Annotated in this window: 183 protein-coding genes, 3 tRNA genes, 2 pseudogenes and 1 riboswitch (2 of these 189 only partly in view); of the genes and pseudogenes, 117 read left to right on the forward strand and 71 right to left on the reverse strand. The window is 41.3% G+C overall.

Going from position 1 to position 230686, the window contains the following annotated elements:
- From fucP to B4A24_RS19790, 8 genes are all read left to right on the forward strand, one after another.
- On the forward strand, nt 1-667 hold the 3' portion of the coding sequence (gene fucP, locus B4A24_RS19755) for an L-fucose:H+ symporter permease (RefSeq protein WP_293946695.1). The gene continues 599 nt to the left of window position 1, outside the view; only the last 667 of its 1266 coding nucleotides appear in the window; its start codon lies beyond the left edge, outside the window; the stop codon is at nt 665-667.
- A gap of 9 nt (nt 668-676) precedes the next feature.
- A complete protein-coding gene (locus B4A24_RS19760) occupies nt 677-1009 on the forward strand; it encodes an L-rhamnose mutarotase (protein ID WP_172392673.1) in 333 nt (110 codons plus the stop codon).
- Nucleotides 1010-1012: 3 nt separating this feature from the next.
- A complete protein-coding gene (locus B4A24_RS19765; protein WP_293946696.1) occupies nt 1013-2671 on the forward strand; it encodes a UxaA family hydrolase in 1659 nt (552 codons plus the stop codon).
- A 141-nt stretch (nt 2672-2812) separates the two neighbouring features.
- Nucleotides 2813-4126: an alpha-L-fucosidase gene (locus B4A24_RS19770; protein WP_293946697.1), complete on the forward strand. Its 1314-nt coding sequence runs from the start codon at nt 2813-2815 to the stop codon at nt 4124-4126.
- A 2-nt stretch (nt 4127-4128) separates the two neighbouring features.
- Nucleotides 4129-4893, forward strand: coding sequence for an SDR family NAD(P)-dependent oxidoreductase (locus tag B4A24_RS19775; protein WP_172392676.1), 765 nt, complete (start codon nt 4129-4131; stop codon nt 4891-4893).
- Nucleotides 4894-4939: 46 nt separating this feature from the next.
- On the forward strand, nt 4940-5797 hold the full coding sequence (locus B4A24_RS19780; protein ID WP_288810796.1) for a fumarylacetoacetate hydrolase family protein: 858 nt from the start codon (nt 4940-4942) through the stop codon (nt 5795-5797).
- A 26-nt stretch (nt 5798-5823) separates the two neighbouring features.
- Nucleotides 5824-6651, forward strand: a complete 828-nt coding sequence (locus B4A24_RS19785) for an amidohydrolase family protein (RefSeq protein ID WP_293946698.1) — start codon at nt 5824-5826, stop codon at nt 6649-6651.
- Nucleotides 6652-6832: 181 nt separating this feature from the next.
- Nucleotides 6833-7621 (forward strand): SDR family oxidoreductase, encoded by a 789-nt coding sequence (locus B4A24_RS19790; protein ID WP_293946699.1) that lies wholly within the window; start codon nt 6833-6835, stop codon nt 7619-7621.
- A 39-nt stretch (nt 7622-7660) separates the two neighbouring features.
- On the opposite strand, the gene B4A24_RS19795 is transcribed toward B4A24_RS19790, so the two are convergent.
- Nucleotides 7661-7733: transfer RNA gene (locus tag B4A24_RS19795), tRNA-Phe, on the reverse strand.
- A gap of 42 nt (nt 7734-7775) precedes the next feature.
- Nucleotides 7776-7848, reverse strand: a tRNA-Phe gene (locus B4A24_RS19800).
- Nucleotides 7849-8036: 188 nt separating this feature from the next.
- On the opposite strand from B4A24_RS19800, the gene mnmA reads away from it, so the two are divergent.
- On the forward strand, nt 8037-9128 hold the full coding sequence (gene mnmA, locus B4A24_RS19805) for a tRNA 2-thiouridine(34) synthase MnmA (RefSeq protein ID WP_046672147.1): 1092 nt from the start codon (nt 8037-8039) through the stop codon (nt 9126-9128).
- Nucleotides 9129-9202: 74 nt separating this feature from the next.
- Here the strand turns inward: mnmA and B4A24_RS19810 are convergent, their stop codons facing one another.
- The gene (locus B4A24_RS19810; protein WP_293946700.1) at nt 9203-9946 is read right to left on the reverse strand and encodes a hypothetical protein; all 744 of its coding nucleotides are present in this window, start codon (nt 9944-9946) and stop codon (nt 9203-9205) included.
- A 491-nt stretch (nt 9947-10437) separates the two neighbouring features.
- On the opposite strand from B4A24_RS19810, the gene B4A24_RS19815 reads away from it, so the two are divergent.
- From B4A24_RS19815 to B4A24_RS19845, 7 genes are all read left to right on the forward strand, one after another.
- The gene (locus B4A24_RS19815) at nt 10438-11586 is read left to right on the forward strand and encodes a hypothetical protein (protein WP_293946701.1); all 1149 of its coding nucleotides are present in this window, start codon (nt 10438-10440) and stop codon (nt 11584-11586) included.
- 15 nt (nt 11587-11601) lie between these two features.
- The gene (locus B4A24_RS19820) at nt 11602-12873 is read left to right on the forward strand and encodes a hypothetical protein (protein WP_293946702.1); all 1272 of its coding nucleotides are present in this window, start codon (nt 11602-11604) and stop codon (nt 12871-12873) included.
- 2 nt (nt 12874-12875) lie between these two features.
- Nucleotides 12876-13541: a hypothetical protein gene (locus tag B4A24_RS19825; RefSeq protein WP_293946703.1), complete on the forward strand. Its 666-nt coding sequence runs from the start codon at nt 12876-12878 to the stop codon at nt 13539-13541.
- Nucleotides 13542-13719: 178 nt separating this feature from the next.
- Nucleotides 13720-13935, forward strand: a complete 216-nt coding sequence (locus B4A24_RS19830) for a hypothetical protein (protein ID WP_293946704.1) — start codon at nt 13720-13722, stop codon at nt 13933-13935.
- A gap of 105 nt (nt 13936-14040) precedes the next feature.
- Complete coding sequence (locus tag B4A24_RS19835) at nt 14041-14682, forward strand: hypothetical protein (RefSeq protein ID WP_293946705.1); 642 nt, start codon at nt 14041-14043, stop codon at nt 14680-14682.
- Between the two features lie 133 nt (nt 14683-14815).
- Nucleotides 14816-15883: a PA0069 family radical SAM protein gene (locus B4A24_RS19840; protein ID WP_293946706.1), complete on the forward strand. Its 1068-nt coding sequence runs from the start codon at nt 14816-14818 to the stop codon at nt 15881-15883.
- A gap of 52 nt (nt 15884-15935) precedes the next feature.
- Entirely contained in the window at nt 15936-16478 is a 543-nt protein-coding gene (locus B4A24_RS19845) for a GNAT family N-acetyltransferase (RefSeq protein ID WP_293946707.1), read from the forward strand.
- Between the two features lie 73 nt (nt 16479-16551).
- On the opposite strand, the gene B4A24_RS19850 is transcribed toward B4A24_RS19845, so the two are convergent.
- The 4 genes from B4A24_RS19850 to B4A24_RS19865 all read right to left on the reverse strand — a co-directional run bounded on the left by B4A24_RS19850 (nt 16552) and on the right by B4A24_RS19865 (nt 20898).
- A complete protein-coding gene (locus B4A24_RS19850; protein WP_293946708.1) occupies nt 16552-17973 on the reverse strand; it encodes an amino acid permease in 1422 nt (473 codons plus the stop codon).
- A gap of 358 nt (nt 17974-18331) precedes the next feature.
- The gene (locus B4A24_RS19855) at nt 18332-18496 is read right to left on the reverse strand and encodes a FeoB-associated Cys-rich membrane protein (protein WP_293946709.1); all 165 of its coding nucleotides are present in this window, start codon (nt 18494-18496) and stop codon (nt 18332-18334) included.
- Nucleotides 18497-18556: 60 nt separating this feature from the next.
- Nucleotides 18557-20659, reverse strand: a complete 2103-nt coding sequence (gene feoB / locus B4A24_RS19860) for a ferrous iron transport protein B (RefSeq protein WP_293946710.1) — start codon at nt 20657-20659, stop codon at nt 18557-18559.
- Nucleotides 20659-20898 (reverse strand): FeoA family protein, encoded by a 240-nt coding sequence (locus tag B4A24_RS19865; protein ID WP_165305813.1) that lies wholly within the window; start codon nt 20896-20898, stop codon nt 20659-20661. The genes feoB and B4A24_RS19865 overlap by 1 nt, the downstream gene beginning before the upstream one ends.
- 131 nt (nt 20899-21029) lie before the next feature.
- On the opposite strand from B4A24_RS19865, the gene B4A24_RS19870 reads away from it, so the two are divergent.
- Complete coding sequence (locus tag B4A24_RS19870; RefSeq protein ID WP_293946711.1) at nt 21030-21479, forward strand: MarR family winged helix-turn-helix transcriptional regulator; 450 nt, start codon at nt 21030-21032, stop codon at nt 21477-21479.
- Here the strand turns inward: B4A24_RS19870 and B4A24_RS19875 are convergent, their stop codons facing one another.
- Together B4A24_RS19875 and B4A24_RS19880 are read right to left on the reverse strand one after the other, a co-directional pair.
- Nucleotides 21480-22295, reverse strand: coding sequence for a ZIP family metal transporter (locus B4A24_RS19875; protein WP_293946712.1), 816 nt, complete (start codon nt 22293-22295; stop codon nt 21480-21482).
- Nucleotides 22295-22876, reverse strand: coding sequence for a phosphatase PAP2 family protein (locus tag B4A24_RS19880; RefSeq protein WP_172392688.1), 582 nt, complete (start codon nt 22874-22876; stop codon nt 22295-22297). Before B4A24_RS19880 ends, B4A24_RS19875 begins: the two co-directional genes overlap by 1 nt.
- Before the next feature lie 201 nt (nt 22877-23077).
- Here B4A24_RS19880 and glmM point away from each other — a divergent pair, with 201 nt between their 5' ends.
- Complete coding sequence (gene glmM, locus B4A24_RS19885) at nt 23078-24460, forward strand: phosphoglucosamine mutase (protein WP_293946713.1); 1383 nt, start codon at nt 23078-23080, stop codon at nt 24458-24460.
- An 84-nt stretch (nt 24461-24544) separates the two neighbouring features.
- A complete protein-coding gene (locus B4A24_RS19890; protein WP_293946714.1) occupies nt 24545-26620 on the forward strand; it encodes a Na+/H+ antiporter in 2076 nt (691 codons plus the stop codon).
- An 81-nt stretch (nt 26621-26701) separates the two neighbouring features.
- On the opposite strand, the gene B4A24_RS19895 is transcribed toward B4A24_RS19890, so the two are convergent.
- The 4 genes from B4A24_RS19895 to B4A24_RS19910 form a co-directional block, all read right to left on the reverse strand.
- On the reverse strand, nt 26702-27724 hold the full coding sequence (locus B4A24_RS19895; protein ID WP_293946715.1) for a WD40/YVTN/BNR-like repeat-containing protein: 1023 nt from the start codon (nt 27722-27724) through the stop codon (nt 26702-26704).
- 163 nt (nt 27725-27887) lie between these two features.
- Nucleotides 27888-28361: a hypothetical protein gene (locus B4A24_RS19900; RefSeq protein WP_293946716.1), complete on the reverse strand. Its 474-nt coding sequence runs from the start codon at nt 28359-28361 to the stop codon at nt 27888-27890.
- Nucleotide 28362: 1 nt separating this feature from the next.
- A complete protein-coding gene (locus B4A24_RS19905; RefSeq protein ID WP_293946717.1) occupies nt 28363-28782 on the reverse strand; it encodes a hypothetical protein in 420 nt (139 codons plus the stop codon).
- A 166-nt stretch (nt 28783-28948) separates the two neighbouring features.
- Nucleotides 28949-29971, reverse strand: a complete 1023-nt coding sequence (locus tag B4A24_RS19910; protein WP_293946718.1) for a LacI family DNA-binding transcriptional regulator — start codon at nt 29969-29971, stop codon at nt 28949-28951.
- Between the two features lie 122 nt (nt 29972-30093).
- On the opposite strand from B4A24_RS19910, the gene B4A24_RS19915 reads away from it, so the two are divergent.
- The 9 genes from B4A24_RS19915 (at nt 30094) to dctA (ending at nt 44056) form a co-directional block, all read left to right on the forward strand.
- Nucleotides 30094-31578, forward strand: coding sequence for a xylulokinase (locus B4A24_RS19915; RefSeq protein ID WP_293946719.1), 1485 nt, complete (start codon nt 30094-30096; stop codon nt 31576-31578).
- Between the two features lie 2 nt (nt 31579-31580).
- On the forward strand, nt 31581-32909 hold the full coding sequence (gene xylA / locus B4A24_RS19920; RefSeq protein WP_293946720.1) for a xylose isomerase: 1329 nt from the start codon (nt 31581-31583) through the stop codon (nt 32907-32909).
- A 52-nt stretch (nt 32910-32961) separates the two neighbouring features.
- A complete protein-coding gene (locus B4A24_RS19925; protein WP_293946721.1) occupies nt 32962-34638 on the forward strand; it encodes a sodium/sugar symporter in 1677 nt (558 codons plus the stop codon).
- Nucleotides 34639-34870: 232 nt separating this feature from the next.
- A complete protein-coding gene (locus B4A24_RS19930; protein WP_293946722.1) occupies nt 34871-36829 on the forward strand; it encodes a gamma-glutamyltransferase family protein in 1959 nt (652 codons plus the stop codon).
- Between the two features lie 124 nt (nt 36830-36953).
- A complete protein-coding gene (locus B4A24_RS19935; RefSeq protein ID WP_293946723.1) occupies nt 36954-37556 on the forward strand; it encodes a 2'-5' RNA ligase family protein in 603 nt (200 codons plus the stop codon).
- An 84-nt stretch (nt 37557-37640) separates the two neighbouring features.
- Nucleotides 37641-39518, forward strand: coding sequence for an Nramp family divalent metal transporter (locus B4A24_RS19940; protein ID WP_293946724.1), 1878 nt, complete (start codon nt 37641-37643; stop codon nt 39516-39518).
- Between the two features lie 120 nt (nt 39519-39638).
- On the forward strand, nt 39639-41549 hold the full coding sequence (locus B4A24_RS19945) for an amidophosphoribosyltransferase (RefSeq protein ID WP_293946725.1): 1911 nt from the start codon (nt 39639-39641) through the stop codon (nt 41547-41549).
- 193 nt (nt 41550-41742) lie between these two features.
- Nucleotides 41743-42798, forward strand: coding sequence for an alpha/beta hydrolase (locus tag B4A24_RS19950; RefSeq protein WP_293946726.1), 1056 nt, complete (start codon nt 41743-41745; stop codon nt 42796-42798).
- Nucleotides 42799-42802: 4 nt separating this feature from the next.
- The gene (gene dctA, locus B4A24_RS19955; protein ID WP_293946727.1) at nt 42803-44056 is read left to right on the forward strand and encodes a C4-dicarboxylate transporter DctA; all 1254 of its coding nucleotides are present in this window, start codon (nt 42803-42805) and stop codon (nt 44054-44056) included.
- 267 nt (nt 44057-44323) lie between these two features.
- Here the strand turns inward: dctA and lon are convergent, their stop codons facing one another.
- Nucleotides 44324-46801, reverse strand: coding sequence for an endopeptidase La (lon, locus tag B4A24_RS19960; protein ID WP_293946728.1), 2478 nt, complete (start codon nt 46799-46801; stop codon nt 44324-44326).
- A gap of 345 nt (nt 46802-47146) precedes the next feature.
- On the opposite strand from lon, the gene B4A24_RS19965 reads away from it, so the two are divergent.
- On the forward strand, nt 47147-47800 hold the full coding sequence (locus B4A24_RS19965; RefSeq protein ID WP_293946729.1) for a tetratricopeptide repeat protein: 654 nt from the start codon (nt 47147-47149) through the stop codon (nt 47798-47800).
- Nucleotides 47801-48006: 206 nt separating this feature from the next.
- The gene (locus B4A24_RS19970) at nt 48007-48561 is read left to right on the forward strand and encodes a ferritin (protein WP_293946730.1); all 555 of its coding nucleotides are present in this window, start codon (nt 48007-48009) and stop codon (nt 48559-48561) included.
- Between the two features lie 109 nt (nt 48562-48670).
- Here the strand turns inward: B4A24_RS19970 and B4A24_RS19975 are convergent, their stop codons facing one another.
- The 4 genes from B4A24_RS19975 to gpmI form a co-directional block, all read right to left on the reverse strand.
- Entirely contained in the window at nt 48671-50968 is a 2298-nt protein-coding gene (locus B4A24_RS19975; RefSeq protein WP_293946731.1) for a TonB-dependent receptor, read from the reverse strand.
- Between the two features lie 259 nt (nt 50969-51227).
- Nucleotides 51228-51527: a hypothetical protein gene (locus B4A24_RS19980; protein ID WP_293946732.1), complete on the reverse strand. Its 300-nt coding sequence runs from the start codon at nt 51525-51527 to the stop codon at nt 51228-51230.
- Between the two features lie 175 nt (nt 51528-51702).
- A complete protein-coding gene (locus B4A24_RS19985) occupies nt 51703-52293 on the reverse strand; it encodes a hypothetical protein (protein ID WP_293946733.1) in 591 nt (196 codons plus the stop codon).
- Nucleotides 52274-53806 carry a 2,3-bisphosphoglycerate-independent phosphoglycerate mutase gene (gene gpmI, locus B4A24_RS19990; protein WP_293946734.1) on the reverse strand — a complete coding sequence of 511 codons (1533 nt, stop codon included), beginning with the start codon at nt 53804-53806 and terminating at the stop codon, nt 52274-52276. The genes B4A24_RS19985 and gpmI overlap by 20 nt, the downstream gene beginning before the upstream one ends.
- A 174-nt stretch (nt 53807-53980) precedes the next feature.
- Between gpmI and B4A24_RS19995 the strand changes: the two genes are divergently transcribed.
- The 4 genes from B4A24_RS19995 (at nt 53981) to B4A24_RS20010 (ending at nt 56897) form a co-directional block, all read left to right on the forward strand.
- Nucleotides 53981-54439, forward strand: a complete 459-nt coding sequence (locus B4A24_RS19995; RefSeq protein WP_293946735.1) for a DUF4783 domain-containing protein — start codon at nt 53981-53983, stop codon at nt 54437-54439.
- Between the two features lie 76 nt (nt 54440-54515).
- Nucleotides 54516-55373, forward strand: a complete 858-nt coding sequence (gene nadC, locus B4A24_RS20000; RefSeq protein WP_293946736.1) for a carboxylating nicotinate-nucleotide diphosphorylase — start codon at nt 54516-54518, stop codon at nt 55371-55373.
- A 16-nt stretch (nt 55374-55389) separates the two neighbouring features.
- Entirely contained in the window at nt 55390-56040 is a 651-nt protein-coding gene (plsY, locus tag B4A24_RS20005; RefSeq protein ID WP_172392711.1) for a glycerol-3-phosphate 1-O-acyltransferase PlsY, read from the forward strand.
- Nucleotides 56041-56084: 44 nt separating this feature from the next.
- A complete protein-coding gene (locus tag B4A24_RS20010; protein ID WP_293946737.1) occupies nt 56085-56897 on the forward strand; it encodes a M48 family metallopeptidase in 813 nt (270 codons plus the stop codon).
- 74 nt (nt 56898-56971) lie between these two features.
- On the opposite strand, the gene B4A24_RS20015 is transcribed toward B4A24_RS20010, so the two are convergent.
- Nucleotides 56972-57448 (reverse strand): hypothetical protein, encoded by a 477-nt coding sequence (locus B4A24_RS20015; RefSeq protein WP_172392713.1) that lies wholly within the window; start codon nt 57446-57448, stop codon nt 56972-56974.
- A gap of 374 nt (nt 57449-57822) precedes the next feature.
- Here B4A24_RS20015 and B4A24_RS20020 point away from each other — a divergent pair, with 374 nt between their 5' ends.
- From B4A24_RS20020 to B4A24_RS20080, 13 genes are all read left to right on the forward strand, one after another.
- Entirely contained in the window at nt 57823-59409 is a 1587-nt protein-coding gene (locus B4A24_RS20020; protein ID WP_293946738.1) for a hypothetical protein, read from the forward strand.
- Between the two features lie 485 nt (nt 59410-59894).
- Complete coding sequence (locus B4A24_RS20025) at nt 59895-63146, forward strand: TonB-dependent receptor (RefSeq protein ID WP_293946739.1); 3252 nt, start codon at nt 59895-59897, stop codon at nt 63144-63146.
- 496 nt (nt 63147-63642) lie between these two features.
- Nucleotides 63643-63933, forward strand: coding sequence for a hypothetical protein (locus B4A24_RS20030; protein WP_293946740.1), 291 nt, complete (start codon nt 63643-63645; stop codon nt 63931-63933).
- Between the two features lie 91 nt (nt 63934-64024).
- A complete protein-coding gene (pxpB, locus tag B4A24_RS20035) occupies nt 64025-64750 on the forward strand; it encodes a 5-oxoprolinase subunit PxpB (protein WP_293946741.1) in 726 nt (241 codons plus the stop codon).
- Nucleotides 64740-65696, forward strand: a complete 957-nt coding sequence (locus tag B4A24_RS20040; protein ID WP_293946742.1) for a biotin-dependent carboxyltransferase family protein — start codon at nt 64740-64742, stop codon at nt 65694-65696. The genes pxpB and B4A24_RS20040 overlap by 11 nt, the downstream gene beginning before the upstream one ends.
- On the forward strand, nt 65689-66447 hold the full coding sequence (locus B4A24_RS20045; protein WP_293946743.1) for a 5-oxoprolinase subunit PxpA: 759 nt from the start codon (nt 65689-65691) through the stop codon (nt 66445-66447). The genes B4A24_RS20040 and B4A24_RS20045 overlap by 8 nt, the downstream gene beginning before the upstream one ends.
- Nucleotides 66444-67613, forward strand: coding sequence for an NRAMP family divalent metal transporter (locus B4A24_RS20050; protein ID WP_293946744.1), 1170 nt, complete (start codon nt 66444-66446; stop codon nt 67611-67613). Before B4A24_RS20045 ends, B4A24_RS20050 begins: the two co-directional genes overlap by 4 nt.
- A 115-nt stretch (nt 67614-67728) precedes the next feature.
- The gene (locus tag B4A24_RS20055; RefSeq protein ID WP_293946745.1) at nt 67729-68865 is read left to right on the forward strand and encodes a glycoside hydrolase family 88/105 protein; all 1137 of its coding nucleotides are present in this window, start codon (nt 67729-67731) and stop codon (nt 68863-68865) included.
- Nucleotides 68866-68871: 6 nt separating this feature from the next.
- Nucleotides 68872-71007 carry a TIM-barrel domain-containing protein gene (locus B4A24_RS20060; protein ID WP_293946746.1) on the forward strand — a complete coding sequence of 712 codons (2136 nt, stop codon included), beginning with the start codon at nt 68872-68874 and terminating at the stop codon, nt 71005-71007.
- Between the two features lie 265 nt (nt 71008-71272).
- Nucleotides 71273-74371, forward strand: a complete 3099-nt coding sequence (locus B4A24_RS20065; protein WP_293946747.1) for a SusC/RagA family TonB-linked outer membrane protein — start codon at nt 71273-71275, stop codon at nt 74369-74371.
- A 12-nt stretch (nt 74372-74383) separates the two neighbouring features.
- Entirely contained in the window at nt 74384-75928 is a 1545-nt protein-coding gene (locus B4A24_RS20070) for a RagB/SusD family nutrient uptake outer membrane protein (RefSeq protein ID WP_293946748.1), read from the forward strand.
- 24 nt (nt 75929-75952) lie between these two features.
- Nucleotides 75953-76720, forward strand: a complete 768-nt coding sequence (locus B4A24_RS20075; protein ID WP_293946749.1) for a hypothetical protein — start codon at nt 75953-75955, stop codon at nt 76718-76720.
- A 13-nt stretch (nt 76721-76733) separates the two neighbouring features.
- Entirely contained in the window at nt 76734-78194 is a 1461-nt protein-coding gene (locus B4A24_RS20080) for a polysaccharide lyase 6 family protein (protein WP_293946750.1), read from the forward strand.
- Nucleotides 78195-78239: 45 nt separating this feature from the next.
- Here B4A24_RS20080 and B4A24_RS20085 read toward each other — a convergent pair whose 3' ends face one another.
- The gene (locus B4A24_RS20085) at nt 78240-80969 is read right to left on the reverse strand and encodes a DUF5695 domain-containing protein (protein WP_293946751.1); all 2730 of its coding nucleotides are present in this window, start codon (nt 80967-80969) and stop codon (nt 78240-78242) included.
- 575 nt (nt 80970-81544) lie between these two features.
- On the opposite strand from B4A24_RS20085, the gene B4A24_RS20090 reads away from it, so the two are divergent.
- The 18 genes from B4A24_RS20090 to B4A24_RS20175 all read left to right on the forward strand — a co-directional run bounded on the left by B4A24_RS20090 (nt 81545) and on the right by B4A24_RS20175 (nt 116964).
- Complete coding sequence (locus B4A24_RS20090) at nt 81545-83314, forward strand: DUF885 family protein (protein WP_293946752.1); 1770 nt, start codon at nt 81545-81547, stop codon at nt 83312-83314.
- Nucleotides 83315-83329: 15 nt separating this feature from the next.
- The gene (locus tag B4A24_RS20095; protein WP_293946753.1) at nt 83330-84766 is read left to right on the forward strand and encodes an APC family permease; all 1437 of its coding nucleotides are present in this window, start codon (nt 83330-83332) and stop codon (nt 84764-84766) included.
- Nucleotides 84767-84849: 83 nt separating this feature from the next.
- Nucleotides 84850-87093, forward strand: coding sequence for a S9 family peptidase (locus B4A24_RS20100; protein ID WP_293946754.1), 2244 nt, complete (start codon nt 84850-84852; stop codon nt 87091-87093).
- A gap of 139 nt (nt 87094-87232) precedes the next feature.
- On the forward strand, nt 87233-90298 hold the full coding sequence (locus tag B4A24_RS20105; RefSeq protein ID WP_293946755.1) for a beta-L-arabinofuranosidase domain-containing protein: 3066 nt from the start codon (nt 87233-87235) through the stop codon (nt 90296-90298).
- A 112-nt stretch (nt 90299-90410) separates the two neighbouring features.
- Nucleotides 90411-90716, forward strand: a complete 306-nt coding sequence (locus B4A24_RS20110; protein ID WP_172392731.1) for a hypothetical protein — start codon at nt 90411-90413, stop codon at nt 90714-90716.
- Between the two features lie 340 nt (nt 90717-91056).
- Entirely contained in the window at nt 91057-94185 is a 3129-nt protein-coding gene (locus B4A24_RS20115; RefSeq protein WP_293946756.1) for a SusC/RagA family TonB-linked outer membrane protein, read from the forward strand.
- 13 nt (nt 94186-94198) lie between these two features.
- Entirely contained in the window at nt 94199-96124 is a 1926-nt protein-coding gene (locus B4A24_RS20120) for a RagB/SusD family nutrient uptake outer membrane protein (RefSeq protein ID WP_293946757.1), read from the forward strand.
- 25 nt (nt 96125-96149) lie between these two features.
- The gene (locus tag B4A24_RS20125) at nt 96150-97337 is read left to right on the forward strand and encodes a DUF5000 domain-containing lipoprotein (RefSeq protein WP_293946758.1); all 1188 of its coding nucleotides are present in this window, start codon (nt 96150-96152) and stop codon (nt 97335-97337) included.
- Nucleotides 97338-97357: 20 nt separating this feature from the next.
- On the forward strand, nt 97358-98536 hold the full coding sequence (locus B4A24_RS20130; protein WP_293946759.1) for a DUF4998 domain-containing protein: 1179 nt from the start codon (nt 97358-97360) through the stop codon (nt 98534-98536).
- Between the two features lie 11 nt (nt 98537-98547).
- Nucleotides 98548-100572: an alpha-galactosidase gene (locus tag B4A24_RS20135; RefSeq protein WP_293946760.1), complete on the forward strand. Its 2025-nt coding sequence runs from the start codon at nt 98548-98550 to the stop codon at nt 100570-100572.
- A gap of 9 nt (nt 100573-100581) precedes the next feature.
- Complete coding sequence (locus B4A24_RS20140; protein ID WP_293946761.1) at nt 100582-101622, forward strand: GntR family transcriptional regulator; 1041 nt, start codon at nt 100582-100584, stop codon at nt 101620-101622.
- 17 nt (nt 101623-101639) lie between these two features.
- Nucleotides 101640-103235, forward strand: coding sequence for a solute:sodium symporter family transporter (locus tag B4A24_RS20145; protein WP_293946762.1), 1596 nt, complete (start codon nt 101640-101642; stop codon nt 103233-103235).
- A gap of 22 nt (nt 103236-103257) precedes the next feature.
- Nucleotides 103258-105498 (forward strand): glycoside hydrolase family 95 protein, encoded by a 2241-nt coding sequence (locus tag B4A24_RS20150; protein ID WP_293946763.1) that lies wholly within the window; start codon nt 103258-103260, stop codon nt 105496-105498.
- A gap of 12 nt (nt 105499-105510) precedes the next feature.
- The gene (locus B4A24_RS20155) at nt 105511-107709 is read left to right on the forward strand and encodes an alpha-galactosidase (protein ID WP_293946764.1); all 2199 of its coding nucleotides are present in this window, start codon (nt 105511-105513) and stop codon (nt 107707-107709) included.
- Between the two features lie 97 nt (nt 107710-107806).
- Complete coding sequence (locus B4A24_RS20160) at nt 107807-109792, forward strand: sialate O-acetylesterase (protein ID WP_293946765.1); 1986 nt, start codon at nt 107807-107809, stop codon at nt 109790-109792.
- Between the two features lie 6 nt (nt 109793-109798).
- Entirely contained in the window at nt 109799-112150 is a 2352-nt protein-coding gene (locus B4A24_RS20165; RefSeq protein ID WP_293946766.1) for a glycoside hydrolase family 95 protein, read from the forward strand.
- A gap of 111 nt (nt 112151-112261) precedes the next feature.
- Nucleotides 112262-115441 (forward strand): SusC/RagA family TonB-linked outer membrane protein, encoded by a 3180-nt coding sequence (locus B4A24_RS20170; protein ID WP_293946767.1) that lies wholly within the window; start codon nt 112262-112264, stop codon nt 115439-115441.
- A 5-nt stretch (nt 115442-115446) separates the two neighbouring features.
- Complete coding sequence (locus tag B4A24_RS20175; RefSeq protein ID WP_293946768.1) at nt 115447-116964, forward strand: RagB/SusD family nutrient uptake outer membrane protein; 1518 nt, start codon at nt 115447-115449, stop codon at nt 116962-116964.
- A 99-nt stretch (nt 116965-117063) separates the two neighbouring features.
- Here B4A24_RS20175 and B4A24_RS20180 read toward each other — a convergent pair whose 3' ends face one another.
- On the reverse strand, nt 117064-117327 hold the full coding sequence (locus B4A24_RS20180; RefSeq protein ID WP_108632856.1) for a 5-oxoprolinase: 264 nt from the start codon (nt 117325-117327) through the stop codon (nt 117064-117066).
- A gap of 66 nt (nt 117328-117393) precedes the next feature.
- Nucleotides 117394-117487: riboswitch (SAM-I-IV-variant riboswitch) on the reverse strand.
- A 233-nt stretch (nt 117488-117720) separates the two neighbouring features.
- On the opposite strand from B4A24_RS20180, the gene B4A24_RS20185 reads away from it, so the two are divergent.
- The 4 genes from B4A24_RS20185 to B4A24_RS20200 all read left to right on the forward strand — a co-directional run bounded on the left by B4A24_RS20185 (nt 117721) and on the right by B4A24_RS20200 (nt 122834).
- Nucleotides 117721-118485 (forward strand): DUF3050 domain-containing protein, encoded by a 765-nt coding sequence (locus B4A24_RS20185; protein ID WP_293946769.1) that lies wholly within the window; start codon nt 117721-117723, stop codon nt 118483-118485.
- Nucleotides 118486-118876: 391 nt separating this feature from the next.
- On the forward strand, nt 118877-120196 hold the full coding sequence (locus B4A24_RS20190; RefSeq protein ID WP_293946770.1) for a TolC family protein: 1320 nt from the start codon (nt 118877-118879) through the stop codon (nt 120194-120196).
- Nucleotides 120196-121254 carry an HlyD family secretion protein gene (locus B4A24_RS20195; RefSeq protein WP_293946771.1) on the forward strand — a complete coding sequence of 353 codons (1059 nt, stop codon included), beginning with the start codon at nt 120196-120198 and terminating at the stop codon, nt 121252-121254. The genes B4A24_RS20190 and B4A24_RS20195 overlap by 1 nt, the downstream gene beginning before the upstream one ends.
- A gap of 2 nt (nt 121255-121256) precedes the next feature.
- Complete coding sequence (locus B4A24_RS20200; RefSeq protein WP_293946772.1) at nt 121257-122834, forward strand: hypothetical protein; 1578 nt, start codon at nt 121257-121259, stop codon at nt 122832-122834.
- An 11-nt stretch (nt 122835-122845) separates the two neighbouring features.
- Here the strand turns inward: B4A24_RS20200 and B4A24_RS20205 are convergent, their stop codons facing one another.
- The 5 genes from B4A24_RS20205 to B4A24_RS20225 form a co-directional block, all read right to left on the reverse strand.
- The gene (locus B4A24_RS20205; protein ID WP_293946773.1) at nt 122846-124129 is read right to left on the reverse strand and encodes a TolC family protein; all 1284 of its coding nucleotides are present in this window, start codon (nt 124127-124129) and stop codon (nt 122846-122848) included.
- A 69-nt stretch (nt 124130-124198) separates the two neighbouring features.
- Nucleotides 124199-127324, reverse strand: coding sequence for an efflux RND transporter permease subunit (locus B4A24_RS20210; protein WP_293946774.1), 3126 nt, complete (start codon nt 127322-127324; stop codon nt 124199-124201).
- 25 nt (nt 127325-127349) lie between these two features.
- Entirely contained in the window at nt 127350-128516 is a 1167-nt protein-coding gene (locus B4A24_RS20215; protein ID WP_293946775.1) for an efflux RND transporter periplasmic adaptor subunit, read from the reverse strand.
- A gap of 139 nt (nt 128517-128655) precedes the next feature.
- Entirely contained in the window at nt 128656-130032 is a 1377-nt protein-coding gene (locus tag B4A24_RS20220) for a HAMP domain-containing sensor histidine kinase (protein ID WP_293946776.1), read from the reverse strand.
- Nucleotides 130032-130712, reverse strand: coding sequence for a response regulator transcription factor (locus tag B4A24_RS20225; protein ID WP_293946777.1), 681 nt, complete (start codon nt 130710-130712; stop codon nt 130032-130034). The genes B4A24_RS20220 and B4A24_RS20225 overlap by 1 nt, the downstream gene beginning before the upstream one ends.
- A 224-nt stretch (nt 130713-130936) precedes the next feature.
- Here B4A24_RS20225 and B4A24_RS20230 point away from each other — a divergent pair, with 224 nt between their 5' ends.
- Nucleotides 130937-131461 carry a DinB family protein gene (locus B4A24_RS20230; protein WP_293946778.1) on the forward strand — a complete coding sequence of 175 codons (525 nt, stop codon included), beginning with the start codon at nt 130937-130939 and terminating at the stop codon, nt 131459-131461.
- A gap of 66 nt (nt 131462-131527) precedes the next feature.
- Here the strand turns inward: B4A24_RS20230 and B4A24_RS20235 are convergent, their stop codons facing one another.
- Nucleotides 131528-132277, reverse strand: a complete 750-nt coding sequence (locus B4A24_RS20235) for a hypothetical protein (protein ID WP_293946779.1) — start codon at nt 132275-132277, stop codon at nt 131528-131530.
- 233 nt (nt 132278-132510) lie between these two features.
- Nucleotides 132511-133002, reverse strand: a complete 492-nt coding sequence (locus tag B4A24_RS20240) for a GNAT family N-acetyltransferase (protein WP_293946780.1) — start codon at nt 133000-133002, stop codon at nt 132511-132513.
- A 213-nt stretch (nt 133003-133215) separates the two neighbouring features.
- On the opposite strand from B4A24_RS20240, the gene B4A24_RS20245 reads away from it, so the two are divergent.
- Nucleotides 133216-133665: a VOC family protein gene (locus B4A24_RS20245; RefSeq protein WP_293946781.1), complete on the forward strand. Its 450-nt coding sequence runs from the start codon at nt 133216-133218 to the stop codon at nt 133663-133665.
- 78 nt (nt 133666-133743) lie between these two features.
- On the opposite strand, the gene B4A24_RS20250 is transcribed toward B4A24_RS20245, so the two are convergent.
- Entirely contained in the window at nt 133744-134106 is a 363-nt protein-coding gene (locus B4A24_RS20250) for a DUF4180 domain-containing protein (protein ID WP_293946782.1), read from the reverse strand.
- 38 nt (nt 134107-134144) lie between these two features.
- Entirely contained in the window at nt 134145-134930 is a 786-nt protein-coding gene (locus B4A24_RS20255; RefSeq protein WP_293946783.1) for a class I SAM-dependent methyltransferase, read from the reverse strand.
- 154 nt (nt 134931-135084) lie between these two features.
- Here B4A24_RS20255 and B4A24_RS20260 point away from each other — a divergent pair, with 154 nt between their 5' ends.
- A complete protein-coding gene (locus B4A24_RS20260) occupies nt 135085-135918 on the forward strand; it encodes a hypothetical protein (protein WP_293946784.1) in 834 nt (277 codons plus the stop codon).
- 57 nt (nt 135919-135975) lie between these two features.
- Here B4A24_RS20260 and B4A24_RS20265 read toward each other — a convergent pair whose 3' ends face one another.
- The 3 genes from B4A24_RS20265 to B4A24_RS20275 are packed head-to-tail and all read right to left on the reverse strand — an operon-like array spanning nt 135976 to nt 141756.
- Nucleotides 135976-137070 (reverse strand): efflux RND transporter periplasmic adaptor subunit, encoded by a 1095-nt coding sequence (locus tag B4A24_RS20265; protein WP_293946785.1) that lies wholly within the window; start codon nt 137068-137070, stop codon nt 135976-135978.
- Nucleotides 137067-140357, reverse strand: coding sequence for an efflux RND transporter permease subunit (locus tag B4A24_RS20270; RefSeq protein ID WP_293946786.1), 3291 nt, complete (start codon nt 140355-140357; stop codon nt 137067-137069). The genes B4A24_RS20265 and B4A24_RS20270 overlap by 4 nt, the downstream gene beginning before the upstream one ends.
- A gap of 10 nt (nt 140358-140367) precedes the next feature.
- A complete protein-coding gene (locus tag B4A24_RS20275) occupies nt 140368-141756 on the reverse strand; it encodes a TolC family protein (protein WP_293946787.1) in 1389 nt (462 codons plus the stop codon).
- 171 nt (nt 141757-141927) lie between these two features.
- Here B4A24_RS20275 and B4A24_RS20280 point away from each other — a divergent pair, with 171 nt between their 5' ends.
- The gene (locus tag B4A24_RS20280) at nt 141928-142938 is read left to right on the forward strand and encodes a sensor histidine kinase (RefSeq protein WP_293946788.1); all 1011 of its coding nucleotides are present in this window, start codon (nt 141928-141930) and stop codon (nt 142936-142938) included.
- Between the two features lie 2 nt (nt 142939-142940).
- Nucleotides 142941-143636 carry a LytR/AlgR family response regulator transcription factor gene (locus B4A24_RS20285; protein WP_293946789.1) on the forward strand — a complete coding sequence of 232 codons (696 nt, stop codon included), beginning with the start codon at nt 142941-142943 and terminating at the stop codon, nt 143634-143636.
- 2 nt (nt 143637-143638) lie between these two features.
- On the opposite strand, the gene B4A24_RS20290 is transcribed toward B4A24_RS20285, so the two are convergent.
- Nucleotides 143639-144109, reverse strand: a complete 471-nt coding sequence (locus B4A24_RS20290) for an OsmC family protein (RefSeq protein WP_312399252.1) — start codon at nt 144107-144109, stop codon at nt 143639-143641.
- Nucleotides 144110-144311: 202 nt separating this feature from the next.
- On the opposite strand from B4A24_RS20290, the gene B4A24_RS20295 reads away from it, so the two are divergent.
- Nucleotides 144312-144923, forward strand: coding sequence for a Crp/Fnr family transcriptional regulator (locus B4A24_RS20295; RefSeq protein WP_293946791.1), 612 nt, complete (start codon nt 144312-144314; stop codon nt 144921-144923).
- A 5-nt stretch (nt 144924-144928) separates the two neighbouring features.
- Here B4A24_RS20295 and B4A24_RS20300 read toward each other — a convergent pair whose 3' ends face one another.
- The gene (locus B4A24_RS20300; protein WP_293946792.1) at nt 144929-145825 is read right to left on the reverse strand and encodes a LysR family transcriptional regulator; all 897 of its coding nucleotides are present in this window, start codon (nt 145823-145825) and stop codon (nt 144929-144931) included.
- 97 nt (nt 145826-145922) lie between these two features.
- On the opposite strand from B4A24_RS20300, the gene B4A24_RS20305 reads away from it, so the two are divergent.
- Both B4A24_RS20305 and B4A24_RS20310 read left to right on the forward strand, forming a co-directional pair.
- On the forward strand, nt 145923-146534 hold the full coding sequence (locus tag B4A24_RS20305; RefSeq protein ID WP_108632828.1) for an NAD(P)H-dependent oxidoreductase: 612 nt from the start codon (nt 145923-145925) through the stop codon (nt 146532-146534).
- Entirely contained in the window at nt 146531-146821 is a 291-nt protein-coding gene (locus B4A24_RS20310) for a putative quinol monooxygenase (RefSeq protein WP_172392768.1), read from the forward strand. Before B4A24_RS20305 ends, B4A24_RS20310 begins: the two co-directional genes overlap by 4 nt.
- A 119-nt stretch (nt 146822-146940) precedes the next feature.
- On the opposite strand, the gene B4A24_RS20315 is transcribed toward B4A24_RS20310, so the two are convergent.
- From B4A24_RS20315 to B4A24_RS20340, 6 genes are all read right to left on the reverse strand, one after another.
- Nucleotides 146941-147258: a hypothetical protein gene (locus tag B4A24_RS20315; protein WP_293946793.1), complete on the reverse strand. Its 318-nt coding sequence runs from the start codon at nt 147256-147258 to the stop codon at nt 146941-146943.
- Between the two features lie 170 nt (nt 147259-147428).
- On the reverse strand, nt 147429-148160 hold the full coding sequence (locus tag B4A24_RS20320) for a glutamine amidotransferase-related protein (RefSeq protein WP_293946794.1): 732 nt from the start codon (nt 148158-148160) through the stop codon (nt 147429-147431).
- A 10-nt stretch (nt 148161-148170) separates the two neighbouring features.
- A complete protein-coding gene (locus B4A24_RS20325; RefSeq protein WP_293946795.1) occupies nt 148171-148911 on the reverse strand; it encodes a YggS family pyridoxal phosphate-dependent enzyme in 741 nt (246 codons plus the stop codon).
- A 9-nt stretch (nt 148912-148920) separates the two neighbouring features.
- Entirely contained in the window at nt 148921-149460 is a 540-nt protein-coding gene (locus B4A24_RS20330; protein WP_293946796.1) for a GNAT family N-acetyltransferase, read from the reverse strand.
- Between the two features lie 23 nt (nt 149461-149483).
- Nucleotides 149484-150089, reverse strand: a complete 606-nt coding sequence (locus B4A24_RS20335; protein WP_293946797.1) for an FMN-binding negative transcriptional regulator — start codon at nt 150087-150089, stop codon at nt 149484-149486.
- A 160-nt stretch (nt 150090-150249) separates the two neighbouring features.
- Nucleotides 150250-151128, reverse strand: coding sequence for a DMT family transporter (locus tag B4A24_RS20340; protein WP_293946798.1), 879 nt, complete (start codon nt 151126-151128; stop codon nt 150250-150252).
- A 99-nt stretch (nt 151129-151227) separates the two neighbouring features.
- Here B4A24_RS20340 and B4A24_RS20345 point away from each other — a divergent pair, with 99 nt between their 5' ends.
- Nucleotides 151228-152685, forward strand: a complete 1458-nt coding sequence (locus tag B4A24_RS20345; RefSeq protein WP_293946799.1) for a PLP-dependent aminotransferase family protein — start codon at nt 151228-151230, stop codon at nt 152683-152685.
- Here the strand turns inward: B4A24_RS20345 and B4A24_RS20350 are convergent.
- The gene (locus tag B4A24_RS20350; protein WP_293946800.1) at nt 152682-154490 is read right to left on the reverse strand and encodes a mechanosensitive ion channel family protein; all 1809 of its coding nucleotides are present in this window, start codon (nt 154488-154490) and stop codon (nt 152682-152684) included. The genes B4A24_RS20345 and B4A24_RS20350 overlap by 4 nt on opposite strands.
- 339 nt (nt 154491-154829) lie before the next feature.
- On the opposite strand from B4A24_RS20350, the gene B4A24_RS20355 reads away from it, so the two are divergent.
- A complete protein-coding gene (locus tag B4A24_RS20355; RefSeq protein ID WP_293946801.1) occupies nt 154830-157295 on the forward strand; it encodes a glutaminase family protein in 2466 nt (821 codons plus the stop codon).
- A gap of 158 nt (nt 157296-157453) precedes the next feature.
- Here the strand turns inward: B4A24_RS20355 and B4A24_RS23935 are convergent, their stop codons facing one another.
- The 4 genes from B4A24_RS23935 to B4A24_RS20370 all read right to left on the reverse strand — a co-directional run bounded on the left by B4A24_RS23935 (nt 157454) and on the right by B4A24_RS20370 (nt 163451).
- A complete protein-coding gene (locus B4A24_RS23935; RefSeq protein WP_414713258.1) occupies nt 157454-157771 on the reverse strand; it encodes a DUF1062 domain-containing protein in 318 nt (105 codons plus the stop codon).
- Nucleotides 157772-157832: 61 nt separating this feature from the next.
- On the reverse strand, nt 157833-160280 hold the full coding sequence (locus B4A24_RS20360; protein ID WP_293946802.1) for an ABC transporter permease: 2448 nt from the start codon (nt 160278-160280) through the stop codon (nt 157833-157835).
- A 511-nt stretch (nt 160281-160791) separates the two neighbouring features.
- Entirely contained in the window at nt 160792-162711 is a 1920-nt protein-coding gene (locus B4A24_RS20365) for a sensor histidine kinase (RefSeq protein WP_293946803.1), read from the reverse strand.
- Nucleotides 162708-163451 carry a LytR/AlgR family response regulator transcription factor gene (locus B4A24_RS20370; protein ID WP_293946804.1) on the reverse strand — a complete coding sequence of 248 codons (744 nt, stop codon included), beginning with the start codon at nt 163449-163451 and terminating at the stop codon, nt 162708-162710. The genes B4A24_RS20365 and B4A24_RS20370 overlap by 4 nt, the downstream gene beginning before the upstream one ends.
- A gap of 225 nt (nt 163452-163676) precedes the next feature.
- Between B4A24_RS20370 and B4A24_RS20375 the strand changes: the two genes are divergently transcribed.
- From B4A24_RS20375 to B4A24_RS20390, 4 genes are all read left to right on the forward strand, one after another.
- Entirely contained in the window at nt 163677-164384 is a 708-nt protein-coding gene (locus B4A24_RS20375; protein WP_293946805.1) for a hypothetical protein, read from the forward strand.
- Nucleotides 164385-164394: 10 nt separating this feature from the next.
- Nucleotides 164395-164529 carry a hypothetical protein gene (locus B4A24_RS20380; RefSeq protein ID WP_293946806.1) on the forward strand — a complete coding sequence of 45 codons (135 nt, stop codon included), beginning with the start codon at nt 164395-164397 and terminating at the stop codon, nt 164527-164529.
- Between the two features lie 12 nt (nt 164530-164541).
- The gene (locus B4A24_RS20385; protein ID WP_293946807.1) at nt 164542-165318 is read left to right on the forward strand and encodes a hypothetical protein; all 777 of its coding nucleotides are present in this window, start codon (nt 164542-164544) and stop codon (nt 165316-165318) included.
- 338 nt (nt 165319-165656) lie between these two features.
- Nucleotides 165657-166100 (forward strand): hypothetical protein, encoded by a 444-nt coding sequence (locus B4A24_RS20390; RefSeq protein ID WP_293946808.1) that lies wholly within the window; start codon nt 165657-165659, stop codon nt 166098-166100.
- 11 nt (nt 166101-166111) lie between these two features.
- Here the strand turns inward: B4A24_RS20390 and B4A24_RS20395 are convergent, their stop codons facing one another.
- Nucleotides 166112-166495 carry a hypothetical protein gene (locus B4A24_RS20395; RefSeq protein WP_293946809.1) on the reverse strand — a complete coding sequence of 128 codons (384 nt, stop codon included), beginning with the start codon at nt 166493-166495 and terminating at the stop codon, nt 166112-166114.
- A gap of 187 nt (nt 166496-166682) precedes the next feature.
- Between B4A24_RS20395 and B4A24_RS20400 the strand changes: the two genes are divergently transcribed.
- From B4A24_RS20400 to B4A24_RS20410, 3 genes are all read left to right on the forward strand, one after another.
- Complete coding sequence (locus B4A24_RS20400) at nt 166683-166943, forward strand: hypothetical protein (protein ID WP_293946810.1); 261 nt, start codon at nt 166683-166685, stop codon at nt 166941-166943.
- Nucleotides 166940-167104, forward strand: a complete 165-nt coding sequence (locus B4A24_RS20405) for a hypothetical protein (protein WP_293946811.1) — start codon at nt 166940-166942, stop codon at nt 167102-167104. The genes B4A24_RS20400 and B4A24_RS20405 overlap by 4 nt, the downstream gene beginning before the upstream one ends.
- Nucleotides 167105-167222: 118 nt before the next feature.
- A complete protein-coding gene (locus B4A24_RS20410) occupies nt 167223-167627 on the forward strand; it encodes a VOC family protein (RefSeq protein WP_293946812.1) in 405 nt (134 codons plus the stop codon).
- Nucleotides 167628-167780: 153 nt separating this feature from the next.
- Here the strand turns inward: B4A24_RS20410 and B4A24_RS20415 are convergent, their stop codons facing one another.
- A complete protein-coding gene (locus tag B4A24_RS20415; protein ID WP_293946813.1) occupies nt 167781-168395 on the reverse strand; it encodes an HPP family protein in 615 nt (204 codons plus the stop codon).
- A gap of 480 nt (nt 168396-168875) precedes the next feature.
- Here B4A24_RS20415 and B4A24_RS20420 point away from each other — a divergent pair, with 480 nt between their 5' ends.
- Both B4A24_RS20420 and B4A24_RS20425 read left to right on the forward strand, forming a co-directional pair.
- A complete protein-coding gene (locus B4A24_RS20420; RefSeq protein ID WP_293946814.1) occupies nt 168876-170405 on the forward strand; it encodes a DUF2931 family protein in 1530 nt (509 codons plus the stop codon).
- Nucleotides 170406-170897: 492 nt separating this feature from the next.
- Complete coding sequence (locus B4A24_RS20425; protein ID WP_293946815.1) at nt 170898-172658, forward strand: tetratricopeptide repeat protein; 1761 nt, start codon at nt 170898-170900, stop codon at nt 172656-172658.
- A gap of 124 nt (nt 172659-172782) precedes the next feature.
- Here the strand turns inward: B4A24_RS20425 and B4A24_RS20430 are convergent, their stop codons facing one another.
- On the reverse strand, nt 172783-173466 hold the full coding sequence (locus B4A24_RS20430) for a YceI family protein (protein WP_293946816.1): 684 nt from the start codon (nt 173464-173466) through the stop codon (nt 172783-172785).
- Between the two features lie 206 nt (nt 173467-173672).
- Between B4A24_RS20430 and B4A24_RS20435 the strand changes: the two genes are divergently transcribed.
- The 3 genes from B4A24_RS20435 (at nt 173673) to B4A24_RS20445 (ending at nt 177504) form a co-directional block, all read left to right on the forward strand.
- Nucleotides 173673-174056 (forward strand): winged helix-turn-helix transcriptional regulator, encoded by a 384-nt coding sequence (locus B4A24_RS20435; protein WP_293946817.1) that lies wholly within the window; start codon nt 173673-173675, stop codon nt 174054-174056.
- A 237-nt stretch (nt 174057-174293) separates the two neighbouring features.
- Nucleotides 174294-175640, forward strand: coding sequence for an acid phosphatase (gene acpA / locus B4A24_RS20440; RefSeq protein ID WP_293946818.1), 1347 nt, complete (start codon nt 174294-174296; stop codon nt 175638-175640).
- 25 nt (nt 175641-175665) lie between these two features.
- Complete coding sequence (locus B4A24_RS20445; RefSeq protein ID WP_293946819.1) at nt 175666-177504, forward strand: cytochrome-c peroxidase; 1839 nt, start codon at nt 175666-175668, stop codon at nt 177502-177504.
- A gap of 105 nt (nt 177505-177609) precedes the next feature.
- Here the strand turns inward: B4A24_RS20445 and B4A24_RS20450 are convergent, their stop codons facing one another.
- From B4A24_RS20450 to B4A24_RS20490, 10 genes and pseudogenes are all read right to left on the reverse strand, one after another.
- On the reverse strand, nt 177610-178122 hold the full coding sequence (locus B4A24_RS20450; RefSeq protein ID WP_293946820.1) for a GNAT family N-acetyltransferase: 513 nt from the start codon (nt 178120-178122) through the stop codon (nt 177610-177612).
- 202 nt (nt 178123-178324) lie between these two features.
- Nucleotides 178325-178693 (reverse strand): response regulator, encoded by a 369-nt coding sequence (locus tag B4A24_RS20455; protein ID WP_293946821.1) that lies wholly within the window; start codon nt 178691-178693, stop codon nt 178325-178327.
- A 305-nt stretch (nt 178694-178998) separates the two neighbouring features.
- Nucleotides 178999-179556 carry a hypothetical protein gene (locus B4A24_RS20460; RefSeq protein WP_293946822.1) on the reverse strand — a complete coding sequence of 186 codons (558 nt, stop codon included), beginning with the start codon at nt 179554-179556 and terminating at the stop codon, nt 178999-179001.
- 254 nt (nt 179557-179810) lie between these two features.
- Entirely contained in the window at nt 179811-182099 is a 2289-nt protein-coding gene (locus B4A24_RS20465; RefSeq protein WP_293946823.1) for a family 20 glycosylhydrolase, read from the reverse strand.
- 237 nt (nt 182100-182336) lie between these two features.
- Entirely contained in the window at nt 182337-182888 is a 552-nt protein-coding gene (locus tag B4A24_RS20470; protein WP_293946824.1) for a putative glycolipid-binding domain-containing protein, read from the reverse strand.
- Between the two features lie 21 nt (nt 182889-182909).
- Nucleotides 182910-184445, reverse strand: coding sequence for a glycosyltransferase family 39 protein (locus B4A24_RS20475; protein ID WP_293946825.1), 1536 nt, complete (start codon nt 184443-184445; stop codon nt 182910-182912).
- Nucleotides 184446-184476: 31 nt separating this feature from the next.
- Complete coding sequence (locus tag B4A24_RS20480; RefSeq protein WP_349681741.1) at nt 184477-184905, reverse strand: hypothetical protein; 429 nt, start codon at nt 184903-184905, stop codon at nt 184477-184479.
- 6 nt (nt 184906-184911) lie between these two features.
- Nucleotides 184912-185094, reverse strand: a pseudogene (locus tag B4A24_RS23940) (hypothetical protein); the annotation flags it as partial.
- 352 nt (nt 185095-185446) lie between these two features.
- Nucleotides 185447-185602, reverse strand: coding sequence for a hypothetical protein (locus tag B4A24_RS20485; RefSeq protein WP_293946827.1), 156 nt, complete (start codon nt 185600-185602; stop codon nt 185447-185449).
- A 29-nt stretch (nt 185603-185631) separates the two neighbouring features.
- Nucleotides 185632-186129 carry a DinB family protein gene (locus B4A24_RS20490; protein WP_293946828.1) on the reverse strand — a complete coding sequence of 166 codons (498 nt, stop codon included), beginning with the start codon at nt 186127-186129 and terminating at the stop codon, nt 185632-185634.
- Between the two features lie 660 nt (nt 186130-186789).
- Here B4A24_RS20490 and B4A24_RS20495 point away from each other — a divergent pair.
- Complete coding sequence (locus tag B4A24_RS20495) at nt 186790-187239, forward strand: protein-disulfide reductase DsbD N-terminal domain-containing protein (protein ID WP_293946829.1); 450 nt, start codon at nt 186790-186792, stop codon at nt 187237-187239.
- A gap of 451 nt (nt 187240-187690) precedes the next feature.
- Entirely contained in the window at nt 187691-189055 is a 1365-nt protein-coding gene (locus tag B4A24_RS20500; protein ID WP_293946830.1) for a Gfo/Idh/MocA family protein, read from the forward strand.
- Nucleotides 189056-189611: 556 nt separating this feature from the next.
- Here B4A24_RS20500 and B4A24_RS20505 read toward each other — a convergent pair.
- Entirely contained in the window at nt 189612-189845 is a 234-nt protein-coding gene (locus B4A24_RS20505) for a hypothetical protein (protein ID WP_293946831.1), read from the reverse strand.
- A gap of 369 nt (nt 189846-190214) precedes the next feature.
- Between B4A24_RS20505 and B4A24_RS20510 the strand changes: the two genes are divergently transcribed.
- Nucleotides 190215-190955, forward strand: a complete 741-nt coding sequence (locus B4A24_RS20510) for an SDR family oxidoreductase (protein WP_293946832.1) — start codon at nt 190215-190217, stop codon at nt 190953-190955.
- 273 nt (nt 190956-191228) lie between these two features.
- On the opposite strand, the pseudogene B4A24_RS20515 reads toward B4A24_RS20510, so the two are convergent.
- Nucleotides 191229-191624: pseudogene (locus B4A24_RS20515) on the reverse strand (ferritin-like domain-containing protein); the annotation flags it as partial.
- Nucleotides 191625-191935: 311 nt separating this feature from the next.
- Here B4A24_RS20515 and B4A24_RS20520 point away from each other — a divergent pair.
- On the forward strand, nt 191936-192904 hold the full coding sequence (locus B4A24_RS20520) for an ROK family protein (protein ID WP_293946833.1): 969 nt from the start codon (nt 191936-191938) through the stop codon (nt 192902-192904).
- 252 nt (nt 192905-193156) lie between these two features.
- Here B4A24_RS20520 and B4A24_RS20525 read toward each other — a convergent pair whose 3' ends face one another.
- Together B4A24_RS20525 and B4A24_RS20530 are read right to left on the reverse strand one after the other, a co-directional pair.
- Complete coding sequence (locus B4A24_RS20525) at nt 193157-193438, reverse strand: hypothetical protein (RefSeq protein ID WP_293946834.1); 282 nt, start codon at nt 193436-193438, stop codon at nt 193157-193159.
- Complete coding sequence (locus B4A24_RS20530) at nt 193432-194241, reverse strand: hypothetical protein (RefSeq protein WP_293946835.1); 810 nt, start codon at nt 194239-194241, stop codon at nt 193432-193434. The genes B4A24_RS20525 and B4A24_RS20530 overlap by 7 nt, the downstream gene beginning before the upstream one ends.
- A gap of 361 nt (nt 194242-194602) precedes the next feature.
- Here B4A24_RS20530 and B4A24_RS20535 point away from each other — a divergent pair, with 361 nt between their 5' ends.
- A complete protein-coding gene (locus B4A24_RS20535) occupies nt 194603-194986 on the forward strand; it encodes a hypothetical protein (protein ID WP_172392804.1) in 384 nt (127 codons plus the stop codon).
- 250 nt (nt 194987-195236) lie between these two features.
- Here B4A24_RS20535 and B4A24_RS20540 read toward each other — a convergent pair.
- Nucleotides 195237-195318 (reverse strand) — tRNA-Leu (locus B4A24_RS20540).
- A gap of 331 nt (nt 195319-195649) precedes the next feature.
- Between B4A24_RS20540 and B4A24_RS20545 the strand changes: the two genes are divergently transcribed.
- Nucleotides 195650-196450 (forward strand): 3-keto-disaccharide hydrolase, encoded by an 801-nt coding sequence (locus B4A24_RS20545; RefSeq protein WP_293946836.1) that lies wholly within the window; start codon nt 195650-195652, stop codon nt 196448-196450.
- Nucleotides 196451-196573: 123 nt separating this feature from the next.
- On the opposite strand, the gene B4A24_RS20550 is transcribed toward B4A24_RS20545, so the two are convergent.
- Entirely contained in the window at nt 196574-197791 is a 1218-nt protein-coding gene (locus tag B4A24_RS20550; RefSeq protein WP_293946837.1) for an enolase C-terminal domain-like protein, read from the reverse strand.
- Between the two features lie 350 nt (nt 197792-198141).
- On the opposite strand from B4A24_RS20550, the gene B4A24_RS20555 reads away from it, so the two are divergent.
- Both B4A24_RS20555 and B4A24_RS20560 read left to right on the forward strand, forming a co-directional pair.
- Complete coding sequence (locus B4A24_RS20555; protein ID WP_293946838.1) at nt 198142-198423, forward strand: hypothetical protein; 282 nt, start codon at nt 198142-198144, stop codon at nt 198421-198423.
- A 219-nt stretch (nt 198424-198642) separates the two neighbouring features.
- Nucleotides 198643-201087 carry a TonB-dependent receptor gene (locus tag B4A24_RS20560; RefSeq protein ID WP_293946839.1) on the forward strand — a complete coding sequence of 815 codons (2445 nt, stop codon included), beginning with the start codon at nt 198643-198645 and terminating at the stop codon, nt 201085-201087.
- Here the strand turns inward: B4A24_RS20560 and B4A24_RS20565 are convergent.
- The gene (locus B4A24_RS20565) at nt 201084-201893 is read right to left on the reverse strand and encodes an AraC family transcriptional regulator (RefSeq protein WP_293946840.1); all 810 of its coding nucleotides are present in this window, start codon (nt 201891-201893) and stop codon (nt 201084-201086) included. The genes B4A24_RS20560 and B4A24_RS20565 overlap by 4 nt on opposite strands.
- 446 nt (nt 201894-202339) lie before the next feature.
- Nucleotides 202340-202510, reverse strand: a complete 171-nt coding sequence (locus B4A24_RS20570; RefSeq protein ID WP_293946841.1) for a hypothetical protein — start codon at nt 202508-202510, stop codon at nt 202340-202342.
- A 636-nt stretch (nt 202511-203146) separates the two neighbouring features.
- Here B4A24_RS20570 and B4A24_RS20575 point away from each other — a divergent pair.
- From B4A24_RS20575 to B4A24_RS20605, 7 genes are all read left to right on the forward strand, one after another.
- Nucleotides 203147-204598, forward strand: a complete 1452-nt coding sequence (locus B4A24_RS20575) for a TolC family protein (protein WP_293946842.1) — start codon at nt 203147-203149, stop codon at nt 204596-204598.
- Nucleotides 204599-204609: 11 nt separating this feature from the next.
- A complete protein-coding gene (locus B4A24_RS20580; RefSeq protein WP_293946843.1) occupies nt 204610-205605 on the forward strand; it encodes an HlyD family secretion protein in 996 nt (331 codons plus the stop codon).
- An 11-nt stretch (nt 205606-205616) separates the two neighbouring features.
- The gene (locus B4A24_RS20585) at nt 205617-206783 is read left to right on the forward strand and encodes an ABC transporter permease (protein WP_293946844.1); all 1167 of its coding nucleotides are present in this window, start codon (nt 205617-205619) and stop codon (nt 206781-206783) included.
- Nucleotides 206780-207952, forward strand: a complete 1173-nt coding sequence (locus B4A24_RS20590; protein ID WP_293946845.1) for an ABC transporter permease — start codon at nt 206780-206782, stop codon at nt 207950-207952. The genes B4A24_RS20585 and B4A24_RS20590 overlap by 4 nt, the downstream gene beginning before the upstream one ends.
- Nucleotides 207953-208259: 307 nt before the next feature.
- A complete protein-coding gene (locus tag B4A24_RS20595; protein WP_293946846.1) occupies nt 208260-209111 on the forward strand; it encodes a universal stress protein in 852 nt (283 codons plus the stop codon).
- Between the two features lie 220 nt (nt 209112-209331).
- A complete protein-coding gene (locus tag B4A24_RS20600; protein WP_293946847.1) occupies nt 209332-210609 on the forward strand; it encodes a hemolysin family protein in 1278 nt (425 codons plus the stop codon).
- 435 nt (nt 210610-211044) lie between these two features.
- A complete protein-coding gene (locus B4A24_RS20605) occupies nt 211045-211413 on the forward strand; it encodes a response regulator (protein WP_293946848.1) in 369 nt (122 codons plus the stop codon).
- 208 nt (nt 211414-211621) lie between these two features.
- Here B4A24_RS20605 and B4A24_RS20610 read toward each other — a convergent pair whose 3' ends face one another.
- Together B4A24_RS20610 and B4A24_RS20615 are read right to left on the reverse strand one after the other, a co-directional pair.
- Complete coding sequence (locus tag B4A24_RS20610; RefSeq protein WP_293946849.1) at nt 211622-212191, reverse strand: DUF4382 domain-containing protein; 570 nt, start codon at nt 212189-212191, stop codon at nt 211622-211624.
- A gap of 143 nt (nt 212192-212334) precedes the next feature.
- Nucleotides 212335-212664: a hypothetical protein gene (locus B4A24_RS20615; protein ID WP_293946850.1), complete on the reverse strand. Its 330-nt coding sequence runs from the start codon at nt 212662-212664 to the stop codon at nt 212335-212337.
- A gap of 356 nt (nt 212665-213020) precedes the next feature.
- On the opposite strand from B4A24_RS20615, the gene B4A24_RS20620 reads away from it, so the two are divergent.
- From B4A24_RS20620 to B4A24_RS20650, 7 genes are all read left to right on the forward strand, one after another.
- Entirely contained in the window at nt 213021-213614 is a 594-nt protein-coding gene (locus tag B4A24_RS20620) for an RNA polymerase sigma factor (protein WP_293946851.1), read from the forward strand.
- Between the two features lie 89 nt (nt 213615-213703).
- On the forward strand, nt 213704-214786 hold the full coding sequence (locus B4A24_RS20625; protein ID WP_293946852.1) for a FecR family protein: 1083 nt from the start codon (nt 213704-213706) through the stop codon (nt 214784-214786).
- Between the two features lie 63 nt (nt 214787-214849).
- Complete coding sequence (locus tag B4A24_RS20630; protein WP_293946853.1) at nt 214850-217891, forward strand: SusC/RagA family TonB-linked outer membrane protein; 3042 nt, start codon at nt 214850-214852, stop codon at nt 217889-217891.
- 10 nt (nt 217892-217901) lie between these two features.
- Complete coding sequence (locus tag B4A24_RS20635) at nt 217902-219593, forward strand: RagB/SusD family nutrient uptake outer membrane protein (RefSeq protein ID WP_293946854.1); 1692 nt, start codon at nt 217902-217904, stop codon at nt 219591-219593.
- A gap of 35 nt (nt 219594-219628) precedes the next feature.
- Nucleotides 219629-221614, forward strand: coding sequence for an FAD-dependent oxidoreductase (locus B4A24_RS20640; RefSeq protein WP_422663681.1), 1986 nt, complete (start codon nt 219629-219631; stop codon nt 221612-221614).
- Between the two features lie 4 nt (nt 221615-221618).
- The gene (locus B4A24_RS20645; RefSeq protein ID WP_293946856.1) at nt 221619-223268 is read left to right on the forward strand and encodes an FAD-dependent oxidoreductase; all 1650 of its coding nucleotides are present in this window, start codon (nt 221619-221621) and stop codon (nt 223266-223268) included.
- A gap of 32 nt (nt 223269-223300) precedes the next feature.
- Complete coding sequence (locus tag B4A24_RS20650) at nt 223301-225139, forward strand: carbon starvation CstA family protein (protein ID WP_293946857.1); 1839 nt, start codon at nt 223301-223303, stop codon at nt 225137-225139.
- A gap of 218 nt (nt 225140-225357) precedes the next feature.
- Here B4A24_RS20650 and B4A24_RS20655 read toward each other — a convergent pair whose 3' ends face one another.
- Nucleotides 225358-226761: a hypothetical protein gene (locus tag B4A24_RS20655; protein WP_293946858.1), complete on the reverse strand. Its 1404-nt coding sequence runs from the start codon at nt 226759-226761 to the stop codon at nt 225358-225360.
- A 126-nt stretch (nt 226762-226887) separates the two neighbouring features.
- Here B4A24_RS20655 and B4A24_RS20660 point away from each other — a divergent pair, with 126 nt between their 5' ends.
- From B4A24_RS20660 to B4A24_RS20675, 4 genes are all read left to right on the forward strand, one after another.
- Nucleotides 226888-228186: a hypothetical protein gene (locus B4A24_RS20660; protein ID WP_293946859.1), complete on the forward strand. Its 1299-nt coding sequence runs from the start codon at nt 226888-226890 to the stop codon at nt 228184-228186.
- 38 nt (nt 228187-228224) lie between these two features.
- Nucleotides 228225-228656 (forward strand): hypothetical protein, encoded by a 432-nt coding sequence (locus B4A24_RS20665; RefSeq protein WP_293946860.1) that lies wholly within the window; start codon nt 228225-228227, stop codon nt 228654-228656.
- A gap of 144 nt (nt 228657-228800) precedes the next feature.
- Nucleotides 228801-229160: a GDP-mannose 4,6-dehydratase gene (locus B4A24_RS20670; RefSeq protein ID WP_293946861.1), complete on the forward strand. Its 360-nt coding sequence runs from the start codon at nt 228801-228803 to the stop codon at nt 229158-229160.
- A 6-nt stretch (nt 229161-229166) separates the two neighbouring features.
- On the forward strand, nt 229167-229829 hold the full coding sequence (locus B4A24_RS20675) for a hypothetical protein (RefSeq protein ID WP_293946862.1): 663 nt from the start codon (nt 229167-229169) through the stop codon (nt 229827-229829).
- Nucleotides 229830-230026: 197 nt separating this feature from the next.
- On the opposite strand, the gene B4A24_RS20680 is transcribed toward B4A24_RS20675, so the two are convergent.
- Nucleotides 230027-230686: the 3' portion of a diacylglycerol/lipid kinase family protein gene (locus B4A24_RS20680; protein ID WP_293946863.1), read on the reverse strand. It continues 255 nt past the right edge of the window; only the last 660 of its 915 coding nucleotides appear in the window; the start codon falls outside the window, past its right edge; the stop codon is at nt 230027-230029.

Raw genomic sequence — 230686 nt, forward strand, 5'->3', positions numbered from 1 at the left:
GATTTTATTGATTGCGGCTTTGTTTTTCTTTACCAAATTACCTGATATCAAAGATGATGAAGAAGAAGGAAAGGCGGGCTTTTTTCATGCTTTGAGACATAAAAATGTAAGATGGGCGGTAGTTGCACAGTTCTTTTATGTGGGCGCGCAAGTCTGTATTTTAAGCTTTTTGGTACTATATGCAACTGAAGTAGCTGGGATATCAGGCAAAGATGGAGCAGACTATGCTGGTTTTGCGGGACTAGCATTTATGTTGGGCCGATTTATCGGGACTTTCTTCATGCGTTTTGTGTCTGCCTCCAAGCTGTTGATCATCTACTCCTTTGTCACGATCGCATTGTCACTGTTCGTTATTTTTGGGACGGGCGTACAAACACTATATGCCTTGATTGGAATCGCATTTTTTATGTCTATTATGTTTCCGACCATATTTGCTTTTGGTGTACAAGGTATAGGAGCGGATACCAAATCTGCTTCCAGTCTGATTGTGATGTCTATTGTAGGCGGGGCATTATTACCCCCACTTTTGGGCTTAATATCTGATAAAACAGGCCATTTTCAGTACGGCTATTTTGTCCCTTTAGTCTGTTTTATTGTGGTATTGGTTTTTGCCTATCAAAATAGAAACGTAAATATCGACGAAACTGAAAATCTTAAATCACATTAATAGTTAGCAATGAAAAAGTATGTCATGGCCTTGGATCTTGTCAACGATCCACAATTGATCAAAGAATATGAAGATTACCACCGTGCGGTGTGGCCAGAAATCAAACGTTCGATCCTGGATGCTGGGGTAACGCAAATGGAGATCTATCGTTTTGAGAATAGACTGTTTATGAATATGGAAGTGAGTGAGGATTTTTCATTTGAAAAGAAAGCCGCAATGGATGCAGCCAATGAAAAGGTGCAGGAATGGGAGCAACTGATGTGGAAATATCAGGCTGCGATCCCGGGAGCCAAACCGGGAGAGAAATGGGTAATGATGAATAAAATATTTGAATTAGTTTAAATTATGGCCATACAACGCTATTTACAGATCCATCCGATGGATAATGTCCTGGTTGCCTTACAGGATCTGGCCGAAGGGACAACAATTGCTTTTGAAGGTAGAGCGTTTACCTTAAAGCAAGCCGTTGCGGCGAAACATAAGTTTACAATTCAGCCGATGAAGCAAGATGCCGAAATATTGATGTATGGTGTCTTGGTGGGTAAGCTGAATGGGGATTTAAGTGAAGGTGAATTGATTACAACGGAAAATCTACGCCATGCATCCGAAGACTTTAGAATGGGGGATCGCAAGACCGTATGGACCAAACCGGATGTAACAGCATTTAAAAATAAAACATTCAACGGATTTCATCGCTCAAATGGTACAGTGGGGACTGCAAATTATTGGTTGGTCATTCCTTTGGTATTTTGCGAAAATCGAAATGTATTGACGTTGAAAGCCGCTTTCGAAGAAAAGCTAGGTTATAAGGTGAAAGCCAACGATTATATCGCTGAAGTGGAAGATTTGATTGGGTTATATAAATCTGGGGCCGATGTAAATCAAATTCTTGGTCAGGATTTATTGGGCAATGCGACTTCCAGTGAGCAGGAGCGTTTGTTCAAAAACGTCGATGGGATCAAGTTTTTAAATCATGAAATGGGATGTGGTGGTACTCGTATGGATTCCGATGCCTTATGTGGCCTATTGGCTGGGTATATAACTCATCCAAACGTAGCGGGAGCCACTGTATTGAGCTTGGGCTGTCAACACGCGCAGGCATCGATTCTAAGAGCTGAGATAGCAAAAAGAAATCCTGACTTTGACCGTCCCTTGTACATTTTTGAACAACAAAAGGAAGGGACCGAAAAAGAATTGATGCAAAAGGCGATAAAAGCGACTTTTGCTGGTATGATGCAAGCTGATAAAAATGAACGCAAACCAGCCACTTTGGATAAACTATGTATTGGTCTGGAATGTGGCGGTTCAGATGGCTTCTCAGGTATCTCGGCCAATCCGGCATTAGGTTTTGTTTCGGATATCCTGGTCAGTTTGGGTGGTTCGGTTATTTTAGCTGAATTTCCGGAATTATGTGGGGTAGAGCAAGAGCTTAGTGACCGTTGTGTGGACGAGTCTACTGCAGAGAAATTTATGAGCCTAATGCGAACTTACAATGCGAAAGCAGAAGCGGACGGTTCGGGCTTTTACATGAATCCATCACCGGGCAATATCCGTGACGGTCTGATAACAGATGCGATAAAATCTGCAGGAGCTGCCAAAAAAGGTGGTACCTCGCCTGTGACGGCCGTAGTTGACTATCCTGACTTAGCTAATGAGCCAGGGTTAAACTTGTTGTGTACACCCGGTAACGACGTGGAAAGCACCACTGCAGAGGTCGCAGCTGGCGCTAATATCGTTCTCTTTACAACAGGGCTAGGCACGCCGACAGGAAATCCGATTACACCCGTGGTAAAATTATCGACCAATACCAAAACTTTTGAAAAAATGCCTGATATCATAGATCTCAATTGTGGGACTATCATTGAAGGAACGGAGACTATAGAGCAAGCAGCGCATCGTATCCTTGATTATGTGATTCAAGTTGCGTCGGGTGAGGTCAGACCTAAAGCGGTATTGTTGGGGCAGGATGATTTTATTCCTTGGCGGAGAGGTGTTTCGTTGTAAATAAGCAAAGCTAACGAACATCGTCAAATAGCAGGACTAAAAATAGCACAAATAGCGATGGATATCCGTATCGTCCTAGGAAAGACAAACATGCTTGCGCGTTCATGAATGGCACTGGAAACGAATAAATAATAGTCACATATGAAACTAAAACATGTCATCTGCAGTCTGGTCTTGTTCATAGGTTTAGTCACCTATGGTTATGGCCAACAACATTACCAACCAAGCCCTGAAAATTTAAAAAATAGGGAGTGGTTTGAGCAATCTCGATTCGGGGTCTTTATCCATTGGGGAGTATATAGTGTGTTAGGGGATGGTGAATGGGTCATGAACAACCAGAATATCAGTTTGGAGGAATATGCATTGTTGCCTAAATTTTTTAATCCCATCGCTTTTAATGCAAACGAATGGGCAAAGCTATTTAAACAGGCTGGAGCAAAATACATCACCTTCACAACTAGGCATCACGATGGTTTCGCCATGTGGGATAGCCAAACTTCGGAATACAATATTGTAAAGAAATCGCCATTCAAACGTGATATTGTAAAAGAGTTGGTGGCAGCCTGTCGTGCAGAAGGAATAAAAGTCATGTTTTATTATTCGCTATTGGATTGGAATCGGAACGACTACCTACCTGCAGGGAAAACAGGCCGCGGTATTGCTGGACGTGATTCTACAAAAGGTGATTGGAATCATTATGTGCAATTTATGAAAAATCAGTTGACCGAGTTACTTACGAGTTATGGCCAAATTGATGGAATTTGGTTTGATGGTCATTGGGACAAACCCAAAGAAGACTGGCATTTTAAAGAGATCTACGAATTGATCCATGAGTTACAACCGCAATGTTTAGTTGGTAACAATCACCATCTAGCACCCTTCGAAGGGGAGGATTTTCAAATGTTTGAACGTGATCTACCTGGGGAGAACACTACAGGTTTCGGAACAAGCGCAGATGATGTTGGCAAACTGCCTAAGGAGGTTTGCGGTACCATCGCTGGATCTTGGGGGTTTGAACTGAAAGATCGGACACGCAAATCGTTCAAAGAAGTATTGGCGTATTTAGTTAAGGCCGCAGGGCATGGTTCAAACCTTTTACTGAATGTAGGGCCGATGCCGAATGGCGAGATTCAGGACTATCAACAGGACAGGCTCAAGGATCTCGGTAAATGGTTGGCTATTTATGGCGAGACAATTTATGGCACGCAAGCAGGAGGGATACCGCCTACGGACGACTATGCGTTGACACGAAAAGGTAATCAGGTATATTTACATATTCTTAAAAGCGAGAAAAAGGAATTGTATATCGAAAAACTCCCTTATCGAGTTAAGAAAGTGAAAACATTTATCGGAAATAAGGAGGTTAAATTTAGTAATAAAGATCATAGTTTACGATTGGATTTGCCCGCATCTATGGACGAGGCTGATCTAGTTTTAACACTAACAATAGAATAACAATGGGAAAATTAGAACAAAAAGTTGCTGTTATTACAGGCGGAGGTAGTGGAATTGGCCGTGCTATCAGTGTGCAATTTGCTCAAGAAGGAGCGAAAGTCCATATATTGGATTTAAATGAGGAAGGTGGAAATGCTGTAGTAGAAGAAATTTTGGCGCTGGGCGGGCAGGCTGTATTTAATCGTTGTAATGTAACCGATCAACAAGAGATTAGTGAAATAGCTCAAAATATCGGGAAAATTGATATTTTAGTGAATAATGCTGGCATTGCCCACGTTGGTAATTTAGAAAATTGTAAATCCGAAGACTTTGAACGTGTTTTTAATGTGAATGTAAAGGGTGCCTATAATGCGTTATATGCAATTGTGCCAATCATGAAAGCACAAGGCTCAGGTGCTATCCTGAATCTCGCTTCGATTGCTGCCTGGGTGGGGATTACGGATCGTTTTGCCTATTCGATGAGTAAAGGTGCGATCTATGCGATGTCTATGTCGGTAGCACGTGATTACATGGCTTTTGGTATCCGTTGCAACAGTATTTCGCCAGCACGTGTACATACACCTTTTGTGGATGGCTTTATTGCGAAGAACTACCCTGGACAGGAGCAGGAAATGTTTGAAAAGCTTTCTGCAAGCCAACCGATAGGTCGTATGGCACAACCGGAAGAAATTGCTAAATTGGCGCTTTTCCTCTGTAGTGACGATGCTGGTTTTATTACTGGTAACGATTATCCTATTGATGGTGGTTTTATTAAATTGAATAATTAAATGTTAGATACGAGACCTCTATCTCATATCTCAAATCTATAACAATATGAAATTAATACGTTTTGGAGCCTTCGGCAAAGAGAAAATCGGTGTTCAAATTGACGGTGTAAATTACGATGTAAGTGCATTTGGCGGTGATTACAATGAGCAATTTTTCGCGGAAGATGGTTTAGCACGGTTGGATGAATTTGTGAAGGCCAATAGCGGTAAGCTGGTTGAAGTCCCACAGGGCGAGCGTATCGGTGCACCTTTTGCGCGCCCATCTAAAATTGTCTGCATCGGATTGAATTATATGGACCATGCTAAGGAAACAAATGCACCGATTCCTGCTGAACCGATCATTTTTATGAAATCCACGACTTCTTTAGTAGGGCCATACGATAATGTGATGATTCCTAAGGACTCCGTAAAAACGGATTGGGAAGTTGAGTTCTGTATTGTCATTGGTAAAAAGGCTTCATATGTAGAAGAGCATGAAGCCTTGGATTATGTTGCTGGTTATGTACTTCACAATGATGTGTCCGAGCGCGAGTATCAATTGGAACGCGGTGGCACCTGGGATAAAGGGAAAGGCTGTGATACTTTCGCACCGATGGGCCCATTTATGGCGACAAAAGAAGAGATCAAAGATATTAACAATGTACGCATTTGGCTGAAAGTGAACGGAAAAACCTATCAAGATGGAAATACCAAAGATCTAATTTTTTCGATCGCACATGTGGTTTCGTACGTTTCAAGATTTATGACCTTATTGCCAGGTGACGTAATTTCGACGGGAACTCCTGCGGGTGTAGGACTTGGATTCAATCCTCCTATTTACTTAAAAGCAGGTGATGTGATCGAATTGGGGGCAGAGGGGCTTGGCGAATCGCGGCAGACTGTGGTTGCTTATTCAAGAAGTTAATTTTATCCACTATTTTAGGTTTTATTATGCGCATAGATACCCACCAGCATTTTTGGCAATTTGATCCGGTTAGAGACAGTTGGATTACCGACGAGATGGATGTCATTAAGCGAGATTTTACCCCGCTGGATATTCAGTTTGTCCTAGAACGGAATGGAATTGCAGGTACTGTCGCTGTTCAGGCCGATCAATCTGACGCGGAAACAAATTATTTGGTGCAACTGTCCAAAAGCTACTCTTTTATCAAAGGTGTTGTTGGCTGGATTGACTTGCAGGCCGAAGATATCGAACAACAGTTGACTCACTATAAAGAATCGCCGGTAATCAAAGGGTTCCGTCATGTGGTTGAAGCAGAACTGGATCCAGACTTTTTGATTCGACCGGCTGTATTGAATGGCTTGAAAGCATTGGCAGCCTTTGGTTATACCTACGATTTACTGATCCGTCCAAGGCACTATGAGGCCACATTGGAATGTGTAAGGCAAAATCCAAACCTTCAGTTTGTGTTGGACCATATTGCCAAACCTCCCATTAAATCAAAGGAATTTGATGAGTGGGCAGTATTTATTGACAAACTTGCTAGCTTTTCAAATGTCGTATGTAAGGTATCGGGATTGGCCACAGAAGCGGATTGGTCTGGCTGGAAATTGGACGATTTCAAACAGTATGTCGACCATATTTTTCTGCGTTTTGGAAAAGAAAGGATTATGTTTGGATCGGATTGGCCAGTATGTCTTTTGGCAGCTTCTTATGAGGAAAGTATCGCCATTGTAGCGGATAAATTGGGCGACTTTACCGAAAAGGAAAAAAAAGCTTTTTGGGCGGAGAATGCGATTCGTGTATATAACCTATAATTGAAAGCTTCAATATGCATGAAAGGGAAAGTGTGCATATTGAAGCTATCAATAGCAGTTAAAAATTGAGCCTAACCAGCTATATGCTGTCCAAATAGGCTTTAAATAATAACCAGTGAAACGAGTTTATTGATGCGGACAAATTACGCATCAATGAAACACACAATTCAATAAAAGTAATATGGATCTTCATTTAAAAGATAAAGTTGTTATTGTTACAGGCGGCGCCAAAGGAATAGGGCGTGCTGTCGTGCATGCTTTGGTCAAAGAACAGGCTATTCCTGTTATTGTTGGACGTAAACAGGCCGATAATGAAAAAGTCAGGGAAGAGGTAAAACAGTTTGGGATTGATGCCTTGTGTATTGAGGCTGAATTGTCTAAACCTGAAGATTGTAAAAAAGCAGTGCTTAAAACGCTGGAGGTATATGGTCGTATAGATGGTTTGGTGAACAATGCTGGACAGAATGATGGGGTGGGCCTAGCTTCGGGTGATTACGAAAAATTTGTAGCCTCATTACATAAAAACCTCATCCATTATTACCTGATGGCGCATCATGCGTTGGACGCTCTAAAAGCATCCAAAGGCAGTATTGTCAATATCTCTTCCAAAACGGGCGAAACAGGACAGGGGAATACATCTGCTTATGCTGCTTCAAATGGTGGACGTAATGCATTAACACGTGAATGGGCTGTAGAACTATTGCCATATTCCATCCGTGTAAATGCGATTATTGTTGCTGAATGCGCAACGCCACAATACGATACCTGGATACAAACTTTGTCAAATCCAGCGGAAACTTTGAAAAAGATCACAGATCGTATTCCTTTAGAACACCGTATGACAACAGCAGAAGAAATTGCAAATACCACCGTATTTTTGCTGTCAGACAAATCAAGCCATACAACAGGACAATTGATCCACGTTGATGGCGGTTATGTTCATTTAGATCGTTCGATTATCGCGGAGTAGCAACAAAAAAAGCTTGTTCATTTGAACAAGCTTTTTTTGTGGTGCCACCTGGGTTCGAACCAGGGACACAAGGATTTTCAGTCCTTTGCTCTACCAGCTGAGCTATGGCACCAGTTGACCTTTTATTTAAATCTGTGATCATCAGATTGAAGCGTGGTGCCACCTGGGTTCGAACCAGGGACACAAGGATTTTCAGTCCTTTGCTCTACCAGCTGAGCTATGGCACCGCTTTTTTGCTATGGGTTTGTTCCCCTATTGCGATGCAAATATAGTGTGATAATTTGAATTCTAAAATTTTTATATGGATTATTTTCGTTCTTTTTTCGAAAGTGTTGATTTTGATCGAGATAAAATTACAAGAAACTAACATAGAGAAAAAGGAATAAGCTGTATCTTTGCATTTCAATAAATAGCGATGAGTAAAAGAGGAAGAGTTTTAGTTGCAATGAGTGGAGGGGTCGATAGCTCCGTTGCTTCTGTCATGCTCCACGAACAAGGATATGAGGTCATAGGTATCACGATGAAGACTTGGGATTACGCGTCCGCGGGTGGTTCATCTAAGGAGACGGGATGTTGTAGCCTCGACAGTATCAACGACGCTCGTACATTAGCCGTAAACTATGGTTTCCCTCATTATATATTAGATATACGCGATGAGTTTGGAGACTTTGTAATTGATAATTTTGTAGAGGAATATATTGCTGGGCGTACACCCAATCCTTGTGTTCTTTGTAATACCCACATTAAATGGGAAGCTTTGATGAAGCGTGCCGATAAACTGGATTGTGAATTTATCGCTACGGGTCACTATGCCAATATCCGTATGCATGATAATGGCCGTTATGTGATATCAAAGGGTAAGGATGAAAATAAGGATCAATCCTACGTCCTATGGGGAGTATCGCAGGAAAACCTAGCGCGTACACAGTTTCCATTAGGATCCTTTACGAAAAAGGAAATCCGTCAGATGGCCTTGGATATGGGACAGAAAGAGCTCGCCAATAAATCGGAAAGCTACGAAATCTGCTTTGTACCGGATAACGACTACCGTGCGTTCCTAAGACATAAGGTACCAACATTGGATCAACAGATCGGTCCGGGCAATTTTATCCTTTCAGACGGAACAGTTGTCGGTAAACATATTGGTTATCCCTATTTCACCATCGGTCAACGTAAAGGTTTAGGCATAGCCTTGGGTAAGCCGATGTTTGTGATCGAAATTCTTCCTGAAAGTAACACGGTCGTATTGGGTGAGGAGCATGAACTTGAAAAGTCACACGCGTACGTTCGTAATGTAAACTTTGTCAAATATGCAGGACTCGATCAACCGATGGAAGCTATTTCAAAGGTACGTTATAAAGACTCAGGCGCCTTATCGACTATCTCGCAAGAGGGCGATAAAGTGCGTATAGATTTTGTGCATAATGTAAAAGGTATCGCGCCCGGACAGTCGGCTGTATTCTACGAAGGAAATGATCTCTTAGGCGGTGGTTTCTTGATGAAATAATAAAGCTGATCTGAAATTCAGCATAAGAATTCTAATCCCTATACTGTAGCTACAGTATAGGGATTTTTTTGTCATTAAGAATTTCTGAGATTGTGAGCGGCTATGATGCCTGCTGGATTTAGGTCGATCGAATTAAGAAGAACGGCATAACGGCCTCGTTTTTCAAGATAAAGGGTCGAAAGTGAAACTAAAATCGTATCGTAATCTTTATCAGGTGAATCAAAAGTAAGTGTCCTTGCTTTATGTTGTTGATTATCGTATCGTGTTAATTCGGTCTCATGGGAGCCTATTGTTTGAGTACATCTTTTAGCAAAAGACAGGCCTATAATTTCAAATTTTAGGATGATATGGCTGCATGCTTTAGGCCAATAGAAATTTTGCTCGGGTTTTAATTCGGGTATAAGTATTGATATAGCCCCTGTAGCTGCGAAAGTCACATTGGTATCGAAATAGAGGTAATCATATAGATGACAATTCTTATTGAATTGAAAGCCGACCAATCGCTGTATATTTCCTTGACTGACTCTTTGATAGCCGGCGTTGTGTTTGCCATAGCCAAGCAGTACGCGTTGCATACGTCTAACCAGTCGGTTGTGCATGCCGCCATCATGTATTTTTTGATGTACAGTATTGAAGGCTCGCCGGATTATTGCACCTGCAGCGCTCGCTGTCCCAAAATCTGAAGCGGCGGCTTCAGTCCATCTTGTTTGGCGCATTTTGTCAGATGATTTGGCCTGAACGACATTTTTATCTCCAACTTTACGATTGACCAAATTCCCAATTTGACCTTTCAAATATCCATTTTCAATTATTGCCATAGCTAAAGTTAGTGTTTTAAATCGCTGAAAAACAATTTTTTACAACTTTTAAAAGATTTGAAATGATGATGTACTGGGCTTTAAAAATTTTGAAATTTATGGTACTTCACGATTATTAAATTGGCAAGGGCTACCATTATGGTTCGCTATAGTTCTCGTTGAGATACAGTATAGATTCGATTAAGAAAGGAAGTGTGAGCGTGGTGTTTCGGGGATCATACCAGTTTGTGAGCGTGGTATAGTCACTGTCAACGTGGAGTGAACACGGACTCAAGACGGATTGAAGGTGCTTAGCATGTGAATATGGCGTGCTTTCTCTTTGGATGATCATAGGGTAAATCTAGGCTTGTATAAAGATACAGTGAATTTTTTGAATACAGTGTTTTTAAAGTTTTTTATTCTATTTGTATAGAAAATATTTACAATTTATTTTTTGTTTGTTTATTTAGTTTTTACATTTGTATAGATTAAATATATAAATAAACTGAATTATGATAGAAAAGCAATCAATAAAAAGGCGGTCCGTCTGGATATGGGACGAAGACTATCCTTATTCATTAAATGCTAATGAACTTCAAGACCCAACTATTGCCCTTAAAGATGTGTTTTCAAATTATTCTTTGATTGACTGTCAATATATACTGTGGGAATGGAAGCATTGTCACTACCGACCCTATCTCTTTTCTTTTGGTAACGGGATACATACACTTTATCACTTCATGGGTAAAATGCAAAAGCTTCTTAATGTAGCTTGGTTAGTTGACAAGGAGTTTAGTTGTGCACAACTTTTAGTTGTCTGCAATGCTCTGACATTTCATGAATTCAAGGAGGATAACTATTGCTCTTTTTTTACTGAGTTGGACCATAGTTTGAAGTCAGTGATTACAAAAATTTTTAATCAAGAAGATGGGCTCCAGGGATTCATGAATGTGTTGCGACATTGGTGGGATATGGGAGTGGACTGGCGGCATTTGGATGTCGGCGACCGATGTGGTGTGGGAAGTGAAATTCCAGAGTTTAGGCGACTGATGGTGATGGTTGAAATAATGAATTTTATTTATAAATGTAATGGAATGAAAGAGTCACAAAATGTGTATGCCAGCAGTAGCTATCTTTCTTTGGAAGAGGGAAAGCAACCTGTAAAGACAATAATGAGAATATTTTGTAAATGGGAATATGAAGATTTAAAGGAATTTCTTCGAAAACTATTTTATACAATGAATTCCCATGGAGGCCTTGAAGAGGGAATCATGGGGGATAGGGGCGGTATATTCCATACCTACCACAAGTTAATTGATCTTGCTCGGCAACTTTCATTGAAAGACGAAAGCTATTTTGAAGATGATAAACATTTTATGATCGGAGATTTTTCGGAATTAGGGGATTTTTGGTCGGATTGTGATAAACCTCCTTTTCATCATTTATCGAAAGTGACTTTCACTGATCTGATCGATAAGATAAAAGGTTTTGAATATGGCTTGCTCCATAGAAATCTTCATGAATTTATGCTGTATTTAGTTAGTTCAGAAAACATCTTTGCAAATAATTATAATGGCATAATTTCATTGTTTCAGAGCTTAGAGGAACTGCTGGAAGTGCTCTATCTCATTATGTTGAACCGGGTACAGACAGAATGCTAATTAACTTTTGAAATTATGAACACATTAGAACAGATTGGAATAATTGATTTGGATACGAGCAAACATGATATAACTTATCAAAGCCTGCTCGCACTTTATTGGAGTTTTTTTGATGCGACTGATTACGAAAGTCACTTGCTCGCAAATGATAAGCTTTTAAGAACCGTGATGTCTAACGAAATCTATCCTGATTTATATCTTTCGAATGCGACATATCAATTAGAGTTAAATCGAAGGTTGATCGATTTGGCATGGCTATATATAATTTATAAAGAAAATGCCGGTAAGGGGTGTGACGTAAGTGTGTTAAATCATCAAGAAAGATATCGGCCAAAGTTTTGTTACAGCTATAAGAGCACATATTACTTTGATGAATATTCTTGTTTGCACATGGAATTTGATAAAAAATATAAGCCATTTAGACGCGAAGATGATTATATGGAAGTGGTTTACCGGTTTAAGGGGAAGGTTCGTTGGTTGTCCTTGGATGAAATTGAAAATCCTTATGCATTTTACAGGTCTATTTTTGAAAATAGAACTCATCTCGACTGGATTCAACTTCTTTCAAAATGGGGGGAATATACTTTTTTGCCAAAAAGTATTTGCCTAGAGATGGATGGTGGAGAAGTTTACGATACCTATGTTCTTTTTCAGAAATTAACAGAAATGGCTTACTTGGTAAACCGCTATGAAGATTATATCCCGGATTCAAGGAAATTTTTATATGCAAACTTCGGCGAATATCCGTCGCATTTAACAATCGACGAAATTATAAGTCCACAGATAGTAGTGTTTGATATATTTAGAAAATCTACTATTGAAGCAGTTCTTAACGAAATGTTTTGGTGGTTGGATTCTGTCTTACATAGGCAAGAGATTACTGATTTTAAGCGTGTTTATAATATTTATATATCTGTTTTAAGAATCGCGGAATTTTGTTGGGTATTTAAACCGTATAAGCGGCGGGGCATTGGGTTGAAAGATGATGATAATATTGATGAAAATACATTTTACTCTTCTTTTTTTGAATCATTAAATTATCAAACGAATTATGTGGGGGTAAAGGAAAGGTCACAGCCTTTATCTGCTCTTAATTGGATTTTTTCTCGATACAAAAGAGAATTAGGGTATTTGAGATCTCTGTTATCAGATTGTTTTGAAGCATCTTTTGGAAAACGAAGTCCATCTCCCGACGATGCAATAATAGAAAGCTTAAAAACGAATTGTGCCCAGCTTATTGAATTAGCTTATTTATTTCATATTGTTCTACAAGAAGAAAAAGAATAACGATGCCATTTGCAAACCCTACACCTTATGACTATTTTCCGCGGAGATTACATCCGCAGGAGATAGGAAATCCTTTTAATGTAATTAATCTTTTCTTTGGCTGGGAGAATTTCCCAGCTTGGAGAGAACATCTCGATGAATGGAAAGAGGCTGCAATCAGACCATCTTATAACATGAATAACGAACAGACTTTACAAACTTTTATTCGTTACGAATTTATAGAGATTTTGATCGAAGGTATCTTTATGATTTGCCGTCTGGATAAGAGCTATTGGATGCCAGATTCTGAACTTCGACATCATTATAAGATGCATGGAAAAACCTTTATGCCTGATCAGGATGAAATGAACAATGCTATAGGATATTTTAATAATTCTCATAACCCAAAACAGTTTCAGTGGGAAGCATACAATTTAACTTACCTTAATAAAGAAGAACGCAATACACCGCGAAAGGTATTTTATGAATTATGGGAAACATATAATTTGCCCAATGTACGCGATGCACTTTATTGGTGGTTGCTAGTGAGTATGGACTATACCTGTGCAGGTGATACTAGGGGCGATAATTATCTGAACAAGTTTCATACACATCTTCAACGGGTAATTGAAGCAGCTCATCTAATCTATATCTGGAATATGGAGAAGTGGCCTAGATTGTATCCATGATCGTTTTTTAGTATTGTGATTTTTGTTGTATACTGATAGTAAATAAATTGATTGGTGTTTTTGCTCAAATAAAAAGCAATAATTGCTTGAAATTGCTTTTTATTTGAGTAATTATGGAAGAGCTGTTGTTGGAGTTTCGAGCTAAGATGTGCGGGAAACGTTTTTCTTAAATCAGTTTATGGGATTACATGAGATAAATATTTCGCCTGTAGCTGATTTTTTAATTGATAAACGTTTTACTTTCGAAGTCGGTGGGAAAAGCAAAATGAAAAAGCAGATCATAGGTATTCCTGATGCCTATCTTGCAAAGGATGGAATAGAAATTGGTTTTAGTAATGTGATATCTGTCTGGATTTTTGGCTTTTTTATACTAAATTTTCCGTGCATTTGCTAGGACAAGTAATTTATAGAAAAAATGTGGTCTTCTTTTTTTATTTGTAACAAATAGAATAAACCAAATGCGCTTCCAATCGTCTATCTAAGTAAAGCCTCTGTTTATATGAAAAAGATTCTAGTTGCGCTAACTTTAATATTATTATCAACTTATTTATTCGCACAGCGCGGAGATATAAATACCGATATTTTTGGCAATCTCCAATTTAAATCTACTGATGGACAGTATACAGCTAGCTTAGAGCAGAGTATCTTTGATGAACTTATTTTTTCGGACAGCCATAAGAATAACGTGGAATTTGAGAAGAAATATCTTGATAAGATAGCGCCTGGTTTGCAGGGGAATAAGGAGTCTCAAATCAGGATGATGAAAAGGTTAATACGCGAAAACCGGCGCCGTTCAAATTATAAGGCCACTTTCAAGATCGACATTTTTGATAAGATAATTGTTGAGGACAACAAAGGCTATAAATTAGAAGAAGGGAAGGATATATTCGGCAATATGGATGTAAAAGAGGAGTTTGACGGTAGCAGAACGCAGCTTAAACGAAATATGCGCGGCGGACTGGAATACACGCGTGATAATAACAGTGCTTCTCTTGAAAAAGATATATTTGACAAGTGGATTTACAAGGATAGTTTCGGTAACGAGATTCAATTTAATAAGGTGGTCTGGAATCGTGTCGTGAAGCAATACGGAAGTGAAGAAAACTTTTTTTGGAGACTTCTGGATCAATATTTTTATTAAAACCTGTTATCAGTTTGTGTGTTAATTTTTGAATTTGTTTGTTGCTTAATCTCTTTTGTGTACTTAATTCAAATGAGAAGATAGAATGAAATATTATTATCAAAATTACTAATTATTTTAGTAATTTTGATTTATGGATCCATCAGAATCATACTTTAAAGGTAGAGGGGCACAGATCAATCCCAACAACAAATTTTTTTCCAATCAATACGTACAAGAACATATTGAGGGGCTGGATGAGGAATTTCTTGGTGTCGAAAAAACACAATTTATTCCGACGCATCCGAAGTCCATTATCTCCAAATCCAATAGCCCGGACCTGCGCTTTGAAAGGTCTATTAATCCTTATCAGGGCTGCGAGCACGGTTGTATTTACTGCTATGCCCGCAATTCGCATGAATACTGGGGCTTTAGTGCAGGACTGGATTTTGAACGCAAAATCCTGGTCAAGCATAATGCGGCGCAGCTCTTGGAGCATGAGTTTCGGAAGTCGAGCTATCAACCTGATTTGATTATGTTATCCGGCAATACGGATTGCTACCAACCTATCGAGAGAAAACTTGGCATCACACGTTCGCTTTTAGAATTGATGCTTAAATACAGGAATCCCGTTTCCATTATCAGCAAGAATGTATTGATGCGGCGGGATTTTGATCTCTTGCGCGAACTTGCTGCATTAAACCTGGTATCCGTTGCCGTGACCATTAATTCGCTACGTGAAGAGGTACGGCAGAAGATGGAGCCCAGGACCGCTACTGCGTCAGCGCGGTTAAAACTGATCGAGGGATTGACGGGGATAGGTGTACCGGTAATGCTAATGATGGCACCCATCGTTCCGGGAATCAATAGCGATGAGATTTCAGATTTGATTCGTTCGGGAGCAGACGCTGGAGCAATTACGGCCTCTTATACGATTGTGCGGCTCAATGGACAGATCGGTGGTATCTTTAAAGATTGGCTGTATCAGAATTATCCGGATCGTGCTGAAAAGGTATTGCATTGGATCGAGGCTTGTCATGGAGGAAAGATTAATGACACTGATTTCGGAAGACGGATAAAAGGGGATGGCAATATGGCTGAGAGCCTGCAGCATCTGTTTAAATTGTCAGTAAAAAAATATATGGGAAATGGCGCCTTGCCTTCCTTGCGGAAAGACTTATTTCGCCTACCAGATGCAGGTACGCAACTGGGCTTATTTTAATTATTATCGCCAAATGACCACCGAAATTTAGGCTATTTGTGTAATTTTAAAAATGGAAATTAGAACGGCGCGGCTCAAACTCAGAGCCGTAAAGAAAATAGATTTGGAAAAGATTCATTCCCTATTAATGTGTCCTGAAACAGCATTATTTAATCCGAGTGGATTGCCAGATGGCATAGCACATACGGAGCAAATGGTAGCTGCCTGGTCAGCACAAATTAATGAATCTGATGCTAGAAAGGATTATACCTTTTATATAGAAACTATTGAAGGAAAGGAACTTGTTGGTCTAATAAATATCAGTGTTGTTAAACCGCAGTACCGGAATGCTGAAGTATGGTTTAAGCTTCTTCCGGCAATGTGGAATAAAGGTTATGCAACAGAAGCATTAAAACGAATCCTGACTTTTGGTTTCAAGGAACTTAATTTTCATAGAATTGAAGGCGGTTGTGCTGTTGGAAATATCGCTTCCGCTAAAGTAATGGAGAAAGTCGGTATGATCAAGGAAGCCCACAGACGGGAAATTTTACCGTTAAAAGATGGTTGGAGCGACAATTATGAATTTGCTATTCTCGAGAAGGAATACTCGAATTAAATTTTAGTAAAGAAGCCTTATTCATGCAATGAATAAGGCTTCTTTTATTGCTAGATCAAGGTTCAGTAAACTACTATTTCTTTCTTTTGATTATAACGTAACTCACATATAATAATAGGAGCCAAACAGGGATCAGTTCAACCGGCAATTTCATGCCTGTTACCCACATAATGCCCAGTACAGCGATCAGAAAGATCAGACAGATATAATTGCTCAATGGATATAGAAACGAGGGGAATTTCGTTTTTACAAGTACATTGAGTTTGTTTTTTCTGAAATATAAGTGTGTGATTGAAATCATCACCCAGTTGATGATCAGCGAAGATACGACCAGCGACATCAGGATCTCCAAAGCATTCTTTGGAGCGACATAATTGATGAAAACACAGATTGCAGCAAACACTGCCGAAACCAAAATAGCATTTATAGGTGCGTGGTTTTTGTTGAGTTTGGATAAAAACTTTGGTGCGTTACCCTGCTCAGCGAGTCCAAAGAGCATCCTGCTATTGCTATATACACTACTGTTATAGACAGATAACGCCGCAGTAAGAACAATCAGGTTGAGTGCGTTGGCTATAATTTTTGTGAACTGGAATGTTTTTCCGAATAGGGTAAACTCAAAACCATTGAGTTTGTCAAATACCAGAACGAAGGGGCTGGTATCGGCTGTGATATTTGTCCACGGTGTGAGCGAAAATAGGATAATTAGCGCACCGACGTAAAAGATTAGGATCCGATAGATCACCTGATTGGTGGCTTTTGGGATATTTTTTTCAGGGTGTTCAGCTTCTGCTGCGGTAATACCGACCAATTCCAGTCCACCAAAGGAAAACATGATCAGTGCCATGGCCGATAGCAGTCCTTCATAGCTTCCATCACTCGTCTGGTTAAACCAGCCTTTGGGAAAGAAGCCGCCATGAGATGTCAGGTTGCTAAGGCTTGCCTGCTCCCCACCTGTGCCACTGACCAAGAGGTAGACACCAAATACAATCATGGCGATAATGGCAACAACCTTAATGATCGAAAACCAAAATTCGGTCTCACCATAAATTTTTACAGAAGCAAGGTTCAACGCATTAATGGCAAAGAAGAAAAATAAACTCGATCCCCATAATGGGATTTCCGGCCACCAGAATTGGACATATACACCGATAGCGGTTAACTCAGCCATGCTCACTAATATGTAAAGCACCCAGTAGTTCCAGCCGGAAGCATAACCGGCAAAAGCCCCCCAATATTTATTGGCGAAGTAACTGAAGCTTCCCGAAACTGGTTCTTCAACGACCATTTCTCCCAATTGCCGCATAATGAAAAAAGCTATTATTCCTGCAAAGGCATAACCAAGTATTACTGCTGGCCCCGCGAGAGTCGCTGCTTTTCCGATTCCTAGGAATAGTCCAGTCCCTATGGCGCCGCCCAGAGCGATCAACTGAATATGTCTATTTTGAAGTCCCCTTTTTAATTGTTTCGAATCCTTGTTATTCTGTTTCTCCATTTGTATGGTTAATACGGTTACTTATTTATGTTGGTACTAGCTTTTTAGTTCTCTCCTGTTTACCGCGGATAGACAAAGCAGTTTAGCTGCAAAGTACCACAAATTATTGCTTTTGTTATCATGGTATTTTGACCTAAGCGCATAAAGTTAACAAAACACTTAGGTATTTTATGCACCTTCGGCTTTGCTTTTTGCTGAAATCGGGAGGTGAAGTTTATTTATTCTGTTGAAAGATGCTTTTTAATGGAAAACGCTACCATGAGAATGATAGCGTTTCTTTTGTTCGTAGCTAGTGTGATTTTTGGCCACTCTACCTGAGAACGAAATTTTGTTTGTAAATGATACAGTAAAAGATAAATTAATTTGCTTTTTGTGGTTTTTCCACTGTTCCACAGCTGCATCCACAACCCTTGGAGCAACTTGATTTACCTTTCAGCGATTTGCGGACATTTCTAAAGACATACCATACAGCCGCTAACACCAAAATTCCAACGATGAGATATTGTACTGTTAAATTATCCATGATTTTTAATTTTTAAAGGTTGTGAAAGTCCAGACGATAGCACTTGCACAACGTGTCAATTTATTTTAATAGTTGATACGCAATCAAGGCACTGAAATAAGCCAGGCCTGTCATAAAACCAACTTGAATTAAGGTCCATTTCCACGAACCTGTTTCTCTTTTTACGGCTGCTATTGTACTCATACATTGCATGGCAAAAGCATAGAATAAAAGCAGCGATATGCCTGAAGCAAAATTATAGGCCGGTAAGCCCGTGTTACGGTTAATTTCGCTCCGCATTTTGCTTAATACGGTTGTCTTCGTAGCTTCATCTTCAATATCCACTTCATCGCCAAGACTATATACGGTTGCCATTGTTCCCACAAAAACTTCCCTTGCTGCAAATGAAGAGATCAAACCGATTCCCATTTTCCAGTCGTATCCCAGGGGTTCTACGACAGGTTCAATTGCCATGCCAAGATAGCCTAGGAAGGAATGCTCCAGGCGGTAAGAAGATATCTCATGGTCAAGATCTTCGGCCGAAAGGTTAGGATTGTTTTGGGTCACATATGCTTCTGCATTGCTGAATTTGTCATTTGGACCAAAGCTGCCCAGTGCCCAAAGGATAACCGAGATCGCTAAGATGATTTTACCTGCGCCGAACACAAAACTTGCCGTTTTCTCCCATACATTCAATGCGACATTTTTCCAGTCCGGAGACTTATATGTTGGAAGCTCAAATATGAGGAAGGACTTGTGTTTGGATTTAATAATTTTAGTCAACAGGATGGCTGAAAACAATGCGGCAAATATCCCCAGGAGATACATGACAAATAAAACCATACCCTGCAATTGAAATCCGGCATATTTGGTGTCAGGGATAACCAATCCGATCAATACGATGTAAATGGGGAGTCGGGCGGAACAAGTCATGAATGGCGTAACCAGTATCGTGACCAGTCGTTCCTTGGCATTTTCAATATTACGTGCGGACATGACCGCCGGTACTGCACAGGCGACACCAGAGATCAGCGGAATGACCGATTTTCCATTTAATCCAAAAGGTCTGAGCCAACGATCCATTAGGAAAACCACACGGCTCATATAGCCAGTTTCTTCCATAATGGAAATAAAAATATACAGAATAACAATCTGGGGAATAAAGATAACGATACCACCGATACCCTTGATAATACCATTGCTCAACAGATCTGTCAGGGGACCTGCGGGCAAAATCGTTTGGGTATACACCGCAAGATCACCAAAAAGACCATCAATAAAGTCCATGGCTGGCCCTGACCAGGTATAAATTGCCTGGAAAATCAAGAAGAGGATGCCAAAGAAGATCAGGTAACCGAAGATTGGGTGCAATAATATCCTGTCAATTGCGTTGGTTTTATTTTTGTTGAATGCATCGTCCTTGGTATAAATTTCGGATAAGCTATGATCTAAGGATTTGCTCCGAAGGATGGCCTCTTCTTTTTGTAGTTTCTCCGCTTTTAGCTGGTACTTGTCACGAATTTGCTGAATTGCAAGGTTTTTTTCTTTGGATAAAAATGAAACCTCCCCTTTAGCCAGATACTGCCAAGTATGGTATTCTGTATCTAAAGGAAACAGCCTTTTGGTTTCATCCAAGGCCTCATTGGCTATTGTTGGCAACTGAAACTTACTGATATACATCGGCGGTGCTGCTTCAAAATTTTTGATCAGCAGGTCTATTCCCTGTCCTGTACGCGCATTTGTTTCGTATACTTTTGTATTGAGTAGCTGCTCGAGCTTTGCGATATCTATGCTTATTCCTTTTTCTTTGGCCTCATCGATCATATTAATGACAAAGATGGCCGGAAGTCCAAGCTCGCGTGCCTGCTGATATAAGATGATCGACCTTTTTAGGTTGGTCGGTTCGGCGACGACGACAACGAGATTCGGCCTAAAGCTATTTTCTTTGTTGACCAGGGTGTTGAAGACGACTTCTTCATCCATTGAGCTAGGAAACAAGGTGTAAGTCCCCGGGAGGTCAATAATGCGATAGGTTCTGTTGTTAGCTTTAACTTGGCCTTCACGTTTTTCTACGGTGATGCCAGGATAGTTTCCTACTTTCTGATTTAATTTTGTAATCCGGTTAAAAAGAGAGGTTTTACCCACATTTGGATTACCCAAAAGTGCAATAATCGGGTTATTCATTATTTCTGATCGATAAGGATGACTTTAGCTTCTGATTTGCGAATGGCAATCAAGGCGTTATTAGCAATAATATTTAAACATATAGGACCATCTAAAGGTGCGATATGTTTCACTTCTACTTCTGTACCAGGCACAAAGCCGAGTTCGAAAAATTTGGCTGGAATATCGTGCGAATCAAAATCAATAATCACCGCTTTTTCCCCTTTTTTGAGCTTATCTAAGCTACTTTTATTACGCATCTACCTATTTTTTAATATCCTTCAAATATACAGATTTTCTGTCATTTAGAATGATTCTAATGTCATAGTTATGTATTTAGCACAAAAATCAGCTATCTTTACGATTAAAAAGGGATTAATTATCAACCAAAATGAAAATCGAGGACGAAATCAAAGCAAGTAAATTCAGTAATGAATGGCATCGTTGTACAGTGAACATCCTATACACGTACAATTGGTTAAATAATGAACTTGAACAAAGGGCAGCCGCAGAGGGGATCACTTTAAAACAATTTAATGTATTGCGTATCCTACGGGGCCAATACCCAAAACCGGCAACCAACAACCTGATTAAATCCAGAATGTTGAGCACAACGCCCGATATCTCCCGGATGATGGATCGAATGGTTACCAAAGGACTTGTGTCCCGCTGTCAATCTGATGGTGATAAACGTGCTGTTGATCTGGTTATCACAGATAAAGGCTTGAAGATACTTGAAAATCTAGAGGAACCGATGTTGATGACGGATATCTTATCCGATAGAATCACAGCAGATGAAGCCATACAGCTCAGTGCGTTATTGGACAAACTCAGAGGCTAACTAGTGTGCATGGTCATGATGTTCATGATCATGCGCATGGTCTCCTTCGCCATGACCATGCGCATGATCGTGTTCACCAGCGAATGCAAAACTTGCCAAGGCAATGGCCACTCCGGTAATCACTGCAATCATTTTCTTTTTGTTGAATTTATGATGATCGATAGATCCGGACTCAAACAATATGGTGGTGGATATATGTAGAAATATACCGATAACCACAGCCATAATCTTATCAAAATACTGCTGTATATTACCCACCTCACCAGCGCTAATGGCTTTACTCAATAGAAATCCAAATGGCGTCATCGCTGCAAATAAGGCAAGTGTGATGATAATCGTATTTTTTTTCAGGTGTGTGCTAATCAGGATACTGCCTAAAGCAAATGCTGCCGGGATATGATGGATTGAAATACCCAATGCGAGTTCGGTTTGATGTGTTGCTGCTAGCGGCATTCCCTCCAAAAAGGCATGGAGGCATAGGCTAAACATAATACCGATTGGAAAACTATGACTGTGATGGCCATGCTCGTTTTCGGTATGGATATGTCCATGTTCAATGCCCTGAGAAAATTGTTCCAGGAATAACTGGAACAAAAAGCCAGCGAGTACATAGATGCCCAATATCTCGGGTGAAGTATTCGTCGACTGATAAACATGTGGAATTAAATGCAATACCGTAATGGAGAATAAATAAGCTCCACTAAAAGAAAGGATCAATTTTAAAAAATTTGTTCCTTTTTTCTGTACGAAAAAAACAGCGATTCCACTTGCAAATGCAGGTATGAATAAAATTAAAATCAATAAAATTGAATTCATTATACTTGTTCAGTTTTAAAAAAGCTTGGTACGAACCGCTTAAACAAATAGCCTGTAGCCAGTCCGACCAGGATGCCCAGCGCTGAGCCACAGAGTATGTCAAAAGGGTAGTGAACACCAACATAGATTTGCGAGACCGAAATTAGGAATGCCCAGGCAATACAGAGCCAAAGGACGTATTTCCATCTTCTGCGGAAAAGTACGATCCAGAAGAAAGCCAAGGAGAAATGATTGGCAGCGTGTGAGGAGGTAAAGCTAAACCCCGAGCCGCAACGTACCCGGATATTGACATTCTCCTTAAACTCCACATCATTGCAGGGCCTGATTCTCTTAACTGTCTTTTTGATCAAATGAGATGAAATACCGTCGGATATACCAAAAGTAATCAAGGTCATTGCTACAATCAGTATACCCGTTTTTCCATACGTTTTGATGAAAAAAATGATCAGGAAAAGATATAAGGGAGCCCAGGTGTATGGATTACGCAATATAGGCAACAGCCAATCGAATACGGGGTTACTTAAGCCCTGGTTGATGGCAAGAAAAATCTCTTGATCGATGTGTACTAATTGTTGAATCATAAATGTTGTTGATTACAATGAAATTCCCAAACTTTTAAAAACTCGCTTTTCAAAAGTAAAAATAATTTCATTGCAAACGATTGTTTCTTTTAAAAACAACTTTGTTGCAACAAAGATACATTAAATATTCAATAATTATAATTTTAATTCGATATTTTATTGCCATAATGCTAAATTTACACGTTAATCAATTCAAAGGAAATGACTTTAATTAAATCAATCTCAGGAATACGTGGTACGATAGGCGGTCGTGCAGGAGAAGGGCTTACGCCAATCGATATTGTTAAATTTACAGCTGCGTATGGAACAATCATTGTCAAGCAAAGTGGAATCAAGAAAATTGTGGTCGGAAGAGATGCCCGTATTTCTGGCGAAATGGTCAGCAATCTGGTTATCGGAACACTACAAAGTATCGGTGTCGATGTGATTGATTTGGGATTGTCGACAACACCTACTGTCGAGATTGCTGTTCCCTTGGAACAAGCCGCTGGCGGTATTATTCTGACAGCTTCGCATAATCCAGGGCAATGGAATGCACTTAAACTGTTAAATGCCAAGGGTGAATTTATATCGGATGCGGAAGGTCAGGAAGTATTGGCCCTCGGAGAATCCCTGGATTTTGATTTTTCAGCAGTAGAAGAACTTGGTTCAGTACACAAAGACTATTCCTACTTACAAAAACATATAGATGCTGTATTAGCCTTGGAATACGTCGATAAAGAGGCAATCAAAGCAGCCAACTTCAAAGTAGCTTTGGATGCGGTAAATAGTACTGGTGGAACATTTATCCCCGCATTGTTAGATGCGCTTGGTGTACAGACAATCTATAAAATTCATTGCGAGCCCAATGGTAATTTTCCACATAACCCGGAGCCGTTAAAAGAACATTTGACCGATTTATCTGCTGCTGTAATCGAAAATAAAGCTGATTTAGGCATTGCTGTCGATCCAGATGTGGATCGTTTGGTATTTATGATGGAAGACGGTGAGCTATTTGGTGAGGAATATACACTGGTGGCGGTTGCGGATTATCTCTTACAGCATAAAAAAGGTAATACTGTTTCAAATTTATCTTCTACACGTGCCTTGCGTGATGTGACCAAAGCGCATGGCGGCGAATATTATGCTGCAGCCGTTGGTGAAGTCAATGTGGTTACTAAAATGAAGGAAGTGGATGCGGTAATTGGTGGTGAAGGCAATGGTGGTGTCATTTATCCCGCATCGCATTATGGCCGCGACGCTTTGGTAGGTGTGGCTATTTTCTTGACGCACTTGGCTAAATTGGGCAAGAAAGCTTCGGAGTACCGCGCTTCACTACCACAATATTTCATGTCCAAAAATAAGATCACGTTGACACCAGAGTTGGATATTGATCATCTATTAGCTAAAATGGAAGAGAAATATCAAAACGAAGAGCACAGTATAATTGATGGCCTGAAAATAGACTTTGAAAATGAATGGGTGCATTTACGTAAATCCAATACCGAGCCAATCATTCGGATCTACTCCGAAGGGCCAACACCTGAAGCAGCTGAACAGATTGCACAAAAGATTATTCGCGAGATCGAAGAAATAATTAAATAAAACAAAAAGCTGCATTTGCAGCTTTTTGTTTTATGATCTACATGGAGCAATATCTCCACAAATTAAAAATATGTATCATAATTTATGATTAAAAAGACGTTTATTACAGTTTGTTGTTTTTTTTGTCTGGTGTTATTTACGGTTCCTTTAAAGGCGCAGGGGCCGGTAGATACGATCAATGCGACTTTGGATGCCTGGCATAAATCTTCTGGTGAAGTTAAGTTTGGTCCTTTTGTCAACTCGCTGGCAGCGGATGCAGTGATATTGGGCACAGACCGGCAAGAACGTTGGGATAAAAACCATAGCGACGCTTTCTCAGAACGGTATTTTAATCCTAAATACGGATGGAACTATACTTATCAGCATAGGGATATCCGTTTTAACGCCGATAGTACGATTGCCTGGTTTGATGAAACCTTTAACATCAATACCAAATTCTTTCGCGGCACTGGTGTCATGAGCAAGATTGCTGATGATTGGAAGATCAGGCAGTATAGCCTATCGCTGCTTGCACCTTATCAGGATGTTAAATCTGCCGTAGATGGAAAGCTGGGACAAAAGATACATAATAACCTACTGCTGGTCATGGTGCTGTTTTTCTTTATGGCGATGTTATTTGTACTCAGCCAACGGTTAAAGATATCTTATCCCATCTTATTGGTTATTGGTGGGTTGGGTATTTCCCTCATTCCTGGAGCACCGGTAATCAGTATAGATCCTGATATTGTTTTTTTGGTATTTTTACCGCCATTACTCTTTGAAGCAGCCTGGTATACCAATTGGGGGAATTTTTTGAAATGGCGCCGGTCTATTTTTATTATGGGATTCGGCCTCGTCTTTTTCACTTCCTTGGCGATTGCCTATTTTTCCGTAAGTATTATTCCGGGGTTTACCTTAGCGCTGGGCTTTTTGCTGGGCGGTATAATTTCTCCACCAGATGCTGTCGCTGCAAGTTCGGTGTTAAAGGGAGTGAGTATACCTAAACGCGGCATTACGATCCTGGAAGGAGAGAGCCTGGTTAATGATGCGGCCTCTTTGACGGTCTTTCGGTTTGCGTCTATCGCTATTCTAACGGGCCAATTTGCAATGGGAACAGCAACAACGCAATTTCTTGTCCTGTCCGTCATGGGTGTTGTTGTTGGACTTGTCATTGGCCATATCTTATACTTCTTTTTGCGTTACGTAGCCAAGTCCTCCAGCATATCAACGCCCATCACCTTGATTGCCCCATACTTGATGTATATCGTCGCCGAGCATTTTGAGTGGTCAGGAGTTCTGGCAGTTGTCAGTGGCGGCTTATTCCTTTCCTTCCGGGCAGGTGACTACTTAAATTATCATACTCGTATTCAAACCAAGGAGGTATGGGCAACCGTGGGCTTTCTGTTAAATGGCTTTGTTTTTATCCTAATCGGGCTCGAACTTCCCGTCATCATTAATGGCCTGGGTGAATATTCCATGGAAGAAGCCATCGATTATTCCCTAGCGATCTGCGTTATTGTCATTGTACTACGTTTGGTAGCGGTCTATCTTTCTGCCTTTGTGCCACGCTTATTGTTCAAACGTGTCCGGACCAAAGAAAAAGGTCCTGGATGGAAGCTGCCTTTGGTCGTAGGTTGGGCCGGTATGCGGGGCGTTGTTTCGCTTGCCTCAGCCCTGGCCATTCCCCTGACCTTATATGACGGTACAGCTTTTCCTCATCGTAACCTTATTTTGTTTATCACTTTTGTGGTGATCTTGGTCACCTTGGTCTTTCAAGGGCTTACATTGCCCCTGTTGATTAAATTAATAAAAATTGATGAAGTTGATGAGCAGGTGTCAGTCGAAGAACAGATTGATGAGATCCGTGTCAGGCTCGGCAAGGATTGTATTGCTTATCTCGACAAGCATTATGCCAAGGAAATGATGGAGTCTGAAACGATAGCACGGGTGAAAGAGCAGCTTATCCGTAGTGTGAATGCTTCCGAACGTGCTAAGGAAGAGGATACCCGGGCGCAACTCTCAGCTGTACGGGGATTATATAACAAAATTATGCTGGAAATTCTTGCTTTGCGTCGCGATGGATTAGCGAAGATGAAAGAGAGCAAAGAATATGATAGCGATGTAATCAAAGAACTGGAATATTCTTTAGATCTGGAAGAGTCGCGGCTGTCACGCAGATAAGCTGATTAACCGGAAAAAAGACTTCAGGTCCCTCACATCCGGTACCAAAAGCCAGGAAGCTCAAAAAATAGCAAGGTTGACCTATTGGACCAACCTTGCTATTTTTCCTTTATCCCCGGCCAGAAAAACAGCTTTCCCTTTTTTTGCTTTTTGTACCGCATTGTAGCTTTCTGGGGAAATGTTATGCCATGTTTTTCCCTGATCATCTGACAGGTCAGTTCCAGAGGTTCCGGTGCAGATCAGCTGTTTGCTTGAAAGATAAATCACTGCTGACTTAAAGCCCGATATGGGCTGACTTGATGCCTGCCAGGTTTTGCCACCATCATGGGTCAGAAAACAGGCTTTTTCGCTGTTTCTGTCATTCCGGTAATCTCCACCGACGACGATGCCGTTTTTTGGCGAACGAAATGCAATGGAAAAAGGCCCGGTAGTATTTTGTCCCTGAACGATTGGGCAGCTGTAACGCTGCCAGGTCTCGCCTTGATCGCTGCTGCTGTAAATATTTGACACCGTTCCGCCTGTTGCGATCCAGAAATCCCCCGTCGGCAGACTAAAGATAGAGGTACCGCTGGCTGCAAAACCAGCCTCGCCATCCGCAATGGTATATGTTAGGTTGACGGATATATCCTTCCAGGTCTGTCCAAAATCTATCGTCTTCAATAGAGGCATCTTTCTATTGATAGCATCACCAAATGCGATTCCAATACCTTTGGGAGTGAAGGTGAATCCATCGTAGAATATTTCGGGACGAGTATCTTTCAGAACCTCTTTCCAGCTTCTGCCCGCGTCAGTCGTGCGAAGTATTAAAGCCGGAGAACCAGCAGAGATAATGAGCGCCTCATTTTCATCGAAGGCCTCAACATCCCTAAAGTCGATCTTTTCATAACCAATGGGGTTCACCCATTGCCAGTTTTTTCCGGCATCGGTGCTCAGGCCGACTGTGCCATTGCTTCCACTGACCCAGATTGTTTGATCATCGACGACGCTCAATCCACGATAGCTGCTGTTCCGTTCTTGATTCAACAGCTGAATCGTATTTTTTTGTGCGGATAAAGTTTCGGTCAGAAAGATCTGAATGAGGAAGAAAAAAAAGAATGGTTTCATGTGGTTATACTAGTTATTGCAGTAAATTCAGCCCTATAATTACATTAAATTCTGTTACATAATTGCAATAGGTCTATTTGCGTTAAATTCGATGGTATTATTGCATAATTCCGTTCGCATTGATGCAGTAAATCTACCTATATTATTTTGACAAATCTAAGTCTTATTTCGATAAATCAGTGCCTCTTCTCATTCTCCTGCGCCCTTTTTTTAAGATTGTTTTGCGTAATTGTAGAAAACCGACCGTCATTTTTCTGGGTGATTTAAAATAGGGGATACTCAATACCACGAGCAGCGATATACAGGCCGATGTTCCCAATGCACCGCCATAGCCATTGAAAAACTTGCTAGTATTGAGTAAGATGGTCGTGAAGATCACACCCGCTAAGCCGAGGCCAAAATAAGTAGAGAGCTGTGTTTTGGAAACCATACCGATAAAGGATGCTCCGATAAATACGGCCGGAATATATTGTGTTAGATACCTGGACAATAGCTGTGGAAAGAAGTATAAGAAACCAGATACGATCAACGTCAATAGGGCAGAGGATCGCACAGCCCCCTGTTTGTATCGGGTATTGACATAGTATGTCGCTGTACTTCCAATAATTCCGACAAGGTATAGAATGAATGTTTCCATGTTATTTGAAAAGATAGAGCAATAAATAGGTTAGTGAAACACCTAAAAAAGCCAATGTGCCGAGTTTGCCACCGACCCCATTGAGTAGACTTTTTGAAATGACCAGAAAGACTGCTGTGAACACGCTTGCGGTCAGAATAAAAGAAAAGCCATGTGCAACTTGTGAATTGGACATGCCTACAAAAGCGCCACAATAGATGGCCGCGGGAAGATGAGCGAGATAGCTGGAGCCTTTGTTGATATTCGGGATAAACGATGCTAATGTTCCCGTCAGTGCGGCGCCCAGGACAGGGCCAAGACCAAAAATTTGGTTAAAGTAATATGAGGCGATAGCCCCTATCGGTACCCATACTGCAATTTTGATTGATTCATATTCATGGATGTGATGATGTAGAGGTGACTTAAAGTAGCTGTACAACATGAATAAAGAGAGCAACCCAATGAAAGACAGGATAATATATGAGTTCGTGTTTTCAACGAAAATGGCCACTAAAAAGAGGACTTGGACAACAAATAATAAGCAAATACTTAGAATTCTAAACTTCTGCCGGGCTTGCATTTATTTTAAATTTCGGCAAAGGTATTAATTATTTGTCTATTCCGCCGGTAGATTTTCTTTTTATCAGGATCGGATCAAGCACAACCTGCTGAATATCCGCATAGGGATCCTTTTGTTTGACCATTTTTAGAAAGAGTTTGGCACATTCTTCACCCATTTTATTTGCCTGTTGATCGATACTGGACAAGGTCGGTGTAATAAACGAAGAGAAAGTCTGATTCGCAAAACCAATCACACCCGTTTCGGGGATATCGATGTTGGCGGCTTTAAGTGCTTGAATTATGCCCACAGCAGTAAAGTCGTCTCCACCAATAATGGCATCCGGCTTAATGGAAGATTGCAAGATTTGCTGAGTTCCTTTTACTCCCGCTTCAATAGAAAGCTCACCCCGGACAATGAGCTCATCCAGCTGAGGGAGACGGGCTTCTTTCAAAGCAGCTTCAAAACCACTAAAACGATCCTGAAAAATAGCAATTTCTTTGTTGGTGGTGACAAATCCAATTTTTTTATAACCTTGCTCGATCAGATGCCTGGTTGCGAGATAGCCTGCTTCAAAGTCATTCAGCTTGACGACAGGAGCCGCAATATCCTTATGTGTACGGTCAAAGATAATCAAGCGCTTGCCTTGTTTGATAACTTCTTGAAAATGTTCAATTTGTTGGGTTTCCAGAGAAAGGGAAGCGATGATTCCGTCAACCTGTGCCTCCAATAAGGTCTTTACGCCATTTACTTCATCCATATAGGATTCGTTCGACTGATAGAGCAGCAGGCTATAATTATGTTTCTTTAATTCTTTTTCAATACTGTGAACAGCTTCTGCAAAAAAATGGATTTGCATCGTAGGCACGATAACACCAATGGTATTGGACTTGCCCGAAGAGAGTGAAGAAGCAATTTTATTAACACTGTAATTGAGCTCTTTCGCCTTCGCCAGGACCAGCTGCCGTGTAGCATCACTGATCGTAGGTACATTATTCAAAGCACGGGACACCGTTGAAACCGTGATTCCAAGCGCTCGTGCAATATCATAAATCGTTGTTTTTTTATTCACGCCCCAAAGTAAATAATTTTATTGAATATTTTGGAAAATTCAGAAACATATCCTACTTTTATGCAACCGGTTGCAATGTTGTTTCCGCTTATTGTTTTAAATAACCAGTTTAAAAAAATCAGATGTATTTTTTAGGTATAGATGTTGGTACTTCTTCGGTCAAAGTTTCGATTGTCGAAGCATCCTCACAACGAAAAGTCTGTTCGGCGCAGTATCCTGCTGTTGAAGCTGCGATTAATTCGCCACAACCCAATTGGGCGGAACAGGATCCCCTGGATTGGTGGGCCTATTTCAAGCAGGCATTATCCAAGGCAAATGCCACGGGACTGTACGATCCGAAACAAATTACGGCGATAGGTATAGCCTATCAAATGCATGGACTTGTTGTCGTCGACAAAAATCAGCAGGTATTGCGCAATGCAATTATCTGGTGTGACAGCAGGGCTGTTACCTTGGGTAATAAAGCGTTTGAAGAGATCGGAAAAGAATTCAATCTGAAGCACCATCTCAATTCTCCGGGTAATTTCACCGCTTCCAAGCTGGCTTGGGTTAAGGCGAATGAGCCCGAAATCTATCAGCGAATTGATAAGATCATGCTTCCGGGCGATTTTATTGCCATGAAACTTTCGGGGACGATCAGTACATCCATTTCTGCATTATCGGAAGGTGTGTTTTGGGATTTTCAACAAAATGAGCTGTCAACTACGCTGATGGACTATTACGGTTTTGATCCCAAGCTGATTCCGTCAATATTACCTGTTTTTGCCGAGCATGGTCAAATCAAGAAAGCAGTGGCCGAAGAACTGGGGCTTTCATCCACAGTGACCATCAACTATAAGGCCGGAGATCAACCCAATAATGCGCTTTCATTGAATGTATTACAGCCCGGTGAAGTAGCAGCCACAGCGGGCACTTCCGGTGTCATATACGGTGTGAGCGATCAGCTGATTGCCGATCGGGAATCCCGAGTCAATACATTTGCCCATGTCAACTATCGGAATGATGAGATTCGGACCGGCGTGTTGCTTTGTATCAATGGCACTGGGATTATGAACAGCTGGGGCAGGAAACTTTTGGGAAAAGATTTATCCTATGATCAGATCAATGCCATGGCCGCTACTTCGCCGATTGGAAGTAAAGGCTTGCAGGTTATTCCCTTTGGTAATGGCGCCGAACGCATGTTGAATAACCAACTGGTAGGAGCTTCGATCTCATCCATTGACCTGAATAGACATGAAACATCCGATATCTTACGGGCTATTCAGGAAGGGATTGCCTTTGCCTTTCGCTATGGCTTGGATATTATGCGTGAGAATGGCCTGTATCCACAGATGATCCGTGCCGGCAATGCCAATTTATTTTTAAGTCCGGTATTCCGCGACGCATTCGTAGGAGCGACCAACGTTCCTGTAGAGGTATATGATCATGACGGCAGTGTTGGGGCAGCCATGGGAGCAGGAATCGGTAGTGGCTATTATGCGAATTTCACGGAAGCTTTTAAGTCCCTGAAACCTGTGTATACCGTGGAGCCCCAATATGTGGAACAATACGAAGAAAATTATCAACAATGGAAGGAAATATTAAAAATTAAAATCAATACCAAATAAAAATGAATATTATTAAAGGACAAAAAGAGTTTTTCAAAGGGATCGCACAGATCGAATTTGAAGGAAAAGAAAGTAAAAATCCATTTGCTTTTCGTTATTATAACCCGAAGCAAGTGGTTGCGGGTAAAACCATGGAAGAGTATTTTAAGTTTGCCTGTTCCTATTGGCACTCGTTCAATGGTGATGGTTCGGATCCGTTCGGCGGTCCTACGCACAAATTCCCTTGGGATGAGAGCACAGATGCGATCACACGTGCAAAGGACAAAATGGATGCCGCTTTTGAATTTATCAGCAAAATGAATATTCCATACTACTGTTTTCATGATGTGGACTTGGTAGATTATACCGACAATGTGCTGGAAAATGAAAAAAGATTGGCAACAATCGTGGATTACGCCAAAGAGAAACAGCAAGCGAGTGGTATCAAACTGCTTTGGGGTACAGCCAATCTTTTTAGCCATAAGCGCTACATGAATGGAGCGGCAACCAACCCAGATTTTCAGGTATTGACGCATGGTGCTGCACAGGTAAAAGCTGCATTGGATGCAACAATTGCCCTTGGTGGTGAAAACTATGTGTTCTGGGGTGGAAGAGAAGGTTATATGAGCCTGCTCAATACCAATATGAAACGTGAACAGGAGCATCTTGCCAAGTTTTTACACCTAGCGAAGGATTATGCGCGTAAAAATGGCTTCAAAGGCACATTCTTTATCGAACCAAAGCCATGTGAACCGACCAAACACCAATATGATTACGATGCGGCCACGGTGTTGGGTTTCTTAAGACAATATGATCTTTTGGACGATTTCAAACTCAATCTTGAAGTAAACCATGCTACCTTAGCAGGACATACCTTCCAGCACGAGCTGCAGGTCGCGATTGATGCTGGAAAATTAGGCTCCATTGACGCCAACCGAGGTGATTATCAAAATGGCTGGGATACCGATCAATTTCCGAATGATATCAATGAATTGACTGAATCCTTGCTGATCATTTTAGAAGGTGGCGGCTTCCAGGGTGGAGGTGTTAATTTTGATGCCAAAATACGCCGCAATTCAACTGACCCTGCAGATTTATTCTATGCACATATCGGTGGAATGGATCTTTTCGCAAGGGCTTTGCTTACCGCCGAACGCATCTTGGAAGACTCTGAATACCGCAAAATACGGGCCGATCGTTATGCTTCCTTCGACAGTGGCAATGGGGCTTCTTTTGAGCAAGGAACCTTGACCTTAGAACGCTTAAGGGATTTAGCAGTTGAGTTAGGTGAACCGCAAACGATTAGTGGTAGACAGGAGTATTTAGAAAATTTGATCAATAGATATATATAGTTATTCAAAATATTTCTATATTAGGCGATCAAATTAAACCAATTACCAACACATGAATAATTATTTAAGTACAAAAGATTACATCGTTTTCCTGATATACTTTGTCATTGTTGCAGGCTATGGATTATGGGTGTATTATCGTAAGAAGTCTGAATCTGTAGGCTCGAAGGATTATTTCCTTGCTGAAGGATCCCTGACTTGGTGGGCCATTGGAGCCTCCCTGATTGCATCCAATATTTCTGCGGAGCAATTTATTGGTATGAGTGGCTCGGGCTTCAAGATGGGACTAGCGATTGCGACTTACGAATGGATGGCAGCGATTACCTTGATTGTGGTTGCGGTGTTTTTTATACCGGTCTACCTCAAAAACAAGATCTTTACCATGCCCCAATTCTTGCATAAGCGATATAATGGTACTGTCGCCATGATTATGGCCGTTTTTTGGTTACTGTTATACGTTGTGGTCAACCTGACTTCTATCCTTTATTTGGGAGCCATTGCCGTCAGCAGTATCTCGGGTATTAGTCTGGAAGCATGTATGTATGCTATTGCTATTTTTGCCGTTATCATTACCTTGGGCGGTATGAAGGTGATTGGGTATACGGATATTATTCAAGTATTCTTTTTGGTGTTGGGTGGTTTGGCAACAACCTATTTGGCATTGAATCTGGTATCAGAACATTACGGTGGTTCGGGTATATTACAGGGCTATCACCTGATGACGGAGAAAGCTTCTGACCACTTCCATATGATCCTGGATCGTAAAAACGAGAACTACCTGGATTTACCGGGACTTACGGTTCTGATCGGTGGTATGTGGATTGTAAATCTGAACTATTGGGGCTGTAATCAGTATATCACACAGCGTGCATTAGGCGCTGATCTAAAGACTGCTCGTAACGGAATTTTGTTTGCTGCATTCTTGAAATTGCTGATGCCGATTATTGTGGTATTGCCGGGTATTGCCGCTTATGTGATGTGGAAAGATGGATTATTCCAAAATGAAATGATGCAACATGGCGAGGTAAACCCAGATCATGCTTATCCTGTTTTATTGAATCTATTGCCGTCAGGTCTGAAAGGACTTTCGTTTGCAGCACTGACTGCTGCGGTAGTTGCTTCATTGGCGGGCAAGGCAAATAGCATCGCCACAATCTTTTCGCTGGATATTTATAAGAAAGTATTCAATACAGAGGCTACTGACAAGAAATTGGTCAATATTGGTAAACTAACTGTTGTTGTTGCCATGATTCTGGCCGTGATCATCGCGCCACATTTGGGTATCGACAAGAAGGGTGGATTTCAATATATCCAAGAGTACACGGGATTTGTGTCACCAGGTATCTTTGCCATGTTTATCTTAGGATTCTTCTGGAAAAAGACGACCTCAAATGCAGCCTTATTTGCGACGATCGGCGGATTTATCTTATCCATTATTTTCAAAAAATTACCGGATTGGGCAGATCTTTCTTTCTTGGCTTCGACGGGGTTTTCAATTCCAAATCCGACAACTGGAGTTTACGAAATTCCGTTTTTGGACCGCATGGGCTTTGTCTTTGCCATTTGTATTGTCGGTATGATCATTATCAGTTTGATTGACAACAAGCGTGGTGTAGTGCCTTCCGGTTTGGAAGTGGACACGACAATGTTTAAACCACATAAAGCATTTTTGATCGGAACATTGATTGTTGCCTTATTGGTAACAGCTTTGTATTCAGTTTATTGGTAGGTCCATAGTCAAAAAGGCCGTAAAGAGAGCCCATATCAACTTCGGTTGGTATGGGCTTTTTGTTTTTGGTTTTTAAAAATTTCCTATCTTGTCATTGATAAATCGTGCAAATACTGTATTGCGCTAACCTGATCCGGTAGCCCTATGTTACAATACAAAGGAACCAAACAGTCGGACACTGGGCCAATGCATGTCTTGTGATAGGAAAATCAACAGCTAAATAATGAAACGGATGAAAAGAAGATATACAAATACACTATTGACGGCCTTTGTAGTAGTCCTGGCCAACCTTGCACAGGTTCAGGGACAGACACAACGCACTGAGAAACCCCCATTGCATGGTAAGCATTGGATGGCGATTACCGGAAAGCCGTTGGCGGCCACTGCCGGTGCACGGCTATTCCATCAAGGAGGCAATGCGGTAGATGCTGCCTGTGCGATGCTTGCTGCCACCTGCACCATGTGGGATGTACTCAGCTGGGGTGGTGAGACGCAGGCGTTGATCTATCACCCCAAATTAAAAAAGGTGATTGGCATCAATGCCTTAGGGGTCGCTCCGACTGGAGCTACAGTTGATTTCTTTCGATCAAAAGGTTATGAGTTCCCGCCCGAATACGGTCCCCTTGCCGCCGTTACCCCAGGTACCCCCGGTGGCTTATGTTATATGCTGGCGCAATATGGAACGAAAAGTTTGGCCGAAGTGCTGGCACCAGCACTAGAAATGGCCGCGGGCTACCCCATTGATGCGCAGACAGCCAACAGTATTGAACGTGGTAAAGCGCGCATCAAAGAATGGCCATACAGCAAAAAAGTCTTCCTCGTCCATCAAGGTCAGGAACGGGAAGCGCCCGAAGCAGGGGAGCTCTTTGTGCAACAGGATCTGCTCCGGACACTAACCAAGCTTGTTGAAGCTGAAAAAAAGGCTATTGCGGCAGGCAAGGATCGAAAAGCAGCGATTATGGCCGCCTATGACCGCTTCTATAAAGGCGATATAGCCGATGAATTTGTCCGGGGGAGCAAGGAGCAGGGGGGCTTAATCACCAAAGAAGACCTTGCAAACTGGAAGCCTATTGAAGAAGAGCCTTTAGAGGTCAATTATAAGGGCATTGATGTCTATAAATTACAGGAATGGACCCAGGGGCCGGCTATGTTGCAGAGTTTGCAACTGCTGAAAAATTTTGATCTAAAGGCCATGGGGTATAATTCAGCACCCTATATCCATATGCTTTATCAAGTCATGAATCTGGCCTTTGCTGACCGGGATTTCTATTATGGTGATCCCTATTTCAAACCTAAAGCACCTATTCGCGGCCTGCTAAGCGATTCCTATGCCAAGGCGCGGGCGGCCACTATTGACCCACAGCATAATAATCCACAGGTACTTCCCGGTGATCCATACCCTTATGAAGGTAAGCAGAATCCTTTTACCAGCCTGCTTCAGCAACGGAGCAAACAATTCATGCCGAATACCGAATCAAAGAAGGATTTTGTACCCAAACACGATGTGAGTTTTGCACCATCCCTGCAGTCCATGCGAGATACAGTTCGTTGGGCATCAGCGGCACCAGATAGCGTTTATATGGATCGGCTACTGCGTGGTACGACAAGTGTGGAGGCAGCGGATGCAGAAGGCTGGGTTGTTTCGATTACACCAAGTGGAGGCTGGTTACCGGCCTGTGTAGCAGGAAATACGGGAATAGGCATGAGCCAACGCTTGCAAAGCTTTGTGCTCGACTCCTTGATCAATCCGTTTAATGTAGTCGCTCCAGGTAAAAGGCCACGTGTAACGCTTACTCCATCCTTAGCCCTAAAAGATGGAAAACCGTATCTTTCTTTTGCGGTGCAAGGTGGCGACACACAAGACCAAAACCTCCTTCAGTTCTTTCTAAACACGGTCGAGTTCGGTATGACGCCGCAACAAGCCAGTGAAGCCCCTAATATCAACAGCAATCAGCTGTGGCTTTCTTTGGGTGGCACCAAATTGGATGACCGAAAACCGCGCGCGGGAAGTTTGCTGCTCGATAAACGTACAGCCAAGGAAGTCATCGAAAAGCTTGAGAAGATGGGCTACAGCATACAATTGGGCGAGCGTAACAGTGGTCCGATCAATGCGATCTATTTCGATCAGCAGCATGGCACGCTCTGGGGTGGTAGCAGCAATAATGGGGAAGATTATGGAATTGGGTGGTAGGCTCTTCAACGCGACCGGAACTACTGCAATCGCTGGGCCAAAGGCCAGGCATATGATTGATGCCGTTTTGTTATCTCCATCGTATTTGGTATCTTACCTACTGATCAAAAAGTGATTTTTTGTTATGGAGGGTAGTGTCAGTAAATATTCGTTTGTTTTTCAGCCTGATGAAGCTGGATTAATATTGGTAGATGGTTTTAAGCAACGCTTGCGGGGGGCATTGGCAGAAGAATTTCCCGATAAAGACAAGGGCTGGTACCACAGCTGCAATTCCAAAGCTCATGTGACCATTTGCGCCTTTGCGGGGAATGACGGTACCCTGGCAGAGGCAATTGGTGTGTTGCAACAAGCGCTGTTATATGAGCGCAGCCAGTATGTGTATTTTGATCATTTTTCTTCCTTTGCTGGAGGGGCCTTTTACATTGGTCCTTCATTACATGCCCGCAGTTACCTAAGAGAAAAGGTGCGAAAGATTGTGCAGGTCCTTGGTCGGTTTGATCTGATCGAGATCAGTGACGAGCCACATATCACCATCGCTCGCCGGTTGGAGCCAGAGCGACTCGAATTTGCAAAAAAACTATTGCGCTCGGTAGACTTGAATTTTATGTGCACCGGTGTGCATATCCGCAGGTTTAACCCAGATATCGGGCAGTACGAACCTGTTGACTTTGTCAAATTCGGAAATCAATCAAAAGAAAATTCGGGACAACTTTCATTTAAATTCTAATTATATTACTGTTTAATTGTCTAATACTGTAAAGCTTTTTATCTTTAGCCCTAGCAATAAAAAGATATTGTCCTAATGTAAGCTATGCATCACGACGACTCCCATCATAAATCATTATCCGACATTCACGAAAGTGTGGATGTCAATCAAGGAAAATCCAAATTTAAAAAGGTACTCAGTTTTTTTGGACCAGCCTATTTAATCAGTGTTGGTTATATGGATCCCGGCAATTGGGCGACTGACCTTGCTGGGGGCAGTCAGTTTGGTTACGCTTTGATCTGGGTGTTGTTGATGAGTAATATTATGGCGCTGTTGCTGCAGAACCTCTGTGCACGGTTGGGCATTGTACGGGGAAAAGACTTAGCGCAATGTAATCGGGAGACCTATCCCAAGCGTATGAATTTTGTGCTATATGTCCTTGCTGAGATCGCTATTGCAGCCTGTGATCTGGCCGAGGTACTCGGGATGGCTATTGGTCTCAATCTGCTGTTCGGTATCGACCTGCTCTGGGGAGTACTCATCAGTTTTGCCGATACCTTTCTACTGCTTTACTTGCAGAAATTGGGGATGCGCAAGATGGAACTCTTTATTATCGGTCTGATATCTATGATCGGTATGTGCTTTATGGTTGAGATGTTTTTGGCCAAGCCAGATTTTGCGGAGGTGGCAACAGGTTTTATTCCGAGTATTCCCAATAGTGCCGCACTCTACATCGCAATTGGCATTATCGGTGCCACTGTGATGCCACATAATCTCTACCTGCATTCGGCCCTAGTGCAGACTCGAAAGATCGATCGAAATGAAGTCTCTATACGTAAATCATTAAAGTATAATTTTTGGGATAGTGCTATCGCATTGAATCTCGCATTTTTGGTCAACGCCGCAATTCTGATCCTGGCAGCATCAGTGTTCCATAAGAATGGGATGCACGATGTCGCTGAATTGGAGGATGCCTACCACTTATTGGGTAATTTACTCGGCACAGAATGGGCCTCGAAACTATTTGCTGTAGCATTGATTCTAGCGGGACAGAGTTCAACGGTAACAGGTACTTTAGCGGGACAGATCGTGATGGAGGGCTACTTGCGTCTGCGGATCAGTCCGACACTGCGGCGTATCATTACAAGGTTATTGGCGATTATACCTGCGGTGCTGGTGATTCTGATCTCTGGCGAGGGCCGGGTAGGGCAGTTATTGATCTTTAGTCAAGTGATCCTGAGCATGCAACTGGCCTTTGCGGTGATCCCGCTGATTCACTTTGTCAGTGACAAGGCCAAGATGGGTATCTTTGCAATTAAACCGCTGACCAAAGGTTTCGCCTGGCTAATTGCTGCTGTGATTGCGGTACTTAATTTTAAATTGGTCTATGATGAGGTCACTGGCTGGATTGTGGAGGCAAACAATCTTTTGGTCACTGTGTTACTAATTCTAGGGGCTGTTGGTCTGCTCTTTTTGCTGTTCATGACCGTGTTGATCCCCATTTTGCGTAAATCAAAACCAATCGAATTGGAAATACATCCCCCATTTGAAGCTTTGCACTTTGAGGATAAGGGATCCTTTAAGAAAGTAGTAATTGCGTTGGATTTTTCGAGTTCGGATCAAAAGGTGATCCAATATGCCCTACAGTTGTCACATGCCGATACCAGCTTTGTCGTGGTTCATATTGTCGAAAGTGCCTCTGTTAAATATACCGGTGAGTCCACCGATGATTTTGAGTCCCGGCAGGATTTAGAACGTTTGAAGCTCTACGCGGACTTTTTGTTGTCCAAAGGGCATCAAACGGAATATGAACTGGGTTACAACAATCGGATCAAGAGCATTGCTGAAGTTTGTGAAAAATATCAGGCTGATCTATTGGTCGTAGGTAGCCACGGTCATACCGGTGTCAAGGACTTTGTATTTGGAGAGACTGTAAACAAGCTGCGTCATGCCGTGAGAGTTCCGGTTTTTATTGCGCAATAAGGCTTTGGGACGTACCTCAAAGGGACACTGTTGATTCACTGTAATTTTATTGCGGAAAAAGTGCAGGGAGGGATCGGTAAGTTCTAAATAATTCTTATTTTTGCGTCATCAAATCAAGATATGAGCGACGCTATTAAACACGAGTGCGGAATCGCACTAATTCGCCTGTTAAAACCCTTATCTTATTATCAGGAAAAATATGGTACGCCATTCTATGGCATCAACAAATTGTACCTATTAATGGAAAAACAGCACAACCGTGGACAAGACGGGGCTGGAATTGCAACCATTAAATTTGATGTTAAACCTGGAAATCGTTACATTTCGCGTTACAGAGCTATGGGCTCAACTGCTGTGGCAGATATATTCGAATATGTACAGAAAAAATTTGCTTCTGTTCAGAAGGCATTTCCAGATCAGTCAAAGGATACCCAATGGTTAAAAGATAATGTCAGTTTTACTGGAGAAGTACTTTTAGGACATTTGCGTTATGGAACGCATGGAAAGAACAGTATCGAAAGCTGTCACCCATTTTTAAGACAAAACAACTGGATGTCACGCAATCTTGTTGTTGCGGGTAACTTCAACATGACCAACGTGGACGAACTTTTGCAGCAATTGTATGAGTTGGGACAACATCCAAAAGAAAAAGCGGATACTGTAACGGTTTTAGAAAAAATTGGACATTTCTTAGATGATGAAAATCAGGATCTTTTTGACCAATTTAAAAAAGAAGGTTACTCCAATGTCGAAATCAGTTCATTGATTGCCAAAAATATCGATGTTTCCAAGATCTTAAAACGCTCTGCGAAGACTTGGGACGGCGGTTATACCATTGCTGGTATCTTTGGTCATGGTGATGCTTTCGTCATGCGTGATCCTGCGGGAATCCGTCCGGCATTCTATTACCAGGATGAAGAGATTTTGGTTGTTGCTTCGGAAAGGCCAGTGATCCAGACTGCATTCAATATCCCTATCGGTGCAGTGAAAGAAATCAAGCCTGGACATGCCCTGATCGCTAAAAAAGATGGCACCGTGTCACAAGAGATGTTTAGACAGCCTGTAGAGCAACGCTCTTGCTCTTTTGAACGGATCTATTTCTCTCGCGGATCGGATGCTGATATTTACAAAGAACGTAAAGAATTGGGTAGATTATTGGTACCTCAGGTATTGGAATCTGTCAAAAACAATATTAAAAATACCGTATTCTCATTTATTCCAAATACAGCTGAGGTATCGTACTATGGATTAATGGACGGTATTAATACCTACGTGCGGGATTTTCAAAAAGAAACCTTGTTAAAACGTTCGGATAAAATTTCTGACGAGGAGTTGGATGATATCTTAAGCATCAAACCCCGTTTTGAAAAGCTGAATGTCAAAGATGCGAAATTGCGTACTTTCATTACACAAGATGCCGATCGTACAGATATGGTGCAACATGTGTATGATACCACTTATGGTATCGTAAAAGATCACGAAGATACCATCGTTGCAATTGATGACTCCATTGTTCGCGGTACCACGCTAAAACAAAGCATCCTCACGATCTTAGACCGTTTGAATCCGAAGAAAATTGTAATTGTTTCTTCAGCGCCTCAAATCCGTTATCCGGATTGTTATGGTATTGACATGTCACGTATGGGTGAATTCGTTGCGTTCGAAGCGGCAATCAACCTGTTGAAACAACGTGGTATGGCACATATTATTGATGAAGTGTATCAAAAATGTCTGTTGTCGATGACACAAGATGTCAATGAAATCGAAAACTATGTAAAGGCCATTTATGCGCCATTTACAGATGAGGAGATCTCGGAAGAAATCGGGCGTATTGTCAGACCACATCATTTGAAAGCTGAGCTTGAGGTCGTATATCAGACATTGGATAACCTGCATAAAGCCTGTCCGGCACATACCGGTGACTGGTACTTCTCTGGTGATTACCCTACTCCTGGTGGTAATAAGGTTGTGAACAAAGCCTATATGAACTGGATTGAAGGTAAGAATGTTCGCGCATACTTCAGCAGCTAAATAGAAAAAATCAGAAAAAGGGATGCATTTATGCATCCCTTTTTTTATATATTCGTAAGACGAATTGATTAGTATAATGCCGCATATAGCTTGTATGGTATTCGCTTTATATTGCCAATAGATATACCTTTATGATATGGTCAACCTTTGCCACAATGAAATTATGGTTTTAACAACGTAAAGAAATAACCCCATGAGGAGACAACTTTTCTATCTTTTTCTTTTTCTCTCAATGGTTTCCTGTGGAATAACACATAATGTGCCCAAGAGTCCCTATCCCAATTCATTTGATAAACCGAATATCGTAAACTCATTTGTTGATCAAAACGGGAATTTTTATCCTGACAATTGGCGTAAAACGTATGGTGAACCACCCAAAAGTGGCGATATAAATGCCTATTCGCTAATGAAGATCGCAACTGAAAAGGGAATAGAAAGCCAGCTGAAAAGTTTTGAAAAGACCCGTATGTTAGCTGTTGGCAGCAAAGTAAAGGCAAAAGACCGTGTTTTTATATTTGTGCACGGCTTCAATGCACCGTCGGACGAAGTCAATGAGAGCTATGAATACATGCGCAAATTGTTGAAGCTCAACCCTAACAAAGATGAGGTGATCAAATTTTATTGGGATGGTTTGCATACGACCAATCCCTTTGGAGGTGCTAAAGTATGGTTTTCTGCTACTTCGTTTAGCCAAATGGCCGGTGAATTTGGATTGCGGAATTTGTTGAATAGCATTCATAATAAAAAAATCATTTTAATTTCCCATAGTCGGGGCGCATCAGTCGTGCTGAGTGCTTTAAGTAGTGCGACATTCAGCGAGAGTTTTGCCAAGGGTACGCTGGAGAACCACAACGTAGATGTTGATGCGGCTAAAAAGCTTGCTGAAAACGGCAATGACATTACCTGTATTATGCTTGCACCGGCGATAGGTCTCGACGACTTCAAGATAAGGGATGTAATGAATGGAACAGATTCTTTCTGCCATTTAAGCAACCAAGTTAAGAAGATTCATATCACCATTAACAATACCGACGTTATGTTGAAAAAGTTTGTCGGTTTTCTGTCCAATAAATTGAAAGCTACCGATCTGGGCTACAAAGCCGACGTCTGTAATGAATTGGTCAAGCATTATCCGATTATGAAGTATACAGATTTTACCGGCATGAAGAGCCATGAATTTAATAAATACATAAGGAACCCAAAGTTTAAAACCATGTTGAAGGCGGAGGGAATTGCCGTTAATCGTTAGGACAATGAAGCATATTTTTAAGAGTCTCTATTTTCAGGTGATCGTAGGTATACTGGTCGGTATCTTCTTCGGAGTCTATTTTCCCGATTTTGCGGTTAAGCTCAAACCCTTGGGAGATGCCTTTATCAAACTGATCAAGATGGTTATTGCACCCTTGATCTTTAGTTCAATCGTCATCGGTATCGCGGGCATGCAGGATGTGAAAAAAGTGGGAAAGATTGGGCTGACTTCAATTATTTATTTCGAGGTCATGACGACGATTGCATTGATCATCGGTCTGATCTTTGTCAATGTAATTCAGCCCGGTACAGGCATGAATGCTGATCCAGCTAGCTTGGACATCTCTTCGGTATCTAACTATATTGCCGAGTCCAAGAAACCCCATAGTTTTATGGACTTTATCATCGATATTATTCCTGAAAACGTTATTGCTTCCATCGCGTCAGATAACATGTTGCAGGTATTGGTTTTTGCCGTACTCTTTGGGATAGGGATGACCAAGATTGGTCAAAAGGCTTCAGAACCCGTTATCAATGTCCTGCAATCATTTTTAAAGGTACTTTTTTCCATTATTAAGATGGTGATGTACCTAGCTCCTTTGGGAGCAATGGGAGCGATGGGATTTACCATAGGCAAGTTTGGTATTCAGGCCTTATCCAAATTGGGTATGTTGATGTTAAGCTTCTATCTGACCTGTTTTATTTTTATCATTATCGTTATCGGCGCGGTATTACACTTTTATGTCAAGGTTAATATTTTCAAATTCCTGAAGTACATCAAAGGCGAAATATTGATTGTATTGGGAACCTCTTCTTCGGAATCCGCACTACCGGGTATCATGCAGAAAATGGAAGATGCCGGCTGTGCCAAATCAGTGGTGGGCTTGGTTATTCCGACCGGTTATTCTTTTAATCTGGACGGGACGAGTATCTATCTGACCATGGCGGCAGTATTTATTTCACAGGCACTCAATATGCACCTGACCTTGGAACAGGAAATCACCCTCTTGCTCGTGCTATTGCTCACCTCAAAAGGGGCAGCGGGTGTGACAGGTAGTGGTTTTGTGACGTTGGCAGCCACACTTCCTGTTGTCGGACATGTGCCTGTCGAGTCTGTCGCTTTAATCTTTGGCGTGGACCGCTTTATGAGTGAAGCCCGGGCCATTACCAATCTGATTGGGAATTCGGCAGCGACGCTGGTCATCTCAAAATATGAAGATAGCCTGGATGAGGATTTACTACATGAGAAGCTTGGCTAATAAAGTGGCACGATGTCAGGCTTGCCAAAAGCGCTTGTAAGGATAATTATCATGAGGCTACTGTTAAGTGAAATGTGGGGGGCAAAAACAAAAGGATACACTATTGAATAGCTGACATATGGCAGCAGACGAAATAAAGATGTCAGAAAAGTAAAAGCGAATCCGCCTTAGAACGACTGTAAGTAAATGAAGGTAGGAGCTGTATACAAGAAAAGGGGGATNNATCCCCCTTTTCTTGTATACATTTGTTTAATTCCTGAGTGTCAGTTAAGACTCTTTTTTCGTGTTTTCAATTCCCTGCGATAGATCTAAGGCACCGTCTACTTTCTCTTGTAGGAGTGCGAGTTTGACCACCTGGGTCATTTCGGTCACGTAATGGAACTGCATATCTTTGATGTAGTCTTCCTTGATTTCAAGAATATCTTTTTCGTTGGATTTGCAGAGTATAATATCTTTGATATTTGCACGTTTGGCAGCGAGGATCTTCTCTTTGATACCACCCACAGGGAGCACTTTTCCACGCAGTGTAATTTCACCAGTCATCGCCAATTTCTCTTTTACCTTACGTTGAGTAAATAGTGATGTCAGCGCAGTGAGCATTGTCACCCCAGCTGAGGGGCCATCTTTAGGAATAGCGCCCGCAGGGATGTGTATATGGATATCCCAATGGTCAAATACGCGATAGTCAATCTCAAAATCAGCAGCATGTGCTTTTAAGTAAGCCAGTGCGATAGAAGCAGATTCTTTCATGACATCACCCAGATTACCTGTCAGGCTCAAGCGTCCTTTACCAGGGCTTAATGAGGATTCGATAAATAAGATATCTCCACCTACGGAGGTCCAGGCGAGCCCGGTTACGACTCCAGCGACATTATTGTTCTCGTAAATATCTTTATCAAAGATAGGCGCGCCCAGGATATCCACGACATCTTGATCGTTGATACTTGGGTTATAATCTTTTTCCATGACGATGCGTGTGGCAATACCACGGACGATAGAACCAATTTTCTTTTCCAAGCCACGCACACCAGATTCACGGGTATAGTCTTCGATAATTTTTTCAATGATCTTAGCTTTGAGTGCAACATCCTTAGCAGCCATACCGTGCATTTCACGTTGTTTGGGAAGTAAGTGTTTTTTTGCAATCTCAATTTTCTCTTCAATGGTATAGCCATTTACCTCGATGATTTCCATACGGTCCAATAGGGCTGGCTGAATGGAACTGAGCGAGTTCGCTGTCGCAATGAACATCACCTTGGAAAGATCAAATTCCATTTCCACATAGTGATCATAGAAATGCGTGTTTTGTTCGGGATCCAAGACTTCCAATAAAGCCGAAGAAGGGTCGCCTTTAAAATCTGCGCTCATTTTGTCAATCTCATCCAGGATAAAAACTGGATTGGCAGTGCCCGCTTTTTTCAGCGATTGTATAATACGGCCGGGCATTGCCCCGATGTACGTCTTGCGATGGCCTCTGATTTCGGCTTCGTCACGCACGCCACCTAAAGCCATACGCGTATATTTACGGCCCAATGCTTTGGCGATAGATCTTCCCAAGGATGTTTTACCAACCCCCGGAGGGCCTACCAAACAAAGGATAGGAGCTTTCATATCATTCTTTAATTTCAATACTGCAAGGTATTCGATGATACGTTTTTTTACTTTCTCTAATCCATAGTGATCCTTATCCAAGACTTTTTGCGCTTTATTTAAGTCAAAATTATCTTTCGTCGTTTCATTCCATGGAAGGTCCAGCAGCAATTCGAGGTAGTTCAACTGTACAGAGTAATCCGCAGCAGCTGGATTGATACGCGATAATTTTTCAAGTTCTTTGTTGAAATGTTTTTCAACATCTAGCGCCCATTTTTTTGTTTTACCGCGCTTTTTAAGTTCTTCAAGCTCAAGGTCAGGTGTATTTCCACCAAGCTCTTCTTGGATAGTTTTCAGCTGTTGGTTCAAGAAATAATCCCGTTGTTGCTTATCCAGGTCTACGCGTACCTTGTTCTGAATCTGATGCTTCAGTTCCAACATTTGGATTTCGGTAGTCAACAGTTCCAAAAGAAGTTTCGCGCGGTTTTCAACCTTGGGAATTTGGAGCAACTCTTGTTTTTTGATCATTTCGACATTGATGTTTGACGAAATAAAGTTGATCAGAAAAGAGGGGCTTTCAATATTTTTGATTGCTATACCAGCCTCGCTAGGTAGATTTGGAGAAAGCTGAATAATCTGTAATGCCATTTCTTTTAAGGTCGAAATTGTCGCCTTAAAATGTTTGGTCATTTTAGGTTTTGCTTCGTTGAATTTTTCGACACGAGCCTTGAGATAAGGTTCGGTTTCGACAATCTCCACCAAGTTAAAACGTTGCTTTCCCTGAATGATTACCGTGGTGTTTCCATCAGGCATTTGGAGTACTTTGATGATATGGGCAACGGTACCCACTTTATTTAGTTCTTCAAATCCAGGATCCTCTACTGTCATATCCTTTTGAGAGACCACACCAATTGTTTTACTGCCTTTATAGGCCTCTTTAACCAATTTGATGGATTTATCCCTTCCTACAGTTATCGGAATGACAACACCGGGAAATAACACGGTATTGCGTAAAGGCAAAATAGATAGTGCTTCTGGAATTTCAGCGTTAGCCATGTCGTCTTCATCCTGCTGTGTCAATAAGGGGAAGAACTCTGTATCTTCCGCAACGATCGGAATAGCCTGACTGAAATCAAAAGTTTCGAATTTGCTCATAGTGTTTATTTTGTGTCTTTGGCAGTCGCTGACATGTTGTCGGTAGACCTTCAAATTTTAAGCTTCAAATATTGTTTCCCCTATAGTGCAAGGGAAGTGCCAATTGCTAAAAGGTAGCAAAATTACAAATCTATTTTTTTAGAATAGGAAAAAAAGGCAGGTTAAATAAAATTTATCTGCCAAATGTTGGATAAATAGGCATAATAATTGTAATATTGGAGTGTGAAAGAATAAACGATGGCAGACTCTTACGGAGCTGAAATATTATGGTTATTTTTTCCTAGGGTAATAAACGATCAATAATGATCATAAAGGTATATTGAAAAAAAACGTAACTATTTAGATATGAACATAAAATCACTTAAATTAGGTTTGTTTACAGGAGTTTTTGCTTTGGTTGCACTTGGTGCCAATGCACAACAAAAACAAGCTGAGCATAGCAATGCGAATGTGAGAATGGGGCAAAAAGCTCTTTTGGATGGTGACTTCAAAAATGCAGAGTCATACTTGACAAAAGCTTTACCTGCAGAGAGCAAGGATCCGGATGTCTTGTATATGTTGGGATACTCGCAATTTCAAAATGGTGATTATAAAAAGTCTGCTGAAACATTCGGAAAAGTGGTTGCATTAAACCCTAAAAATGCAAACGCACTATACTTTAAAGCGAAAGCGAACAACACACTTGCTGTTCAAGCTTCAAGCAAAGTTTCTGTAGCTAATAAAGAGCAATTATTGCGTGTAGCAATTGAAGATTATTCAAAAGCGATCGCAATCACGCCTACGGACTCAAAATTCTACCAAAATAGAGCGGTTGCCAATCGCGATTTAGGTATTTTGATCGGTACAGCAGGTACACCGAACTATAACAAAGCAATGGCTACAGATGCTTACAATAATGCGATCAAAGATTATGAAAAAGTATTGAGCTTTGATTCATCTAAAAAAGATATTCAAACAGAGGTCAAAAAAGCTAAAGTATATAGAGACAACTTGAAATAATCTATAATACAGAAAAATAAAAAGGGAAATGCTACTGCATTTCCCTTTTTTTGTGAACTTATCTGCCTTATACGTTTTCCATACTATTTTAATTGATTTGTTGGTTTCCGATTGTTGTATCCAGTTTGCAGCCTTACTGCTTACAAAATTTGCAAACGAAATGCTTGGGATACTGTTATATTATTGAAACAACAAGAATTTAGCATATGGAAACGAATCGATTGTCAGCGGAAATACAGGACATTCTAATCAGTCAAATGACGAAAGAAGCCGAAGCCGCGCAAATTTATCTAGCTTTGGGTATATGGGCCGATGATCAGGGCTATGGCGGAATTGCCAATTTTTTATATCGGCATGCGCAGGAAGAAAGAAATCATATGACAAAAATTATGGGCTACATACTCGAAAGAGGAGGTCGTCCCCGAATTCAAGCGATTGCAGCGCCGCCTGCAGATCCTCAAACGTTGACCGAGTGTTTCCAACGTGTATTTAAACATGAAGTGGACAACACCGAAGCAATTTATCGCATTGTCAATCTGGCTATGGAACAAAAAGATTGGGCAACTTGGAACTTCGCACAATGGTTTGTCAAAGAACAGATCGAAGAAGAGAAACTTGCTCTTGAGTTGATTGACAAATTAAAGATAGCTGGTGGAGACCGGGCTTCGGACGAATCGCTGTTTGCATTGGATTCGTCATTGGAAAGTATGCCTGATGATGTGCCTTTGGCACGGGAGGCAACAGCCGACGATCCTAAATAATGGAATGCCTCAAATCATGTAAAAAAGGCTTTCCGAGCAATTAAAGTGGTCGGAAAGCACATAAAAAAACAGGGATCTCTAGGGATCCCTGTTTTTTTATGTACCTGATTTATTTTTTTATACTGAGTGGAAGGTAGATTCCGAAGGTAATATTCCTTCCCATATTGTAAACACCATAGCTAGGATCCTCCTGCGAAAACCTTCCAGGACGTAATCTGCTCAACGCGTCATAATAGCGTTTGTTGGTTAGGTTAGAGGCCGTTGCATACAGCTTGACTCGTTGTGTCCCGAAATGCAAGGTAGTACCAATTCCAGCGTTGATCAAGGAATACGAATCTGCAGCTGTTTCAAAAGTTTCGTCGATGCGGTTCTGTTTAAAATAATTGTCTAGGCCTACAGATACGTAGAACGCATGGAGGCCATTTATTTTAGGTTCCAGACGTAGTGTGTTATGTAAAACACCGGCGGGAATCAATGCCAAGGGTCTATCAAAAGTCTTGTTTTGTGCGTGTGTATAGGTAAAGGTGTTGTCCAAGTGTACCCAGTTCAACGGATGGAAGTTTAAACTTCCTTCAAAGCCAAAGAGATTGGCATTCACCTGGCCATAGCGATAGACGTCGTAGGTCTGTTCGTTATTATCCTCATCCACGACAGTTTTCGTGTCGCCCTTTTTCGCCGAAGCATAAATAAAATTATGGATATAATTTTCGTAGATTCCGATGCTTCCGGTGACGATACTATGCCCGAATTCAAGGGTGGCATCGGCTTGAAAACTACGCTCTGCTTTCAGGTTCTCATTTCCGATTTCGAACCGGGATGTACCTTCATGTACACCATTGGAGCCAAGTTCTGCCGGATTAGGAGCTCTAAAAGCCGAACCAGCATTTGCTTTGAAGTTGAAATCCTCGCTGAAGCTATGCGTATATCCTAAGGCACCGCTAATGTTGCTGAACTTATTTTTAAAACCTGGAAATTGTTCCTCATCATCGACAAAAAGCTGTTTACCTTTGGTATGAACGAAATCGTAACGTAATCCCATATTAAAGGTGTTCTCGCCCCAGCTTTTCTTGGCATAACCAAATGAACCCAGTTCGATCTGGTCATAAGCAGGGATCAAAAATTCAACGCCTTTATTGATGCTATGTTCCTGACTGGCGCTGATGCCAACAACATGCTGCCAACCGTTTCTTTCCGCCAGGTAGTATTTGGCATCCAATGAATAGGTGTTCAGATCAAAAAATAAGGATGGGGTTGCCGATTCAAGTTCGCGACGTTGATTTTTTTGGTAGCCCAAATCCAGTTTTAAATTTCCCGAACCGATCACAAAATTATTGTTGAGTGCAAGCTTATAATGTCGGATGTCCTGTTTTGGGAAATCCAATGTCCGGCTTTTGGATTCATTATATAAGGGATCCCCAGGTTCGGCATCGTAAAAACCGATGTTATTTTTGAGGTAGGAGAAGTTAAGGTGTGAATAACCCCATTGTTTATTTAAACCCAGCATTCCACTAAAGCTGGTATTGTTAAAGCCACTATTGATGTAATGTCCAGCAGGTGTGTTGAAAGCGTGCGCATTTTGATAAGAACCACGCCCGCGCCATACAAAGCCGTTTTCATTACCCGTGAGCATGAGTGAGTTGTTGGTCAAGCCATTGTTGGTGGAGTAGCTCGAAAGCAATTCCCCTTTTATCTGGCCCGAAGTGGGGACGCTGGGTTCAAGGATATTGATGACACCACCAATGGCATCCGATCCGTACATCAGCGAAGCTGCACCCCGCAATACCTCTACCCGGTCTGGCTGATTTTGGTCTATCTCGATACCATGCTCGTCTCCCCATTGTTGGCCCATTTGCTTCACCCCATCATTGACGGTCACCACACGGTTGTACCCCAAACCACGGATAACAGGCTTAGAAATACCCTGTCCTGTAGTGATCTGACTTAGGCCCGGTACCTGGCGAGCCAGTGCGTCGATCAGGTTTGTGGCCCCCCCTTGTAATTCGTCTTTGGAGATCACCGAGACAGATGTGCTATTGCGGCGGCTCTGCGCGGTAACGAGCGTACCAGTGACTACCACCTCATTTGTTTCGATAATACTTTCGTTCAATGCAAAATCGACAATTACATCCTCTGCTGTCAGATCTATCGTTTTGATCAGCGATTGGTAACCAATAAAACGCACCTCGACAAGATAACGTCCACGCGAAGGAAGTGATTTAAAAGAATAATGCCCCTGTTGATCCGAGGAGGTGTTCGAACGGAGTTGGAGCAGCGATATCGTCGCCCCGGCGATCGGTTGATTAGTTTTTGAATCTGTTACCTGACCTGATATGGTTGCAGCGGTAGCAGAAAATAGAAGGAAATAGCAGACAAGCATTAATATGCCGCCCTTAATGTTGAGTTTCATCTGTAAATATTTTTATTCCAGCAGTAGATAGCGCTTATTCAAATCATCACCTGACGAATTTAGAGGTTGCATGTACATCTGTCTTGTATATGGCCTTTTAAATACACCGGGATTCATCCAATGAATCGCTTGAATGTGAATGCAAGGGAAATCCATTATGTAAATAGTCAGCACTAGCTCGCAAAGGAGTGGTGACTATATTATCATAGTGCACAGCTCATTTTGTTTAAAAAAGTTGGTGCTGTACATTGGATAAAGGTTAACAAGTTGGGGGGCCGCGATTGCCGGATAACAGTGCTCTGACCATCTGATCGCCGGGCACAAAGAAGCCAAATTCTATTTCCCGTTCGGGAAGCGAAAATTCGCTTTGGCTAAAATGAAAGAGTAACTGTGGATGTGAATTTTGATCACAGATGGAGCATTTGGGATGGTCTGCATGGTGTTTTTTAGGACTGCAGTCCACGATACTTAATGCTGCTGGCTTATGGGAATGGGTATAGACAATGAACTGACCAACTAAAAAGGTCATTAAAAGCGTAAACGCTGCTAATTTGTTCAATGAAATACCGCGCACTTTATTTTTCTAAACTGTTGCCTTCGCCGACATATGATGGGTCAAATATAAGGAAAATAATAAATGAAGCAATGATGTTGCATTTATTTATTTTACATGAAGAGCAAGAAATAGAAAAATGTCTTTATATAGATGTATAAAGACATTTTTTCAGCGAGTGTTATTTTTTTTGTTTTACAAATTGCCCAATAATTTCATATTGGTTTGCATCGAGCCCTTGTACATCTTGGAGTTTGACGATACTGTACAATGAATCGCTGTAATAGTCCAGCTTTTCATTGCTATCGTAGAGCGAGTTCGCAATTTTTTTATCGATATGGATATGTTTTACCTTTTCGTTGTTGCGATCAAACTCAATCCTGAGTTTCTGTATCTGCAATTCTTTCTTTTTGGCGGTAAACTCTGTTACACAATCGACAGCTTTGACATCATAGAGGGCAGGATCAAAGTTTTTACTGATATCTGCGGACTGAAAAGCTGATAGCTCATTTTTCCAGTTTGCAATTTTGATTTCACGTTGTTCCTTCTCGCCGTCTTTATTGACCGATTTTAATACCGAGGGGTTGAGCTGTTGCAGGCGTTGTGCCTCAGCATTGAAAAAGGAGTCTACCGAAAAAATATCCGTTGTCTTTTTAGTTCCTTTCTCGCCTGAGGGGGAGCTGCAGCTCCAAAAAAGCAGCGCACTTCCCACCAGTAGTGGAAGTGCGCTGCTTATATTTTTATATAAATTATTATTCTGATACCAATACATTTCCTGTCATTTCAAGAGGGATATCTACGCCCAAGAGTTTGAGGACGGTTGGAGCGATATCACCCAATTTACCATCTGCGATTTTTTTGTAGTGATCATCAATTAAGATGCAGGGAACCAAATTTGTTGTATGTGCTGTATTTGGTGAGCCATCCTCATTGATCATAAATTCCGAATTGCCGTGATCGGCCAAGATGATAAATGAGTAACCATTTTTCAATCCGGTTTCCACCACTTTTTTGGTGCATTGATCTACCGTTTCTACTGCTTTTACAACGGCCTCGAAGACACCAGTATGACCTACCATATCCGGATTAGCAAAATTAAGGCAGATAAAGTCAGGTTGAACAGTTTCCATATCATTGACGATCGCTTCTGTAATTCCGCTGGCAGACATTTCAGGTTGGAGGTCATAAGTAGCCACTTTTGGTGAAGGGACCAAAAGGCGGTTTTCACCTTCAAATTGTTGCTCGCGGCCACCTGAAAAGAAGAATGTCACGTGTGGATATTTCTCTGTTTCGGCAATGCGGGTCTGCGTTTTATGATTGGCTTCCAAAACTTCACCAAGCGTATTTGTCAGGTTATCTTTTTGGAAGACAACGCGTACGTTTTTGAAAGTCTCATCATAGGCCGTCATGGTAACATAGTACAGGTCCAATGGAGCCAGATCATATTCAGGGAAAGCTTTTTGCGTCAGTGCAATGGTAATTTCACGGCCACGGTCTGTTCTGAAATTGTAACAAAAGACTACATCACCTTCCTGAATTGTGGCAACAGCTGTACCATCGGCACCAACCAATGCGATTGGTTTAACGAATTCGTCAGTTACGCCAGCATCGTATGATTTTTGGATGGAGGCAACCAAGTCACTGGATTTTTCACCTTCGGCTTTCACCAATAGGTCGTAAGCTAATTTAACGCGTTCCCATCTGTTGTCACGGTCCATCGCATAATATCTACCGATGGCAGAAGCGAAGGTACCTGAACTTGTTTTGAGGTATTCCTGCAAATCTTTGACATAGCCGATTCCAGCATTGGGATCTGTATCACGACCATCTAAGAAGGCGTGGATAAATACCTGATCACTGGTTAGCCCGGCATGTTTTGCGGCGTCGCAAAGACCTTTCAGATGTTTGGTGTGCGCATGCACGCCACCGTCAGAAAGCAAGCCGATAAAGTGTACTTTTTTATTGTTTTCAAGCGCATATTTAAATGCATCCTGGATAACGGTATCTGTATTGAATACGCCGTCATTTACGGCTTTGTGAATACGTCCTAATTCTTGATAGACAATTCTTCCGGCGCCTAGATTCATGTGGCCAACCTCGGAATTCCCCATCTGTCCTGCAGGAAGGCCAACGGCTTCACCGGAAGCTTCCAGACTTGAATTTGGGTATGTGTCCAATAAATGATCTAAAAATGGAGTATTTGCAGCTTCAACTGCATTTGATTTATCATGTTTTCCGTATCCTAGTCCGTCTAGGATCATGAGTGCAACTTTTTTCTTATTCATCGTATAACAAAGATAACCTTAATTTTAGAATCTATCAATGCATCTTTAAAATCTTCCCTTGTTTATATCTAATAATTTTATAGGTTTGTGGCATAGTTTATGTTTGGAGTAAGCTATGCTACCTAATGATTGATACATCTATTGTGGAAACTGTTCTATCTTATTCTGAGCTATATGAAACTTTTGAGCTATTGCGTATTTATATTTGTCTATAGTCTTTTTATACACATTGACGCCTCAGGGCATATTTCTAAAGATTTTAACGACTTATCGCAGCCTGCTTTACGGGTCGAGGGATTGTCCTTGGGAAGTATTTCCGAAGAACTTAAAACCTATTTAAGGGAGGGGAATGCAAAGAATATAGCTAAATATTTTGGATCCAATCTGACCTTGTCTATTTTGGGTGAAAATGGGGTGTATACCAAATACCAGTCCGAGATTATGTTGGGTACATTTTTTAACCAGCATAAACCCAAGACAGTCAAACTGACTCAGGCCAGCAATGCGAATAATGGTTATCAATACTTTACCTTTTCATTGGCTACCGAACAAGCAAATTACCGCATATTTATTAAGATCGGAGCTGGATCCAATAACCAGTCCATCGAGGAACTTCGGGTAGATAAAAATTAAGCCAGACACTATTTTTTTATCATTCTATTTTTCGATTAAAAAATTATTCCACATCTTAGCCCAATAAATTGTATTTATGGAGAAGGAAATTAAGGACTATTTGGCGCAATTTGTAAAACAATCAGTCGCGGAAGATGTTGGGGATGGCGATCATACCTCGTTATCCACGATTGCAGCAGGAGCGCAGGGCGAAGCGAAACTGATTGTGAAAGACGATGGCGTCTTGGCGGGTGTTGAAGTTGCCCAGGCGATCATCAGCTACATCGATAAGACCTTAACCTGTGAAGTGTTTATTCAAGATGGTAGCCAAGTAAAAGTTGGTGATATAGCCTTTTTTGTCCGCGGGAATATTCGGAGTATTTTGTTGGCAGAGCGTTTGGTGTTGAATGTCATGCAACGTATGAGTGGCATTGCGACGACAACCCGAAAATATGTAGACCTGTTAAAAGGTACAGGAACCCAAGTATTGGATACCCGCAAGACGACACCCTTACTCCGTGTATTGGAAAAAGAAGCTGTCAAAATCGGCGGGGGTACCAATCACCGTTTTGGTTTATTCGACATGATCCTGATCAAGGACAATCATGTGGATTATAGTGGTGGAATTGTACCTGCATTGACACGTGCAAACGACTATCGGAAGAAATTAAATAAACCAATAGAAATAGAAATTGAGGTCCGAAATTTTGCGGAACTTGACGAAGTTCTTAACTTTGGCGAAGTGGACCGAATCATGTTGGATAATTTTTCACCTGCGGATGTGGCCAAAGCTGTTAAAATTATCGATCATAGATTTAAGACAGAAGCCTCTGGGGGAATAACAATTGATACTATTCGGTCATATGCAGAGGCGGGCGTCGACTATATCTCCGTTGGAGCTTTGACGCACAGTGTCAAGAGCTTGGATCTTAGTTTGAAGGCCAAATTAATATAAGAACTGATTTAATTTAATGATATCGATTTATTTAGTAATTGCAGTATTACTAGCTTATTTGTTTGGTTCTATACCTACAGCAGTTTGGTTGGGCCAAGCATTTTATGGCGTAGATGTTCGTGAGTATGGGAGTGGTAATGCTGGAGCGACTAACACCTTTCGCGTATTAGGACCGCGTGCTGGATCCATCGTGATGTTTGTAGATATATTTAAAGGTTGGACAGCGACAAACCTGGCTTATCTGATTGAGCTGGGGCAGAATACCAGTGATGTTCAGTTCGTTAATTTTCAGTTGGCATTTGGCGTGATTGCTGTGATTGGACACTTATTTCCTGTGTTTGCTGGTTTCCGGGGCGGAAAAGGGGTAGCTACATTGTTCGGAATGATCTTGGCGATACATACACCCGCTGCATTACTCTGTGTATCTGTATTTATCGTTATCCTGTTGACCACCCATTATGTATCACTCAGTTCTTTAGCTGCAGGTTTTACATTTCCCTTTAGTTTGGCCTTTATTTTTAAGACCACAATTCCATCTGTCTTACTTTACGGGATTGCTATCTGTACGCTCCTATTAATTACCCATCAAAAAAATATTGAGCGTTTGCTAAAAGGACATGAATCCAAGATTTATCTATTCAAGAAAAAGACCAAGGAAAAAGAATAGGCACAATAATTGCACGTTCTTAAAAACGGATTTAATAGATTATTATGAAAGGAATATATAAGTATTCGGCTATGGTGTTGGCCTGTGCTACACTGGCATCGGGGTTGTCAGGTTGTGCAACTTCAGCTGTTACGGGGAAAAAATATTTGAAATTGGTCAGTGCTGACCAGGTCAATCAGCAGGCTGCATTAGCCTATAAAGATTTCTTGTCAAAAAATAGTGCTAAGGTAGTTACGGGCACCGCTGATGCGGCGATGGTAAAACGCGTGGGCAACCGATTGGCGACAGCCGTCAACCAATATCTGCAGAGCAAGGGTATAGCCAATAAATATAATTTCAACTGGGAATTTAACTTGGTGAAGAGTGATGATGTGAATGCATGGTGTATGCCAGGAGGTAAAGTGGCTGTCTATACAGGGATATTGCCTGTAACGCGTACTGAGGCTGGAATGGCTACCGTAATGGGGCACGAGATTGCGCACGCCATTGAGGAACATTCCGTCGCGCAGGCATCCAACCAGATGGCTTTACAGATGGGAGGGCAGATCCTAGGCTCAGCAGCAGGGATGACGGGTAGCAGTTCCCTTGGTATTTTTAACAATCTATATGGTTTAGGAGGTAGTTTGGCACAGTTAAAATTCTCGCGAAGCGATGAGTCCTCTGCGGATCAAGCGGGTTTGATTATTATGGCATTGGCCGGTTACGATCCCAACGAAGCCATTGGTTTTTGGAAGCGTATGGCATCAGGCAGCCAGAAGGGCCAACCTGAGTTTTTGAGTACTCACCCGAGCGATGCACGACGTATTGCCGATATTGAGAAGCAGATTCCAACTGCGATGCGGTATTACAAAAAATAGAGCGTAATTTAATTATAATAGAAAGGGAGCATATCAGATGCTCCCTTTTTTGTTTCAGTCTTCGCTATTTTAGTTTATATACCAGCAATAGCATCGGATATTCCTAAGACAACACCGAGCATCAGTCCAAGGAGATTAAATCCAATTGTAATGATGACGATGATCCCGATGAATTTATAATGTTTTTTTAAGGCATCGAAACAAAGCTCCAACTGGATACTATCGCGGTTTTCAATGGCTTTTTTTGCCTTTGATCCAAAATTATATAAATAAAAGATCGGGAGACAGGAGAAGGCTAGTAACAGGAGATAAAGCACCCCGAATGTGGAGAGCGTGCCGGCCGTGACAAATTCACCCTGACCAAGGGATAAAGCGCTGGCACCAAAGATTAAGCTAATCATGGTTATGGCCGAGATCCCGATAAAAATAAAACAGACAATGGCTAAAAAATTAGCCCATTTAGCTGCTGAAGCTAAAAAAGAAAGCCCTGCTGGAGACAATTTAATGTCTGCGGGTTCTTGAAAAGAAGAATTTTGAATACCGTCTTCCATGAAAAGAGAATTATAAAGGTGTGCGAATTTCTAAAAAGTTCTCCGTTTTTAAAAACAGATTTTTATAAAAAACCATTTCTAAATAACAATAGTTTACAGTTTTAATATAAATACTAGGTTAAGTAGCGCAATTGCTACAAAGAGCGAGTTGATCGATAATGCTCGGCTGGCAGAAAGTTAGTGATTTTTTTAAACAAAGGCGATATTGGAATGGAAGAATGTTGTTACAAAAAGCAATTTAATAATCAATCTGAGTGTTTTTGGGTTAATGTTTGTTCTTTTAGTGTTAATTTTTTATTAATTTTCTTTAACATGTGTTTTGTGGTTTATAAAATAATATTACATTTGATTATATTAAATTAAATTTAAATTTTATGAAAATTATTCGGATTTTAGCACTTGGGTTAATAGTGCTTACCATGTCTTGCCAAAAAGAACAGTTTGATAGTCTAAACTCTGTTGAAGATTCTATTAAAAAAAAAGCTAATGTTTCGACCTCATTAAATACGTACTCTTTTGATTGGGAAAATGCAACTTATTTACCATCAAAAAACAATACGAATCAACTTCTTTTGCCATGGAAGTCTGGTACAACTTCTATCAACCCAGAATATGCTGATGATTATAAAAAGTACGACGGCTGGGAATTAGCTTATAATACCTTTAACCCAGATGTTTTTCTGAATGATGTTAATTATAACTACTATTTTGCATTGTATAATAAATACAGGGGAGTTTTGAGGTTTTATCACTGGTTGCCTTCTAGTTCGGTTGCTAGCACCTATGTTGAGCATGGATTGAAATTATATGGTAGTTATAATTCAAATATTTTAAATTATAATGCAGTCGAAAGAGTAAGCCCAGTGAATCAAAAGTCATTTTCCATGATTGAAAATCAGAAGCTAACTTATTCTGGCGGAACCTGGTATATTTTTGAATATGAAATGGCCTATGACCCTAATATAAAAAATACTTCGTTTCCATCATTCGGACTCTCTTCTGTACCTTCCTGGGTAAATTTATCACAAATCAATATTAATGGAACAGCTACAGGGAAAATTGAAGGAACAATTGGCAATCCTGGTTCAAGCTTTAATTTAACCGGGCTATTACAAAATGGAACAGCTACTTTGATGGGTAATTGGGCTAATTCACTTTTTTTAAGCATCTTTACTTCTTCAGCCACCGGGCAAGCGGAATTAACGAAAACTTTAACTGATGGTGGAAAAGGTATAGTCAAGGGAATTATTAACGGTTTACTCGGTTTAGGGGGTACGGGAAATACGTTTCAGAAAGTTAAGCTTAATCTCAATACAGATATTAAATTGAACGGAAGTATCACCTCAAGTGGCTCTCTTTTTGATATGAAGTTTGCTATTCCAGGTCAGTCGAATAGCACGAGTATTTTTGGGGTCAATTATCATAAGAATCTTGGGATTTTTAGTTTAGCTAATACTCCTATAATAACCAATGTTGGTGATGCATCTACGATAGTAATAAAGGACGATCAATATAATGAAGATGAATATCATAATATAACTGTTAATTCCCTTACGATAAAACAGTCTTCTGTTAATATTGTATGGAATCCCGATATAATAAATATAACACCGGAAGGAGCTCGTATTGAAAATTTGCAGATGCAAATTGTGAATATATATCCAACTGGACAATATAGTTTTGGAACAACAAACAGTCTAGATAATTTGAAAGCGCCAATTGAGGTTGGTAGAGATTGCTATTTCACCGGTAACCTCTTGATAGAAAAAAATGGTATTCAAGATCTGGCCCTATCAAAACCAAATTCTACAGACCCATTTGTACTTGTAAGAGCAGATAGCGGTTTTACAACCGAAGATGAATTTGGAATTAGATTTATTTTTGACGTTGTACCTAATAACGGAGCTCCGAAAACTAAAATAATTAGGACATTCCAAGCCAAGACGGGTATAGGTTATTAAATTAAGTGAGAGTATATTATATCTTTAATAGTGAGCTATTTAATATAGAGCTGTATAATAGTTGAAAACTGGGATTTGCAAATCAGAAATAGATTTGGGAGACAGCTTTAAAATTATAAAAGATCTGAAAAAGGACAAAATTCATTAAGAACTTGGTTCGTTTCCATTTACTTTTGATACAGCCCTATATCAATTATATTGAGATTTTTAGAAAGAACAAAATAATATCACAGGTAAATTGTTGTTACAAATACGAATGGGGGAATGGCTGTGGAAAACTATTTTTCAACGATACGGTTTTGTTCAAATAAAGGTTTAAAAGGTATTATAACGTTTTTTTAATTAAAAATTGTGTTGGAAGGTAGGTATTTGCTAGTGAATAGCAGGAAGTAGATGTGTTGTAGTATGTTAAGTTTATATTAAGTCCTTTGTTATTTGAAATCTCTTAGTAATTTTGCTTAACATTTTTTAACAAATCACATTATATGAAAAGATCTTTACTCTTTTTCGCTCTTGTAATGGCCAGTTATGGTGCTGTACAAGCTCAGGTCACGACAAGTAGCGTTACAGGTATTGTAAAAGAAGCAAATGGCAGTGTTACTTCGGGAGCAACTATCAAGGCGACACACGTGCCATCGGGAACGGTTTATTCGGGTTCTTCAAACTCAGTAGGTCGTTTTAATTTACCAGCGATGCGTGTTGGTGGCCCTTATAGGATAGAAGTAACCTACGTTGGGCAAAATCCTATTGTTTATAATGATGTTTATATACAATTAGGGCAACCTTATGTATTGAACAGTACTTTTGGAAGTGCCGAAACTGTTTTGGATGAGGTTGCTGTCACTAGGAAGGGAGGATCGAAAAACTTAAAAACTGGGGCTGAAACATCTATCTCCAGAAAGCAGATGGAAAACTTACCAACTGTTTCACGTTCAATAGAAGATTTTACGAGACTAACGCCACAGGCTGATGTTAAAGGAGGTTCTGTTTCTATTGGTGGAATGAATAATAGATTCAACCAATTTACTATTGATGGGGCTGTTACCAACGACGTTTTCGGTCTAAATGCGAATGGATTAAATGGTGGAGGTAGTGGTACGAATCCAATTTCTTTGGATGCTATCGAACAAATGTCTGTACAGGTTGCACCATTTGATGTGCGTACAAGTGGTTTTGCTGGTGGTGGTATTTCAGCTGTTACTAAATCAGGGACAAATGAATTTCAAGGTTCGGTTTATCACTATTTCAGAAATCAAGATTTAACAGGGAAAACGCCGAAGTCGTTAGTTAAAAATGGAGGAGAAAGAACTAAACTAGCAAATTTCTCCGAAAAAACATATGGTGTCCGTTTAGGAGGGCCTATTGTTAAGGATAAATTATTCTTCTTTGTAAATTACGAACATACCAAGAATAACACTCCCGAAAATTATCCCGTAGGATCGTCGAGCTCCAATTTATTAGAAGCTGATGCGAAACGTATTTATGATATTGCATTGAGTAAATATGGTTATGACGCAGGTTCATACACAGACTTAGCGGATGAGAATACATCTAATAAAGTAATGACGCGTTTGGATTGGAATATTAATGAAAAGAATAAACTTTCTTTAAGATACAATTATGTGGACGGTGTTGACATGGGCAATACTCGGACACAGTCTTCTCTGACTTTTGGTAACGGTGCAATTTTAAAAGATTTTAAGTCGAATACGCTTACTTTGGAATTGAGTAGTCGAATTAACAATTCATTAGCGAATAGTTTTATTGCTGGTTATTCAAGAGTAAGAGATTCCAGAAGTTATAAAGGACAGTTATTTCCGAATGTAAGGATAAATACCACAAGGCAAGTTGATGTAAACGGAGCCCCTCAGACTTTAGCAGGTACCTATTATTTAGGCGTTGATCCGTTTAGTAATATTAATCAGTTAGATCAGGATGTTTATACTTTGTCAAATAATCTGACTTGGTATAAAGGACTTCATACATTAACTTTCGGTACGCACAATGAATTTTATAAGATGTATAATGCCTATACACAAAATTCGAATGGTGCATTTATATTTAGTAATTCCAAAGCAGGCGATATTAATCCTGAAACAGGCAATGTTTATACTGCGATCGAAAATTTTGAGAGAGGAATGGCAAGCAGTATGAACTATAGCTATAGTAATACTGAGGATCCTCGTCAGGGTGCCAAATTTAATGCATTACAGCTTGGATTTTATGTTCAAGACGAATACCAAATGCAAGATAATTTGAAGATAACGGCTGGTCTTCGTGTGGATATTCCAATTTATTTGGATAAACCTATGGAAAATACTGACTTTAATAACTCAATTTTAGCAAAGCAGTATAATGTACAGACTAATCGCATGCCTAGTGCTCCTTTGATGTTCTCTCCTCGAATTGGATTCAACTGGGATGTGAATAGAGATCGTTCGACCATTGTACGTGGAGGGATGGGGATATTCACTTCACGAGTTCCATTTGTCTGGGCAGCAGGCGCCTTTACACAAAGTGGTGCATTATTGGGCGGAAATAGCTTAGGTAATGGTACTGACGCTAATGTTCCCTTTATCAGTGATGTTAACAAATTGCCTAAATATGATGGAGCGGTTACGCCGTCCGGAAATATTACTGTACTTGATAAAAATCTGAAGCTGCCGCAAATTGCGCGTTTTTCTGGAGGCGTAGATCAGGTATTACCATATGGAATTAAAGGAACTTTAGAGTTTATCTATTCGAAAAATTTAAGTGCATTCAATTTTAGAGATTTAAATCTCGAAAGACCTATTGGTATGTTAGAAGGAGCAGATAATCGCCTGGTTTACGATGCGAATAATAATAATCGTCGTGTCCTAGATAATTATACGGAAGTTATTTATGTGAACAACGTTAATAAAGGGTACTCTTGGTCAACAACGGCCTCTTTAGCTAAAAGCTTCCTATTTGGTTTAGATGCATCTGTAGCTTATACTTATACCGCTGCTAAAGATCTAATCTCTGGGACATCTTCTCAAAACCAATCGAATTGGTATAGAGTTGCTTCTGTAAATGGTTCAAATAATGTAACCCTTGCACATAATCCATTTAGTACAGGAAGTCGCGTTATCGGATTTTTATCCTTCTCGAAAGAATACTTAAAGCATTTAGGTACATCGGTATCTCTAGTTTATACCGGACAATCTGGAGCGAGATTCTCCTACCTAGCAGGAGGGAATTTAACTGGGTATGCGGCATCTACAAGCAATCAGTTCAATTTGATGTATATCCCAAGAAATGAATCTGAGATTACATTTGTGAAGAATGAAACTCAAACGCCACAACAACAATGGGAAGCTTTTAATAATTTCATTGAGTCAAATGACTATCTGAAATCAAGAAGAGGACAGTATGCGGAAAGAAATGGGGCAAGATCACCGTTCTCCCACAAATTTGACTTAAAGATTGTTCAAGACCTATTTACAAATATTGGAAATACTAAAAATAAACTTCAACTTTCGGTTGATATCATGAATGTTGGTAACTTATTAAATGGTAATTGGGGTAAGCAATATACAGGTGCTGGAAGTTTTTGGGATAATAGCTTTATTCCTATTGCATTCGCTGGTTATGAAGGAACTACTAAAAAACCTACTTATAGGTTAAATGACACAAACAATAATATACCTTACTATGTTCAAGATATCTATTCAAGATGGTCTGCGCAAGTCGGTATCCGTTATATCTTCAATTAAATTAATCTGAAGAACATATCATAAGAAAAACCGTCCTAGATGATAGGGCGGTTTTTTTTATATGTTAAATTTTGTTTTTTTTGGGGGACTATGAAGAAAAGTAAGGTCGCAGCCGAATAAGCGGCGAAGCAGTTCCGAATGAGTTTCGAAGATAGGATCAACAACTATTACAAAATGTCAATCGTACCAACTTCCTATTTTCTTCGCCATTTTTCCTGACTTTATTCGTCCTTTGTTCCTCTTTTGGTTTACAGTTAGCCTATTGTTGACCTATTACAGTAGGCCAATAGTAGGCTAACTGTAGGTGAAACTTAAAACGAAGCCAGGAAATGATAGAAGGAAAGTGTATAGTTGAGTTCTGGAGGTAACTACATCAATGGTTGTATCTTCTTAAACATTTGAGTACCATGGATAAATCGCCTTCTTTTTTTGATAAGCGAATATTTGGCCTATCTTTGAAATAGGAGAGATAGGCAAATTAACGGAGGAAGACCTTATGTCATACGAAGCAAGTTTAAAACATAAAATAGATGCCGAAAGTGTTTTCAAATCTGTATCAGATATCGGAGGCGAGGAAGTTCTCATTGAAGATTATGTTAAAGGTTTTAAAGAAGGTTTCACTATAGGATATAAGGAAAGTTACGAAATAGGCTTTAAATACGGTCTCAAAGAAGGTAAACATGAAAAAGCTATTGAATTTGCACGTACAATGAAACAAGATGGCATTCCAATGGCGCAGATTATGCGTTATACAGATTTATCTGCCGAAGAAATCGAAAAACTTTAATCATATAATCCGCTGCTACATAACAACCCAATTATTTTTTTGATTATCCTTTGGTATTTATAATCTTTGTATAGATTATAACATACAAATTATGGGAAGCCCCCACGAGCGATCTTTCGGTATAACATTGCCCAATTCTATCGGACATTATCCATTAGGTGATCAGGGACTCGTCCTCTCTTTTGCTGATACAATTTCCCTGGATGTCAATGTGCAGATCCGCCAAATTGCAACCTGCCTCGACAGCTGGCTTCAGCCCGGCATAATCGAATATGTTCCAGCATATACAACAATTACAATTTATTATGATCCGCTGCTGACCTCCTATAATGACTTACTATCTGCTTTGCAACCAATTGTGCGCGATATAGCCGAAAATCAAGAATATAAGCGTGTTAAAAAAGAGATCCCCATCTATTACAACGGGGAAGATCTGGCCTATGTAGCACAATATCATGGACTGTCTGAGCAAGAGGTGGTCCGTATACACAGTGAAGGGGAATATCTGGTGTATATGCTTGGTTTCGTTCCCGGATTTCCTTATTTGGGTGGGATGGACAGCCGGATCGCGACACCGCGAAAAGAGGTCCCCCGTCTGAAGATTGAGGCTGGTGCTGTGGGCATAGCCGGACAACAGACTGGTGTGTATCCCATAGCCACCCCCGGGGGCTGGCAGATTATCGGACATACACCGCTGCAGCTGTTTGACATCACGCAGGAGAACCCCTCACTGCTCGAAGCAGGGGATCGCGTAGCTTTTATTCCCATAACTTACGATGAATTTGTACAACTAAAAACTCAAGGCAATGGGCATTAAAGTCGTTAAAGCGGGTATGCTGACTACGGTACAGGACTTGGGACGTTACGGGCTACAACGTTACGGTATGCCCGTCAGTGGTGCAATGGATAGCTATGCGCTGCGTCTTGGTAATCATATCCTTGGTAATCCGGACAATGAAGCAGCAATCGAATGTACGCTCCTCGGCCCGACGATTTATTTCGAACAGGGACAGCTTATCGCTATTACAGGGGCTGATCTATCACCCACGGTCGATGGTGATCCGCTGCCCATGTGGAGACCGTTCTTTATAGGGGCTGGTTCACTGCTCTCTTTCGGACAGCCAAAGTTAGGTTGCCGGGCTTATATTTGTTTTCAGGGTGGGCTTGATATCCCCGAATTAATGGGTAGCAGATCAACATACAGTAAAGGACAAATAGGCGGCTGGCAGGGAAGGTCTCTTCAGGAAGGCGATAAGATCGCTTTTCGTCGCTATTATGTAGGGAAAGAGGAGGCGTTTCATTGGGCTGTGGATCCTAACTTATATCCTGACCTAGCAACGACTGTCATCCGGGTAATGGAAGGACCTCAATTCGCCGGCTTTGAAAGCGAAGCTCAAAAAAGCTTCTTCTCGGATGTATTTACCATGAGCAACAACTCGGACAGGATGGGCTATCGGCTAACATCCAAACCGTTACGGCTAAAGGAACAAAAGGAACTGTTGTCGACGGCGGTGACATTCGGCAGTATACAGGTGCCTCCCGATGGCAACGCAATTATCCTAATGGCTGACCATCCGACCACAGGTGGCTATCCGCTGATTGCGCAGGTAGCGACTATCGACCTGCCGCTCCTAGCTCAAAAACGACCAAATGATTGCATCAGCTTTGAGCGGATCAGCCTGGACGAAGCGCACAACCTATTAAAGAGACAGCATGCTCAATTAAAGAAACTCAAAAGCGCAATTGCATTGAAATATGAATAAACCACTTACTGTAGATTTAAATTGTGACATGGGCGAGAGCTTCGGCGCTTGGAAAATGGGCGATGACGAGGCGATCCTGCCGTATGTTTCGGCTGTAAATATTGCCTGCGGTTTTCATGCCGGAGATCCCGCAACGATGATGAAGACGGTGCGGCTTGCCCTGAAATACAAGGTCAAAATCGGTGCTCATCCGGGCCTTCCGGATCTGGTAGGCTTCGGCAGGCGTGAGATGCAGCTGACAACGCAGGAAGTGTATGAGTTGGTGGTCTATCAGGTCGGTGCGCTTGCTGCTTGCGCCAAAGTGCAGGGTTCAGCGCTACACCATGTCAAACCGCACGGAGCGCTCTACAATATGGCAGCAAAGAAATCTGAACTGGCAGTTGCAATTGCAGCAGCCATTTATGACATAGACCCTGGACTTGTATTATATGGGCTTTCGGGGAGCGAACTGATTAAAGCTGGCAAAACCAAAGGACTGAAGGTTTATAGCGAGGTCTTTGCCGATCGTACTTATCAACAGGATGGTACATTGACCGCCCGTTCGGATAAACATGCGCTGATCCACGATCCCAAGTTGGCCGCAGAGCAGGTGGTTGGTATGATTAAAACTGGAAAAGTTACCTCCCTGCAAGGTACTGCCGTCGATATCCAGGCGGATACCATCTGCCTTCATGGCGATAGCAAGGAGGCCGTTCAATTTGCCATGACAATCAATCAAGTGTTGAAAGATCATCATATTCTTATCCGATGAAACAAAGAAATACCTCAGCACTTATCGGTGCGGCATTATTGATGGCAACATCGGCCATAGGTCCGGGTTTCTTGACCCAAACGACGGTTTTTACTAAATCACTGGGTGCTAGCTTTGGATTCGTTATTCTGGTATCGATACTGATTGATATCGGTGTGCAGTTAAACATCTGGCGCGTGATAGCGGTGTCTGAAATGAGGGCACAGGATATTGCCAATAAATTGTTGCCGGGATTAGGAGGCTTCATTTCCCTGCTTATTATCCTCGGTGGACTGGCATTCAATATCGGTAATATCGCTGGGGCTGGCCTGGGACTGGAGGCGCTCTTCGGGGTCCATGTCATGACCGGTGCTTGCATCTCGGCGTTAATTGCCATTGCTGTATTTATCAACAAGCAGATTGGTAAAGCGATGGACCGTTTTACGCAACTCATGGGGGCAATTATGATATTGGCTTTTATCTACATCACAATGATTTCTTCGCCGCCCCTGGGCGAAGCGGTACTGCGTACGGTTGCTCCAGCAAAGATTGACTTTATCTCCATTATTACACTAGTCGGTGGTACCGTTGGTGGTTACATCACGTTTGCTGGTGGTCATCGCTTGATCGATGCGGGGGTAAAGGGGTTTGATGCTTTACCTACGGTAAATAGAAGTGCAGTCATGGGGATATCGGTTGCCTCGCTGGTCAGGGTCTGCCTGTTTTTGGCCGCGCTGGGTGTGCTGAGCCAGGGTTTACCGATTGACGATGCTAATCCGACAGCCTCGGTCTTCCAGCTTGCCGCAGGCAATTTTGGTTATCGTCTATTTGGCCTGGTGATGTTTGCTGCTTCAATTACGTCCATTATCGGGTCGGCTTACACTTCCGTCTCTTTTATAAAAACATTCAGCACTCGGATCGCTAAAAATGAAAATTGGATTATTATCGGCTTCATATTGATTTCCACCCTAATCTTCGTTTCAGTGGGTAAACCTGTTCAGCTATTGATTATCGCTGGCGCCGTTAATGGTATTATATTGCCTATCTCGCTGACCGTGATGCTTATTGCGGCCTATAAACCGGCGATTGTAGGTGTATATAAACAACCGATTATCCTTACGCTGATTGGCACAACGATCGTGATCTTAATGGCATTTATGAGCCTGCGCGTAATGTTGGATTTATAATTCTTATTCTTTTAAATCACAGGATCAATATTTCCACCTAAATGACCGAAAATTACCCCTTAAAATGTAGTTGAATAGTGATATTTGGTGTAATAACTAAATATAAACCCAGCTAATGATAACGATTGTGAGGTCAATACTCTCGGGTATTGCTGTGTCTTTGGCACTATATGCTACGGCACAAAACGTAGATTTAAAAAACTGGCCTGAAAAGGCCAATCCAATAAGCGTTGGCCGTTTGGTCGCACAGCGTTTTGTCGAAAGTCCACATAATAGCTTTAAACCACCGGCGCCACCCAAATCCATTACTTATCCTGAAGTATGCGCATGGTATGGTGCATTGAAGTTTGCTCAAGTTAGCCAAGATAAGGCGCTTCTCAATAAGCTAACACAACGTTTTATGCCTTTTTTTGATACGGAGAAGCATTTGGTTCCCCGGCCTTGGCATGTGGATTATGCGGTATTCGGAACTGTCCCGCTGGAATTGTATCAGCAGACAAAAAACAAAACTTTTCGCGAAATGGGGATGCGTTTTGCTGATGCTCAATGGAGCATTCCTATTGATTCTCCTCAAACGGTGAAAGATGCTTATCAAAAGTTTCTGGATAAGGGGCTGACCTGGCAGACCCGTTATTGGATAGATGATATGTATATGATTACCATGGTGCAGTCCAAAGCATTTCAGGTGACTGGCGAGCGTAAATACATCGACCGTGCCGCCCATGAAATGCTTGTTTACCTCGATACCATTCAAAAGGAAAACGGCTTATTCTATCACGCCCCGGATGCACCTTTCTTTTGGGGAAGGGGAAATGGCTGGATGGCCGCAGGCATGAGCGAACTGCTGTCGGCCTTACCCAACGATAACCCCAATAAATCCGCAATATTGGGCGCTTACCGAAAAATGATGGCCAGCCTCAAAAGGTATCAACGTGAAGATGGCCTATGGGGGCAGCTGATAGACAAGCCGGAATCTTGGCCGGAAACCTCGGGCTCGGCCATGTTTACTTATGCGCTGATTACCGGAGTGAAAAATGGCTGGCTCGATGCTAAAGAATATACTCCGATAGCACGCAAGGCCTGGATAGCACTGGTCGGATATATCAATAAGGAGGGGGATATCGCCAATGTCTGTGAGGGTACCAACAGAAAAAATGATTATCAGTATTATCTGGATCGAAAACAAAAGACTGGTGATATGCATGGACAGGCGCCAATACTCTGGTGCATATATGCCCTGTTAAAAAAATAAGCTGTTATGGAGAAAATCCTGATTATCCTGATGCTGTTGCTCTGCAGCCTGGCTGAGGCACAGCCCATTCAATGGAAAGAGCAATATCCCGGTGTGTGGAAAGGAACCTTTGGGCAACCTGAGCAATATACCTTATTGGGAGCTGCGGGTAGTAAACCTCGCGCTTCGACTCTCGAACAGCTGCAGTCAACCGACTTTCCACTGCCGAAAATGGACGTGCACGCAGAACTGATCGACGGGAAAACGTATGTGCGGATGCCATTGACAAAAAATGAGCAGATCTACGGTTTGGGACTGAATTTTCAAACGGTTCACCAACGAGGCAAGATACTTAACCTGCATGTGGATCACTATGGCGGCAAGGACAACGGACGCACACACGCGCCGGTCCCTTTTTACGTTTCCTCCAAAGGGTATGGTGTCCTTGTCAATTCGGCGCAGTACCTTACCTATTATGTGGGGACCGGGGTTCGTAAAGAAGCGAAAGAGCCGTCGGAAGCCAAGGATCGTAATACCGATAAAAGCTGGAGCTCACGCCCTTATTCGGATGCGGTGGAAATTTTTATTCCGGCTGCAGGCGTGGAAATTTATGTATTTGCAGGTGTAAATCCTTTGGATGCAGTCAAACGTTACAACTTATTTTGCGGCGGTGGTACCTTGCCTCCACGATGGGGACTGGGCTTTACGCAGCGGGTACAAAAGCTTTATACGGCCGAAGAGGTGCTCAATGAAGCCTCTCAATTTGAAGAGCATGGTTTTCCGCTCGATTTCATCGGTCTTGAACCTGGATGGCAATCCCGCGCCTACCCATGTACATTTGAATGGGACAAAGGACGTTTTCCCGATCCAGCTTCTTTAACTCAAAAATTGGCCGCTAAGGGCGTGCGTTTGAACCTTTGGACAAATCCATATATCTCACCGGAAGCTGGAATCAGCAAGGCGATCGAGCCCTTTACTGGTTCGCATACTGTTTGGAGCGGTACAGTTCCGGATTTGAACCATCCAGAAGCTAAAAAAATCCTTGCCAAACAGTTCACCGATGCGCAGCTTAATATCGGTGTCAGTGGCTATAAAATAGATGAAGTCGATGGCTACGATTATTATCTTTGGCCTGATATGGCTAAGTTTCCATCGGGTATCAGTGGTATCCAAATGCGGCAAACCTATGGTGTACTTGCACAAAAGCTTACCGATAGTTTATATCGAAGCAGGAATACACGAACGTATGGGCTCGTACGTGCGTCGAATGCGGGAGCCAATAATTTACCCTATGTCATCTACAACGATTACTATAGCCATCAAGATTTTATCACAGCACTGGTCAATAGTGGATTCTGTGGTGTGCTATGGACGCCGGAAGTACGGGGATCAAAGACGGGAGAGGAATGGCTGCGTCGTTTTCAATCCGTTGTCTTTTCGCCAATGGCCATGATTAATGCCTGGTCCAGTGGGACAAAACCTTGGTCTTTTCCGGAAGTCGCTGATCAGGTGAAGTACTATGCGCAATTGCGGATGGAACTGATGCCGTATTTATATTCCGAATTTGCCAAGTATCACTTTGAAGGGACGCCGCCTTTCAGGGCGATGGCCCTGGAGGAGGGCTTTCAGGGACAGACAAAGGCGGTGTTGGGCAATCGGGACCTGGAAACAAACCCTTATCTGGAAGCCGTCAATGGGGAGGTCAAAGATCAATATATGTGTGGCGAATATATACTGGTTGCGCCTTTATTTGCTGGAGAATCATCCCGTAAGGTGCTGCTGCCCAAAGGGAATTGGTATGACTTCTACACGGGGAAATATGTCGGAAATGGAGAAGAGGTCCTTGCCAATCCGGGGATAGACCGCATTCCGGTTTATGTCAAAGATGGGGGTATCATACCCATGATGAGCAGTCGCTTACATGCACCGCTAGCAAATGAGAAAGTCGATTTGACGATTCGCCACTATGGGGAGAGGGAGGGAATTTATCAACTATATGACGATGACGGTGTTAGCTTTGACTATGAAAAAGGCGCCTATGCCTGGCGTCGGGTGCTGATCAGAAAAAATGCACAGGGGCGCCTAAGCGGAGAAATAGCAAAACCTCAACAGGGGAAGCCAAATACATTTGGAAAAGTGCGATTTGAATTTATGACAAACTAAGAAGAACATGATTTTATCCGGAACAGCAAAAATGTGCCGATTTTAGGATAACTGACCATTTTTTACGCCTTAAAAGACCAAATTTACCCCCTTTAATACGATAGAGAAATCGATATTTGGGTAATAACGAATTGTGAAAAATAACCAATTAAGGGATTTGGGATGAATCCGTCATGAGCTTTTGATCGGCGTTTTGCCGAGACCAAACGAGCGTGGGAGCTAAATTCCTTTGGATAATAAATAACCAATTAATAAATAACTAATTATGACAAAAAGTATCACGAAAATGGGGTGCTTTGTACTCTGCCTATTTTTAATAACGGGGAGTTTGGGCTTACCGCTCTTTGCCCAGCAAAATATGCGGATCTCGGGCAAAGTGAGCAATAGTAAAGGTGATGCGCTACAGGGGGTGAGCGTACGTATTAAAGGGAAAAGCCAAGGAACAAGTACGGATGCCGCCGGGAAGTATCAGATCGAGGCTGCGCCAGCAGCGATTCTGGTCTTTAGTCAGGTAGGCATGAAGGTGGAAGAAAGAACAGTCGGTAGTCAACGACAGATTGATGTTCAGCTTGGTGAAAATGAGAATGCACTGGATGAGATCGTTGTTACCGGGTATGGTAGCGTAGCTAAAAAGCGGGATCTAACAGGTGCGATATCCTCTGTCAACGCCAAAAAAATTCAGGAAAGACAGCCAGTCAATCTATTTGATGCCTTACAAGGACAAGCCGCCGGTGTACTTATCGTTAACGATGGCGGTGCAGAACCCGGGGCAACGGGATCTATACAAGTCCGTGGTACCTCTACCCTGAATGGTGGAAATGGCCCTTTGTATCTAGTAGATGGTGTTATCAATCCGGATGGTGCAAATATTAATCCGACAGATATTGAAAATATTGAGGTGCTTAAGGATGCTGCATCGGCGTCTATCTACGGATCCCGGGCAGCGAATGGTGTTATCTTGATCACAACCAAGCGTGGTGCAGAAGGTAAACCTCTGATCAATGTCAACTATAACCATCTCTTTGGTCGTTTGGCCCATTATATTCCGGTGAGTAATTCGGCTGAAGTTCGTGAATTTAGGACTATACAGGGGCAAGGTAGCAGTGTTGATTCACTGAATCCTAGTTTTAATGCAGACAACAATCTCCAAAAGCTATTGCTGGGCAACCTCGCACAAAAGAAAGAAATCAAGTTAAGTATTGGTGGTGGACAAAAAAATCTCCGTTACTACAGCAGTTTAAATTATTTGGATGATAAGTCTATTATCTTGAATAGCTATGCAAAACGTTTGCAGTCGCGGATCAATGTGGAATATCAAGCCTCATCAAAACTGAGATACGCGAATAATATCTCCTTTGCCTGGCAAAAAGGCAATTCCATTCCAATTGCCAATACGGTGCGCGTCGTGATGGACAGGCCGGCGTATTCGTTGATCTACTATCCTGACGGATCATTGACAAGTTATATCGGATCTAAACGAAATCCTATTGCGAATGCATTATACGAACAGAACATTAGTGAGACGTATTCCGGTCAGTTCAATAATCAATTGGACTATCAGTTGATGAATGACCTCAAACTGACGACTTTATTTAATGCACGGTTGGATAACTTGCAAAATACAGGTTTTTCACCGCGTTTTATATCGGCTAATAAAGACCAAAATAGTGGATCGAACGAATTTACCAAGACTTTCTCTTGGGAATTCCAGGCATTTGCCAATTACAATAAAACATTTGCAAAGGACCATAATGTATATGCCCTGTTAGGATTTAGCGCTGATCGTAGACGTTTTGATCGTTTCCATTCTGAATATTTGAACAGTGTAAACGAAGAGGTCTTGGTCACATTTCCGGATTATCTGACCTCCTCCAAGACGTATACATCAGCGACAGCAAATGCAACAGCTTCGGTATTTAGTCGAATTGGTTATAACTATAAGAGCCGTTACCTCCTCCAGGCCTCGTACAGAAGAGACGGGTCTTCAAGATTCGGTCCGAGCAACAAATGGGGAAACTTTTTCTCAGGATCTGCTGCTTGGCGTTTTTCGGATGAAAACTTTATGAAATGGACTAAGCCGGCATTACAGGATGCGAAACTGCGCTATAGTTTTGGCCAGCTTGGAAATGATAAGATCGGGGATTACGAATCTTATGCCAAGGTAGCATTTGGTGGTAATTATAATGGTGTGGGAGGAGCGGCAATGACCCCGACTTTAGGTAATTATCTGATTAAATGGGAAATGACGACGCAGAACAATGTGGGGTTGGATCTTACCTTTCTCAATGGAAGATTGGGCTTTACCGCTGATTACTATGTGAAAACCACAACGGATCTGTTATATCCTAGAGAACTACCTAAAGAAACCGGATACACAAAGCTTCAGGTGAATGTGGGATCGATCCGAACCCGGGGAATGGAGTTTGTCGTCACTGCCCGGCCGATCGTCAAGCCTAACTTTACCTGGGAAATCAATGGAAATATCTCCTTTGAACGAGGTAAGGTTGTGAAATTGGCGGACGGTGTTCCTTTCTTTCCGGGGAATAAATGGTATCTCGAAGAGGGGGGACGTATTGGTAATTTTTACGGATGGCGTAATCTCGGTGTATATGCCTGGGATGAGTCCAATGCCTATAACGACAACTGGGATAAATTGACACTTGTGCTTGACGGCCAGGGAAAACCATTGTACCGCGATGGTAAACCTGTATATACTTCAGATGGCCAAAATTATGAAGGTACAGTGCATCACCTTTATGCTCCCGATGGCAAGCTGAAAGGTGGGGATGCCGAATGGCTCAACAGCAAACGCGATAGCTTGATCAATGACGATGACCGTATGATCCTGGGCAATCCTACCCCTGATTTTTACTTTGGTTTTATGCAGACATTTACTTACAACCGATTTTCTTTAAATGTACTGTTCAACGGTGCAATCGGCGGAGAAGTGTACAATGCTTTGTTACAGCGTCAGAACTATCCTTCCAATACAGGCGCGGGATCACCGGATATGGTGTATAATGTATGGCGGAAACCGGGCGATGAGGCCAAGTATCCCTACTATCCTGAGCGAAACAATCGTGGAAACATGAAAACCAACCAAAATAGCCTGTACATCGAAGATGCTTCCTTTATTCGGCTTGCAAGCGCGCGTCTGGCCTATAATTTTAGTCCACGATTGGCCAATAAATTGAAAATGAAAGGCCTTACAACGTATATCTATGGAACAAATTTGTTGACCTGGACAAACTACCGCGGCTATGATCCTGAATTCAGTACCTCAAACCCGCTAACACCGGGTGAGGATGACGGTCGTTATCCTAGAAGAAGAGAATTTGGTTTCGGTGTAAATGTTAATTTTTAGAAGATTTCAATTATGTACAAAATAAAAATTTTAGCAGCATTACTTTTTTTAGGCACTTTGGGCGCTTGCAATAAATTTCTGGATGAAAAGCCTCTTTCAGATGGAACATTGGATCAACATTACAAAAACCTATATGATGTACAGGCGGCAATGGCCGGTATGTATAGTGCTTTTCAGCTTGAAATGGTCGGTAAAGATCAATATAGTGAGAAATATCTTTACTGGGGAGAATATCGGTCAGACAATTTTGATCGCTTTATTAGTTATACCAAGGACTATGTGGATGAAATCGTGTTAAACAGTATCACGCCTTCCAATGATTTTTCAGATTGGAGCGGGCTGTATACAACCATAGGACGGGCAAATAACAATATTAAATATATTCCCCAGGCAGCTCAATTGGATAGTCGGATCACAACGGCCATGCAAAACGATTTTTTGGCACAAAGTTATGCACTTCGCGCGATGTCTTACTTTTATATCGTCCGTGTATGGGGGGACGCACCTATTTGGTTAGAGCCCTATGAAGATGTGGAAAAGCCCGCGGAAAGAGCGCGTGAACCAAAAGATAAAGTCATAAAAGACTTGATTATCCCGGATTTGGAAAAAGCCTATTCCTTGACTACAAAAAACGCCAAAAGCCCCTTATGGACAATCGGCGAAGCTGGAATATGTGCGATCCTGGCTGATGTATACATGTGGCAGGGAGATCATGAAAATGCAATAAAGTGGATAGAAAAATTATTCTTGGCCAAGTCGCCCACCAATGCCGTTTATGCGGGCTTAAATGAAACCAACTTACAGGATGCCGCATCCTGGAAAACGATCTTTACAAATCCGTCAACCAGTAAAGAAACAATCTGGAGTATCCATTGGGATTACCTGAAAAATGGCTGTGCCTGCATGCAGACTTCCTGGACATCAAATAACAAACAGATTGTTGTGGATGAAGGGATCTGGGCAAGCTGGTTCCTACCACAGACGACAGCAAGTCCAAGTCCGGATATTCGGCCAAAACAAACGCTGGATGTCTATTTTGGTATGCCAAGCAATAAACGGGATCGATTTATAAAATGGTATCCAACGGAAGCAAACCCTACCAAGGCGGATCCCTGGCCGGCAACAAATCAATTGCTTCCGGTCTATCTGACGATGTACCGACTGAGTGACATCTATCTGCTGTATGCAGAAGCTTTGAATAGACGTGGCGATCGGGAAAAAGCTATTAAATACGTGAATTTTGTGCGTAAAAGGGCGCAACTGCCGGCGTACGATGTGAACGCTCCTGAGTTAGCAACCCCCCATAAGCTGGAAACTGCTATTTTAAATGAACGGCAGCTGGAGCTTTTTGGAGAAGGAAAGAGATGGTTTGATCTGGTCAGAACAAATCGTGTCAAGGAAGTGATGGATCCTATTCTGAAACGTAGGCAGGAGGATGCCGGAAACCTGGAAATGCCGGGATTCTTGGATCCTCAAAATAGAGCCTACTGGCCATTGAATCGAAATGTTTTGAATTCCAATAGTTTATTGGTTCAAAATCCAGGATATACAGATTAGTAGGAGACCGTAGAAAAAGAAATTATGAAAAGAAATTTTAACATCAAGTGGATACAGGTAGGGGCGATGCTTCTGACCTTATTGACAACAGGCTGTTCTCTCTTCGATATGGAATTGCAGGAAAATTACGATTACGAACATAAAACGCTGGATCCTAATATTGGCATTAGTGCGAAGAAATTTTTAGAAGATCGTTCTTATGGAACGCCCGAGAAGCCAACAGATACGGTCTTCAAGTGGATGCGGATGGGGATGGAATATGCGGGTATTGATCTGAATGAGTTTGAAAAATCCGATCGGACATTTATATTTTTACATAATGATGCAGTCAAAATTTGGGATGCCAAGACAAAAAAGGTGACCGGCGGACTTTTCTTTGATTTTCCTATTGTGACCGGCATGGATGGTGCCGGTACACCGCTGACCAGGCCTGCTACGAAGTGGGAAGATTATAGCAAAGAAGATGTACGGAATTATTTTCTTTACCTCATTTTGGAGGGCAAATATAACTTTGCTGATCTGAGTATCAATAATGTGAAAGCAAAGACGCTGTTGCCAGCCAATACCGTAGCGAGTAAGGGATCTCTATTGGGCTATATGAATGAAGAGAAAGGTTTTGATCAGGAGGGAGCGATGTATTTAAAATTGGTCAATAATAATGACCTGGCGCCGATTCAGATTAATAACAAAACCACTAATAGATCTGGCGGATATGGTGTTACTAATGGCGTGGTCCATGTATACGGTGTAAAGGGAAATACCACCGTTTATCCTTTTATGTCGAAACAATAGGGGGATGCCGGATATGTTGAATATAATCGCTGTAATAACTTCCTTTTCACTGCTAGTGGTGGCTGGAAGCGGTACCCATCAAACAGAAGATGTCGCATTAGGATTGAACAGAGGGGCAAGTGTTCGATGTCATACCATTCAGTCTGCAGCCGATTTACAATCCTTAAGTTTGCAGCCCGGAGATACGATCCTTATGAAGTCCGGGCAATGGACGGACCAGGAGCTTATATTGAGTGGACAGGGGGCAAGCCATCAGCCTATTGTGCTGATGGCTGAGCAACCCGGTGCGGTGACGTTGAAAGGGGCTTCGTCCCTTCGTATTACGGGAACATGGCTTGTGATTGATGGTCTTGTCTTTCAAAGTGGTTATACCGCTGGAAAGAATGTCGTTGATTTTACGGCATCTTCTGCAAATTGCCGATTGACCAATACTGCTATTATGGATTTTAATCCTCCTGCAGCAGCTACTGACTACCGCTGGATTTCCATCAATGGATCCAATCACCGTGTAGATCATTGTTATCTCAAAGGAAAATCTCATCAGGGCCCCACAATGGTGGTTTGGGGAACAAGCAAAGTAATGCGTCACCGAATTGACCATAACTTTTTTGGAGAGCGGGGGGCGTTACCAAATAATGGTAATGAAACGATCCGTCTAGGCACGAGTGACTGGTCAATGACCAATGCCTATACGACGATCGAAGATAATATCTTTCAGCATTGCAATGGTGAAATGGAAATTATCTCAAATAAGATGGGAGCTGACACCATCCGTAATAATTTGTTTTATGAAAGCCAGGGAACTTTGTGCTTGCGGCATGGCAATGGGTCTGCTGTGTATGGGAACTATTTTATCGGTAACGGGATTCATGCTGCTGGAGGAATCCGTGTCATGGGTGAGGATCATATTATTTATAACAATTATTTCCAAAATTTGGCTGGTACAGGCCAAAAAGCAGCATTGGTTTTGATGGATGGCATCCCTAATTCACCATTAAGCGGTTATTATCAGGTCAAACGTGTCAAGGTGGTGGCCAATACAATGATCAACTGTCAGCAGTCATTTGATATTGGTGCTGGAAAGGGGAGCAACCGTAATTTAGCGCCTATTGATGGGCATATTGCAAATAATGTGGTTTCACAGGCTTCACGGTCAACCCTGCTCACCTTTACAGATCAGCCCATTAACTTTGTTTATCAAGAAAATATCGTATTTGATGTGCCGACAAGCCAACAGCTTCCTACCGGTTTCAGCCGTCAGAATCCTCAATATACATTGACGACTGATGGCATTTATGAACCAACCAACAATAGTCCGATGTTAGGCGCTTTTGTTGGTAATTATCCTTTCGCTGCAGCAGCAGATGCCGGAGCTCCGAAACTGGACAACAAACATCGGCAATTATTGAAAGCGCAAGATATTGGTCCAAGATTTATGACGGGACTGGGAAATAGCTTGGTTATCAATCCATAAGAAAAGGTGCCCATTTTATTGGGCACCTTTTGCTTTTCACGTTATTTATTTTGATTTTGTCAGGATGACCATTTTCGTTGATAAAGGAATACGATATCGACCATGGTCATCTTTGTGCATACCTTTTATCTCATAGCCACTTTCGGGATTTATGTTGAGTAAAACTTGTGTAGTATGCTCCTGATTCCCCATGTGAAAATGTAAGACAATGCTTCTATCCTTCAGCTGGTAAGTGAGACGCTCAATTTCCCCGGCATCGGTTGTGAGCCAAAGTTGTTCTTTCGCTAGAAAAATTCGGCCCCGAGAGGCTGTTGTTATAGCAACGTCTACAGCTTTCTTGTTCGCTTTGAGGTTGCCACTGAATGCCAGCCAGCCAAATTCGGGATGTTCGAAAATATAGGTTCCGGAATTGACTGCATAGCCATAGAATCCCGTGCCATAGTCTCCACTGATCCCATCATTTGCTAAAGTGCTTGGATAAGAATGGAATGCTGCTGGACCAAAACCATCTTCCGTAACATTGGCAAGCGCTCCCATCATGCCTGCGTGTCCGATTCGCAGTAGGTAGAAATCTTCTGGATGGCGGCGAAATTCTGTCAGAACGGGGATCGCATTGAGTGCAGAACCGTAATGGTGCAATTGACGCTCAATGCGCGACAATTTTCCGCCGTAAACAAAATCCCAATAGCGACGGGCACTACCGTTGTAACCCCAGTGCGGTACCGTTGGCATATAGGCAAGGATAGCGTTGAGCGTCACCTGCGCTTTTTCATCGAATCCAAAGAAGCGTGACCATAGGTAGACTTCCTCCTGACCGGTAGAGTCCCAAGGCATTTCACTGCCAAATGGATAATTGAGTGTTTTCCAATGTTCGGCTCGTTTACGCATCCCTGCCTCCAGTTGATTCGCTCGCGTTATCATCCCTTCCTTGCGAAGATCTTGTAAGATAATCAGGAATATGCTACCTTCCATCTGGCCAAACTGGGCATAATAGGGCGCTTTCTCTACCATTGCTATTGCCGTATTGAAAGCACGGTCCAGATAGGTATCCCATGTTTCTTCCTGTACAAGATTGTTGTAGTTGCGTGCAAGCCGGTACATTACCCAGTGTGCAGCGGCAACATGTGGATAGTTATAGGACCTTCCAATATCGTCGGCTTCTTTTTTAGGCCAGGCCGACCAAGTCTTCCAATTAATTTTATCGTCGTAGGTGCCTGCAGGTAATGAATCAGGAGCATAATAAAATAAACTTTTTACTACACCGTATTTTTGTGCACCCGAAGCATGCTGGATACGGCCATACATGGTTTCGTTGACAAAATGCTTGAGCTTTTCAATCTCCTGTTGGTCGGGTTGTAGGGCCTGTTTCATGATGGCTGCAAGCCAGCTCGCAGCACCTGCTTCGTCGCTTAATCCCGCATACCAAGCTCGCCGTTCTTGCGTAACTTGTTTTTGCTCTTCATAATCGTAAGAAATGACAGCAGGGGAGCGTCCAAATAGATCCTTGTCATTTTCATACCATTGCTTTGTGGTCAGAAAGTGGCCAAGGTTATTGACGACGTCTTTCTCGGATTTGATGACTTTATAATGTATTGTCTGTTCAATGCCATCCTGATAAGTTACAGTAACGCGTGCACGCCCCCAACGGTTTCCTTGTACCTCGTATTGTTGCCATTGGCCTGCAGTTTGTTTTAGCTTGCTAAGGGTGAGTGCATGCTCAGGGGATACACTAATTTTTTTAATTTCTTTGTTGTGCTTTAGAAAGAGTTTTACCGGATTATCTAATGGTATGACATAGCCTGGAGCGCCAATGGCTACAGGGCGATTGTTTTTAAGCAATTCTGCTTCTATATCCCGGATACTTGGGGCGAGCACAAAGCGAAGTGCAAATACCTTGGAAGCTTTGGGCGCTAATACTGTCGAGGTGGCCTCGTTCCACTGTTCTACGCCCTTCCATTCCGTTTCGGTATGTGCTTTGGTATGGACCATCCATTCATGAAATCCTTCAAAAGTTATGCTTCGGGGGGTAGGATCGCTATTCAAGGGATTATAGGCTTCAAAACCCGCATTCTCATAAGGCAATACCAATAAGCTTGGTCCGCGTCCATGCAGATGGTTTACTTGGACATAACCCGCATCTTTGCCTATGTAAGGGTCAAAAAAGACGTTCTGGGCGTGGGCTTGATCAAGGCTTTTACCATCCATGTTATTATTGAAAGGAAGCGGGATGCCCAGCGATCCTATTTCTATTGTTTGTTCTGTTGGATTACTGACCTCGAAGCTCAAGATCAGGTCACCACCGATATTCTTCCAGCTCCGGATCACTTTGAGAGGGATACCTCCCAATGTCGGGGAGATATTAGCGGCAGCTAAAGCGGTTCCCGATGCATCGAGGGCGATTACCTCTTTGCGATCTTTGGCGGATGAGTAAGTAGACCAAGTTGTTTCACCCTGTTTTCTCAAACTGATATTAATATCTCCAAAATGAAAAAAATTATTACGGTCTCTCTTACGCAGCATTTCCACAGGGGTGTAATCGAAGTTGTCGTCTCCGCCTATTTGTTGTAATGCAGCTAAAGTCTGTGAGGAATTTATCACTTTGATCTTTAACTTTTCGAGTTGAAAGCTTTTATCTCCCTTGTCAATACCCAATGTTGCTGTTTGTGTTTTGACAGCTTGCCATACGGGATGTTCATCCTGCTGGCCAAACACCGTGAGGGCAGCATGTAAATATAATAAGGTAAAAAGAAGGTAGTGATTTTTCTTAAAGTTCATGTTCTGTAAGATTTAACAAGTAACGACTTGCTTTATCAGCATTGTCAATTAAGTACAAATATGTGTTATTGAACCCGTTCTTTATACTTGAAATTTAACCTACGATATTACTTTTTTAGCATATTTCAGCTAAAATTTGGTTTATCATTTACGAAAATATACATTTAATGTATAAATAACATTTATTACACAGAGGTTGTTGGCGATTGGTAATGATATCAAGTCCATTTTTAGAATGCGTACAATAAGCCCTTTGATCACAAAAGACTTATTAAAAATGCTTGGATCTGAAGGCAGAGGTCAATATCCAATAAGTAATGATCAAAAGTCGGTTAGTTAAGTTGTCCATCAGTTGCTTTCTTTGATAAAGAAAAATAAACATAATTCAAGTGAGTAAAAAGACAGCACCTATAAAAAGTTTATGTATTTCATGACTTTAACACAGGCAACTGACCAACTGATTTGATGATAAAAAGTCCGTGGACAATCCTGGACTTATTTTGTTGGAGATATTTGACGAGCTATAAAAATGCAAATACGACAGATTTCAATAACGCTAACAATAAACTTAAACAATGATAAACACTGACCTTAAAGTAAAGCCGTGTGTTGGTCTAGGTATACTCTGTATGGCAGTGCCAATGACATTAAATGCGCAAAAAATGGACTTGTTTCAACACACCACGCCGATTGAACCCTACGTTGTTCAGTATGAACATGATCTGCAGGCAGTAAATTATTTTTATGGGCCCATGCCGAAAGGCTGGGGCTTCCAACAAGCTAGCCCGTCTCCTGAACAAATTAATAGATTAATCACTTTGGATAAGTCTTATCTGACCAAATTAAAAGCTTTTGACTATAATCAGTTGAATACAAATGGACAGGTAGACTATATCCTTTTAAACCGAAAGATCTTACACCATCAACAAGAACTAAGTGACGAGATGAATGCTTATCATCGGCTCAAATCTTATTTGCCATTTGCAGATAGCATCTTTCAATTTGAACAAAAACGCAGAAGGGGCTCTTTTGTAGAAGGTAAAGCGATTGCAACAATGCTTGAACAGGCCAGTGAATCGGTATTGCGAGAGACAAAAGCGCTGGTGCAGAAACCTGCAATAGATGCCAATGATGTAAGCTATTTAGTCGGTATGGTTGAGTCTTTACAGAAGCGTCTGCAAAGTTCATTTGATTTCTATAATGGTTATGATCCCAATTTTACATGGTGGGTGCCCAAATCTTACGAAGGCCTTGATGCAGCGCTGGTTGCTTATAAAGAAGCACTTAAAACTAAAAGCAACTGGAAGGTTTTTGATGACGGAAGCAATATAGGTGGCAGACCGATCGGTAAGGCGGCACTCAATAAAAAGCTAAAAGATGAAATGATTGCCTATGATGCCGACGACTTATTGAAGATTGCCGATAAGGAATGGAAATGGTGCGTTGCTGAGTTATTGAAGGCATCGCAGGAAATGGGATTTGGCGACGATTGGAAAGCCGCTCAGGAAAAGGTCAAAAATACGTATGTAGCTGAGGGCAGACAACCTGATCTTATCAATGCATTGTATGCCAGGGCGCAGGACTTTATAAAAGCGCATAACTTGATCGATATTCCCGAATTGGCGGATGAGACTTGGGGAATGATTATGATGACTCCTGAACGGCAATTGGTCAATCCTTTTTTTACGGGCGGTCGTGAGATCAGTATTTCCTATCCGACAAATACAATGACTTACGAGCAGAAGATGATGAGTATGCGGGGGAATAATCCACATTTCTCTTTGGGAACTGTTCAGCACGAGCTTAATCCAGGTCACCATCTGCAGTATTTTATGAATAAAAGATATAAACCCTACCGTGAACAGAGCTTTAATACACCTTTTTGGACGGAGGGGTGGACTTTGTACTGGGAATTGCTCTTGTATCGGATGGGATTTGCAAAAACACCAGAAGAACGTATTGGTGTCTTGTTTTGGCGAATGCACCGTTGTGCACGTATCACGTTCAGTATCAAATTTCATCTAGGTGAATGGACACCACAGCAATGTATCGATTATCTTGTGGATCAGGTAGGACACGAACCGGCAAATGCGCATGGTGAGGTAAAACGCTCCTTCGAGGGGTCTTACGATCCTTTATATCAGCTTGCTTATATGATAGGGGGCCTACAATTATTGAGTATCAGCGATGAGCTGGTGGGCAAGGGTAAAATGTCTTATAAAGATTTTCATGATCGCGTTATCAAAGAAAATTATATGCCTATGGAAATGCTAAGGGCGATATTGACTGATCAACAGCTTGATGCCAACCACCAGACGAAATGGAAATTTTACAACTTTGACTAAATACCTTCCTAGATTATGGATACAAACACGCGGAATCAAGAATTTAAGAAATCGTTGGGACTATTGGATGCCACGATGTTAGTTGCTGGAAGTATGATCGGATCAGGGATATTTATCGTATCCGCTGATATAGCCCGCCATACTGGAGCTGCGGGTTGGTTAATGGTCGTATGGTTGATCTGTGGGTTTATGACTTTGGCAGCGGCGTTGAGTTATGGTGAATTGAGCGCAATGTTTCCCAAAGCTGGCGGACAGTATGTCTACCTCAAAGAGGCTTATGGCCCCCTGGTGAGTTTTACTTTTGGCTGGACCTTTTTTGCTGTCATCCAGACGGCAACAATTGCAGCTGTGGGGGTGGCGTTTTCAAAATTCACCGCGTATTTATTTCCTGTCCTGGATGAGGATGTGTATCTGCTTGTTTTAGGAAGCTATCATGTCTCCTCCGCCCAGCTGTTGGCGATAGTGGTCATATTACTTCTGACATTTATTAACACCAGAGGTGTACAAAATGGTAAAACATTACAGACAGTACTTACCTTGATTAAAATATTGAGTTTGATTTTGTTGGTGTTATTTGGTTTTGCAGCTTTTGATCTTAATGTGTGGGAGCAAAATTGGTCGGCAGGCGCTCGATGGGATTTGCATCGCTTGAATGCTGATGGCTCAGTAGCAGGTTATTCGTTGTTTGGTACCTTCGCTGCGATGTCCGCCGCGCTGGTAGGTGCCTTATTCAGTAGTGATTCTTGGCATTCCTCATCTGCTGTGGCAGGAGAAATAAAAAATCCTCAACGTAATATTGGACTCAGCTTAGCATTGGGGACAGGAATTGTGACCTTCATCTATATTCTGACCAACTTGATGTATACTGGAATATTGACGGTCGAAGGGATGGCAAGTGCCCCCAAAGATCGTGTAGCGATGGTAGTGGCTCAAGAGATATTCGGACCTTTTGGAATAACCATTTTAGCCATAATGATTATGATAAGTACTTTTGGATGTAACAATGGGCTAATTTTGGCGGGAGCTCGGATTTATTACTCCATGGCTAAAGATGGTTTATTTTTTAAAAAGACAGGCCGTTTAAACAATCGGGCGGTGCCGGCTTATGCACTTTGGCTGCAAGGAATAATTGCAGGAGTGTGGTGTTTAACCGGTAAATATGGAGATTTACTGGATATGATTACCTGTGTCGTCGTTATCTTTTATGTCATGTGTATAGCTGGTATTTTTTTGCTGCGCAAAAAACGTCCCGAACTCCCGAGGCCCTATAAGGCTTTTGGCTATCCCATAATTCCGGCAGTCTATATCTTGATGGGACTTTCCTTTATCGTCTTACTGGTGATCTATAAACCTCAATTTACCTGGCCGGGGATAATTATTACACTTCTGGGAATTCCCCTCTATTATGTTGTCAAAGGTCGTGGGCATACAAAACAGATCACTGAAATTTGACCAATAAAACGTCTGCACACTGAAATAAGATTGACCATATAACAATGCAATTGAGATAAATACGAATGAATAACTATTTACATATGAAACTGAAGTTAATAGCTGCCTTATGGATACTCTGCCAGACTTCTGTGATGGCACAGGGGACATTGGATGATTACAGACGGGCGAAGGAAATAAGAGAGTCTTTTGGTAAAGTCTATCAAGTACCACAACAAATTCTTTGGTCGGAAAAAGGGGAGTGCTTTAGCTACCGTGCCACTGCCAAAGGTGGCAAGCTTGAATTATATATCGTTGATGCGGTAGGTAAGAATAAGCTCGTTACCGACGTCGCAGAGATTGAAAAGCAGCTTAAAGCCGAATTGGGTACTGAAGTTAAATTGGGTACCTATTGGGGTAAAGGCACTACGGTGTTAAATGCACATGAAATCGAATTTGTCGCACAGGAGGTGACTTGGAAATGGAATGCTGCTACACAAAAATTGGTCAATAAAGGAAAGGTTGTGGCTAATGCGCTTGATCATAGCGGTGGTGAATATTGGGGGGCACGCAGAGATGATAGCAAGGGCGAAGCTGTTGACTCTCCTGACAAGAAATATACCGCCTATATTAAAAACAATAATATTTATGTGCGTAAAAATGGAGATGTAAAGACAGAGAAACAGTTGACATTTGACGGTAGTCCTGGCGAGTATTATAGGTCACAGATACAATGGTCAACGGATTCAAAAAAAATAGCTGTGTCAAAAGTGCGAAAAGCAGAAGTAAGAAAACTTACGCTGTTTGAATCCTCTCCGGTTGATCAACTGCAGCCTAAGTTGCAGATAAGGGATTATGTAAAACCTGGGGATGCTTTGCCGCAATATTATCCGGCTATCGTCGAAGTGGAGACGGGTAAGATCTTTAGCGTTGATCCAACTCAGGTGGCCAATCAGTTTTCCCTATCTAACCTTGCTTGGCGGCCGGACAATAGTGGCATTACCTTTGAATATAATCAACGCGGTCACCAACGCTATGATGTCCTTGAGCTAAGTGCCAATAATGGGAAAACCAACGTAATTATCTCCGAAACCAGCCCTACTTTCATCGATTATAGTAGCAAAAAATATAGAAATGATTTGTCGCGTACGCAAGAAATCATCTGGGCTTCGGAACGTGATGGGTGGAACCATCTCTATCTTTTCGACAGCAATACCGGTGCCCTGAAAAACCAGATCACTAAAGGAAATTGGGTCGTGCGAAAAGTGATTTATGTCGACGAAGCAAAAAGAAAAGTGTTTTTTGAGGGGAGTGGGCTAAAGAAAGGTGAGGATCCCTACCTGATTCGTTATTATTCGATCGGACTAGACGGTAAAGGATTGAAGGAATTGACCCCAGAGATGGCACACCATCAAGCAACCTTTAATAGTGATCACAGTCTGTTTATAGATGTGTATTCTTTAGTCAATCAAGCGCCCAAATCAGTTTTGCGCGATGCATCGGATGGTCGGGTCGTCATGGCGTTAGAAAATGCAGATATCACTGAACTAGAGGCTGCAGGTTGGAAGGCTCCCGAGGTTTTTAAAGCACTGGCGAGAGACAATAAAACTGATATCTGGGGTATTATTATACGGCCCAGAAACTTTGATCCCCAGAAAAAATATCCTGTGATCGAATATATTTATGCTGGACCACATAGTTCTTTCGTGCCAAAAAGCTTTTACGCCAACCCTTCGGGGATGTATGAATTGGCAGAATTGGGGTTTGTCGTGGTGCAAATCGATGGCATGGGAACGTCTAATCGATCCAAGGCATTTCATGATGTAGCGTGGAAGAATTTAAAGGATGCCGGTTTCCCTGACCGCATAGCATGGATGAAATCTGCGGCGTCCAAATACCCTTACATGGATATCGAGCGGGTAGGTATTTATGGTACTTCTGCAGGCGGGCAGTCCGCTACTGGAGCTTTGTTATTCCACCCCGAGTTTTATAAAGTCGGCGTTTCATCCTGTGGTTGTCATGATAACAGAATGGATAAGATATGGTGGAATGAGCAATGGATGGGCTGGCCAATAGGACCTGAATATGCGGCTTGTTCAAATACCGAGAATGCTCACCGCTTACAGGGCAAGCTGATGTTGATCGTAGGTGAGCTAGATGACAATGTAGATCCTGCTTCAACTTACCAATTGGTCAATCAATTGATTAAGCAGGGCAAAGATCATGAGTTTATTATGGTGCCGGGAATGGGGCACGCCTCTGGAGGCGATTTTGGAGAGAAGAAGCGAAGGGACTTTTTCGTCAAGCATCTGCTGGGGGTAAATCCGCCGGCATGGAACCTATATTAAAACACCATCGTAGTCATAAAGTGATCCATGAAAGAATCAAAAGCAGGGTAATATCCAATAATTTTAGGCTAAAATATTTCCATATTTGGCAATAGATTCTTTTTATTTTTATAAACACGTACGAATTAGCTATAATAACATGAAGATATACAAAATGCTTATACATATTGTCCTTTCAGTAGGTTGCTTTTTAGGGACAATATCCGCTAGTCGGGCCCAAGGCGGTGATCAGATTTTGGATGGTATCGGCGAGACAGAAATGATTGCACGGTATCTTTTTAAGGACGATTTAAAAGATTGGTCGAGAAATAACCTCCATGCTACCCATGGTGCTCAGCCAAAATTTGTAAGTGATAAGCGATTTGGCAAGGTCTTATCACTTTCGGGAGAAAACAATGATTTTGTCACGATTCCGGGAGCTGCGCTAGCCGATATGGAATCTTTGAGTATTTCCGGATGGATCTTCTTAAGATCGAACAAAGCCAATCAGCGCTTTTTTGATTTCGGCACAAACTCGGAGGCACATTTTACGGTTGCCCCGCTGGGGATTACCGGACAACCCGGGTATCATGCGCTGATTACAGCAGGCGGCGGTACCGAAAAAGCCGCAGTCGCTCCAGCTATTGCATTGAATAAATGGGGATATCTTACCATTGTGGTGGATATGCCTTCAAGAGCGTTGATCACCTATCTGGACGGCAAGCCTGTGGGCAAAAGCAACGATATACCTAAAGAGTTAAGCGATGTTTTTGGAGCATCTTCGGGAGGTAAAAAACAGCTCTATCTCGGTAAGTCGCTTTTGGCTGGCGACCCTAACCTTGATGCTATGATACGCGATTTCCGTATTTATAGGGTTCCGCTCACCGAAAGTCAAGTGTTTGGCATTTTCACAAATGCACAGCAGGGAAATAGAAATAGCGCAGCAGTGAATGTAAAGGATACGGAAGGAGATCTACCCAGTTTTCCATTAACACAGGCGCAGCTTTATAACGCCTATTTGCTGGCGGTTTCTGATGTGTCGGTAGAGACCGAAGTCGGTGAATTGCCCAGGTTGCCAAGCTATGTAAACGGAACCTACAAAGATGGAATACAGGGGCCAAAGGTGCGCGTGCTATGGCCATCGCCGAATGATAACAGTACCGTATTGGAGGCTGGCCGTTACACGGTTATGGGCCAGGTGCCGGGAACAGAGTTACGCGTTAAAGCCATTGTCTCGGTAAAAGGAACAAAAAAATCGGTGGCACCAAGTGCTATGCTTGAACCTTTCAGCCTAAGCCAGGTGAGTTTGGAAACCGACGCTGAAAACGAGAAAACAAAATTTATCGAAAACCGCGACAAGTTTATCCGGACATTGGCTACAACCGACCCTAACTCTTTTTTATATATGTTCCGCAATGCATTTGGAATGCCCCAGCCAGCGGGAGCAGAACCCTTAGGTGTGTGGGACAGTCAGGATACCAAACTTCGGGGGCATGCTACAGGACATTACCTAACAGCTATTGCGCAGGCCTATTCAGGTACGGCATATGATAAAGCACTCCAACAGAATTTTGCCGATAAAATGACTTATATGGTCAACACATTATACGAGCTCGCCCAGTTGTCCGGTAAACCGAAAACACCGGGCACTGCCGCTATTTCAGATCCAAGCAATGTGCCACCGGGTCCCGGCAAACAGGATTTCGACTCGGATCTCAGTGAATCGGGTATTCGTACAGATTATTGGAACTGGGGTAAAGGCTTTATCAGTGCCTACCCACCCGATCAATTTATTATGTTGGAAAAAGGTGCTAAATATGGAGGACAGGTAAACCAGGTATGGGCTCCCTATTATACACTACACAAGATTTTGGCAGGTTTGATTGATATATACGAAGTAAGTGGCAATAAAAAAGCATTGGATGTTGCTGAAGGAATGGCCAATTGGGTGTATGCACGCTTGAGTAAACTGCCGGAGGATACACTGATTAAGATGTGGCATACTTATATTGCCGGTGAATTTGGTGGTATGAACGAAACCATGGCGCATCTATATCGTATTACGAAGCAGGATAAGTATCTGAAGACGGCGCGGATGTTTGATAATATCGAGGTCTTTTTTGGAGATGCCCAACATAGCGATGGACTGGCCAAGAATGTTGACACTTTCCGTGGACTCCACGCAAATCAGCACATACCGCAAATCGTGGGAAGTATCGTGATGTATGATGTGTCCAATATGCCAGAATACTATAAAGTAGCGGACAACTTCTGGTACAAGGCAGTCAATGATTATATGTATAGTATCGGTGGAGTGGCTGGGGCCCGTAACCCTGCCAACGCCGAAGTTTTTACTGCTGAACCTGCGACCCTCTATGAAAACGGATTTGCGGCAGGTGGACAAAATGAGACCTGCGCAACGTATAATCTATTGAAATTGACAAGTAATTTGTTTCTTTTTGATCAGCGCGCAGCGTATATGGACTATTATGAGCGGGGGCTATACAACCATATCCTTGCTTCGGTAGCAGAAAACTCGCCTGCGAATACCTACCATGTCCCGCTAAGGCCCGGCTCGGTGAAGCAGTTCGGAAATCCGGATATGAAAGGTTTTACCTGCTGTAATGGCACGGCAATCGAAAGCAGCACCAAACTTCAAAGCGCAATTTACTTCAAGAGTAAAGATGATAAAGCACTTTATGTCAATCTATTTATTCCGTCAACGTTAAACTGGACATCGCGCAATGTGATCATTGAACAGACGACAAGCTTTCCAAAGGACGACCACAGCAAACTGACGATAAAAGGTAACGGCCAATTTGATATCTATGTACGTGTGCCGGGCTGGGCGACCAAAGGATATCAGGTCTCGATCAATGGCAAAGCTGAGAAAGTAAACGCGCAGCCAGGTTCTTATGTCAAATTGAGCCGCAATTGGAAAGCTGGAGACGAGATCGCACTGCATATGCCATTTCAATTTCGTCTAGATCCAGTGATGGATCAACAAAATATCGCCAGTTTGTTTTATGGGCCTATTCTCTTGGCTGCTCAGGAGCCGGCTGCAAGAAAAGACTGGCGCAAAATCACGCTGGATGCAAAAGATATTGGCAAATCCATTCAAGGAGATCCCAAACGGTTGGAGTTTACAGTGGATGGGGTGAGATTTAAGCCATTTTATGATACATATGGCCGTCATTCTGTCTACTTGGATGTTACTTTAAACTGATTTATCCATATACAGCTCAATGCTAACCCGTAATAGTCATTGCAAAGTCGATTTTGATTGATGAAAGCCATCCGATTTTGCAATACAATATTTTTTTTGTATATTGCTGGTTATGAGTTTTAAAGAAAAATTAGAAAACTGGCGTACGTCAATCAATCGCGCCGGTAGTGGTGAGGAATTGTATATTTTGCTTTTGAACTATAAAAAGTTTATTAACAAAAATTGGATGAACGATTTTGGTGATCCGGGCAACTGGAAATCCGAGCTAAATCAGGTCATCAGCAAAGTAAGAACGAAAGTGGATGTAGCAGACATCCGACATTGTGAGGATCTGTCATCTTATCAAGATGACGCTAGACAAACTGCACATTCGCTCAATCATACCTTAAAATATCATCACTCATTGACAAAAGGGTAGGCTAGGCCTACCCTTTTTTGTGATTAATTTTAGATAAAAAAAATCCTAGGCGGCATGTATCGTTATTTATTACGGTACATGCCGCTAGATTTTTATAACCACCCTACATTTCCTAATTCTCCGCTAATACACGATAGCGCACAAACCATACCCTTATTTTAAAAAATATTTGTGGATGTCGGAAAATGTTTTTACTATTGCATAGTAGTATAGAATAGTATAGATTAAAAACATGCTATGCTACGCAATAATAACCAATCTATAAGAAGACCAATTTATGATCTACCACATGTATTACCGAATCTGTAAATGGCAGCGATGTAGTCTTGTCTTCCTCTTTATGCTAATAGTAAGCTTTGCGCACGCGCAGACCAAGTCGTTTGAATTAAGAGGAGTTGTATTGGATAGCGTCGGACATTTACCCATTTCCAACGTTACAATTGCCTTCATGGGAAAGAGTGCAGTTGTATCAACGGATGCACAGGGACAGTTCCTGATCAAAGATGTGCAACTCAATGATCAGCTTGTCCTCACTTCGGTCGGATTCGACCGAAAAACTGTTCAGGTCACGAGTACCAACCGTATGACCATCTTCCTGTCCTCATCAAGTTCAAATCTGGATGAGGTGACGGTCGTCGCATACGGCACGCAGAAGAAAACGAGTATGGTGGCTTCCATTACCTCGATCAATCCAAAAGAAATTAAGGGACCAACCTCCAATCTGACCTCCATGTTGGCCGGTCGCGTAGCTGGGCTAATTGCTTATCAACGAAGTGGGGAACCGGGTAACGACAATGCCTCCTTTTTTATCCGCGGTGTCGGGACTTTTGGTGCCGGAAAAAAAGACCCCTTGATCCTCATCGATGGGATGGAATCGAATACAACGGCCTTAGCGCGGCTTCAACCGGATGATATCGCTGGTTTTTCGGTGCTGAAAGATGCGGCCGCTTCCGCACTATATGGTGCTAGGGGGGCAAATGGTGTGGTCTTGGTCAATACCAAAAGCGGTATTGTTGGAAAAGCAAAGTTTAACGCTCGTTTTGAAAATTCAATTTCAACCAATACCCGAAACTTCCAATTTGCCGATAATATTACCTATATGAATTTGGCTAATGAAGCTGTTTTGACACGCAACCCGAGGGGAACATTGCCTTACGATCAGAATAAGATCGATCATACGGCTAGGGGTGACGATCCGCTGCTTTATCCCAGTAATAACTGGATCGATCAGTTAATTAAAGATTACACCAACAACCAGCGTTTCAATTTCAACGTAACGGGAGGCGGTAACCTAGCGCAATATTATGTTGCGGGTACTTTTAACAATGATAAGGGAATTTTGAAATCGGAAAGTGGCAATAATTTTGACAATAACATTAACCTCAAAAATTATTCTTTGCGTTCCAATATCACCCTAAATATTACGCCGACAACCATAGGAATTATCCGCACGTCGGCACAGTTTGACGATTATAAGGGACCGATCGGTGGTTATGATGACTGGGGCAATTTGATCAACGGCGGCCAACGGGTATTCAAAGAAGCCATCTGGTCCAATCCAGTAATGTTTCCGGCAGTATATCCCTCTTCTTACGCGCCATTTACAACGCACCCGTTATTCGGCAATAACTTTATACCGACGACAAAGATCTTGTATAATAACCCGTATGCCAAGATGGTCAACGGTTTTCAGGAATATAATAGTTCGACAGTCAATGTGCAATTGGAGCTGAAACAGAACTTTGATTTTATCACAAAAGGTTTATCTGCACGTTTGATGGCTTATACGCAACGGTACTCGTATTTTTCAGTGCGCAGAAGCTTTGAACCTTTCTACTATAATTTGCTGAAAATACCCGGAACAAATAATACGGTATTGAGCTTGCTGAATGAAAACCAGGGGACAGAATACCTGGATTATAGTCAGGGCGATCGGATACAGAATACAACGACTTACGGTGAATTTGCGCTTAATTACAACCGAACCATCGGAAAAGATCATGATATCACGGGTATGCTAATCGGTATCATGCGGAACTATCAGACGGCAAATGGCGGTAATCTGCAGGCTTCATTGCCAGCACGTAACCTCGGTGTGTCTGGACGTGCAACATATGCGTATAAAAATAAATACCTGTTTGAAGCGAATTTTGGTTACAACGGTTCCGAGCGTTTTTCTAAAGACAAGCGATTTGGTTTTTTTCCGTCTTTTGGGCTGGGCTGGAATCTCCAGGAAGAGAAAATGTTTGAGTTTATTACGCCTGTGGTATCTCGTTTAAAACTACGTGCAACCTATGGTTTAGTGGGTAACGATCAGATCGGTAACGACCGCGACCGCTTTTTCTATTTATCGCAGGTCAATCCTAACGATCCTGGGAAAGGTTTTTCTTGGGGGAACCTTTGGGATTACTATAGACCAGGTTATTCCATCTCGCGTTACGCTAATCCCAATATTACCTGGGAGCGCGCCAAAACATTTGATGTAGGTTTTGACCTCAATCTTAAAAATGGACTGGGTGTCGTCTTTGATTACTACAACTCCAAGCGAAGTGATATCTTAATGGTACGCTCAACTATTCCGACGACTGCAGGTTTTCAGGCCGATATTCAATCCAATATGGGTAAGGCAGAAAGTAAGGGCTTCGACCTGGCCTTGGATTACAACAAGTCTTTCGCAAACACCTGGTGGACACAGTTGCGCGGTAATATGACCTATGCGACCAATCGCTTGTTGACCAATGAGGAGCCGAACTATCCGGCAAATTTGTCTTACCTGACGCATCTCGGATATCCGCTTAAACAACAATATGGCTTGATCGCCGAACGACTATTTGTAGATGATATTGAAGCCGATAACTCGCCATTGCAAAATTTTGGTGGTGCATTGAAAACAATGGGCGGTGATATCAAATACCGTGACATTAACGGCGATGGCAAAATAACTGATCTGGATAAAGTGCCCATCGGTTTTCCAACGGATCCTGAAATTATCTACGGTATGGGATTCACCGTTGGTTTCAAAGGATTTGATGTCAGTGCTTTCTTACAGGGCTCTGCACGTTCATCGTTTTTTATTAATCCCGGAAATATCACTCCTTTCGCCATCAATGGTTCCTATCAAAACGGGCTGTTAAAACAGGTGGCCGATAGTCACTGGTCGGAAGATAATCAGGATATCCGTGCATTTTGGCCACGATTGACCGATGGATTCAATAACAACAACAATCAATTCTCGACCTGGTGGATGCGCAATGGTGCATTCCTTCGCCTGAAATCTGTTGAATTGGGCTATACAGTACCAAAGAAGATCCTGGATCGCTGGAAGATGTCCAATATCCGCATTTATACCAATGCCCTGAATCTTGCCGTATGGAGCAAATTTAAAATGTGGGATCCTGAAATGGGTGGTGATGGTTTGGGTTATCCGGTTCAGGCGGTATATAATATCGGAATCAATGTAGGATTATAAAAAACAATGTATCATGAAAAAGTTAACTGTATTTAAATCGATGGTGGTATCAGGTCTATTGTTTTTTCAATCCTGCAACTATTTGGATGTCGTACCCGACAATGCCCCCACAATAGATAATGCCTTTACCATGCGCAGTGAAGCCATTAAATATTTGGCAACCTGCTATTCTTATTTGCCCAATGATGGCGAACCGACTATAAATCCCGCTTTTATGGCAGGAGATGAGTTCTGGCTGGATTACCCAACGCGGAGTATCAACGGGACAAACTGGAACATCGCCCGTGGCAATCAAAGTGTCACCGATCCTTATGTCAATTACTGGGATGGGCATATAATCAATAATGTTCGCGAACGTTCGATGTTCAATGCCATTCGCGACTGTAATATCTTTTTGGAAAATATTCAAAATCCCGAAAAGGTACGTGACATGACGCAAGATGAACGTACCACCTGGGAGGGTGAGGTGCTGTTCTTAAAAGCCTATTATCATTTTATGCTGATGCGCCATTATGGTCCTATTCCGATTATGGATGTCAACGTGCCCGTGACGGCACCTATTGAGGAGACACAGGTAAAGCGTAAACCGATTGACGAGGTGGTTGATTACATCGTGAAGGTGCTGGATGAGGCGGCGGGTAAATTGCCCAATGCCGTGCAGTCGCCAGTAACCGATCTGGGACGTATTACCAAACCGATTGCCTTAGGTATCAAAGCAAAAGTCCTGTTATATGCAGCGAGTCCATTATTCAATGGCAATACGGATTATGCAACCTTTAAAAATGTGGACGGTACGTTATTTTTTAATCAGGGCTTTCAAGCGGAAAAATGGCGTAAAGCAGCGCAGGCTGCAAAAGAAGCGATTGCTGCCTGTGAGGAGCTGGGGATAAATCTGTACGAATTTCCGACACCGGTGCGTCCACTGTCCAATACCACAATGATTCAGATGAGCATCCGGAACGCGGTAACGGAAAAATGGAATCGCGAGATCATCTGGGGAAATCCAACCTCAAGGACCTGGCAGCTGCAGTACTCGTCCATGGCCCACATCGATCCAAATAATGCTGGTAATAATAGTGTGAATGGTGTTTTGGCGCCGACCATCAAGATCGTTGAACAGTTTTATACCAAAAATGGCGTGCCGATGGATGAAGATAAGACCTTGGATTTCAGTAATAAAAACCAATTGCGTTCGGGAACGCATGACGAACGCTTCAACAATATCGAAAATTACCGAACAGCACGTTTGCATTTTGACCGTGAAAATCGTTTCTACGCCAATGTGGGCTTTGACGGTGGGGTTTGGTACATGGAAAATAGCCCAAGTCAGACAGACGAAAATACCTGGACAACACAGCTTCGTTTAGGCTTATTTGGCAGTGGTGTTTCCGTGCCGATTACAACCTATTACCCAAAGAAGCTGGTCAACTGGAAATTTGCCTTTAAGGATGGAAACAGCTCGCATATCGAAGAGTATCCATGGCCTATGCTAAGGCTTGCCGACCTGTATCTGATGTATGCCGAGGCGCTGAACGAGAGTGAAGGACCGACAGCAGATGTATTCCTCTATCTCGATAAAATTCGCAAGCGCGCCGGTTTGGAAGGGGTGAAAGAGTCTTGGGCAAAATATGCTTTCAATAGCGCTAAACCGACGACAAAAGAAGGACTTCGCGCGATTATACAACGTGAACGTAATATTGAGATGAGTTTTGAAGGTTCCCGCTTTTGGGATTTGAGACGCTGGAAGCTTGCCGCGCAGGAACTCAACAAAAATATCACGGGCTGGGATCGCAATCAGGATAAGGACCATCCGGAGCTTTTCTATCAGGAACAGACCTTCTATCAGCAACGATTCGTAGCACCGAGAGACTATTTTTGGCCAATTAAAGAAAGTGATCTATTGGTCAACCCGAATTTGGTACAAAATCCGGGTTGGTAATTAGCGTATTAAATTGAAGAAAATCATGAAAAAACGAATATATCGCAATAGTATCTATGTCATGGCTGGTTTGCTGTTTCTGCTGCTCGGCTGTAAAGAGGAAAAAGGCTGGACCTTAATGGAGGACGACCAGACCAAACCGGGACTGGTACAGCATCCCTCCGTCGTGAATGGTTATGGACAGGCAACCATACGTTATAGCCTTCCGGAGAATGACAATGTTCTGTACGTCAAAGCCGAATACGTGATGGCGAGTGGAGCCACCCGTGTCGTCAAATCATCGACGTATACCAATGAGATCTTAATTGATGGATTTCCTGATACCAAGCCGCAAACCGTTAAACTATACGCGGTAAGCAAAGCTGAGGTTGTGTCGGATCCCATAGATGTCATTGTCGAACCGAAGACGCCGATCTTTAATCTGGTGTTTGGGGAGATGAAAGTAACAGCTGCCTTTGGTGGTATCCGCATTACCTCAACCAATAAGGAAAAAGGAAATGTGGTGATTGTACCGATGGTAGACTCGCTCAACAATGGCGAGTACCTGCCCTTGGATAACTACTATGGACAGGATTCCATCATCCTATATAATGTCCGTGGATTGAAATCCAAAGAAATGAAGTTTGCATTTTATGTCCGTGATCGCTGGTTAAATAAATCCGATACTTTGTACACTTCGATTACGCCATTGGAGGAAAATCTGTTTAACCGGCAATTGTTTACGCCATTACGATTGCCAGGGGATGCACAAATCCTTTATGGCTCTATGGACAATTTATGGGATGGCAATCTCAATACGTCCAAATGGCCAAGTTTCTATACCGTGGAGAACGCGGGAGTACCGCAATCGGTGACTTTCTCGATCGGTAGAGAAGCAAAACTGAGCCGGGTAGTGATCTTTCCAAGAAGGGAAAATGGATTCTATGATAAGGGTAACCTACGCGATTTTGAGATTTGGGGAAGCAATACGCCAAATTTGGACGGCTCCTGGGAATCATGGACGAAATTGGCTACCTGTACGGTACGTAAACCATCGGGAACACCGTCGGGAACCAATACCAATGCGGACGAGGTCTATGGCACCTCTGGCTGGTCATTTGATCTGCCGGAAGATGCCCCAAAATACAAATACCTGCGCATTCGCAATCTACGCAATTGGCGGGGCAGTTATTTTATGCAGATTAATCAGATTCAGGTTTGGGGCGTTTATTAATCAATTTAAAAAGCAAAGTTATGAAAAGATATATCGTATTGCTGTCGTTGTTTGCCTTGGCGCTGTTGGCGGCTTGCTCCAAAATGGACGAGTTTACCGAGCACACGGACGGGAAAGCAATTATCTATCCGGCAAAGCTCGATTCGATTAAAGTTCGTTCGGGAAAATACCGTATACAAGTAGAAGGTGTCTTTAGGGCTTCCTCGGGGGTATCTGAGGTGCGTATCTATTGGAATAGTAAGCAAGATTCGATAAAAATACCAGTCAAACTGACGGGTAAGGTCGATACTGTGCGTTATTTAATCGATAAACTGCCCGAAGGTCCAATGAATCTTGAAATTCGCAGTGTGGATGCCGCAGGGCGCTTTTCTGTTCCGACCTATGTGGTGGGGAATGTGTATGGCGATCGTTATCGCGAAGGACTGTACCAACGTGCGGTACTCGAACAGAATTTTATCGCAGGACAGCAGCTGCAATTGGGTTTGCAAAATGTATCGGAAACCATGGGTTTTGATGGACTGCGTATCGCGTATAGAAATTGGGATGGTGGCACTACAGATACCGTAGTGCGTACTAAAAATCAGGATGAAAAGATTGGGCTTCAACGCTATCTTCCTGGTGCCGAAGTTTCCTATCGTACCATTTTTAGACCAGATAGTTCGGCCATCGATACCTTTATGGTGAAGTCAACCAAGTTGGCGGTGAAAAAGGACGATATTACACCTTGGTACCTCCAGAATTACAAAACACCATTTACAGCGACTGTATACGATGGCAACCGTTGGGGAGTTTTGGACAACTGGATTACAAATACTGCTATGAAAAACCATAACGGTTATGGCGGTTTTGGATCGGACGATGGCGGTGTGGTCAACATTGAAGCAGGCTGGGGAGCCCCGGCTATCGTAAATGGTAAAATTGAGCAAAAAGTAACCTTATTGCCCGGTAAGTATCGTTTTTTTTGTAACTTATCCTGGACAAATTATGATCAACCGCCAGCAAAACTGGTTGTCAGCAAAGCAAACAGTGGAATTCCAGATCTTGAGCAGATTCAACAGGCAATGGCCCATGCTGATGTTAAATCGGATGGCGTTTATTTTGAAATCAAAGAAAAAGTTACTGTCAATATGGGGATGCTGGTCAATTTTCAACCTGACCATTACATGAAGATCAACGCGTTTCAAATCAATATACAATAATATCAAGCAGAATGAAGACAATTATTTTCGCGCTAAGTTTTATGCTATGTACCTTCATGTTGTATGCGCAGCCTTTTCAGGTCGAGAAAAATGGCCTAACGTTGACCTATAACAAACAAGATGGAACATATTCGCTAAGTAAAGATCAAGTCGCCTATATACATCAAGCAAGTGCCTATTTGGCACTTGCCAATGGACAAAAAATTAGTACAGCTAAACTGACAGGAACCCGCAACGTCACAGAAAAGTCCATTCAGGATAATTTGGGCAAAGGCATACGGTATACAATCTCAGTTAAAACCCAACAGGGCATAACATTACTGCAGCATTTTTATTTCTACGACACAATAGATGGTGTCATCCTTGAACTGGAAGTCAAGGGAAAAAATCTTTCGAGTAATGAACTGGTGCCTATTTGGTCAAATGCTTCGGTTGCCGGTCTGGGGAAATTCTTGTATCAGCTGGCTGTTCCTTTTGATAACGATACCTTTATTTCCTATGAAAACAATATCCTTGCGATGAATAGTAAGAGCAGCGCCGAAGTCGGAGTTGTATACGATAAGGACAGTGGGAAAGGCCTGTTGATTGGTTCATTGGATCAATCCGTTTGGAAATCGGGTATTGCGATCAAAGGAGATCAGGGGCAATATACCCACTTAGCAGCACAGGCCGGATTTACAGATGTAAATATCACACGGGATTCCATGGCGCATGGAGCTGTAAAGGGGGATGTGATTCGCTCCCCAAAATACCTCGTATCTTATGACAAGGATTGGCGCATTGGGCTTGAAAACTATGCTAAAATCCACCGGAAGCTATCGCCGGCCTATGTGAAATCTTGGCAAGACGCCACGCCTGTCGGCTGGAACAGCTGGGGAGTGATACAGGAAAAACTTAATTTTCAGAATGCCACAGGTACAGCAGACTATTTTGCAAAAGATATTCCTTATTTCCGAAATGCAGATGGTGAGGCTTTTATAGACCTAGACTCTTTCTGGGATAATATGACGCCTGGAGGTATGTCAGGTGACTACACACAACTGAAACAATTTGTTCGCTATTGTGATTCTCTGGGACTGAAGCCCGGGGTGTATTGGGCGCCTTTTACAGATTGGGGCCATGGAAGCGGACCCAACCGCAAGGCGGAGGGAAGCCAGTTTACCTTTGGCCAACTGTGGACCAAAACCCAAAAAGGCTACCACAATTTAGACGGTGGACGTGCCTTGGATCCGACACATCCCGGTACCTTGGCCCGTATGGATGTGATCTTGGGGAAATTGGTCGACTGTGGCTTCCGAATGATCAAGGTCGATTTCCTCTCGCATGCGGCAATCGAATCCACAGGTTTTTACGACAAGAAAATTCAGACAGGTATGCAGGCTTATGCTGTGGGGATGAAACATCTCGTCGACGTGCTGCAGGGTAAGATGCTGATCTACGCGGCGATTTCTCCTTCTCTGGCGACAGCCCAATTTGCACACATGCGCAGAATAGCCTGTGACGCCTGGAAGACGATCGACCAAACACAGTATACCTTAAATAGTGTCAGCTACGGCTGGTGGCAGACCTACCTCTACGATTTTATCGATGCCGATCACCTTGTTTTTCATGATGAAAGCCCTGAAGTCAATAAGGCACGATTGCTTTCGGGTGTGGTAACGGGTACTATTATCCTTGGTGACGACTTGTCGAAAAAAGAAAACTGGCAGCCTAAGATGAATCAATATTTACAGGATCCTGAAATTTTAAAGATCATAGCCGACGGTAAAAGCTTCCGTCCGGCAGGATTTGTAGAAGGAAAAGCAGCAAATACGTATTATTACAAAAAAATAGGAACCGAACTGTATGTGGCCGTATTTAATTACAATACAGCCCCGGCAGCAATAAACATAGATTTTAAACAGATTGGCCTGGTGCCAAATACAACATATAAGGCGGTGGAACTGTTTGAAAAAACAGCGCAGGAATTTAGCACTGAGAAATCCATTGCCTTTGAGCAGGCAGGTGCAAAATTATTTAAGGTTGCCCTGTTTTAATCACAACATATGAAAATAAGCAAAGAAGAAAATTTTAAAGTATTGATCGATCGGATCAAACGCCTGGAGGCATTGAATACGCTCTCTAAACATGAATGTATTGTGCAGGGCGTGTTGGATGCTATTGATGCCAATGAACTGGAGGTGCATGCCAGTTTACCTTCTGTCAATAACTTGATCCAATACCTGGGGTATGCACGCGAAACCTTCGCTAAGGCTTACCGTGATCTGATTGCCCACGGAGTCGTGGAATCGAAAAACAGAAAAGGATATTTTGTGGTGAGCAACAATACGCAGAAGAAACAAAAAGTTGCGGTCCTGCTGTATGCATACGATACCTTTCAAGATACCTTGGTGAATGAACTGAGAACCAATCTTCCGGAGGAAGTAACGGTGGACCTCTTTTTCCATCACAACAATATGGAAACTTTTGAAGATATTTTCAATCGTATCCAGGGACGATATACCGTATATATTGTCGCTCCGATTGAAAATAAAGATTCCGAAATGCTGCTTCGTTCCATCCCGGCTTCCAAATTATTGATTATTGACCGTTTGATGGATCTCGGAGAAGATTATTCCTACGTATCTCAGGAATTTGAAGCAGCGACCTACTCGGTGTTTCAGGAACTTTATCCAAAGATCAAAAAGTATAAAGAAGTGATCTTCTATTTTAGGGAAAATACGGCTGAACCCAATGAAATCAAAAATGCTTTTTTACGCTTTTTGAAGGAGTATAAAGTAAAAGGACGTATCGAAAAACAATACCATGTGGGTGATCTAAAAAAAGGAAAACTGTATTTTACTATTCATAATCCGGAGCTCTATCAGATGCTGAAAGAGGTTTTACAAAAAGGCTGGACCCTGGGGGAGGATCTGGGAATTCTATCGCATAATGATGATGTTATCAAAGAGATTATCAGCGGTGGTATTACCACCTTTTCGACAAGTTTTGCACGGATTGGATCGCAGGCAGCCAAGTTTGTGCTCGAAAGAACATTGATCAAGGAAGTGGTGCCAACGACATTGGCAGACCGCAATTCTGTCTAAAATAGGAAGTTTTTAAGATGATAGTTTTTAGTTTTTGTCTTTTTACCGGTTTGGTTGCTTTGGGATCCTTATGGAAGTTTAAAACCAACTATTCCAATACCTTAAACGGCTTTTTTCTTGCAGGAAAGAGCAATAGTTTTTGGATGGTGGGCTCGGCTTTGCTGTTGACCAACCTGAGCGCCAACCAGTTTATTGGTGAAAATGAATCGGTCTATATTAACACCCTATCGGTCATCGGCTGGGGCGTGAGCTCGGTGGTCGCCATGCTCCTGGTTTCGGAATTTCTGCTGCCTATCTATTTTAAACATGGTTTTCGGACAGTACCTGACTTCCTTGCGCTACGGTTTGATCCGAAAACTAAAATGTTGGTATCTATCCTGATTCTGATCGGATACATCGTTAACTTATTGCCACCGGTATTATACGGTGGTGCGCTAAGTCTGGCCACGATGTTTGATGTGCCCGGACTGCTGCACATCGGTTATTGGCAGAGTATCTGGATACTGGTCTGGGCCTTGGGTATCATTGGAAGCTTGTACAGTATTTTAGGAGGATTGAAGTTGATCTCGCTGTCTGATATGGGCCTCGGCCTTTGCCTGTTTTTGCTTGCGCTACTGATTCCAATTTTTGCCTTTTGGCAGCTGGGCAATGGCGATATTTGGGCGGGTGTCCTCCAGTTATTTCATGACAAGAAAGAACATCTCAATGCCGTGGGATCCAAACAGGATGCGGTACCTTTCTCTACCCTGTTTACCGGGATGCTCCTGATCAACTTTTACTATTGGGGAATGGAACCCTATATCGCACAACAGGCATTAAGCGCCAAAAACTTAAAAGAAGCACAAAAAGGAATGACTTTGGCTGCGGGGGGCAAACTCCTGATGCCGCTGCTGATCAATTTACCGGGTCTTCTGGCCGTACACTTATTGCCGCATGTGCAGCCTACAGCTTCTGTTTTTCCAAAACTTATTGTACTGATCTTTCCGGATGTGCTGATTGGTTTTTCCTTGGCACTGGTCTTTGGTGCTGCAATGACGACCTATACTGCTGGCCTTCAGAGCTGTGGTAGCTTATTTATTTTTAATATTTATAAACCTTACCTGGAACGTAAAAACAGAACGCTCAGTGAGAGGGAGCTGGTCAGAAAAGGCAAACTGTTTGAATTGATCATCTCTATCTCGGCCATGTTTATTGCACCTTTTATCCTCTTTGCCCATGACGGATTTTATACCTATTTGCAGACCGTGTCGGGGCTATTCAATATGCCGATCTTCACCATTATGATCTTGGGGATTCTATCGCGCCGTGTGACGCCAAGGATGGCGCAAATCGGCCTGTTCCTGTATATGTTCAGCTATTTTATACTGGTGTTTGTCTGGAAGACAGAGCTACACTATCTGCACTTGTTCGCGCTGTTGTTTATCGCTATGGCACTGGTCATCTGGGGGGGAAGTAAATTGAGCCAGCCACACTATCTATCGGAGTATCAATTTGAGTTTTCGGGCCAGGACAAGGGTACCTATTGGAAGGGAAGGTATCGGATTGGCACCTTTCTCATCCTATTGATGATTGTCATCTATTTTGTTTTTTCACCATTGGGCATCGCTCAATAAATTGTATTAAGTCGCTATGTTAATGCACAGAAAAATTAAATGCCTCATCTTTATATACTTGACCCTCTGTTCGGCCACATCGTATGCACAACGCTATTTCCTGTGGGATAATAAGCCCGCAACGGATTGGATGACTGAAGCATATCCCATCGGAAATGGACGAATTGGCGCCATGATCTTCGCGGGAGTAAATCAGGAACATATTCAATTTAATGAAAATAGCCTATGGACAGGTGATGAACAGGAAACAGGTGCCTATCAGGCTTTTGGTGATCTTTTTGTTCGCTTTGACTCCGAAGTCAATAAATCCTTTACCGCATATAGCCGGAAATTGAATTTGGATAAAGGCCTGCATGAAATAGCCTACCAGCAGGATGGACAGCAGATTAACCGTCGGTATTTTGCGAGTCAGCCCGATCAGGTCATGGTATTTGACTATGCGAACAGTAAAAAAGGGAAACTCAATGCCCAGATCGCACTTCAGGATGCACATGGGAAGGCGGTGCAGGTAGAAGATGGTCATCTGTGGTTTCAGGGAACGCTCGACAATGGCATGCGGTATGCCGCACAGGTACGCGTGCAGGTCGTAGGTGGTTCACTTTCCAAAATAACAGATAAAAAAGGACGGGCTGTCCTTAGCGTAAAATCTGCCGATCGCCTTGTTCTGCTGCTGAGTGCCGCAACAGATTATGCCAATACACGGGCTACCAAATGGAAGTCGGCCGAAGAACCGATGAAGGTCAATGAACGTTATCTGCAGCAAGCGGAAAAATATGGCGTAAATAAGCTGCTGGCACGGCACGTTGCAGATTATACAGCACTGTTTAACCGGGTGGAGCTTGATCTCGACCATAGCCAGCTGGACAGCAAGCAAACAACAAAAGCACTGTTGGAAGCCTATAAAAAACAACCGATCCCGGCTCTGGAAGCATTGGTATTCCAATATGGACGTTATCTTCTGATCAGTTCATCGCGAAAAAGTGGCTTGCCTGCAAATCTGCAGGGACTCTGGAACAACAGCAACAATCCGCCATGGCGCTCAGATTACCATTCCAATATCAATGTACAGATGAACTATTGGCCAGCAGAAGTCGCTAATCTGCGTGAATCGGCCTGGCCTTACCTTGATTATATCAATAGCATGCGTGAGGTGAAAAAAATAAATACACAAAAGGAATTTCCGGGCGTACGGGGCTGGACCGTAAAGACCGAAAATAATATTTTTGGAGGCGAGAGCTTTCTTTGGAACACCCCCGGAAGTGCCTGGTATGCACAGGCCCTCTGGGAGCATTATGCCTTTAACAAGGACGAGAAATATCTACGCGAGTTTGCCTATCCGATTTTGAAAGAAATAAGTGAGTTTTGGGATGATCGTCTGGTTCGAAGACCGGACGGAACCGTGGTGGCGCCTCAGGGCTGGTCGCCGGAACATGGACCTACAGAGGATGCCGTGAGCTATGACCATCAGATTATTTACGATCTCTTTAACAACTACATCCAGGCGAGTACTGTTTTAAATATGGACGCCGACTACCGTAAACATATTACGGCACTTCGCGATGCACTGCTCAAACCGAAGATCGGTCAATGGGGACAGTTGCAGGAGTGGGAAACGGATCGTGATGATCCACAGGACAAGCATCGCCATGTCTCGCATCTGTTTGGTCTATATCCTGGCAATCAATTCTCTGTTTTAAAAACACCGGAACTGGCGAAAGCTGCACGAGTTACGCTGACCGCGCGTGGCGACGAATCTACCGGTTGGTCCATGGCCTGGAAGGTGGCTTTTTGGGCCCGCTTGCAGGATGGAAATCACGCCTATAAAATACTGACTAATTTCATTAACCTCGTTGGCGGCGATGGTATTGACTACAACAATGGGGGTGGGGTTTACGCCAACTTGCTCTGCGCGCATCCACCTTTTCAGATAGATGGTAACCTTGGTTATGTGGCTGCGGTGAGTGAAATGTTGCTGCAATCGCAAACGGATGTGCTGGAATTACTTCCTGCCCTGCCTGATCGCTGGTCGGCCGGAACAGTCAAGGGGCTCAAAGCCCGGGGCAATGTACACATTGAAAAAATGGAATGGAATAACAGCAGCATTAGGCAGCTTATTCTTTCATCGCCGCAGGATCAAACGATTCAGGTATTAAGCCCTTCCCAATTGGCAGGTATAAGCCCAGAGCAGGAAATCAATGGTAAATACCTTTACAAGATTCAATTGAAAGCAAACAAAATAGTCAAGTTCGTTAACAAATCCTAAATCTATTTATATATGCCAACCCATCATTTTAAACATGTTGTACTCGGGCTTTTGATGACCCAGGGGCTTGTCCATCTGGAGGCACAGGCGCAGTCCAAACAGATTCCTATTGAAACCAGATCGAATGCCCTAGTGTTGGAGTACGATTCTACCAAAACACTGAAAATGCTCTATTACGGTGAAAAATTGAGTGATTCAAAAGAATATTCGACCATTGCAAGCGGTTATAGGCAATTGACAGATTATAGTGGCCTCTCCAACGCGGCTTATACCCCCTCAGGTTCAAAAAACATACTGGAACCGGCCATCAGTGTTGTCCATGCCGATGGTAATCGCTCCCTGGACCTGCGCTATGAAAAGCATGCGGTGAACAACCTGGATGCCAATGTCAAACAGCTTGATATTACCCTAAAAGATCCGGTATACGATATTTATGTCGTTTTACACTACAAATCGTTTTTGAATGAGGATATCATTGAGCAGTGGGCAACCATCCAAAATAAGGAAAAGAAAGTCGTCACGCTGGAAAAATTTGCTTCGGCCAATCTGACCCTGCGCTCCAACGCGTATTGGCTACGGCAGTACCATGGCGACTGGGCAAAAGAAATGCAGGTGGAAGAGGCTCCGTTAACACATGGCATTAAAGTGCTGGACAGTAAGCTCGGAACACGCTCGAATTTATTCCAGCCACCTTCCTTTATGGTGTCACTGGGCAAGGCGGCATCCGAAGATGAAGGAACAGTACTGATGGCAAGCCTTGGGTATAGCGGAAATTTTAAGGTGGATTTTGAAGTGGATTACCTCAATAACCTACGTATCATTGCCGGCATAAATAACTATGCTTCCAATGTGAAATTGGCCAGCAACCAGGAGTTTACAACACCCAAACTGATCTATACCTTGTCAACAAAGGGAAAAGGCACCGCCTCCCGAAATTTGCACAAATGGGCCCGTAAATATCAGCTGCTGGATGGAAATGGCGAACGCCTGACTTTACTCAACAATTGGGAGGCGACTTATTTTGATTTTAATGAGCAAAAATTAAAAGGTTTGCTCCAGGATACCAAGAAACTAGGGGTAGACCTATTTTTATTGGATGACGGCTGGTTTGGAAATAAATATCCGCGTAACAGCGATCACTCCAGTCTAGGAGATTGGCAACCGAACCGGACAAAACTGCCCAATGGTATCGCGACACTCGTGGAAGAAGCGACTAAGCAGGGCGTTAAATTCGGTATCTGGGTAGAACCCGAAATGGTTAGCCCCAAATCCGAACTCTACGAACAACATCCGGATTGGGTCGTCAAACAGCCGCAGCGGGAAGAACATTACTTCCGCAATCAGTTGGTCCTGGATCTGACAAATCCCAAGGTGCAGGATTTTGTTTTCCAGATTCTGGACGACCTGTTTACCAAAAATCCGGCATTGGCCTATATCAAATGGGACTGTAATGCGGTCATTTACAATGCGCATTCCGCATTTCTAAAAGACCAGGGTGCTTTCTATGTTTCTTATGTGGAAGGTCTTTATAAAGTGCTGGAGCGCATTCGTTCAAAGTATCCGAAAGTGCCGATGATGTTATGTTCGGGCGGTGGTGGACGTGTGGACTATGCGGCACTTCGGTACTTTACCGAATTTTGGCCTTCGGATAATACAGACCCTTTGGAACGTATTTTTATGCAGTATGAGTATTCGTACTTTTTCCCGGCAATCAGCACCTCAAACCATGTGACAGACTGGGGAAAACAGCCCCTTAAATTCCGTACGGATGTAGCCATGATGGGTAAACTGGGTTTTGATATTGTGGTGAGCCACCTGAAAGAACAGGATCTGTTATTCTGCCAGCAGGCGGTAAAGAATTACGACGCGCTTAAAGGAACAATCTGGCACGGGGAGCAGTATCGTTTGGCCGATCCACGTGAAGGTGACTTTGCCGCCCTGAGCTATGTGAATAGCGAAAAAACCGAGGCTGTCATCTTCAACTACCTGGTCAATAACCGCTATGGTATCGGAACAACCGATCCTGTCCGTTTAAAAGGACTGGATGCCCAAAAGCAATATCGGGTGGAGGAGATCAACTTGTATCCGGGAACCAAGTCGAGCTTAGGCCAGGGACAAACTTATTCGGGCGACTACTTGATGAAAGTTGGCGTAAATCCTGACCTGAATAGCAACCGTACCAGTGTTTTACTAAAAATATCGGCACTTTAAAAAAATAACTGTGGCACATCCGAAGCTCCGACTCCAAGAGTCTGGACTTCGGATGCGCCAAATGTATAAACCCAATTGAGCAACAAACTCAAAAATCATGATAAAACCTAAACAGTATAAACGGACTTTGTTGGCCCTGCTACTCAGCGTTGCCAGTGGATTTTCTGCCATACAGGCCAAAGTACAGCTGCCGGCTTTTATTGGCGACAATATGGTGCTGCAGCAGAAAGAAAAGGTCAAGATCTGGGGAACAAGTACCGCAGTAGGCAAGGAACTTAGCGTAAACACCAGCTGGAACAACAAGAGTTATCAGGTTGAGGTCGATCAGCAAGGAGGCTGGCAAGTCTATCTGGAGACGCCGAAATACGGTGGTCCCTACCAAATTACCATCAACGATGGTGATCAATTAATCCTAAAGAATATTCTGATCGGTGAAGTCTGGTTTTGTTCAGGACAGTCAAATATGGAGATGCCCCTGGCGGGCTGGGGTAAGATCAATAACTTTGAGCAGGAAATCAAAGCAGCCAACTTCCCTAATATTCGTGTTTTGCAGATTCCAAAAGCAACCGCCAATCAACCTACCACGGCAGTGCAGGTGGAGTCCGGTGGATGGAATCCGGTGACGCCACAAAGTATTCCGGAGCTTTCGGCTACGGCCTATTTTTTTGCACGTGAGATCTACGAGAAAACAGGCATTCCAATTGGCCTGATCCACTCTTCCTGGGGCGGAACAATCATTGAAGCCTGGATGAGCCGGGAGGCCCTTACACCTTTTTCAACCTATACAGCGGCTATCGAAAAAATCCAACGTCCGGATGCACAGGAAATCTATGCGAAAGATCTGGCCGAATGGAATCGCGTCGCCGAACAGCAGGATCAGGTGAGGACAGCAACGCAGGGCGAGTGGTTTGCACCACAACTGGATAAGAGTACCTGGTCCACGATTACAATTCCTAGTTTTTTTGACAAGAACCTGTTTCCGGGAATGGATGGTGTCGTTTATTTTGGCAAAGACGTTGCACTACCGGCACATTGGCAAGGTAAACCTCTCAAGTTGATTTTGGGAGCAATTGATGACAACGACATCACCTATGTCAATGGTACAAAGGTGGGCGAAACTGTCGGTTATGATCAGATCCGGAAGTATACCATTCCTGCAACGGCCAATAATGGCAGCCTATTGCATATCGCCGTTCGCGTATTTGATGGAGCCGGCGATGGCGGAATATATGGCGGTACAGAACAGCCACGACTGGAAGGACCAAATGGCGAACAGCTATCTCTCGTTGGAGACTGGAAATGCAAAGTAGGTTATGATCTGGCGAAGCTGCCGGCAAAACCTAATGCGATGGAGGGTCCCAATAGACCTACTGTGCTCTACAATGCTATGGTTAAGCCTTTTGTGGATTTTAAAATAAAAGGTGCCATTTGGTACCAGGGTGAAAGTAACGCGGATTCAAAAGACGCTCCTTATCAGCAACTGCTGCCCGCACTGATTCAGGACTGGCGCCAGCGGTGGAACAATGAAAAGATGCCTTTTTATTTTGTTCAACTGGCCAACTTTAAAGCGAAAAGTTTAACACCGCAGCCTTCTTCCTGGGCGAGATTACGGGAAGCGCAGCGCCAAACACTCAAATTGCCTTATACAGGTATGGCAGTCGTTGCTGATATCGGCGATGCACAGGATATCCATCCGAAAAATAAGCAGGATGTCGGTAGAAGACTTGGCTGGATCGCAACAGCGCAGCTGTATGGCAAGAAGATCCCTTATTCGGGCCCTGTTCTTGAGCATTGGACAACAAAGGGAACAGCAATGCAACTCAGCTTCAACCCCATGGGCAAAAAGCTGGTGCTGAAAGAAACGGATAAACGCAACGGTAGTTTTACCATTGCTGGTGCCGATCAGGTCTTTTATCCTGCAGAAGTCAAACAGGTCGGAAATAAGCTGATCGTATCTGCCAAAAAAGTACCGTCACCCGTCGCGGTACGTTACGGCTGGGCGGATAACCCGGACCTGACTTTATACAATGAAGCCGGGATACCCGGATCTCCCTTTCGAACCGATGACTGGACAAAAAACTAAAACCACATGAGTAGATCATCAAAAATAAATCTTCGGAAAGGTAAGTTACTCTGCACGCTTGTGGTTTTCTTTTTTTCGGGCAACTTATTTGGGCAAGTGCAGGGGGGCAAACTTTGGTATCGGCAGCCGGCAAAACAATGGGAGGAGACCTTACCCCTGGGCAATGGAAAAATTGGCATGATGCCCGATGGTGGATTGAAGAATGACCATATTGTACTCAATGATATCACACTATGGTCGGGAAGTCCTCAGGATGCCAATAATTATGAGGCCAGCAGGTATTTGGATAGTATTCGGAATCTGATCAAAAACGGGAAAAACGACCTTGCTCAGCGTCTGATAGACCTGCATTTTATCTGCAAAGGCCCGGGATCGGGCGGCAAGCAATGGGGCTGTTACCAAGTGCTCGGCAATTTGATGATTGCCTTTGACGGACAAACGGATCTCACCGCAGTGCAGAACTATCGCCGGGAACTGGACCTCAATAAGGCGATAGCAAAAACAAGCTATGAGCTCAAAGGCGTCAAATATAGTCGTGAATATTGGACAAGTTTTGCCGATGATGTGGGCGTTATTCGTTTACAGAGCAGCAAAAAAGGACAGATTAGCCTGGAAATCAAGATTGACCGTCCCGAAAGGGCTACTGCCAAGACCGAGGATGGCGAGCTTGTTTTGGTAGGACAATTGGACAATGGTGTAGATGGTAAAGGAATGCAGTTCAAAACACGTGTCCGCGCGCAGATAAAAGGGGGAAAACAGCTGGTAAAAGGACAATCTATTGTTATTCAACAGGCTGACGAAGTGCTAATTTACGTGGCAACAGATACTGATTTTAAAGGTAAGGATTTTGAGCGTACGACAGCTGAAACGCTAACAAAGGCTTTGAAAAAATCCTATAGCCAGCAGTATGCTGAACATCTGCAAAACTATTTGGCAAAGTTCAACCGTTTGTCGCTCCGATTGGGGCAGTCGAAAGATGACTTACCGACCGATCAGCGTTTGGTGGCTTTCGGTAAAGAACCGGATCAGGATCCAGGGCTGGCAGCCTTATTTTATCAGTATGGTCGTTACCTTAGTATCAGCAGCACGCGTTTAGGCTTGCTACCACCAAACTTACAGGGCTTATGGGCAAATCAGATTCAGACACCCTGGAATGGGGACTACCACCTGGATATCAATGTGCAGATGAACCATTGGCACCTCGGGGCGGCCAATCTGGGCGAGCTCAATGAACCCTTGGTGGGGCTTGTGGAAGGCCTTATGGCCCCGGGAGCAAAGACCGCGAAAGCGTACTATAATGCACCGGGCTGGGTGGCCCATGTGATCACCAACGTATGGGGCTATACCGAACCCGGAGAGTCTGCTTCCTGGGGAATTGCCAATGCGGGCTCGGGCTGGCTCTGCAATAACCTTTGGGAACATTACCTCTATACTGAAGATATGGACTATCTACGGCGGATATACCCGATTCTCTATGGAGCAGCACAGTTTTACTCCAGTGCCCTGACCGAACACCCAACCAAGGATTGGCTGTTGACTTCGCCGTCTGTATCTCCCGAAAATTCCTTCAAGCTCCCTAATGGGCAGCAGGCAAATGTCACGATGGGGCCAACAATAGATAATCAGATCGTACGCGAATTATTTGAAAATATCATCCATGCAGCGGGATTATTGGGCAATCAATCGGATCCTTTTTTAACGAAGGTTGCGGCGCAACTGAAACGTTTAGCACCAGCTGTGCAGCTAGCCAAAGATGGCCGCATCATGGAATGGATCGAAGATTATGAAGAGGTTGATCCACAGCATCGGCATATCTCGCATTTGTATGGTTTGTATCCTGGCTATCTGATCCGTTATGATCAACATCCAGACTGGCAGCTTGCCGCTAAAAAAAGCCTGGATGTAAGGGGGGATGATGGACCGAGTTGGGCCATTGCCCATAAACTACTGTTTTGGACGAGATTGCATGAAGGCGAACGGGCTTATAAATTATTTCGGCAACTCATGACTCCACGTGTTGATACACATATCAATTATGGCGCCGGTGGTGGTGTTTACGCCAATTTGCTAACTGCAGGCCCCCCATTTCAGATCGATGGTAATTTTGGCGGAGCAGCGGGTATCGCCGAGATGCTGGTGCAGTCCCATCAGGACACGGTGTATCTTCTACCGGCGGTTCCTCAGGCCTGGAAAAAAGAAGGTCAGGTGAGGGGGATGCGCATCAAGGGAAATCACACGCTAGATATGGAATGGAAAGATGGTAAGATACTGAACTATCAGATTTATTCACCCAAATCACAACAACTTAACGTATGTATAGATCATAACTGGATCGCCTATCGTACAAAAGAAAAATAACAAAACATAGCGTCCTCAACCGAATTGGATCATGCAATTTTTTGCATGATAGGGGATGCTTTGTGTCAAAAATTTCAAGATAAAAGCACCTTATAAACAAAAAAAGTAAATATGAAAACAGAAAAGACAAGACAATGGCCTTTGATCAAGGGCCTGTCCTTCGGTCCTGAGGCCAGTATAATGGCACTCTGTCTTTCGATAGCTGTACCCTACACGGGCTCAGCAGCATCACTAAGGACGACAGATCGTCGTTTTGATCCAACAGAAAAGGCGACTATTGCAGTCAGGGGCATTGCCATCCGTCAACAGCATACGCTAAAGGGGATAGTGTTGGACAATACGGGCCGGCCTATTCCGGGCGTGACTGTGCGGGTCAAAAATACAACGCAGGAAACACAAACGGATCAGCAGGGACAATTCGAACTCAAGCTGGGAGACGGGACTGTCGTACTGACGTTCTCTTCGCTGGGATTCGAAACCAGGGAAATGTCCGTTGCTGCCAATGCGGGAACCGTGAATGTGCAGCTGAATGACGCTTCGTCGAGTTTGGAAGAGGTCGTTGTGGTCGGTTACGGTACGCAAAAGAAAGTAAACCTTACAGGTGCTGTGGCTACAGTGAGTGGCAAAGATATGATCAAACGGCCCGTTGTCAATACGGCTTCCATGCTGCAGGGGGCAATCCCGGGCGTACAAATCAATCAGGGCTCGGGAGAACCGGGCAATGAAGGCGTATCCATCCGTATTCGGGGCAAGGGCACCTTTAGCGGTGCCGGATCGGATCCCCTGGTGCTCATTGATGGTGTGCAGGGCAAATTCTCCGACGTCAATCCCAATGATATCGAAAATGTCAGTGTACTAAAAGATGCAGCCTCCGCAGCAATCTACGGTTCGCGTGCAGCAAATGGTGTTATTCTGATCACGACAAAACAAGGGAAATCGGGAAAGACAACCGTTCAGTATGACGGCAATGTGGGTATCTATAAGCCTACGAAAATGTTTGATCTGATCACCAATTCGGCGCAGTATATGGAATTATACAACGAAGCGCGTAAGAATTCCAATCTCAACGATGGCCTATATCCCGCCGATGTGATCGCGGCCTATCGCAATAGCAACGATCTTGTAAAATATCCAAATACGGACTGGCTGGGGCTTATTTTTCAAACTAAACCGACTTATACCCATAATCTCGGTATCCAGGGCGGAAATGAGAAGACAACCTTTAATGTTGGTTTGGGCTACGTCAATCAGGACGGAATGATCAAAGGTTTTAACTACGACCGGTATTCCGCCCGCCTCAATCTGACGACCAAAATCTCGGAGGGTATTAAATTCGGAACAAATATCTTGCTCAAAACAGGACATACCGAATCTATTCCGGGTGGATCCAAAGACCTGTTCCTGTCGGCAATGTCGCAGGCACCAACCTATGGCCCATTTTTGCCGGATGGTAGCGGGCGTTATACTTACAAAGCTTACGACTGGGAGTACAACAATAAAAACCCAATGGCTGTATTGGATCGGAAATTTACGTACAATACCGATGACTATGCTGCCAATCTCCAGGCCTGGATGGAGGTACAGCTGTTTAAAGGTCTTTCCTGGTACACCAAAGGTGCCTATAATTTCAATATGGACAAGTACAAGGATTATAAATCAACGTTGGATGAGTATTACTACCATACGGGTACGCTGGGAACGACATTGGATCTTGGAAAGGGACTTACGGATCAGGATCAGCAAACGATATACACCAATTTATTTACTTACCTGAACTATGATCGCGCGTTTGGCGCGCATCACCTCAAGGCTCAGGCCGGATATAGCATTGAAAAAAGCAAGTATACCTACCTGCAGGGCTTCCGACAGAATTTTGTCGACGATACACTAACAGAATTAAATGCCGGTGGATCGGATATTCAACGGGCAAACGGAACAGCTAACCAATGGGCGCTGATCTCGTATTTTGGCCGATTGAACTATGATTATCAAGGGAAATACCTTTTGGAAGCCAATATGCGTTACGACGGTAGTTCGAAGTTTTACGGTAAAAACCGTTGGGCAGCGTTTCCTTCTTTCTCTGCAGGCTGGCGTGTATCTGAAGAATCGTTTGTCAAGGAATTCGCTTCCGGTTGGCTGGATAATTTGAAGATCCGTGGATCCTGGGGTCAACTCGGAAATCAGAATACCGGTAACTATCCGTATCAGCCGGTATTGGGACTTACCGGAAATTATTCTTTTGACAATAGTACGCTAAATTCCGGTGTTGCTCAACAGGCATTAAACAACCCGATTATTAAATGGGAAACAACAACGATGACTGATGTGGGATTGGACTTAAGCCTGTTTAAAAATTTAGATATCACCTTTGACTGGTATAAAAAGAGAACGACCGATATTCTAAGGCAGTCACAGATTACTGCAATCGTTGGTTTGGGTGCTCCTTACGTAAATGATGGCATTGTCGATAATAAAGGTGTTGAATTGGGGGTTACTTATCGGAATCAGATTACTATTGGGGCATTGGAAGGTTTTAGCTATCAGCTAGGTGCAAACCTCGATCGCTTCAAAAACAAGCTGGTGAAATTTGGCGAGCCGGAAATCGGAGGCTATACGATCAAGAAAAATGGCTATGCGATGGACAGCTTTTATACCTACGAAGTCATCGGTATATTTCAATCGGATGCTGAAGTAGCGGGTTCGCCAAAGCAGTTTAATGATAATACACTGCCAGGAGACCTCAAGTATCGGGATGTCAATGGGGACGGAAAAATAGATGCGAACGACAGAACAATTATTGCCGGTGTGGATCCAAAGCTGAACTATAGTTTTAATCTAAGTGCAAGTTTTAAGGGCTTTGACTTTTCGGCCCTATTACAAGGGGTATATGGTGTCAAATCCTATGTTTCGGGCTGGGGTGTAACCCCATTTGTACAGGGAAGCCCACCGACAAAAGATTGGTTAGACCGTTGGACACCTGAAAATCCTTCGACAACTATGCCGCGTATTTATTGGGGCTGGAGTGCTCCGGAGAAATTCAGCCGTGCTTCCAGCTATTTTATACAGGATGCTTCATATTTCAGACTGAAAAATCTTGTGTTAGGATATACTTTACCTGATGGGCTATTGAAAAAATATAAAATAGACCGCCTACGGGTTTACTTTTCGGGTGATAACCTCTTTACTGCGACCAAATTTAAGGGCCTGGATCCTGAGCGCTATGGAAATGGTGATCTGGTACAGTATCCGCAAAACAAGATTTATTCATTTGGTGTACAAGTTAACTTTTAATTGCTATGAAAAAGAAATTTATAACAGCGTTGATGCTATCCGGTTTATTTTTGGGTTCTTGTAACAGTGCCCTGGACCTCAATCCTTTGGATCAGATTGCTTCGGACAACTATTTTAGCAAAAAATCTGATTTTGATAATGCATTGGCCGGTGTATATGCCTCGTTGCAGAGCGAGACTTTCTCCTATGGGATGCCTTTTCGGGACTGTCTGACCGACAATGGCTACAATCAGTTCAACTCAGGTAGCGTCAATGAAATCGTAGGCGGGAATTTAAATCCGACCACAGGGGGCTACGAAACTGCTATCTATAACGATGCTTATGTGGGAATAGGACGTGCCAATCGCCTGATCGAGAAGCTTCAGGGTTATAACGGCTCCGATATGAACGATGCGGAGAAAAAGAACATGGAAGCCGAGGCCCGCTTTATCCGTGCTTTTGTTTATTTCCAATTGTACAGTATCTATGGTGAGGTACCGCTTGTGCTGACTCCGCTAAGTCTGGAGAATCAGCGTCAGCCAAAGGAAAGTGCGGAGAATATTCTAAAACAGATTCGAGCTGATCTGGATTTTGGGATCGCCAACTTAGCGGCTAAACCTTATTTCAATAATGGGGGACATGCTGCCACCAGTTCGGCAAAAGCCTTGAAAGCAAGAGTCTTATTGTTTGCGGCTTATGGTGATAAAGGGGTGCCGGATTTAGCAATTTTGAAAGAGGTAAAGGACTTATGTGCCGATGTCATGAAAGAGTATACCGTAAGTACGGCTTTTGAAAATGTCTTTCGCGATGCGACACAAAAGAACAATACCGAGATTATCTTTTCAGTCAATTTCCTGGCACCTAATAATACAGCGCCCTGGGACATGTACCTAGGCGATTGGATAGCAGCTTCACCTTTGCAAAACCTGGTGGATACCTATGAATGCAAAGATGGCCTGCCTTATGGTGAATCTCCGCTGACGGACCGGACCAATCCGTTTAAAGATAGGGATCCGCGGTTGAGCAAAACAATTTTTGTGGATCATCCTGACTTTGGCGGCGGTAAGATCCATACACCGTCCAATCCCCGGCCTACGGGGTATGGCGTATTGAAATTTCTGGATCCGGCCAACTTACCTTTTGGCTTTTCAACATTGAGCCAACAGGATGCGGTTGTATTACGGTTTGGGGAGGTGTTATTGATGTATGCCGAAGCACAAAATGAAATCGCCGGGCCAGATCAATCGGTTTACGATGCCATGAATACCCTGAGGAGTCGCGTCCAGATGCCGGGGGTTCCAGCCGGTTATACCAAGGAAAAAATGCGCGACCGTATCCGCCACGAAAGAAGGGTAGAACTTGCTTTCGAAGGACTACGGCATTACGACCTGATCCGTTGGCATATCGCTGGCGAGGTACTCAATAATGTCAAAGACAGTAAAGTGCCCTATCATTTTGAAGACAAATTTTACCGCTGGCCATTACCACAAACAGAAATTGAGAAGAGCGCAGGTGTGTTAATTCAGAATCCAAACTATAAATAATAAGATTATCGCCTTCTTTAGATCGGCAATTTCCTAAACCAACAACAACAGCGCGCACGAAGTTCTTTCGATGCGCGCTATTTTTTGTGGTGATAACGATTACTGTAAAGGAATCAAGACGTTCTGTTCCAAACGTACAGGGACCTGCTTTACCGAGGTAAAACCATCTTCCTTGGAAATGATGTTGGAAAGATCCAGTCCTCTTTTGGAGAACGTACTGATCAAAGCAGTCCGAAAGGTTGCCTTGGCTGAACCCCAGCCTTGTCCTAAGATGGTGTCGTTGTTGAGCTGTATTAGTTCGTCCGTAGAATAATAATTGAATTTTTCCAGTAAATGTTGGTAAAGATTTGTTGTTGTAGCCATACAATTTAAAAATTTAAAGGATTAAACCATAAACTGTATCCAGATCTTGTTGGGAAAATAAGCGTTGTGTAACGTTTATTTTGGTCGAAACCCGTATTAATTTACCACCGCGGTGTCTACACTCGGTTGGTATTGCATCATGCAATTCTGAATACTCTACAAATATAGTAGATTATTTTTTAGAATAAAAAATATTTTTGTTTTTATCGATAAATGAGCATAACAAGAAGACTAGGGGAGATCAAAAGTAGAGGCTGCCTGTTGCCTGTGATTTAATTCGCTGTTGTCTGTGATTTGGTTATGAAGCGGATAGCCGGACAGGGAATTTATCATGTTACTGTAATCTCATTGAAAATACTTTAAAAAACAGCGAGAAGACAATACTTTTGCGCCATGAATAGAATTGCGGAAATTAACGAATACATTGCTGCCGAACGCGAGGTATTATTGCAACACCCCTTGTATCGTAAAATCAAAACGATCAAGAATCTACGTTCTTTTACAGAAGGGCATGTGTACGCTGTATGGGATTTTATGTCTTTACTAAAAGCTCTACAGATTAAACTGACCTGTACGACTTTGCCTTGGTTTGCGAGCGAGCATCCATCGACACGTTACCTGATCAACGAGATTGTATTGGCTGAGGAATCGGACGAATACATTGATGGTCGTCGGTTGAGCCATTTTGAAATGTATCTGGACGCAATGAGTGAAATGGGAGCAGATCTGCACCTGATCAATAAGTTTATCGCCCACGCCAAGAAATCCAAAAGTATTTTCGATGCCATTGCTTTAACAACCTTGGACAAACGGGTTAAAGATTTTCTGAATTTTACTTTTGAACTGATCGAAGAGGGAGAGGTACATAAGATTGCCGCAGCTTTTACATTTGGTCGTGAGGATCTGATCCCGGGCATGTTTACTTCGATTTTACAGGAATTGAAAGCCAATTTCCCCGAATCAGGTCTGGATAATTTTATCTACTATTTCCAGCGTCATATTGATCTCGATGGTGATGAACATGGTCCTTTAGCCATGCAAATGATTACCGATTTGGCCAAAGAGGATGACGAGAAATGGGAAGAAATGAAAATAGTGAGTAAAGAGGCGCTTCAAAAGCGCATTGAACTCTGGAATGCAATAGAAGATTCCCTGTAAGGAATCTTCTACTTTTTTAAGTTGCTTTTAGCCTCTAAAAGAAGCTTCATGTCGTTTTAAGGACTGTTTCCTCAAAAACGAGTCATTGGAATAGGATTCCATACTAACAAAATTCCTCCTACAAATTTATTTTTTTAAGATAGTTCTGTGGATCTGGCGTCTGCTTACAGAAACAATCTGCGATCTTGTTTTTTAGCCGATTGGAAGATGATGGATTTCTATGTGATAAACGTAACGATAAAAGAAGTTAACTCCTGTTTTTGGCAGATTTCGTTCTTTTATTAGAAATTGATTGAAAAATGTCTTTTTTCCATAACATATTGGCGTTTGTGAAGAAATGCATATTCCAATTAGTATCTAAGTTTGCAACGCAAAAAATAACATAAGCACATTGAACTTTTTTCCGTCGTATTGGGCAAAAGCAATTGGCACCATTTCAGTGCTTGCATGCTCGGTTTTAGAAACACAGGCCCAGGACTCGCTACGCATCTCACTCGCTGATCTGATCGGTAAGTCGCTGCAAAACAGTAAGTACATTGAACTATCGCATTTGCAGTTAGAGGAAAAGGAGATAGCCCTACAGCAGCAACGGATGGAATTGTTGCCTAAAATTGCTGTCCGTGCTTCTGCAAGTTATGCGAGCAACATGCCGGTCTACGATCGGGGCTTATTCGCCAAACCATCACAGCATGATGTGATCCATTATTTATATGACACAGGACTTGATTTTTACCTGAATCTCTACAATGGCCATCGGGATCTGATGAAGATTGAATCGAAAAAGCTGGAACTTGAACTGGCGAACATTGACTGGAAGAGTGCCGCCGCGGCGATTAAGCTGGAAATCTCCAACTTATTTTTGGATTTGAATTTAGCTTATCGCAACAGGGCTCTGATCGAAGAGGATATCAACGATCAGCGGACGCAACTGAAAGAGATCGAACATCGTTACACCGCAGGGGTTGTATTGCATAGCGATGTATTGCGTATTTCACTTGAATTGTCCAAGCGCGAACTGCTTTTGGTTCAGATCGCAAATGATATCAAGGCAATTAACCAAAAATTGCAGCTTATTACAGGTATACGACAAGAAATTGTTCCAATGTGTACTGCAACGGCCAGCCACCCATTAGACTATGCGGAGCTTGTTGCTGTTGCGAAACAGCAGGCTTTTGTACTATTAAAATCGGAACAAGAAGTTGCGTTAAAAAAACTTGGCATCAAACAGGCAAAGTCGAATTATCTGCCTGAGTTGGGGCTGACCAATACGTTTACTTTTGCGAATCCACAGGTGTTTTTATACCCTTACAATAGTAGTTGGTACAATTTAAATATTGTAGGGTTAAAATTAAATATCCCGATCTCGGCGCTCTATCTCAATAAAAATATTGTTCGGGGAGCTCAGGTTGCTTTGAAACGGGAGGAGGTCAAACATCATCATGAAGAAGAAAGTGTAGAAAATGAACTGTTACAGGCTTATTTGGATTATAACCTTGCGCTGGAACAACAGGAGGTTTGTCAAAAAAATCTGGCCCTTGCTAAAGAGAATGCCCGTATTATAAAAAATAGGTATTTTAAATCTTCCGCACTTGTTACAGACCTATTGGATGCAGATATGCAATGTCTTAAGAACAACTTTGATCTGGAATCCGCTCGGATCGCAATACAGAAACACTATTATTTTATTGAATTTTTGAAGGGTACTATCTAATGAAACCTAAATCAGGCTGGTCTATGACCGATGTACAATTGACCCGAATCACCAATTGGTTTGCTGGGATTGCTTTGTTGGCACTTTTACTATGGGGCGGAAAGATATTCTGGCTTCGCATACGCTATACGTATACAAATGATGCCCAAGTGACCCAATATATTAATCCCATCATCTCCCGCGTGGGCGGTTATATTGTTTCGGTCCATTATAAAGATCATCAGTCGGTCAGGCGTGGGGACACCCTGTTGCTGATTGATAACCGGGAATACAAATATGAAGCGGCTCAGGCTTCCGCTTCGATAAACAAGGAAAATGCGGAGATCAGTGTGCTGGGTAGTCAAAAAGAAATCTTGCAGGCCGAGCATGAATCGTTGGAAAAATCCATCGCTGCTGCCGAAGCTCGGGTGACCAAACAGCAATTGGAATACGATCGCTATAAATTTCTATTCGATGAAAAATCGGCCACAGCGCAGCAGCTGGAAGATATTAAAGCAACATTGGAGGTATACAAAAGTGAGCTTGCCTCGCTAAACTACAAACTGGAAGCCTCACGGGATCGTGTGAATGATGTTGATGTAAAAAAAGGGGTCATCAATGCAGAGAAAGTGCGGTTATCAGCCGCGGCAAATCGAAAGCACCTTGATGTAGGCTATACGGTCATCCGTGCACCCTATGATGGTCGGGTAGGAAAGCGTACTATTGAAAAGGGGCAGATGGTAAATCCTGGAGAGGTACTGGGATTTATTGTAAATGGGGAGACACCAATTTGGGTAACTGCCAATTTCAAGGAAACACAGCTACGCTATCTCCATCTTGGTGGCCGGATACAAGTTGTTGCCGACGCCTACCCGGATGAAACATTTTATGGAAAAATAATTTCTATTTCCCCAGCAACGGGATCTTCTTTTTCCCTACTCCCACCTGACAATGCAACAGGAAATTTTGTGAAGATCGTACAGCGCGTACCCGTCCGCATTGAGCTGGACGAAGGCAAAGGGGCGACAAAGTTACGCTCAGGAATGAACGTCAATGTTTCAGCCATAAAGAATCAATAACCGTGAAAGGAATTTTCAAAAACTGGGTGCCCGAATGGCTAATTAAGCTGATTTTATTCAGTGGATTGATGCCGAGTATGGTCTTGTTTTTTCTGCCCGGAGCCAATGTCAATGTCACTGCGGGGTTCTATGGTGCGCAACCCAGTGATGTGCAATTCCTCATTATTTTATTCTATGCAGGATTTGTAGGGTTTTATGTGCTTGAACGCCGCTTCTTTCAATATTTTCCGGTCAAACAGTACTATATTATTTTTAACCTGCTTCAATTGCTCAACTGCTACTTGATGTACCATATTAGGGAGATTGATTGGATATATGGTTTACGTTTTTTTCAGGGCATGCTCTTCGCATCGGCTGTCAACCTCTCCATCTCCATGATATTTTCCAGACTGAAAACGGAACGTGCAAAGGAGGGAAGCTATGCGATCTTTTTTGGCATGCTCCTTTGTAGTTCGCCTTTCAATACCTTTGTGACGGCTGAATTTATTGATTCATTCAACTTTGATGAACTTTATTTCTATGCCGCCCTCTCCTTTGTTCCCGGGCTCCTGCTGATCCTGATTACCATGAAGTCCGTCCGCCATAATAGGCCTTATCCGTTATTTTCCCTAGACTGGGCCAGTTTTATCCTCTACAGTTTTGTCGTTGTAAGTTTTGGCTATCTGATGGTGTACGGGCAGGAGCGTTATTGGTTTTCGGACAGCTCCTTGTTGAACATATTGGTCGGTGGAATTTTATTGCTGGGCCTGTTTATTCTTAGGCAGAAAGCGACCAAACGTGTTTATATTGAGCTATCCATTTTTGGAAATAAAAAATTCCTGCTAGGAATCCTGGTTTTGTATATGATGTATATCGAACGATTTTCCCTGACGATCTCCAATCAATATTTTCTTCAGGTTATCCATCTGGATCCCATTCATCTGTCTTATATTCAATGGTTCAATATCCTGGGCATCGTATCTGGTGTCATGCTTTCGCTCTATTGGTTGTTAAAACGGCGTACCGTAAAATGGATCTGGATTATTGGCTACTGTTGCCTGCTGATTTTTCATCAATATATGTTTTTTTCATTTGAAAGTGAGGGCAATGAAGAGCATTTCTGGCTGCCCTTGGTCTTGCATGGATTGGGTGTTGGCCTGATCATGGTTCCGACAATTTTATTTGTTATCGCCAGTGTACCACCCCAATTGGGTGCGTCGGCGGCGGCAGCTTGTCTGGCAGTACGTTACATGGGGTATACCAGCAGTATTGGATTACAGAATTTCTTCAGATTATTTGAACATGCGCAGCACCGGGAGGTCTTTCGGGATCAGCTGCTGCCAAGCAATCCGATTTTTGAAAATTATATTCAGCTGGAGTCTCAGCGGGTAATGCATCAAGGGCTGCTCGTTAAGGAGCATGCGGCGGCATTAAAACTCATCAGTGAACGCGTCAATATGCAGGCTTTTGTCCGGTATGGTATGGACTACTACGAACTGATGTCGATCGTCAGTATCAGTATTTTACTGCTAATATTGATTTCTCCTTCCTTGAAAAGTATGTACAAGAAACTTAAAAATAATCAGATATCACCTGTGTAATCGTCTCCGGTTTACAGGCTATCAATATCCCAAATGGCTGCTGCACGTTCCAGTTCCACTAATGCGACCGCATAATTATAACGTGCTTCATGATAGGCAAGCTGGGTTTCATTGTAGGAGCGTTGTGCGTTGATAACTTCCAGCAGGGCGGTTTCGCCCCGATTGTAACTGTATATCTTTCCCTCCAGAATAGCCCTGGCTTCCTGCAGTATGGTACCGTTAAATTGCTGCACTTGTTTTTGAGTGGCTTTGTGTTGTATATAGGCTTGATTCACCTCGGTCTGGATGCGGAGCTCCGCTTCTCTATAGGCTAGTTCATCCTGTTGAATCTTGAATTGCAACGATTTTAACTCACCTTTATTAAAATTGGAAAATTTAAGCGGTATGGCAATGCCAGCATTGATGGCATTAAACTGTGGCGTGGGAGCAGTTTCATTTTTGGCTTCGCCATTGTAGGTAAAACCGAGGGAAATGCCCAGGTCTAAAACACGGTTTGCCTTTGCCAGCCGGAGCAAACTTTGGGATAGTTGTTTATTCTGTCGTATAGCTCCGAGATCGCTACGCTCGTGCAATGCCTTTGCAAGCAACGTTGGTAGCAAGAACTTATAATCTAAGGAAACATCAGATCCTTGTGGCACCCAAAGAACAGCACTCGTATCTCCCATAAGCAGGGATAATCCAGCAAGGGCGGAATTGGCCGCCGCTTCAGCGGCTGATAGTGTATTGTGCATATGGTCGGCCTCCAATTTTGACTGTCGATAGTCGATATGTGGAATTACGCCCAGTTGATAGCGTATACTGTCTGATGTGGCAAGTTGGGAGAGTTGCTGATAAGCCTGGCGGTAAGTTGCTACCAATAGCTGATGTTGTCGGGCAAACAAAAAGGCCAGGGTAGCATCGGCACGCAGATTTCGGAAATAATCTGCGAGCAGGAGACGGGTGATTTCAGCCTCATCGCTGGCGATTTGCCGACGTGCCTGCCGTTTTGCACCCAATTCTACCGTCCAGCTCAATTCGGCGGTATAACCCCGGCCTAGCTGTTTGCTTTTTTGGCTGTTGTCAAATAGCGCTACGTTAAATTCCGGATCTGGAAAGATACCGGCACTAATAACATGAGCATCTGCAATCGAAAGATTGAATTTTTCGGCAGCATAATTGAGGTTGTTTTTTCCAACTTGTGCAATAAAGTTGCTGTAGTCTAATTTTTTTTGTTCAAAAGTTGAATCTATCGTTTGTGCAGCCGCATTTCCAATGGGGAGCATAAAGTAAAGAAGAAGTCTGATCTGTATTTTCATCGTCATGTTAACTTGGTCCTTCTGTTTAAAGCAGTACAGCCGTTTTTAAACAGAACACGGTATTTGATTTTAGGAATTTGTCTCTGGTTGTGTTTGATCGGTTAATGGTCTGGGCCTACCGCTGTGTTGCTTTGCTCGTTCCATCAGATAATATAGCGGTGGAAGCATAAACAGTGTCAGCAGGGTAGAAAATAGCAGCCCATAGACAATTACGGTCGCCAGGGGCCGTTGAACATCTGATCCGATCCCGGTAGCCAGTGATGCGGGGAGTAAACCAAGTATCGCCACTGTCGCAGTCATCAGTACCGGCCGGAACCGGCTAAATGCACCTTCAATGACAGCCTTGTCTAATGTCCTACCATTTTTTTGTAGGAGATTGAACTGGGAAAGCATCAATACACCATTTTGTATGGCGACACCAAAAAGAGCGATAAAGCCCACCGCCGACGATACATTTAATGTCATACCGCGTAAATTGAGCGCCAGCATACCTCCAAAGAGCGCCAGTGGTACGATACCGATAAGTAGTCCGGCCTGTCCGAAAGAACCAAAAGTGCTGTATAGCAGGATAAAAATAATCGCCAGCGTCAGGGGGACGATGATAGCCAGTCGGCTGTAGGCACGATGCTTGTTTTCGAATTGTCCGCCCCATTGCAGCTTGATTTTTTGTGGATCGTATTTCAGCTTTTGCGCGATAGCTTGCTGGGCTTCGGTCAGGAAAGCACCTAAATCTCGTCCTCGTACGTTCAGTCTGACGGTTAGCTGACGGCTATTGCGTTCGCGCGAAATGGTGCTTTCCCCCGTATTGAGTTTGATGGTGGCAACCTGCGACAAGGGTATGCGTGCGCCATTATCGGGATATAATACCAGGTTGCCAATCTTTTCAGGGGAGTTACGCTCATGCTCAGGATACTGACAGGTAATATCGTATACTTTAATTCCCTGATAAACCTGAGATACTGATTTACCACCAATGGCAATTTGAATGAGATCGTTGACATCCGAAATATTCAATCCATACTGTGCAACTTTATCGCGGTCAACGATGATCTGTAATTGCGGGAGCGGAGGCTCCTGATCGATGGCCAGATCGACAGCGCCCGCTACTCCCTTCAGTGTGCTGATGAGATCCTCTGCAATGCGTCGGGTTTCCTTTAGGTCATCACCAAAAATTTTGACGACAAGTTCGCTGTGTGCACCGGCGATTTTGTCCATGACGCCATCGATCATCGGTTGGGAGAAGGCTACATTGAACCCTGGCATCGCGGCATATTCTGCTGCCAGCTCGTGGATAAGATCTGCTTTTGTTTTTCCCCATTTCCAGGTGTTGTAGGGTTTCAGCCCCACACTGACTTCAAAGTGTGAGGGCGTCCAGGCGTCGGTACCATCGTCATTGCGTCCGGCCTGTACCATCACGTAGGAGATTTCCTCGTATTTCAGGGTACGTGCACGTAGGCTGTCGCTCATTTCTTTGGATTTGTCTACTGTAATCCCGGGTGGAAGGGAGACTTGTAGCCAGATGGAACCTTCGTCAAGCGTTGGTAGAAAATCTTTGCCCACAGATGCTGTCAACAATCCTGTCGCTAAAAGAACAAGGGCAAGAGGGACAAATACCTGTTTGGGGCGCAGCATTATTTTCTTGATCTGCTTATGGTAGAGCGCCGTTAATTTTTCCAACCATTTATTGTGATAAACTTTTTGTGGCTTGCGATAGATCATGTAGGCCAATCCCGGAATAAGTAGTAAAGATACCGCTAGAGCACCCAACAAAGCATAGCCTACGGTGTAAGCCATTGGTGTAAACAGTTTCTTTTCTACCCTTTCAAAGGCAAAAAGAGGAAGATATGCCGTAATAATAATAATGGTGGCAAAGAAAATTGGCTTGGCAACTTCGGCTATTCTTGCTGCTAGATCATGTTTGACCAATTGTACTCCGGGTTTTTCTTCTCTTTTTTTCAAAATGGTTTCGAGCATCACAATGGCGCCGTCTACGATAATTCCGAAATCGATAGCCCCCAGAGAAAGTAAATTGGCGGGTATATCTGTGAAATGCATCAGTATGAAAGCGATCAGCAGTGAAAGTGGAATTGTAATGGCAACCAATAATGCTCCGCGCCAGCTGCCCAGAAAAAGGATGAGTACAAAGATCACCAGTACCATACCTTCGAGGAGGGTTTTGGATACAGTGTGCAAGGTATTGTCGACAAGGCTGGTGCGATCTAAGACGACATGGATTTTGACATCCTCAGGGAGAATTTTACTGTTCAGTTCATCGACGGTAGCATGTACAGCTGCCAGGACGGGGGAGGGGTTCTCATGCTTTAACAGCAGGACAATCCCTTCAATATTATCGGAATAATTAGCTCCTCGTTTGTCACTGTAGCCCAAGGCTCCTTTACGGGCGAGATTACCAAGTTTAACCTGTCCGAGATCCCGCATGTAGATACGGTTTCCATTGACCGATTTGACAACGATATTGCTGAGGTCATCCAGTGATTTGAGAAGGCCGATGCCCCGGATTACATACGATTGGTCACCTCGGTTCATCATGCTTCCGCCGGCATTGGCATTGTTGGCTTCTATTTTTGCGGTTACTTCGCCTAGAGAAACTTCATATTGATCGAGTTTTTTAGGATCGATTTCGACCTGAAACTGCGTTGTGATGCCCCCAAAATTGGTTACATCGGCAACTCCGGTCACCTGTTTGATTTTGGGGATAATGACAAAGTTTTGGAGTTCGGTCAATTTTCGCAGATCGTGGGTATTGCTTTCAAGAATGTACCGAAAGATTTCACCCGTTGGCGAGGTAAGTGGATCTAGGCCCGGTGCTGCACCGTAGGGGAGGCTCAGATCCGCAAGGCGCTCCTGTATGCGGGCCCGGGCCCAGTAGTCTTCGACACCATCTTTAAACACGATAGTGACCATAGAGAGTCCAAATGTAGTTTTGCTGCGCATGACTTCCATTCCGGGCAGCCCATTGATGGCCTGTTCAATGGGAATTGTGATCTGTTGTTCCATTTCCTCGGCGGCCAGGCCAGGCACCTGTGTAACGATTTGTGAGGATACGTCTGCGATATCGGGATAGGCTTCAACTGAAAGCTGTTTCCATGCATAATAGCCGAAAAATGCAATAAGGAGAAAAGCAGCAGCAATCACTCCGCTCTTGGCGATGATCTGGCTAACAAGTTGTTTCATTGTAATACGATTTTTGGATAAAGATTTAATTGCTTGCCATCAGATAAAACGCGCCCTCACTGATGATCTTTTCGTCTTTGGACAATCCCTGTAGGATCTGGACTTGCTCATTTTCGGTCACGCCGGTCTGTACATAACGCTTTGTAAATGTATGGGGTGCCAGCTGTACCCAGACGAAGCTCTTGTCGTTAAATTGGAGTAGGGCTTTGCTGGGAATAAATATACTGGCTGTCGCTACCTGCTCAAATTGTGTATTGACATACATCCCTGGTTTGAGCAGTCGATCTTTATTGTCGCATTCAATCAGCACTTCGATATTGCGGTTTGCTTCGTCGACGAACTGATTGATATGGATAATTTTTCCTTGCAGCTTTTTGCCGGGCTGACTGTCAATGTGGACTTCCACAGCGCGGATCTGATCTATGGCACTCAGATCTTTTTCTTTGATATAAGCCGAAACCCATACTTTTGAGAGCTCCGCAATTCGGAGTAAAGCGGGGGCATCTTCTTTATTGTACTGGCCTAACACGATCGTATTGCTTAAGATTTCCCCCCGGATGGGTGAACGGATAAGTAGGGGCTGGCCGAGGACGACCTGTGCCGTACTGTTGTCATATATTTTTAAGGCAGCAGTTGCATTATTGAGCGTTGTGTTGCTGATGGCAAAATTGGTTTCCGCTTCCTCAAGTTCCTTCTGAATACCGACACCATGACTGAGCAGGTCTTTTTGCCGTTTTAAGACATTTGCCGCCAGAGCATAGCTTTGCTTGGCGTCGAGATAGGCCCGTTGTGCTTCGAAATAGTCAGAAGAACTGATTGAAAATAACGCTGTATTGACAGCTACCTGCTGTCCAAGGCTCACATAGGATTTGACAACCCGTCCCGCAAAAGGCACGGGGATTTCAACATAGCTATTGGGAATAATTTTCACCATGGCGGCAGTATTGAACTTTAGCTGATGCGGTTGTTCGGCGACGACAGTACATTTAATCTTAGACAGCAGTGCTGCATGCGCATTGACTGTCAGGGTATCACCTGTGAAATGCAGGACAGCGGATTGCTCTGCAGGCACAACAGACGGTGAGTTGCATGCTTGCATGAACATGAGGACAGCAATCCATCCCATAAATCTAATGGTATGGATAGAAATTTTGATAGCATGGTAAACCATTGTTTTTTTTCTAAAGGTCATCTTTCGCCCATTCGGAAACTATTCAATCGGAGAGCTGCGCGATGATCCGTGTTTTTGTTTCTAAAAATTATGGTGCAAAGCTATCCATGCCTTTGCTGGAAGGCCGTTAGAGCGGCTTTAGAAAAATATTAGAATTTTATTAGAATGCTGCTGAATGGGGGAGGTTGATCCGGAAGACGCTGCCGATATCTTTTGTTGAGCGCACTAGGATTTCCCCTTGATGCAGTAGGATAATCTTTTGGGTCAGTGAGAGCCCGATCCCGTTCCCTTCGCTGTGCGCCTTGTTGTTGCCCCGATAGAAAGGGGTGAATATACGTTCAAGATCATTGGCCTCGATGCCTATGCCATCATCTTTAAACTCCAGCTGTATTGACATTCTTTCAGATTTGACCGCTATGGAACATTTATGGTTGTCGGAAAACTTGCAAGCATTCTCAATTAAATTCATAAAGGCAACCCGGAGTAGGTATTCATTACCGATAATAGAAATCATCTGTTCATCTTCTAAAGCCGGATCAATAAAAATATCTAGCTTATACGTGGAATTAGCCTGCAATACCTGCTGGCAGGCGTCAAGCAGCAGTTCATCCACACGTAAGGTCCTGAATGAGATCTCTGAGCTATCGTAACTCGCCTTGGCAAAATCCAATAAGCTGTTAAACAGTTTTTTGAGTTTTTGGGCGTCGTTTAAGATGTTATCAATGATAATTTTATATTCGGCTGTACTGCGGTCTTTATTCGTAGAAATTTCAAGTTCGGCAATCATTGCGGCCAGGGGGGTACGCAGTTCATGTGAGATATTGGAGACAAAGTGCTTTTGCGCGTCAAAAGAGCTTTCAAGGCGATTCAGCATATCGTTAAAGGTATTGGCCAGCTCGGATAGTTCATCTTTGTTTCCGGGGCTCTCAAGTCGTGCATCCAGGCTGTTGGCGGATATGTTTTTGACTTTCCGGGTCATTTCCTGAACGGGACGGAATACTTTTTTTGAAAAATATATTCCGGCGGCATAGCTTAAAAAAACCGCAAAAATAAAAACAATAACGATGGTGGATAACAAGTTTTGAAGTTTGTTATACCCATATTGATCATAAGCGGCAGCGGTGATGATAAAATTTATATTGTTGTAGGCATAGGTAATGCCGATCACCTGCCATTTGTCCTGATAAAAGCCAATTTCTTTTTTTTGAACGATATCCTGCAACATGACAGGGGTCTCTTTGACAAAATCAATGTCTACAGCGTCATGATATAATAGCTTAAAACTGGTGTCATAGATCGCTACTTCAACCTCATTGAGGATTTTTCGGTTGTTGTGGTAAATATCTTCCAGTGTTTTTTTATCAACCTTGGCATTTAAAAATAGATTTGCTTTGGTATAGGCTTCTTTTTTTAGAAGGGCATAAAATTCTTTTTCGCGATTCTCTACGGCCGAAAAATAGACTGTGCATGCAAATATCGTCAGGATGGCTGCTGTGACAACGGTAAACAATATGGTAATTCGCGTTCTGATCTGCATTAGTCCTGTTTTAATATAAAGCCCATTCCGGATTTGGTGTGGATATACTTTTTATCAAAATCCTTATCTATTTTTTTTCGGAGGTAATTGATATAGACATCAATAAAATTGGTGCCTGTATCAAAATGGGTGTCCCAAACTTTTTCGGCAATCTCCATCCTTGATAATACACGTTCGGGGTGCAGCAACAGGTAGTGCAGCAATTTGAATTCTTTGGGTGTCAAACTGATTTCGACGTTGTTGCGCCTGACATTTTTGGTATGCAGATTCATTTCCAGATCCGCATAGCGCAATAAGGCTCCTGTGGCACGGTCCTGTTTCTGATAGCGTTTGAGCAGTACCCGTATTCGCGCCAATAGTTCACGCATTTCAAATGGTTTGACCAGATAATCATCCGCGCCGGCATCGAAGCCTTCGATTTTATCATCGGTAGTACCAAGTGCCGTAAGCATAATGATGGGCAGGTCAGGTTTGCTATGGCGGATCTCTTTACAGAGATCGAGACCGTCCATCTTGGGTAATACGATATCGGTTATGATGAGGTCGAAATCGTGTTGCAGAGCCATTTTCTTTCCTGAAATGCCGTCATAGGCGATATCGGTCTGAAATTCATTCTCATCCAGCCCGCGTTTTATTAGTCCCGCGACACGGACATCATCTTCGATTAAAAGAATTTTCATACAACAGCGAAAGATTATTTGTTAATACTCTAACCACAATATTGACGTCGACCAAAGATATGGACTATCGGGACAAAGTTATCAAATTAACCTTGGTTTCGTTATTTAACGCCTGCTCTTTTTACCTATGTTCATATTCTTGCCATACGGCAAGTGTATCGTGTTATAAATCAGTTAACTTTGATGAATAACCCAGGTGCATAGCACCTATAGATCAATAAGCGATGGATAAACCAAAATCAACAAAATTGGAAGTCATTATTCCTGCGTATCGGATGCACAGTCAGAGTTTTATTAATATGCTGGATGGCATTTCGGAGGAGCATGCTCGTCAGCGTGTCAACGGGCAGACCAACCACATCGTGTGGATGGCCGGTAACTTTGTCAATGTACGTTATGGAATAGCACAGGTCTTGGGACTTCAGGAGGAAGATCCCTACCACAACTTATTTTTTATGGGTAAAACATTGGATGAACAGTTTAATTACCCAAGTTTAAAAGAACTAAAAGATAGTTACTATGCCATTTCTCCAAAAGTTTATCAGCGTCTGCTGGAAGTAGACGATGCGGAATTGGCGGAGATTTTTAAAATCGACATGAACATCCCTTTTGTCGAGGAGAATAAGCTCAATTTTATCGGAATGTGCATTGGGAGGCAGGATTATCTTTGTGGCCAAATGGCACTGATGCGGCGTATACTCAATTATCCAAGTATGAAATACGATGTGGACGAAAGCATGACCTATTAGGAGGACGAAGTCTAAAATCCAGTCTTCGGAAAGCTCTTGCTGTTCTGAAGACTGGATGAATGCATGTTACTCACTGCCTTTTATCGTCAATATGATTCCGGAGTATTTCTCACGATCGTTACCGATGTAGAGTAGATCTACACTTTTTTTGTTCGGTTCTTTCAACTGATCAGAAAACAATTTGTAATTCATCTTTTCTATTTTTTCTTCCCAATCTGAATCTGATTGCGGTTTGATGGAGCTGATCTTGTCCATGTCAAAAAGAGCAGAGGCTGTTTCGAGCTTTTTAGAACGTTGTATGAATAAGGTATCACCAACGATTTTGTTGATTTTTATCCAACCTGCTGGTAACCCATCAATGTTATCCCCATTGCTATTTGTGAAGAATTCGGCGCCATAACGTTGGCCTTCTTTTAGCTGTTGTAGATTATTGAACAGTTTTTCAGTTTCGTTTTCACGTTGTTGATTGCCTATTTTATTTTTGATTCCATATATAATCGACCCAATTACTAAGACCAATGCGATAATAAAGAAACCTTTCCACAACTGAAAGTAGGGGATAGGATAATCTTTTTTAAAGACCTTGATTTCAGCCTTTAGTTCGTCCGAATAATTACGGGCGTGGATGAGTTTTCCGTGTTCATCGTATAAGCGCGATAATTTAACAAAGCCACCACCAAAAGGTAAGCCGATAAATTTACGTGCAGGTGTGATAATTTGTAATGTAAAATTTTTTGGTACGCTTTCGTTTTTTAGCGTTGTTGTGATTGTTTTCTCTGCTAGTACAAAGTCGTAAATAGTGTAAATGAATAACATATTTTTGTGATTTTAAACCAAAGAATCGGAAGATGAAGCTTCTTATCTATTAGAGCCCCTTTTGAACAAGAAGGCGGAACAAATTTAAGAGAAATAAATAAAAAAGTCGAAAAGAAGGCAAATTATAGCATTAGATTTGGGCTTAAATCCTTGTAGATTCGAACAGATAGGGGAATGAGCGCATGGAAAACATAATGAAGTAGGATCAAATTTGACAAAGCGATCAAAGTAAACTATGTTCGTTTTAAGATTAGTTTTTCTGTTGAAATATCGTCCTCTACACCAATGAAGAAGCTTTGAAATCCAAATTTTGTCAGTAATTGCTTTGACGCAATATTAGCTGGATCTATAATGCCTACAACATCCTTATTGGCGTCGATATCTTGAGCCATTGCCAGCATGGATTCACATATTTTTGTGCCGAGACCTTTGCGCCAAAATTGCTTTTTGAGCAAATAACCGATTTCAAAAACTGTCGGATCTTTTTTATAATTGACCAATTTACAGTCTCCTAAAAATAATTGGCTCGCCGAATCGATGACCTTAAAATAACCTAATAATGGATCTGCATTGATATCGAGAATGGAGGTGAATTTTTTTTTGGCCTGTTCGGGTGTTAATCCCTTGCCTGAAATATATTTCATGATCACATCGTCTTTGACAAGTTCTTTAAACAGTGTGAAATCTTCAGGCATATATTTTTTAAATTCTAGCGTGTTGTGCATGGCAAAAGTGTCTTCTACACAAGATAAGGTTGTTTTTTTATTAAATCAAACTGTTTGGATTCACATCATCATTTTTCTGTCTAATTTGTGATTGCCCGGATTAGACTATCGAAATTTGAGTTACCTTGTCGTTGCGTAATAAATGCAGAAATTTATTTCCAACAAATTTTGGAAAGATTGATACGAACAGAGACACATTTAACTCGTGAAACAATGACGATAGCAGGATTATATGAAACCCATATACAGGTACGGAACCTGGAGGAATCTGTCAATTTTTATACGAAAGTCTTAGGCTTGCGGATTGCCCATCGTGATCCAAACCGGCCTATTGTCTTTTTGTGGGTCGGGACGGATAAAGAATATATGTTGGGACTTTGGCAGGAGGATACAAATTTTCAGCCACGGCATTTTGCTTTTAGAACAAGTAAAGAGGATATTTTAAATTATGCTATTGACTATCTCAAGGAGCGGGATTTACAGCCTTATAATTTTCTGAAGGATGGTCTAGAAAAGCCAATGGTATTCGCTTGGATGCCTGCATTAGCAATTTATTTTAACGATCCCGACGGAAACCAGTTGGAATTTATTGCCATATTGGAAGGCGAGGGGAGGCCAGAATTGGGGGTAATGTCCTATGAAGATTGGTTGCAGCAGTCATAAAAAGTAAGCGGCTATTTACTAGACGCTTACTTTCTATTGAACCTCTAAGTGCTGTCTTGAATGGATCAAAATTCGCAGTTAACCTTTTGATAATCTGGTAATGGCTTCTTCCCGTGAGGGAACAAAGTTGATCTTACGACCCTTATTACTTTCATAAATGAAATCATTTAAACTTTTGCTGTTATAGCTGGAAAAATCACCAACAATAGCAATGTCAAAATCGTACTGGGTATACTTTTGAAGGATATCCCCAGCCAGCCTAGTTTTGAGTTCGAAAAAATCAGCTGAAATATTTTCTTGGTACAAGATCGCTTTGTATGCTTCTTGTGCGCCGCAGTCTACCATGATCTGTAGGCCATCATCGAGATTGTTGATGAGTATGCCTGAGTCCTTGACTTCAGCGATATTTTGATCGTTTACTTGAAAAACGTCGATTTGCATAGTTGTATTATTTCATATTAGTGATGACCATATCCGGCCTATACTTTACCTCTGGCATCATTCATCTTGAGCGTCATAGACAAGGCTTCTGTTTCGATCCAGCTGTTGTATTCTTCGATTGCTTTTAGACGCAGCTGATCTGTAAGATATCCTTCTATCACCATTTGTCGAGACTGGGCGACCTTGATCCAAATCCCTAAATTGGTTTGAAAGTGGTCCTCGCCCCTTGTATAGGTCTGATCAGCATTGATGGTCTCTATCCCTGTAAATCCCTGTTGCTCGAGCATGGCTGAGATTTCATCTGCCACACGATTGTTCATACCCGCGTCGGCACGCCATTTCAGAAAAGTTTGATAAAATTCCAGCATACTGGATGGCGGTGCGGGATTCCATTCGATCGCAGTATGGTTATAATCCAAAATCGAAAGTTGTCCCCCTGGTTTTAACCAGGATCTGAACCGTTTTAATGCTTCAGGAATATCACTTAACCATTGCACTGTTCTTGCTGTCATAATTAGGTCAAACTGATGCGGTGGTTCATAGCTGAATATATTTTCGCAAACGAGGCTGAGATTAGCAGTATCAGCATAGCGTTGACTCCCACTATCAATAAAAGATTGGGTGTTGTCTAAGCCAATGGCCGTGCCCTCTTTAATAAGTGACGCTGCTTCATTTGTGAGTGTTCCTGTACCGCAGCCTACATCTAGAATATTCAATCCGGGTTTTAACAAAGGAAGGATAGTTCTGTAGTCATTTCCGAGTGTTCGTCTCTCAAATATTTTATTTGCCTGTTGATCTTTTCTGTCAATAAGTTTCTCTTTCATTTGATTGGTTTGGTATATCGTAAATATAGTTTTCTTTGGTGATAAAAAGAATTTATTCGAATCCATGTTTATCACGAATAATTTTTATATTAGAAGATAATGATTCCGAACCACTAGCTTACTGCTAACTATGCTAAAAAAACAATTTAATAATATGAAGAAAATAACCAAAGTCCTTATGCCAATTTGTTGCGCTTTTTTATTATCAGCATGCTCATCAAACTATCTGATGACTTTTAATGGCGGAAATTTAAAAAAGAGCGAAGAGAACGGAACTTTTTCATTCAATAATGACACGATACAGATTGATTATTCTTTTGCTGGTAAAGAGGGAAAAGTTTATATGAAAATAGAGAATAAACTGGATAAACCTGTTTTGTGGGACCTGAAAAGCTCCGCATTGGTTATCAATAATAAAGCATTTAGTTATGCTGCCGAAAGTGTCCCGATTAAGGGACAGATTGATGGATCAGTAACTGGTTTTAGAAATAAAGATTTCGGTACATTCAGTGAAGATTGGGTGCGTGGATATTTCAATGGAAGCATAGGTCTTCCTAAAGATATTGTGCTGATCCCGCCGCATGCTTATGTCGACGGCAGTTACTTTGATCTTCGAAATGATGTAAAAGAAATCACAACGTCATCAAAAAAAGAGAAGGTGTACATGTATGATATGAACGGAAAAAGCTATGCAGTAAAGTTGGCAAAATTTAAACAGGGCGAATCGCCATACAATCTGCGTAATTTCTTGAGTTATTCGGTACTTTCCGATGGTCAGGCAATTTCAAAAACCACCGAACAACAATTTTATGTGGAACAACTCTGGCAGACTGGGGCAGTATCGCTAAATAACATTATAGAGATATATACAAAGAGGAGTGACGTTATGGCTTACAAAGAAAAGAAGGGGCAAGATGCCTTGCTCGTGGGCGGGGTAGTGGCATTGACAGCTGCTGCTGTCGCTATTGATGATAAACAGGTCAATTAAAATGAGATAGTAATGCCTTGGCTGCATTAATAAATAAAGACAAAAGGCCTTTTGTCTTTATTTCACATCGGTACCATCGACGATCTCTTCGTCGGCTTTACTGAGGAGTCGCATAGTTGGACTAAGGTTGCCAAAGACTTCTACCTGACCGTCAATGCTACGCCCTTTTTGCACCGGAACACGGCTGGTTTTATTGTCTATAACGGCAATCACAAAACTACCTTCGCCGGAAGTAAAGACTGCTGTTTTGGGAACAACAAAAGTACTATCCTGGGAAGTTAAGGGTAGTTCGACTTCGGCGACCATGCCCGGGAGGAGTTTGTTGTTGGTATTTGTAATGTCAATTTCAACCCTTTCAGACCTAAATTTGCTGTCCAATGCGCCCGATTTACGTGCGATCTTACCCGAAAACTGTTGGCCCGGCAAGGACTTTACGGTAAATTGTAGCGGTTGATTCGCTGCCAGAAAGCCGGCATATTGTTCGGGTACGGCAACGGCCAGGCGGAGCTTGCTCTGCTGTTGGATCGTCATGATGGGCATCTCTGAACCTCTGCCCGCTGGTCCGACATACGCCCCCTGATTGACATTCCTTGTGGCAATAACGCCGTCAAACGGCGCGCGTATTTCGAGATAGTTCAACAAGTTCTGTACTTCCGCATAGGCCGATTTTGCGGCCTGAAATTGGGCAAAATCGGCGTTCTTTTTTGCTTCAGCGACCTCAAGATCCAGCCGGGCAACGGTACCTTCGACTTTACTGGTTTCAAATAATCTGTCGTAGGTGCTTTTGGTCGCCATGTAAATTGCTTCCTGTGACTTTAGCCTTGATTTTGCTGCCGACAACTGTGAGCTTAATTCCGGTGCTTCCAGAACAGCTAACAACTGTCCAGCCTGAACCCGACTGCCGATATCAACTTTTAAGGCCCGTACATAGCTGCTCACTTTGGCGTAAATTTCCACCTGCTGAAATCCGCTGATCTCGCCGGGTATTTGCATCTTGTTTGTTAGCTTCTGTTTGGACGGTACAAATGTTTCCATCGCCGGACTGGTTGTCTCTGCTACTTTTTTGCCATTTTCTTCAGCAGCGGACTGACATCCGGTTAAGTAGACGAGTAGGCCGGCTGCGGATAATATTTTTAAGAAATTCTGTTTCATGATAAAGGTTTTAATGCTGCAATATAATGTTTACTTTCTTCATCTTCGGGATCTAGCGAAATGGATTGGGTGCTGCTTTTCTCTTGTGCCCAGGCAAATATCAGCGGTAAAATCACCAGTACGGCAAACGTGGAGAAGAGTAAGCCTCCGATAACGGCACGCCCCAAAGGAGATACCTGTTCACCGCCTTCGCCATGGCCGATAGCCATGGGCAACATCCCGACAATCATGGCCAAACTGGTCATAATAATAGGACGCAGACGCAGTGAGGCTGCTTCGCGTGCGGCAGCCAAGGCGTTTTGATTGTGCTTGCGGATATGTTCGGCATTGGTGATCAGCAGCACCGCATTAGCGATGGATACACCAACAGACATAATAATACCCATATAAGACTGTAGGTTGAGCGTTGAACCGGTCAATAAAAGCATCAGCAGGGACCCAAGGACAACGGCTGGCACAGTGGTGAGGACGACCATGGAAACTTTAAATGACTGAAAGTTGGCCGAAAGCATCAGAAATATCACGATAATCGCTACAGCTAACCCAGCCTGTAAACTATCCATTGTTTCGCTCAGCACTTTTCCTAATCCGATTTGCTCCACCGAAAGACCGCGTGGAAGTTCGCCCAAAGCTTTAATACTACGTTGTACATCATTGGAGGCTGTTTTCAGATCCGTATGGTCGATATTGGCCGTGACAGAAATGTAAGGCATCGCACCTAAGTTGTCGTTTTCGCCATAAGTAAAGGAAGGTGTAATGGTCGCGATGTCACTCAGGATCGGCCGTGACGAATTTTTTAACAACGGAATTTCACCGATCTCTTTCTCGTCTTTCATTTTATCAATGGGAACCTGTACCTGCACATTATAAGAGAGTCCGGCTTTTTCATCAATCCAGGTATTTTTTTCTGTATAACGGGAAGAGGAGGTTGCAGCAATCAATGAGCGGGTCACCTCCGCGAGGTCAATACCAAGCTGTGCAGCACGTACCCGGTCAATATTGATGTCATAGGACGGGTATTTGATGGATTGTGCGAGTTGTACATCCCTGAAATACGGAATGGCCTTTAGTTCTTCAATTAATTTGCCTGCATATTTTTCATTATTCTTTTTGTTCTTACCCGCTATCCGTACCTCGATAGGTGTCGGCGAACCTTGGCTCAGGACTTTGTCGGTGAGTTCGATCGGTTCAAAAGAGACCTGCACATCAGGAAGAGCGGCTTTGAGACGTTTTCTGTATTCATCGCGGAAACTGTCCATATCGTGGTGATAATCTTTGAGGGCGATTTGAAAAACAGCTTCATGGGGACCTGCCATAAACAGGTAGATCGGTGATACGGAGAACTGCCCGGGGTGTTGACCAATATAAACAGACGAGATGCTAATATGTTCTTTACCGACCAGTTGTTCAAGTTCAGCTAATGCCCGTTTGGCCTTTTCTTCCGTACGTTCAATGCGGGTGCCTTCGACGGCGCGGAGGCGCATCTGAAATTGACTTGAGTTGACCTTTGGAAATACGTCCTGTCCAATCGTATTGAGCAAAACGAGTACCAAGCTTATGGCACCAACCAGATAGACGACGGTGATAATTTTCTTCTGTTTGAACAGTCGATCGATCATTTTCATAAACCGATTTCTGAATCGTTCAAACAGGCTAATTTTGCCATCGTTATTAAAATCTTCCCGTTCGACAAGGAGTTTCTTTTGGTTCAGGGTATCTTGTTCGGATTCAACTGAAAGACCTGTTTCGGCAAATTGAACCTCATCGGCATTCAGGCCTTTTGGATTTATTTTATGCGCACCGGTTTTGTGGTGATCTTTCATGAGCCAATTGGCCATGATCGGTACGAAAGTCTGTGACAACAGGAAGGAGATGATCATCGAAAATCCGATGGACAGGGCCAGCGGTAAGAATAAGGATCCGGGAATACCTGTCATTGTAAAAGCTGGAGCGAATACAGCGAGGATACACAATAAAATCAACAGCTTTGGCAGGGCAATTTCCTTACAGGCATCCCAGATTGCCAATGCTTTGGGCTTGCCCATATCCAGGTGCTGGTGTATATTCTCTATCGTAACCGTACTTTCGTCAACGAGGATACCGATTGCCAGTGCCAATCCGCTCAGGGACATCAGATTGATGGTCTGGCCAAATAGTTTCAGGAAGAGTACACCCGAAATAACCGAGATCGGAATCGTTAGGATAACGATTAACGCAGCTCTACGGTCACCTAAAAAGAGTAAAACCATTAAACCGGTGAGGATTGCACCAATAGCACCTTCGGTGATCAGACTTTTGACGGAGTTGATGACATAGACGGATTGGTCAAACTCATAGGATAACTTGACATCTTCGGGTAAGGTATTCTGTATTTTTGGAAGTGCAGCTTTCAAATTCTGGACTACTTCCCAGGTGGAAGCATCACCGGCTTTGGCAATACTGACGTAGACCGATCGTTTGCCATTGACGAGGGCATAACCTGCGGTAACATCGGCGCCGTCTTTCACCGTGGCAATATCGCCCAGATAGAGATTTTGAACACCGCCTTTAAAAAGCGGGATTTTCTCAAAATCTTTTACATCCCGAATGGTGTTATTGGTGGGCGTAATATAGTTTTTATCTTTTATACGGACATTACCGGCAGGTGCGGTCTGGTTGTTGAGTTTTAATGCTTCGACGACCTGATCGGGGGTCATGTTGTGACTGCGCATGAGGTCGGGATCCACATTGACCTCGATGGTACGGGGGCTCCCTCCAAATGGTGGTGGGGAAAGTAATCCCGGTATGGAGGTAAATGAAGCCCGAACATACACATTGGCCAGATCCTGCAGTTCGTTGTTGGAACGTTTATCGCTGCTAAGTACCAATTGACCAACAGGAAGTGAAGACGCGTCAAACCGGATAATAAAAGGCGGTTGTGACCCCGGTGGAAAGGAGGCCTGGATACGATTAGCCAATGCACTCAATTCGGCTGCCGCTTGGGCCATGTTGGTGTCTTCGTAGTAGGAGATCTTCATTAAGGTTAACCCCTGGATGTTTTTGGTCTCAATGGATTTGACGCCGTTGGCAAAAAGCAGGATATTGACGTAGTTTTTCGCAAAATAAGACTCCATCTGATCTGGAGAATAACCCCCAAAGGGGTGCGCAATATAAATAACAGGAAGGTTCATTTTGGGTAAAATGTCGACCTTGATCGTGCGTACTGCGCCTATTCCAAATACAATAAGTCCCATGACCAGTACAAGAATGGATATCGGCTTACGTAAGGCAAAACGTATTAAATTCATGCGGTGTTATTTATAGTTCTTTGTTGAAAATATCGAAATCCCCAGCTGCTGCGGCTTTCAGTAAAAGTGATTGCCAGAGGTTGATATGGACGATTTCGCGATCTGTTTCGGCTCGATTAAGTGTATATAGGGTTTGGGTGACATCCACAAGTGTCGCCAGACCGTTTTTGTACATGGCCATCTTTTGATTGTAGGCCTGTTGGGCCGCTGACACCTGTCTTGGTGCTTCGATATCGCTCTGCTGGGCTAACTTGATTTTAACATCAGCGGCATCGAGCTGTGCGACAAATTGCGCCGCAGTAGTTTGATATTCCTCCCGCAAGGCATCGTTGGTGTATCGCTGTGCACTGATTTTTTTGTTGATACGTGCGATCGAGGTGATATTCCAATTGATCCCTAAGCCCAAAAGATAGTTTTGTCGATTGGGGCGGATACCATCCCAGTAGTTTCTTGTAAAAGCTTGAAGGTCTGTGGTGTAATCGCTTTTGAAACCGGAACCCCTTGCCTGAAAAACTCCGAAAGCGGAGAGGGTTGGTAAAAATTCCTTGTTTGAAAGCTTCAGCTGTTGTTCGCCCACTTCAATCCGACTTTTGTAATATTGAAGTACCGGATTATTGTCTACCAAAGCCGGGTCAGTGCTCAGCAGCTGGGTGGGTGTTTTTGTTACCAGCGCAGTGTCAATCTGAAGATCTGTTGCGTTGATCCCCATCAGTACCGTTAATTTGTTGTTTTGCTCCTTCACATTCTCTCCGGCCTGATTTAAACTGATTTTCGCGCGGGACACTTCTGCCGAAGCCAAGGTTGAATCGACACCGGGCAAAATCCCGTTCTTGGCTTTGGTGGCCGCGATGTTAAAGAATACTAGAGCGCGGTCAAGGTTCTTCTGTTGATTTTTTTGAAGACGCTGGCTCGCCAGAAGATTCAGGTAGGCTGCGGCAATCTTGATCTTGTGTTGAAACTGTTCTTGTTGAAGATCAATTTCCAGACGTTTGCTGTCCGCTTTGCTCAATTCGATGCGCTCTTTCCTGCGGCCAAAGGTGTAGATATCCCAATTGATGTTGGCGAGATAGAGCGCTCCGAATGCGGAATTCCAGTTTTGTTCAGGAAGTGCCGCCCCCGAAGACGCAACCCCCAGTCCACCAAATCCATACAATGGACCGTTCTGTCCGTTGATGGTACCATAATCTTGTTGCGCTACAACGGTCAAATTGGGCCAGAAGTCACGTTTTACCTGTTCGTTGGTCTGTAGTGCTGATTGGAAATAATACGCTTTCGCCTTGATAATTCCATAATTTGCCAGACCTTGGTCCACAGCATCGCGAATGGTAAGCTTTTGGGCAAATAGGGTTGAGGTCGCAAGTGATACAGCCAATGACAACACTAAATTCAATTTCAGCATAGGTTATATATCATTTTATGGACACGAAGATAAGGAGCATGTCTGCTGTAAAGTCCGTTTAAAATGATCTATAGCGTTTAAAAGTGACCAATTTAATTCGTCATTTATTTTTCGGTGGTTATAAACTTAATACTTTTACTTTGTAACAGATTTTTAACAAAACAAGGGATTATGAGAAAGGTGCTGGAGAATAAGATCATACAGGAAATTACATTATTGATCTTTTCGTTTATCCTCTTTACGTTGAATGACTGGATCCTGATTTTAAGCTGGAAAGGTTTTTTAATGGGGGTGATCTATTTTCTGATCTTATACGTTCATGCGCAGGTGAATCGTTTTTTTCTGCTGCCGCTGCTGCTGAAAAAAAATAAGGCCGTACTGTATGCGCTGTCCTCCATCGCAATATTGCTGGTTTTTGCCCTCATTCTAAAAGAAATAACGGAAAATGTAATCTACAAAAATTGTTTTCTGTACAAAAATCTTGCTCAGAAAACATTCCATTACCAATTGGGGGTATTATTAGGGTCGTTAATCTGTATTTTGGGCAGTATCCAATTTATCGAATTCTATCGCTTCCAGCGATTGAAAACACGTAGAGAATTGCTTTCCAACCAGACGCAATTGTCCAATTTAAAAAAACAGCTGAACCCTCATTTTTTATTCAATACATTAAATACCATTTACGGCATCAGCCTCAAATTTCCTGAACGTACTTCTGAACTGATTATCAAGGTGTCTCAATTGCTGCGTTATCAAATGGAAAGTAGCGATAGGGAATTTGTGTCAATGGATGATGAGATTGACTTTATCTCGAGTTACATTGAATTGGAACGTGAACGCCTTGGATATCGTACGAAGATTGATTTTGATTACCAGCGGGAGGAGGGAGTCAACTACCAGATTGCGCCGATGCTACTGATTACGTTTGTTGAAAATGCCTTCAAGCATGGTACCTGTAGTATAGAAGATTGTTACGTAGCGATTTCCATCAAGATTGAAAAAGGGAACTTATATTTGCATGTACGAAATTCCGTTCCTGTCAAAAAACGCAATGTTTTTTCGGCAAAAATAGGTTTAGAAAATACGGTAGCGCGATTGAAATTGTTATATCCCAACCGGTATCAGTTAAATACGAACGCCAGTAAAGAGGAGTTTGAGGTGTCTTTAGTCATAAATCTTTAGCTATGGAGAAAAATCGCTGTATTGTGGTTGACGACGAACCAGCTGCACATTATGTATTGGTCAATTATATCGAAAGAAGCACTGATCTGGAATTGGCTGCCCAATGTTACAATGCATTTGAAGCATTGGAATATCTGCGAAATAATAGGGTCGACCTGATTTTTCTGGATATTGATATGCCCGAAATCACTGGCATGGAGTTTCTGAAAATGCTGGACAATCCTCCCAAAACGATATTGACCACTGCCTACTCGGAGTACGCACTGGAAAGCTATGATTATGGGGTTGTTGATTATTTATTGAAGCCGATATCTTTTCCCCGTTTTTTTAAGGCTGTACAACGTTTTCTTTCCTATACCAGTAGTCTGATTCCGCAAGAGGAGGAACCAAAGACAATTAGTATTCGCATGGATGGACGGTTGATTGAGGTGAAACTTGCGCAAATCGACTTTATTCAAAGTTTTGGTAATTATGTAAAAATTGTGACACCTGCCCAGACATACCTTACAGCCAGTACTACCCAACAGATTTTAAAACAAGTACCTGCTTCCAAATTTGTCCGTATCCATAAATCGTATATTGCCTCTATCAATAAGGTCAGTAAGTATGAGCATGGTATGGTGCAGATCAATGATACAAACCTACCGGTGGGAATTACTTTTAGAAGGGAATTACAAGAACGTCTCGGCAATAGATAAGTTTACACTTCAGATCGCACATGGGGCTGATGGAGTACCGGGAAATTCATTGAGTTTGCAATAAAGCAATATTCACTGGCCTTTTTGTGGAGTGCTATTGCTTTGTCGATCATTTCCGGTCGCTGTACACGGATCGAGGGGCTAAGTACGACCTCTTTAAAGAAGCCTTTGCCACTCTCTTCCTCGATCATTGTCCCTGTGGCATGATCGATATACGATTCCACAATAATATTGTTGACCGAACAGAAATGAAGATACCATAGCATATGGCAGGAAGATAACGAAGCAAGTAGTAGATCTTCAGGATTATGTTTGCTGGGATCACCCCGAAACGCTGGATCAGACGACCCTTGAATAACAACTTTGTCCCTTATACTAATGTTGTGGCTTCTCTCGTAGCTATTGTAATGATCCGTACCACTGCCCAAATTGCCTATCCATTCGACAGTAGCTTTATACTGATGTTCTTTCATCAAACAAGTTTTTAATTAGCGATGAAGTTATAAAATATCCTAAACATTTTCGTTGTAAAGTAAATTGCTGTCCCATTTTTTAGTATATCCTATTTAGGGATGTTTCTGTGATGTATGCACGGCTTGAGGACTTAAAGGAAGTCAATGGGCATGGCGTTCAACGAAACACTAAAACAATAGGTAGAAACTTTGGTTCAGATTTATGGATAAACTATATTTGTCGTATACCAATCAGTATTATCGTATGGATCAAAAGCTATTAGCGGAGAGTATCCTGAATCAGATTGATCTCAATGCGGAGGAGAGGGAGCGTTTCTTTTCTTTTGTTAAAGAAAAGAAAGTCAAGAAAAAACAATTTCTGTTGTTGGAGGGGGATATCAGTCGTTATGTGCTATTTGTCGTTTCGGGCTGTCTGCGCAGTTATTGTGTAGATGAAAATGGTTACCAGTATATTCAGCAATTTGCTCCCGAAGGCTGGTGGATAGGGGATATGTATAGCCTCGTAACAGGCCAGCCTGGGCATCTTGCCGTGGATGCCGTATTTGATTCTGAGATCGCAATGATCGCAAAGGCGGATCTGAATAAGCTGTACAAGGAAATCCCACAATTGAATATTTACTTCAGGGTACTTGCAGAGAACGCCTTGGTATATTATCAAAGCCGTGCGATGGAAAACCTTCGTTTGACTGCTAAGGAACGTTATGAACGATTTTGCACACGGTACCCCAGCTTGATCGCCTGCTTGCCGCAAAAGCAAGTGGCAGCTTATATTGGCGTGACTCCCGAATTCTTAAGCAAGATGCTGAATCAATAAGGAAGCTACCATTTTTCCTGTAACAATGTTTCCAATTGACTGATTTCCTCTTGGTACATTGTTTTCTTACGTGTTCCAAAATAAAGTGTGTTCTCAACAGGAGATTGACCTTCCCATACAAGTTTGATTTTGCCCGAAGCAATAGCCTCTGCACATAGAAAATCGGGAACAATGGAAAAGCCTTTATTATTGCTAAGACACCGTATAATGGAACTGATATTGGGCACAATGTAATTGGGGCTGAAATCTGGATGTTCGCCAAAATGCGTTGACCAGAAATTCCTGAGGTGATCCATATCTGCTGCGGTACTGTACCATAATTGTTTTTTTAAGAGCTGAGAAGCTTCCTTAATCTTACTGTCCTGCAATAAGGCTTCTACGTCAGCAGTATCTGTCTGGCAACCGGCAATCAATACGATGCGTTCTTTCGAAAAGGCCTCATAAATCAAATTCTGTTGATTGCCCTTTTGCGGTGTTATAATTAAGTCGAGCAGACCATTGTCCAGATCTTGTTGCATCTGCGGGTATTCGCCAAATTTAATGATCAGGTTAAAGGGGAGTTGCGCAATATGCTCCTCTAAGGTGTATTGGAAGGTTTCAAAGCACATCCCGATGCTTATGGTAATACGTTCATCGAGCGCCCGTTTGTGAAAGTGCTGTTCGCCTGTCTCAAGCTTCTTAAGCGGATCAATTATATAGTTGTATAAAATTTTACCTTTCTCGGTCGGCACCATTCTACGTGCTGAACGATCGAATAGTTTGTGCCCAGTAAAAGCTTCCAAAGAGTTGAGGTGTAAGCTTACACCAGGTTGCGAAATAAACAATTCTTGTGCTGCTGCAGACAGTGTACCGGTCTCATAGATCGCTTTAAAAGTGCGAAGCCATTCTAAGTTCCATTTCATAGCTATTATTTTAATGATACAAATATGCAATTTAAATTATTTGTATTATCTATAATAATGATAGAAATTTGTATTATCAATAAGAAAAATTATAGAAATGAATATATTTATTATCAATGGCGGACAGGAATTCGCACACTCAGGTGGTTCTTTTAATACCACAATTACGAATTGGACGGTACAAACTTTAGTTAAAAACGGATTTGAAACCCGTGTGACAAATGTAAATGATGCATTTGATCCAATGGTAGAAGCAGAAAATTTTAAATGGGCGGATATTATTGTGTATCATTTCCCTGTATGGTGGTTTCAGGTACCCAATCGTTTGAAGCTTTATATCGATGAAGTTTTTACGGCTGGACATAATAATGGAATTTATAGGAGTGATGGTCGTTCACGTAAGAATCCCGCAATCAATTATGGCACCGGTGGTCTAATGCATGGAAAAAAGTATTTTGTAACCTCGAGTTGGAATGCGCCAGATACGGCATTTACGATGGAAGGAGAGTTTTTTGACCAACATTCTGTCGATGAAGGTGTCCTGTTTGGTTTCCATAAGATGAATCAATTTGCGGGTCTGGAAAGTATTGGAAGCTTCCATTTCCATGATATGGAAAAAGGTGCGACACAAGAGCGCGTCGATAATTATGAAAAAGAGTATAAAGAATATCTGGAAGAAGTATTTTACTTTGAGAATCAATTATCATGAGGATTTATATAACCGCTATTTTAAAAGCAAATCCGGTGTATCGAGGCGAAGTTATGGCCGCATTGCAACATATGGTCGAAGAGAGCCGCAAAGAAGCTGCTTGTGTTCAATATGACCTACATCAGACGACAGAGGATGAGAACCAATTTATCTTTTATGAAATTTGGGAAAGCCGAGCGGGATTGGATCACCATAATCAGCAGCCTTATATTCTTGCATTTGGTGAAATGGCTGGGGAGAAGTTGCAAGAGGATCCTCAGATTTATTTAATGGAAAGAATAGCTTAATTTCATTTTGGCAGGAGCGTTAAAAATTTTGGCCTAAGCGAAGGGGTAACTATACATCGTTATATGAAAATTTGAGGAGATCATTCGTGTTAGCGTTGCAAACTACAAGATGCTTATTGTTATTTGTCGACACGAATGATTTTATTGGTTCCTTTTTCTACGCCGATCGTAAGCAAATCCCGTTGTTTTAAACTCTTTTGTAAAAGGTTTAATTCATCCTTTCGTTCAGCATTTTTGTTATCCAACCAAAAAGAAGCGGCCATCATACCGATCTGTATTCTGTAAACCGAATCTTGTTCAGGTACAACCTGTTCAATAATTTGGTTTTCGTACCAGATCAGATTTTCATCATTCTTTTTTACGGAACAGGAAAATAGCAAAAGACCTGTGATTAATAAAAGACTTCCGTACAAAAGATATTTAATTTTAAAATCCATCAGCGTTTTGTTTGATAACTAAATCTACAGTTTTTTTCTATACCTGACCGCTAAAATATACGATAAATCTGGTATTGGTTGTATTATTTTCAGCGGATCTTGGTATACAAGGTGGAGATAGCTTAGCGTTTATTCGCTGAACGATAAGTATTTTTACCACGGAATTCCATTTAAATGCTATTTTTTTTATGCCGATAAGCAGCCTCCAAGTGATCAAGAAATTGAAATAGCTTGCTGTTCATGTCGGCATAGTCATAGCCACGGATTTCATCTGGAGCCTGCACAAATCTATGCTGTTGGCTTTTGTGTAAAAGGTCTTTTTCGGAATGTATCAGTAGTTCGATAACTTCTGAATTAAGTTCCATATGGCATTGGAAGCCGTACACCAAATCGGTGTATTTTACGATCTGTCGCGGACAACCGGCACTGATCGCGAGTACCTGACTGGCTGGACTGAGCCCTGGCATATCATTATGCCAATGACCGACAGCCAGGAATTTACCAAAATGCTGTATTTTCCCATCCTGTAAACCATCTTCAGTCAATTGGATAGCGAAGACGCCTATTTCTTTTTCTGGACTCGGTTCGTATGTTGCCCCCATGGCTTGACCAATTAACTGTGCTCCGAGACAAACTCCAACAACGGCTTTACCAGCATGAATGCATTGTGTGATCAATGCAATTTCAGCAGAGGCATTGTAATAGGGATATGCTTGTTGAGGCGAATCTGGGCTCTGGGGCCCACCCATAATAACGAGTAAATCTATTGCAGTGCAGTCTAGCGGCAGTACATCATAGCGATATACCCTGGAGAAAGTTATTGTATGTTGTCGCTCGACTGCCCAATCCAAGTAAGCCCCCGGGGCCTCAAAATCTTCATGCTGAATAAAATGAACATGCATAAACTATATTTTAAATCAACTGTTTATTTTCATTCCAATAATAACTATCAGGAGTATTTCGCTGACCGAATATTGCAGTACCCACCCTTACAATAGTTGCGCCTTCAGCGATTGCGATATCCAAGTCACCGCTCATTCCCATGGATAGTTCATGCATGGCCACGTTTGGGATATCGAGTTCAATAATTTCTTGTTGAATCTGTTTGAGCAACTGGAAACACTTGCGTACTTGTTCAGCCTCGGTACTCAGGAGACCGATCGTCATCAGCCCTCTTATGCGCAAGGTGCTGAAAGTCGCAATCTGTCTGACAAGGTCAATGACCTGATCTGGGGCAGCACCATATTTACTTTTTTCGTAAGATGTGTTTACTTGAATGAGTATATCTAAGGATTTATTTTCAGAATTGAGTCTTTGATGTAGCTTTTGGGCCAAATCCAGTCGGTCCACAGATTGCACGCAGGAGATATTGTACTTAAGAATTTCTTTGATTTTATTGGTTTGTAGGTGTCCGATAAAATGACTGCAGTGAGGAATTTCCAGCAGATCTTCATATTTCTCCTTTAATTCCTGCACTTTGTTTTCGGCAAGTAAGGTCTGTCCAGCTTGTAAAGCGATTTTAATACGTTCCGCTGTTACGGTTTTTGTTGCGAGCAGTAATTTTACTTCCTGTGGATCCCGGCCGCTTATTTCGCAGGCCTTTTCAATACGCCGCAGTATCGCATTTATATTGTCGATAATAGTCGCGTTCATTCTTTGGAATTACTGATTAACTATATTTTTTTTCATCATAATATCGGTTTGCTCATCGTCACCTAATCTAAAAATATGTTTATCGAAGGGGATGAAACCATTTTTTTTATAGAAGCTAATTGCACGAAGGTTTTCCTCCCAAACACCCAACCAAATAAACTGTACGTTTTTTAACTTAGCCACCTCTAATGCTTTTTCATAGAGGAGCTGCCCCGCTTTTTTTCCGTGAAATTCTTGTAGTACATAAATACGTTCTATTTCCAGTGCATGTTCATGCTGTAATTCGGTTTGTGCTTGTTCGCTATTTATTTTGAGGTAACCAATCATGCTATCATCTTGTTGCGCAAAATAAAATTCCGATCCTTGATTGCTCAATTCGGCTAGTAGTGTTTCCCTTGAAAACTTTTCTGCCAAATATTTCGCCATATTGGCTGCTGTATTGCCCTCAGAAAATGTTTCTGCGAAAGTCTTCTGACCTATGCTTTGCAATAGATCAATATCTGTCATTTTGACTTTAAGGATTTTTATGTCTGTTGAATTTGTGCTCATTTTACGTGTCTTTTACATTGAAACTATAGATTTCTAATCGATTCGGCAATGCTTTTTTCGATCTGGTTGCCGCCGTTTTCCAAATAGGCCGCAATACGCTCCCTTTCTGAAGCAGTTTTGTTCTGGCTAATCTTTTTTTGCCCCTGAATATTGGTTACCTCCAATTCGAAGGCGACAATCCCTCGCATCATCCCTTTTTTAAAACGATCGGAGAGCCCTTGCCATTGGGTTAAATAATCATTGTCATAAGTTCTGATCATTTGTTCAAGTGCGTTAAGTTTTGCTTCCTCTTCGGTTATAATCTTTGCCGTTCCGTAGGCATGTACGGCGATGTAATCCCAGGTCGGAACGCTTTCTGCTTTGTCATAATGTATAGGAGATATGTACGCATGCGGTTCCGAAAAAATAACCAATGAAGTATTTGCTTCGATGTCATTGGCCTGTTCATTTGCAATGGCAAAATGAGAGGTTAAAAAAAGTTTATTTGCCTGTTCGTTTATCTCAAAGGGCAGTTGAGTGGCTATTGGAAGATTGTCTTTAATGGATACGATCGTTGCAAAACTATATTGTTTCATAAATGCAACCTGTTCCTTATAGTCATCAAACTGAAAATGCTTGGGTACGTACATACAAACGATATTTTTTGTTCACTACAAAAATAAGGCTAAAATGAAGCAACTAAATGGGCCAACTTTAATAAAGCAGGTAGTCCAGTAACCATTTTCACGGCTTTACTAGATATTGTTGCCTATTTTACTTTTAACAGGTTCGGCAAGCCTTCATTCTTTGTTACTTGGCGAACTTTTTAGCACCCCCTACACATACTATGATACCGATAGTGACAAATAACATTCCGACACTCACTTCTTCATGAAGGAGACTGGCCGCTAAAATTAGACCAAAGAAAGGTTGAAGGAGCTGCAACTGGCCGATGGTGGCAATTCCGCCTTGCGCTAATCCTTTATACCAGAAAATAAAGCCAATAAACATACTAAAAAGAGAAACATAGGCGAGACTTGTCCAGGCTCCTATACCAACATGTGTTATTGTGGCTGGAAGAAAAACAAAACTCAGCGGAAGGACGACCGGCATTGAAAATACAAGGGCCCAGGAAATTACCTGCCAACCGCCTAGCGTCTTTGAAAGTTTTCCCCCTTCAGCATAGCCAAGTCCACAGAGAATAACTGAAAATAGCATTAGCACATCACCAACTGGGGAAGAGGCTATTCCCTGCATGAGCGCATAGCCAACAACTAGGAGACTACCCATTACCGAAAATATCCAAAAAACCGGACGCGGGCGCTCGCCGCCACGAATAATACCAAACACTGCTGTCGACAGCGGTAATATTCCGACAAAGACAATGGAATGTGCTGATGTAACATAACGTAATGCTAATGCACTCAATAAAGGAAATCCAATGACTACCCCCAAAGCCACAATACCAAGTGATAAAAATTGTGTTTTTGGAGGAAATTTCTCCTTGTTGATCGACAAAACCAATAGCGCAAGCAGACCTGCAATAGAAGCACGGGCTACTGTCACAAAGAACGGATCTAAATCTAAAACAGCTATGCGTGTAGCTGGCAGTGATCCGCTAAATATAATAACGCCAACTAAACCATTTAGCCAGCCACTTGATTTTGTCTCTCCTGTATTGATACTCATCGTCGGATTAATTAAACGCTGTTACAAATCTCGCTAATACTAAGGATTGAGTACAGTTACAGTTTTTGTTTAATTGATGGATACAGTTATCTTTACGAGATGGGAAAAGACTTTTTATACCGTGTTTTGGCTCAAAATATAGCTGGTAAAATACATAATGGTGTTCTCAAGGCCAATGAACGGCTCCCTTCTGTACGTATGTTGAGCAAAGAACACGGCGTCAGTATGAATACAGCTAAACGTGTTTTTGTGGCGCTGGAGGCACAGTCGTTAGTGTATTCGAAACCGCAGTCTGGGTATTTTGTCAATGCTTTGAATCAGCATAAGTTGCAACTTCCACAAATGCCGCAAATGGGGCTTATGAAAGATGGTGCGGAGCCTGATGAGTTGATAAGTAGTGTTTATGCCAATATGGGACGTCATGATCTAACCTTGTTTTCCATAGGTGTTCCATCGGGGAAATTGCTGCCTTTGGCAAAATTAAAAAAAGAGATTTTGATCGCGACCCGGGAATTGAACGGTGGTGGTGCCGAGTACGAATCTTTGCAAGGTAACTTGAAACTGCGCAGGATGATAGCGGCACGTTCGATGGCTTGGGGTGGCACATTGACAGCAGAAGATGTTATTACAACAAATGGCTGTATGCATGCGCTATCACTCTGCCTGATGGTATTAACCAAACCAGGGGACACCATTGCATTAGAAAGTCCATGCTATCCAGGGATTTTACAGTTGGTACTAAGTTTGGGATTACAAGTCATCGAATTGACCTGCGATCCAATTTTGGGGATTGATACCCATTCGCTTGAGCGCTTATTGCCTCAAATTGATGCTTGCCTGCTTGTTCCCAATTTCAATACGCCCTTAGGCTATTGTATGCCTGATAAGAATAAAATGGAAGTAGTTCGCTTACTCGCCAAGTATAAGGTTCCGCTAATAGAGGATGATACCTATGGCGATATCTATTTTGGCCGTGAACGCCCTAAATGTTGTAAAACGTTTGACGAAGAAGGGAATGTCCTATGGTGTGGTTCGGTATCAAAAACATTGGCACCCGGCTACCGGGTGGGATGGGTCGCTGCGGGTAAATATAAAGATCAGATTCTCCGGCTGAAATTAATCCATGCCTTATCATCTACGGCATTAATTCACGAGGCGGTAGGTAATTTTTTGAAAACAGGAAGATATGATCATCATCTTCATCATCTTCGAAAAACATTAATGGAAAACTATCAACGTTATGCCAATGTGATCGCAGAGTGTTTTCCAGAGGGAACCCGAATAAGTCGGCCGCAAGGAGGATTAGCTTTATGGGTAGAGCTGCCTAAAAGTATTGATACAATCAAGCTTTACAACTACGGATTAAAAATGAATATGAGTATTGCTCCGGGGAGGATGTTCACCCTGCAAAATCAATTTCAAAATTGCATGCGTCTCTGTCTTGGACTGCCCTGGACGGATGAGCTGAGATTTGCCTTGGTCCAATTAGGAAATCTGGCAAAGATGATGCTACAAGCTGAACAATCTGATATGACAACAGAGATTAACGAGTTTTAGCCTTTTGTACTTGTACTTTCATTTTGGTATTGTGGTACATGGTCCACTTTTGCGAATAGATGCGGACCATTCATTTCGATACCAGCCGCTAGAAAGTCATTTAGAATGAGCTGATAGATTTCGGACTTGGCTAGCTCAATTTCGGCTGATCTAGAAATATAAACATTCAGTTCATAAAGAACGTAGAAATCATCAAGTTTCTTTTGCAATACAAACGGCGCGGGAAGTTGGTTTACACGTGCGATACGAGGAGGAATTTTAAGTAGTAATTCGTGTATACGTTGCCACGGTTCTTCATACCCTACGGTAAGTTCAACCTGAAAACATATTCCTTCTTCTGAAAAGGTCGAATAATTGACCGTATTACCCGATAGGATGGAGGAATTTGGAATCGTTATTTCCTCATTTTTAATCGTGCGTAACCGGGTTACCAAGGGTGATTTTTCAATAACAATGCCAGTCTTATCAGCAATTGTAATGCGGTCACCAATGCGGAAAGGACGCATGTAGGTAATGACGAGACCAGCGATGATATTTGAAATGGCTGAGGAGGACCCCAGGGAGAATAACACGCCGATAAAAACAGATATTCCTTTGAAGATGTCTGAATTCGCTCCAGGAAGATAGGGAAATACAAGTACCAATGTAAAGGCCTGTAGCAGAAACCGGACAATGGTAAATGTAGGCATGGCAAACTCGCGGTGGAAGCCATTGATCTCCAATTTACCCTTATCAATTTCGTTAAAGATATATTTGACAAACCGTACCGCATAACGCATGACAAAGAGGATAACGAAAACGGTGATCAGGTTTGGAATATAATCCCAAATGGCCAAGACAGCTTTTTTCAAGGGTTTGGTAAAAAGTCCGATTAGATTGGAGGCCCAGCTCTGTGTAAAAGGGAAGACACTGAAGACTATCGGAAGCATGATGAAAGCGATCAACACAATCAGTCCCCAACGGGCAATATTGATTGTGTTAATGAATATACGTGTTTTCTGCACAGAGGTGACCAGTACATAATTTTTTACCTTCACATCCTTGATCCGTTCTGTACGTTCGGCCAACAGGCGATTCGTGCCATACTTTTTTAGTCTATTGATAAAAAATACCAAAATCGAAAAGATGATGAGGATAAGGAGGACAAGTCCTGTACGGATCAGAATTTTGGTGATACTATTGTCTGCGCGTTCCTGATTGATGGCTTGTTGGATACGCTTGAGATATTGGTTGGCAATCTCTTCTTTGCTTTTCCCTTCCAGTAGGGCGTCAAGTTCTGTGATGGAAGTGATGACCAGGTCTTTGTAGACAATGTCGGCGCTGATTTCATTGTTCTCGATTTTGAAGGAGTCTACTTTTACAAAATCATCTTCATAGAGATTTTCAATTCTATTGACCACATTATAGGCGCGATCTTTGGCCAGGGATGAGCCCAATTTGTTATAAATATAAAAGAGGGTATCATTAAACGGCGCGACGGCATAACGTTTGGTATTTTTTTTGATCGAGTCAACTTTGATTTTTAACTGTTGCTTGCGCAAGTTATTTTCTTCTTCAAAGTCATTGAGTTGCTGTTTTAGATTTTCTTTCTTGGGGCTATTTTGACTTTTGAGATTGGCGATTTCCTGCTGTAGTTTCTGGCGTTCGAGTGAATCGTTGATCTGTTGTTGTCGGATATCATTTAACAAGGTGCTTAAACCAAGTTCTTTTTTATTGATTGAATCGGCTTCTTGTGCATAAAGCGCAACGGTTGTTGAACAAAAACATAGTATAATCGTAAAGAAAAAAATGTAAAATCCTTTCATATTCTCCAAGGTAAAATTGATTCAAAATCTATAAGCTTAACCCGCCTGATCGAATAGCCAAAGATAATAATGTTTTTATGGAACCTAGCTGTCAGCTGCTGTAATATTCCTTAATTCTTTTTTTGTTGGATATTTTATGGTGAGCACCTACTGTAATTATGATATAAATTGCATATAAAATGATACGAAGAGGCGGTTGAATGTCAGTTATTCCAACGTAATTTGCTATGAAGCATTTTTAGGCATTATGGTTATCTAACTATTTTCAGGACTGAAATAGAGCTGTGGCTAATTTTATCAAAATATATGATTAAACCCTTTAAAAAACCTATTTATAAGATGAACAAACTCGGAAAAGTGAGTTTTTGTTGCTTGCTAGCTTGTATATCGAGCTTTTTTACAGTACAGGCCCAACAACGAAAGGCTCCAGCTTACCCATTGATTACACACAATCCAAACTTTAGTATCTGGTCAATGACGGACCAGCTGAATGCATCGACTACCAAACACTGGACGGAAGCTGACCATTCACTTCTCGGACTGATCAATGTTGATGGTAATATCTACCGTTTTCTTGGCAAGGAGGAACCCAGTTATAAAACTATTCTTCCTACAGCGGAGGAGCAACCCTTTACCGTACAATATACGGAATCTAAACCTGAAGGAGACTGGGAGTCTTCTTCTTATAAGGCCAGTAACTGGAAATCAGGTGCTGCTCCCATAGGAGATGACCAAAGACATGTCAAGACGCTATGGAAATCCGATGATATCTGGGTGCGACGAGCCTTCAATGTGACCGACCCGCAACGCATCAACGAACTATTCCTGAAATTGAACCATGATGATAACGTGGAGGTATTTTTAAATGGAAAAAAAGTTTATGAAAAAGCAGGTTGGACAAATAGCTTTCAGTACCTGCCCATAAATAAGTCTGATCTTAAAGCTGGACAGAATCAGATCGCCATCCACCTACGAAATACTGCCGGCGGCCGTTATCTTGACTTTGGCTTGGTAGATCGGCTTAAAGAGAGTGGGCCTAAAATACAGACTGCCGTACAGAAGGATGTGGAGGTAACAGCCACACGGACGATATACAGCTTCCAGGCTGGTAACGTCGATCTAAAACTGACGTTTACATCGCCGCTATTGATGGATGATCTCAATCTATTGGCTAGACCAGTATCTTATATAACCTATCAGGTTAAGGCAAATGATGGAAAACAACATGCCGTAAAGGTTTTTCTAAGTGCTGCATCCAATATTGCAGTTTATAAGCCTTCTCAGGAGGTCACTGCTGAAAAACATGAAACCGACAAATTAGCTATTTTGAAAACGGGGACTGTCGAACAACCTATTTTGCAAAAAGGTGCCGATGATATGCGGATTGACTGGGGGTATTTTTATGTCGCTTCCCTAAAAGCGGATCAAGCCCAACAGTTTGTAAGTCCAATGGCGACGGCTGTGGACGACTTTAGAAAAGGGAATATGAAGTCAACAAGTACAAGGGGAACAGCATTATCATTGAATACAATCATTCCTTTTGGGACAGTGGGCAACAAAGAAGTTGAACGCTTTGTTGAACTTGGGTATGATGAAATTTATGCTATCCAATATTTCGAAAAAGATCTGCGGCCTTGGTGGAATAATTCCGGTAAGGAAACCATCGAAAATCAGCTCACCTTAGCGGCCAATGAATATCGCTCCGTGATGGACAGGTGTGTTGCTTTCGACAAGGAGGTCTATGCCGATGCATTGAAGTCGGGTGGAAAGGAATATGCCCATTTAACAACATTGGCTTATCGGCAAAGTATTGCTGCCCACACGCTGGTAAAAAGTCCACAGGGCGAATTGTTGTGGTTGTCGAAGGAAAACAACAGCGGTGGCTTTATTAATACCGTCGATGTCACTTATCCATCTGCACCTTTATACTTGATCTGTAATCCGGAATTGTTGAAGGGCATGTTGACCGGTATCTTTTACTTTAGTGAAAGCGGCAAATATCCTCACCCGTGGGCGGCACATGATTTGGGGACATATCCATTGGCCAACGGGCAGACGTATGGCGAACCGATGCCTGTTGAAGAGTCTGGAAATATGATTATTTTAACGGCGGCGATTTCGAAAGTACAGGGGGATGTGAGCTATGCAAAGAAGCACTGGAAGACGCTTACCACTTGGGTAGACTATCTTGTAAAAGATGGTTTTGACCCAAAAACGCAATTATGTACAGATGATTTTGCTGGTCATCTCGCCCGTAACGTAAACTTATCGGTAAAGGCTATTGTGGGGATTGCCTGTTATGCGCAAATGGCTGAAGCGATCGGTGAAACTGAAACGGCGAAGAAATATCGTGCCATAGCGGAGGAGATGGTGCCAAAATGGATGGAAATGGCCGATGCCGGAGACCATTATGCACTGACATTTGACAATAAAAATACCTGGAGCCAAAAATATAATCTGATCTGGGACAAAGTGCTTGGACTAAATTTGTTTCCGCAAAAAGTCTATAATACGGAGATCAAGTATTACCTCACCAAACAAAGCAGATTTGGAATTCCATTGGATAGCCGAAAAGCGTATACCAAAAACGACTGGATTTTGTGGACTGCAACATTTGCACCGACTCAAGAAGAATTTGAAGCTTTGGTACACCCGGTTTACAACCATGCGATCCAAACACAATCGCGTGTTCCACTAAATGACTTTTACGATGCGAATACGGGGATACGTGAGAATTTTAAGGCGCGTAGTGTTGTAGGCGGTTTTTATATGAAGATGCTATCGGATAAACTTCAGCAAAAATAGATATATGAATACCTTATAAAAAGTAATTTCATTTTAATGTGAAAAATTAAGGGAACCAACGGTTCCCTTTTTTGTGATGGGCCATGGCTTTCTAATAAAAAACAATTCCAGAAATTGAGGCTATTTTTTTTCAGATAATCAAGGATCAGTTCAACCCGTTACCGTATACGCTGGAGCTTGTTACACCGTATACTTTTAAGTTTTTTACAATCAATTTCAATGCGATCTCTGTTTTTTGCCTTATGTTTTTTCTGTAGGTATTTTCCAGCCATCGTAATCGCTTCTTGCCTGAGTAGTTGATCGAGCTGCCTTGAGGAAAGGTTGAGACAGGTACGAATTTCTTCGGAAAACGCGTATTTCCAAGCTAGTTCTGTATCATTATTTTGAAATTTGTTGAACAATAAACTGTCTATTTCAGTCGGTCGAGTAGGGGTGAAAAGTAATCTAATTGAAATTACTAAGAGCGGTTTTGTAATAACAACATTTCACCGACAGCAATATGATATACCCTGTGTCGGTGAAATGTATGAATGGAATTTATTCGTCTTTTAAACTATTGACCGGATTTATTCGCGCTATTTTTAGCGCATGGTAGAAGATGGTTCCAAATGCAATCAACATGCTGGCGATTCCTGCAAGTAGAAATATCCAGGCCTGAATACTGATTCTGTAATTGAAGTCCTGTAACCAAGTGTTCATTGCCCACCAGCCAATGGGGCAGGCGATTAGAATGGCGACGAAAATAAGTTTTATAAAGTCAGCTGATAGCAATTTTATAATTCCAGGCAAACTGGCGCCGAGAACCTTCCGGATGCCGATCTCTTTTGTCCGTTGTTGGGTAACAAATGCAGCAAGTCCAAACAAACCTAAGCAGGCAATTAATATAGCCAAACCCGCAAAGGTTGAGACAATAACCTGCGTCCGTTGTACATCTGCATACAACATTGCAAAGCCTTCATCCAAAAAGGTGTATTGGATCTTCTGATGTGGGGAGAATTTGTTCCAAACGCCTGTAATTTGATCAATGCTTTGCTCAATTTTGTCCGATTTTAATCTGATGGACATCATATTCGGGCTACCACCAACAACTAATGCCAGTGGTTTGACATCCTCATTGTGCATATTTCCGAAGATAAAATCTTCGACTACAGCAATTATAGTAAGCGGTGCGTAATTTCGGATTTTTGAGCCGACTGGATTTTTGAGGTTCAACTCTTTTACCATTTTCTGATTGACAATTACGGCTGCTGAATCTGTTGGCATGTTCATATTGAAATTACGCCCTTCGAGGATTTTTATACCGAAGGTGGAGATATAATCATCATCAACGATCCAGTTTTGGCCACTTACACCTACCTCTTCGTTTTGTCTACCATCGATCCAAAATGAGTTTCCGTTACGTTTTACACCGTCCATCGTAACGGGTAAATAATCACCAATAGAGACAGAAGCTACGGACGATAATTCCTTTAATTCATTTTTTAATGACTTTTGCTTTCCATCCAAAGTGCCTGTCCCTCGTAATACGAGAACCTGTTCTTTATCGAAACCCAGATCTCTATTTAAAATATGTTTTATCTGCTGGTTGATGACCAAGGTGCCAATAATTAGAATAATAGATGTTGCGAACTGGAAGATAACAAGTCCATTTCGAAACCAATTGCGGGTTGATTTTAGATTTACATGTCCTTTTAATACTGTAATCGGTTTAAATTTAGAAAGATACATTGCAGGATAAATTCCCGATACAATGGCTATGAATAAACCGAAGACGACAAGGGATGGGATGAAATACCAAGTTGTCCATGGGAAAACCAAAGATTTACCTGCGATGTTATTGAAAAAAGGGAGTAGAAGCACCGCGAAAAATAAAGCAAATACGATCGAGATTCCACTGTATAAAAAAGATTCTGTCATGAACTGGATGACGAGCGCCCCTCGATCAGAACCAATGGTTTTTCGAACACCCACTTCTTTTGCACGTGTAGCGGCATTGGCAGTGGACAGATTAATAAAGTTGATCATGGCGATAATCAATATAAATGCTGCTATTCCCCCAAAGATATAGACCAGTCGAATATCGCCTCGATTTTGACTTTCGATCTTATGAGTTTGTATATCGTTGGAATATAAGTGAATCTTTTCCACGGGTTGCAGGGTCATTTTTGCGGAATTCCACATCTCTTCATTGACCGTCATGCCCGCTTGTATAATAGCAGGTTTGTAATGATCTTGAATATAAGATTTTGTGATTTTCTTTTCCAATTGCTGAATATCGGTACCTTCTCTGACTCTAAAATAGGTTGTATAGTTGGAGGCAAGCCAATTTAATTTTTCTCCTTCATAGGGCTCATGACCACTTAAAGTCATAAAGAAATCAAATCCATATAGATTGGAGTTTGTGGGAATATCATCGATGACTGCCGTAATGGAATACTCATTTGATCTATCATTATTTAAATAGATGCGTTTTCCGATCGGGTTTCCGTTAAAGAGTTTCGCTGCTTTCCGCTTAGTGATTACAATAGTCTTTGGATTGTCGAGCGCATGGCTTAATGAACCGAAGATTGTCTTGGTTGGAAAGAAATCCATGATCGCCTGATCCGCAAAACAGAAGCCTTCTTCGGAAAATAGTTCGGCATTGCCAGTTGTGGCGATTTGATTGGTTCCAGCACCAAAAAGAGGGTTTGTTAATAATCTTCCAGAGGCAATAATTTCTGGAAATTCTTCCTTTAAAGTAGCGCCGGCCGGAGCTGGGAGCGATAATCCTTTTAGAACAGTATTGTCTTTATTGATTATGCCTACTACCCTGAAAAGTTGGTTGGAATCTTTGTAAAATTTATCATAGCTCAACTCGTGCTTTACGTACAAAACAATAAGCATACAGATCGCCATGCTAAAGGCAAATCCGCCTATTTTTATTAATGAGAAGAAGCGTTGATTTTTTAAACTTCTCCAAGCAGTTTTTATGTAGATTTTTAACATAGCGCTATCAATTATCAATAGATGACCATTTTATATCAAAATGGAATTGCAATTGATTTGCCATTGTTTTAATGATTTGATTTTTAGTTGTTTATGTTTTGTTGTTGTGTGGAGGGACTGTTCATATTCGAACATGTTTTTGTTCAGTTGCGGACAATTAGACGCTGCAATCGGCGCTGGCAAAATCTATCATTGTTAACCACCATTGTCCTTTGATTTTGGTAACATAAAAAATAAAAGTGCCTGTGTCGCTGTTGACAATAACCCGTCGACTCTGATTTTCCATACGCTTTACTCCGCTATAGAGTTGGTCTAGTTCTTGCACTTTATCCGACGTGATTTCTTCACCGATAATACTTGAATAATGGGTTTTATAAAAAATAATAGATTCGGATAAGCAATGATATTTACCCTTATTTGCGACAAATATGCCTTTTTTGTAGATTGTTTCGCACTCGAAAAAAGGTCGATCGCTATACGTTATATTTTTTTGATTGTCCTCCAGAGATAATCAGGATGCTACAGGTATTTGCAATTTGACAAGTGTCCCTCCTTCAGGATTTTTCGTGATTTTTATGCTTGCTTTCTTGCCCAGGAGTTGCATCCTTTCATGACTGATCGTTCCCGAGAGCGAGCGATGTGGAGTTTCTTGGATATCTGGCTCAGACTTGCCGCTATCAAGGATATCTACAGATAAAATATCTCCTTCCAATTGAAACTGAATGTCGATATTGCCTTTACAGGTTTCGAGGTCAATACCATGTAAGATCGCATTCTCGACATAAGGTTGTATCAACATCGGAGGTAGCATGATGGCACTGAGATCCTGTTCGTCTGGCTGCGTAATGTGGTAGGTAAATGCATCCTCAAAACGCATTTGCTGTAGGGTCAGGTAATTTTCCAGTGTTTCGATCTCCTCACTTAGAGGTACCAGATTCTCTCGGCTTAGTTCCAGGTTGCTCCGTAATAAACGACTAAAGCGATTGAGGTACTTGATGGCACTTTCTTTCTTATCTAATCGCACAAAACTCTGTACTGCTGACAAGGTGTTGAAGATGAAATGCGGCTCCATCTGCGTCCGTAATAATTGTTGCTGCAATAGGACTTTTTCTTTCTCTTGGCTTAGACGTCGTTGTCGAAAACTATAAAAGAGGAATAACAATACAATGATCAATAACATAAGACCTAAAGAGGAAATGGCTAACCACAACCGATTTTGCTGTAACTGCAGTTTATTGATCTTAATGCTTTCGTTCAATGTACGAATGGACTGATCTTTGGCTTGCAATTGATATAAAGCGTTCATTTCGGCAATTGCCTGTGTATTTTCCGAGTGATAGACACCTTTCTGTAGCTCAACAATATCGTGTAAAACGTTGATTGCTTCTACTTTTTTGCCTTGTAAACGGTACAGTTCAGCTAAACTTTGTTGAAATAGTATTTCATTATGCGGAAAGATAAGTTTCGGGAATTGGGCTCTCAGCTTTTTGGCTTTTACTATATATTGTGTAGCTTGGATTGGCTTTTTAAATAACACATAAATTGATGCAACATTACAGTAGTTTACAAAGAGATTATTCATCAATACGGAGGACTCCCTGATATTACTTAGACGCTCATCAATTTCAATTTTCATGAGCTGGTAATGTAATAATGAATCTTGCTGGTTTGTTGTTTCGAAGTACTGTATTTTCGAGTCGTACAAAAAGCTGATGTTATATTTATCTGGAAATAGTCGGTGGAGTTGCTCTAATTTATGGAGGTATGGCGCTATTTCTTTGGCAGACCTTTGTAAGGCATTTAGTGTATAAATCATCTGTACGAATACACGTTGACGATTGATATGATCCTTTGGAAGCGAATCTGAAAGACTGAGGGCTGCCCGATTCATTTTTTCAGCAAGATTGTATTGAAATGAGCTCAGATTATTTTGTGCAGCAGAGAGCAACATGGCTGATTTCGCTTCGGCTGAGAGTCCCGCCGTCGTGTCTGAGAGAACGATAGCAGCGGCTTTGTTGTAATAGTAGCCTGCTTCACGCTCTTTTGCTTCAGTACTACGGATATTACCGATGCCGTTATAAATAAGTGCTTTGTATTTTAGATTACCTACTGTAGGTTCGATCAATTCGAGTGCTTGCTCCACAAAAAAATGGGCAGAATCTTGTTGAAGCATGGCATATAACCGAGCAGTATTGTATTTAACTCTTGCAAGGAATATGGTATCATTTTTTATACCTGGATTTTCGCCAAGATTTTGCCAGGCTCTCTTTAGTGAGTCACCGTTGGTAGCGTTCAACCTTTTGTCTTCGAGTTGTTTTATCTGTGCTGAAAGGACATCGCGATCTTGGGAAGAAAATTTGGGTCTTTTGCCACAAGATACAACGTGTAAGGTAAGCAACAAAAAGAAAATATTTTTTAGTAGGTTTTTCATTTCTCGGGGAAAAGCTGGTTTAAAATTATGTTTTTCCTTCGTGATGAAATAGGGATTTCCTCTTTGTTTTTCAAAACGATATATTCCGATCGATTAACTCCGGATATATATTTGCGGTTTACCAAGTAGGATTGATGGGTACGTAGGAAATATGGGGCGGGTAATAATTCTTCATAGTACTTTAATGGTTTGGATATGAGTTCTTTGGATCCGTCGCTCAGAAAGAAAAAAGTATATGGTCCATCACCTTTACAGTATATGATGTCAGTGACAGCAACTATACGTATATTATGGATGGATGTCAAAGCAATGCTTTCTGGTAAATCACCAAGGTGCAGTGCATGTTGGGCCGTATTCAACTGTTGCATCCACTGTGGATTATTATCGCTCCGACGACGATAGCGTTCCAACGCTTCTTTTAATTCGGTCTGATCTATAGGTTTTAGCAAGTAGTCCAAAGCACCGTATTTAATTGCTTTGATGGCAAAATGATTATAAGCTGTGATGAATATTACGTTTTGCGGGATAACATTGAGTTTTTTTAGAAGATCAAAGGCTGTACCATCCTTAAGTTGAATATCCATCATGATCACATCTGGTTGCTTTTCTTCAATTAGTTTTATAGCAGTTCGAACACTGTCGCTCCAACCAATTAGTTCGGTATCAGTTTCTTGTTGTATAAGGTAACTTATTTCCTTACGGACAGCGGGTTCATCTTCTATTATTGCTACTGTTATCATTTTTCAGTTTTTTCTGTTCGGTAAAAATAATAATTGTGAGTAAAGAAAAGTTGTTGATTTGCAATTTGTGCTAGTTTTTTATGGTGGGCTCTATAGATCACTGTTTTGGAGATTATCAAATTTCAGATAATTTACGAATCATAAACGATTTTGACGGATTGTAAATGTATAATTAGGTTGGCTACCGTATTCAATATATTTGAGTTAAGCATAAAAATAAGTAGTATGGAATTAGCGATTGAAATCAATAGCGCGAAAGATTTGGATATTCTCAAAGATCAACCAGTCGATCAGATTGAGAAATTGGAGTTGTTTTTTTTTACGAGCATTTCCCTGAAATTTATTGAGAAAATAAAGAATTTGCAGCACTTATCAATTGCAGGAACTGTTAAAGATTTATCTCCGCTAGCTCATTGTAAGTCACTTAGGTTATTGTCTCTTAGTAATAGGGGAGCTGTAAATACATTGGATTTTGTGCAGGGATTGGAGCTAGAGTCGCTGCGATTGGAAGGGTTTACTTCCAAATGTGAGAATTTAATTATTCCTCATCTGCGCTCATTACGGAATCTTGAAATTTCCTCGGTATCAAAGATGGGTAATTTATCTTTCTTGCGTGATTTTTCAGGTCTCGAACGAATTGCTCTATTTGAGCTCAATTCAAAAAAATTATTTGATTTTGGTAAATTGAATCAATTAGGTGAATTGCGATTAACCAATATGTTTCAGTTGAACGATTTGGCTGATTTGAAGACAATTCCGAAACTGAATACGCTTTATATCCATGATTTTTTTATCAATAAGAAAATTAATGTAGATAGGAAAAACGAATTGCTTAAAATAGTAACCGATTTAAAACAGATCAATGAAATCGTACTGACAATTAATGGGGAGAACTATAGAAGGCCTGAGTTGCTGGCTGAGTTGAAAAAATAGATAAACAATTATGGGATTTTTAAACGAACTTTTTGGAAAGGGTATTGAAATGGAACAGGGAGCGCAGCTTTCAGCAACGAAAGAAGGGGACGCGATCACCGCAGAATTTGATGAGCTGTCGCGTCTTATCAATCTCAACGGGTAAAAACTCTGACAGATGAAACTGCTTAAATTCGTGCTATTGGTCGTATTGATTCAAGCAAAACAGAAGTCCTATAGTCAGACAGAACAAGAGCTAAAATTGGTGCAGTCATTTCTTTGTCTTAGTACAGCGATTTCCAATCAAGACTCCGTGACCAAAAGTACACTTTCTGAAGAATTTGAGGGACGATTAATTCAAGCACTTGAGCAAGAAGATATAATAAGCTTTAAGACCTTTGGTAAGGTGTTGGATAGTTTAAATTCAGCTTTTAGTTTGAAAAAGTCTGGAGAATATGAGCTGTTCACTCTTAGAAATAATTTTGAGCACTGGAATTATGTGCTGAAAAACAGGCATGTGATCCATAAGCAAGAAAGAACCTTCGATTACTTCTATGCGGTCTATTCGCTTGATCAGCATAGTTACTTACTAATCAAAAGAATGGATGAATTATCTTTTTCCTGTTATAAGGCTTACATTTATAAAGATAATTTGGGTTTGATTGATTCTAATAATCATGCCGGGGAGTTGATTAAAAGTTCTTTATCTGTGCTTAGCTGGACAAACGTTGATGAAAGTTTGTTGGAGAATAAACCTGTTTCCGAAAGAGAGCAATCGGATAGGAATTCCTTAAAGTCCTATCCGCCGATACCCATAAAATTCGACGCAAAAAATAAGGAAATCTCTTACTCTTTTTATCGTCAATCGGATGGGAAGAAAATAACGAGAAAAGCGAGATACTTGCATGGTGGTTTTGTGATCAAAAGCTATGATGCGAGAATGTTTGAAGAATAGAGGCGTGTTGAAGCTTAAGATGAAGAAGGGGACAGCTGGTTTGCGATGGCCTTTGACAGGCAAACGAGAGAAAGCGGTTTTTGATGAAAAAGAAAAATAAGAAAACTCTGATGCTTTAATTATTGTTATGAACTAGAATAGGGTGAAGACCCCAGGATAAATTTTATATTAGAACGGCAATCTGCGTAAATAATCTGATGAGACAATTTATTTTTGAATTCACCTGGATGATACGCTGATTTTATTTAATCGAATCTGGAATGGTAATACGTTTTTTTGTTTGTGTTTCTTTTATATTAAGTACAATTTGTTGTTTCGGACAAATAAATGTGGATAAAATGCGGGCTGATTATGCCGTCGCGGTTAAAGATAAAAAACTTTGTGAAGCCAATCTAAGGACCTTGGAAGCAGCGGCGAATACGGCGACTGAAAAAGGGTATCTTGCCGCTTATAAGATCCTTTGGGCAAAACACATGGGAAATCCCTTTTCGAAGTTGGGCCAATTTAAAAAAGGGAAAAAACTATTGGAATCGGTTATCATAAAATATCCTGATAATATTGATTTACGTTTTATTCGCTGGAGTGTACAAACACATGCACCATCTTTTTTGAATTATAGTAAAGACCGATTACGGGATAAAGAGTTTTTGGTACATAACCTATACAAGTTGCCTAATCCAGAAGCTAGAAAAATAATTTATATCTACCTGAAAGATGCAAATAGCTATCTCAAGGGGGAGCATATATTCTCCCAAGCAGAACTTACCGAACTTTCCAAATAGGTTGATATAAGTTAATACAGGTATTTGGTACGAATGGCTATGATGCCAAAGATTATCATGATGATGCTTATGATGGAAAAGATCACATATACAACCGTAAAACCATCACTTATGCCGATATCTTCCTCATAATATACGTCCATATGAGTAGGTACTTTTTTTGGTTTAATACTACTTAAATCCTTCACTAGGCGAACTTGTTTTTGTTTATAATTGAATTGGAGGATCGGATAATGTACGTATCCGAAGCGCTTGTTTTTTACACTGTCTATCCCAATGACATCGGCTTTAATTTTGCTGCCAAAGAGCATCAGTCTGCTGTCTTTGGATAGTCCGTATGCGAGGAATAAACCTAACAAGAGCAAAATAACACCGAAAGTTCTTATGATGATCATGTTTAAGAATTAAAGGATAACATTATACTTAGTATTTAGACAAATATAGCTTTTGTAGCTTCTTTCTACCAGCTGATATGGAGTTTTAATCAGACATGAATTTTATTGTCTTATGCTAAGAGTACATAACGATGTTAAGATTATTTTTGTATCAATAGCGTATGTTAAAATACTAAATCATATGACAATGAACAAAATTAATGATAGCAATTATCATAAATTTATTGGTAAATGGAAAACCTCGGGAGAAGTGCGGGTTGGTGCAAAAAAACTGCCTTTAGTCGGTGTTGATTCTTATGAGTTTATACTCAATGACAACTGTATTTTGCATAAGGCGGATGTCCACATAGGGGGAGAACATAGTGAAACATTTGAAATGATCACCATGCTGCCAGGAGATAAAGTAAAGATGCAATATGCTAATTCGAGGGGGGAAGTGGAATCATGATAGGAAATTTAATCAATAATATCTTTACTATTGAGGGGGATGGAATAAAGTTTAATGGGCAGATGGATACTGACCATTCGATGCTTGTGGGGAATTGGTATTTGCTGTCGGAAAACGGTGATTGGGAACAATTTATTACACTTAAATTAGAAAAGCATTAAAGTAAAGATTCAATGCGGAGCATTTTCACAGGATCTTTAAATTCCTGCCCTATGCCAAGATTTTTGTAAACCATAATGCGCAATTTTGTGTTATCAATAGCAATTAAAAATTTAAAAGATGAAACAGGTATTTATTAATCTCGCCGTGGCAGATGTAAACAAATCAATGGATTTCTATACTCAATTGGGTTTTGAATTAAATCTACAATTTTGTGATGATGATGCCAAATGTATGGTTTGGAGTGAGCATATTTTTGTAATGATCATGACCCATGATAAGTTTAAATCCTTTACGAATAAGCCAATAGCCGATACAAAAAGTCATATCGCTGGGCTGTTTGCTCTCTCCGTGGAGAGTCTGGATCGGGTAAATGAAATTGTTGATAAAGGGCTGGCGGCAGGAGGAATAGAGCCAATGCCAATGATGGATCATGGTTTTATGCAGTTAAGAAAGGTGGAAGACTATGATGGCCATACCTGGGAGATATTTTATATGGACATGAGTAAATTCCCAAGCGCTTAACATCGCTTATAATAAAGTAGATTTTTAAAAAAAAATCTGATAAAGTCCCATATCGTTTAATAAAAAGCCATCGCTCAGCAGATACAGTCAGATCAGTCGCTCCAATTGTATATTGATGGACGATGGTAATTATCTTTATTTCATAATTTACTTTTATGACTCCCCGTTGGTTCGTCCAAATCGTGATCTTAAATGCTGCCGACGTGAACGACGCAAACGTGATCTCTTGACTGGATAGTGCCGATTTTTAGTGATATTATTAAAAATAAGTGCTACTGAGAATAGGATCAGGCATCCGGAAAGCACAGGACTCAAAACATACCAATACCCTAACGAGGAAATTTTGGTTCCGCTGCTTACAGCGATTAGTGCTGTTGCTCCTCCCGGCGGATGTAATGTACGTGTATGTTGCATGCACACAATGGATAAGGCCACAGCAAGGGGAGCGGTAAGCCAGATGATATCTGGAAGCAATTGTGCTACGGTAACTCCAACTATAGCTGAAACAAAATGACCTCCGATTAAATTTCGGGGTTGTGCAAGTGGACTCTGTATGGCACCATATACCAAGACCGATGAAGCACCAAATGACCCGATCAAGAAAATATTTTCTAACTGTGGAAAATGGAACGATTGAATAAAAGCGATGATAAATATGCCCGCAAAAGCTCCGATGAAAGACCAGAAATGTTCCCAGGGATCTATTAATGTCTCCCGATAAAAAACGTACCTATAAATGCGGAGTTGTCGATGAAGTTGATTTTTCATTTTTGATCTGTGCAAAAATAGTGAATTTTAACAACTCATTTTTATATCTTTTATATTAATCCTTGCGGTATTTATAACTTAATATTGGTTATTAAAATTTTCTGTTTTCTATTTTGACGAACTTACTGAGCGAACAATTTAAAGTACCTTATGGGATACGGTCAGTCTTCAGCCTAATTTCAAGTACTGCAAAGGCATTAGACTGTTGCGCAGGTTTAATTGTCAAATGCATAATCAGTATTTTCTATTCGTTGGTTAAATTATCTGCTTTCTCTTTAGGTGCTGTAATTATAGAACTCTTAATGGTCGGTAAAATAGAACGAATATGTATTGATTTCCCCTGAATATGAATTGCTTTTTACTTCTAATTTTATTTCTTGTTACTTTTGGGTAGCGTAGTTTTTGTTTTTTAAGTTGTGCATTTGCAACAAAATGAAGACAGGATGCCCCTATATATTATCAATAATAAAAAAATTACATATGGTTCTTAAAGCTACAGTTTCGGCATTTGTTGTTACCCTTTTGGGATTATTTGCAACGTTATTAACGCAAGATACGGATCTGAACATGGTTTATGTGGCATTTTGTGTTTCACCCTATTTCCTTCTTTTAACACTTATTTATTTCAATTTCAATAAGCTTCGAAAAAAAATCAATGTATTGGATAAGCCAAATTTCTTCTTTGAAGTTGTTTATAGCTTTTTGTACTACCTTATATTTTCCACCTTATTACCCGTATTGCTATTTGTGAGCACCTTGGGCGATGTATATGAACACGCAGTATATACTGATCTCGGTGAAGTAATTTCGGAAGTATTTCCGCTGATGTTAATTCTGAGCACTTTTCTGAGTTTATTCAGCAGCATTACGTTTGTATGGAGCTTAAGATCATGGAAAACTTTGATATCAGCATTTTTGGCCTATATTTTTTTAACAATACTTGTATCTATCTTTTCGACAACTGCCCGGGCGTATAAGAAAGCAGAAAGGGAACGATTCACGAAAGCAGATAATTTGAAAGAAGGTCGATTTGAATGGAGCTGTGCGATGAGTAATCCTGTCGGTTATCCTGTACAACTTTATAAAGGAAATTTTATCTTTCCAAAAGATGGAAATTATGAGTTTACCTTTAGCGAAGGAAATACTGTCAACTATCGGGCTAACTGGGGCTGGGGCGGTACCAACACCTATAAGAAAATGATGTCATTGCCTTCAGCAATTGATGTAGCCTGGTATTCGTTTTCGGAAAATATTTTTTATCAGGTAAATGATACAATAGATTATAATAGATTACTTACACTTTTTGAGCAATCGTATATCGAAAGAAGGGCAACAAGTGATTTTGAGGAACATTATGATAAGATCATTTTGGGGTTTGCGCCTAGTGGTGGAATGGTGATATGGGCTGCGGGATCCGGGTATCGCCAGACTGAAATAGGACGTTATCAAGCGAAGAAAATCAATATTGACAAAAACGTGTCTGCCAATAAGGAAATGATCTACGGTGATTTATTCAACCAGGGGTGGCGCAACAAGGTCTTGACCGACACAATGATTGTTCCTTTAGCAGTACAAATGGAAAAAAAAGCTAAACCTCTTCCCAATGGATACTGGAATAGGCTCGGAATACGTTATTCATGGGCCCCAAGATTTATGATCTCTCCCGAGATAAAAATATATGACGCTAGTTTTCTGTATTTTAACGGGGAACGTTTTGTCTTTGATGAAAGATCGCAAAGTATTGGTGTTGAGAAAAGAGGAGTTCCACAGGATGTATATATCAAATGGTACGATAAAAATAAAAACCGATGTGCTGTAAATTTTAAATTCGACGAGGAGGAGATTTTTAAAAAATTTAATGTTTTTTTTAACCGGGATAAAAATATAGAGGCAGAAATTGAAATTACCGTCGACCCGCACAAAGATCGAGCAACTGCTGTATTGAAACATGGTGCGGATCAACTTTTACTTCTTGAAACAGAAATCATTGAATACGGTGAGAATTTTTGACTGTTGGCTAAGATCTTTGATGTAAAAAACCTTTTATATTTTAAATTATAATTTTAATAACTGATCGGATTTTCACGTGTCTAGTAATATTATAATCATCACTGTCAAAAAGGTTTTACAGTTTTATTGGCATCTGCCTTTCGGGCCGTGAACTCCATTGCTATTTATCGATATATACTTATTTGAATAAAGGCATATGATCTGTATTTTTTATAGTCATGTGCTAACAATTTTTTAATATATCTTATTGATCTCTTAGGCGAATTAATTGTATATTTACAACTGTGAACCGGGGCCTAAACCCTCGTTTTAGGAGTCAAGATTAGCCATTTTGCTAAAAAAATTAAAAGTCATTCTGATAGAGGTTGGGAAACCCGACTTATAAATGAGTATGGGCTTGTCAGATTTTGATAGCGCCACATTTGTTATTACGATCTATTGGGAATAACTTGTTATTATTAGCCATTTACACAAAAAATTGACCTTTTGAGAATGAAAATTTATTTGCTTTCGCTGTTTTTCCTAGTTATACTGATCATTAAAAATACGAATAGAGTTGTTGGACAATCTATAGAAGGAATAGCGCGTATTGAAGATCCCCTTCGTCAGTTGGAAGCTGTGCTACAACTTCCTGTCAATTTTGGGAAGGATACCGTAACATTAAAAAAGTCGTTGCAGCCGGTATTAGAAATTGCTAACGAGAAAAATAGCTTTATATTGAAATGGGGATACTACATGCGTATGGCAGATGGATATTCCATAGCGTTTGACCGAACGAATGGTATTTCTGAACAATATTATCAACTTGCGGAACAATTGCTTCAGAAGCACTATAATATTGAATTGGAAATGATAGGCTATGCACGGCAGGGATACTATAATTATGTTTATCGGAAGGTAAAGGAGGCATTCCCATTCTTTTTACGGGCAAATGATTTAAAATCTAAAATTGATATCCGAAAGATACCATTGGTTGTTAAGCATTACCAATTTATTGCTAATTTTTATGGTTACATCGGGGACCATGGTAGTGCTGTTAATTATTTACAGGAAGCGTTACCTTTTTCGAAGGCAGCCTCTAGAGAACGTGTAGATTTAACGAATGCTGTCGCGGTTTACTTATCAAGGGACTCGCTCAATCATCAAGCATTAATTTATCTGAATCGAGCGATGGAAGAGGCTAAATTGGCCAAAGATTCGGTATGGATTGGTATTATTTCCGGCAATCTAGCTGATCAGGCATGGAAGGCAGGAGATAAACAAAGGGCAATTGCTCTTGTTCAAAAAAATATTGATCTTTCTATGCGATATAATGAACACAAGGATGCGATGCGGGCAAATCTCAATTTGGCAAGCTGGTATCTTGTTCTTAAGGAATGGAAGTTGGCTAAGCAGCATGTTGTATCTGGAATCAATTTGATGGAAGAAAAACCTTATTTCTTGAAATATAAGATGGATGCATCAAAATTACTGGCAGATATCGCCCATGGATTGAATCAAAAAGAGGAAGAACTCAAGCAATTACATGTTTATCTTACATTGAAAGATTCATTAGAAAAAAGAATAAATGATAAAGAAATACAAAAGATTATGTGGCAACGGGAGACAGAGCGATATAATCGAACTATTCAATCTACTGAAGAAAAAAGACTTCACAGCAAACGCATATATCAATTTATAGGTATTTCCTTGGTTTTAGTTTTCACGATCATATTGCTTTTAATCAATAAATCAAAAACAAAGATAAAAATGAGGAATACCCTTTTGGAGAAGGATCAGCTCACACTCGCGTACGAAAAACAATTACTTGATCAAGAGCTTGTGATTTTAAAGGATTCCCTAGGTGAGTTTACCGATACAATTAAGCAAAATGATACCACAATTCAACAGCTTAGGCAAGAAATTGTTAAAGTATCCGAGCAAAATCCAGCTTATATGGCTCAGGTATCTGATAGCTTAAATGCTATGTTGCAAACGCATATTATGACGGACGAACGATGGCTGAAATTCAAACATGTTTTTGATAAGGTCTATCCGGGATATCTGTCACAAATGAAGAAAAACTACTCAAAAATAACAGATAATGATTTACGTATACTTGCTCTTCAAAAATTAGATCTAAACAACAGCAGCATGAGTGAACTTCTTTGCGTGTCAATCGAAGCTATCAAAAAGGCGAAACAACGGTTAAAGAAAAAAATGGAATCACAAGATCGGGAGTTAATCTCTGTTGATCGCACTATTTTACGCTGATTACCATAAATCAAAGGGGATAAAAATAATAATAGCGTAAAGGTAGTAAACAAGCAAGCTCAGAGGAGAGCCTACTTGTTTATATCTAGGATCTTAGGAAGCTGTAGGAGCTATTAGAAACCTATTATTTTGTATTATTTGCTACAACATTAAGTTCAATGTCAACATTTTGTGCGATCATCCAATCTTGTGGATTACCTTCGGTACCATAGGTAAGTCCCCAATCTTGTCTTTGAATCGTAAATTTAGAATAGAATGTAACTTCATTTCCGTTGAACGTGATTTTTGCAGGAAATGTTACGTTAACCGTTTTGTCTTTGATTGTCAAGTTACCGCTGACAGTATTTGTCGCATCAGCAACGACACTTTTTCCTTGAGCAGCGTCAAATGGAGCAACTTTAGTGATTTCAAATTTAGCTGTTGGGTATTTTGCTGTATCAAAAAAGTCAGCACTTTTCAAATGCGCATCCAAATCTGTTGATTTTTTGCCACCGGCAGTTGTTGGATCCACCGAAGCGCTATCTGTTACAATCGAATTGACATCAATTGTAAAAGTACCACCAGTTATCGCATCGTTTTCAGCGGAAAGAGTACCTTCGCTTTTTAAAACACCGTATCTTGGATTCAAGCCACCTTTGTGGTAACCTGTCCATTTTAATGTGCTTTTGTCAGCTTCTACGGTATAAGTCTGACCTTTTTGTTCAGTTACTTCTTGTGCTGATGTTGTCTTAGCTTTGTCGCCACCTGTATTCTGACAAGATGCGAATAACAAAATAAGGGCTAAACCCGAGATTAATTGTTTTTTCATTTTTTAATCGTTTTATTTTTTAATATGATGTTTGCACTATTATATCTAACCGGCATCAATCATGCCATTTCAATTATCAATACAAAGGTATAGTATAGATAGTTTATTTTTGGTATTAGTTTCCTTAAAGAAACTACTTTCCAAAAAGATAGTATGCTGCCACCCTGTAATTCCGTATTTTTGTACTATATAAGGAGATCAGATCAATGAAAAAAGAAGCGTTATCAAGTTCATCCAGTGGTTGCAAAACAAGAATACTAGCCATAAAAGATGCCATGGAGATTTTGGCTGGGAAATGGAAATTTCACATTATAGGTTCATTAATGGTGTTTGATAAACTGCGTTTTATGGAATTATTGCGCGAGGTAGACGGAATTGGGGCTAAAATGCTGTCCAAAGAACTGCAAGATTTGGAAATGAACCAGATCATCAGAAGGACTGTATTAAATACCAAACCGCTGACCGTAGAATACGAACTGACTGAATGTGGTAGGACACTGGGGCCTATTATCGATGAAATTGCAAAATGGGGTATTACCTACAGAAAAACACTTTACCAAAAGAATGAGACCAGTGAATCGGTTAAATAAATTGTTGGTTTTTAACGTGTGTTATTGAATAGCAATTTGCTAAATAATGTGAACATTAGAACCAAAAAAACTCTTTATTGGATTTTATATTTTCGTTTGGAGTATATATGTGGAGTTTTATGCCTGTAAAGAACCTGATACGTTTGATCTGATTTTGGCCGTTAGGTATTTTAAAAAAATATATTAATCGTATGTTTGTTATAGAATTTACTATCTAACCTACTAAAAGAAGACGGGATGCGGTTACAGCGATTTTTTTATTTGTCTCTTGGGATCTTGAGTATAAGCAGTTGTGGAATAACCAAGAACGCAACAAAGCAGGAGACTTCCTTTGATGAGGGAATCAAACAGATTAAACACGTGGTAGTGGTCTATATGGAAAATCATAGTTTTGATAATCTATATGGCGAATTTAAAGGAGCAAATGGTATTGCCAATGCAAAAAAAGGTAATTTTTTACAAGTTGACGAAAATGGGAAAGTCTATCAATATCTACCTGAAATTCCAAGAAACAATTCATTTCCGACCAATCTTCCCAATACCTTTTTCAATATAGACCAATTTGTCCCCGCTGACAAGGCTACACCGGATGTGACACACCGTTTCTACCATAATCAACTGCAGATTAATGGCGGAAAGATGGATAAATTTGCCTTATATAATGATTCCAAAGGTTTAGCAATGGGGTATTATAATACAGAGAAGTTGCCGCTGTTTCCCTTTGCACAAAAATATACCTTATGTGACAATTTCTTCCAGAGTGTCTTTGGAGGGTCTTATCTCAACCACGTGTATATGATTTCTGCTGCAATACCTATTTGGCCAAATGCGCCAAAATCATTGATAGCAGAACTGGATGCGCAGGGTAAGATGGTGAAAGACGGTATCGTCACCCCGGATGGATATGCCATTAATCATGTCCTTTCGCGAAATCAGCCCTATCCGGCCAAATCGGATACATCTAAACTATTACCTTCTCAAACCATGGTAACAATAGGCGACCGTTTAACGGAGAAGAATATTTCTTGGGCTTGGTATTCCGAAGGCTGGGACGATGCGGTTGCAGGCCGTAAAAATAATTTTGCCTATAACCATGAGCCTTTTCTTTATTTTGCCAACTATGAGGAAGGTACTGAGGGAAGAAAGCATATGAAGGATCAGAATGATTTTATCAAAGCTGCTAAAGAGGGGACACTTCCGAGTGTGTCTTTTGTGAAACCGGGCGGAGGGAATGACGAGCATCCCGGAAGCTCCGCTGTTTATTCTTCAGAACAGCTTGCTGTAAATTTGATCAATGCTGTGTTGGAAGGACCTAATGCAAAGGATGCATTAGTCATTCTTACATACGATGAATTTGGTGGTTTTTACGATCATGTTAATCCTCCCGTAGTTGATCGCTGGGGACCGGGGAGCCGCATTCCGGCGATTGTCATTGGGCCATTTGCAAAAAAAGGATTCGTTGACCATACACAATATGAGACCGTGAGTATTCTTTCTTTTATCGAACATCGGTGGGGGATAGCGCCGCTAGCCGAACGCGATAAAAAGGCGAACCCATTTAAAAACGCACTTGCGTTCAAATAAATGATCCTATAATTGACAAGAGGGGATGTATAGGAAAGCTGGAGTTGTCGTGTTATTGTTGGCAGTGGTCTTGACCTTAGGATTTAGTACGAGCCATTCGCGGTATTCGAAACAGACGCGTCCTAATTCCCGGGAACGAAAGGTCCAGAAGAAAATTCTGGATCAGATGCTTTCTTTCCGTCAATATGTTAGCGATTCTCTTTCTGTTGAGGCACGGAAGGAGCGGGTAGATTTTGTTCGCCTACAACAGGTCTTTCTGAAGGCTAGATTGCTTTTTAAAGACTTCGAATGGGCCGCGGAATATTTTACGGCCGATTTGACAAGAAGATTGAATGGTCCACCGGTAGAGGAGATAGAAAATGCGGATCTACAAGACCCTACCTTAGCTCGCGGTATAGATCCAATGGGACTACAGGTGATAGAGGAACTTATTTTTCCCAATTATGAAGCTGTCAATCAACAGAAGCTGAGGAGTGAGATTGATCATTTAGTGTTAAATACCGACTACCTCATTTCGTACTTTGCAGATCATCCACTTGACGATTGGCGTATTTTGGATGCCGCCAAGCTGGAAATATTTCGGATCATTTCTTTGGGAATTACGGGATTTGATAATGCACTTTCTTTGAACAGCATGGTGGAATCGTCAAGATCATTAATGAGCTTGCAAGAAGTTCTTATGCGCTACGATGATAAAACAGAAAATAATGTATTGTTTGATGCCTTGAAAGAAGGGATAGCTTATCTTCAAATTCATAGGGATTTCAATACTTTTGACCGGGCAATATTTATCAAGCATTTTGCAAATAAGATCAGTACAGGCATCGCCCGGATCGAGCAGAGACTGCCGGGAGATAAGATTAGGTATAATAGGATGTTACGTCAAGAAGTTAATACATTATTTGACGAGCAGGCTTTTAACCCAAATGCATTTTCTCCCGGACCGGAATTTCATTTGACCGATGAAAAAGTGATATTGGGTGAAAAATTATTTTATGATGTGCAATTGTCCGGCACGCAAACACGAAGCTGTGCTTCCTGTCATAATCCCAATATGGCATTTACAGATGGATTGGTCAAGCAGGAGGATATCCACGGTTCTGGGCAGTTACTCAAGAGAAATACCCCAACATTGCTGAATGCTGCCCTACAATCGAATTATTTTTATGATATGCATGCACTGACGCTTGAAGATCAGATAAAAGAGGTGATTGTCAACAAACAAGAGATGGATGGGGCGCTGGGGCAAATTCGTCAGTATGTTTCAGCGAATGAGCATTACCGGATGTTGTTTGAACGGGCATTTCCAGAAAACAAAGGCGCAATCAATCCAGATCATATCGCTAATGCGCTTGCGTCCTATATTCGCAGTTTGACGAAAATGAATAGCCGATTTGACGACTATATGCGGGGAAAAGATAATGCACTATCAAAACAGGAAATACATGGATTTAATTTATTTACAGGGAAAGCAAAATGTGCGACCTGCCATTTTGTTCCTTTATTTAATGGTGTGACTCCACCCAAATATGTTCAGAGTGAAGTAGAGGTATTAGGCGTCCCTGGCACAATTAAGGATTCTATTCTGGATGCTGATTTAGGATATTTTGATATTATTGGTGTCGATTCCTATAAATACGCATTTAAAATTCCTTCTGTTAGGAACATAAAAAAAACCGCGCCGTACATGCATAATGGTGTTTATCGTAATTTAGATGAAGTGATGGAGTTCTATAATACTGGTGGTGGAGCAGGTCTGGGAATTGAATTAGCCAATCAAACACTGTCCGATGAAAATCTTCATCTCACCGAAAGCGAGAAAAAGGATATTATCGCTTTTATGGAGAGTTTGGAAAGTCGTTAAATATCTTGGATCTTGAACAACTCAAAAAATATTCCTTTTTATAACGAAAATCAGGAATCCGACGGTCCGTATCAGCCCCGATTTGGGAGTAGGACGTTTTACGTATTAAAGCGTTAGGCTATAATACATAGAATAACCACTCGTACCATCCAGCCATTGTACCAGTTCTCGATGACTATATTTGAAACCTGCTCGTTGGATCGCTGTTTTTGAAATTGTATTGATTTCCCGATGGCTAATACTGAGCTGTTTTAGCTGATGTAGGCTCACCCAGGTCATTCTAATTCTGTACAACAGCTTTGATAGTCCTTGACCTCGATGTTTTGGTCTAATAAAAGATTGTCCAAAATAAGCTTCTGTATTGTTTAGTAAAAGTAGGCTGGTCATTCCGATTAGATTGTCTTTTTCGAAAAGTCCGAACACTATTCGAGGTGATTTGATACGTTCTTGCCAGTCCATGTCAGAGAAGCTTGCCTCTGCAGGGTCACTCCATCGAAATAAGGTCGGCTCGGTATGAATTGCTTCCAGACGAATTGACTTATAGTACGCAAATTCGCTCTCTAATAATTGACGAATATGATAAGAGCCAGAGTGAATGATTAATGGTTGATCAGGCATGGAAAAATGATTGTTTTTAATCTATAATTGTATACTGCGAAAGTAGGCATAAACACGTTAATTTCAAATTGCCTGTGAGCATGATAAATTTAAAATCTTGAACGATCTATAACCAACATAAAGATCAAAAAAATAGAGACCGATAGCAGAAGCCGGGAGGGAGGGAGGGAAAAGCGAGAACTATAGGGGTCGTAATTGATTCTTAAGAACAACATAATAAATCTGCCACCATATTTTCTAAATCCTCAAGGTCGAAAGGCTTTGCTAAATAGTTGTCGGCTCCCGCTTGTTTGGCTAACTGTTGTATATCGGTATTTGCCGATAGATATATGACAGGAATGTCCCTGAATGTCGGATGCGATTTAAGCAACCGTGTAGCTTCCATACCTCCAATTTTAGGAATCCAGTTGTCCATTAAAATCAAATCGGGCTGCACCTCTTCAACTTTTTCGAGGATATCATGAGAAGTCTCAGATACTTCGACCCGATAACCAATAGTTTCGAGAATGATGGTGCAAACTTCAAGAACATGCTTGTCATCATCCAGCATGAGTATTGTTTTATTTGACATAGTAGCTTATAAAAAAGGTAGAGCTAAAATAGATAAAAACAAATACGGTAGAAAGCGGGTAAATACTTATTTTCTTTAGGGTAAAAAATACCCTTTTTGTTAAGATGAGCAAATATTTCAAAAGGTTAAGTTGTCATTGTATACCGGATGGCATTCGGGTATTTAAACGACTTCTTTTAATGGGCACTAGGTTTTTTAAAGGATAAATAGCATTTGGGGTATTAAAAGTAGATCAAAGACGGGTACGGATATCCGGAACTTATTCGATGAAAATTAGTTGTCATACGATGTGTAGGTATTAAAAACTAAATAATCGTCAACATATTCAAGATATTTTTTCGGTATTCCTGATCTTTTTCCCTTAGCTCAAGAACCTTGTTTTTTAGGTCAATATTCACATACCATTCTGCATAGTTCTCTTTTTCGTTGGTATCGTCGAAGAATACTTTGGTTTTTATATATTCTTCATCAAAGTACTCTGGCTGACCGCTTAGTACAAATGCTGTGGAAACCACAGCCTCAATCATCTTGCTGGGGGGGACCCCAGTTTTGAACAAAGCACTTAGAGCTTTTGTAAAATTATCACTTAATTCTCCCATGGAATAAAAGTTAATACCTTCACGATAGAATCTTTTTCTGTCAACTTCAGTGTCAACAATTCCTAATTTCATGTCGTGTCGAAATGAGACTTCTATACCAACAGTTTCTTTTCCCCAGAGACCTTTTGCCTGAACAATATGATTTTGATTTTCATCATTCCAGTTCTTTGTGATGGTAAGTTTTAGATCAACAAAATCTTGGTCTTCACTGACGTCAATCTGCTTTAGTTTATCCTGTCCTTTTAAGAAATTTAAAAAGCTCATAGTGTATTGTTAATATTTTTTTGAGCATGATTTTAACAAAATTGTTTCAGTGTATCTGCTATATGTAGATAGCGCTGTATTTGTAATGATCGTAACTCAGGCTAAGTATAATAAAGATAGTAAAAGTTTTGATTCAATATAGTGCTCGATGGAAGACGATGTGTTTTTCAATGATAACTATGGGCTGGATGACAAGAAAAAAATAAGTCTTCAAAAGATGTAAAAAAAAGCCGCCCTATTGCGGGCGGCCTTACCTAATTTTTATGGAAGAAGCAATCATTGGGTATGTCTGTGACTTTAGAACCGTTAACACTATATTGAAGTTTTAGTGTAAAGCCTCCGCCGGCTTCTAAAAAGTCAACGGTTATCGGATGATATCCGGATTCGAGGGCCATCTGTCCACTTTTCATGATTGGTGCATGTTGTCCGTCATTGTCTACGACCACCTGATTATGAATGCGCAAGACACCGCCGTCATCACAAGTGAAATAAAAATTATAGATTCCCTTTTCTTTTACATATAAATAACCGCAAATTTTTGCGCCAAAGGCGGGCATTTTGATGGTATCACGCAAATGGATATTCTCGATAATTTCTTTCCGTACTGTATCGCCCGTTATTGACGCTGTGTTGATAAACGTGCCTTTAAAGAACGTTGCGGTTAATCCTGGATTTATATTCTTTAGACTTTCAGAGACTCCCCGTTTCCAGGAGTCATTTTTTAGGTTTACTTGATACAATTCACTTTTTGCTCCCGAAGAAGATATTGTTGCGAAGCGTATGGTTCCTTCTTTTTTGACGATAAGTGAATCAGTTAATACCGGACTATTCTGTGTTGGTAAGCTTCCGTCAATAGTGTAATGGATAGCATTTTCCGGAAGTTCATTTTCAATTTTCAAGATGGATTGTCCATCAACAATCACCTGAGTATCGGCAAAGCCTTTTAGATCTGGCATACGGTAGCGTAGCCCCATCTTGTTCCAAAGCCCAAAGTGAGCGATTAATCTAGTTCTGTAGCTTTCATATAATGACTTGTTGGTCCAGACCCGTTCCGCTAGTGCGCTCAACCTTGGCAGAATCATAAATTCTAACCGTGCTGTCGACGGGATCATTTCCGTCCATATATTTGCCTGTGCTCCTTGGATTAGACCTGATTTTTCGTTTAAGATGTCTGAGGGGACTACGGACATATTATAGACGGCATCGAGGCTGCTGCTATTAGGCAGGTAGTCAAAATACAGGGGATTGGTCGGTGTCATGATTACCTGATGACCGCGATTGACCGCCTCCCGAGGTGCGTTTTTAACCCATCCCCGCCAATACATGACCGTCATTGATGTATCGGAGCTACCATCAAGTATTTCATCCCAACCTATACTACGTTTATTTTTCGAACGTATTAAATTATTAACACGTTTTACAAAATAGCTCTGTAGGTCATGTAGATTGGCGATGCCTTGTTCTTTCATAAAAGCCTTGGCCGCTTCTGAGTTTGACCATGAATCTTTTTCTACTTCGTCAGCGCCGATATGAATATAGGGCGATGGAAAAAGCGCAATAACTTCACTGAGTACGTTTTCAATAAATGTATAACTACTTTCTTTCCAGGGACTGATCGGTACAGAGAATTGTTTCCCCCATCCCGCCGTCTGACTGTCCAACAATAATTCAGGATAGGCCTGGGTCGCGATCATCATGTGCCCGGGCATGTCTATCTCCGGAATAATCTCGATATGTCTGCTTGAGGCGTAGGCCACGATATCTTTGATATCCTGTTGGGTGTAAAAACCGCCATATTCTTCACGTCCATTATTGACGCGTTTGAATTCCTGGGGTAGATTGAAATCTGGATTCTCTTTCGCTTTGACAAAACACGCCGAATCTTGGTTGTTATATGTCCTCCAGGCACCCTGTGATGTTAGCTTCGGGTATTTTTTTATTTCGATACGCCAACCTTGATCATCTGTAAGATGCAGGTGAAGCTTGTTGAATTTGTAGAATGACAGGAGATCAATAAATTTGTATAGATAATCTTTTGAGAAGAAGTGCCGGGCCACGTCTAATTCGACACCGCGCCATTGAAATGCCGGTTGATCTTTAATTGATACATAAGGTAAAACGATAGGGGCGTTTTGTTTAGCAAGTAGGTAGAGCTGTTGTATTGTCTGTAATCCGTAAAAAAGCCCTTGATCGGTAGAACCAGAAATTTCGATTCCTCTTTTATCAATTGTTAGTTCATAACCTTCCTTGGAAATCTTACTTTTTTTAATCAATCTTAGTGTTGCATTGGCATGTGCTGTCTTTTTTTTCGGGATGTTTCCGAACAGCGATTGACCTATCCAATGATCTAAAGAGTTTTGGGAAAAGCCGGAATCGATCCGATAGGAGAGTTCTCCCTTCGCTAGTTGAAAGAAACCTGCAGATGATTCCAGTTGTTCGGGAAAAGGGATCAGCTGAGGGATAGTTTTTTTTTCTTGCGCAAAATTGGTTTGCGGCCAATAGCATACAAATAATAAAAGGATCAGTGAAATAGCTTTAAACATGAAAGGTGTTTTTTGTGATTTCTTAATATGTTATGTGTTTAGGAGTTTGCCCAATTGCATTTATCCATTGGCGTGAATAACCCCGGAGCCAATATAAATATATTTTGCGTAAACGGAAGCAATAAAAAACTGTACTAGTAACACTGGATAATGCCTATAAGCATGTTGTTCGGAAAGCATCAATAGAACAACATTGATCGAAGGTTTTGTGTTGTTTCTACTTTGGGGTGATCGAGACTAGTTTTCAGCTATCTTTTCAAATAAACCGGGATACGTGAGGACCAACCCGCTCTCATCTACCTGAATATGAGCGGTGAAATCACTAACTATATTTTCATACAGATACTCGTGTAAATCTGTTCTTGTATAACGTTGCTGAACAGGTTTGATATCGCTGTTGATCAGGTCGATATAGATGATATCTATTTCTTTTGAATCACCAATTTTAAGCTGTAGATTGTTTATTGGCAACGTATTCGTAAATGGAGTCAAGGAGATATCTATATATTGAAAACCCTTGAAATTCGGATCGACGGAATGATTGATTTCCCAGTTGGTATCTGTTTTTCTCCCGGTGAGGGTGTTTTTGACAGCATTGACCTCGGAATCAATAAAAAACTCTTTGATCTCCCACTGCTTATTTATAATCAGTCGATAGGAGGCCGAATAAATTTTTTGCTGATAGGAACCTATTATTTTTGATGCCACAACCTGATAATCTTCATTTTCCTGTATGCTGAAATACTCTAAAGAGGGGAAAGCGATTCCCTGCCATAATAATGTTTTCATTTGATGGTCCTATATTACGTTTTATTTAACGGGCAGCATATGTCGTCGTTGTTCTTGTTCGACTTCATTCTTGACACGTTTGTTGATATTTATTTTTGCATTGATGAATGTGAAAATCACAGTTCCAAATTCTCTTGCATAGCTGTTTGTAATGGAATCCGAGCGCATACTTTGTGCAAAGTAAGGAGCTGTTTCATTCATTTCAAGCTGGTTTTCCCAGGAATTTTTTATACGGATAAGGTTGCGAAATTCATTACTGAAATCAAACCAGTTGATATAGTCAGCGTTGAAGGTTACTGCACGGATCCCAAGTTTGGAATAATAATTTATTGCGCCCGCCTGACCGTAGTTGTCACAGAGTACGAGTGTGTTTTGTGGGTTTGGAATTTTGCCATAGATGCGATCTACTTTTTGGGCGAGCTCTCGCCAACCCAACATATCCGCAAAATCTTGTGGAAGTTGATGATCCTTACCATCTTCCCAGGTCAACATGCCAATTTTACGGTATTTTTCGGGATGATTCGCGATATATCGGGGACTTCTATTGGGGAACGTCAGCATATAGACAGGAATAAAGAAAACGAGGGGTAGTGCAATTAAAAGAGGTCTCAGAATTCTACCGGTTTTATGCTCTAAAAGTGTTGAAATATAAACTGAACCAAAGGCAAAGTAAATAGGATAGATACCGATTGCGTAATAATCTTTGGCTTTTAAAAATAGAAAAACACCGATTGTAATAAAAAAAGACAAAAAAAATAAACGGTATTTTCTAAACGCGGGATAGCCTAATAAAGCATATAGTCCAAATCCGATAACAGGAAAAGTTCCGAAAAAAAATAAAAACTGGGATTGGATAAAGCTCCATCGGTTGACATTGACGAGCTGGGTTTTTGCAAGTTCTTTAAAATGAAATATAACGGGAAAATTATTCTTGTATTGCCAGATTAAATTAGGCAGGATGATTAAAAATGCAATTAGAACACTATAATAAAAATGTCTATTGAATAGTACTCTACGTTCCGGAACAGCTATAATAGCCGGTATAAGACCGAGTATTAGAAAGGCGATATTGTACTTGTTTAAAAATCCCAAAGCGAAGGCGACTGCAATAAAATACAACCATTTAAGATGTCCGCTATTTAGATACTTTAGGATAAAGTAATAAATAACTGTCCACGACAGGACATCAAAAGAATTGGGTTGGTACAGTGTATTTAAACGAAATAAAACCGAAAAAAAAACACAACATGAACCAAATATCAGTGCAAAAATACTTCCTTTGAGTGCTTCAATGGTTTTCCAGACCACAAGAATAGTTAGTGCACCAAACAGCGCAGGGAAGAATTTGATCCAGAAGATGGAACCTCCTAAAATCTTGATGAAGTAGGACAGCCAGGAAGTCAACGGTGGAACCGATAAATACCCCAAAGCCAGGTGATTGGCCTGATCTAAATGTAGAAACTCATCCCGATGTAACTCATATATTGGACTTATCAATTGATACTGGATGATAAATTTCAGCAGAATAAGGCTTACCAGAATAATGTGTTTTTTCATTTGAGAACGGATTTGTGCATAAGCACCGGTTCTATTTTCTTTCTATTGTAGATATCCGATTATCAGCTTCCATTTTTATCACTTCCGTGCGTGCTAAAGTGATCTTTTCGGAATAACTATCACCGCTTTGTTCTCTCAATTTACGAAGACCTTTTGTTCCTTCTGCTTCATAGTTGTTGACATCGAAAGTAATGGAATCCGTTGTCACATTGGCAATCCGGTATAAGGTATATAGAGACTTCCCATTTTCTTTCCGTTTGATTTCATATACATCACCTGCAATAGGATTTTCTAGGTATTTTTTCGTTTTAACGGATCCGGATATTCCTACGGCGGCAGCAGATCCAAAAAAAAGGCCGATTAGTATTAATCCGGAGAAATATCCAATCGGCGTTTTTGGCATGCCGCTTGAACGGATTGTTGTCAGGGTCTGGGGATCAATCTCGCGTTGGTAATTCACTTTTTTGCAATGATTACATACGCTAATAATCTCCGTACTATACGGAAAAATGGGGATCCAGAAGATATGGAAATATTTTACTTGTTTATAAGCATGGAGAGAGTCGGTTGTATTGCAATAATTGCAGTTTCCTACAGCTGCGTTAGGGCTGTTTTTTAATAACTTTGTTCTTGTTCCGAAAATAATCATAATTAAGATCTAAATATATTGTTCTATATTCTGGTTTAAGGGTTTTTTAGCCCGTTTTTGCGTGTTATTTAATTGGTTTGTCGATATTTTTTTTCAAAAATTATGCCATTATATTGACTCTTAGTGTGATTGATGGATACAGGGGGGTATTAATCTCAAAAGATCGTGTTTCCGGCAAGCGAGTCCAAGTATCTGAACTATTTTCGGTAACTATTTGGGAATTATTCGTGTCTGATTCGAGCTTTAACCATACCTGAGTGCAGGTATTAGGATAGTCTGGCCATCATGTGAATCTGGTTTTAGAGAGTATAACACGGACTCACCTCGGACACACTATGGAAACACCACGGATTCATCCTGACGCTGTCCCCACTACGGCACGCCGCATGCTCGGATGAAGCTCCCAGATAGAGAACTTGCCTCTTTCCAGGAGCATGGCGAAATTGTATAAAAACAGTCTTAGATCATAAGTGAAGGTCGATCGCGGACTGTTTTTGTGCATATTCATTCAAAAAACTTTAGTTATGTTGGACTATACTAAAAGTTCTGTGAATCAGCAGAAGGCCCATAACTTGACGGTAAGGGAATATTATTCAGCCTATAGTAAACACCCAATTGCGCCCTGTGATGTGTGATCTGATTTAGAGAGTGGCGAATTGCCTCATATTTTGTCCAACTCGCCAGTTGATGGCCTGCATTCTTGATCGTCCAAGTCGGAATTAAATCCTCTTCAGTTGCATTTTCTAATGCTTTTTTACCTGCCTCAAAATCTTGGTCCAGTTTTTTGAGCAATTCTTCCCGTGTCGATAGGATTGTAGGCTTATAACCGCCGTCAGCGAAATCTAATTCAGATGTTTTTAAAATGGTACTTGGCCATTCAAATACTTCTACTAAATGAGTCGCTAGCGGCATTATTTTCATGCTTTTTTCATGCGGAGCATAGTCATTCTTGCCCTCTGGGAAAAGAGCGATAAAATTTTTGGTAATCTGATACTCGTTCTCAAGTTCGGATTTCAATTGTTGAAGTGTATTCATCTCGTTTTCTAAATAAAAGTAGTTTATGTTCTAATGTTCCTTGGATTAGGCTATTCACTTATTTTTTGAGCAGCGTTTAACTTACTCTTTTTGCGTCAGCCAAACAAAGGTAATGTCAGGTATTGACAGCCTCATGTCAGTATAGCTGGAAAATTTGTTATTATTACGATTATCATATTCATCTGCATTCGACTTTACTTGCAACGATTCGAATTTAATAATGTTTGACAATATGTGAAATTATTACAAGTTATCATGTTCTGGATACTGTGGATATATAATAAAAACGCTTGAAGCGGGGAGCTTCAAGCGTTTTAATCTAACCAATTATTAACCTAAATTATGAATATAAAATAAAGCTATTTTTGTGCCAAAAGTGATTTGTACCAAGATATTATGATGTAACAATTCTGTTGTGCTAAATTTACTTTTCGTAATAAAGGTTTGCGAATGAATGGTAACATAAGGCAATTCTTTTTTGTAGAATACAAAAAAATAAGGTTAGCACATTGAAAAGACAGGTTGAAATGAGAATTATATTGTTTTTGAACCTTTTTTCAATAAAATTTTTTGTTTTAGTTGCATGTTATTGTCTTTTATATTGTTTATGACGAATATTGTTGTAGCTATTAAACAACAAACCTCAATAAATATAAAAAAATGAAAAAATTAGTATTGTTAATGACTGCGGTTATTCTTACGATCGCTGGAGCATTTGCTCAAATTCACAAGCCAGTAAAATGGACCGTAGCTAGCAAAAAGGTAAACGATAAAGAGGCAATAGTCTTTGTAAAAGCAACAATCCAAGATGGTTGGCATATCTATTCGCAAAATGTAAAGGATGGAGGGCCTATTCCGACCTCTTTTAGCTTTGCTAAAGCGACTGATTATGTACTGACAGGTAAAACTGCGGAACCCAAACCGAAAGTAAAACATGAAGAAGTATTTAAGATGGATGTTGGGTATTTTACGAATGAGGTGATCTTTCAACAAAAAGTAGCATTGAAAAAAGGAGCTGCTACAGTAAAAGGTACAGTAGAATGGCAAGCATGTGATAAATCACAATGCCTCCCGCCAGATGAGTACGCTTTTGCTGTAACGATCAAATAATAAAATATTATTTTTGTGTCGAGATAAAATATCCCATTTATAGCATTATAAATGGGATATTTTTATGATTATAATTTTTTTTTATATCCAACAAAATAAGTCGCACAGATAATACGTTAATAATGCAAATACTTTTCATAAAATAGGTTAATATATGGCTAAGACCCTAGAGTTCCCCGCTCTAGGGCTTTTTTATGTTCATCACTTTGGGCTGTGAACGAGATTTAACATTCCGTAATATTTTTCACTGTTTTAGAGAAAGAAAACCTGTGGTGTATTGAGTATCTGTTTTCTTTAGATGCCTTATGTACAAAATGTAAAGAAGAGGTCGAGACCCGACAGATTATAAAACCCTGTGTTGATAATGGAAATTTATTGAAAAATACGATCGACGTAAACATTATCTTCAGTTTATTGTTTTTTATTACACTAAACAATACGCCAGTAAATTATGATTGATTACACGTTAAACCGAAGAAAATTCATTCAGGGGGCGGGTGCTTTTTTGACACTATCAGCTTTGGAAGTGCAAGGATTTTCCATGAATGAAATGCCTAAAAAAAATATGAAGGTTGGTTTGATCGGAGCGGGATGGTATGGGAAAAGTGATCTATTTAGGCTAATGCAGATCTGCGAGGTCAACGTTGTTGCCATTTGCGACGTAGATAATAGGCATTTGCAGGATGCAGGACGATTGGTAGCGCAACGCCAGATCTCAGGTCAAATACCCAAACTGTACAAGGATTACAAGAAAATGCTTGAAGCTCATCAATTCGATCTCATTCTTATCGCTACACCTGATCATTGGCATGCGAGACAGGCAATAGACGCCATGCGTTCAGGAGCTCATATTTATTTACAAAAACCCATTAGTGTTGACGTACTTGAGGGCGATGCGATACTTCGTTGTGCTCGGGAGTATAATAAAAAGGTACAAGTAGGTACTCAACGGCGAAGCACGGCACATCTCATTCATGCTAAACAGCATATGATAGATCAGGGTCTACTGGGTAAGATATCGCATGTGGAAATGTGCTGTTATTATCCTATGAGAAAGAATGGTAACCCTGGGCTAGAACCAATTCCGGACTTTCTTGATTATGACATGTGGACTGGCCCGGCTCCTTTACGTCCTTACGACGGCTTACCCCATGGAAGTTGGTGGCGAACTTTTATGGAATATGGTAATGGTATCACGGGTGATATGGGGATGCATATGTTTGACACAGTCCGTTGGTTATTACAACTGAAATGGCCAAAGAAAATTAGCGCAACTGGTGGAATCTATGTGCAAAAAGGGGGAAAGTCAACCATATCCGATACACAGACGGCAGTATTCGAATATGATGAGCTTAATTGTGTATGGCAACATCGTACGTGGGGCAACCCTGTAGATCCTGAATATCCTTGGGCATTTATTATTTATGGAGATAAGGGAACTTTAAAAGGAAGCGTAATGAAATATGAATTTATTCCAACTGGTAAAGGTGAGCCGATAACAATGGATGTTGTTTATGAACGCGAGAAATTCCCAGCAGATCTGGAAGAACCGCGAATTGAATTGCATACGGCACCAGCCACAAGACAACATCTATTGGATCTCTTATCTGCTATAGAAAATGATCGCCTACCTGTGGCAGACATTGAGGAGGGATATATTTCCACTGCCTGTTGTATCCTTGCCAATATTTCAATGCAACTAAACAGACCATTGGTGTACGATCCGCTAAAAAAAATATGCATCGATGATCTAGAAGCAACCAAGTTGTTGAAAAGGCCATACCGCACTCCCTGGCAACATCCACATTCGTCATAGTATGAATTTCATAGGGATTAATGTTTGTTCTAAAGTGATGGTCATGTGCTTTTTTTAAGAAACTTAGGTTGTAATATAGGATCATGTAATTTTTTTTAAAAAAAAGTCTATTGTTTTTGTAGATTTTTTTTGTTTTATGCTTTTAGATCTCTATATTTGTACTATCATAATTTAGGTTTATAATTGGTTATTTAAAGGTTTTCATTCTCCCCGTTTGAAAACCTTTTTTATGCACCCCATTCGCCTTCGTTAAACCTGTCGTTTAGTACATATCTTAAGAATTTTGATCTAAAAAATTTCCCATGAATACAGCATGCTAATTTAAATTGAGGATGGACGATTAGATTGTAGTGGCTACAAAATAGTGGTTAAGGAAATAGAACGATCAATAATATACAAATCTCTGGTTGATTTAAGCAAAAGCCGTTGCAGAAAATGAATGTTTTTGTTGCGACATCAGCTAGGAAAAATCAGTATGATTTTATGTTGCGATGCTGCTGAGCGAATGTATTGTAATACATTAAAACTATTTGAATAGGAGTTGACCAATGTAGGATTATTCCGCTTTTTTGGGGAGGGTAGGTTTTATTATCTGGATTTCTTGTTGTTTCGATTGTGCAGCCTCTTTCTTTAGCTTTTGAATCTTCTTGAGTCCTTGGATAATACTAGATGCTGGAACTTCATATTTGGCAACGGCCTCATCCAATAATAAATATCCGTTCATAATTTCAGCGATTGCTAATTGAAGCCTGGTTTTAGCTGACTCTGAATTTTTATCATAACTTTTCATATTCATTATTATTTTAATTTGTGCGATGTGTATTATTCCAATCGGGATGATATCTATAACAAATATTGCTTTTTTTTTATATAGCCTAATTTTTTAATGAAAGTCATTTTTCTATTGTAGGTGTATTTTTACATCATGTAGCTTGCTCTTTACAGGTTCCTTAGCGAAATCTACTCAAACTTTGTGATTGTCTTTGGTAGAAAGAAGGATTATTCGTCATGTAAAAGACGAAGTTTAAAAAAATATGAAGAAAAATGCATTCTTGTATATTTAGTTTTCATTCGATTAAAGAACGAAAATGTAGCAAGTTTCGGATTTTATAATTTTATATTTTAAAATAGTTTTGTGTTAACTAACACATAAAACGAAATGAATATTTTTGAAGATAAAGTTATTCTCGTTACCGGAGCTAATAGAGGTATAGGCAGAGCATTAGTGAAAACACTTCTCAATCACGGAGTAAGAAAGATTTATGCCACCTGCAGGGACTTGAATACCATGCCATCATTAGACGATGATAGGATAACAGTATTATCCTTAGATATTACAAATGATGAGCAGATCACAACGATTGCTGCTCTTGCTCAAGACACTGAAATCCTTATTAATAATGCCGGAGTGATAAACGCTGGAAATATTTTGGAAGGTGATTTAGAAGGGATGGACAATGATATGTCAGTGAATTATTTTGGAACGATAAAGATGATGCGTGCATTCGCACCTATATTGAAAAAAAACAATCCATCCAAAATCATCAACATCGTCTCAATTGCAGCTTACTCGCCCTTACCATCTATTGCAGGATATGCCGCCTCGAAAGCAGCGCTTTTTTCCGCTACGCAATCTGTCCGTATCGAATTGGCTAAAGAAGGGGTTGCAGTGTATGCGATCAATCCTGGGGCCATTGATACAGATATGAATAAAGGTAGTGATTGGGACATGCCAGATCCAGAAAGCACTGCTGTAAAGATATTGGAATATGTAGCCGATGGCAAGTTCGATATCGTTCCCGATGAAATGGGGCAAGGCATGTACAATGCTTGGCGGGAGGATCCTGCGAAACTATCGAAGATTTTTTCCGATCTGTACTATGGAGAAATTAGCAAATAAGAGCTCACAAAGAAAATCTTCTCCAAGAAATATAGCTTGTGTCATTGGAGGAAAGACGATAATTTGAGAGCAGCATAACCTTGAAAGATAGTGTAGTAGTTGTGTCGCAACGTAACTAAACAAGCCCTGGTATGTAAAACTAACCAGGGCTTTCAAAACAGATTAACTGCGACTCTTGTTAAGCTTTAATAAATAAACTTGCAATATTAAGTACAGCTTCGGCAGAAAGTGGTTCGTCAAAAGACTGTGTCGCCGCATTTGTCGAAATTTTACCTATCGAGCCAAATAACGTATTGATATCCACTCTAGTAGCACTCCATTGACATCTGTTGGTGCTGAAGCACCATAAGCTTTTTTAAAGAGCTCAGCAATAAAGAATGGTAATGCAGCCAAAGTTACTTTTTTGCCCATGGAGGCCAAATTTTTAATGGCTTCTCGACGCGGACTGATGCGATGGCTGAATGCAGCACTCAAGACGACACTCGGGCTTTTGGCTATATCAAGTCCATCAGAATCTACCACCTCCTGATTAGCAAAACTGCCATTGTCGATTATATCGCGCACCCAAGCTGCATGTCGGGCTTCGACAGATACAATCTTACCTGCCAACAGAAGATAATTAGGATCTTTAATTAACCATCCAGCACCGTTATAGGCCGAAACACCAAGATCTTCAAAAGTCTTTTAGTTTATAATTTTCTGTACTTATATCCACTTACGACTTTTTATGGTACCTGGATTTTTAAATCTGTTTTTTTATATGATTTTTAAAATCGGTATTACATAAATCAGCAGATAAACTTAAATAACCAGTAATAGTATTGGTACTGCTCCTTTTTTATCTGAGGACAATACGAAAAAAAGGATAGTCGCGGAGAATTCTTGGTGTAGTCGAGAAACTAATGAACTAATCTCTTGCTTAATTCCCGATAAAATATTATCTTTTTTATAATTTTAGAACTTAGAAAGAAGAAATAGCAATGTCATTAATAGATTTATCAAAACGCGTAGCGTTGGGAATAGATATCGGCGGTACTAACACAAAATTTGGAGTGGTGAATCATCGCGGTGAAGTACTTGAAAAGGGAAGCTTAAAAACAGATGATTATGAGCATGTTGAAGAGTTTATCGATGCTTTATATGAAAAAGCCCACCCTCTTATCGAAATGTTTGGTGGTGAAAATAACTTCGATGGAATTGGAGTTGGAGCTCCCGATGCAAATTATTACACAGGTACAATAGACCACGCTCCTAATCTACCTTGGAAAGGGGTGATCCGGTTTAGTGACTTAATAACTGCTAAATTCAAAATTCCTTGTATCATTACCAACGATGCGAATGCCGCCGCCTATGGCGAAATGCTTTTTGGGGCTGCACGGGGAATGAAAGATTTTATTATGATTACCTTGGGAACAGGCGTGGGAAGTGGTATTGTTGCTGGAGGTAAGCTTATTTATGGACATGATGGATTCGCAGGAGAACTAGGACATACTATTGTCAAACCAGGAGGTAGAAAACATTGGAGTACGGGTTCAGAAGGAAGCTTAGAGGCCTATGCTTCTGCAACGGGAATTACAATTACGGCAAAAAAAATGAGGGCGGAGTTTCCTGAGTCGATGTTAAACCAATATCCTGAAGACGCGATCAATTCTAAAACCGTTCATGAGTGTGCAGAGAAAGGTGATCCAATAGCGATTGAAGTGTTTAGGTATACCGGTCAAAAATTAGGGGAGGCGTTGGCAAATTTTGTGATGTTCTCTTCACCTGAAGCTATCCTATTATTTGGTGGTGTAATTAAAGCCGGAGACTTTATTTTGAAACCTGCAAAATTACATATGGAAAGGAATCTCTTCCCCTTGTTTAGAAATAAGGTGAAGTTGGTTTTCAGTGAGCTGGCAGAAGCTGATGCCGCAATTCTGGGGGCAAGTGCTTTGGTTTGGGAAAAGTAATCAGTGGGATATTATTTGAAAAAATTAACAAATTTTGTTGATCCCGTTTATTCAATCTACAGTAACCTGGCGAGTAAAATGAAATAATCAGCATGCAGGTAAGTTCTTCGTGAAGTAAGAGAAATAAAAGGTGCTTAGAAAGATCATCAATACGATTCGGGCAATATATTCATTTGTAGGAGGGAAGTTGTGACTGTTAGCATAGTCTTAATAATTATAATTAAGACTATGCTAACAATATTGGATGAGCGTTTACGGGCGCTGTTGAGCCAAACTCTCATATATAGTATTAATCAGCTTACGTATCGGTGCATTGCGCTGCTCTGAAAACACAAATTCGTCTGCATATCGATTTACACTTCTCAGGAATTCCAGCAGATCATTGTTGTTTGAATCTTGTCCAAAATTGGCAAAACTTTCCGCCTTAGATTTTAAGTAATGTAAAAAGGGCTCTACGCTTGTATTCATTGCAGTTTCCAATTGTATCTGTTGGACTAATAATAGATAATCTTTTTCTATTTTTGGATTTACCATGGTAATGGAATTTCTTGGATTAATGTTTTAAACGCTTCATCTCTGACTACTAAAGGTATGAACAATTGGATTTCACCACCAGGGAGATGCGGATTGATGATACCTTGAGCGATAGGCTGCCTCGCCGTCACACCCGACCAAACTTTTAATGCGTTTTGCTGTGGTACGGTGTAGATATAAAATTTGCTAAAGTTATTCCATGCCGGCTGTACAGCTGTTCCTCCAATGACTGCACCAATAGAGCTGGGTGGTTTTTCTGTCCAATATCCACCAGCAGGATTACCACCGGTAACGCGATATATTTTAGTTCCCGCGGGGAGTTCTCTAGCCTCGGCACTGACAAAGTTTGCAGCTTCAATCGCTGGGAGATCAAGCGCTGGATCGCCCCATGCTGTATGTTTTTTACCCGATGTTGCTCCATTGGCTACATAATCTGATTTAGCAATTCCTGGAATATTATCCCAATCTGCAATATATACGCGTTGATGGTAGATACTTTGGGCTGTTTCCAAATTTTTGAATAGCTCAGCTTTCTGGGTTGTTTTTGAAAATGCTTTTTTAAGCTTCTCCTGATCAAGACCTTTTTCAATCCAGGTATTTAATTTACTTTTCGTTCCGGCGCCAAGTGACGATTCCAGATCATTCATCCAAGCTGTCGAATTTTCTACCTCTTCATTGACGATGTCATCACCGGAAGAACAGCTGGTTATAAAATGTGAGGAAGAGATCAAAGAGAGTATTAATAAGCACTGAAAAAAGTTTGTGATAATCTTTCTCCCTTTTTTAATGTAAGTTGATTGCATGGTAACTGAATGTTTAATTTTTGTTTTATTTATGGTTTGTTGTGGTATTAGTTTAATACTTTTATTAAGATGTAAAACTAGAAATTTTAATCTTGTATTCAAAGTTAAAATTTATGTTTTTTATTAATTTTTTGGTTATAAATTACAACTTAGTTGTTTCCATAGAAAAAGCGATCTTATTACTTCTTGTCAAAGACAGCCTTTGTAAAGGCCAAGAAAACTGGAGCGCATGACTCAGTCGGATGGTTTCGTTTAGAGACGCCTTTTGACCTCATTAATTTTCCTGTATCAAAGGGCATAGTATTTGCTTATCAATTTTTTGAAAACTAAAGAACTAAACAAAAAAATTAAATTTAAATAGATGAAAAAAACCATTTTACTTTTTGTGCTGTTATGTACAGCTTTTTTTTCAAGGGCAGATCAACTCCACGCTCTGACACAGGCACAGGCAGAGAAAGCTGTCGGATATCTTAAAAAAGAACCAATTGTCATTTTATGGTGCAGTTGTTGCGATAATGAAACACCTAAGAAAATTACCGTTAATGAAGTCTTCTACAAGAAATATCCTGATGGAAAATATTATTCTGTCGTATTGAAGGGTAGGGATGAAAGTGGAAAGGAAGTTGAAGAATCTTTAGATCTTGCTTATGTTTTTGTAAAAAAAGGTAAGAAAGCAAAAAGCTTGGGTAAAGTATTAAAGTTTGAGTGTGACCCCTGTACACAACCGTTTGAATGGTCTATTTAAGATATTCTTAAAATGAACTTTTGCAAACCATCAAGAAGTGTAGTCTAATGTCTTTACCTCTTGTCTATTTTCATAGATAAAAGAGGAAGAAAATAGTTACAGTTGCTATTGTAGGCAACCGTACTATTTGGTAAAGCTTGGTACGAAATGCATAGCTTGAAGCTAAATTCGAGGGATTGAAGCCCAGCTAATTTTGATCTTTTCTGTAATAAAAAATCCTCCCGAGATTTTAACCTAGGGAGGATTTAAGTGCGGAAGAAGGGACTCGAACCCCCACGCCTCGCGGCGCCAGATCCTAAGTCTGGTGCGGCTACCAATTACGCCACTTCCGCATTAGGATGCTTTTGATACCGCAAATATAGAAACGAAACCTATATCTTACAAATGTTCTTTTTCATATTTCTTGTATCAGACACATTATGAGCTAAATATTTTCAATAGGCATCTCCGGTGCTCTTGATCAACGGGCTGGAAGATCGCTACGGAAGGATACTTGATAGATTTCTCGACAATGTGAATAATGCTCCCGTTTATTGAGACATTTGTAGATTGAGTGCTACCAAAATGGAGATAGGATGGGAAATATAAAGGTTTGGCGCGATATACGTTAATAGAATATATCGTATATTGCTAGTCAATTTAAACCAAATAATTAGTTATCAAATGAAAAGATTAATCTGTATAATTTTAGCTACTACCTTTATTTTCTCCGGCTGCATAGGGAAAAAAGGACAGCCGGACAGCACGGATTGGAGGTCATTATTTAATGGAAAAGACATCAAAGATTGGTTTGTTAAAATTCATCATCATGAGGTTGGTGTAAATTTTGGGAATACCTTTAGTGTTGAGGATGGAATTATTAAGATCCGATATGATCAATATGGAGATTTCAACGATCAGTTTGGCCATTTATATTATAAAACACCATTTTCTTATTATCACTTAAAGTTTGAATATCGATTTGTCGGCGATCTTCACAAAGGGGCGCCTTCTTATACGTTACGGAATAGTGGAGTCATGTTTCATTCGCAGGATCCTCGAACAATGTTAAAAGAACAGGATTGGCCAATCTCCGTCGAAATGCAACTTTTAGGAGGCTTGAGCGATGGTAAGCCGCGACCTACAGGTAATATGTGCTCCCCGGGGACAAATGTGGTTTATAAAGGCAAGATAGCTTCTTCACATTGTCTAAATTCGACTTCCAAAACCTATGATGGTGATCAATGGGTTCGAGGTGAATTGATTGTACTGGGGGATTCATTGATAAAGCACATCATTAATGGCGATACTGTTCTCGAATACTCGAAACCGCAGATCGGAGGTGACGTCGCGAATCGGTACGATCCGAAAATTAAGATCGATGGTAAGTTGTTGGCCAGTGGATATATCGCATTACAAAGTGAGGGGCAACCCGTAGACTTTAAGAATATCTGGATCAAAGAATTAGCCCAGCCAAAGAAATAAAACTATATGATTTTGTTCAACAGATTTTGGCTTTCCCAAAACACAAATAACAGCAAGGATGACACAGACCTCATCTTTGTCTTAGCGATCTTCGGTTTATATTGAACAGTAGCGAGTAGTTGCTTATATCTTTTTCAGCAGTGTCATTCCGAAGCCCGGGCTGGAAGGTGGGATCAACTTTCCAGCCTTAATGCTGTATTCCGATAAGTCGACATCCTCTGATGTGCTTGTAATACCTTCAATAGTGACCGTATTCCCAAGTCCACCGGCCAAGTGGGCTGTGTAGTAGCTTTTGAGGAGTGAGCCCCAAGCGTGAGGAGATGCCTTGGCTCCCAAGTTTTTCAACTCAGGCATTAACCTTCTCCAATTTGTAAATCCGAGTCCTTCAATATCGGTTAAGTGCACGTCCAGCAGTTTTTTTGTGAAAAGCTCATTCAATAAAGCTGGGTTGGGGTCAGCCTCACCATCTGCCAACAACGTATTGATGCCTTCTGTCTGGATATAGTTTTTTAATTTTTGATAATCTGCCACCGTTTCGTGAAAAGGTTCTTCTATCCAGAAAAGATTTACCGAAGAGATGCCTTTGAGATAGTCGATAAATTGGTCAATCGTAAATCCATTGTTGCCGTCCACTAGAATACCGCAGTCTGGAAAGGCTGCTGCTACAGCTTTCGTGACCTCAATATCCCGCTGTAAGCCTTGCTGAAAAGGCATCCATTTATGGCCGCGGCCTATCTTCAACTTGAACTGCCTGTAGCCAACATTATAGTCGTAATGGCATTCCTCCAAAATGCGGTCTATTCCCGCGGGTTTATCACTAGGTTCCAGGTCATCGAAATAGATCATGCCACTGTAATAATCTGTGGTAAAAGGGGTTTTGTTGCCCAGCAACTCATATACTGGTTTCTGTAATATTACTCCAGCCAGATCATGGAGCGCAATATCAAACGCGATGTGGTTGTCATTTATCGTACCAACTTGGGATGCGAAGAGTTCAGAAACCTTTTTACCTATCAATCTGCTTGCGATTTGTTCGGCCTCCTGTCTTGATCCGCGCAGCGACGCCCAGCCCATTGCCCCCTTATCAGTTCTGATACTGCATATCGTGACTTCTGGGCCATAGCCGTGGAGGTCAAGCCGTGCATTTTTTCCAACCAAACGTGGATATTTCAGCTGTACGGTGGAAAACCGAATATCTTGTATCCTGTGGTAGGATAGTTCGCTGTCATCGTTATTTCTATCCAATAAATCTTTTAAGAACATTCCGTAGCCACGACCACTGTATAATGTTGCAGATATAATGCCCAAATTTAAGGTTTGTAAAAAAGCTTTCCTTCTCATACTAAGTTTATTTTTTATTGGTTATCCCACTTCCTTTATGATAGAGATTATTTTTATCACAGTGCGCTTCCGTTGGACCATAAGGTTAACCAAGGGAATTTTGTAATACTACTACAAATTACAGCTATTATAATTATCTGAGTATCTATGTTGTATCATTTTATGTGCAAATTGTATCAAAAATTATATCGCATTGCACTACGAGAACTATTTTGTTTTTGTGAAACTAGCAAATAAGTTTTTCTTTTCTGTTTTTGCGCAGACCGTTGACGTGTCCTAGGATACATCAACAGTCTGAGCTTTTTATTTTATAAATAAATGCATATATGCATCTAAAGAAACATATCCGTATGAATAAGTTTGCAGATCTTGATATGAGTATCTTCTACTTTAAGAGAAGGCCATTTGTTGTTATGGATTTACTTAATGAGAAAATTTATTTTAACGAAAACGGATTGGAATGGTTACGTACCGAAAAGCAACTTGAATTGTCCAATCAATGGATTCGAAGTAAATATCTGCCATCCAAAAATTGGGTCGGACTTGCTTTAAACAATAAGAATAATGGGTTGGTGATAAAGCTGATAGACGAGTTTTATTTAGCCACATCCCGTATGTTACTCGGAAATTAGTTGAACTTTTTTTAACACGTATTACTTGCCTGATTTTTTCATAATAGCACAGTTCCGCCTATTGTGTTGTGTTCCGCTGCGCTCTAAGGCCCGCTATATCATGCTATTTGTTGAATTAATTTGCCAGTCTGAGGTCAATTTGAAAAAACTGTGGTATAATTTTAAAGGAATTGTTTTGCCGGGCTTAACTTTTCTATTTTTGGGAAAACTTAAGCCCTAGTGAAAAGATATCTTACCCTACTCTGCCTTTTATTTTTAACGCTAACGGGACATGCTCAAAAAGCTATCTTAACCGGAACTGTTAAAGACTCCATTGCTCATTTACCTGTGTCATTTGCAAGTATTGTACTTATTGATGCCCAGGGGGCAGTGGTGGATGGTATAGTTGCCGATTCTGTTGGTAATTTTCGTTTTTTGAATCTGAAAAAGGGAAGATATACTGTGGTAGTCAAGTTTATTGGTTACAGTCAGAAGAGTCTGTTTGTGGATATTGATGGTAGAAGTGGCGTCGATCTACATGAAATAGCACTAGCAACAGGGGATAACAGATTGGCGGAAGTAAAGATTACGGGCGGGCTCATTACACAAAAACACACAGGAGATAGACAACGTTATGAAGCTAGCCAATATAAAAATGCTGTGGGAGGGACGGCTTTGGATATTATCAAAAATCTGCCTTCAGCTTCCGTCGATGTGAATGGGAATATTAGTATGCGGGGAAATAGTGGTATTATTGTACTTATCAATGGTAAACCTTCTTTCCTGGATCCCGCAACTATTTTAAACCAGATCGCGGCCAATGACGTTCTTGAAGTAGAATATATTACCAGCCCTTCGGCTCAATATGATCCAGATGGTAAAGGTGGTATTATCAATATCAGAACTAAACGAAGGACAACAGACGGACTCGTTTGGGTATTCAATCTTCAAGGGGGATTACCTAGTATCAAGGATTACAATAACATTAAAAATCAAAGGCGATTTGGTGGAGATGCGTCTTTCCAATTCAAAAGAAATAAATTAGAACTGAATGGTTCGGCGAATTACCTACGTAACGATAACGCAGGTTATAGGGAAGGTGATGTGTATACCATAGTTGGTGATCGACAAACTTTTTTTCCTTCCAAGGGTGAGCGCAGTTTTGATAAATATAATTTTGGAATAAGACTGAACGCTGCATACGAAATATCACAAAAACAGCAGGTCAGTTTAGGCTTCCTAGCATCGCGTAAATTTCAGGATCGCCTTGCCGATATATATTATACAAACCGCACCGTACAACCCTCAGATGGCAGGGAGCTTTCGGCAGTAAATTATTTTAATTCCAATCTCCAGAATAAACAGGGGGAATTTTATCTCATCGACTTCAATTATATAAATAGATTAAGTGCAAGCCATTCCTTACAGATTGGTGCGATTTACGAATACGCGAATATATATGGATCCACCAAAAATGCGAATATCGAACAAGTGATTGATACTATTCAATCGACTAATAATAATTACACTAATCCTTTGCGTGGCTTAAGATTGTCACTACAGCATACCTGGAAATTATCACATGGCGAGTTGTTAAATGGTTACCAATTGAGAAATGATCGACAAAAGGGAAGCTTCGAATATGTTGCTACCAAAGAGGGAAGTCGTGTGCCGGTGCTCATTCCCGAATTTACAGGTAAGTTAAATGCCAATAATACTGTTCATGCAATTTTTAGCCAGTACGACCACAAATTGAAAAGGACACAATTATCTTTTGGACTCCGTTATGAATACTATCAGCGTGACGTCCTTTTAGTCAATACAGGGAAGGAGTATCCTTACTCTACCCATCAATTGTACCCAACTTTCAATTTAATCCATGAGTTATCTAAAAGTTGGTCTTGGAAGATTGCTGCTGCCAGAAGAGTTCAGCGAAACAATAATTTCGAGCTAAACCCGATACCAGAACGTGAACACTCGGAAACATTGGAACAAGGTGATCCTAACCTTGTTCCAGAATTTACCTTTAATATCGAGACTGGTATTGTCAAGAGGCTGAAAGGAGGTAGTCTTTTTCTGAATGCTTATTACCAGCACACGAAAAACCCAATCCAGCGTGTAAATTCAGTCTATGCAGATACTATCCTCAACCGGGTATTTACAAATGCGGACTATGCCAACCGTTGGGGGACGGAAATTGGCGGGGAGGGGAAATTATTTTCTTGGTTAAAACTGAACGGCGGATTGAACTTGTATCGTTATAAAATCTCGGGAAAGGTGCTGGATTATTTAGAGACAAGAAGTAATAGCGACTGGGTATACTCTTTAAATGCCGGAGCCCAAGTCGATCTTCCAAAAGAGTGGAGCGTAGGTATGCAGGTAAACTATCTTTCTGAAAAGCCAACTGTACAAGGAAAGGACGCTCGATTCGTGGCGCCTCATTTGAATTTAAGCAAAGACTTTTTGAAAGGTGCAATCAAGGCACAGCTGCAGTGGCAGTTCATTGAGCTTGGTAAATGGGGTGTAAACGAACAGCGCATTACGACATCTTCAAGCGATTTTTTTACGACCACCAATTATATTTATGAAAAGAATATCATAATGGTCAACCTTGGTTTCAACTTTCACAAATTGAATCAACTTTCCAAACTACCTAAGAGCGAATTTGGTGAAAAAGAATTTTAGTTGTGCTGGTTCTTAAATTCAGAAGGAGTTATACCCGTATATCGTTTAAAATATTTTGAGAAATTCGATTTGTCTGAAAAACCCAAAGAAAAAGCAATTTCAGCAATAGAGTTGTTCGTATAAAAAATAAGCCTTTTAGCTTCTTTTATAATATAAATCGCCAATATCTGGGAAGCAGTATTATTGGCGTTTTTTTTGCAAGCAGCGCTCAAATTTTGAGGGCTGGTATAAAGGAGGTCTGCGTAGTATGCGACATGATTTATAATCTTTCCATTTGTGTTTAATAATTCAATAAATCGGACATACAAGTCATTGGATATTGAAGTAGTTTGCTCTATTTTTTCCGTGTCTTCGAGAATTTTTGCCAAAAAAGATCTGAACAATCCTTCCTGACATATTCGATTTTCTTCCTGTGACATCATTTCAAGAAGAGTCGGTATGATCCCATTTTTTTTTAGATATATAACGTCAAACTTACTTATTTCGTCGACCATCCTCGCAATTTCAAGATCTAAGCTTAGGTCTAGAAATAATTTTTTAATCAACAAGACGAATCCTTCGATAGGCGCGACTAACTCCCAATGATGTACACATTCTTTTCTGATGATTAATATACAAGGTGTTTTGATCGGACTTTCCCAACCATCGATGACATGTTTCCCAGAGGTCTTGGATAAAAATACCAGTTCTAGATACCCATTGTGTCGATGTGGTTTGGTTATCGCTTTTGAATTGTCGAAAGCCGCAACCTTTAACACTTTTTGAGGTTCGAGTTTATCTTTTACAATGATTTTTTTGCCGATCACGTAATTTTAGTTTGGTGAGTAAAAATAAAAGAAATCATTATAAATACTAGTGTGTTTAAAAATAAAAATCCTTGTTTCTTGATGGTGAAGTTCCGATGACGTAAGCACCGGAATATTTGGCGATTTGGACAACGATATGCCCAACACCACCAGTAGCATGGATCAGTATGCGATCCCCCTTTTTGACCTTTGCAACATCACCCAGAGCTTGGTACGCTGTTGATCCTACTATCGGAATACCTGCTGCCTCGGAGTATGTGATAGCAGATGGATTGAATTCGAGATGAGATTCTGATGAAGCTACAAATTTAGCGTATGCTTTTCCGTTACCAAAAAAATGACTCTTCCAAATACCTCGTCGCCTCGTTTAAATCCGTTAGCTTGCACTCCTATTTCAATGACTTTTCCAGAATATCCCAACCAAGTAAGATTTTATTTTTCACACCTTACAGCCACTCCAATACTCCTTCATAGGCTCTCGCTTTCACATCCACGGGATTTATACCAATAGCTTTAAGTTTCACTAATACTTCATCCTGTTTTATATTTGGTTTGGGCATATCCATCAAACTGAGATCATTAATACTTCCCGCTTTGTCCAAAATTATTGTTTTCATTTTTAGTCGTTAATTTACTACAAAAGTAATATGCAACTATACGTGTGACAAGTATGCCCTTTTTTGGTGTTTTACATACTAAAACTAAACTATTAATGATTATCAGATAGATAAAATTTAATAAAAGAGAACGGATCACTATAAATCCTATTGTCTATAATTTTTTATTAGACTGTTGCTTAGTTACTCCGCGAAATTGGTCGACAGCTGGAAAAATAAATCTACAACATTAAATAAGAAAACAATCTAGTTAGTTGCCTGTTATTTTAGTATAGCAATTTTTTAGATATTGAGGCTGTTAACCTTTAATGCTTACTATGGATAAGATTTTTTCGACGTTGCATCAATATTGTGAATTAGTGATTCTCATGGTGCTTTCGTTAATTTATTTAATCGGATCTTGCGAAAAAGAGACCTTTTGGTAGTTACTAAAGACAATATGCCGTTTATAAGTGTTTCGAAGAAGTAACTGAATATATTGTTGACGCTGGTGTAAAAACGCTGTTCGAAAATTATAACGAGAAGTTATATTATGCTTTTGTAGTAGGATTTATAGTTATAGCAATTCAACAACCGTCGGGATCATGCTGGGGCTATCTTCGCCGTTGAGGATTCTTTAAAATGATAGTAATATATATGAAGCTGATTCTTTCAATAATTAAATTAAGTGTACCTTTTAGCGCTTTTTTGGTATTGGTTCCCGAGTTAACGTCTGCTCAGCAATTTACCTTATCAGAATGTATCGAAAAAGCAGGACAAAATAACACCCTTGTCAAAATAGCCAAACAGTCGCTTGAAACAAGGGAGAAACTCCTTGAATCCAATAAAAATAATTATCTGCCAAAAGTAGACCTGCTGGGTGGTTATAATTATATCGGAAAGCCGATCGAAGTCAATTTGCAACAGGTCAAAGAAGGGATCGTCGAGGGAACGGCAAACCAAAATCTGAACACGGCGAATACCATTTTCCAACAGATCACCGGAAATCAGTTGCCGCAGTCGATCCAGGATGTTGTGTACCAGACATCCAAAGATCTGGTGAATGCTATTTACCCCAATTATAACCCCAAAATAAGTAAACAAAGCTATTTTCTTGCCGGACTGGTGCTGCGTCAGCCTATTTATGCCGGAGGTAAGATCAAAGCTTCACAGGAACTTTCTGCCCAACAGGTTGAAAGCGGAAATGCAAATCTGGCATGGGCCAGAAATCTGTCCGTCTACAATATTGCCTTACAATATATTCAAATCTTGTATTTGAACGCTATGATTGAGAAACAACAAGATATTGTGGCGGCACTGCAACGCAATGAAAAATTTGCTCAGAGTCTCCTCAGCGCAGATGTGATACCACCTTATCAGAAAAATTGGGCTGATATTGCCCGGGTGCAGGGAGAAACTAATCTGAAGAGTCTTAATCTTGAAAAAAACAATGCACTGCTAACCTTAAAAGACTTAATGGGGATTGGGCTGGATGAACCTTTGGAAATAACGCAAAAAATAAATGAAGAAATGCATGTACCCGCTTTCTTGGATCCGACAAACAACACGGACCTGAAATTATTGGAGAGTAAAAAATCCGAAGCAAAAATTGGACTCAAGGTAAGTAAATCTTTCTCCAGACCAAATGTGTTTGCGATTGCCAACTATCAGTTTTTTAGGAAAGACCTGCCCCTGGTCACTCCACCATGGCTTGTTGGGGTTGAATTTCAGTGGACACTGTTCGATCCGGAACGTAAATCCAGAAATCATGCAGCCGAGTCGCTCGTCAAGGAAACAGACCTGTTGATCGAACAAAAACAGCAAGCTGTAAATCTTGCTGCGCGGGTAACACAAAATAAACTGATCAGTCTCAAGGAGCAATGTGAAACATTTAATGCCTCGCGAAAGCAATCCTATACAACAAGTGAAATGGTTGAAAAACGAATGCAGAATAGCCTGTCATCTGTTAAAGATGTAAATGACGCACTCCAGCTTCAGTATGAAACAGAGAAATTGTACCACACTTCATTGGTGACCTATAATACGGTACTTGCAACTTATTTCTATATCATTGGCGATGCGCAGGGTATAACGAGTTTTGTGCATTAAACTGGAAGAATATGAAAAAATTTATAAAAAACTACTGGGCCGTTTTTATTCCCATCATTGTCCTGACAGTAGCGCTCATTTACCTTTTGAAGGGTAAATCACCCAAAGAGCAGGGCCATACGATCATTGGCATGGTAGACGCCGAATTTGTTGATGTTTCTGCTTCTCTGCCCGGTCGATTGGTCGACTTGAAGGTAAAGGAGGGCGACAAGGTAGAGGAAGGTCAGCTTGTCGCTCAGCTGAAAACAACGGAAATCGAAACGATCCAATCGCAGGTGGCCGGTGCTGTTGCGATCGCTCAAAATCAGCTTGACAAGGTCAACCGTGGGGTCGAACCTGAAGTGTTGGCTTCAGCAAAAAATCTGCAACAGATAGCCAAAGAACAAATGAACCTGATGTCCAAAACCTATAGCCGCTTTCAGAACCTGTATGGCGAAGGAGTGATATCCGGACAGGAAAGAGATATTGTATATTTCAAATACAAAGCAGCACAAAAAGAACTTGAAACTGCCAATCTGAATGTACAGCTGCTACAGCGAGGGGCGAACGATGAACTGAAGAATTCGGCTCAGACGGTGTTACAACAGGCGAGGGATGCTGACAGACTAGCGCAGGAAATTAAAGACAACGCTAGTCTTAGGGCGCCGGCTGCAGGCAAGATCTCGACATTGATCTCCAATACGGGCGAAATGGTGAATGCGGGTTATCCCATTATGACTATTCAAAAGGACAATTCTTTTTTTGTGAAATTTAATCTCCGTCAAAATCAGATGGATAAGATTGATAAGGGCATGCTGGTGCACATGAATATCCCGGGCTGCAAACCTGAAAATATCGCCGGTACTGTAACCGAACTTGCACCTGCTCTAGGATATGCGGATTGGGTGCCGGAAAAACAAAACGGCGAATTTGAACTACGTACCTTTCAGATAAAAGTGAAACCGAAAGATTTGAACGCAATCACTGGACTTCGTTCGGGAATGACGGCGCAGTTAATATTACCCTAAATCCCTTTGATTTGAAAACCATAAGCCTTATCATGATCCGGGAATGGAAACGAATTTTTTCGATTCCCAACTTCTATGTGATCTTGCTGGTGATTCCACCTCTAATTTTTCTCTTTTATGGCTTTATCTACCAGAAGCAGTTTGCGAAAGAATTGCCAATGGCGGTCTGGGACGAGGACCGATCGTCCACTTCACGTACGCTGACCGATATGATGGAGCAAAATGAAAATATACATTTTACCGCCACTGTTTTTAGCAATGCCGAGATCGAAAAGCTCATGAAAGAAGGAAAAATTTTTGGCGCTGTGCATTTTCCGAAAAATATGGAAGCTGATGTCAAGAAAAATCACCAGTCAAACATTACGCTATATACCAATGGCGCTTATTTGGTGCCGGCAAAATTGATCTATAAGGGAGCGGCGGAGATTATCATCAAAGGGGGGCTGGCCGTGGTCTTACAAAAAGCGGTGAAACAGGGGATGCCCGCCGGAGAAGCCAATATGCTCGTGCAGCCGATCAAACTCAATACAACCGTCTTATACAATCCGGATTTTAATTACCAGCGTTATCTCACTCCCGGACTCATTACGGTTGGCATACAGATGGCCCTGATTGTGGCCGCTGTGCTGATCCTGAATCTGGAATTTAACCGAAATACCATGGATGAGCTGCTGCGGATCTCCACTTCCTCCTCGCAGATCATTGTCGGAAAAATGCTGGCGCACCTATGTATATCCTGGGTGCTGTTTGTATTGGTAGCCTGGGTAGTGTTTCCGGTTTTTGAATTGGGGAAACCGCAGACGGACTTCAATTTCTTTATCTTGTTTTCGTTGATGGCACTTGCTTGTATCGGTATCGGTATAATGCTTTCTGCAATCTCCAATAATATGCTATTTGTCACGGATGTGGCACTATTTTTTACGTCTCCGGCTTTTGTGTTCAGCGGGTTTACGTTCCCCAGATGGGCAATGCCCTGGTATGATCAATTTTATGCCGATATCATGCCCTATACGCATTTTTTGGACGGTTTCATCAAATTGTATTTTATGGAGCTTCCCTTAGTATACGCTGCGGATGAAATGATTAAGCTACTGCTTTTTATCGGTGCCACATTTCCCGTTGCAACCCTGTTTTTTCAGAAACGAATCAGTCAATACCTTAAAAATCAGCAACAGTGAAACAAACTTTTCAGCTATTCAAAAGAGAGTTAAGAAAGGTGTCAGGCGATTCCAGCCTATTTCTTATTTTGCTTCTTGCTCCGATCCTGTATGCTTTTATGTACGGAAGCATTTATCTGAATAAGGGCGAGGACCAGGTAAAGATCGCGTTAATTGACGATGATGGAACAGCTATTTCGAGGACATTGACCGAACAACTGCGCTCAACACCGATGATTAGTATGGTATCAAGCGCCACTATTGCCGATGCACAGGAAAAGATGTATCAGGGCGAGGTACAAGGATACTTTTATATTCAGCATGATTTTGAGAAAGATCTGCTTTCCATGAAACAGACCAATGTCAATCTGGTGTTAAATGCTTCCCGTTTTTTACCCTCCAGTGATTTGTTGAGTACGGTGACCAAAGTGTGTATGACGGTGGGAGCCGGTGTACGGAAGACCTATTTTAACAAGCAGGGAATGGGAGAAGATGAATCCATGAAAATGACTAATCCGATCAATATGGATTACCGTCCCCTGTACAATGCGAGCATGACCTACGGGGCTTTCCTCTTACCTGGTTTGCTGGCTATCATATTACAGCAAACACTGTTGATCGGCGTAGCAGCAAGTTTTACCTCGGAGAGGGAAGATGATCAGCTGGGCAAGTTATACCAACTTTCGGGACAAAGTGTGTCCAACCTTATTTTTGGAAAAAGCTTATTTTACTTTGTTGTCTTTATGATTTTTGGGCTTTTCTTTATTGCGATTAATTTTTCTGTTTTCGGCATACAGATTCGTGGAAGTTATCTGGACCTCGCATTGATTACTGCGCTCTTTATTTCGGCCGTGATCGTCTTCGGGATGTTTATCGGTAGTTTTTTCAAGACAAAGCTTTTCGCTTTTCAGGTGCTGGTATTTTCATCTTACCCCATTTTCTTAATTACGGGATATTCCATGCCTTACCAAGCACTTCCCAGGGTGGTGCAATGGCTCTCCGACCTGCTGCCAACTTCACCTTTTTTAAAAATCTATATTTCTGTAGTTCAGGCAGGTGGCTCACTTCAGGATAACTTGCCGACAATTATTCATTTAATACTCCTTTGGGGATTATTTTTTATTCTGTTGGTTATTAGGGTTCAATTTATCCTAAAAAAACAAGCAAAAAAAACGGACAGTCTACATTGATGTCAGGTTAAGCAATATCGTCATTTTGATCATTGGTTAATGGGGCATGCTGTAAGTCACATTCGTTTCCGAATAGATGGCAGATACCAGCAAGCGTTATTATAAACAAGACGGAAAAGAAGGGCAGATGTGGTATATCGAATAAGCATTAATCGCAAAAAGAATTTTTTTTTGTCACATGATCCTTGTTGCTGTCTCTGATCTAATAAATACCGAAAATAATCGGTAAATACGGTCAAAAACTTTTGCAACGCTTCCATGTTAGTATAAGCTTCCATGTTAGTATAATATGTGCTAATTTAAACAGATGAAAAAAAGAATTCTAGTACTTATTGATTTTTCTGAAAATTCCTGGACCGCTATGAGGTATGCAGCATATTTGGCCCAGACCCTTAATTGGACATTACACTTATTACATAACTATTCAGATTCTCTCAAAGATAAAATTGATCATCATTTTGAAGGAGTACCACCGGTTTCGAAAAAAGAAAAGGCCGAGTTTGGATTGAACGAATGGGGCAGCCGGGTACAACAAGAGTTTACGGGCCTCACCTATGAGACCATATGTTTGCCCGGAAAATTAACAGAGACCATATCAAACTTATTATCCCAAAATCAATATTCATTTGTCGTCATGGGAGCTAAAGGGGCGAGCAAAATAAAATTGACCCTATTGGGGAGTAATACGATAGCATTGATAAAAAGCTGTCCTATTGGTATTTTGGCAGTTCCATTAAAAATGCCTAAGTTTCGTTTGAAAAATGTGGGGATGCTGACAAATTTTAAGGACTCCGAATTTGATCTGCTCGAAGGGGTTAAAGACAATCTGTCTTTAGAATTTAATCTCGACCTATTGCATGTTACTCAGGGATATAAGTCGGTTCATCAGCAGGATGTAGATCAGTTGAAACGAAAATCAGCTATAATGTTTCCATTGAGCCATATCAATTACGTTGAAAAAAATGCCGTTTATAGACTAGATTATCGTATGCCTATCCCAAGTTGTGTCGATTATATGATTAGATCTAGAGCGATAGATCTATTACTTGTATCCTACAATCAAAAGAGCTTTTTTAAACAGCTTTTCTCTCGTAGCCTCAAGAAGGCAATTTATCAGAATTTATCGATACCTACGTATTTTAGACGGACAGCTGGATAATGAGTCATTTAAAGTTGGCTTATAATATTATCAGACACAAACTAAGATCGCACTATTCTTGTTATCTAAATGTGTAAATACTGCATTCATAATTTTAATTCGTTAAGTAATAGTGAAGTTGCCGCAATAGGAATAGAAGATGTTCTTCTGTGCAGATAATCTATAAATCGATTTAAAGATTGCCCATATGGTACAGTAATGATTATCTTTATGGTATAATATGGAATTAATAATAATTATAGGGCTCGTTCTATTGAACGGTATCTTTGCCATGTCGGAGATGTCGCTCGTATCCTCCCGGAAATTCAAGCTTGAAAATTTAAGGAAAAGGGGAAAATCTGCGGCGAAGACGGCCCTTGATTTATCGGCTAACCCTACTCGCTTTTTATCGACTGTTCAAATTGGTATTACATTAATAGGTATTTTATTGGGTGTATATAGTGGCGAAAACCTTACAAAAAATTTGGCTGCTTTTTTGACCCAATTTGACCTACTTAAACCATACGCAATGACCTTGTCGACTACGCTGATTGTTGTGTTAATCACTTATCTCTCCATAGTTTTGGGAGAGTTATTTCCTAAACGGGTTGCGATGAAATTTCCCGAGCCAATTATCGTGATGTTGGCTAAGCCCATGTTTATTCTGTCAAAGATTACGGCTCCATTTGTGTGGTTGTTGAGTGCTTCAAATAATCTGTTATTGAAAATTTTTGGAATTTCTGCAAAAAATGATGATACTTTAAGCGAGGAGGAAATCAAATCTATAATTGCAGATAGTACTATAGGGGGGGAGATTCAAGAGATTGAACAGGAAATTGTAAAAAGGGTTTTTGAACTTGGAGACCGGAAGGTTACATCTTTGATGACACATAGGCCAGACATTGTTTATTTTAAAATGAATGAAAGTTGGGAGAGGGTCCGTTCAAAGATTAATGCTGAAAAGCATTCAGCTTATCCTGTGTGTAGCGAAAAAGGCTTGGAGGAGATTCTTGGAATAGTACTTATCAAAGATCTATTCGTTGATGCGGATCCTGATCAATTTAGCTTAGAGAGATTTATTAAGAAACCTGTATTTTTTAATGAGAACTCTGATGCATATAAGGTGCTTGAACGTTTTAAGCGAGAAGGCACGCATTATGGCCTTGTGGTAGACGAATATGGTGTAATTTCGGGGATCGTCACGATGGATGATGTTTTGGATGCATTGGTAGGTGATGTATCTGAAAATTCTGATGAGGATCAAGAAATTGTACAGCGAAATGAAAACAGCTGGTTAATAGATGGTCAGTATTCAGCATTCGAATTCATCAAAAATTTTGAGATTGAATTGAATTATGAATTAAGCAACCAATATTCTACCATAGGAGGAATGTTTATGTTTCATGTTAATGATATACCCAATGTAGGGGACAGGATTCAAATTGGTCAGTATGAATTGGAAATTGTTGATAAAGATGGGCAACGTATAGACAAGATCATGCTGACCAAGTCTTATTAGTTTTTCATATTATCTTCTTTACGTTCACCTTTCGCTAGATCTTTATAAGAGAGTTCTTCTGGCTCATTGATTTCTACCAAATTTGCGACCTGGAAACTACCTTGTTAGATTGAACCGGTATGCTTTCTCTTCTTATTTTGCTTCTGTCAACACTTATTAACGGGCGACTTGATCTGCAAATACCTACCGGATGCAAATAGATTTGATAAACGACTGAGAGGCGTATTATCTGAAAATTACTCCTAAGCGTTAAGTAACAATTTCGTGTGTGAGCTAAGTGTACGGAAACGAGCTCGATCGCGGGCACGGTTGTTGAGTCGACATTCATTCTACTGATAATAAACAAGAAATCATCGTTGTCAGCTTGATTAAATAATTGGAGATCCGATAAATTGGAAAGCAAACTGACAATTTGTTTTGTGTTTAATAAAAAATATGGATAAGAAAATCTTTATTTGTGATGATGACAGTAATATAGTCGATATGTTAGCGATGGTATTACGGGAGTTTACTGATGCAACAGTATTAACTGAAACGGACAGCCGAAAAGTGTTGTCACGCTTAATAGAAGACTGTCCCGATATTTTTATCGTTGATCTCTCAATGCCGTTACTTTCAGGTGATCGACTGATTAAAGAGATTAGAAAAAATGTTTTATTAAATAAAATATTGATCATTTGCATGTCGGCAAAACTGGATGCAAAAGAAATAGCAATTGAGGCTGGTGCTGACATTTATTTGCCAAAACCATTTGATATAAACGATATAATTAGCGCTGTTTCTGGAAACCCCAGCAATGATTAAGAATTTTTTCTAATATCATGTTTGTTTAGCGATAATATGTTGTGGTGTGATACAAAAGGACTTTTCTGCGTAGGAAAACGTGGGCTTAGAATTACCAAGAATAGCAATGGTGAGTTTAATTAAGGATGAGGTGAAAATAAATAATCTTATATTAATCTGAAAACCATGCAACAGTGTATAACGAATAGCGCATCAAGGAATACCCCTTTTACTGGGTATTATGCCGCAGATCTGTATCTACGATCGGATTAATTAAGTATTTACCATTTTCTGTTCTTTCGATAGATTTTGATAGATCAAACTCAAGGAACAAAGTGTGAATTTGATTCGCTATCAGTTGATTGTTAGTTGGGATGAGGATTGGAATATACCGTCCTTCGGGAGTTTCTAGCTTATGAGAAGATCCATCTACCACGATTTCATTTCCTTCAGCTGCTAATTGGAGAATCACTTCGTGTATAGAACCATGGGGTACTTGGCCAGCAGCGATGAGACTATCTTTTTCTATGGAGAGGATATTTAACCTTTTGTTGGCTGCTATCTTTCCAGCTCCCGATGATGTACGGGTCCATATCTGTTCTATATTTAAGTAAAGTGCATCATAGTGATTGGTGGCATCTTTTATTTTTACCTTTAAATGCGCTTGCTCAGCAGCCGGGCTATCATCATCATGACAGGCAGCTAAGAACGTCAAAAGTGCGACGATTATGATATACCTTAAACGAGTCGCAAGTATATAAATAGATTTGTCTTTCGTCTTTGGTGAATTACAACTCATACTATTTTTTTGTTGGAACAAAAGCTAAAGACTTATCGTTTGATTTTGTTTCAACAAAAAAATATTTATTTCTAACTGTACCGCTAAATAAAATTACATTATAAAATTTATGATGCTTTGGTATGAACAATAGTTCGCCGATGTTACATATCATCCAGTTCTTCTTTGGTGTAACCTCCTGTACAGTCCATACATGCATCCGCATATGCGCTGTATTCGTCATAGGCGGCGCCTATTTTTCCAAAAAGGGTGATAATACGGTCTATTCTTATCTGAAGTCCATCTTCCATCACGATAAAGACTCCGCTATTTCTTTCTTCTCTTAATTCAACAATGGTTCCCTGCGCCTCGCTGAGTCTCTTATCCTCTTCAAAATAGAATATTTTGCCACTGTTTTTAGTGTTAATCTGTTCGTTGATACTCTCCCTATATTCCCAGGCTACTGGGAGATATGCGTTATGTTTAGTCTTCATACCCCAAATTTTACTTAAATGTTCAGTACTCTTCTCAGACTTTGTTTACAGTAAGTTACGTATAAAAAATCTTTTACCGAACTTAAACAAACATTATAGTATCTCTCAGATACACATATATGCAGTTTTTTCTATGAATAGATCCAGGTCTCCACTTTTTGACGACAAAGCCACCTACGTCTAAATCCTTGTCTTTTTACAAGTCGTGATGTAGTTTACCTATGGACGGCGATATTGGAAGGGAGTTGAATGTTGGGGATATAAAATTTTTTATTTGGGTATTAATGATTTTGATTTAGTAAAATTTATCTTTACATTAAGTACGTCGTTCGTATCAATTATATGAATTATACCAAATGAAATCTCCTAAAGAAATTGCTAAACTCGAAAAACTCAAAAATGGAGATCTTGATTCATTTAATGAAATTTATTTCCAATATTCTCCCAAGATCTATGTCAGATTGATCCGCTTGGTTAAAAATCAGAGTATTGCGGAGGAGATTCTTCAGGACGTATTTACTAAAATATGGCTTCATCGGGAAAGCATTGATCCCACCAAAGGATTTGTCTCTTTTCTTAACCATATTTCCGATAATTTAGCCATGGATTTTTTTCGAAAAGTGCAACGGGACAAAGCACTTCAATTGGAAGTATGGGCTTCAGCGATAGAATTGTATTACCATACCGAAGAAAAACTGTTTTTAAAAGATAAACAGCAGATATTGTCAAAAGCTATTGACTCATTGAGCCCTAAGCGAAAAGAGATTCTGATGCTCAATAAATTTGAGGATAAAAGCTACAAGGAGATCGCGGATATGCTGGGTATTTCTGTTTCTACCGTCAGCAATCAGTTGGTCAGTGCACTCAAAGATATCAAGGAATATATCCAAAAAAATTATCGTGACGAATATATAATCAGCCTTTTTGCGGCTTTTTTATTCAATTTATAAAAAAAATGAAAAAGCAATAGTGTGATTCTTTCTACCAAGCGTATAGAGAAGTACAATACAGCAATGTGTTGAACTAATTATAGATAATTTTGAAAGAGAATACCTTTAAAGATCAATTGTTTGCGTATATCCACAACCGATTGGAGGCGCAGTATTACGAGTCTTTCTTTGATGAAATGGTGAAGGCGGATACTGTGCTTCTTGAATCATGGATAGCGGAGATACTAGACCAGGATGAAACGCAGCAGCTCCAGCAGATCCCATTGCCTGACTTGAAAAGTGTTCATCTGAAAATATTAGAAAATATCTATACCATAGACCCTCCTAAACGCACAGTCCTACGAAGAATGCGTTTTTGGGCATGGGCGTCCTGTGCCGCAGTGCTGCTATGCGTACTGTCGGTACTTTATGTAAAAAAATCCTCTACGCTACCAGATGATCGTATAATTTGGTATGAAAATAAAAATACATACACGGTCTATGAGCTGCTTCCAGATAGCAGCACTGTTATCCTTTATCCACAGGCGAAAATCGGTTTTGAATATAATAAACCAGACAGCCGTAAAGTACAGCAGTTGCAAGGACGTGTCGTCTACAAGGTGCATAAAAACAAGGAAGCCCCGTTTCAGGTCAATTACAAAGGTTATTTGACGACTGCTTTGGGGACAATATTTAGCGTAGATCCCAAGGATAACGATCATGTACTGATAAAATTAATGGAAGGTAAAATCGCTGTAGGACCACTTGCCGCGGACAGCCGAAGCTTAATATACCTCAAACCAAAAGAGGAAGTATTGATCAATTTAAATCTCCAGCAGATGATTAAGTTTTCTGAGCCCGAATTGACAAAATCTCATCCAGCTCGGGTGGATAAAGCGTTGAGGAGGCTCATTCCAAATCTTACCGCCAATGTAGAGTGGAGCAATCAATCCGTCAAATTCAACCAAACCAAAAACGTTCAGCTGTTAAGAGTAATCGAGAGCCTCTATGATGTGTCGATTATCTGTGATAGTCCCTATTTATTGAATAGTTCATTCACAGGCAGCTTAAATAGTAAGGAACCTTTGGTGAATTTCTTAACAAGTTTCTGTCAATTGAACAGTTGTACATTCCAGGTGAACAATGGCATTGTCAACATCAGTAATTCGGGAAGAAAGGAGGACGTACAGTAGGATAGAACCAACCCAACGCAAAATAATCAATATATAAATCAGAATAACCAACTGTAAACAATTATGAAGCATATTCTAATCAAATTAATGCTCGTGGGATTGCTATTTCCATACTTTTCTGTAGGATTTGCGCAATCTAACCTGAAAGTAAATGGTAAAATAGTAGACAATGAAGGCAATACATTGCCAGGCGCTACTATTGATCTTATCCATGAAAAGACCAGCAAAAAACTCCATTTTGTAGCCGATAACAATGGATTGTTTGTTTTGGCTCCACTGCTTGCTGGCGAAAATTACTCGATCTATGCACACCATCTCGGATACGATACCGATTCGGTTAAGCATTTTGTGGCAACGGCGACCAGCAAAAATACCGTACTCATTCGCCTGAAATCAAACACCGGAATGATGGACGAAGTTGTTGTCGTCGGTTACGGGACGCAGAAAAAAGTCAATCTGACAGGTGCAGTATCCGCTGTATCGGGTGATGATTTGAACAATAGACCTGCCGGGCAAACCTCTTCAGCCCTTCAGGGCATGGCCTCGGGAGTGACTGTTACGCAGCGTTCAGGAAAGCCGGGGGCAGACGGCGCTGATATCCGTATTCGGGGTATTGGTACACTCGGCAATGCAGCACCTTTGGTATTAATTGACGGAATCGAAGGCTCTATTAATAATATAGATCCCAATTTGATCGAGAATATCTCGATATTAAAGGATGCAGCGTCGTCGTCAATCTATGGCTCTCGGGCGGCCAATGGTGTCATCTTAGTCACGACCAAAAGAGGGAGTTCCGATAAAGTCGCGATAGCGTACAATAATTATTTTGGCTGGCAGTCGGCAACCAATATGCCCAAGATTGTCAATGCATTGGATCATATGCTCTTGACAAATGAAGCCTATACTAATGTTGGAGCAAGCCCACTGTATCCCGAAGATATCATTGCCGCATATCGCAACCAAGGCAACGGCAGTTCTGATGAGTATCCAAATACAGATTGGCAAAAGGAGTCATTGCAGGGAAATGGATTCCAGCAAAGCCATTTCCTAACGGTCAATTCCGGAACAAACAAGGTGAAAATGCTGACGTCTGTCGGTTATTTCGATCAAAAAGGTTTGACACTGAATAGCTCGTTTAAGCGCTATACCATACGCAACAACGTGGATGTTAAGTTTTCAGATCAATTGGGCCTAAAATTTGATTTCCAATACGTCAATCCGATCGTGACCTCACCTGCGGCTAGCATCGAAGAGCTTTTTCAGTGGATGAGCAGCATTCCGGCCAATCAATCCTTTAGAAATTCCAACGGCACATGGGGGCTGGGCTGGAATGGAAATAATCCTGTTTCGGCGGCGGCCGATGGCGGTGTTGCCACCAACAAAAGCCCATTTGGCAGTATCAACGCTTCATTGATCTATAAACCCAAAGCATGGTTGACTGCTGAGGTCAATTATGCACCGAAATATGCGACCCAGGTCAACAAGAATTTCAGAAAAGCAGTACAGTCGTATTTCCCAAACGGCACGCCGAGCTTTTCAGTTCCGGTCCGCACGGCACTTACCCAATACAATAGTCAGGAACTTTTTAATAATATGAGAGCCACCCTGACGCTCAACAAGGATTTTGGTCCACATCAGTTAAAGGCATTGGTCGGTGGTTCACGGGAAGATTATAAGATTGATTATACCCAGGGATTCAGAGACAGCTATGTGCTCCCTGACTATGAAGTGCTCAATGCCGGGTCTGCACTGAATCAGTCAGCTACTGGAAGCGCTTCTGAGTGGGCATTACAATCCTTATTTTCCCGTATCAATTACGTTTTCAAAGATCGTTATCTTTTGGAGCTTAATGCACGTTATGATGGCTCCTCCAGGTTTGCCAAAGGCAACCGCTATGGATTTTTCCCTTCGGCATCAGCCGGATGGCGTTTTTCCGAAGAGGAATTCCTGGCCACATCTAAAAGCTGGCTGACGGAAGGGAAAATTAGGGCGTCATGGGGGAAATTGGGAAATCAGAATATTGGGACTTATCCAGCGGTGGCATCATTGAACCTCGGATCATACACGCTGGGCAATGGTATCGTCAATACAGCAGCACTAAATGATATGTCCAATCCCGATATTACCTGGGAGTCAACCGAGGAAAAAAATATCGGTATTGATCTCATCTTATTTAAGCGCTGGACCATTACGGCCGATCTATATAATCGGAAAACCAGCGACATATTACTCCAACTGGATATCCCACTGATTATTGGATTGAACAAACCGTATCAAAATGCGGGAGTTGTCGAAAATAAAGGTTGGGAACTTTCCATGGGCTATCGGAGTGATCCTGGCAAAGCCTTTAAATATAATTTTACGTTTAACCTTTCTGATGTCAAAAACAAAGTGTTGGATATGCGGGGAATCAATCAGACTGGTTTGACCGTCAATCGCGAAGGCTATCCCATTAATTCCATCTTTGGTTATCTTTCGGAAGGTTTTTTTCAGACTACCGACGAAGTGAAAGCACATGCCACACAGTTTGGTACCTTGGCTCCGGGTGACCTCAAATATCGCGATCAAAATGGCGATGGCATGGTCAATGAGTCCGATAAGGTCATCATCGGGAGTACGATTCCACGATATACCTATTCGCTCAATTCCAATTTAAGTTTCAAAGGATTCGACCTCAGTTTTCTGTTACAGGGTGTGGGGAAAGCCGATGGTTACCTCTATGGTGCCGGTATCCAGCCTTTTACAACAACCGGGGCAATTGGCGGTACGATCCGTGAGGACAATAAAGACCGATGGACACCTGACAATACCACGGCCAAATATCCGCGCTTAGCTTTCGGGCAGAATAACAACCAGCAATCCTCCCAGTTTTGGATGAAAAATGCCGCCTACCTTCGGCTGAAGAATTTGCAGCTCGGCTATACGTTTCAGGCAGACCTGCTAAAGTCTATCGGACTGAACAGGCTCCGGGTATTTGTCAATGGCTCAAACCTATTCAGCGTAGACAAGTTTTGGAATGGATATGACGTTGAGGCGCCAGTGGGTTATGGTAATTTTTACCCACAGGTCAAAGTATATTCTTTTGGACTGGATATTACATTATAAACTTTGGATTATGAAAACTCTAAATAAACTCGCTTTATATATTGCATGTATTGCTGTCCTATTTTTAGTGGGGGCATGTGAAAAATACCTGGATAGATCTCCATTGGATGGCCCTTCGGACGAAAATTATTTGAAAAGTCAGGATGAATTGACTTTGGTTGTCAACGGTTTGTACAGTGCCTTGGCATTTCACCCTACGGATGATATGCCCATCAACCTGACACTTGATGATGCCACAGATATCGGCTGGGATCGTAATACCTCTGATCTACAAGCAGTAGGAAGGGGAGATCACGATAGTAACAATGGTTATATTCGGAATATCTGGACCAACTCCTATAAGGTGATTGGCAAATGCAATTTTATTTTGGACAATATCCAGAAGTTGGATGGGAAGATGGATGCCAATCTTCAGCAGCGCTATAAGGCTGAGACACAATTTATCCGGGCCTATGTCTACCAATATTTAATCGATTATTTTGGTGGAGTACCTTTGGTAACGAGCAGCCTGACTCTGGCGGATGCCAATATTCCCAAAACGGCTAAAGCTGAAGTCGCAGCTTTCATTCTCAAAGAGCTCGCTGAAGCGGCAGCTAACTTACCGGTGAGCTATGGCTCCGCAGATGTAGGACGTGCTACCAAAGGAGCGGCTTTGGCCATACGGGCTCGGGCAGCACTTAATAATGGGTTATGGGAAGAAGCAGCGCGTTCTGCTAAAGAAATCATGGACCTGAAAGTATATGCGTTACACACCGACTTCGGCCAATTGTTTACATATGATGGAGAGGCATCTAAAGAGATTATTTTTGCTTTTCAATATTTACGCTTACAAAAAACCAAGACCCATAGTACTACGCGCGGATTTCTGTCTCGCAACGCACAGGGCACTTCCAATAAAATTCCATCCCAATCCATTGTGGATAGCTACCTTTGTACCGACGGACTTGCCATCGATAAGTCCGCCAAATACGATCCTAAAAACCCTTTCGTCAATCGGGATCCGCGCCTTGGGTATACTATTGCACTTCCTGGTACCACATTTTTTGGTTTTCAGTTTGAAACCCATAAGGATAGTGTATCTTGTTGGAATTATTCTTACAATAGATCTTTACCTGCTCGGATTAAAAATGAGGATGCGATCAATGCTTACGCAAGCTTTTCGGGCTATTGCTGGAAAAAATATGTCGACATCAAGGACAAGGATTTTACCATGGAGTCAGAACTAAATATCATTCAGAGTCGATACGCTGAGGTATTATTGATTTACGCTGAGGCGATGATCGAGAGCAATAAAGCAGACCAAACGGTGTATGATGCGATCAATAGTATTAGGCAACGCCCTAGCGTCGACATGCCAGCAATCCCAAGCGGTAAAACACAAGTTGAACTGCGCGAGATCGTACGAAAAGAAAGACTTTATGAATTGGCCAACGAGGGCTTTCGCCTGGTCGATTTGAGACGTTGGAAACTAGCCGATAAATTTATGAATTCGACCCTTTATGGTCGCATTCCAAAAGGTTTGCTCGCCAATGCGCCTACGATCGATGCAGATAGTTACGTGAATTATAAAAATGTAGCCAATCAGAAAGATATGCGTGTCATTGAACTTCGTAAGTTTGATCCGAACAAGAATTATCTTTGGCCGATTCCGAACATTGAAATTGTAACCAATAAAAATCTGGAGCAAAATCCAGGCTATTAAATCAAAACATGATGAAAAAAACACTTTTAGCGACTATGGGGCTTTTGACTATTTTCTTGCAGATAGTTAAGGGTCAAGCCGACAAGCAGGTAGATTTATGTATTTATGGAGCCACTTCTGCGGGTGTGATCGCTGCCTATACCGCTTCACAGGCCGGCAAATCCGTCTTGCTGATCGACCCCGGGACAAGGCTAGGTGGACTTAGTTCGGGAGGATTGGGGCAGACAGATATAGGGAACAAATATGTGGTGACCGGATTGGCTTTGGATTTTTACCGTAAAATGGGTAAGCATTATGGTAATTTTGAGCAATGGATCTTTGAACCCAAAGTTGCGGAATCTATTTTTAAGGATTATTTACGGCATTCGCAGACGCANNAGACGCAACAGCTTTTGGGATATAGGTTGACAGAGGTGACCACCAAAAATCGATCGATCAAAATGATTACGCTAATTCCAAGTGAAAGTAGGGACGGCAAAAAGATAATTATTGCGGCCAAAATATTTATGGACTGTAGCTATGAGGGCGACCTCATGGCCAAAGCAGGCGTATCTTATCATGTGGGCCGCGAGTCGAATAGCGTCTATGGCGAGACCATCAACGGCGTACAATTGCTGGATGGTCATCAGTTTCCCGATGGTGTAGATCCCTACAAAGTAAAGGGGGATTCCAAAAGCGGTATTTTATGGGGTATAAATAATGAGTCTTTAAAGGAAAATGGAACGGGAGACGCCAAGGTCCAAGCTTATAACTATCGGATTACATTGACCAACGTGCCTGATAACAGGATAGCAATTTCCAAGCCTGAAAATTATGATGCGTCCAAATATGAACTCCTAAAAAGACAAAAGGAAATTCAACCATGGAAGAGTATACAAGATGTCTTTATATGGAGTTTGATGCCTAATGGAAAAACAGATATCAATAACAGAAATGGATTTTCAACAGATATGATAGGCATGAACTGGCGCTATCCCGAGGCGGATTATTTCGAGCGGAAGGAGATTATCAAGGCGCACGAAGACTATACCAAAGGATTATTATATTTTGTTGCGAATGATAGCTCTGTGCCGGAGTCAATCCGAAAGGAGTTTAAAAAGTGGGGTTATCCCAAAGATGAATATCTTGACAATGGGCATTGGTCTCCACAATTATATATCCGCGAAGCGCGAAGGATGATTGGTGATGTCGTCATGACACAAAACCACTGTCAGGGGCGTGAAGTCGTGTCCGATGGGGTAGGCTACGCCGCATATACTATGGATTCGCACAATTGTGATCGATTGATTATCAATGGTATGGTCAAGAATGAAGGTAATGTTGAAGTTGGCGGATTTTCTCCCTTTCCGATATCCTACAGGGCTATCGTTCCCAAAAAGGAAGAAATCAACAATCTGCTGGTCCCTGTATGCCTGTCGGCAAGTCATATCGCCTTTGGTTCCATTCGCATGGAGCCAGTATTTATGGTGCTGGGGCAGTCCGCTGCTGTGGCAGCCTGCGAGGCGATCGACAACAAAACTACCGTTCAGGATGTTGATATAAAACGCGTGCAAAAAACATTGCGTAACAACCCAAAGGCGGATGGCCGTAGGGCCGATTATTTGATCCATGTGGAAAATAAAGATCAGGTTACTTTGAAGGGTGCTTGGCATAAATCCGCAAAAAAAGGTTATGGTATGAGTTATCAGGAAGTAGACAATGATCCAGCAGCGGCAGCACGTTTCATTCCAGGAAAAGATTTTGCTGGGGGAAAATATAAACTCTATAGCTATTTCCCCAAAACTGCTGAAAGTACAGTTACGGGGAAATTTATTATTAATACAGGGAAGACAAGTATCGAAAAAAATATAAATTTTAAGGAAGTAAGTATTTTGGGACAGACAACAAGTACCTGGGTAGAGCTGGGAGAATATGAGTTTGAGAAAGGAAGTAACAAACCTTTTGTTGAAATTATGCCCAATGCGAAAGGAGTACTGGCCGCAAATGCTATATTATGGGTACCTGTTTCAGACCAAAATTGATCGTATGAAAAAGATAAAAATAGGTTTAGAATTAATACTTGTATTAATTTTTCATCAGGTTGAGGCACAACATTCGACCAAGAAGGTAGATGTTGTGGTTTATGGCGGTACTCCGGCCGCTATTACTGCTGCATTGCACGTGAAGCAGTCGGGCAAATCTGTCATTGTTATATCTCCAGATAACCATTTAGGTGGGTTGAGTTCAGGCGGACTTGGTTTTACGGATACCGGTGACAAAACAGTTATTGGCGGCCTGGCCAAAAAATTCTATCAGGATGTGTATAACCATTACGCCAAGCAATCGAGCTGGAATTGGCAATCCCGCACCTCGTTTGGCAATCGGGGGCAGGGTACCGTTGCGATGGACAGTGCACATCAGACGATGTGGATTTTTGAACCCCATGTAGCCGAGCGTATTTTTAATTCCTGGGTAAGTGATCATCAGGTTGATGTCGTCCGCGGAGCCTATTTAGATCGGCAGGAACGTGCCATTACGAAAGAGGGCACAATGATCAAATCCATCAAAACTTTAGACGGAAAGATCTATGAGGCGAAGATATTTATTGATGCCACCTATGAGGGCGATCTGATGGCGCTGGCCAAAGTAAGTTACACGATCGGGAGGGAGGCCAACCAGACCTACGGGGAGCAGTGGAATGGCGTTCAGACCGGGGTCTTTCAGCATCGACATCACTTTATGGCGCAGATTAGCCCCTATAAGCATGAAGGAGATCCGGGCAGTGGTCTGGTATTTGGCGTTTCGGAGCAAGATCCCGGGCAATATGGAGCGGCAGATCAGAAACTGCAGGCCTATTGTTTCCGCATGTGCCTGACTAATGACGCCCGTAATCGGAAGCCCTTCATCAAGCCAATGGGGTACGACCCGCAGCACTATGTCCTGCTGCAACGTTTATTCCGAGCAGGCTGGGATGAAGCCTTTCAAAAATTTGATCTGGTGCCCAACCATAAGACAGATGCCAATAACCACGGTCCGTTCAGTACTGATTTTATTGGGATGAATTATCGCTACCCCGAAGCAGGCTATGCGGAACGTAGGTCCATTATCGAAGCCCATCGTAGGTATCAGCAGGGTCTATATTATTTTATGGCTAATGATCCTTCTGTGCCTACTGCAATCAGGACGAAGATGGCCGGATGGGGGCTGGCAAAAGATGAATTTAAAGATAATGACAATTGGCCCTTTCAATTATATATACGAGAAGCCCGGCGGATGCTGGGACAATATGTGACGACCGAACACAATATCCTGGGCAAGCGCAGTGTGGAAGATCCGATCGGTATGGGCTCCTATACCCTGGATTCGCACAATGTCCAACGTTATGTGACCAAAGAAGGATTTGTTCAGAATGAGGGGGATATTGGTGTTCATGTGCCCCATCCTTATGCCATTTCTTATGGATCGATTATCCCAAAAAGCAATGAATGCCGCAATTTACTCGTCCCGGTCTGCCTATCCAGTTCACATATTGCCTTTGGTTCGATCCGTATGGAGCCCGTATTTATGGTGTTGGGGCAGAGTGCAGGTGCTGCAGCAATCTTAGCAATTGATAGTGATGGTGTTGTGCAACACGTGGACTACGGCTTGTTAAAAAAACAACTGCTGGATTCGGGGCAAATATTGGAACAAAAATAATATATTGTAATAGAATTATACCTGAATATAGGATGGATTTAGATAATATGAACGCGCTTACGCTGGTCTTTGCGTCAATTTTAATTTTTGCGATCGCCTACCGTTTTTACGGGGTCTTTATGGCGCAGAAAGTGCTCCGTCTCAATGATGCCGTTACGACCCCAGCAGTCGAGTTTGCCGATGGACACGATTATATTAAGACGGATCGCAAGGTGTTGTTTGGGCATCATTTTGCTGCCATAGCTGCGGCGGGGCCATTGGTCGGTCCAGTGCTGGCGGCCCAGTTTGGTTACCTTCCGGGGACACTCTGGATTTTGATCGGTTGTGTCTTGGGCGGCGGTGTGCATGATATGGTTGTCCTATTTGCTTCGGTTAGACACAAAGGGCAGAGCCTGGCGACTATCGCCTCCAAGGAGATCGGTCCAGTTGTCGGCGGAATAGCCGGTATAGCCGTTCTGTTTATTCTGATCTTGACATTAGCGGGCCTTTCCCTGGCCTGTATCAGCGCCATGCATGAGGCACCCTGGTCCTTATTTACAATTATTCTGACCATGCCGATTGCCATATTTATGGGGCTATTGATGCGGTATAAAGCCGGTTCAGTCACCTTGGCCAGTATATTGGGGGGCATTTTATTAATTGTGGGCATTATTGCGGGGCATCGCTTGATGGAGATCCCTATGATATACAACCTTTTCGATTGGGATGTCAAGACCATTTCAATAGCGATTGCTATTTATGGATTTTTTGCTTCTGTACTCCCTATTTGGTTGCTTCTTGTTCCCCGGGATTACCTCTCTACTTATTTGAAGATCGGTACGATCCTGATGTTGGCCGTAGGCATTGTCTTTGTGCATCCGACGATACAGATGCCCGCCCTGACCAATTTTATCCATGGCGGAGGCCCCGTGATCGGGGGGCCTGTGCTGCCATTTATTTTTATCGTGATCGCTTGCGGTGCGATTTCGGGCTTCCATGCGATTATTGCCACGGGTACGACACCCAAGATGTTGGGTACCGAAAGAGAGATCCTTTTTGTGGGCTACGGCGCGATGCTAGTGGAGGGATTTGTTGCCATAATGGCTTTAATTGCTGCCTGTACCCTGCTACCGGGCGACTATTTTGCAATCAACACCCCAGTCAGTGACTACGCGCATTTTCTGGCACAGAATCCCGAATTAAAGGCTGTGGATCTACAGCATTTTTCAGAGCGGATTGGAGTAGACCTCCATGGCCGTACAGGCGGAGCAGTTTCCCTGGCCGTGGGGATGGCCCATATTTTTGATAAGATCCCTTTTATGGACAACGTGATGGCTTATTGGTACAATTTTGCCATTATGTTTGAGGCCGTATTTATCCTTACAGCCATCGATGCAGGGACACGGGTCGGACGATTTTTTTTGCAGGAAATGCTGGGGAATGTTTTTCCAGCTTTTAAAGACAAAGATTGGAAACCGGGAGTTTGGCTATGCAGTGCTATTTTCACTTTTTCATGGGGCTATCTTGTTTTTACCGGCAATGTAAGCAGTATCTGGCCATTATTTGGCATCAGTAATCAACTCTTGGCTGCCTGTGGGCTTATCGTCTGTACGACGATGCTTATTCGGATGAATAGAGGAAAATATGCTTTATTTACAGCCATACCGGGCGTATTTATGGCTGGGATTACCTTTTGGGCCGGATATCTGCAGGTAGTGGATATTTATTTACCCAAGGGGCAGCTGCTATTAGCTTCATTGGCAATATTGGCTATGCTATTGATGATGCTTGTTTTTATGGGTACATTCCGAAAGTGGTATCAGTTATTTAAAAAGGAGACCACATTTATCGACCAAAATGGCGAATCGGTAAAAACTTTGGTAGAGCGCTAAATTAGCACGGTTACAGTCCGAGCAAATTCTACATTTATAGTAATATGATCACTTAATGTAAAAATGTGAGGTCGATATAGGCTATGATAGTAACAGCTTTCTAGATCATATTGTGCGTAACAGGAAAGCTATCACATGCCAGTATTGGTTGTATTTTGCTTATCAGAAGAAAGTGAAATGTCTACTGAACTTCACTTTCTTCTCGAATTCCAAATCTATTATTCTTTTACAAATCTCATTTCAAATCCGTTTTCTATCCGTACTACTTGCTTTAAAGATGGGATAAATTGTAATTCGATCCCGAGGCCCACTTTAAAAAGGTCGTTCCCGATATAATCTAAAGGCACGCTGTCTTGCTCGGAGGTATGTAATACTAGCTTTCCATCTTTTTGTCCGAAGCTCAACTTCACAGCAGGGGCAACTTCTGCCGCATATGTACCTAAGTATCGATCAATGTTTTCGATGGTATATTTTTTAGTTTTATAGGGTTCGATTGCGGTAATTCCTTCCATACTTTCCAAACGTGCAATTATTCCCCAACCATAAAAGTCATTTGATACTCCTAGAAGCAATTGATTTTCCCCCTGCTTGAGTTTCAGACGAGTATTTCCATTTTGTACTGATATCCTACCTTCCGGATATTTTTTCATATTCTGTCTGAAAATATTTTTGTCTGTAAAGGTGATTTGATCATTGAGATAAAGCCATATCTCATCTGAGAACCCGAGTTGAAGATTTGTCTCTGTCGCTTTTTTCGTGGTGATAACAGCTTTTAACCAAACGAGCCTGCGTTTTTCACTACCGCCAAAGCGGCGAGTAAGATTGACCAGTCCATATCTTTCTGCCGCTATTTTTTCTATAAAAGATTCATCTTTTGGTAGATCACGGAAAGTAGTCGGCTCTCTTCCTACTTCTAACACCGTAGGCTCAACCACTGACCAGTTTCTGATATAATTCGATTCATGTCTAGTCAGGTCAGCACCTTCTATTTGCGACAAATTTTCGGTTTCATTGGGTTTTATTTCAATATTACTGATATATGATTCGCCGTCGAAGGCGATACTTCCATCGCTTTCACGACCTTCCAGTTTAGGAATTGTCAGTCGGAGGCTATTATTGACAAATACTTGCATCTGCATGTCCGAAATTACAAGTTTAATATGATTCCATTCTTCTGTTTTAGCTTGTGCAGCAGCCTGATATTGTGGATACATATCCCACATATTAACGCCGTCTAGATAAGGGCAATACTGAATACCCTCATTGGCAAATGGATCCGCCATTTTGGGGACGCGTAGATAAACGATTTCCTGCTCTTTTTCATTTTTTCGATGGAAATAGATCGCAGAGGCAAACTCCTTTTTTGCGGGTATGACATCATACTCGATAGTACCATTTTTGAACATCAAATCGTTAATGACTACTGGGCCAGAGGCAGGTTCTATTTTTATCGCATTACGTCCTTTATGCTTTACAAAATCAACTTTTCCTTTTTGAAAAGTCCATTTTTCCGCGCTTAATGCGATGTGTTTTGCTTCCGATGTTTTGATTTTCTTTTCTTGGGCGTAACTTTTGAATAATACAGTCAAAAATATACCTACTATCAAAATTATTTTTTTCATGTTAATAAAGTTTTTTAATAAATTTAGTGCTTAGACACCGTTTCAGTGCGTGCAACTTCGTGTCAAGTTTATTCAAGTTTGTTCAAGTTGAATTTTTAAATCTAAGCATTTGATATATAGTGAATTATGGTAGATCCGGATCAGTCAGAATTGTTTCTTTTTCTTAAGAAATCACTTGAAAATCAGCTTGAATGGGGTGAAACGTCTGGTTGGAGCACTGCTGATTTTGAAAGGCTTTCGGAAAAAATTCAGCGCGAAACAGGAGTAATGCTTAGCGTTTCTACGCTAAAACGGGTTTTTGGTCGGGTTGACTATCAAAGCACACCCGCTATGACGACCTTGAATACAATGGCGCAGTTTATTGGTTATGAAGACTGGCGGAGCTTTCGCAACGCCTGTATCCAAAAACGGTCTTTGCAAGATGATGCTCCTAAAAAAGCAGTTTTTGAAAACCTAGTGGTAAGCGGTAAAAAATATGAGTATTTATTTTTTAAGCTTGTTTTAGGTGTTGTAATGCTAGCCTTGATGGGATTTTTTACCAATAGGTTTATTCTTAAAAAACAGGAAGTTAATAATGCCGATTTCCATTTTTCATCAAAGACAATGTTGACACAAGGCTTGCCCAACTCGGTCGTATTTGATTATGATGCTTCAGCGGCGAACAAGGAAGATGCTATATTTATTGCGCAAAGCTGGGATACGAGTCGCAAAATACAGGTGGACAGGGATGGTAAACATCACTCTGCCATATACTATTATCCAGGATATTTTCGGGCAAAATTGATGATTGGAAATAAAATTGTCCGTGAACATGATATACAAATCAAAACAGATGGATGGTTGGGCTTGATAGCCGGCGATGGAGGCAAAGAACCTTTGTATTTCAAGAAGTCTGATATTATAAAGTCCGATGAGATTGCGCTTAGTGAGAGTCTGTTAAAAAGCTATAAGATGGATTTCTTACATGGTGCCCTTCCAATAAGACTTTACAACCAAAAGGATAAAACGGGAATTATGACCAATAATTTTAGTTTTGAAACCGATGTAAAGACGGGGCCAAGTACCGGCGGCAATATGTGTCAGCGTGTAGAAATACTGTTGCAGTCTAAAAACGATATTATTATTGTTCCACTTGTGAATACTGCATGCATTGGGGACATTGCCCTTACTGCGGGCGGTTTTTATACCGATAGCAAACGGGATGACCTCAGTGGATTTGGTTGTAATCTCTTGTCATGGAATAAATTGAAAATAGACTGTAAAAATCAACAAATCAGATTTTGGATTAATCATAAACTAGTATACAGCACCATAATCAAAAATGTACCTACTGAGATAGTAGGTGTACAGTATCGCTTTAAGGGAGCTGGTTTTGTTAGAAATACGCGTTTAAGAGGCTTAGGTAATAGGGAGATTATTTTTTGATCTCCGCCTACTTAAGTGATTAAGAACTTCCTATCCGGTTGAAAGTAATGGTAGCTCCTGCAGGAACATGGCGGATCCCAACTGAAGCGGAGGTGAACACATTGATGGATCATACAGGACCCAATGGTGTTGATAATCCTCATAATGTGAATAGCTGGGATCCTGCGCACTATATTGATACATTTGATGGAGGTACATCGGCGACTAATTTAGGAATGTTTTTCAAGACGCAAAATAATCCGGGAGTGAATCGGCATCATTTTTTATTCTTTGTTTTTGCCGAGGCTTATCATAATGAAAATACGCCGGGACCTTCAATTGGAAGAGAAGGAAATTATCTTGTTACAGGCACGACGGGTGGATTTAGGGAATTCCATATGACAGGCGTTGCTGGAGATGTAGGATATAGTGTTGCTGTTGGCCAGGCTGATCCCAATTCCGCGTACCAAATTCGTTATGTAAAAGAGTAGATTTTTGAACCAATATCTATTGAAATTATTTGCGCACAACCAATTTATATGTATAAATGAATCGTCGCTTTCAATGTAAAGTAATTTCTTAACAAATGGTAATTGTGGAGTGCTTCATTGGGCAGAACTTTATAAAAAAAAGTTATGGACACAAAGAAAGTATTACTGACGGGCATCACCGGTTTTTTAGGCGCCCATACCGCGATCCACTTGTTGAATAAAGGTTATCAAGTGATTGGAACCCTGCGTAAGGAAGAGAAGATCACATCGATTAAACAGGTGATCGGGCAGCATACCGCTCACTTGGATAAATTAAGTTTTGCGGTGGCTGATTTAAACGACTATAGTATCTGGAATGACCTTGCTCAAGGTGTTGATTTTATTCAGCATATAGCATCGCCCTTCCCTGCGACACTGCAAAAAAATGAAGATGAACTTATACTGCCGGCTAAAAACGGCACTTTAAATATCCTAAAAGCCGCCGCACACAACCAAGTTGCGTGAGTGGTGATGACTTCTTCGCTCGCCGCTGTCGCCTATGGACGGTCAGTGAAAGACCCCAATAAAGTTTTCACTGAAAAGGACTGGACCGACAGCAACAGCAAAGGAGATCTAACCCCTTATTATAAAAGCAAGGCGATCGCAGAAAAGGCGGCCTGGGATTTTATTGAAAACAATCCGAACTCCTTCGAATTAGTCACTGTTTGTCCTGGCGCTATTCTAGGGCCAGTTATCGAAAAGGACTACGGTACTTCGGCAGAGATCATTGTCGTTTTATTAAGTAGAAGTTATCGCGCTTTACCAAAGATTGGTTTTGATATCGTCGATGTACGATCCGTAACTGATTTGCTTATTCGAGCGATGGAATACCCACAAGCGGCGGGAAACAGGTATATTGCTTCATCAGGATATTTAACCCTTAAGAACGTTGCAATTATTCTTAAGGAACAATTTCCGGAACGAAAAATTCCTACGGCAGAATTTCCTAACTTTATAACAAGAATGCTCGCCCAAGTTAGACCAGAGTTAAAACCAGTTCTGTTGGAAATGGTCAGAAGAAAAACAGATATTAGTAGAGCGACCAATGAACTGGGATGGCAACCAATTGGGATTCGGGAGGCTGTTATCGCCTGCACAGAGAGTTATCAACAGTTTTTCGAGGAAATATTCTAAACATATTTGGCAAGCCACACGTGTCAAAAATTTCCCTACAATAAGGAAATTGGCAAGTTGATATTATTTCTCGTGGAATTCGAAGAGGATATAAATGCTTTTTTGTCAATAGCTCGATTAAAAACCGATTACTGTCAATTAAAAGATTTTGAATCATAACTAGATAGCATCTAATTTTTTATTATTCATTTTAAACTTCAGGGATCAATTTCTCCTACAACGATCTCGACCAAGCTATTGAGCAATGAAATCTTGAGTTGCTGCCCACTATAGTCCTTACATTCATCATCAATGTGCAGCTCTGTTCCCTGCCATTCCATAGATATCCGGTTGGCTCTAATGGGTTTGATATTAAAGTCCACATTTTTTTCATTCAATAGCCCATCTATATAGTCAACCAGTTCCTGACGCTGATCGGTGGTCACGATTACAATATCAAATTGTCCATCTCCGGGGTCCGCATCTTCAGCTAACACCAGTCTAGGTCCCATGCTAGCAATGTTCATGACTTCAACCATGATGCATTCCGCTTTAATGTTACCGGCAGCGGTCGCAAGATTAAGCACTTTTCCCGGAAATGTCAAAGCTAGCTTTTGAAGCTGCTGGAGCGCAATCCTGATCTCATCATCAGCACTGGCAGCGTGCGTGTTTTTTTTGTCCATTTTCTCCATTAGTATAGGAAATACACCAAAACCAATAGATTCTATAAAATGGAGCGGCTTTCTGCTTAAACCTGTCATCATTCCGACATCAAATTTTTTAAGCTGAAAATTTTTCCATAGATGCATGGCCTGTTTACAGTCCAAAGGGATACCTAAAGAATTGGCAATATTATTTGCTGTGCCTTGAGGTAGGAT

Origin of the sequence: Sphingobacterium sp. UBA7249 (genome assembly GCF_002472835.1) — a bacterium.
GTDB classification, from domain to species: domain Bacteria; phylum Bacteroidota; class Bacteroidia; order Sphingobacteriales; family Sphingobacteriaceae; genus Sphingobacterium; species Sphingobacterium prati.

Coding starts and splice junctions, on each gene's coding strand:
- B4A24_RS19760 (WP_172392673.1), top strand. CDS start 677: ATGAAAAAGTATGTCATGGCCTTGGATCTTGTCAACGATCCACAATTG.
- B4A24_RS19765 (WP_293946696.1), top strand. CDS start 1,013: ATGGCCATACAACGCTATTTACAGATCCATCCGATGGATAATGTCCTG.
- B4A24_RS19770 (WP_293946697.1), top strand. CDS start 2,813: ATGAAACTAAAACATGTCATCTGCAGTCTGGTCTTGTTCATAGGTTTA.
- B4A24_RS19775 (WP_172392676.1), top strand. CDS start 4,129: ATGGGAAAATTAGAACAAAAAGTTGCTGTTATTACAGGCGGAGGTAGT.
- B4A24_RS19780 (WP_288810796.1), top strand. CDS start 4,940: ATGAAATTAATACGTTTTGGAGCCTTCGGCAAAGAGAAAATCGGTGTT.
- B4A24_RS19785 (WP_293946698.1), top strand. CDS start 5,824: ATGCGCATAGATACCCACCAGCATTTTTGGCAATTTGATCCGGTTAGA.
- B4A24_RS19790 (WP_293946699.1), top strand. CDS start 6,833: ATGGATCTTCATTTAAAAGATAAAGTTGTTATTGTTACAGGCGGCGCC.
- mnmA (WP_046672147.1), top strand. CDS start 8,037: ATGAGTAAAAGAGGAAGAGTTTTAGTTGCAATGAGTGGAGGGGTCGAT.
- B4A24_RS19810 (WP_293946700.1), bottom strand. CDS start 9,946: ATGGCAATAATTGAAAATGGATATTTGAAAGGTCAAATTGGGAATTTG.
- B4A24_RS19815 (WP_293946701.1), top strand. CDS start 10,438: ATGATAGAAAAGCAATCAATAAAAAGGCGGTCCGTCTGGATATGGGAC.
- B4A24_RS19820 (WP_293946702.1), top strand. CDS start 11,602: ATGAACACATTAGAACAGATTGGAATAATTGATTTGGATACGAGCAAA.
- B4A24_RS19825 (WP_293946703.1), top strand. CDS start 12,876: ATGCCATTTGCAAACCCTACACCTTATGACTATTTTCCGCGGAGATTA.
- B4A24_RS19830 (WP_293946704.1), top strand. CDS start 13,720: ATGGGATTACATGAGATAAATATTTCGCCTGTAGCTGATTTTTTAATT.
- B4A24_RS19835 (WP_293946705.1), top strand. CDS start 14,041: ATGAAAAAGATTCTAGTTGCGCTAACTTTAATATTATTATCAACTTAT.
- B4A24_RS19840 (WP_293946706.1), top strand. CDS start 14,816: ATGGATCCATCAGAATCATACTTTAAAGGTAGAGGGGCACAGATCAAT.
- B4A24_RS19845 (WP_293946707.1), top strand. CDS start 15,936: ATGGAAATTAGAACGGCGCGGCTCAAACTCAGAGCCGTAAAGAAAATA.
- B4A24_RS19850 (WP_293946708.1), bottom strand. CDS start 17,973: ATGGAGAAACAGAATAACAAGGATTCGAAACAATTAAAAAGGGGACTT.
- B4A24_RS19855 (WP_293946709.1), bottom strand. CDS start 18,496: ATGGATAATTTAACAGTACAATATCTCATCGTTGGAATTTTGGTGTTA.
- feoB (WP_293946710.1), bottom strand. CDS start 20,659: ATGAATAACCCGATTATTGCACTTTTGGGTAATCCAAATGTGGGTAAA.
- B4A24_RS19865 (WP_165305813.1), bottom strand. CDS start 20,898: ATGCGTAATAAAAGTAGCTTAGATAAGCTCAAAAAAGGGGAAAAAGCG.
- B4A24_RS19870 (WP_293946711.1), top strand. CDS start 21,030: ATGAAAATCGAGGACGAAATCAAAGCAAGTAAATTCAGTAATGAATGG.
- B4A24_RS19875 (WP_293946712.1), bottom strand. CDS start 22,295: ATGAATTCAATTTTATTGATTTTAATTTTATTCATACCTGCATTTGCA.
- B4A24_RS19880 (WP_172392688.1), bottom strand. CDS start 22,876: ATGATTCAACAATTAGTACACATCGATCAAGAGATTTTTCTTGCCATC.
- glmM (WP_293946713.1), top strand. CDS start 23,078: ATGACTTTAATTAAATCAATCTCAGGAATACGTGGTACGATAGGCGGT.
- B4A24_RS19890 (WP_293946714.1), top strand. CDS start 24,545: ATGATTAAAAAGACGTTTATTACAGTTTGTTGTTTTTTTTGTCTGGTG.
- B4A24_RS19895 (WP_293946715.1), bottom strand. CDS start 27,724: ATGAAACCATTCTTTTTTTTCTTCCTCATTCAGATCTTTCTGACCGAA.
- B4A24_RS19900 (WP_293946716.1), bottom strand. CDS start 28,361: ATGGAAACATTCATTCTATACCTTGTCGGAATTATTGGAAGTACAGCG.
- B4A24_RS19905 (WP_293946717.1), bottom strand. CDS start 28,782: ATGTTGTACAGCTACTTTAAGTCACCTCTACATCATCACATCCATGAA.
- B4A24_RS19915 (WP_293946719.1), top strand. CDS start 30,094: ATGTATTTTTTAGGTATAGATGTTGGTACTTCTTCGGTCAAAGTTTCG.
- xylA (WP_293946720.1), top strand. CDS start 31,581: ATGAATATTATTAAAGGACAAAAAGAGTTTTTCAAAGGGATCGCACAG.
- B4A24_RS19925 (WP_293946721.1), top strand. CDS start 32,962: ATGAATAATTATTTAAGTACAAAAGATTACATCGTTTTCCTGATATAC.
- B4A24_RS19930 (WP_293946722.1), top strand. CDS start 34,871: ATGAAAAGAAGATATACAAATACACTATTGACGGCCTTTGTAGTAGTC.
- B4A24_RS19935 (WP_293946723.1), top strand. CDS start 36,954: ATGGAGGGTAGTGTCAGTAAATATTCGTTTGTTTTTCAGCCTGATGAA.
- B4A24_RS19940 (WP_293946724.1), top strand. CDS start 37,641: ATGCATCACGACGACTCCCATCATAAATCATTATCCGACATTCACGAA.
- B4A24_RS19945 (WP_293946725.1), top strand. CDS start 39,639: ATGAGCGACGCTATTAAACACGAGTGCGGAATCGCACTAATTCGCCTG.
- B4A24_RS19950 (WP_293946726.1), top strand. CDS start 41,743: ATGAGGAGACAACTTTTCTATCTTTTTCTTTTTCTCTCAATGGTTTCC.
- dctA (WP_293946727.1), top strand. CDS start 42,803: ATGAAGCATATTTTTAAGAGTCTCTATTTTCAGGTGATCGTAGGTATA.
- lon (WP_293946728.1), bottom strand. CDS start 46,801: ATGAGCAAATTCGAAACTTTTGATTTCAGTCAGGCTATTCCGATCGTT.
- B4A24_RS19965 (WP_293946729.1), top strand. CDS start 47,147: ATGAACATAAAATCACTTAAATTAGGTTTGTTTACAGGAGTTTTTGCT.
- B4A24_RS19970 (WP_293946730.1), top strand. CDS start 48,007: ATGGAAACGAATCGATTGTCAGCGGAAATACAGGACATTCTAATCAGT.
- B4A24_RS19975 (WP_293946731.1), bottom strand. CDS start 50,968: ATGAAACTCAACATTAAGGGCGGCATATTAATGCTTGTCTGCTATTTC.
- B4A24_RS19985 (WP_293946733.1), bottom strand. CDS start 52,293: ATGTATTGGTATCAGAATAATAATTTATATAAAAATATAAGCAGCGCA.
- gpmI (WP_293946734.1), bottom strand. CDS start 53,806: ATGAATAAGAAAAAAGTTGCACTCATGATCCTAGACGGACTAGGATAC.
- B4A24_RS19995 (WP_293946735.1), top strand. CDS start 53,981: ATGAAACTTTTGAGCTATTGCGTATTTATATTTGTCTATAGTCTTTTT.
- nadC (WP_293946736.1), top strand. CDS start 54,516: ATGGAGAAGGAAATTAAGGACTATTTGGCGCAATTTGTAAAACAATCA.
- plsY (WP_172392711.1), top strand. CDS start 55,390: ATGATATCGATTTATTTAGTAATTGCAGTATTACTAGCTTATTTGTTT.
- B4A24_RS20010 (WP_293946737.1), top strand. CDS start 56,085: ATGAAAGGAATATATAAGTATTCGGCTATGGTGTTGGCCTGTGCTACA.
- B4A24_RS20015 (WP_172392713.1), bottom strand. CDS start 57,448: ATGGAAGACGGTATTCAAAATTCTTCTTTTCAAGAACCCGCAGACATT.
- B4A24_RS20020 (WP_293946738.1), top strand. CDS start 57,823: ATGAAAATTATTCGGATTTTAGCACTTGGGTTAATAGTGCTTACCATG.
- B4A24_RS20025 (WP_293946739.1), top strand. CDS start 59,895: ATGAAAAGATCTTTACTCTTTTTCGCTCTTGTAATGGCCAGTTATGGT.
- B4A24_RS20030 (WP_293946740.1), top strand. CDS start 63,643: ATGTCATACGAAGCAAGTTTAAAACATAAAATAGATGCCGAAAGTGTT.
- pxpB (WP_293946741.1), top strand. CDS start 64,025: ATGGGAAGCCCCCACGAGCGATCTTTCGGTATAACATTGCCCAATTCT.
- B4A24_RS20040 (WP_293946742.1), top strand. CDS start 64,740: ATGGGCATTAAAGTCGTTAAAGCGGGTATGCTGACTACGGTACAGGAC.
- B4A24_RS20045 (WP_293946743.1), top strand. CDS start 65,689: ATGAATAAACCACTTACTGTAGATTTAAATTGTGACATGGGCGAGAGC.
- B4A24_RS20050 (WP_293946744.1), top strand. CDS start 66,444: ATGAAACAAAGAAATACCTCAGCACTTATCGGTGCGGCATTATTGATG.
- B4A24_RS20055 (WP_293946745.1), top strand. CDS start 67,729: ATGATAACGATTGTGAGGTCAATACTCTCGGGTATTGCTGTGTCTTTG.
- B4A24_RS20060 (WP_293946746.1), top strand. CDS start 68,872: ATGGAGAAAATCCTGATTATCCTGATGCTGTTGCTCTGCAGCCTGGCT.
- B4A24_RS20065 (WP_293946747.1), top strand. CDS start 71,273: ATGACAAAAAGTATCACGAAAATGGGGTGCTTTGTACTCTGCCTATTT.
- B4A24_RS20070 (WP_293946748.1), top strand. CDS start 74,384: ATGTACAAAATAAAAATTTTAGCAGCATTACTTTTTTTAGGCACTTTG.
- B4A24_RS20075 (WP_293946749.1), top strand. CDS start 75,953: ATGAAAAGAAATTTTAACATCAAGTGGATACAGGTAGGGGCGATGCTT.
- B4A24_RS20080 (WP_293946750.1), top strand. CDS start 76,734: ATGTTGAATATAATCGCTGTAATAACTTCCTTTTCACTGCTAGTGGTG.
- B4A24_RS20085 (WP_293946751.1), bottom strand. CDS start 80,969: ATGAACTTTAAGAAAAATCACTACCTTCTTTTTACCTTATTATATTTA.
- B4A24_RS20090 (WP_293946752.1), top strand. CDS start 81,545: ATGATAAACACTGACCTTAAAGTAAAGCCGTGTGTTGGTCTAGGTATA.
- B4A24_RS20095 (WP_293946753.1), top strand. CDS start 83,330: ATGGATACAAACACGCGGAATCAAGAATTTAAGAAATCGTTGGGACTA.
- B4A24_RS20100 (WP_293946754.1), top strand. CDS start 84,850: ATGAAACTGAAGTTAATAGCTGCCTTATGGATACTCTGCCAGACTTCT.
- B4A24_RS20105 (WP_293946755.1), top strand. CDS start 87,233: ATGAAGATATACAAAATGCTTATACATATTGTCCTTTCAGTAGGTTGC.
- B4A24_RS20110 (WP_172392731.1), top strand. CDS start 90,411: ATGAGTTTTAAAGAAAAATTAGAAAACTGGCGTACGTCAATCAATCGC.
- B4A24_RS20115 (WP_293946756.1), top strand. CDS start 91,057: ATGCTAATAGTAAGCTTTGCGCACGCGCAGACCAAGTCGTTTGAATTA.
- B4A24_RS20120 (WP_293946757.1), top strand. CDS start 94,199: ATGAAAAAGTTAACTGTATTTAAATCGATGGTGGTATCAGGTCTATTG.
- B4A24_RS20125 (WP_293946758.1), top strand. CDS start 96,150: ATGAAAAAACGAATATATCGCAATAGTATCTATGTCATGGCTGGTTTG.
- B4A24_RS20130 (WP_293946759.1), top strand. CDS start 97,358: ATGAAAAGATATATCGTATTGCTGTCGTTGTTTGCCTTGGCGCTGTTG.
- B4A24_RS20135 (WP_293946760.1), top strand. CDS start 98,548: ATGAAGACAATTATTTTCGCGCTAAGTTTTATGCTATGTACCTTCATG.
- B4A24_RS20140 (WP_293946761.1), top strand. CDS start 100,582: ATGAAAATAAGCAAAGAAGAAAATTTTAAAGTATTGATCGATCGGATC.
- B4A24_RS20145 (WP_293946762.1), top strand. CDS start 101,640: ATGATAGTTTTTAGTTTTTGTCTTTTTACCGGTTTGGTTGCTTTGGGA.
- B4A24_RS20150 (WP_293946763.1), top strand. CDS start 103,258: ATGCACAGAAAAATTAAATGCCTCATCTTTATATACTTGACCCTCTGT.
- B4A24_RS20155 (WP_293946764.1), top strand. CDS start 105,511: ATGCCAACCCATCATTTTAAACATGTTGTACTCGGGCTTTTGATGACC.
- B4A24_RS20160 (WP_293946765.1), top strand. CDS start 107,807: ATGATAAAACCTAAACAGTATAAACGGACTTTGTTGGCCCTGCTACTC.
- B4A24_RS20165 (WP_293946766.1), top strand. CDS start 109,799: ATGAGTAGATCATCAAAAATAAATCTTCGGAAAGGTAAGTTACTCTGC.
- B4A24_RS20170 (WP_293946767.1), top strand. CDS start 112,262: ATGAAAACAGAAAAGACAAGACAATGGCCTTTGATCAAGGGCCTGTCC.
- B4A24_RS20175 (WP_293946768.1), top strand. CDS start 115,447: ATGAAAAAGAAATTTATAACAGCGTTGATGCTATCCGGTTTATTTTTG.
- B4A24_RS20180 (WP_108632856.1), bottom strand. CDS start 117,327: ATGGCTACAACAACAAATCTTTACCAACATTTACTGGAAAAATTCAAT.
- B4A24_RS20185 (WP_293946769.1), top strand. CDS start 117,721: ATGAATAGAATTGCGGAAATTAACGAATACATTGCTGCCGAACGCGAG.
- B4A24_RS20195 (WP_293946771.1), top strand. CDS start 120,196: ATGAAACCTAAATCAGGCTGGTCTATGACCGATGTACAATTGACCCGA.
- B4A24_RS20205 (WP_293946773.1), bottom strand. CDS start 124,129: ATGAAAATACAGATCAGACTTCTTCTTTACTTTATGCTCCCCATTGGA.
- B4A24_RS20210 (WP_293946774.1), bottom strand. CDS start 127,324: ATGAAACAACTTGTTAGCCAGATCATCGCCAAGAGCGGAGTGATTGCT.
- B4A24_RS20215 (WP_293946775.1), bottom strand. CDS start 128,516: ATGACCTTTAGAAAAAAAACAATGGTTTACCATGCTATCAAAATTTCT.
- B4A24_RS20220 (WP_293946776.1), bottom strand. CDS start 130,032: ATGCAGATCAGAACGCGAATTACCATATTGTTTACCGTTGTCACAGCA.
- B4A24_RS20225 (WP_293946777.1), bottom strand. CDS start 130,712: ATGAAAATTCTTTTAATCGAAGATGATGTCCGTGTCGCGGGACTAATA.
- B4A24_RS20230 (WP_293946778.1), top strand. CDS start 130,937: ATGGATAAACCAAAATCAACAAAATTGGAAGTCATTATTCCTGCGTAT.
- B4A24_RS20235 (WP_293946779.1), bottom strand. CDS start 132,277: ATGTTATTCATTTACACTATTTACGACTTTGTACTAGCAGAGAAAACA.
- B4A24_RS20240 (WP_293946780.1), bottom strand. CDS start 133,002: ATGCACAACACGCTAGAATTTAAAAAATATATGCCTGAAGATTTCACA.
- B4A24_RS20245 (WP_293946781.1), top strand. CDS start 133,216: ATGACGATAGCAGGATTATATGAAACCCATATACAGGTACGGAACCTG.
- B4A24_RS20250 (WP_293946782.1), bottom strand. CDS start 134,106: ATGCAAATCGACGTTTTTCAAGTAAACGATCAAAATATCGCTGAAGTC.
- B4A24_RS20255 (WP_293946783.1), bottom strand. CDS start 134,930: ATGAAAGAGAAACTTATTGACAGAAAAGATCAACAGGCAAATAAAATA.
- B4A24_RS20260 (WP_293946784.1), top strand. CDS start 135,085: ATGAAGAAAATAACCAAAGTCCTTATGCCAATTTGTTGCGCTTTTTTA.
- B4A24_RS20265 (WP_293946785.1), bottom strand. CDS start 137,070: ATGAAACAGAATTTCTTAAAAATATTATCCGCAGCCGGCCTACTCGTC.
- B4A24_RS20270 (WP_293946786.1), bottom strand. CDS start 140,357: ATGAATTTAATACGTTTTGCCTTACGTAAGCCGATATCCATTCTTGTA.
- B4A24_RS20275 (WP_293946787.1), bottom strand. CDS start 141,756: ATGCTGAAATTGAATTTAGTGTTGTCATTGGCTGTATCACTTGCGACC.
- B4A24_RS20280 (WP_293946788.1), top strand. CDS start 141,928: ATGAGAAAGGTGCTGGAGAATAAGATCATACAGGAAATTACATTATTG.
- B4A24_RS20285 (WP_293946789.1), top strand. CDS start 142,941: ATGGAGAAAAATCGCTGTATTGTGGTTGACGACGAACCAGCTGCACAT.
- B4A24_RS20290 (WP_312399252.1), bottom strand. CDS start 144,109: ATGAAAGAACATCAGTATAAAGCTACTGTCGAATGGATAGGCAATTTG.
- B4A24_RS20295 (WP_293946791.1), top strand. CDS start 144,312: ATGGATAAACTATATTTGTCGTATACCAATCAGTATTATCGTATGGAT.
- B4A24_RS20300 (WP_293946792.1), bottom strand. CDS start 145,825: ATGAAATGGAACTTAGAATGGCTTCGCACTTTTAAAGCGATCTATGAG.
- B4A24_RS20305 (WP_108632828.1), top strand. CDS start 145,923: ATGAATATATTTATTATCAATGGCGGACAGGAATTCGCACACTCAGGT.
- B4A24_RS20310 (WP_172392768.1), top strand. CDS start 146,531: ATGAGGATTTATATAACCGCTATTTTAAAAGCAAATCCGGTGTATCGA.
- B4A24_RS20315 (WP_293946793.1), bottom strand. CDS start 147,258: ATGGATTTTAAAATTAAATATCTTTTGTACGGAAGTCTTTTATTAATC.
- B4A24_RS20320 (WP_293946794.1), bottom strand. CDS start 148,160: ATGCATGTTCATTTTATTCAGCATGAAGATTTTGAGGCCCCGGGGGCT.
- B4A24_RS20325 (WP_293946795.1), bottom strand. CDS start 148,911: ATGAACGCGACTATTATCGACAATATAAATGCGATACTGCGGCGTATT.
- B4A24_RS20330 (WP_293946796.1), bottom strand. CDS start 149,460: ATGAGCACAAATTCAACAGACATAAAAATCCTTAAAGTCAAAATGACA.
- B4A24_RS20335 (WP_293946797.1), bottom strand. CDS start 150,089: ATGTACGTACCCAAGCATTTTCAGTTTGATGACTATAAGGAACAGGTT.
- B4A24_RS20340 (WP_293946798.1), bottom strand. CDS start 151,128: ATGAGTATCAATACAGGAGAGACAAAATCAAGTGGCTGGCTAAATGGT.
- B4A24_RS20345 (WP_293946799.1), top strand. CDS start 151,228: ATGGGAAAAGACTTTTTATACCGTGTTTTGGCTCAAAATATAGCTGGT.
- B4A24_RS20350 (WP_293946800.1), bottom strand. CDS start 154,490: ATGAAAGGATTTTACATTTTTTTCTTTACGATTATACTATGTTTTTGT.
- B4A24_RS20355 (WP_293946801.1), top strand. CDS start 154,830: ATGAACAAACTCGGAAAAGTGAGTTTTTGTTGCTTGCTAGCTTGTATA.
- B4A24_RS20360 (WP_293946802.1), bottom strand. CDS start 160,280: ATGTTAAAAATCTACATAAAAACTGCTTGGAGAAGTTTAAAAAATCAA.
- B4A24_RS20365 (WP_293946803.1), bottom strand. CDS start 162,711: ATGAAAAACCTACTAAAAAATATTTTCTTTTTGTTGCTTACCTTACAC.
- B4A24_RS20370 (WP_293946804.1), bottom strand. CDS start 163,451: ATGATAACAGTAGCAATAATAGAAGATGAACCCGCTGTCCGTAAGGAA.
- B4A24_RS20375 (WP_293946805.1), top strand. CDS start 163,677: ATGGAATTAGCGATTGAAATCAATAGCGCGAAAGATTTGGATATTCTC.
- B4A24_RS20380 (WP_293946806.1), top strand. CDS start 164,395: ATGGGATTTTTAAACGAACTTTTTGGAAAGGGTATTGAAATGGAACAG.
- B4A24_RS20385 (WP_293946807.1), top strand. CDS start 164,542: ATGAAACTGCTTAAATTCGTGCTATTGGTCGTATTGATTCAAGCAAAA.
- B4A24_RS20390 (WP_293946808.1), top strand. CDS start 165,657: ATGCGGGCTGATTATGCCGTCGCGGTTAAAGATAAAAAACTTTGTGAA.
- B4A24_RS20395 (WP_293946809.1), bottom strand. CDS start 166,495: ATGATCATCATAAGAACTTTCGGTGTTATTTTGCTCTTGTTAGGTTTA.
- B4A24_RS20400 (WP_293946810.1), top strand. CDS start 166,683: ATGAACAAAATTAATGATAGCAATTATCATAAATTTATTGGTAAATGG.
- B4A24_RS20405 (WP_293946811.1), top strand. CDS start 166,940: ATGATAGGAAATTTAATCAATAATATCTTTACTATTGAGGGGGATGGA.
- B4A24_RS20410 (WP_293946812.1), top strand. CDS start 167,223: ATGAAACAGGTATTTATTAATCTCGCCGTGGCAGATGTAAACAAATCA.
- B4A24_RS20415 (WP_293946813.1), bottom strand. CDS start 168,395: ATGAAAAATCAACTTCATCGACAACTCCGCATTTATAGGTACGTTTTT.
- B4A24_RS20420 (WP_293946814.1), top strand. CDS start 168,876: ATGGTTCTTAAAGCTACAGTTTCGGCATTTGTTGTTACCCTTTTGGGA.
- B4A24_RS20425 (WP_293946815.1), top strand. CDS start 170,898: ATGAAAATTTATTTGCTTTCGCTGTTTTTCCTAGTTATACTGATCATT.
- B4A24_RS20430 (WP_293946816.1), bottom strand. CDS start 173,466: ATGAAAAAACAATTAATCTCGGGTTTAGCCCTTATTTTGTTATTCGCA.
- B4A24_RS20435 (WP_293946817.1), top strand. CDS start 173,673: ATGAAAAAAGAAGCGTTATCAAGTTCATCCAGTGGTTGCAAAACAAGA.
- acpA (WP_293946818.1), top strand. CDS start 174,294: ATGCGGTTACAGCGATTTTTTTATTTGTCTCTTGGGATCTTGAGTATA.
- B4A24_RS20445 (WP_293946819.1), top strand. CDS start 175,666: ATGTATAGGAAAGCTGGAGTTGTCGTGTTATTGTTGGCAGTGGTCTTG.
- B4A24_RS20450 (WP_293946820.1), bottom strand. CDS start 178,122: ATGCCTGATCAACCATTAATCATTCACTCTGGCTCTTATCATATTCGT.
- B4A24_RS20455 (WP_293946821.1), bottom strand. CDS start 178,693: ATGTCAAATAAAACAATACTCATGCTGGATGATGACAAGCATGTTCTT.
- B4A24_RS20460 (WP_293946822.1), bottom strand. CDS start 179,556: ATGAGCTTTTTAAATTTCTTAAAAGGACAGGATAAACTAAAGCAGATT.
- B4A24_RS20465 (WP_293946823.1), bottom strand. CDS start 182,099: ATGTTTAAAGCTATTTCACTGATCCTTTTATTATTTGTATGCTATTGG.
- B4A24_RS20470 (WP_293946824.1), bottom strand. CDS start 182,888: ATGAAAACATTATTATGGCAGGGAATCGCTTTCCCCTCTTTAGAGTAT.
- B4A24_RS20475 (WP_293946825.1), bottom strand. CDS start 184,445: ATGAAAAAACACATTATTCTGGTAAGCCTTATTCTGCTGAAATTTATC.
- B4A24_RS20485 (WP_293946827.1), bottom strand. CDS start 185,602: ATGAATATGCACAAAAACAGTCCGCGATCGACCTTCACTTATGATCTA.
- B4A24_RS20490 (WP_293946828.1), bottom strand. CDS start 186,129: ATGAATACACTTCAACAATTGAAATCCGAACTTGAGAACGAGTATCAG.
- B4A24_RS20495 (WP_293946829.1), top strand. CDS start 186,790: ATGAAAAAATTAGTATTGTTAATGACTGCGGTTATTCTTACGATCGCT.
- B4A24_RS20500 (WP_293946830.1), top strand. CDS start 187,691: ATGATTGATTACACGTTAAACCGAAGAAAATTCATTCAGGGGGCGGGT.
- B4A24_RS20505 (WP_293946831.1), bottom strand. CDS start 189,845: ATGAAAAGTTATGATAAAAATTCAGAGTCAGCTAAAACCAGGCTTCAA.
- B4A24_RS20510 (WP_293946832.1), top strand. CDS start 190,215: ATGAATATTTTTGAAGATAAAGTTATTCTCGTTACCGGAGCTAATAGA.
- B4A24_RS20520 (WP_293946833.1), top strand. CDS start 191,936: ATGTCATTAATAGATTTATCAAAACGCGTAGCGTTGGGAATAGATATC.
- B4A24_RS20525 (WP_293946834.1), bottom strand. CDS start 193,438: ATGGTAAATCCAAAAATAGAAAAAGATTATCTATTATTAGTCCAACAG.
- B4A24_RS20530 (WP_293946835.1), bottom strand. CDS start 194,241: ATGCAATCAACTTACATTAAAAAAGGGAGAAAGATTATCACAAACTTT.
- B4A24_RS20535 (WP_172392804.1), top strand. CDS start 194,603: ATGAAAAAAACCATTTTACTTTTTGTGCTGTTATGTACAGCTTTTTTT.
- B4A24_RS20545 (WP_293946836.1), top strand. CDS start 195,650: ATGAAAAGATTAATCTGTATAATTTTAGCTACTACCTTTATTTTCTCC.
- B4A24_RS20550 (WP_293946837.1), bottom strand. CDS start 197,791: ATGAGAAGGAAAGCTTTTTTACAAACCTTAAATTTGGGCATTATATCT.
- B4A24_RS20555 (WP_293946838.1), top strand. CDS start 198,142: ATGAATAAGTTTGCAGATCTTGATATGAGTATCTTCTACTTTAAGAGA.
- B4A24_RS20570 (WP_293946841.1), bottom strand. CDS start 202,510: ATGAAAACAATAATTTTGGACAAAGCGGGAAGTATTAATGATCTCAGT.
- B4A24_RS20575 (WP_293946842.1), top strand. CDS start 203,147: ATGAAGCTGATTCTTTCAATAATTAAATTAAGTGTACCTTTTAGCGCT.
- B4A24_RS20580 (WP_293946843.1), top strand. CDS start 204,610: ATGAAAAAATTTATAAAAAACTACTGGGCCGTTTTTATTCCCATCATT.
- B4A24_RS20595 (WP_293946846.1), top strand. CDS start 208,260: ATGAAAAAAAGAATTCTAGTACTTATTGATTTTTCTGAAAATTCCTGG.
- B4A24_RS20600 (WP_293946847.1), top strand. CDS start 209,332: ATGGAATTAATAATAATTATAGGGCTCGTTCTATTGAACGGTATCTTT.
- B4A24_RS20605 (WP_293946848.1), top strand. CDS start 211,045: ATGGATAAGAAAATCTTTATTTGTGATGATGACAGTAATATAGTCGAT.
- B4A24_RS20610 (WP_293946849.1), bottom strand. CDS start 212,191: ATGAGTTGTAATTCACCAAAGACGAAAGACAAATCTATTTATATACTT.
- B4A24_RS20615 (WP_293946850.1), bottom strand. CDS start 212,664: ATGAAGACTAAACATAACGCATATCTCCCAGTAGCCTGGGAATATAGG.
- B4A24_RS20620 (WP_293946851.1), top strand. CDS start 213,021: ATGAAATCTCCTAAAGAAATTGCTAAACTCGAAAAACTCAAAAATGGA.
- B4A24_RS20630 (WP_293946853.1), top strand. CDS start 214,850: ATGAAGCATATTCTAATCAAATTAATGCTCGTGGGATTGCTATTTCCA.
- B4A24_RS20635 (WP_293946854.1), top strand. CDS start 217,902: ATGAAAACTCTAAATAAACTCGCTTTATATATTGCATGTATTGCTGTC.
- B4A24_RS20645 (WP_293946856.1), top strand. CDS start 221,619: ATGAAAAAGATAAAAATAGGTTTAGAATTAATACTTGTATTAATTTTT.
- B4A24_RS20650 (WP_293946857.1), top strand. CDS start 223,301: ATGGATTTAGATAATATGAACGCGCTTACGCTGGTCTTTGCGTCAATT.
- B4A24_RS20655 (WP_293946858.1), bottom strand. CDS start 226,761: ATGAAAAAAATAATTTTGATAGTAGGTATATTTTTGACTGTATTATTC.
- B4A24_RS20660 (WP_293946859.1), top strand. CDS start 226,888: ATGGTAGATCCGGATCAGTCAGAATTGTTTCTTTTTCTTAAGAAATCA.
- B4A24_RS20670 (WP_293946861.1), top strand. CDS start 228,801: ATGGACACAAAGAAAGTATTACTGACGGGCATCACCGGTTTTTTAGGC.
- B4A24_RS20675 (WP_293946862.1), top strand. CDS start 229,167: ATGACTTCTTCGCTCGCCGCTGTCGCCTATGGACGGTCAGTGAAAGAC.